This is a genomic window from Nocardiopsis sp. KDC1DS13DA1, from assembly GCF_055632325.1.
In genome coordinates, this window is the sequence record NZ_JBVMUY010000031.1 from 1 (window position 1) to 171,558 (window position 171,558).

Consider the following 171,558-nt stretch of genomic DNA (forward strand, 5'->3'; position numbering starts at 1 on the left):
ACGGTGAGGCGCTTCAGGAGCTGTGCCTGGACGGTGTGGGCGCGGGCACGGCCACGGGGGCCGGCGCTCCCCGGGATCGTTGCGAACGGCCCCGGGCGCACCGGTCCGCCCGCATCAGGCGGACGCCGACATCCGTCGGGTGCGCGTGCAAGACCCCCGGCCCGGCCGCGCCCCCGCCGCTCAGCCGTCCGTCCGGCGCAGCTCCTCGGCGCCGCGCCGCCCGATGCGCAGACGGCTGCCGTCCGCCCCGCCCACGGTGACCTCCCTGGCGGTCGGCGCCCCGGCGGGGCTCGTCCACGGGCACGCGCCCGGGGGCGCCTCCGGGACGAAGTCGGGGAAGTCGCCGCCCATCAGGTCGAGCGTCAGGCGGTGACCGGCGCGCAGCCGGTAGGCGAGTTCGAGCAGGTCGACCACGACCGCCTCCCCGTCCATCGCCGCGTCGAGCCGCACCTGCCCCCGGGCGATGAGCCACACGCCGCCGTCGGGCGCCGTGTCCAGCAGCCGGGCGTGGACGGTGGCCCCGGCGTCGGCCCGCAGCCGCAGCCGGAGCACGGCGGACCCGAGCAGGTCGGTGTCCCGCGCCGCGGCGGGGCCGGTGAACCGGAGCACGTCCTCCCGCAGCCCGACCTCCCGCAGGTCGGACCGGTCGAACAGGGCGGCGAAGGGGTCCGCGCCGGGGGAGGGGACGGGGTCGGCCGGGTCGTGCACCCACCGCAGCGTGTCCGGTTCGGGGGCCGCCTGCGCGGCCAGTGCCGGGGCGGGGCCGCCGGTCAGGTGGTACTCCAGCTCCGCGGTCTCCCGGGGCGGCCACGCGTCGCTCCGGCGCCACCCGCCGTGGCAGACCTCGTAGCGCACGCGCGGCAGCGCCGCCAGGTCGCCGGAGCGGCCGAGGACGGCGTCGAAGAACTCGATCGCCGGGTCGACGTAGCGGGGCAGCAGCCGCTCCCGGGCGCCGGGGTCGGCGGCGTGGTCGTCGTGCGGCCCGACGGGGGCGTCGGCCAGCCGGTGGTTCTCGTGGTCGATGGCCTCCAGCCGCAGCCGCAGGTGCGCGGCCCAGCCCGGGTCCCGGGACAGCGCGCGCACGTCGTGCCAGGACCAGACGGCGCAGTTGTCGAACCAGCCGATCGTGTACAGGGCCGGGATCGGCGGCCCCTCCAGCAGGGCCTTCAGCGGCGGCGGCACGAACCGGGGCTCGCCGCCGAACTCGCCGTCGAAGTTGGCCGAGCGCCGCCCGAGTTCGGTGAAGAACTCCTCGAAGGTGTCCCGCAGCGGGCGGCGCGTCCAGTCGGGCGTCCACTCGTAGCGGTCGGCGTCCACGAAGTGGGTGGCGAAGTAGACCTTGCGGCTCGTCTGCTCCACGTCGCGGGTGCCGTCCCCGTGGTCCAGCACGGTCGACAGCTGGGATCCGGTGACCCGGGGCGCGATCGCCCTCAGCGCGGGGTGCCCGGCGGACGCCGCCGCGATGGCGGTGAAGCCGTAGTAGGAGTCGCCCCACATGACGACGTCCCCGTCGCACCACTCCTGGCGGGCGATCCAGTCGACGGTGTCGTGGCCGTCGTCGGCCTCGTGGACGGCGAACTCGGGTACCCCCTCCGACCGGTACTTCCCGCGGACGTCCTGGACGACGACGGTGTACCCGCGGGCGGTGAAGCGGCGGGCGATGTCGGGCATGAAGCAGTAGGCGCCGTCCTTGTCGTAGGGCAGCCGGACCAGGACGACGGGTCCCGGCGCCGCCGCGCCGGGTCGGTACAGGTCGGCCGCCAGGCGGACGCCGTCCCGCATGGGGACGGTGAGTCGCTCGGCGTCCGGCGGAACCGCCGCCGGTCCGGTGCGTTCGATGGTCGGCACGTGGTGTCTCCGTGGTGGGTGGGGAGGGCGGATGGATGTCAGGGGGTGTCGAGGGCGCGGCGGTCCCGGGCCAGGCGGTCCAGGTCCCATCCCGGGCCGGGGACCGAGTCGATCAGCAGGCGGGTGTAGGGGTGCTGCGGATCGCGCAGGATCCGCTCGGTCTCCCCCCGCTCGACGACCCGGCCGTGGCGCATCACGACGGCGGTGTCGGTGACATGCCGGACCACCGCCAGGTCGTGGCTGACGAACACGTAGCTGACCCCGGTCTCCCGGCGCAGCTCGTCCAGCAGGGCCAGGATCTGGGCCTGCACCGAGACGTCGAGCGCGGCCACCGCCTCGTCCAGGACCAGGACCCGGGGCGTCACGGCGATCGCCCGGGCGATCGCCGCCCGCTGGCGCTGGCCGCCGGACAGTTCGCGCGGCCTGGCCGTGCCCGCCCGGTGGCTGAGCCCGACCCGGTCCAGCAGCCCGTCCACCCGGGCCCGGTGGTCGCGGGCCGAACCCGGCTCGTGCAGTCGGAGGGGTTCGAGGACGGACTCGGCGACGGTCAGCCGCGGATCGAAGGACCCGTACGGATCCTGGAAGATCATCTGGAGCCGTCGGGCCCGCCGCAGCCGCGCCCGGCGCGAGCGTCCCCGGACGGCCTCGCCGACGACCGTGACGCCGCCGGAGGTCGGCTCCTCCAGTCCGGCCAGGACGCGTGCCGTCGTGGTCTTGCCCGATCCGGACTCCCCGACGATGCCCAGCGAGCCGCCGGGCATCAGTTCGAAGCTGACGTCGTCGACGGCGGTGACCTCCCCGTACCTCTTCACCAGGGACGTCACCGTGAGGACGGGTTCGGTCACGGCCGCACCCCTTCCGGTCGCAGGCACGCGACGGCGGACGTCCCGTGCGGTCGGAGGCGGGGCACGCCCAGGGCGCAGTCGTGGTCGGCGCGCGGGCAGCGGTCACGGAAGGAGCAGCCCGGGGGTGCCTCCGCCAGGGGTCGGGGCCGTCCGGCGACGGGCCTGATCTCGGCCCTCTCGCCGTGGACGGACGGGCTCGCGTCGAGCAGCGCCCGCGTGTAGGGGTGGGCGGGCGCGTCGGTGAACGAGGCGCTCGCGGACTCCTCCACGATCCGGCCCGCGTACATGACGTAGATCCGGTCGCAGACGGCGGCGGCCAGGTCGAGGTCGTGTGTGACCAACAGCAGACCGGTGCCGTGGGCGCGTTGCAGGTCGCGCAGTACCCCGACCACCTCGGCCTGCGTGGTGACGTCGAGCGCGGTGGTCGGCTCGTCCGCCAGGAGCAGGTCGGGCGCGGTGGACAGGGCCCCGGCGATCATGATCCGCTGGAGCATCCCGCCGGAGAACTCGTGCGGGTGGCGCCGCATCGCGCCCCGCGGGTCCCGGATCCCGACCTGGTCGAGCAGGTCCAGGGCGCGCCGCGCCGCCTCCCGCCTGGGCGTGCCGCCCGCCCGCAGGCCCTCGGTGAGGTGGTCGCCCACGCGCCGCAGCGGGTCGATCGAGGCGCGCGGGTCCTGGAACACCATCGAGACCCGGTGCCGCCGCAGGTCGCGCAGGGCGGTGCGGTCGGCGGCCAGGACGTCGACGCCCGCGACCCTGACCCGCCCGGTCGCGCGGGCGCCCGGGGGCAGCAGGCCCAGGGCGCTGCGCGCGGTCAGCGACTTGCCCGATCCGGACTCGCCGACCAGGCCGACGGTCTCGCCGCGGCCGACCCGGACGGTGACGTCGGCGAGCAGGGGGACGTTCTCGCCGTCCGCGCCGAGCGACACGCCCAGCCCGGTGATGCCGAGGGCGTCCTCGGTGGTGGCCGCTGTGGTGGAAGGCGCGCTCACGCCCGTTCACCCCGCTTTCCGGAGATGGTCGCGCCGACGTGTTCGCCCAGGACGTTGACGCTCACGACGGTCAGGAGTACCGCGAGTCCGGGCACCAGCCCGCTCCACGGCGATCCCTGGAGGATGGCGGTCTGCGCCTGGCTGATCATCGCGCCCCAGTCCGCGTCGGGCGGCCGGACACCCAGCCCGAGGTAGGACAGCGACGCCAGGTCCACCAGCGCGTAGCCGAAGGAGAGGGTGCCCTGGGCGATGAGCACCGGGGTCACGTTGGGCAGCAGGTGGCGCAGGGTCACCCACAGCTCGCCGAACCCCATGACCCGGTAGCTCTCCATGTACGGCCGCGCCCCCTCCTGGAGGGCCACGCTGCGCACGACCCGGCCCAGGAAGGGCGCGTAACTGACGGCCAGGGCGCAGACGGGCGCGGTCAGGCCCGGACCGAACACGGCGACGGCGATCATGGCCAGCAGCAGGCCGGGGAAGGCGAAGACGATGTCCATGCCCCGGGAGAGCACGGCGTCGACCCGTCCCCCGGCCCGCGCGGCCACCAGCCCGACGGTGACGCCCAGGACGCTGGACAGCAGCACCACGCCCAGCGGGGCGAGCAGGGAGAGCCGGGCTCCGTACATGACCCTGGACAGCACGTCGCGTCCGGTGGAGTCGGTTCCCAGCCAGTGCCCGGGCGTTCCCGGCGGTGCCAGGGCGTCCATCAGGCTCGTGGCCTGGGGTGAGTGCGGTGCGAGCACGGGGGCCAGGAGGCCGGTGAGGGCGACCAGGAGCAGGAACCCCGCCGCGAGCCGGACGCCGACCGGGCGGCGGCGCCTGCGGGCGCTCCGGGCCCGCAGCGCGGGAATCGTGAGTGTCATCGGGCGAGGCCTCCCGCCGTGACTCGGGGGTCGACGAGGGTCAGGGCCAGGTCGACCAGGGTGTTGACGAGGACGAACACGGTGACCGCGACGAGGGCGACGCCCTGCACGACGGGGAGGTCGCGCCGCGACACCGAGCTGACCAGCAGGGATCCGACACCGTCCAGTCCGAACGCGGTCTCCACCACGGCCGTGCCGACGAACAGGCTGGCCACGAGGACGCCCACGACCGTGAGCAGCGGGGCCAGGGCGCCCCGCAAGACGTGTCGGCGCACCACGGCCGCTCCGCCCACCCCGCGGCTGCGCGCCACCTCCACGTGTTCGCGGTCCAGCTCCTGGCTGAAGGCGGCGTTGCCGACCCGCGCCAGGACCCCGAAGACGGCGACGGCCATGGCGGTGGCGGGCAGGGTCAGGTGCCAGAGGCGGTCGGCGGGGCCGGCGCCCGAGCCGGTCGCGGGGAACCAGCCCAGACCGACGGACAGGGTCGCCAGCAGGACGATGGCGGCGACGAAGGGCGGGGTGGCGGTGGCGGCGGAGGCCACGACGCCCGCGGCCCGGTTGACCGGGCCGCCCCTGAGCGCCGAGACCAGTGCCACGGCCGTGCCGAACAGGACCGCCAGGACCGCCGAGTACAGGATGAGCGGGACGGACACGTCCAGCCGGCTCGCGATCAGCGCGCTGACGTCGGTCCGGTAGTTCAGCGAGGTCCCCAGGTCCAGCCGCAGGGCGCCGCCGATCCACGTCAGGTAGCCCTGGACGGGGCCCTGGTCCAGGCCGTGGGCCTGGCGCACGGCCTCCAGCTGTTCCGGGGTGAGGCGGCGGCCGGCGGTCAGCGCCAGGACCGGGTCTCCGGGGACCAGCCGCAGCGAGGCGTGGATGAGGACGGAGGCGGCCAGGACGGTCAGGAGCGCGCCCAGGACGCGGCGGCCGATCCAGGCGGTGAGTGCGCGTGCCATGGTCAGCGGCCGCCGAGCTGCGTGGCCCACGGCGTGTACAGGTAGTTCTGCCGCGGGACGAGTCCGGCCAGGTCCGGTCCGTAGTAGACGTTGACGTACTGGGTGGCGACGGGGATGGTGATCAGGTCCTCGGCCATGATGGCCTGGGCCCGGACCACGTGCTCGGCGCGGGCCGCGGGGTCCTCCTCGACCATCGCGGCGGCGACGGCCTCGTCGTACTCCTCGTCGCTGTAGCCGGAGAAGTTGTAGTAGTTCCCGGTGGTGAAGTACTGGTAGTAGGCCAGCGGCTCGGGGAAGTCCAGGTACCCGGTGGACAGGAACAGGTCCACGCCCTCGCGGGCCTGCGCGGAGGAGAACATCGCGGCGAACTGCTCGGCGGTCAGCGGTCTGAGTTCGACGTGCAGCCCCACCTCGGCGGCGGCGTCGGCGACCGCGGTGGCGATCCGGGTCTCCTCGTCGATCGCCGTCGTGTACGCCAGGACGATCGTCTGGTCCGAGGTGGTGGACCGGCTGACGTGGTCCATGGCCTGGTCGAGGTCCTGCACGGGTGCGGGCAGGTCGTCGTGGGCCGCCTGGTACTCGTCCTCGGCGTAGCCCCACGCCGCCGGGGGCACCAGTGCCCGCAGCGGTTCGGCGGCGCCCTGGTAGACCGACGCGACGATGCCCTCGTAGTCGATCAGGGACCGCACGGCGCGCCGGATGGCGGGGTCGGACAGCGCCCCCTCCTGGTCGACGACCGCCAGGAACGTGGGTGACAGGCTCCGCCCGAAGAGCATGGTGCCCTCCTCGGCCAGCTGGGCGTGGGCGGAGCGCGGGACGTTGAACTGCCCGTCCGCGTCGCCGCTGGAGAGCGCGGCGGTCTGCGCGTACGGGTCGGTGGTGAAGGTGAACCGCAGGTTGGCGACCTTGGGCTCGACCTCGGTGTTCCACCACTGCTCGTTGCGGGTCAGGGTGATGTGCTCGCCCTGGGACCACGCGTCGAACCGGTAGGGCCCGGTGCACATCACGCCGCCCGAGGCGGTGCCGAAGTCCGCTCCGGCGGACTCGGCGAACTCCTCCTGCACGACGGCGAAGGCGGGGGTGGCCAGGAAGTTGGGCACCAGCACGTCCGGTGCGTCCAGGGTGACGGTGACCTGGTGGTCCCCGGTGACCTCGACCTCCTCCAGGTGGGTCGCCCAGCCCATCCACGGTGATCCGAGTTCGGGGTCCAGGACGCGCTCGACGCTGTAGACGACGTCCTCGGGCGTGACCGGGTCGCCGTTCCAGAACACGGCGTCCTCGCGCAGGTCGATGACGTGGGTGAGCGGGTCCGGCCGGTCGACCGCGACGGCCAGGGCGGGTTCGCGCTCGTAGTCGGGGCCGAAGGTGAACAGGCCCTCGCACATGTTGGCCACGACCGTGCTGACGGAGTCCGTGGCCGAGCGGGCGGGGTCCAGCGAGGCGGGCTCGCCGCTGGGGACGTTCCAGGTGACGGTGTCGACGTCGCCGGTGGCGGCGGGGACGGAGGTGGTGGGGGTCGGCGCGGCGGCCTCCTCCGGGGCGGGTTCGGCGCTGCCGCCGCACCCGGCGAGGGTGCAGGCGCCGACGAGGGCCGCGGCGAGCGCGGCCGGGCGGGGACGTGTCATGGGATGGGTCCTTCGGGGTGCTGGTGCGGGGCTGGTGCGGACTGCCGCCGGGCGGGAGGGCCCGGTTCGTCGTGGGCGTCGTTCTCGCTTCGGTCCAGCGTGCTGCGGTTCTCAATTGATTGTCAATACTGCAAAACAAAAAATCGTGAACTGAGGGTGTCCGGAGTTGTGGCACCCATCTTTCGGATGTGTCGTCGCAGGTAGCATCTGGTCGACCCGATAGGAGAAAAGCCGCGCACGCCGAGGGGGCCGCCGTTGTCGTCGCGGCGGCCGGGGGAGTTATGCTGTGTGGTGAATTCCTCGCCGAAATGGACAAAAAAGGAGCGTCGGATGGGCAGACCGAGCCTCGCCGGTCAGCGGCGGGAGCAGATCCTGCGGGCGGCCGCCAGGTCGGTGGCCCGGTACGGTCTGGCCGGAAGCACCCAGGACCGGATCTCGGCCATGGCCGGTATGAGCCGTTCGCACGTGCGGCACTACGTGGGCAACCGCGACGAGCTGATCGACGCGCTGTGGGACCACGTCATCACGCCCTACGCCGACTCGGTGCGGGCCGTGTTGGACGACCCCGACCCCGAGGAGCGGTTGCGCGCGCTCGTGGACCACCTCTTCGGACCGCGGATGGCGCGGGGCGACGACGATCTGGTCATCGAGGCGCTGATCAGCGGGGCGATGCACGACGTCCGGCTGCGCGGGCGGATCTACGACAGCTACAGCCGGCTGGAGCGCGACGTCGCCGACGCCGTTCGCCTGGCGGTGCCGGGTTGTGGCCCGGCGGAGAGCCTCCAGGCGGCCTACGCCCTGCTCAGTATGGCGTTCGGCAGTGCCACGCTGGCGTCGCTGCCCTTCCCCGCCTCGCGCCACGCCGGTGTGCGCGAGGCGGCGCTGCGGATGCTCCAGGGTCTCGGGGCGCGCGGCTGAACCCGGGCGGGCCGCCGCGGCGCCGGTCGGAGTGCGACCGGCCGGCGCCGGTTCAGGGCCACGTCCGCGCCTCGGGTCCCCGGGCCTCGACGGCCGCGGCCGCGTCCAGGAGCAGGTGCTCCTCGAAGCGCCCCCCGATGAGCTGGACGCCGACGGGCAGGCCCTCGACCCGGTCGACGGGGACCGTGACGGCGGGGAAACCCAGCACGGGAACACTGGTCATCGGCCACATCGCCGCGAACAGCTGCGCGGAGCGCTCCGGTCCGCGCAGGTCGGCGTCCTGCTCGAAGGGGAGTTCGGCGCACGCGGGTGTGAGCACGATCCGGTCCGAGCCCAGGAGGTCCTGGAGGCGGCTGATGAGGGTGGCGCGGCGCGCCCAGCCGTCGATGTAGGTCTGCAGGGACGGCCGTTCGCCCCACACGGTGGCGGCGTCCGCGAAGTGCCCGGCCAGGGCGGTGCGGATCGCCTCGTCGCCCACCCGCTCGACCACGGGCAGCAGCGCCCGGGTGTCCTCGGTGAGCAGGAGCGACCACAGGCGGCTGGCCTCGCGCAGCAGCGGGGCGTCCCCGACCTCCTCGACCGCGTATCCGGCGTCGGCCAGGCGGCGGGCGGCGTCGGTGAGGGCGCGGTCGACGCCCGGGTGGTTTCCGACGGTGCCGATGCCGCGGACGACGTGCACCTCGACGGGGCGGTCGCCGCGCGGGCGCCGGTCCGGAACACCCGGGACCCCGTGCGGGTCGCGCAGGTCGGGTGTGGTCATGACGTCCAGGGCCAGTCGCGCGTCGGCCACGGTCCGGGCGAGGGGGCCCTGGACGGCGCAGGCGTGGACGGTGGGAGGCAGGTCCGGCCCGGCCGGGTCGTGCGGGGCCCAGTCCGAGACGCGGCCGACGGTGGGGCGCACCCCGACCACCCCGCAGCAGGCGGCCGGGAACCGGATGGACCCGCCGATGTCGTTGCCCTGGGCCAGGGCGCCCATGCCCGCGGCCAGGGCGCTGGCGGCGCCGCCGCTGGACCCGCCGGGCGTGCGGCCGTGGTCCCAGGGGTTGAGGGTGCGCCCGTGCAGGTCGTTGGTGGAGAACCAGCGCAGGGAGAAGGCGGGGGCGTTGCTGCGGCCCAGCAGGACGGCCCCGGCGGCGCGCAGGGCGGCGACACAGGGCGCGTCCCGGTGGGACACGTGGTCGGCGAACGCGCGGACGCCGTTGCTGGTGGGGTGGCCCCGCTGCTCGGTGTTGATCTTCGTGGAGACCGGGACGCCGTGCAGGGGGCCCAGGTCGGCCCCGGCGGCGACGGCCTCGTCGGCCCGCCTGGCCTGGTCGAGGGCCTCGTCCGGGCGGACGTCGGACAGCGCCCGGAGATCGCCGTTGGTCTCCTCGATGCGCTCCAGGTGCGACCGCGTCACCTCGACGGCCGAGACCTTCCGGTCGCGGACGGCCGCGGCGATTTCGGTGGCGTCCAGCCGCCACCACTGGTCCGATACGTGTCCCATGGCCTACCTCTTCGCGGGAAGTGCCGGCCGTCGCGGCGGCCGGGCACGGGGGGATGGAGTGCCGGGCCCGCCCGGGGGCGGCACGGCACCAGCTTAGAACGTTGTCATATAACAGCGTTTTATCTCACCACGAGCTTGCGCCGAACCCCCGTGCCCTGTCAAGCCCCCCGGGCCTCCGACGTGCTCAGTCTTCGGCGGCCGCGTCGTCCGCACCGCCGCCCAGGAGCTCGACTGCGGCGAGCGCGGCGCGGGTGCCGCGCTCGGCCGACCACCCCTCGGGGTCCTCCAGGGTGGACAGCCAGTAGCCGCGGAACAGCAGGTGGAGGATGTCCGCGCCCAGTTCGGGGTCGCCGATCCCGGCCTCCTGTGCGAGCGCGGCCAACTCGTCGTGGTGGTGTCGGGACCTGGCGCTGCGGGTCGCCTCGATCTCCGATCCGGCGCCGGGGCCCGCGCCGGCGATCTCCGTCAGCAGGCGCCGCAGCACCTCGTCGTCGCGTTCGGTGGTGCACATCCACCGGGTCGCCGCCCGGAGCCGTCGCGGCCCGGTGGCGCCGCCGAGGGCCTCCTCCAGCTCCCGTGTCCAGTCCTCCTCCGCCTTGCGCAGCGCGTTGAGCATGAGTTCGCCCCGGTTGGCGACGTAGTTGGTGATCATGGCCGTCGATCCGCCGAGCTGGTCGGCGACGGCGCGGATGGTGACGGAGCGGACGCCGCGTTCGCGGGCGACCTGGATGGTGGCGGCGGCGATCTCGTCGAGTCGCCGTGCCTCGTCCACCTCGATGGGCATGGCAGGGGCCTTTGCTGGGTTGACGTCACGGGCGTGTCCTGCAATGTTGTCATATAACACTGTTTTATGAAGATGCCCGACCCGAGAACGGAGCCGTCCGATGACCCTCACCCCGTCCCTGACCCTCGCCTTCGAGATCCGGGCGCGGGTCACCGCCCCCCTGCACATCGGTCACGGCGACGGTGAGCGCACCGAGTTCACCCCCATCACCGGGGGAACCGTGCACGGCCCGCGTCTGAACGGCACGGTCCGCGCGGGCGGCGGCGACTGGTCCAACACCCGCGGCGACGTCTGCGAACTGGAGGCCCGCTACCTCATCGAGGCCGACGACGGCGCCGTCATCGACATCGTCAACCGGGGCTACTACCACGAGGGCCGGCCCTGCCCCGACCAGTACGACGGTGATCTGAGGGTCGCCGAGGCCGGCGTCTACTTTCGCACCAGCCCCGTCTTCCGCACCGACGCCCCCGCGCACCGCTGGCTCGCCGAGACGGTCTTCGTCGGGCTGGCCCGCGAGGAGGACGGCCACATCGTCATCCGCTGCTACGGCGTGGACTGAGCCCGCGCCGTACGCGCGGGAGGGCGCCCCCGCCCGGGGGCGCCCTCTCCGTGTGTCGGCGGCGGGACCGGAGTGTCAGGCGAACGGCAGTCCGGTGTAGTTCTCCGCCAGGTCGGCCGCGGCGAAGGGCGAGGTGGCCACCCGGTCGAGCTGGGACAACTGCAGACGGGTGTCGAACCCCGGCTGCGCGGGATCGGTGTGCAGGGTCGTGGTCATGAGGTACGAGAAGTGCTCCGCCCGCCACACCCGGCGCAGACAGGTCGCGGAGTAGGCCTCCAGTTCCTGCGCGGACCCGGTCGTGCGCAGGTGCGCGAACGCCCGGGCCAGGACGGCCACGTCGGAGACGGCCAGGTTGAGCCCCTTGGCGCCCGTGGGCGGCACGATGTGCGCGGCGTCCCCGGCCAGGAACAGGCGGCCGAACCGCATCGGCTCGGTCACCGAGCTGCGCATCGGCAGCACCGACGTGGCGGTGATCGGCCCCCGGTTCAGGCGCCACGCGCCGTCGGCGCCCAGGCGCGCGTCCAGCTCGTCCCAGATCCGATCGTCCGGCCAGTCCGCCGGGTCCTCGCCGTTGGGCACCTGCAGGTACAGGCGGCTCACCGACGGGGAGCGCATGCTCGCCAGCGCGAACCCCCGGTCCGAGTGCGCGTAGACCAGCTCGTCGTAGGCGGGCGGGGCGTCGGCCGTCACCCCCAGCCACGAGTACGGGTAGACGCGCTCGAAGGTGCGGCTCGCGCCCTCCGGGACCGCCCGGCGGGCCACCCCGTGGTAGCCGTCGCAGCCCACCACGTAGTCGCAGGTGAGGGTGTGCTCCCGGCCCTGGTGGGTGTAGCGCACGGTGCAGCGGTCGGTGTCGGTCCCCTCCACCGCGTGGACGGGGGCCTCGAACAGCAGGGGTTCGCCGTCGGCCAGGCGCAGGGCGACCAGGTCCTTGACCATCTCCGTCTGGGCGTACACCCAGACCCGTCGGCCCCCCGTCAGGGATGGGAAGTCGACGCGGTGCCGCCGGCCGTCGAAGCGCAGCTCGATGCCGTCGTGCGGGATGCCCTCGCGGTCCAGCCGGTCGGCGGCGCCCGCCGCGCGCAGGGCCTCCACCGTCCCCTGTTCCATGATCCCGGCGCGCTGGCGCCGCTCCACGTACGCGCGGTCGCGGCTTTCCAGAACGACGCAGTCGACGCCCGAGCGCTGCAGCAGCCGTGCCAGGAGGAGCCCGGCGGGCCCCGCCCCGATGACGGCGACGGTGGTGTGGCGTGGGTGGGACACGGTCACTCCTCGTTGAGGTCGGCCAGCACGCGCTGGGCGGTGGCGAAGGCGGAGTTGGCGGCGGGCACCCCGCAGTAGATCGCGGACTGCAGGAGCACCTCGCCGATCTCGTCGGGGGTCAGGCCGTTGGTGAGGGCGGCGCGCACGTGCATGGCCAGCTCGTCGAGGTGCCCGCGCGCGACCAGGGCGGTCAGCGTCACACAGCTGCGGGTGCGCCGGTCCAGGCCCGGGCGGGTCCAGATCTCCCCCCAGGCGTAGCGGGTGATCAGGTCCTGGAAGTCGGCGGTGAACGCGGTCGTGCGCGCCACCGCGCGGTCGACGTGCGCGTCGCCGAGCACGGCCCGCCGCACGGTCATCCCGGCCGCGTACCGCCCGCGGTCGGTGCCGGGGGACAGGTGTGCGAGCAGGGCGGCGGTGACCGCCTCGGGCCGCTCGACCCCGGCCAGGTGGCCCGCGCCCGAGATCTCGGTCAGGTCCGCGCCGGGGATGCCGTCGGCGAGCGCGCGCCCGTGTTCGGGCGGGGTGGCGCCGTCCCCGCGCCCGGACACGACGAGGGTCGGGGCCCCGATGTCGCCGAGGCGGTCCCGCAGGTCGTGGGCGGCCAGGGCGTCGCAGCAGGCGGCGTAGCCCGCGGGGTCGGCGTGCTCCAGGTCGGCCAGCAGCCCCCTGCCCGCGAGCGTGTCGGCGGTGGCCGGGTCGGCGAACCACCGCCCGGGCGCGTCGGCCAGCAGGGCGGCGGTCCCCTCGCGCCGCACCAGGTCGGCGCGCCCGCACCACGCGTCGGGGTCGCCGAACCGCGCGGACGAGCACACCAGGGCCAGGGACGACACCCGCTCGGGGTGGTGCGCGGCCAGGTGGGCGCCGACGGCCCCGCCCAGGGAGACCCCGGCGTAGCGGAAGGTCGCCCACCCCCGGGAGTCGGCCAGGTCGAGGACGAGGCGGGCCAGGTCGGCGACGGTGGCCCCGGACCCCGGCAGGAGGGAGGCGGGTGACCGCCCGTGGCCGGGCAGTTCGTAGCGCAGGACCCGGTGGTCGCGGGCCAGGGCGGGCAGCTGGGGCTCCCACACGGACAGGGAGGTGCCCAGGGACGGGCCGAGGATCAGCGGGGGCGCGTCCTCGGGGCCGTCGAGGCGGTGGTGGAGGTCGGTCACGGGTGCTCCGTCAGGTGTGCGTGTCTGTTCGTCGTGCGTGCCGGGCCCGGATCCGGCCAAGGAGTGCGGGGCGGCGGAGGGGTGAGTGTCCGGCGCGCGGCCCCGGCAGGACGGTGGCCCCGGTGCGGTGGCCTCACCCGGACCCCCGGGGGTCGGCCAGGGCACGGTCGACCAGGAGGGGAGCCGCGCCCAGGTAGGCGGCCGGGTCGGTCAGGTCCGCGAGGAACCCCTCCGGAAGGTCCGCGAGCTCGGGCGCGTCGCGCAGGGCCTCGGCCAGGGGCAGTCCCTCCTCGGCCGCGCGGTGGGACGCGCGGGTGAGCAGCTCCTTGGCGCGGGCCCGGCCGACCCGGTCGGCCAGGGCGGCGGCGATCCGCTCGGAGGTGATCCGCCCGCCGGTCAGGGCCAGGTTGGCCGCCATCCGGCCGGGGTCCACGCGCAGGCCGCCCACGAGCTCGGCGGTGTCGCGGGCGGCGCCGCCGACCAGGCGCAGGGCCTCGCGCAGGGTCTGCCACTCGGCGTGCCAGGCACCCGCGTGGCGTTCGTCCTCGCACGCGAGCCCCGAGACCAGGACCGAGGCCAGGGCGGGCAGCTGTCGGGCGGCCGCGCAGACCAGGGCGGCCCGCACCGGGTTGGCCTTGTGCGGCATCGCCGAGGAGCCGCCCCCGGAGGCCTCGGCGACCTCGGCGATCTCGGTGCGCGACAGCACCAGCACGTCGGCGGCGACCTTGCCGAGCGCTCCGGCGGTCAGGGCGAGCGCGGCGCCCAGGTCGGCGACCGGGGTGCGCAGGACGTGCCAGGGCAGGAGCGGTTCGGCCAGACCGGTCCGCTGTGCGAAGGCCGCCAGCAGGCGCGGGCCCGTGTCGGGCGCCCGGTCGGGGGCGTACTCCGTGAACGCCGCCAGCGTTCCGGCGGCACCGCCGAGCTGGACCGGCAGGGCGGCGCGGACGGCGGCCAGCCGGTCGCGGGCGTCCAGCACCAGGTGGCGCCAGCCCGCCGCCTTCAGCCCGAAGGTGGTCGGAACGGCGTGCTGGGTGAGGGTGCGCCCCGCCATCGGGGTGTCGCGGTGCCGGGAGGCCAGGCCGGCCAGGGCGCGCTCGGTCCGGGTCAGGTCCCGCAGGACCGTGCCCAGCACGCGTGCCGCCACCAGCATGGCCGCGGTGTCCATGACGTCCTGGCTGGTGGCGCCCCGGTGGACGTGGGGGGCGTGCTCCCCGCCCACGGCCGCGGTCAGGTCGGCGACCAGCGCGATCACCGGGTGGCCGTCCGCGCGTGCGCGCAGGGCCAGGTCACGCGGGTCGAACCGGTCCGGGTCGGCGGCCTCGGCGACCGCCAGCGCGGCGGCGGGCGGGACCAGGCCCACGTCGGCCTGGGCCGCGGTCAGGGCGGCCTCCGCGTCCAGCATCGCGGTGAGGAAGGCGGTGTCCCCCGTGGCGTCCTCGGCGGCCGATCCCGCCCGACCCGGGGCGAGCAGGCCGGTGTCGAGCGGGTCGGTCCCGGGCGCGTCCGGGCGGGTCGGATCACTCACGGGAACTCCAGGAACACGGTCTCGCCCTCACCCTGGAGGCGGATGTCGAAGCGGTGGACGCGGTCCGCGCCGGCTTCGGGCCGGGCGACCAGGGTGGCGCGCCGCTCCGGGGGCAGGGCCGCGAGCAGCGCGTCGTCGGGGGCCTCGACGAGGTAGGCGCGGGTGTACAGGTGGTGCAGCAGGCCGCGGGCGAAGACCGCCACGCACACGTACGGGACGCCGCCGGGCGGCAGTGTCCGCACCAGCCAGTGCCCGTCGGCGTCCGTCGCCACCCGACCGAACCCGGTGAAGTCGGCCCCGTGGCGGCCGACGACGCGTCCGGTCACCGCGTCGCGGCGCATCGACCCCGGGGCACCGGTGCGCGATCCGCCCGGCGCGGGCTGCCAGGTCTCCACGATCGCGTCCGGGACCGGCTCCCCGCCGCCGTCCAGGACCCGGCCGCGCAGGGTGAGCGCGTCCGGGTGGTGCGCGGGTGCCACGTCACCGCCGCCGGTGAAGGGCAGGGCGTAGCCGAAGAACGGGCCGACGGTGTGCGACGGCGTGGGTGCGGGGCTCATCGGTCGTCCTCCTCGTCCTCGGTCCACGTGGCGGCCGGGCCGTCCAGGACGATGTCCCACCGGTAGCCCAGCGACCACTCGGGCACGGACAGGCCGTGGTCGTAGGCCGCCACGAGGCGGTCGCGCGCGGCCTGGTTGGTCACGGACTGCAGGATGGGGTCGAACGGGAACAGCGGGTCGCCCGGAAAGTACATCTGGGTCACCAGCCGCTGCGTGAACGCCTCGCCGAACAGCGAGAAGTGGATGTGCGCGGGGCGCCAGGCGTTGGTGTGGTTGCGCCACGGGTAGGCGCCCGGGCGGATCGTGGTGAACGAGTACCGTCCCTCGCCGTCGGTCAGGCAGCGGCCGAAGCCGGTGAAGTTGGGGTCCAGCGGCGCCGGGTGCTGGTCGCGCTGGTGGGCGTAGCGGCCGGAGGCGTTGGCCTGCCAGACCTCCACCAGTTGCCCGCGCACCGGCCGGCCCCGCCGGTCCAGTACGCGGCCGGTGACGGTGATGCGCTCACCGAGCGGTTCACCCGCGTGGTGCCGGGTCAGGTCCCGGTCGAGGTCGGTGACGTCGGTGACGCCGAAGGCCGGTCCGGACAGTTCGACCGCCTCGGGGTCGCGGACCGGGACCAGCGGGTGGGCGGGGTGGCGCAGCGCGCTGCTGCGGTAGGGCGGGAAGTCGCGCGGCGGGTGGTCTCCGGCGGGGGCGGCGGCCTGGGCCCTGGCGATCTCGGTGTCGATGGCGGACTGGGTGAGGTCCGGTGGCAGTGCGGTCATGGTGGTCCCTGGGGAGGAGGGGAGGGGTGGATTCCGTGGTGTGGGGCGGGTCGTGCCGGGGCGGTCCCTAGCGTTCGAGGACCAGGGCCAGGCCCTGTCCGACGCCGACGCACAGGGTGGCGACCCCGGTTCCGCTCCCGGCCCGGGCGAGCTGGTGGGCGACGGTCCCGGCCAGGCGGGCGCCCGAGGCGCCCAGCGGGTGCCCGAGGGCGATGGCTCCGCCGAGCGGGTTGAGCACCGCCCGGTCGAACTCGGGCCACTCGGCCAGGCAGCCCAGGACCTGGGCGGCGAACGCCTCGTTGAGTTCGAGCACGTCCACGTCGGCGAGGGAGCGGCCCGCCCGCGACAGCGCGCGGGTGACCGCCTCGACGGGGCCGAGCCCGAACCAGTGCGGTGCGACGGCGCTGACGGCGCTGGCCGAGATCCGGGCGAGCGGTTCGCGCCCGGTGGCGCGCACCCCCTCCTCGTCGGCGAGCAGCAGGGCGGCCGCACCGTCGTTGAGCGGGGAGGCGTTGCCCGCCGTCACCGTCCCGTCCTCGGGGCGGAACGAGGGCCTCAGCCTGGCCATCGCCTCCAGTGAGGCGTCCGGCCGCACGCTCTCGTCGCGGTCGACCGTGACCGCCGCGCCCCGCCGCCGGGGTACCCGGACAGGGACGATCTCGGCGTCGAACAGCCCCCGCTCCCGGGCGTGGGCGGCCTTGAGGTGGCTCTCCAGCGCGAACGCGTCCTGCCGCTCGCGGGTGATGCCGTGTTTGTCGGCGATGAGCTCGGCGGACTCGCCCAGCGGCACCGTCCACTGCGGCTCCATCGCGGGGTTGACCATCCGCCAGCCCAGGGTGGTGGAGTACAGCTCCGCGTGGCCCGCCGGGAAGGCGCGGTCGCTCTTGGGCAGCACGTAGGGGGCGCGGGTCATCGACTCCACCCCTCCGGCGACCAGGACGGACGCGTCGCCCAGGGCGATGGCCCGGGCCGCCTGGACGACGGCCTCCAGCCCGGAGGCGCACAGCCGGTTGACGGTCACCCCGGGCACCGAGGTGGGCAGCCCGGCGAGCAGGGCGGCCATCCGCCCCACGTTCCGGTTCTCCTCGCCCGCCCCGTTGGCGTTGCCCAGGTAGACGTCGCCGATCCGTGCCGGGTCCAGTGCGGGGGTCCGCTCCAGCAGCGCTCGGACGGTGTGCGCGGCCAGGTCGTCGGGGCGCACGGCCGCGAGCGCGCCGTCGTAGCGGCCCACGGGGGTGCGGACGGCGTCGACGACGTAGACGTCCCTGGTCCTCACGCCGACACCTCCTGGCCGACGCGCACGCGCGCCCCGGTGCGGGAGACGATCTCCTCCGCGGTGGCGCCGGGGGCGGTCTCGACGAGGACGAGTCCGCCGTCGGTGACGTCCAGGACGCCCAGGTCGGTGATGATCCGGTCGACGCAGGCGCGGCCGGTGAGCGGGAGCGTGCACTCCTCGACGATCTTGGGACCGCCGTCCCTGGCCGTGTGCGCCATGGTGACGACGACGCGGCGGGCGCCGTGCACCAGGTCCATCGCGCCGCCGATGCCGGTGACCAGCTTCCCGGGCACCGACCAGTTGGCGAGGTCGCCGCGGGCGGAGACCTGCATGGCGCCCAGCACGGCGGTGTCGACGTGGCCGCCGCGGATCATCGCGAACGACATCGCCGAGTCGAAGAAGGCGGCGCCGGGAAGGACGGTGACGGTCTCCTTGCCCGCGTTGATCAGGTCGGGGTCGACCTCGTCCTCGCGGGGGTAGGGGCCGGTCCCGAGGATGCCGTTCTCCGACTCCAGCACCACCTCCACCCCCGGCGGCAGGTGGCCCGGGATCAGGGTGGGCAGCCCGATGCCGAGGTTGACGTACTCGCCGTCGCGCAGTTCGCGCGCGGCACGGGCGGCGATCTGCTCGCGTGTCCAGCTCATCGGGTGGTCCCCTCCGTCACGGTGCGCTTCTCGATGTACTTCTCGGCGGCCTGCTCGGGGCTCAGCTCCACGACCCGCTGCACGAACACGCCGGGCAGGTGCACGTGGTCGGGGTCGATCCCGCCCGGCTCGACCAGCTCCTCCACCTCGGCCACGGTGACGCGTCCGGCCATGGCGGCCAGCGGGTTGAAGTTGCGGGCGGAGCGGCGGAAGACGAGGTTGCCGTGCCGGTCGCCCCGGGCGGCCCGGACCAGGGCGAAGTCGGTGGTGATGCCGTGCTCCAGCACGTGCGGGACACCGTCGAAGCCGCGGACCTCCTTGGCCGGGGACGCGACGGCCACGCCCCCGTCACCGTCGTAGCGCCAGGGCAGTCCGCCGTCGGCGACCTGGGTGCCGACCCCGGCCGGGGTGTAGAAGGCGGGGATGCCGCTGCCGCCCGCGCGCAGCCGCTCGGCGAGCGTGCCCTGGGGGATGAGTTCGAGCTCCAGTTCGCCCGCCAGGTACTGCCGGGCGAACTCCGCGTTGGAGCCGACGTAGCTGCCGGTGACCCGGCTGATCCGGCCCGCGGACAGCAGGACCGCCAACCCGGTGTCCATGGCCCCGCAGTTGTTGGACACGACCGCCAGGCTGGTGGCGCCCTGGTCGAGCAGGGCCCGGATGAGGACCGCCGGGACGCCGCTGACGCCGAAGCCGCCGACCGCGATCGAGGCCTCGTCGTGGATGTCCGCCACCGCCTCCGCGGCCGTGGCCACCACCTTGTCCATCCGTCCCCACCCTCTTTTGTTCGCTGAGTGAACTAAAGTTCATTTATGAACCGCTGCGAGTTTCGCCTGACCGCCTCAGGTGTGTCAAGGCCCGGTAGCGTTCGATCGGGACGAGCAACAGTGGAGGTCCGCATGCAGGCCAGCGCGACGACGCCCGCCAAGGCCACCGGGGAGTCCGTGGCCACCCTGGAACGGGGGCTGGCCGTCGTGCGCGCGCTCGCCGCGGCCCCCTCGACGCGTATGCGCCGAAGCGACCTGGTCCGCTCGACCGGCCTGGCCCGGGCCACCGTCGACCGGGTCACCCGCACCCTGGCCCACCTCGGCTACCTGCGGATCGAGGACCAGGACGCCGTGCTCGCGCCCCGCCTGGGCGAACTCGGCAACGCCTACCTCGCCGCCGACCCGCTCGCCGACGCCGCGGACGCCCCCGCGCGGCGGCTGGCCGACGAACTCGACGAGTCGGTGTCGGTGTGCGTCCCCGACGGCGACGGTGCGCGCTTCGTCGTCCAGTGCCCCCGTCGGCGCGCCATGGCGGTCACCTTCCACGTCGGCGACCTGCTGCCCGCCGAACGCTGCGCTCCCGGAGCGCTCTTCGCCGCCGACTGGGACCAGGCCACCTGGCACCACCACCGCGCGCGCGTCGCCGCCGGACCGGGCGCGGACCGGGGCGACGTGTCGGCCCGCGCGGCCCGCGCCAAGCGCGCGGGCTGGGCCGTGGACGACCAGCTCGTCGAACCCGGACTGGTCGCCGTCGCGGTGCCGGTGTACGGGGACGGCGGCCGGGTCCGGTGCGCGGTGAGCGTCGTCAGCCACACCAGCCGCCACACCGCCGGCAGCCTCGCCGAGTACGCGCTGCCCCGGCTGCGCGCCTGCGCCGACACCGTCGCCGGTCAGTTGGCCGGTCCCGCCGCCGCACCGCCCGGGGCGGCGCCACCGCCGGTCCGGGCCGACGCCCTGCGCGCGGCCAAGGACGAACTGGGCGCGGACTTCCTCCAGTCGCTGGCCCGGGGACTGGCGGTCCTCACCTGCCTGCGCGCCCCGGGGGGACGCACGCTGAGCGCGGTGGCCGAGGCCACCGGCCTGGCCCGCGCCACCGCCCGCCGGTCGCTGCTCGCACTGGCCCAGCTCGGCTACGCGGCCCAGGACGGGCGGACCTTCACCCTCCTGCCCCGCGTCCTGGAACTGGGCTACGCGCCGCTGTCCCGGCTCACCTTCGAGCGGATCGCCACCCCCCACCTGGCCGACCTGGTGCGCCGGGTGCACGACTCGGCGTCCGTGTCCGTGCTCGACGGCGACGACATCCGCTACGTGGCGCGCGTGGCCACCACCCGCATCATCGGCGTGGACCTGGGGGTGGGCACCCGTCTGCCCGCCTACCCCACGTCGATGGGCCGGGTCCTGCTGGCCGGGCTCCCGCCCGGGGAGCTCGCAGACCGGCTCGGCCGGGCCGCGCCCGAGCCGCTCACGGGCCACACCCGCACCGCCCCCGAGCAGCTCACGGCCGCCGTGGCCGAGGCCCGACGGTCCGGCTACGCCCTGGTCGACCAGGAGCTGGAGGAGGGCCTGTGCTCGATCGCGGTGCCCGTCCGCGACCGGTCCGGGCGCGTCGCGGCCGCCGTGAACGTGGCCGCGCACGCCGCCCACCGGGGGGCGGACTGCCTGCGCGAGGAGGTCCTGCCCGAACTGCGGGCGGCGGCCGGGCGGATCGAGGCCGACCTGGCCGCGGCCAGCGAGCGCAACCCGGGAGCGCTTCCGCGCTGACCCGCCCCGCTCCGCCTCCGGTCGCCCCGGCGATCCCACCGCAGCCCCGCCCGCGAGCGGCCCCGGGGAAGGCAAGCAGGTTGAACCACAAGTTGGTACTGGGATGGGTGGTTCGTGGGGATATTGGCGTTAATGGAGATACAAGGTGCGTCCGACCCTGTAGAGGCGATTGGCCATGTCGCAGTTCCGTCCACGTGTCCTGTGGGTCCGGCGTGACGGGAGTCCCCGGTTCAGAGCGGGCGGGCCCAGCGTCGCCGGGCAGATGTTCGTCCTCCAACTGCTGGTCGTGGTGGTACTGGTCGCCCTGGGGGCGGTGGCCCTGGTGCTGCAGAGCCGGTATGACAGCGAGTGGGGAGCGAGCGCCCGGTCACTGGCCGTCGCCGAGACCTTCGCGCGGGCGCCGGGGATGGAGGAGGCACTGGAGTCCCCCGATCCCTCGGCGGTGCTGCAACCGCTCGCCGAGGCGGCCCGGAAGCGGTCGCGTGTCGACTTCATCGTGGTGATGACCCCTGAGGGCACCCGCTACACCCACCCGAACCCGGACCGCATCGGGGAGACCTTCATCGGCACCATCGGGCCCGCCGCCGCGGGAGGGATCGTCACCGAGACCTACACCGGCACCCTCGGTCCCTCCGTGCGGGCCGTGGTCCCCGTCACCTCGGAGGACGGCGAGGTCGTGGGTCTGGTGGCCGCCGGGGTCACGCTGGAGAGGATCGGCGCGACCGCCGGAAGGCAGCTGCCCCTCCTCATCGGCGGCGCGGTGGTCGCGCTCGTCCTCGCCACGGGCGGGTCGGCGCTGATCGGCCACCGGCTGCGCAAGCAGACGCACGGGCTGGGGCCGGCCGAGATGACCAGGATGTACGAGCACCATGACGCGGTCCTGCACTCCGTCAAGGAGGCCGTCCTGATCACCGACGGGGACGGCCGTCTGCTGCTCTCCAACGACGAGGCGGACCGGTTGCTCGGTCTGCCCCCGGACGCCGTCGGCCGCCACGTCGACGACCTGCGCCTCCCCGCCTCCATCGCCGCGCTGCTGGTCTCCGGACGCATCGCCACCGACGAGGTGCACCCCGCCGGAAGCCTGCTGCTGGCCGTCAACCAGCGGACCACGGACCTGCGGGGCGGGCCGCAGGGCAGCGTCATGACGCTCCGGGACACCACGGAGCTGCGCGTGCTGTCCGAGAGGGCCGAACTGGCCAGGAAGCGCCTCAAGCTGCTGTACGACGCGGGAGGGCGCATCGGCACCACACTGGACGTGCGCCGCACCGCCGAGGAGCTGGCCCGGGTGGCCGTCCCCCAGTTCGCCGACTTCATCGCCGTCGACCTGTCGGACCCCGTGCTGCGGGGCGAGGAACCCGGACCCGACAGTACCGTCGTGCGACGGGTCGCCCTCCGCGGCGTCCGTGACGATCCGCCGCTCTACCCGGTGGGGGACCTGATCGAGTTCGTGGCGTCCACCCCGCAGGCGCGGGGGATCGGCAGCGGGAGGGCCGTACTGCTGCCCGATCTGACCGACGCCCCCGCCTGGCGGGCCCAGGACCCCGAACGCGCGGAGAGGATCGTCGGGTACGGGATCCACTCACTCATCTCGGTCCCGCTGCGTGCGCGCGGCAGCGTGCTCGGAACGGCCACCTTCCTCCGTTCGCGCCAGCCCGCCCCCTTCGACGAGGACGACCTGTCCCTCTCGGAGGAGCTGGCGCTCCGCGCGGCGATCTGCATCGACAACGCCCGCCGCTACACCCGCGAACACACCATGGCGGTGACGCTGCAACGCAGCCTGCTCCCACGGGGACTGCCCGAACAGAACGCCTTCGAGGTCGCCCACCGCTACCTGCCCGCACAGGCCGGCGAGGCGGGCGGGGACTGGTTCGACGTCATCTCGCTGTCCGGTGCGCGTGTGGCGCTGGTCGTCGGCGACGTCGTCGGCCACGGGATGCACGCCGCCGCCACGATGGGCCGTCTGCGCACCGCCGTCCACAACTTCTCCAGCCTGGACCTCCCGCCGGACGAGCTCCTGGCACGGCTCGACGAGCTGGTCATCCGCACCGACCTGGAGGAGTCCCAGTCCGCCCCGCCCGACGGCGCCTCCGACGGCCTGGTCGGGGCCACCTGCCTGTACGCCGTCTACGACCCGATCTCCGGACGCTGCGTCCTGGCGCGCGCCGGCCACCCCCTGCCCGCGCTGGTCGCCCCCGACGGCGACGTGACCTTCCCCGAGCTGCCCGCCGGGCCGCCCCTGGGCCTGGGCGGCCTGCCCTTCGAGGCCCAGGAGCTGCTGCTGGCGGAGGGCAGCCAACTGGTCCTGTACACCGACGGTCTGCTGGAGGACCGTGAGCGCGACATCGGCTCCGGCCTGGCCCGGCTGCGCCGGACACTGGCCGCCACCGCCGACAGGGCACCGGAGGAGGCCTGCCGGGAGGTGTTCGACTCGATGCTGACCGACCGGCCGGAGGACGATGTCGCCCTGCTCATCGCCCGCACCCGCAGGCTGCCCCCGGACCGGATCGCCGAATGGGACGTGCCCGTGGACCCCGCGGCCGTCGCACCCCTCCGCGCCGCCGTCACCCGGCAGCTGACCGCCTGGGAGCTGGACGACGTCGTGTTCGTCACCGAGCTGATCCTCAGCGAACTGGTCACCAACGCCATCCGCTACGGCCGCGACCCGATCCGGGTCCGCCTGATCCACGACCGCTCCCTGATCTGCGAGGTCTCCGACGCCGCGAGCACCGCCCCGCACCTGCGCTACGCCGCCAGCACGGACGAGGGCGGCCGCGGCCTGTTCCTCGTCGCCCAGCTCGCCGAACGCTGGGGCACCCGCTACACCGCCGGGGGCAAGGTCATCTGGGCCGAACAGTCCCCGACCGCGTGATCGGGTCCGGCCGGGCGGACCCGCGGCCCCGGTCGGTCAGGCCGTGAAGTCGGCCGGGTGGCGGTCGGTCCAGTCCTGTGCCTCCTCCAGGGCGGCGGCCAACCGCACGAGCACGGCCTCCTCCCACGGGCCGCCGACCAGCTGACTGCCGACCGGCAGCCCGGAGGACGACAGGTACGTCGGCAGACTGACCGCGGGAAGACCGGTGATGTTGCAGAACGCGGTGAAGGAGACGGTCTGGAGTTCCTGCGTGCCCGGCTCGTCGGGGGCTGCGGCGGCCTCGGCCCGCAGCAGGCCCGAGGCGGGCGGGAGACAGGCCATCGTCGGGGTCAGCAGGACGTCGAAGTCACGGCCCCACTGGGCGACGACGGCCCTCGACTCCAACTGGAGCAGGGCGACCGCGCCCGTGTAGGTCCCCGAGTGGCGCATGTGGGCCCGCTCCATCCGGTGCCGCGTGTGCGGCTCCAGCAGCTCGGGCCGCTCGTAGGGCACCGCCCACAGCGCCGCGTCCAGCACGGTGTGCGCGAACCCCAGGAACACCTCCGGGCTGAACAGGAAGGGCGAGACGGGGAACACGCTGTGGCCGAGCGACTCCAGCAGCCGCCCCGTGTGCTCGGCCGCGGCCACGCACTCGGGGTCGACCGGGACACCGGTCGGGGCGGTGGTCAGCAGGCCGACGCGCAGGGACCCCGCGTCCCGTCCGACCTCCTCGCCGAACGGCCGCTCGGGCGGCGGCGCCTGGTACATGGCCAGGCGGTCGGGGACGGACATGACGTCCAGCAGGGCGGCGGCGTCGCGTGTGTGGCGGGTGACGGCGCCCTCGGTCGTCGCGTGCTCCCACAGCATCAGCGACTGCGGGACCCGGCCCCGGCTCGGCTTGAGCCCCACCAGGCCGCAGGCGGAGGCGGGTACGCGGATGGAGCCGCCGCCGTCACTGGCGTGCGCGACCGGTGCCATGCCCGCCGCGACGGCCGCTGCGGCCCCTCCGCTGGACCCGCCGGGGGAGCGGGTGGCGTCCCACGGGTTGCGGGTGGCGCCGTAGCGGTGGTTGTCGGTGTCGGTCAGCAACCCCATCTCGGGGGTGTTGGTCCGCCCCATGAGCAGCAGCCCGGCGTCCAGGAACCTGGACACGACCGGCTCGGTCAGGTTGCCGGCGGTGTCGGACAGCGCCAGCGAACCGCAGGTCGCGGGCTGGCCCGCCACCCGTGTCAGGTCCTTGACGGGGATCGGGACACCGTGGAGGGGCGGCAGCTCGCGGCCGTCCAGCACGGCGCGCTCGGCGGCGCGGGCCGCCGTCCGCACCGCGTCGTCGTCGCGCCAGACGAAGGCGTTGACGTCCGGGTCGTACCGGTCGATCCGGTCCAGACAGGCGTCGACGACCTCGACGGGGCTCAGTTCCTTCCTCCGCACCGCTGCGGCGAGGTCGACGGCGGAGACGAACGGGTCCATGGATACTCCAGACATGGGTCGGACGGGAACGGGCACCGGTGTGCCGCCGGGGCGGCCGCGGCCGCCCCGGTGGACACGTGGCGCCCCGTTCCGGAAGTATCGGGAGGTACGGTCCCCCGGACTGGTACAGGAGCGCACACGTGTCTCCTCTCACGGACACGCAGAACCCACGGAGGAGGTGCCGTGCGCGTCGAACACGGCGATGACGGAGCACTGGTCTTCGGGTACCTCGACCCCGTCGCCACGGCGGGGAGGCGGGCCTCCGACGCCGTGCTGGTGCGGGGCGAGGGCGTCGGCCGGGCGCGGTCGTACAGTCTCGGGGAGGTGGCGGCCTGCGACATCAGCGGCGACCACGGGATGAGCGTCGTCTCCCGCGTCGCTCCGGTGGCGCGTTACCGGGGGCACGCCCTCGGCCTGCTCCTGACCGGACGCGGCGCACTGGAGCAGGACGGCCGCCGGGCGTCGCTCGCCCCGGGCGACTTCGTCCTCTACAGCGGTGAGCGCCCCTTCCGGCTCGACCTCGGCGGACCCCACCGCTACCTCCTGCTGGGCCTGCCGGAGCACTCCGTCCCGCCGGGGGGTACGGGGAGGGTCACCGCAGATCCGGAGCTGTCGCACCTGCCGAGCGGACGGATCCTCACCGCGATGCTGACCGAGACCACCCGTCTGGCCGACCGGTTGGGTCCGGTGGCGCGGCGGGAGATGGGAGAACACGTCACCGCCGTGCTCCGTACCCTGATCCGCGAGTCGGGTCACGGGCGGACCGCTCCCGACCACCGGACCGCCCTGTTGGACCGGATCCTGGACCACATCGACCGCCACCTGGCGGAGGAGCTGTCACCGGAGTCCATCGCGGCGGCCCACCACGTCTCGGTCCGCTCCCTGCACGCGCTCTTCCGCCGCCAGGGCGAGACGGTCAACGGCTACGTCCGCGGCCGCAGACTGGACCGCGTCCGCCGTGACCTGGCCGCTCCCGAACTGGCGCGTCTGCCCGTCTACGCCGTCGCCGCCCGCGCGGGGATCCGGGACGCCAGCCACCTGAGCAGGCTCTTCCGCGCCCGGTTCGGCCTCTCCCCCCGCCGCTTCCGCCAGCGGGCGCTGGAGGCGGCCCCCGCGCCGGACCGCGACGGCGGTACCGGCCGGGGCCGCACCGGGGCAGCGCCCCCCGATCAGAACGGGTAGGAGGCGGCCCGGCCGCGCACGGTGATCCACCGGGTCTCGGTGAACGCCTCGACGTTGGCGGCGGGGCCGCCGAACCGGCCGACCCCGGAGGAACCGACCCCGCCGAACGGCGCGGTCGCCTCGTCGTTGACCGTCTGGTCGTTGATGTGCGCCATCCCCGACGGGATCCGCTCGGCCAGGGCCATCCCCCTGCCCACGTCGGCGGTGGTGATCCCCAGGCTCAGCCCGTACTCGCTGTCGGCGGCCAGCTCGGCCGCCTCGTCCAGGGTGTCGAAGGCCAGCACCGGCGCGACCGGGCCGAACACCTCCAGCGCGTAGGCGGGCATGTCCCGGGTGACGTCGGCCAGCACGGTCGGCCGGTAGAACAGCCCCTCGTGGGTGCCGCCCGCGGCGAGCCGCGCACCCGCCTTCACCGAGGCGACGACCAGGTCGTGCACCCGCTCCAGCTGGCCGGAGTCGATGATGGGGCCCAACGCGACCCCGCCGGTCGCCGGGTCACCGACCGGCAGCGCCTCGGCCCTGGCGGCGAGCCGCTCCACGTACTCCCCGACCAGGCTGGAGTGCACCAGGTGCCGTCCCGAGGACATGCAGATCTGCCCCGAGTGCAGGAACGACCCCCACGCGCCCAGTCCGACGGCGGCGTCCAGGTCGGCGTCGTCGAGCACCACGAACGCCGAGTTGCCGCCCAGCTCCAGGTGGGCCCGTTTGAGGTGGCGGGCGGCGAGCTCGCCCACGGCGCGACCCGCCGCCGTGGACCCGGTGAAGGAGACCACCCGCACCCGGGGGTCGGTGACCAGGGCCCGTCCCGCGTCGGCGCCGCCGGGGAGTACGTGCAAGAGCCCCTCGGGCAGCCCGGCCTCCTCGAAGACCCGCGCGATCGCCGCCCCCGCGCACACCGACGTGCGGGGGTCGGGCTTGAGGACCACCGCGTTGCCCAGGGCCAGGGCCGGGGCGACCGAGCGCATCGCCAGGATCAGCGGGAAGTTGAACGGGGCGATCACCCCGACGACGCCGACCGGTACCCGCCGGGCCACGGACAGCCGGTCCTGCTCGGTGGGCAGCAGTTCGCCCGGCGGGGCCGAGGCCAGCGCGGCCGCCTCCTCGCACTCGCGGACGGACCCGGACAGCTCGACGTCGGCCTTGGCTCCGACCGAGCCCGACTCGCGGACCAACCAGTCCCGGACCCGGCCCGCGTGCCGTTCCAGGACGTCCCCGGCGCGCCGCAGCACCCGCGCCCGTTCGCGGTGGGGGAGGGCGGCCCAGTCGCGCTGGGCGGCTGCCGCACGTTCGGCGGCCCGGTCCACGTCGGCGGGCGAGGCGAGGCCGACACGGCCGAGTTCGGCACCGGTGGCGGGTTCGGTGACGGGTGCGTCGGCGGCGGCGTCGCGCCAGCCGCCGCTGAAGATCCGCCCGGTCCAGACCTTCGGGTCGAGCAGGTCGGGGGTGTCGGTGGGGTCGGGGCTCTCGGTCGTCGGTCGCTCGGTCAAGCCAGGTCCTCCGGTGCCGTCGGTACCGCCGTCGGTGGGCGGGGTGTGCCCGGGGTCGGCGGGTGTCAGGGAACGTCGAAGGACAGGTTCCCGCCCACCGTCCCCGGTACACGGGACGGTTCAGCGGGCGTCGATGTCGGTGAGGTCGCGGCGGCCGGTCTCCCCGGTGAACCAGATGGCGACGGCACTGGTCAGACCGGCGGCCACGAGCATCCACGAGACGCCGTGCGTGGCGGTGCCGCCGCCCGCGGCGGTGAGGAGCGACGCCGCGGCCACCGGGCTGAGCCCCGCGCCGAGGACGGTCGCGGTCTGGTAGCTCACCGAGGCACCGGTGTAGCGCAGGCGGGTGTCGAACATCTCGGCCAGCAGGGCGGCCATCGGCGCGTACATGGCGGTGAGCGCGACGGCGTGGGCGAGCACCACCCCCGCGATCAGCCCGCCCGCGGTACCGGTGTTCACCAGCCAGAACGCCGGGAAGGCGGTGGCCGCCACGGCCAGGGCACCGCCGAGGTAGACGGGCCTGCGGCCGACCCGGTCCGACAGCCGGGCGTAGAGCGGGGTGAGGGCGATGGCCAGGGTCGAGGAGACGACGACGGCCGTCAGCGCGGTCGACCGGCCGTGGCCGATGCCGAGGGCGTAGGAGATGACGAAGGCGGTGAAGACGCCCTGGGCGGCGAACGGGGCGATCCCGGCCAGCACGGCCAGCAGCAGGTTCCGGGGCCGCGTGAGCAGGACCTCGACGAACGGCAGGCGGCCCCGGGAAGGGCCGGAGGGTTCGGGAGCGGACCCGGTGTCGGCCCCGGACCGCGCGAACACCGGGCTCTCGCTGATCCGCAGCCGGACGAACAGTCCGACCCCGATCAGCGCCACGCTGGCCAGGAACGGGACGCGCCACCCCCAGGCCAGGAACTGCTCGTCGGGCAGCAGCCCGGCCAGGGCCAGGGCCAGGGTGGCCAGTACCGCTCCGGTGGGGGCGCCCATCTGGGTCACGCCGCCCCACGCCCCGCGGTCGCCCGGCGCCGCGTGCTCGACGGTCATGAGGGCGGCACCGCCCCACTCACCGCCGACCGCGACGCCCTGCACGACGCGCAGCGCGACCAGGATCGCCGGGGCGGCCAGGCCGATGCTCTCGTAGGTGGGCAGCAGACCGATCAGGGCGCTCGCCGCACCCATGAGGACCATCGTGGTGAGCAGCATCCGCTTGCGGCCGAGCCGGTCGCCGAAGTGGCCGAAGACGACTCCGCCGAGCGGGCGGGCGACGTACCCGGCGGCCAGGGTGCCGAAGGAGGCGATCACACCGACGAGCGGGTCGAGGTCGGGGAAGAACAGGGGGCCGAACACCAGCGCCGCGGCGGTGCCGTAGAGGAGGAAGTCGTACATCTCCACGGTGGTGCCGATGTAGCTGGACAGGGCGACGCGGCGGATCTCGCGCGGGTCGGCCCGGGGGTCGGGAGGCGGAACCGGAGGGGTGGCGGAGGAGGTCATGGGGGGTCGTCCTCTCGTGGGGTGCGGGGTGTCGGGGGAGGGGTTCCGGTTCGGAACGGGGGGAGGGGCGGTCCGCGGGGCCGGGCGGCCGATCCCCGCGGGCCGCACGTTCAGCCGGCGTAGTACCGGTAGACGGCCTGGAGGACGCAGGCGGGCTTGTCGGCGCCCTCGATCTCGACGGTCCCGTCGACGGTGGCCTGCACACCGCCCCCGACGTCGGTCACCTCGGCGAGCCGGGCGGTCAGCCGGACGCGCGAGTCCACCGGGACGGGCGAGGGGAAGCGCACCTTGTTGAGGCCGTAGTTGACGGCCATGTCGATCCCCCCCATCTGCAGGACCTCCCCGAACATGGGGATGACGAGGGAGAGGGTGAGGTAGCCGTGCGCGATGGCGCCGCCGAACGGCCCCTCCTTGGCCCGCTCGGGGTCGGTGTGGATCCACTGGTGGTCGTCGGTGGCGTCGGCGAACGTGTCGATCCGCTGCTGGTCGACGGTGCGCCAGGGGCTGTGGCCGAGGTCGGAGCCCGCGGCGGCGCGCAGTTCGTCGAGGCCGTTGACGGTGGTCGGCATGGGTGCGTCCTTGTCTTTCGGGGGTGGGGCGGCCGGGCCCCGGGGCGGGGCCGGGACGGTCGGTGACGGGTGCGCCGTCGCGGGGCGCGGTGTTCAGTCGGCGCCGTGCGCCCGGCGCAGGTCGGTCTTGCGGAGCTTGCCGGTGGCGTTGCGCGGCAGTGCGTCGGTGAACACGACGGACCTGGGGATCTTGTAGCGGGCCAGGCGGCCCTCGAAGTGGGCGATGAGGTCCCCCTCGGTGGGGGCGGACCCGGGCCGGGGGACGACCACCGCGCGGCCGACCTCGCCCCAGCGCTTGTCGGGAACTCCGATGACCGCGCATTCGAGCACGTCGGGGTGGTCGTGCAGGATGTTCTCGACCTCGGCGGGGTAGATGTTCTCCCCGCCCGAGATGATCATGTCCTTGGCGCGGTCGACGATGGTGACGAACCCCTCCGGGTCCCTGGTGGCCACGTCGCCGGTGCGGAACCAGCCGTCGGCGGTGTACGCGCGGGCGGTGTCGTCGGGCCGTCCCCAGTAGCCGCGCATCACGTTGGGCCCCCGGACGACGACCTCCCCTGGCTCGCCGGGACCGGCGTCGGTGAGGTCGGGGCGCACGATCCGCACGTCGGTGAAGACGTGCGGCCGCCCCGCCGTACCGGCCTTGCGGACGCTGTCGGCGGCGCCGAGCACGAGCACGCCGGGCGCGGTCTCGGTCATGCCGTACCCCTGGAGGAAGGTGAGCCCCCGCTCCTGGTAGGCGGCGATGGTGGACTCGGGTACCGGGGCTCCGCCCGCCATGAGGACACGCAGCGCGGACAGGTCGGCGTCGGCCCAGTCGGGGTGGGCGGCCAGCGCGTCGAACATGGCCGGGACGCCGAACATCCAGGTGATCCGTTCGGTGGTGAACAGTGCGATGGCGCGTGCCGGATCGAAGCCGGGTTCGACGACCACGCGGCCGCCCTTGAGCAGGGTGGGCAGGCAGGTCATGTTGAGCGCGGCGGTGTGGAACAGGGGTGCGGTGACCAGGGCGGCCTCGTCGGCGCTGACGTCCACGTCGATGAGGACGTTGACGCAGTTCCAGGTGATGTTGCCGTGGGTGAGCTCGGCGCCCTTGGGGTGCCCGGTGGTGCCGGACGTGTACATGATCATGCAGGTGTCGTCGAGGCCGACCGGCTCGTCCACGGGGTCGGCGGGGGAGGCGGCGACCAGAGCCTCGTAGCCGTCGGGGGCGTCGTCGTCCACCGGGACCAGGGCGCGCAGCCCCGTCCGGTCGCGCAGCCGCCCGGCGGCCTCGGCCTGTTCGGCGCCGTGCACCAGTACGCACGCACCGGAGTCCTCGATCGCGTACGCCAGTTCGGGGGCGGCCAGGCGGGTGTTGAGCGGGACGAACACCGCGCCGAGCGTCCCGGCGGCGAAGAGGGTCTCCAGCAGGGCCGGATGGTTGGCGCCCAGGTAGGCGACGCGGTCGCCGCGGCGCACCCCCAGACTCCGCAGCGCCGCCGCCAGCCGCCTGACGCGCTCGTGCAGTTCGGCGTAGGTGAACCGGCGCCCGCCGTGGACGAGGGCCGTGCGCTCGGGGGAGGAGCGCGCCCGCCGCGCGGGCCAGGAGCCGATCCCCTCGTCACGCATCGGAGCCGCCCCCCGTCAACCCCAGCAGCCGCGCCGCGTTGTGCTTGAGGATCTTGGGCCGTACCCCGGGCTTGATGTCCAGGCGCTCGAAGTCGGTCAGCCAGCGGTCGGGGGACAGGACGGGGTGGTCCGAACCGAAGAGCACCCGGTCCTGGAGCAGCGAGTTGGCGTAGCGGACCAGCTGGGGCGGGAAGTACTTCGGCGACCACCCGGACAGGTCGATGTACACCTGCGGCTTGTGCACGGCGACCGACAGCGCCTCGTCCTGCCAGGGGAAGGACGGGTGGGCCATGATGATCGGCATCCCGGGGAAGTCGGCGGCCACGTCGTCCACGTACAGCGGGTTGGAGTACTTCAGCCGGATGCCGCCCCCGCCGGGGGTACCCGCGCCGATACCGGTCTGGCCGGTGTGGAAGAGCGCGACGGCGCCCAGTTCCTCCAGCGCCTCGTACAGCACGTAGGCCGAGCGGTCGTTGGGGAAGAACTCCTGGAGGCTGGGGTGGAACTTGAAGCCGCGGACACCGTACTCGGTGACCAGTCTGCGCGCCTGCCGGGCGCCCAGGCGGCCCTTGGCGGGGTCGATGCTGGCGAAGGGGATGAGTGCGTCCGCGTGTTCGGCGGCGGCCTCGGCCACCTCCTCGTTGGGGACGGCGGGCAGCCCGGTGGTGGACTCGGTGTCGACGGGGAAGACGACGGCCGCCATGCGGCGCTCGCGGTAGTAGGCGGCGATCTCGGGCAGGGTCGGCCTGCGGTGCGCAGCGTCGGTCCCGAAGTAGGCGCTGGAGGCGTCGTGCAGGGAGTCGTCCAGGGACTGGTTCCCCCCGGCGGACACCTCGGCGTGGGTGTGGACGTCGATCGCGGTGACGGTGTCCAGGTCGATGCCCATCAGGCTCCCCCCTCCGGGGCGGCCGGGGCGGGGATGCCGACGCTCTCGGGGTCGCGGCCCAGCGTGGCGGGCCAGGCGGCGGCGATCTCCTCGGCGTCCCAACCGCCGTCGGTGAGGGCGACGACCCGCTCGGCCGGGTGTGACCACAGGGCCAGGCGGTCGCCTCCGACGCCGACGCACTGGCCGGTGACGGAGGCGGCGGCGTCGGAGGCCAGGAAGGCGACGAGCCCGGCCGCGTCCTCGGGGGTGCCCAAGCCCTCGCCCTTGCGCAGCCAGCCCGGCAGGGGCGCGCCGTTCTCGCGGGCGGCCTCGATGTGGGGGGCGAAGGCGGGGACGGTCTCGGTCATCGCGGTGGCGGCGACCGGGATGACGGCGTTGACGGTGATCCCGGCCCGGGCGCACTCCATCGACCAGGTGCGGGCCATGGCGGCGATCCCGGCCTTGGCGGCGGCGTAGTTGGTCTGGCCGAAGTTGCCGCGCTGCCCGGCCGGGGAGCCGACCAGGACGAGGCGTCCGCCCCCGCCGCGTTCGCGCATGTGCGTGACGGCGGCGCGGGCGCAGGTGAAGGTACCGCGCAGGTGGACGTCGACCACGGTGTCGAAGTCCTCGTCGGTCATCTTCCACAGCACCCGGTCGCGCAGCACACCGGCGTTGGTGACCAGGACGTCGAGTCGGCCGAACGCCTCCACGGCCCGGTCCACCAGGCGCTGCGCGGTCGAGGCCGGTCCCACGGCCGCGGCCTCGGCGACGGCGGTGCCGCCCTCGGCGGTGATCGCGCCGACGGCCGCCTCGGCCGCTTCGGGGTCGGCGTCGTTGACCACGACCGCGGCGCCCGCGGCCGCCAGCCGTCGGGCGTAGGCCAGGCCGAGTCCGCGCCCGGCTCCGGTGACCAGCGCGGTTCTGCCCGACAGGTTGATGCTGTCCGCCATGGATGTCTCCTCGTTCGTGCGGGTGGTGGCAGGGGCGGGGTGGTGAGGGGCGTCACCCCGACCCGCCGATGGCCAAGACGTTAGGCATATTTATGATGGCAGTCAAGAAGTTGCCCAACTTTATCGGCGAGCGCCGCCGCTACGCTGACGGCGGAGGGAGAACCAATGACGACCGACGAGTCCGCGGAGACCGACGACCTCCCGGAGGCCGACGAGGGCCCCGGAGCACGGCCGCGCCCGCAGTCACTGATGCTGAGCTTCCTGGGCAACTTCGTGCTCGGACGGGACGTCGGCGTGTCCTCCGGGAGCTTCATCGACGTCTTCGCCCGGGTCGGCGTGTCCGAACACGCCGCCCGCTCCACGCTCAGCCGCATGGCGCGGCGCGGCCACTTCCACCGGGAACGGCACGGCCGCCGGGTCTACTACGGGCTCACCCGGCGCTGCGCCCGGATCCTCGCCGACGGTGAACGGCGGATCTGGACGACCGGGGTGGTCAACCAGGACGCGGACGCGCCGTGGACCCTGCTCGGCTTCTCCCTGCCCGAGGCCCGCCAGCGCGACCGCCACGACCTGCGCTCCCGCCTGGCCTGGGCGGGCTTTGGTCCACTGGGGAACGGACTGTGGATCGCGCCGTCGGAACTCGACGCGTGCCAGGTCATCGACGGACTCGGGATCGACGACAACGTCCGCGTGTTCCACGCCCGGCCCGCCGCGCCCACCGAGGTGGGCCGGATCATCGCCGACGCCTACGACCTGGCCGACCTGGCCGCCCGCTACCGGCGCTTCCTGGAGCGGTGGGACACCGCCCAACCGGTGCCCGAGGCGCCCGACGACCTGGCCCGGCTACTCCTGCTGATGACCGACTGGCTGCGCACCATCCGCCGCGACCCGCGCGTCCCGCTCGCGCACCTGCCCGACGACTGGCCCGCCGTCCGCGCCCAGAAGCTGGTGCACGAGCTGCACGGGACCTACGCCGTGCCCGCGCGGGCCGAGGCCGAACGGGTCCTGGACACCGTCCCCATGCCGCCCCCGGACTGACCGGGGCCGGCTCAGGCCCGCACCTCGGACCGGTCACCTCCCCACAGCGTGTGGAAGGAGCCCTCCCGGTCGACGCGGCGGTAGGTGTGGGCGCCGAAGAAGTCCCGCTGCCCCTGCACGAGGGCGGCGGGCAGGCGCTCGGCGCGCAGGGAGTCGTAGTAGGCCAGCGCGGCGGCGAACCCCGGAACGGGCACGCCCTGGCGGGTGGCCGCCACCACCACCTCCCGCCAGTCGTCCTGCGCCTGGGCGACCTCCCGCGCGAACGTCTGGTCCGACAGCAGGCTCGGCAGGTCGGGGCGGGCGTCGTAGGCGGCGCGGATGCGGTCCAGGAACGCGGCGCGGATGATGCAGCCACCGCGCCACAGGGCCGCCACCGCGCCCGGGTCCACACCCCACCCGTACTCGTCGCTGCCCGCGGCGATCGCGTGGAAGCCCTGCGTGTACGACATGATCTTGGACGCGTACAGCGCCTGTTCGACGCGGTCGGCGAAGTCCGCGGCCTCGGCTTCGGGCAGCGGCCGGGGCGTGGGGCCCGCCAGCGACCCCGACGCCCGGCGCAGCGCGGAGTGCCCGGACAGCGACCGGGCGAAGACGGCCTCGGCGATCCCCGACACCGGTACGCCCAGGTCCATCGCGGTCTGCACGGTCCAGCGGCCGGTGCCCTTCTGCTCGGCGGCGTCGGCGACCACGTCCACGAACGGTGCGCCGGTGGCGGCGTCCGGGTGGGAGAGCACCTCGGCGGTGATCTCGATCAGGTACGAGTCCAGCCGTCCGGTGTTCCAGCCGCGGAACACGTCGGCGATGCGTGCGGGGGAGTAGCCCGCCACGTCGCGCAGCAGCTGGTACGCCTCGCCGATCAGCTGCATGTCGGCGTACTCGATGCCGTTGTGCACCATCTTGACGAAGTGCCCCGCGCCGTCGGGGCCGACGTGGGAGACGCAGGGCGTGCCGTCGGGGGCCCTGGCGGCGATGCGTTCGAGGATCGGGCCGAGCGAGGCGTAGGACTCCGCCGACCCGCCCGGCATGATGCTGGGTCCGTGCAGGGCCCCCTCCTCGCCGCCGGAGACACCGGTGCCGACGAAGTGGACGCCGCGCTCGCGCAGGCTCCGTTCCCGGCGCCGTGTGTCGGCGAAGTGCGCGTTGCCGCCGTCGACGACCATGTCGCCTGGGTCCAGCAGGGGTGCGAACTCGTCGATCACCGCGTCGGTGGGTTGGCCCGCCTTGACCATGACGACCAGCCTGCGGGGGCGTTCGAGCGCGGCGACGAAGTCCTCCGCGGTGCGGGTGGGCACGAAGTCGCCCTCGCGGCCGAACTCCTCGACGAGGGCGTCCGTCCTGGCGGACGTGCGGTTGTGGAGGGCGACCGTGTACCCGTTGCGCGCGAGGTTGCGGGCGAGGTTGCGGCCCATGACCGCCAGACCGGTGACGCCGATCTGCGCTGGAGTGCTCATACGTGTGGCTCCTGTGGCTGTTGGGAGTCGGCCCTGCGAGTAAGCGTAGGCCGGTGGCGGCCGCGGGCCCGGTCACCCGGGGCGCCCCGTGCGTCGCCGCCGGGGGCCGGCCCCCGGGCGCCGGCGGCGTCCCCGGACACGCGGGACGCCGCGGCCCTCGGCCGCGCTCACTCCCCGGGCGCCGCGTACACGAGCTCACCCCCCACGTACGTCCGCGCCACCCGGGCCTCGTGGATCGCCCCGGCCGGGCCCGCGAAGGGGTCCCGGTCCAGCACCACCAGGTCCGCCAGGGCGCCGGGACGCAGGACACCGGTCCCGTCCAGGCGGTTGACGCGGGCCGACCCGGCCGTGTACGCCGTGAGCGCCGTGACCAGGTCCAGCCGCTGCTCCGGGAGGAAGGCGGGGCCCGTCGAGCCCGGCAGTGCCCGGTTGACCGCGACGTGGACGCCCTCCAGCGGGTCGGCGCTGCTCACCGGCCAGTCGCTGCCCGCCGCGAGCGGCGCGCCGGACCGGTACAGCGCCCCGAAGGGGTACTGCCACCCCGCCCGCTCGGGGCCCAGGAAGGGGATGGTCAGCTCGTCCATCTGCGGCTCGTGCGCCGCCCACAGCGGCTGGATGTTGGCCGTGGCGTCCAGCGCGGCGAAGCGCGGCACGTCGTCGGGGTGCACGACCTGCAGGTGCGCCAGGTGCGGGCGGTTGGGGGAGGGGCCGTTGGCCCTCCTCGCCGCCTCGACCGCGTCGAGCGCGTCGCGCACGGCACGGTCCCCGAGGGCGTGGAAGTGCGTCTGGAAGCCGAGCCGGTCCAACGCGGTGACGTGGTCGGGGAGCCGCTCCGGGTCGATGAAGCTCGTGCCCCGGTTGGCCGTGGCGCACCCGCAGCCGTCCAGGTACGGGTCGAGCATCGCGGCGGTGCCCGTCTCCGCGATCCCGTCGAGCATGAGCTTCACCGCGTCCGCGCGGAACCGCCCCAGGGTCAGGGCGGCGCGCCGCTCGACGAGTTCGGGGATCTGCTCGGCCCCGCGCCCCCGGTCCCACCACAGCGCTCCCACGACCCGGGCGGTGAGCGCCCCCTCCCGCGCGAGCTCCGCGTAGGCCGCCGACGGGTCGGGGATTCCGCCGAAGGAGCCCACCAGGGCGTCCTGCCAGGCGGTGATCCCCAGGGAGTGCAGGTGCTCCTGCGCCCGCAGCAGCGCGGCGCGCAGGTCGGCCGGGGAGGGCTCGGGGGCCAGGCGGCTGACCAGCCCCATCGCCCCCTCCTGGAGGAGACCGGTCGGCTCCCCGTCGGTGTCGCGCTCGATCCGGCCGTCCGCCGGGTCGGGGGTGTCGCGCGTGATCCCGGCCAGTTCCAGCGCGCGTCCGTTGACCCATGCCCCGTGGTGGTCGCGGTTGGGCAGGTACACCGGCCGGTCCGGGACCACGGCGTCCAGGTCCGACCGGTGCGGCGCGCCGCCCTCGAAGGCCTCCATCGACCAGCCGCCCCCGGTGATCCACGCGCGTTCGGGGTGCGCGGCGGCGTAGGCGGCCACGGTGTCGAGGGTCTCCTGCCGTGTCTCGGTCCCGGTCAGGTCGCACTGCACCATCTCCAGCCCGGCCGGGACGGGGTGCACGTGCGCGTCCTGGAACCCGGGCAGCAGCAGCCGCCCGTCGAGGTCGACCACGGTGGTGGAGGGGCCGGTCAGGCCGTCCGCCTCCGCGGCGCCCACGGCGGCGATCCGGTCCCCGGTCACGGCGACGGCGGTCGCCCCGTCGGGCGGGCCGCCGGGCGTCAGCACGGGGCCGTTGGTGAACACCAGGTCGGCGTGGTGGGAGTGCATGGTTCTCGTTCCCTTCGGTCGTCAGCGGGAGGGGCTCGGGGCGGGCTCCTGCGACGGGGCGGGGCCCGTGTCGCGGAGGAAGTAGGGGGACCGGCGCACCCAGCGGGCCCAGGCGCCGGTCGCGATCCCGGTCAGGACCATCACGGCCGGGACCGACAGCAGGAACCATCCGTTGTCCGGGTGCACCGCGAAGCGGTCCGCGGTGGTGGCGTAGGTCCAGCACAGGTAGCCGGTGACGCCGAGGATCACCGAGGCGCCCGCCAACGGGAGGACCACCGCGCGGACCCCCGCCCACGGCGACTCCCGCAGCAGGCCGCGGAACCGCGCGGCGGCGGCCAGCGCGGTCAGGGCGTAGACGAGGGCGACGAGGATCCCCACCGAGTTGACCGTCGCCACGATCACGTCCACGAGCCGGGGGATCACCAGTGACAGGACGGCCACACCCGCCGCGACGGCGCCCAGGGCCAGTGTTCCCGCGGCCGGTGTGCCAAAGCGCGGGCTGACCCGTGACCACAGCGGGCCCAGGGTGCGGTCCCGGCTCATGGCGAACATGCCGCGGGCGGTGGGGATCACGCCGGACTGGAGCGAGGCGACGGCGGAGAACATCAGGGCCACCAGGGGCAGCGCGGCCAGCGGCTGGCCGGCCAGGTGGCCGGCGAAGACGGCCAGACCCTCGGGACCGCTTCCGGTGAGCTCGTCCTCGCCGAGCACGCGCTGGAAGGCCACCGAGCCGAACAGGAACAGGCCGAGTGTGGAGAACAGGGTGAGCAGACCGGCCCGCGAGGCGTCGCCCGGGTCGCGTACCTCCTCGCTGACGCTGAACGCGGCCTCGAAGCCCCAGTAGCAGAACACCGACAGCAGCAGCCCCTGCGCCAGGACGGTCGGGGAGGGGAGCGCGAACGGGTTGAACCAGTCCAGGCTGAAGGGGTTGGGGCCGACGACGAGGCCGTAGCCGAGGAACCCGAGCAGGACCGTGTACTCGAAGACCAGGAGCGCGCCCTGGAGCCGGGCCGCCGAGCGCAGACCGGTGACCGCCGTCAGCGTGACCCCGACGAGTACGGCCGCGCCCGTCATGACCGACTGGGCCGTCGACCCGGGGTCCAGGGCCAGTCCGGCGACGGTGTCCGCACCCGCCATGCGGACGGTCTGGAGGATCGCGGACCCCGTCACGGCCGTGGTGTAGGCGAGGAAGGCCACGGTGGCGACGATCATCGTCCACCCGCAGAGGAAGCCCAGCCAGGGGTTGAGGGAGCGGCCGACCCAGACGTAGGTGTTGCCCGCGTTCGGTTCGACCCGGTTGAGCCGCGTGTAGGCCCCAGCGATGCAGAGGATGGGCAGGAAGCCCAGCAGCAGGATCGCGGGCAGGTGCGGGCCGACCACCATGGCCATCGCGGTCAGGCCGATGCCGATGCTCGTGGTGGCCGCCGTGCTGGACGCCGCGATCGCGACTCCGTCCAGGACGCCGATGGACCTGCGCAGCGGCGTGCCGGAGGCGGTGGGCGGGGGGACCGCCGAGGTGGGAGGCGGGCTGGAGGTCATGGTCGGCTCCGTTCGCTGGGGGATGTCGGCCCGGTGAACGGATATGCAACACGTCACCCTCTTGGCAGGTCAACAGTGTTGTCATAAGCTCCCACCACAGGACACCGAAGCGATGACGTGCGGAGGGGCCGATGAGTGACCGCGTGGTACCGCCCGGGGAACGGCGGAGGAGACGGCCCACGAAGCGGGGGGTCGTCCTCTCCGAGGAGCTGATCGTCCGGACCGCCCTGGACCTGGTCGGCGAGCACGGCGCCGACGCCCTGACCGTACGGCGCCTGGGCATCGCGCTGGGGGCGGATCCCAGCAGCCTGTACCGCTACTTCCGCAACGCCGACGACCTGCTGCTGGCCGTGGCCGACGAGTTGATCGGCCGCACCCTGCGGGACTGGCGGCCCAGCGGCGACTGGCGCGCCGACCTGCGCGACCTGGGGCTGCGGCTGCACCAGGGCGCGCTGGCGCGTCCGCAGGCGACCGTGCTGAGCGCGTGCCGGGTGACCGGGCGCGCGCACGAGATCCGGGCGGTGGAGACGGCGCTGGGCCTGCTGCGCGGGGCGGGTTTCCCCGACGCGGAGGCCGTGCGGATCTACCACGCGTTCATCGACCAGGCCCTGGGGTTCGCCGCCCTGGACGCGGCGAACGCGGCGCTGCCCCCGTCCGCCCACGAGGCGGAGGAGGAGGTCTGGCACACGACCTACGCCGGACTGCCGGAGGAGACCCACCCCAACATCGCCGCCACCGTCCCGCTGCTGGCCGCCACCATGCGGGGCAGCGCCTACCCGACGGCGCTGGCCATGCTGCTGGCGGCGGCCGAGGCCCGCCTGTCGGTGCACACCCGCGCAGAGTGATCCGCGACAGGGCCGAGGCGGTCAGCCCGCGATGCCGGTGACGACCGACCTCACGTGCGGGGCCAGGATCACGCCCGTGCCGACGACCAGGGTGGTCAGGGCGTATCCCGGTGCGCGGTCCATGTCCAGCGCGCGCATCGACCACCAGCCCACGAGGGAGCCGAGCGCCCACAGGCCCACGACCGCCCCGATTCCGGCCAGGTAGTAGCCCATGGTCTCTTCGTACACCGACGTCATGAACAGGTGAGACCACGAGGCGAGTCCGAGGATGGGGAGGCCCAGCAGCATCAGGACCAGGTGGACCACGGCGAACACGCGTAGTCCGCGTGAGGGCCGGCGCGGCGCGGACTCCGCGGTCGGGGAGGTGCTCAGATCGCTCACACCGTACCGACGCGCCGCCGGGGAGCGCGGTTGACACCTTCGAGAGGCGGAGCCGGCGCACCCCGGCTCGCACCGGTCAGGTGTGCGTACCGGTGCGGCCGAGCCCGGGCCGTATGCGCTCAGCGCGGTGTCCCGGAACACGTGCCCCGGCCCTGTCGGCGCGGTGCGCCTAGGATGCCGCCATGACCACAGGACCGGATGCGGACGCGTTCACCGTCACCACCGCCCCGGACCTTTGGCCCCTGGGGGGAGGACGCCGCCTTGTTTCCGCGCACGGCCGCGATCGCGCGGCCCTACCACGCGCTGCTCGGGGTCGACGACGATCGCCTCGACCGCTGGTACCCGGAATTCGGCGAGCGGCCCACGCCCGAGGAGACACGCGCGGACCTGGAGCTCACGGAGCGGGCGTGGCGGGAGGGCTCGCGGCTGCCGCTGGCCGTCGCGGTGCGGTCGGCGAACGGTTGGCGCCTGGTCGGCATGGCCGACCTGGAGGCCGAGGACACTCCGCGGCGGACGGGCACGGTCGACTGTTGGATCGACGCCCGTTTCGGGGGACGCGGGCTGGTCACCCGGGCCGTCACGGCTGTGCTCGACCAGGCGTTCGGACCGCTGGGTCTGGTCCTGGTCACGTGGTTCGTCCGCGGCACGGACCACGGCGGTCGGAGCGCGGCCCGGCACCTGGGGTTCGTCCAGGAGGGCGTGTTCCAGCACGGCGCCCTCCCGGACGAACGCGACGAGGCGATCTTTCGTCTGCGCGCCGACGCGTGGCACGGGGCGGCACACCGCCCGCGGACGGCCGAACCGGGCTCCGGCGGTCCGTCCGCCGTCCCCTGAACCGCGCTCAGGGCGGGCCCCGGTGCCCGGCCCGCCGTCGCCAGGCCGCCAGGTGCTCCCTGACCTCCGCCGTCTTGGGATGGTCGGGACCCATGACGCGGATCTGGTCCGGCAGCAGCGCGGCCAGGTCCTCGGCCGCGCGGGCGGGGTCGCCGGACTCGCCGCGGAACCGGGCCAGGCTGTGCCGGGTCGTGAGCACGTGCGGGTGGTCCGGCCCCAGGACCCGCAGTGTGTCGGCCAGGCGCGACTCCAGTCCGGCGACGGCCTCGGCGTACTCCCCCACGACACCCTTCCACGCCGCGATCTGGCCTCGGGTGGCGAGCGTGTCGGGGTGGTCCGGCCCCAGGACGCGCAGCTGGTCGGGCAGGAGTTCCTCCAGGTCCCTGAGGGCTCCGCGGGGGTCACCCGACCTGCCCAGCCACCGGGCGACCTGGTTCCGTGTGGTCATCGCGCTGGGGTGCTCGGCGCCGAGCAGCGGCAGTTCGTCGGCGAGCACCGCCCGGAAGGACTCCGCCGCGCCCTCCGCGTCACCCGCCCTGCCCCGGGCGGAGGCCAGGTGCGCGCGGGTGCCGAGGACGTCGGGATGGTCCCCGCCGAGCACCCGCGTCTGCACGGCCGCGAGGTCCTCCAGGTCCTCGACCGCGCCCCGCGGATCGCCCGCGCGGGCACGCCAGCGCGCGCCCTGCACCCGGGCCCTGAGCGTCTGCGGGTGCTCGGCGCCGAGCACCCGCGCCACGGTGTCGGCCAGGGTTCGGAAGGCCTGGGCGGCATGGCGCGCCTCACCCGACAGCCCGCGCCAGAGGAGGATGTCGTGCCGTGCGGTCAGGGTGTCCGGATGCTCGGGCCCCAGGCGCGCGTCGGCCGTGTCGGCCAGTTCCTCGCAGTGGGCCACGGCCTGGGGGAGCGCACCCGCCCTGCCCAGGCTCTGCCCGAACCGGAACAGCAGGGGATGCGCGCCGCCGTCCCACAGCCAGTCCCGGTCGTGCTCGGCCAGGGCCGTGGTGTTGGCCCGCAGCCGCTGTCCGAGGCCGTTCGCGTGGACGCGCGGCTCCCAGACCGACAGGAGCGCGTCGGCGGCCGCGCGGACCGCGTCCCGGTCGGGCCGCGTCGCCCGCCGTTCGCGCGTGGCGCGCTGCACGAGCCGGTGTGCTCCGACCAGGGCGCCGTCCCCGAACCCGGAACGGGTGACCAGGTGCAGCCGGGCCAGCGCGGACAGCGCGTCGTCGGCGTCCTGCTCCGTGGGCCGCCCGCCCTCGGGGCGGGCGCCGCGGAGGTGGTCGAGGACGGGGGAGGACGTCAGCGCCGGAACCGGGATTCCCGTGGGGTCCAGGAGGCTGACCAGACGCATCATCGGCAGGGCGAGTCCGCGCGGGGTGAGCGTGTTCGCGTGCTCGACGGAGATCGCCCAGGTGGTCGCGACCGTCCGCGCGTAGTCGTCCGGGAGGCTCCCCTCCTCCGGGAACAGCCGCTCCAGGGCGCCGCGCCGGTCCCGCAGCAGCGCGCGGTAGGACTCGCACGTCATGCCGCCCCTGCGGTCGCGGACGTAGGCGGCCGCGTGGGACAGTGCCAGCGGCAGGTGGCCCAGGTCGTCGGCCAGCGCCGTCAGCTCCGCCTCCTCCGGGGGGCGGGGCAGGTCGGCGAGCGCGGTGGCCAGGTAGGCGAGGGACTCGCGGGGTGCGTAGACGCCGACGTCGATGAACGCGCGTCCCCTGCCCGCCAGTGCGGTGTCGGTCCGGCGGGTGGTGACCACCAGCCGTCCCCGGGGTTCGGTCGCCTCGGCGGCGGCCGGAGCGCTGGAGGTCGGCCACAGACCGCGCACGTGTTCGGGGACGTCCAGGTTGTCCAGGACCACCAGCCAGCGACGGTCGGTGGTCTGGAGCCAGGCGAGGAACCGGTGCGCCGCGTGTTCGGGGTCCTCGTCCGCGGGGGAGCGCAGGATCTGTCGGGCGGCGTCGGCGTAGGTCTGCAGGATCGTGGCCCGCTCGGCCGCGGGCGCCCACACCACCAGGTCCACCTCCCCGCGCCCGAGCAGAGCCCGGGCGTGGCGTGCGGCCAGCTGGGTCTTGCCGACCCCGCCCATCCCGGACAGGACCTGCCCGAGCACCACGGTGGGGTGGTCGCGTGAGGACCGGGTGAGCCGGTCGGCGAGGGAGCGGTGCTGGAAGTGGTCGGCCTCGTTCGGCACGACCCCGACGACCGCCGGCCAGGCCGGTTCGGTGCCGGGGGAGTGGACGATCTGGGTGTCGACGACCGTGTGGTGGGTCTGCTGGTGGACGGTGAGGGCGCGCCCCTGGATGACGGTGCTCCCGCTGACGTCGCCCCGGATGGCGTTGGCCGTCGAGTGCGGTCCCCCGGCCTCCCCGGCCGTACGCCCTTCCGCGGTCCCTGCCGTTTCCGGGGCCCGGGAGGGCTCCGCGTCCTTCCCGGACGTGCGTTGCAGGGCCCTCCCCACGGCCACCGCGAACAGCGTCAACGCGGCGAGGAGGGCGGCGGTCCAGGGGGCGGCCGCTCCGACGGGTTCGTCGTCGGGGCCTGCCGCGGACAGGTACAGGACCGCCAGGGTCGCCAGGACCACCGTCGCGGCGAGCCCCACCGCGATCCAACGTGTGCGCCTCATGACGCTCAGTGTGGCGGGAGAATGACCGAGTTGTCAGGTATTGCGGCCTTGTGCGGGCGGAGATGGGCTGGCCGATAGTGGCCACCCCGGCGGCTACCGGTCCGACTGCCCTCCCGGCTGGTGTTCGGAGTGGCCGAGCCCGCGCCCGGGGGCGATCCGGTCGCGGACGAGCCGCTTGAGTTCGGCGGCGTCGGTGAAGGCCGCGTCGGTCGTGCGCGACCACACGCTCTCCCCGTCCAGCCGCACCTCGAACACACCGCCGGTCCCGGGAACGAGCGCGACCTCGCCCAGGTCCGCCTCGAACGTCGTCAGCAGTTCCTGCGCCATCCAGGTCGCCCTGGGCAGCCACCGGCACCGCGTGCAGTACTCGATCTCCAACCGCGGTCGCTTGTTCACCATGCGTCCCAGCATGCCACGCCCGGTCGGGGCGCTCCCGTCCGCCCTGCGCGCCGTGGTCCCGCACCGCGCGCCACACCGCCTCTGGTAAACCGGTGCCATGAGTGTCGCATCGTTGCAGGAGTTGCTGGAGAGGTTCGCCCAGGCGCGGGACTGGGGTCCCTTCCACACGCCCAAGAACCTGGCGATGGCCCTGGCGGGGGAGGCCGGTGAGTTGGTCGCCGAGTTCCAGTGGCTGACCGCGCAGGAGTCCGAGGCGGTCATGGCCGACCCGGACAAGGCCGCGGCGGTCCGCCAGGAGATGGCGGACGTGTACTGCTACCTGCTGCGCCTGGCCGACGTGCTCGGGGTCGATCTGGACGCGGCCGTCCGGGAGAAGGTCGCGATCAACGAGCACCGCTTCCCGGTCCCGCGCGCCTGACCGGTCGGGACGCGGCGCCCCGGCCCTCGGAGGGCGGCACGCGTCCCCGGCGTGCCGCCTGGTCCGGATGCGGCCGCACGCGGGGGCGCGCCCCCGCCTCCATCCGCGAACCGGACCCTCACCCGTAGACGGCCACGACGGTGAGCACGGCCGCGGTGTTCCACAGCGCGTGGGCGACCACGGTCGCCGTGAGGCGGCGCGTCAGCAGGAACAGGGCGGTGTAGACCAGACCGGCGAGGACGATGGCGGCGGCGTCGGGGGCCGAGGCGGGCAGGTGCAGGGCCGCGAACAGCAGGACCGACACCGCCGCCGCCCCGTACAGGGCCGCCCTCCGGTGCGCGAAGGCCTGGGGCACCGCGCCCAGGAGGAAGCCGCGGAAGTAGAGCTCCTCCGCCAGCCCGCCGCCGACCACGCCGAGCACCAGGGTCGCGGCGAGGGCGGCCACGCCCGCCGAGGCGTTGGTGAGGACCTCCTCGACTCCCGGGTTGTGCGCGCCCCCGGCCAGCGGGATCAGCAGGCCGAACTCGACGAGCAGGCGCAACGGCACGGTCGCGGCCCCCAGGAGCGCGTCCCGGAGCCGGTGCCGCGCGGTCAGCCCGACGTCGGCGGGCGCCAGGGAGCGCCGTCGCAGCCACCAGGACACGAGCGCCGCGGCCGAGGCGAGCTCGGCCAGGGCCACCGCGACCAGTGCCAGGGGCGGGGGCGAGGTTCCCGCCAGCAGCCCGAGGGCCAGTGGCGGGAGCACGAAGCAGACGATCGCGCCGGCGAGGAAGACCGCCGACGCGCGGACGGGGGCGGGGGGCGGTGCGGGGGCGGCCAAGGGAGCCTCCGGAAATCGAGGACGAGGGGATATCGATAATCGATACATTAGGCTAAGATCTTATCGATTGTCGATAAGTCATGAGCCGAGTGTGGGGAGAGCACGTGTCTGCCGTACGTCAACGCACGTCCGAAGGGGTGATCCTCGTGGTGGTCGTCCTGGGGGCGGCCCTGGTCCTCTTCACCGCCGTCGGAGCCCTGGCGGCGGACCACCTGGTCGTGCCCGTCCAGGTCCCGGCCGCCGCGGTGTCCCAGCCCGCCGGGGACGGGACCGGGTTCACCGGCACCGCCACGGCCGAGCTGACGGTGGCCGACCCGACCGCGGCCCAACGCGCGTGGACGATGGGGCCGTCACTCGTCGTCGCCGCGCAGATCGTGCTCGTCGGAACGCTGCTGCTGCGCGTCGTGCGGTCACTGCGCACCGGCGAGCCCTTCGGCGCCGCGAACGCGCGCCTGGTCGGCGTGTGCGCCGCCGTCACCCTGGTCGGCGGTGTGCTGGCGGCGGCACTGCGGACGGTCGGCGCCCACGCGGTCCTGGGCGGAGCTGATCCGTCCCTCGTCGACGGCACCGCCCTGGAGCCCGTCGTCGAGCTTCCGGTCGCCGCCCTCCTCCTCGGTCTGGGCCTCGCCTCGGTCGCGGCGTTCCTGCGCGCCGGTGCGGCCCTGCGCGAGGAGGTGGAGGGCCTGGTGTAGGCCGCCGCCCCGGATCCCGGCGCGGAGCGGCCCCGACCGGTGGCCCGGAAGGCGACTCCTCGGTGCCGACCTGCGGCGACGGTGAAGGTTCGGTGCGTTGCGGGGCGGTCCGCGGTATCGGTGTCCGCCCGGCCCGCTAGACTGCCGCGCGGCAGGGCCGTAGCGCAGAGGTCGTCGCGCCTAACAGCAGGTTGGAGGACGCCGGTTCGAATCCGGTCGGCCCTGCCCCCCACCTTGTGGTGCCCCTCCTCGACCCGAGGGCCGCTCCCGCCCGGGCCCGACCGCGCCCGGGCCCCGTCGGACCGGCGTCGCCGCCCCCCACGGCCGGGTCGTCGGGCGCCGGCAGGGGTGGGACCGGGCCCTCCCCGAAGGACAACCGCCCCCCGGAGCGCTGAATGACCGAACCGACCCCCGTCCGCTGCCCCGCCGTCGAACACCCCGACGTCCCCCGGGCCGACCCCGCCGCGCTCGCACCGCTGCTCTCCCGGCTGGCCGACCCCGCCCCGGTGACCGCCGACGAGCACTTCCCGCTCGGCACCCTGCGGCCCGACGGCCGACTCGACCTGTGCAAGCAGGGGCTCGGCCTGCCCGGTGCGCTCCGCCTCCTCCCGGCCGCCACCGCCTCACCGCACGCCGCCCACCTCCTGCTGGGCACCAACGCCGTCGGCACCCCCGGCGCGCGTGCCCTCGCTGACGCGCTCACCCCCGGGCACGGCCTGCGCACCCTCTACCTGGGCTGCAACCGGATCGACGCCGACGGGGCCGCCGCCCTCGCCGACCGCCTGGCCGACGACGACACCGTCCGCGCGCTGTGGCTCAAGCGCAACCCCGTGGGCGACGCCGGGGCACACGCGGTCGCCGCCGCCCTGGCCCGCAACCACCGGATCCGCACCCTCGACCTGGTCAACACCGGTCTCACCGCCGACGGACTGCGCGCCCTGCTCGACGTCCTCCGGGACCGCCCGGTGCCCCTGGACCGGCTCTTCCTCGGCGGCAACGGCCTGGGACCGGACACCGCCCCGCTGCTCGCCGCCCTCCTGCGCGAGGTGCGGGTGCGCGAACTGTACGCCCCCGCCAACCACCTGGGCGACGCGGGCGCGACCGTGATCGCCGCGGCCGTCGACCCCGACCGCCCGGTCACGCTGGGCCTGGGCGGCAACGGCATCGGCCCCGACGGCGCGCTGGCCCTGGCGGGCGCCCTCGGCGGCGTCGAGGTGCTCGACCTGGGCCGCCCGCCCTCCGAACGCGCCCTGGGCGCACCCGCCAACACCACCGGCGACGAGGGCCTGGCCGCTCTGGCCGCCGCCGTTCCCGGCAGCCCGCTGCGGCGACTGGAGGTGCGGCACACCGGGATCACCCAGAAGGGCGCGTCCCGGGTCCTGGCCGCGGTGACCCGGAACAGCCGTCTGGAGTACGTGGGGCTCGGGCCCGGCATCCCCCGAAAGACCAAGCGGGCCATCGCCGGGTTCCTCGACCCCGCCGCCCCCGCGGCCGGGGACGTGCGGATGATCGCGAGCCGGTACCGGTGATGGGGCGGCCCGGCCGCGTGCGGGCGTGTGACGCCGTGCTGCGGTGCGCTCGTCGGCACGCGGTACCCGGGTGGCCGACCGGGCGGCGGATGTCCCTGACGGATGTGCCGGGGGTCCGCCTGCGCCGGGGGCGGGGCGCCGAGCCCGCCGAGGATCGGGCCGATCTGCTGGAGGACGCATGAACACCGTGCCATCGCGGGAGCGGGAGCGGGAACGGAGGCGGGCCCGGGAGCGGGAACGGATCGCCTGGCTGCGCTCGATCCGCCGGTACGCGGTGCCCGGGTGGATGATCGAACGGGCGACGGAGCGGCGCCTGGCCGGTGACTGGCGGGGCGCCTGCGCGGCCGCGGGCGTGGACGTGGCCTTCGACCCGGCCGAGGTGGCCAACGAGCACGGAAGCGGGTTCGCCGCCGCGCTGGAGGACGACCTGCGCCACCTGGCCCCCGAGCTGATCCGCTGGCACGCGCCGCGCCTGGCCAGGTCGCGCACCACGATCACCCCCGACCAGACGATCGTGCTGTCGGTGCGCGGTGTCACCGGGCAGGCGCCGCGCCTGGTGGTGGGCACGCCCGACTGGGCGGTGCGCGGGTCGCAGCGGCTGACCCTGGCACTCGACGACGCGACCAGCCCCAGGAGCGGCCGGTTCGCGGCCTGCCTGGACACCGACTGGCCCTACGCCACCTTCTGGCGCAACGTCGAGCACACCTGGACGACCTCACGCCACCTGTGGGACGCCAGGAGCGCTGGTGCGCTGCGAGAACGCATCGGCGGGAACGGGGAGCGCGCGCCGTTCCTGAACCCCGACGGCGGGCTCCGCCCGGACGCGGACCTGCCGTCGGCCGACCCCGGCCGTGACGACCCCGCCGCGTTCGCCGAGTGGGTCACCCTGCTCTACGAGCGGGGAGACGTCCTGGACGCCCTCGCCGCCGTGGGGGTGAGGGTCGACACCGCGCCCGTGACACAGCAGTGGCTGGAGGGCGAGGTCGACCCGGTCGAGGAACTGCGTCGCCTCCCGCTCGACCCGAACCGGCTCGTCCCCGAGGCACGGAGACTGGCCGCCGCGGGCCACGGGACCCGGTTCTGGATCCCCAACGGCGTGCGCACCGTGATCAGGCTGGACGTCGTCGAATCGGACCGGCTCCGGCTCCGGGTCGAGCCGCACGACCTCCAGCCGCCCGGGGACGCCGTCCTGCTGCCCGCGGCCTGCTGGCGGCGATCGCCCGACCTCGACCTGCTGCGCGACGCAAGGACGCCGCTCGACGAGCTGCACCCGCTGGTGCGCGAGGCCCTGGCCCCCGCGGCTGCCGCCCCGAGCGGGCCGGTCGGACCACCGGTCCCCGGACCGCCCGCCCCCGTGCGGGTCCGCTGCCAGGGCGTGTGGCACGAGGTGGCCTTCGCCGACGGCGAGCTGCGTATTCCGCACGGACCGCAGGAGGAGGACCGCGAGGCCGCCCTCCGGGCCCTCGGCGGGCGCCCCGCCGGGTGCTTCGCCGTCCGCGAGGCGTGGCGGACGGGGCAGGGGCGGCTGCCCAGGGCCCTGCGCGCCCAGCGCCGCGACCTGCTGGAGCGGATCCAGCACGGAGACACCCCCGCGCTCCTGCGGCTCCTGGACGCCGGGGTGGACCCGCGCGTGCGCGACGACCACCAACGGACCCTCCTCCACCTGCTGTACCGGACCGACCACGGGGAACTGCTGCCCAGATTGCTGGCCGCCGGACTCGACATCGAGGCCCGGGACGCGGAGGAGCGGACACCGCTGTTCACCGCCGTGGGTGAGCACGGGTCGGAGCGGCTCGTGCGGGACCTGCTGGAGGCGGGCGCACGCGTCGACGTCGTCGGCATGGTCCACGGCGGTGAGTTCACCCTGCCGATGCTCATCGACTGGCAGGACCGGCGTGAACTGTCCTGGCTCGCCGAGAGGATCGTGGCGGACCACCCCGACCTGGAGGAACTGTGACCGACCCCCTGGCCGCCGCCGACGACCTCAACCGGGAGCTGTCGCACCGCGGTACCGAGCCCGCCGACAGCGTCCCACTGGAGGCGCTCGCACTCGCGGTCACGGCCAACCTGCCCGTCCTGCTGTGGGGTGAGCCGGGCATCGGCAAGTCCGCCGGGCTGGAGCAGCTCGCCGCCGGGCTCGGCGTCCCGCTGGAGACCGTCATCGCCAGCGTCCACGAGCCCTCCGACTTCTCCGGGCTCCCCGTCATCGGCGACGACCCGGCCGCCTCGGGGGTGCCCATGGCCCCGCCCGACTGGGCGGTGCGGCTGTCCCGGGCCGGGCGCGGCGTGGTCTTCTTCGACGAACTCTCCTCGGCCCCGCCCGCCGTCCAGGCCGCCCTGCTGCGCGTCGTCCTCGAACGCCGGGTCGGCAGCCTGGCCCTGCCCGACCCGATCCGCGTCGTGGCCGCCGCCAACCCGCCCGCCAGCGCCGCCGACGGCTGGCACCTCAGCCCGCCGCTGGCCAACCGGTTCGTCCACCTGCACTGGACCCACGACGCCCGCGTCGTCGCCCGCGGCATGACCGGCGTGTGGCCGACCGTCCCGATCCGCCGCGTCGACCCCGCCGCCGTACCCTCCGCGACCGCCCGCGCCCGCGGCGCGGTCTCCGGCTTCCTCAGTGCCCGCCCCGGACTCGTCCACCACCTGCCGGGCGACGCCGAGGCCCGGGGCGGCGCCTGGCCGTCCCCGCGCACCTGGGAGATGGCGCTGCGGCTGCTGGCCACCGCCCACGCCACCGGCACCGGGCGGGACGCGCTCGCCGCCGCGCTGGTCGGCGCGGTCGGTGACGGAGCGGGCCTGGAGCTGATCACCTACCTGGAGGAGCTCGACCTGCCCGACCCCGACCGGGTGCTCGCCGACCCGGGCGCCTTCACCCTCCCCGAGCGCGGGGACCGGCAACTGGCCTTCCTCACCGCCGTGGTCGCCGCCGTACGGTCGGACCCGACCCGGCGCCGCTGGGAGGCGGGCTGGACCGTCCTCGCCAAGGCCGTGGACGCGGGCGTGCCGGACGTCGCCGCCCGTGCCGCCACCGACCTGGCGGCCCTGCGGAACGCCGCATGGCCGGTCCCGGAGGGCATCGACGCCTTCCTCGACCTGCTCCGGCTGTCCGGCGCGCTCACGCGGGGCTGACCGGTGGGAGCGACCGACCGGGCCGCCGACCTGGACCGCACCAGGCTGCTCGCCGCCCGGTACCGCGCCGCCACCGCCCGGCCCTACCTGGCCTCGGCGCTGTACGCGCTGACCGTGGTGCCCAGCACCCGCGTGCCGACCATGGGCGTGGACCGGCACTGGCGGTGCTACGTCTCCCCGGAGTTCGTGGCCCACACCCCCGTACCCGAGCTCGCGGGGGTCTGGATCCACGAGGTGTCCCACCTGCTGCGCGACCACCACGGACGCGCCGACCGGCTCCCGGGCGCCCGCCACGCCGACCCGCTGCGCGCCAACATCGCCCAGGACTGCGAGATCAACGACGACCTGGCCGCCGACGGCCTCGACCTGCCCTCCGGGGCGGTCCTGCCCGGCACCTTCGACCTGCCCGCGGGGCTCCTGTTCGAGGAGTACCTGGCGCGGCTGCCCGAGATCAGGCGCGGCCCCGACTGCGGGTCCGGCGCCCACGGGCACCCCGCCGACTGGGAGGACGGCACCGCCGCGGGCGGTGTCACCGGGGTGGAGGCCGACGCGCTCCGGCGCGCCGCCGCCGAGGCCATGCGCGCCCACCAGCGGTCCCGGGGGACCCTGCCCGGCGGCTGGCGTCGGTGGGCCGAACAGGTTCTGGAGCCGACCGTCGACTGGCGGACGGTCCTGGCGGGCGCGGTCCGCGAGGCCGTCGCCTGGGCCGGCGGCGCGTCCGACTACACCTACCGCCGCCCCTCCCGCCGCTCCGCCTCCCTGCGGGGCGTGGTGCTGCCGAGCCTGCGCAGGCCGGTGCCCCGGGTCGCGGTCGTCATCGACACCTCCGGCTCCATGGGCCGGGACGACCTGGCCGCCGCCCTGGCCGAGGTGACCGGGGTGCTGCGCCAGGTCGGGGTCGGCCGCGAGCGGGTGACCGTGCTGGCCTGCGACGCCGACGTCCAGGCGGCCTCGCGGGTGACCGCCGCCGAGCAGGTGGAGCTGTCCGGCGGCGGTGGCACCGACATGCGCGTCGGGATCGGGGCGGCGCTCTCCTCGCCCGCCCGGCCCCAGGTGGTCGTCGTGCTCACCGACGGGTGCACCCCCTGGCCCGCCGAGCCCGCATCGGCCCGGCTCGTCGCCGCGCTCATCGGCCCGAACGCCCCGGTCCCGCCGCCGTGGGTGGAGGCGGTGCGCGTGGGCGGGGTCGTCCGGGGATCCGCCCCGGACCGGGACCCGCGCTGACGGAGCCGCCCGGCCGCCCGGGGAGGGATCGCCGGGCCCCGCGGGTGCCCCGCTCCGGGCCGGTGGTCAGGGTGTGTCGAGGAGCGACCGGAACGCGTCGGCGAACTGCGTGGGGCGTTCGACCGGGCCGAGGTGGCCGCCGGGGAGCTCGGTCAGGGGGAGGCCCAGCCGGGCGGCCAGGGCGGCCGCGGTCCGGTAGGGCAGTTGACCGCGGGAGTCGACGCCGGCCACGGGGACGAGTCGGTCGGCGTGCGCACCGAGTGCGGCCAGGTCGGGTCGGTGGGTGGTGAACGGGACCAGGATGTGCTCCAGCATGACCGACTGGAGTTCACCCAGGCGGGTGAACAGCTCCGACAGTGCGGGGCCGGGCGGTTCGGGCTCGGTGTCGGCGTAACCGTCGAACCAGGTACCGGTGCGGCGGAGTTCGGGGGTCTTCGCGTCGGTGTCGGTGTCGGGGGCGGTCATGGCGGCGGTCATCAGCGCCTGGGCTCGGTCCAGGTCCCCGGCGCGGGCGGTGGCGCGGACGGATGCGAGCGCGGCGCGGTGGCGCGCGGCGTCCGGCAGCAGGTTGACCAGCGGCGGTTCGTGGACGACGGCGAGGCGGACGCGGTCGGGGCGGCGGGCCAGCAGTTCGACGGCGGTGACGGCGCCGGAGCTGAAGCCGAACACGACCGGCGGCTGGTCGAGGAGTGCGTCGATCAGGCCGAGCGCGTCCCCGGCGTGGGCCTCGGGGCGCTGGTCGCCGAGCACGGTGTCGGGCCGCCGCCCGGAGGCCGTGCGGCTGGACATGACGATGACGTCGTGGTGGTCGGCCAGGTGCGAGGCGAGCCGGTCGAACACGCCGCCGTGTCCCGCGCCGCCGGGGATGAGCAGCAGCGGTGGACCGCTGCCGCGGCGGTCGTAGTCCACGGTGGCGTCGTTCAGGGTGAGGGCGGTGCTGGTGGGCACGGGGTGCTCCTTGCTGGGGGTCAGATCTGTGACCAGTGGGTCAGGGTGTGGTGGAGTGCGTCGACCGCGTGTTCCCACGAGGTGTCCAGGTCGCGGTCGGCGGTGAAGCCGCCGACGGCCTCCAGGTCGCTGAAGCCGTGGAGGGTGCTGCGCAGCAGCCGGACCGCGTCGGTGGCGTCCGGTTCGGTCAGGTCGTAGCCGCGCAGCAGCGCGTAGCACGCTTCGACGATGCGCGTCACGCCGGTGGACGCGGCGAGCCTCTCGGCCGGCACCGGGTACCGGGTGGCGGCGTAGCGGCCCGGATGCCCGGTCGCGAACGCCCGGTAGGCGTCGGCGAAGGCTTTCAGGGCCGTGTGGCCCGACCGCCCGGCCACCGCCCGCCCCAGGGTGTCGGCCCATTCGTCGTGGGCCAGCAGGGCCACGCTCTCCCGGAGATCGGCCAGACCCCGCACGTGCGTGTACAGGCTGGCGTCGCGGACACCGAACCGCTCCGCGAGGACCGCGAGCGTCAGACGGTCGAATCCGATCTCGTCGGCGACGTCGGCGGCGGCGGACACCAGTGTGTCCCGGGTGAGTCCCACACGCGGCATAGTTTCCTAACCTTCCTAGGTTAATTCCTATACTGCCTAGGAATTGGGGCGGTGGCAAGTCGGCGAACCGGCGGTCCGTGCCGTTCGGCCCCGGGGGCACCCCTCCGAACCGGGGTCTCCCGGGCCGGGCGGGGTCCCTGGGGGCGTGTGCTTGACTGAGGAGATGTCGAAGCGCAGTCCACGCACCCCGCCGTCCCGCTCCCGGGCCGCCGAACCCTGCCCCTGCGGGCGGCAGGCCGCCTACCGGGACTGCTGCGGGCGCCTGCACGCCGGGACCGCCTCCGCCGCCACCGCCGAGGACCTGATGCGTTCGCGTTACAGCGCCTTCGCGGTCGGCGACCAGGCCTACCTCCTGCGCAGCTGGCACCCCGACACCCGGCCGGGCGGCCTCGACCTCGACCCCCGCACCCGGTGGACCGGTCTGGAGATCCTCGCCACCACCGGCGGAACCCCCTTCCACACCGAGGGCACGGTCGAGTTCCGCGCGGTGTACCGCGAACGCGGGCGGGAGGGCGAGCTGCGTGAGCACAGCCGCTTCACCCGCCACGAGGGCTCCTGGGTCTATCTCGACGCCCTGCCCGAATAGGGGTGCGCACAGGAGCGCCGGTCACGGCTGCGTGCTGGTGCGTCACGGTCGGTCAGGGTGTCTGAACTGGGTTTCCTTGTGCGCTCGGTACCCGGGTGAACGCGGAGAGTCCCACGATGGGATATTGGGCGTCGTATCCTCTCTCTCCGCGACAGAACGGACGCAAAGAGCGCATGGACCCGCGAACCCCGGGCCCGCCCGAGCAGGGTGACCTCATCCAGGTCATCGGCCGGGCCCTCGTCACGGCCCTTCCACAAGGATGGCGACAGCTCACCTACCGCGCCCGCGTGGTCGGCCCCCTCATCGACGATGTCCTCGCCGTCCAGGGCGCGGACGGGCAGGTCCGGCCGGTGCCGGTTCCGGACGGACTGACCGAGCCCCTGCGCGACCTCAAGCGGGTGTGCCACCTGGAGGACAGGGGCACGTGGCTCACCATGGTCCTGTCCGTGCACCGCTCGGGGGAGCTCAGCGTCGACCTCGACCACGACGACGACCCCCGGCTGAGCCTTCCGCACAACGCCCACGCCTACGCCCAGGAGCTCTCCCGCTTCCCCCGCGCGCAGGAGCACGTCCCCGCCTGGCTGCGCGCCAGGCTCGACGACGCGCGGCTGACGAACCCGCGGGAGGCGACGGCCACGTTCGGCGCCGCGCTCGTGGACGCGTGCGCCCGCGAGGGCCTCAGGGCCCGGTACCTGCCGCCGACGGGCCTGAGCGTCGACCATCCCGACGGCGGGACCCTCGTCGACGCGGACCTGGGGGAGACCTTCGACCAGGGGATCGTCCTGCCGCCCGAGGAGCGCGGTGACCTGGCCGCGCACTTCGCCGGTGACGTCGCCCGCTCCGCCGGACTCCGCGACGCCGCACCCGGCGGAGCCTCCACCGGCCCACCCGCCGGACCCTCCCCCGACGACCCGGTCGCCGCCGCGCTGCGCACCGCCTTTGGCGCGCACGGCGCCGAGGTCTCCTTCCAGGGGCCGGACACCCTGGTCATGCCGGTCGCGGGCACCACCGCCTCCACGGACATCAGCGGTCTGCGCCGCACCCTGGCGGGCCGGGACCCCGCGGTGGTCACCCGGCACACGGCCGAGTTCGCGCGGGCGGCCGTCGAGCAGCTGAACCGGCACGTGGGCCAGGCCACCGGGCGCCCCGACCGCCTCCGCGTGCGCCTCTACCCGGCCGACACCTTCCCCGAGGGCCTGGCCGACCAGCTCCTGACCCGCGAGATCGTCCCGGGGCTGTGGCAGACGGTCGTCGTCGACGCCCCCGAGAGCCTGCAACCCCTGTCCCGGAAGGCGCACGAGCGGTCCGGCCGACCCGCGGACCAGGTCTACGCCGCGGCCGTCGCCGCGTCCGTGTCCGAACCCGTGGAGGTGAGCGCGCACGAGGTCGACGGCGTCCCCTTCGTGCACATCGGCGGCCAGCACCCCTACGTCGCCGCGCACGTCCACGGCCTCGACCGGCACCTGGGGGAGGCGCCGCACGGGGCACTGGTGGCCCTGCCCGTGCCCGAGGTGCTCATCGCGCACGAACTGGGCCTGGGCCACCCCGTCGCGGCCATGGAACACCTCCAGGAGATCGTCCGGCGTTTCACCGACGACGCCGACAAGCCGATCAGCCCCCGGCTGTACTGGTGGCACCCCTCCTCGCGCGGGCGCGCACCGGGCGCCCCCGTCGACCTGCGGGAGGTGGGGGTCGAGGTCGACCACGCGACCGGGTCGGTGACCCTGTCCGCCTCCGACGAGGAGTTCGGCCTCCTCGTCTCCTTCCTCGGGTAGCCGGACGCGTGCCGGGCGGCCGACCGCCGCCCGGCACGGCCCGCTCCGGGAGTCCGCGCCGGTCACGGCCCGCGTACTCGACCCCGGCGGCCCGCGCACTTCAGCGGCGTGCCCGACCGGCAGGCGATGAACGTGGCCGCCTCGCGCGCCTGCGACCAGGTGTGGCTCTTCCGCAGCTTCGCCCTGTCCGACCTGGGCCGGGGCGACGCGCGCCGCCACTCCCTCGGCTGCCTGAGTCGTCCGGCCCAGGAGCGGGACGGCACCGGTGTCGGCCCGGTCCCCGCCGACGTGCGCGTGGACCCGTTCGACAGCGTCTTCGAGCAGCGGGTGTACCTGGCGCTGCGCGAGCGCGGGTACCGGGTCGTCCCGCAGTACCCGGCGGGGCCCTACCGGATCGACCTGGTGGTGGAGGGCGGTACCCGGCGCCTGGCCGTGGAGTGCGACGGCGACGCCGTTCACGGCGGGGAGAGCGCCGCCGACGACGCCGACCGCCAGCGCGAACTCGAACGGGTCGGGTGGTCGTTCGTGCGGGTCCGGGGCGGCCGGTTCTTCCGCGACCCCGAGGGCGCCCTCCCACCACTGTGGAAGCGGCTGGAGGGGACGGGTATCGAGCCCGCGGACGGCTGAGGACGGGCGGCCGTCGGGCACCGCGGTCCCGGACGCGGGCCCTGGTCCGGTACCGCCGTGTCGGCGGTGTGTGGTTGGCTCGTCCCATGAGTGTGGAGATCGAGCGGTTCCTGCGGTTGGTCAAGGCGCTGCCCGAATGCGAGCCGGGGGAGTCGGACCGGTACACGACGTTCCGGGTGCGCGGCAAGCCGTTCGGCTACCTGTGGCCGCGCACCGCCACCGTGGGGCTGAAGCAGACCCTGCTGGAACAGACCGCGCTGGTGGCCGAGCGTCCCGAGGTGTTCGAGGTGCAGTTCACCGCGGGCGGGTTCGGCTGGGTGGTCGTCCACCTCGACGGCATCGACCTGGACGAGCTCAGCGAGCTCACCCTGGAGGCCTGGTACCTGACGGCGCCCGAGGAACTCCTCGCCGCCCCGCCGACACCGGAGGCCATCGCCGAGGCCTGAACCGGGGCGCGCGCCTTCGCCCGGCGATCGGCCCCGGGGCGGGGACACGGCCGGGTGACCGCCCCCGCCGTGGGTCCGCTTCATCGCCAGGAGGAACGTCACTCGTCCAGGAACCGGTACCCGAACTGGGCCAGGCGCGTGCGCGCCCGGTCCAGCTCCTCGGCGGTGAACAGTCCCGCGAACTCCGGCCGCAGAACCAGCGCCTCCACGGTCAGGTCCAGGCGCCCGCGCTCCCACAGGTTGGCGAACCCGTCCGAGACCGCCGGGGCGTTCAGCAGTTTGCGCGCGGTCCCCAGCGGCCCCAGCTCCGACAGCATCCCCAGGAAGAACGTGGCCGTGTAGTCGGCCTCGGACTTGGCCCGCTCGTAGACCGACAGCATCGCCGCCCCGAAGTCGGCGGTCGGCGGCGCGGAGGCCGCCCCCCCCGTTTCGTCCTCGGCCTCAGCCGGTTCCTCGACCGTGCTCCCGGCGGCGTCCCGCCCGAGCCGGTTGACGAACCCGAGCAGCGAGTCGACCGACGTGAACACCTCATAGCCCAGTTCCTGGAGCCGGGGCAGGTCGGCCTGCTCGGGGTCCAGCTCCAGCACCACCGGCTTGCCCATCCCGTGCTGGAGGCCGTTCGGCCAGAACCCCTCCGCTTCGGCCAGCACCACGCCCCGTTCGGGGTCGCTGATGGTCGTGTCCAGCTCCGGTTCGGCGAAGCCCCGCCGCAGCAGCTCGTCCGCCATCTCCCGGATCTGCACCGAACGCGCGTCGTCGGGTTCCGAGGCCAGCACGGTGACCGGGCGCAGCGGTTCCTCGGCCGGGACGTCCCCGCCGGAGGCCAGTTCGCTCAGGAACGACTGCGCCGCCTCCGCCAGCAGCCTGCGCCGCTCGGCCAGGAAGTCCAGGTAGTTCTCGACCTTCCACAGCTCCGGGTCGGTCGGGATCCACTGCGAGGCCAACACGCCCGGGTGGCGCTCCTCCACCTCTGGGAAGTACTCCTCGGGGCGCCGGTCGGAGATCTCCAGGTTGGTCTGCTGGGTCAGGAAGCAGAAGTTGGCGATCGCGTTGACATGCCCGCGGTCGTAGGTGTCGCGTAGGACCCGCTTGGGGAAGACGTGGTGCACCTGGAGCGAGGACAGCTTGCCGAGCAGCTCCGCCCTCAGCTCCAGTCCGCTGCCGAAGTCCCGCGCCCCCTTGACCCGGGTGAGCATGTACAACAGGGGGTAGAACCGCGACCCCCGTGTGGACCCCTCGAAGTCGTGCTGCCGCACCTCCAGGCTGCCGCCCCGTGAGCGTTCCAGGGCGGCGATGAGACCGTCCACCCCGGACTGGTGCAGGATGTCGTAGTCCGTCTGCAGCGTGGACTCCGTGGACCCCGCGTAACGGCCCCACAGGGCGCTGTGGACGTACCAGAACAGCACCTTGTCGCGGTGCGCGGCGTCGTCGAACTGGCCGCCGTTGAGCTCCAGCAGCCGGGAGACGACGGGGAGGGAGTACCGGCTCATCAGCACCCGGTCGTGGTCCAGACCCAGCCGTCCCGACATCGCGTCCAGGAAGGTACCCACGTGGTCGACCGACCCCTTGAGCGCCTTCTGGAACCCCTCGGCGTCCACCCGGTCCAGCGCGGTGAACAGGGCGCGGCCGGTGGCCACGGCGGTGGCGTTGCGCAGCAGCCAGTCCAGCGTGAAGGAGAAGCCCGCCTCCTTCCACGAGGCCAGGCTTTCGCGCATGGTGCTCCGGGCGTCCGGCCACTGCGCGCACAGCTTGGCCAGCGCCAGGTCACCCTTGGACAGCTTGGTGCCGCCGGAGTTGACCCGGTTGAAGATGTCGACGACCTGGTCGACGGTCTTGTCGGCGCCGGTGATCTTCTCCTGGTAGAAGTCCTTGTCCGCGATCTGGCTCAGTTGGTTGAGCCGGGTCAGGTAGACGTTGGCCGCCTCGGGATCGCCGACGAACCTGGTCAGGTAGGGGACCGGGCCCTGAGCGAACAGCTCGGTGACGTCCACCCACAGCGGATCTCCGCTCATCAGGTTAGGCCGGTAGAACTCGAAGATCTCCTTCTCCACGTTGAAGTGCAGCCCGGTGAAGGCCTGCGGGTCGCCCTCGAAGAACGCGGGCGCCCTGCCCCGGATCACTCCGTAGAGCGAGGTCACCCGCTGCTGGCCGTCCAGCAGAAGCAGGTGCGTTCCGCTCCCCGTCAGTCCGCCGCGCACCGCCGTGTCCTCCGTGGAGGTCTCCCATAGCAGCAGGCCGCCCACCGGGTGGCCCAGGTACATCGAGCGCATCAGGCCCCGGACCTGGTCGCGGTTCCACACGTAGCCGCGCTGGAACTCGGGCAGCAGGATCGTGCCGGAGTCGATCTGGTCCAGGAGGGTGGAGAGTTTCGCCATCGGGGTCCTTCTCGTCGGGGTGTACGGGGGGAACGGAGGATGCGAGCGAACGGGGGCCTCGCGGCCGGTCAGCAGGGCAGGACCGCCTCCAGGAAGGGGCTGGGCTCCCGGTGCCAGCTCACGCTGAGCCTCTCCCTGGCCCGGGTGCAGGCCACGAACAGCAGACTGCGCTCGCGTAGCAGGTCGCGCGCGCGTGCGCTGGGATCCTCGTCCTCGGCGGTGAGGCTGCGCGGCGCGGGCAGCTGGCCGCCCCCGGCGCCCACCACCGCCAGGCAGCGGAACTCCAGGCCCTTCATCCGGTGCATCGTGCCCACGGACACGGCGTCGCCGTTCGGCCCCCTGGCCAGGGACCGGGTGGGCAGCCCCACCTCCTCCAGCGCGAGCACGGCCTGGTCCACGGCCCGGTTGGACCGGGCTGCCACGCCGATCTCGGCGGGCAGTACCCCGGTCTCCGTCCAGGCCCGCACGGTCCCTACCAGCCGGGCGAGTTCCTTCTCCCAGGTCGCCCACCCCCTGAGCACCGGCTCTTCCCCGCGCATCTCGGACCGGCACCCGGCCACCGAGTCGAGGCCGCCGTCCATGTCGTCGACGGACTGGCCGTGCATCAGGCCCAGGCTCCAGCCGAGGATCTGCGCGGTGGTGCGGTAGTTGATCCGCAGCTTCGACGACCGGCCGCGGATGTTGATCCCCACCTCGGCCAGGCTCACTTGAGGACCGTAGATCCGCTGGTGGGTGTCCCCGGCGACGAACAGGTCGTCGCGCCCCTCGGCGGCCGCCGCGCGCAGCAGCCGCCACTGCCCGGAGTGCAGGTCCTGGGCCTCGTCCACCACCACGTGGTCGAAGGGCCGCGCCTCGCGCGCCGTCAGCAGATGGGCGGCCTCCTCAGCGACGGTCTCGTGGGTCCACAGACTGCCTTCGGTCAACAGCTCCCGGAAGGCCGTGACCGCCTGCCACACCCGCGCCTTGTGCGCCGCGCCCAGACCGCGACCGCGCCCGGTCCGCTTGGCGGCCAGATACTCCTCCGCCGAGACCACCCTGCGCGCCAGCACCACCTGGCGCCACTCCTCGGACAGGAAGGCGGTGGACAGGTCCAGCCCCAGATCGGCGACGACCCGCTCCCACAACCGGCGTTCCCGCTGGGAGGTCAGCAGCTCCGGCTGGCCGTGCTCCTCACGGAACACCCGGTGCGCGAACCGGTCCACGTGCTCCACCCGGATCCGGCCGAGCACCTCCTCGGCGTCGCCCCCGCCGTCGGTCTCGGCCAGCAGACCCACACTGGCCCGAAGCTCCTCGGCCAGGGTGGAGGTGAACGTGGTGAGCAGGACCCGACCGCCGGCCCGCGCCAACCGGTGGGCGCGGTGGACCGCCACCACCGTCTTCCCGGTCCCCGGACCGCCGCTGACCCGGGCGGGTCCCCGGTGCGTCGCCTCCACCACCGCGCGCTGGACCGGGTGCAGGTAGATCCGCCACAGGTCGAAGGGGTGCGCCAGCGCGGCCATCAGCTCGTCGGGGCCCTCGACCAGCAGCACCCGATCGGAACTGCGCCGCACCGCCGCGTCCAGGTCGTTGGGGTCCACCTCGCCGGTGATGCGCGCCCCCAGCTCGTCCCACACCTGCTCCGGGCTCAACCCCGCGGCCAGCCCGTAGAGCACCTCCCACTGCACCGGCGGCAGCAGCCCCTTGGCGGCCTCCAGCTGGAAGGGGTTGGTCAGGGTCCGCGCGAACGCCAGGGTCTGCTCGTCCACGCCGAGCCGGTGCAGGTCCGCGTCGCCCACGTGCCCGAACAACAACGTCGGCGCGCTCGCGGCCATCCGCCTCATGTGCGGCATGCTCGCGTCGATGGCGGCCACGTCGCGGATCTCGATCCCGCCCGTGGCCGTGTTCACCGACGCCCGGCGCCGTTTGGCCCACTCGTAGGCGTCGTCGTGCGGGAGCACCCTGAGTAGCGTGTAGCTGTCGCCGCTGGCCGGCGCCAGCACCACCCCGCGCCAGAACTGGTCGATGCGGATGGTGCGGAACCGGTCGTCGCGGGCGCCGGTGATCTTCTCCAGGTGCAGGCCGGTGTGCGTGGCCCGCTCGAACTTGGCGAAGACCTCGCTCACCCGGTTCTGCACGGGCTTGTCGAGCTTGGCGAACTCCTGGAGGAAGTCCTTGTCGATGGCGAGCTGGGGCACGGCGGGTTCCTAGCGTGGGGGTCTGCGCTGACGACGTACACGTGGACGTCACGGACGCGGCTGGAGTGGGCCCGGGTCCCACAATCGCGTCCCAACCTATCCAGAGTCGTGTCAGCGCGCACGGTGACCGTGAATCACAGGTGTTCCGGAAGGGTGGCTGGGGCAGGGACACGGCCGTCTCCGGGGGAGGAGGTGGGGTCACAGCGTCTGTCGGTTCCCAGCGTAAGTCGATGCTGAAAACTACGTCAACAGCATCCATGTCGCGTATTCGTATGCGACAGCGTGTCGCACCCTCCTGGGCCGGCTCAGCCGAAGACCCTGGCGAGCGCGGCACCGTACATGCGGTGTGGACTCGGGAGCAGGGGAGGGTGCAGGATGCCCGGGATCGGCTCCAGGTCCGTGGCGTGCTCGATCAGTCGGCGGTACACCTCGTTGGCATCGGTGGGGCGATCCGCGGGCCGTTTGGCGAGGAGTTCCTCCACCAGTCCCGCCAACGGTGCGGGAACGTCCGCCCGCAGGGACTCGACCCTGGTGGGGGAGTCACTGACCTGCTTACTGGCCAGCGCGAACGACGTGGAGGCGGTGAACACCCGATGTCCCGTCAGCATCTCGTAGAGCGTGCACCCCAACGCGTACAGGTCGCTCAACGGGGTGGTGCGCCCCTCCAGCAGCTGCTCCGGGGCCATGTAGGCGGGTGTCCCGGGGGTGTGCCCTGTCCGGGTGATCTGGGACATGTCGGTGCGGTCCAGTGCCACCGCCAGCCCGAAGTCCAGCACCTTCACGGTGCCGTCCGGTTCCAGGACGAGATTGCCCGGCTTCAGGTCGCGGTGCACGAGCGAGGCACGGTGGGCGGCGCTCAGCACCGAGCACACCTGTGCGGCGACGCACGCCGCCCACCCCACGGACAACCGCTCCTGCTCGGCGATCAGGTCGGCCAGGCTGACACCGTGGACGCGCTCCATCACCAGATAGGGACGACCGTCCTCCGTGCCACTGTCGTGGACGGCGGGAACCCCGGGGTGCCGAAGCCGTGCGGTGATCCGTGACTCCCGGGAGAACCGGCGGACCATGTCCTCGTCCTGACCGTCGTCGGGGAACCGGAGGAACTTGACCGCCACCTCCCGGTCCAGCCGGGTGTCATGGCCCGGCCACACCTCTCCCATGCCACCACGCCCCAGCGGTGCCGGGCCCAGCGCGTAACGGCCGTTCAACATCCGCGAGCCGTCGCCCAGCGGTCCGGTCATGTCGTCGAACTTTCCCCATCGGCCAGCTTTTCGCCCGACGCTACCGCACCCCGCTCCCACCGCCCTCAACGTCAAGGAGTGGTGCCCGAGCACACAGCGGAGAAGAATCAGAGGGCGTCGTCGTGACCACGGGGCCGGTGCTACGCCCGGGACGAGTCTTCGGACTGCGGACCGGTTCCGGGACCGGCCGATTCCGACGGTAGTAGGGCGCCGCTGGTCAGGCCCTCCCTGGCCAGGTCGGTCGCCCGGCCTGCGAGCGTGGCCAGCTCCCGCGCGGCCTGCTCGAACTCCTCCAGAGCGCGGAACGCCCGGCCGTAGGCACGTTGCTGGTCGGCGTCCTTGTGCGGGACCGACGCCGACCGCGCGTCGGTGCGGAAGGTGCCGCTGGCCGTGGTGGAACGGCGGGTGTTGGCAGTACTGCGCAGGAATCCGTTGAGGAAGTCGGCGTCCAACCGCTCACTGGACGACTCCAACCGGCCCTCGGCGACTCGGACCAACCCCGCGTCGACCAGGTCCGCCACTCGCACCTGGGAGCCCCCCAGATCACCGGGGCCCTCCGCCAGGGATGGCAGGGCGTGGCCCAGCGTCTCCAGGACACGGATGAGCTGCTCCCGGGTCCCCGCGTACTCGGTGAGGAGGTCGCCTCCGTGGGCGCTCGCGTGCCGGGAGGGGGTGAGGTCCACGACGTCGTCGAGCAGCTCCACGAGCGGAACGTCCGCGCGTGGGTGATCGTCGGCGTTCAGCGGCCCGTCCGGGTCGGCCGCGGTCAGGTCGCTCATCCGGACCCGCTGCACCGTCGGGATCTGCTCGCTCGGGCGTCTGAGCAGCCACAGATGCACCGGTTGCGCATGCGAGACGGCCATCCCGGCTGGGAGTGCGACCACCTCGGTGAGCAGGCCGCGCCGCACGAGTTCGGCGCGGATGCGCCGGCCCGTGCGGCGGTGGGCGGCCGCGGTCGGCATGACCACCACGGTCTGGCCACCGGCCGCGGTGTGGGCGTAGGCGTGCTGGAGCCAGGCCAGTTCGCTCTCGGCCCGCGGCGGCAGTCCCAGCTCCCAACGGGGGTCGATCAGCAGGTCCTCGCGTCCCCAGTCCGGTGTGGCCGCGGGTGGCGCGCACACCACGAGTTCGGCCCGGTGGTCAGGCCACTGGTCGTCACGGAGGGAGTCGCCGACGCGCACCTCCACGTCGGGAACGCCGTTCAATTCGGCTCGGAACCGGGTGAACCTGGCCGCTTCCGGAAGCATGTCCTGGCCGGTGCGCCGGGCCCCGTCCGTGCCGACGCCCAACAGCAGGGAGCCGATGCCGCAGGCGGGATCGAAGACCGTGGCCGCCTCCGGGTTCGCGAAGCGGGTGATCGCCTGGACCAGGCGCGGAGTGGTCGTGGTGTCGGCGTCCGATCGTTGGGAGGACTGGGTGAGGCGTTCGGCCAGAGCGCCGACCGCCCTGGCAGGTGAGGTCTCCTCGGCCAGCCCCAGGCACGCCCGCGCCGCGTCGTCCGGGAGGTCGGGGGGAGGGGAGCCGGGTGATCCGCTGAGGAGTGCGGCGACATCGGCCAGCCCGCGCAGCATGCTGTCCGGATAGGCGTCGCGCAGGATGTGCCAGAGCCGCACCTCCGGTGACTCCTGTCCGCCCTTGTCCTGGCGGTCGAGCCAGGCCCGCACCTCTGACAGGGAGAACCGCGGGCTGGCCCCCGCGCCCTCGGCGGGAGCGGGGAAGTCCGCGTGGCGCCGCCGCCAGTTCGACACGGCCGCTCGGGTCACCCCGGCCAGGCGCGCGATGTCGGCGGCGGTGACGAGGCGTTCGTCGGAGGTCGATGCGGGGACGTCCATGCCAGAACCGTACACGCGCGGCCCGGACGCGAACAATCCTCACTCGTTGGCGTCGTTAACGGTGTCACGAGCGGGTGGCGTCGGTATGAGGCCGGATCACCGCCGCTGGCCTGTGATTTCGGGACCAAGGCCTCTGGACTCCCCGGCTGTGACAGGTGAAGGGTGGGCGGACGGACGCATTGCCAGATACGGACCGTCCGTGTATGTTGGCGTCGTTAACGCATAAGATTTGAGTCCCATTCTCCATTCTGTGAGCATTGGGCGAGTGCCTTCGATGCCTGACACCATGGGGCTCGCGTGGGGAGTGCGCCGACGGGCGCGGCGGAGCGTGAGGGAAGAGCGATGGAACGGCAGTACGTGGCGGACCGCTTCCGCCTTGACGGCATCATCGACCGCGGCAACATGGGCGAGGTCCACCGCGCCGAGGACACCGAGGCCCCCGAGGGCGCGCCCACACGCCAGGTCGCGGTCAAGCTGATCCTGCGCCGCCGCTCCGGAGCGCCCGTCGATCCCCAGAGCAAGGCGGTCAAGCGCTTCAGACGCGAGGTCGACATCATGCGCCGCTTCGACCACCCCCGCATCCCCCGGGTCGTGGCCGGCGGGGTGGACACCACCGACGGCGACCACCTGCCCTACCTGGCCATGGAGCTCCTGGACGGCAACACCCTGCGCGACCTCGGCGACGAGGTGCACCAACTGCCCGTCTCCTGGGTGGCCGCCATCGGCGCCCAGATCGCCGACGCCCTCTACGCCGCGCACGCCGAGGGCGTCATCCACCGCGACCTCAAGCCCGCCAACGTGATGCTCACCCGCGGCGGCCTGGTCAAGGTCCTCGACTTCGGTATGGGCCTGATCGTCGACGACCCCGACCTCACCAAGCTCACCAGTACCGACACCACCGTCGGCACCGCCCGCTACATGGCCCCCGAACAGTTCGAGGGCGCCAGGGTCACCCGCGCCGCTGACCTGTACGCCCTGGGGTGCGTGCTCTACGAGCTCCTCACCGGAGCCCCGCCCTTCGACGGCGTCACCAACTTCGACCTGGGCTACAAGCACAACAACCACGAGGTCCCGCCCCTGGGCCTGCTGCGCGGCGACATCCCCGCCGACCTCAACCGCCTCATCGAGCAACTGCTCAAGAAGAGGCCCAAGGACCGGCCCGTCAACGCCGCCGAGGTCCGCCAGTCCCTGATGGCCCTGGCCACCGACGAGGGCGAGGTATCCGGCTGGGCCGACTTCGACCCCCGCGCGAACCTCCCCGTGGTGGCCCCGGCCGCGCTGCTGCCCGACACCGCCGGGCAGCGCCCCCACGGCGCCCCCCTCGGCGTCATGGACGTCTTCTCCCTGCACGACCAGCTCATCAGGGAGTACCGCGCCTTCACCGAGGGCGGCGTCGTCATCCGCGACGAAGCGATCGCCGACTTCCTCCGTGACGACCTGGACGACAAGTCCCAGTGGCCCGACCCGTGGCTGTCCCTCAACCCCTTCTTCGACTCCGGCGGCACGGTCACCGAACTGATCAGCGAGGGACTGCTGCACGCCGAGACCGCGCACATCTTCCAGAAGGGCAAGAAGGAGGGCAGCACCGTCTGCGACGGCAAGCCCCTCACCCTCCACCGCCACCAGCGCGAGGCCGTCGAGGCGGCCCGCTCCGGCGAGTCGTACGTGCTGACCACCGGTACCGGCTCCGGCAAGTCGCTGTCCTACATCGTGCCGATCGTCGACCGCGTCCTACGTGAGCGCGACCGCGAGAAGGCCGAGGGGCGCACCGGCAGGCGCGTGCGGGCCATCATCGTCTACCCGATGAACGCCCTGGCCAACAGCCAGGTCAAGGAGCTGGAGAAGTTCCTGGTCGACGGGTACGGGGCGGGCCGCGAACCGGTCACCTTCGCCCGCTACACCGGTCAGGAGAGCGACGAGAAGCGCCAGGAGATCCGCAACAACCCGCCGGACATCCTGCTCACCAACTACGTGATGCTGGAGCTGATGCTCACCCGCCCGGCCGAGCGCACAGCCCTGATCAAGATGGCCCGGGGCCTGGAGTACCTCGTCTTCGACGAACTCCACACCTACCGCGGCCGCCAGGGCGCCGACGTGGCCATGCTCATCCGCCGCGTCCGCCAGGCCTGCGAGGCCCCCGACGTGCAGTGCGTGGGCACCTCCGCGACCATGTCCTCCGAGGGCACCGCCGAGGACCAGCGCAACACCGTCGCCCAGGTCGCGACGAAGATCTTCGGCACCCGGGTGAGCCCGGACAACATCATCACCGAGACCCTGGTCCGCGCCACCGCCGACGGCCCGGTCACGGTTCCGGCCGAGCGCCTCACCGCCCAGGACGCGCCCCGCGCCTACAACGACCTCTACCGGGACCCCCTGGCCCGCTGGATCGAGTCCACCTTCGGCCTGGCCACCGATCCCGACGGCAGACTCGTCCGGCAAAAGCCCATCACCGTGGAGGCGGCCGCGGCCGACCTGGCCCGCGCCACCGGTGTCCCCGCCGACCAGTGTGTCCAGGCGATCCGCCGCACCTTGGAGGCCGGGGCCGAGGCCTTCCACCCCGGCAACGGACGCCCCCTGTTCGCCTTCCGCCTCCACCAGTTCCTGGCCAAGGGCGACACCGTCCACACCACCCTGGAACCCCCCGAGACCCGCTACCTGACCCGCGAGTACCAGTTGGAGCGCCCCGGCCACGACGGCCACGTCCTGCTCCCGCTGTCCTTCTGCCGCGACTGCGGCCAGGAGTACATGACCGTCTGGCGGGTGGACAAGCCCACCGGGACCGTCTACCAGGCGCGCCGCGACACCGTCGCGGGCTCCGACGGCGCCTCGGAGGGCTACCTCTTCGTCTCCTCCGACAACCCCTGGCCCGAAAGCCTGGAACAGGTCCTGGGCGACGGACGCCTGCCCGAGTCCTGGGTGGAGCTGGACGAGCACCAGCAGCCCAACGTCCGCAAGAACCGCCGGGGCCAGGTCCCGGAACCGGTCACCGTCGACGTGTCCGGTACCGAGGGACAGGGCGAGCTCAGGGCCGCCTTCATCCCCGCGCCGTTCCGCTTCTGCCTGCACTGCGGGGTCAGCTACGAGAACAAGCGCGGCACCAACGACTTCGCCCAACTGGCCAGCCTGGGGCAGGAGGGCCGCTCCTCGGCCACCTCCCTGGTCTCGGGCACCGTCGTGCGCGCCCTGAAGTCGGTGCCCGCCGACGCCCTGCCCAAGGAGGCCCGCAAGCTCCTCACCTTCGTCGACAACCGCCAGGACGCCTCCCTCCAGGCCGGGCACTTCAACGACTTCGTCCAGGTCGTTGAGCTGCGCGGCGGCCTGTACCGGGCCCTGGTGGAGGCCGGGGAGGAGGGGCTCAGCCACGAGTCGCTGGCCTCCAGCGTCGGCCACGCCCTGAGCCTGGACCCGGCCGACTACACCAAGTCCGGCAACGTCGCCCCGCGCCTGGCCAAGCTGGCCGCCACCACCCTGCGCGACGTCATCGCCTTTCGCCTCTACCTGGACCTGGAGCGCGGCTGGCGGGTCACCATGCCCAACCTGGAGCAGACCGGGCTGCTGCGGGTGGACTACGCCGACCTGGACTGGGTGGCCGGCAACGAGGAGCTGTGGGCGGGGGCCGCCCCCGAGCTGCGCGCCGCCGAACCGCACACGCGCGAGCGCGTCCTGCGGGTGCTGATGGACGAGATGCGCCGCGCCCTGGCCATCGACACCCCCTACTTCCGCGACGAGGCCTTCGAGTCGTTGCAGACCGCCAGCGAGGCCCGTCTGGCCGACGCCTGGGTGCTGTCCAAGGGCGACCGGCCCCGGACCTCCATCGCCTACCCGCGCTCCTCCCGCGGCGGCGCCCGCCACGGCCTGTTCCTGTCCGGCCGCGGCAAGTTCGCCAAGTACCTGGCCCGCGCCCACGACGAGTTCTCCCGTCTCCACGCCGACGAGCTCCAGCGGGTCATCGCCGACCTCCTGCGGGCCCTCAGCGAGGCCGGGCTGGTCAACGAGGTCACCGAGGCGCCCCGCGGCCCCAGGTTCCACCGCCGCGACGACAAGGCCGAGACCGGCTACCAGGTGGACGCCGGCTGTCTCGTCTGGCAGGCCGGGGACGGGGTCCAGGGGGCCCAGGACCCGGTCACCCGCACCTACGCCAGCGGTGAGGGGCCCGCGGTCAACCGCTTCTTCCGCGACCTGTACCGGGGCACCGCCAGCTCCCTGACCGGACTGGTCGCTCGCGAGCACACCGCCCAGGTGGCGCCGGAGGAGCGGGAGGACCGCGAACGCCTCTTCAGCGACGCCGAGCTCAAGCTCCTGTACTGCTCGCCCACCATGGAGCTGGGGGTGGACATCAAGGAGCTCAACGCGGTGATGATGCGCAACGTCCCGCCCACCCCCGCCAACTACGCCCAGCGCAGCGGCCGCGCCGGGCGTGGCGGACAGCCCGCCCTGGTCATCACCTACTGCGCCACCGGCAACAGCCACGACCAGTACTACTTCCGCCGCTCCCACCTGATGGTCTCCGGGGTGGTGCAGGCTCCGCGACTGGACCTGACCAACGAGGACCTGGCCATCGCCCACCTCCAGGCGATCTGGCTGGCCGAGACCGACCTGCTGCTGGGCCGCGCCGTCCCCGAGGTCATCGACATCGCCTACGACGAGGAACAGCGCGTCCCGAACCCGGCCCTGCCCCTGCACGACCACGCACGCGAGGCCATCGCCGACGAGGCCGCACAGCGCCGGGCCATCGCCGCCGCCCGCCGGGTCTTCGACGACGTCATGCCCTCCCTGCGCGAGATGCCCTGGTGGGACGAGGACTGGCTGGAACGCATCATCCGCACCGCCCCCCAGCGCTTCGACGACGCCTTCGGCCGCTGGCGCGGGCTGTTCCGCGCCGCCCTGGTCGACCAGGCCGAGCAGAACCGCCGGGTGCTCGACCACAGCCTGAGCGAACGCGACCGGGCCCAGGCCACCAACCGCCGCCGCGAGGCCGAGACCCAGATCCTGCTGCTCAAGAACGAGAGCCAGGACAGCAAGTCGATGATGAGCGACTTCAACCCCTACCGCTACCTGGCCAGCCAGGGCTTCCTGCCCGGCTACTCCTTCCCGCGCCTGCCGCTGGCCGCCTACATCCCCACCCGCCGCACCCGTTTCGACGAGGGCGACTTCCTCCAGCGCCCCCGCTTCGTGGCCGTCCGCGAGTTCGGCCCCGGCGCGCTCATCTACCACGAGGGCTCCCGCTACCAGGTCACCCGGGTCCAACTGCCGCCCGAGTCCAGCGGGGAACTGTCCACGGGCAAGGCCGTGCGGTGCGGCCACTGCGGCTACCACCATCCCGTGGACCGCAACGCCGACCGCTGCGAGCTGTGCGACCACCCCCTGGGCGGGGCCACCACCGGCCTGCTGCACCTGCACACCGTCTACACCACCAAGCGGGAGAAGATCTCCTCCGACGAGGAGGAGCGCCGCCGCGCCGGGTTCCGCCTGATCACCTCCTACCGCTTCCAGGACCTGGGCGACCGCCTGGGCCGCCAGGACGCCGTCGTCAGCGACTCGGACGGTGCCGTCGCGCGCCTGCACTACGGAGACTCGGCGGACGTGCGCGTCACCAACCTGGGCCGCCTGCGCGCCAGGTCCGACGAGCCGGACGGCTTCTGGCTCGACCCGGTCACCGGCAAGTGGCTCAACGAGAAGGACGCCAGGAAGGCCGTCGGCGACCAGACGGAGCTGCCCCTGGTGGAGGAGACCGGCGAGGAGCGCACCACCCGCAAGCGCGTCATCCCCTTCGTGGCCGACCGCCGCAACATCGCCGTGCTGCACCTGGACGAGGCGCTGCCCCCGGAGGCCGCGCTCAGCCTGATGTACGCCCTGGAGCGCGGCATCGAGGCCGCCTTCGAGCTGGAGGACGCCGAGCTCACCAGTGAGCTGCTGCCCCCGGACGAGGGTCCCCGCGACCGGATGCTCTTCACCGAGGCCGCCGAGGGCGGCGCAGGTGTGCTGCGCCAGCTCCAGTCGGTGCCCGGCAACCTCGCCAAGGCCGCCCACGAGGCCCTGACCATCTGCCACATCGACCCGGAGACCGGCACCGACACCGACGGGGCGTGCACCCGCGGCTGCTACGACTGCCTGCTCACCTACGGCAACCAGATCCACCACCAGCTCATCGACCGGCGCCTGATCCGCCACCTGCTGCTGCGCCTGGCCGACTCCGAGACCCTGCCCACCGGACAGGGCGTCTCGCGCACCGACCAGATGGCCGCGCTCAGCTTCGGTTCCGAGACCGAGCTGGAGAAGCGCTTCGTCGCCTTCCTCAAGGAGCACGGCTACCGGATGCCCGACCAGGCCCAGGTCCTCATCGCCGACGCCGGGGCCCGACCGGACTTCGTCTACCGGCTCCCCGGAGCCCAGGTGGCGGTGTTCGTGGACGGCCCCGTCCACGGCGACCCGCACGTGGCCCAGCGCGACGCCGAGGCCGAGGAGCGGCTGGAGGACGCCGGATGGCAGGTCGTCCGGGTGCCCCATGACGCCGACTGGCGGGTGATCATGGAACGCCACGAGTCCTTCTTCGGCCCCGGATCCCGCCGCTGACCAGAGGGGGCCGACCCGGCCCTGCCACCGGACCCGACACCGCGAACCGACACGACCCCCGAGGACACCCTCCTATGACCACCACGTACGCCCCCGGCTCCCTGGTCTCGGCCCGGGGCCGCGAATGGGTGGTGCTCCCCGAGAGCGCCGACGACATGCTGGTGCTGCGCCCGCTCGGCGGCAGCGACGACGACGTGGCCGCCCTCTTCCCCGCCTTCGAGAGGGTCGAGGCGGCCACCTTCGACCCGCCCGACGCCACCGACCTGGGCAACGCCGAGGCCGCCGGGCTGCTCCGCTCGGCCCTGCGCATCGGCTTCCGCTCCGGCGCCGGGCCGTTCCGCTCCCTGGCCGGGATCGCCGTACAGCCGCGCGCCTACCAGCTCGTCCCGCTGCTCATGGCGCTGCGCCAGCCGACCGTGCGCATGCTGATCAGCGACGACGTCGGTATCGGCAAGACCGTCGAGGCGGGCCTGATCGCCTCCGAACTCCTCGCCCAGGGCGACGCCACCGGCCTGGCCGTGCTGTGCTCCCCTGCCCTGGCCGAGCAGTGGCAGGACGAGCTGCGCACCAAGTTCAACATCGACGCCGAACTCGTCCTGGCCTCCACCGTCTCCCGGCTGGAGCGCGGCCTGGACCTGGGCCAGTCCCTGTTCGACAAGCACAAGCACGTTATCGTCTCCACCGACTTCATCAAGTCCACCCGGCACCGCGACGACTTCGTCCGCCACTGCCCGGATCTGGTCATCGTCGACGAGGCGCACACCTGCGTGGCGGCCGACGACACCGGCTCCCGTCAGAACCAGTTGCGCTACGAACTCCTCCAGAAGGTCGCTGCGGACGCCGACCGCCACCTGCTGCTGGTGACCGCCACCCCGCACAGCGGCAAGGAGTCGGCCTTCCGCAACCTGCTCGGCCTGGTCAACCCCGACCTGGCAGAGGTGAACCTCGACACCGACGCCGGGCGCCGACTCCTGGCCCGCCACTTCGTGCAGCGCAAGCGCGCCGACGTGCGCCGGTACCTGACCCGCGAGGGCGACGGCCTGGCCGACGACTCCCTGGCCGAGCGCACCGCCTTCCCGTCCGACCGCCAGTTCAAGGACGAGAAGTACAAGCTCAGCCCCGAGTACAGGTCCCTGCTGGAGGACGCCATCGCCTACGCGGGCGAGCGCGTCGGACAGGCCGGAGCCCCCGGCGGGCGCGAGCACCGCGTCGCCTGGTGGTCGGCGATCGCCATGCTGCGCTCCCTGGTCTCTTCCCCGCGCGCCGCCGCCAAGACCCTCACCACCCGATCCGCCGCCGCCCTGGCCAAGTCCGCCCAGGAGGCCGACGAACTGGGTGCCCCGCTGGCCCGCGACGCCGTCGACGCCGACCAGTTGGAGGGCATGGACACCGCCCCCGGCGCCAAGGCCGACGAGGAGCGCGACCAGCACCCGCTGCTCCTGCTGGCCAAGCGCGCCGAGAAGCTGGAGGGACCGGCCAGGGACGCCAAGCTCAAGGCCCTGGTCAAGCACCTCAAGGAACTGCTGGCCGACGGGTACGACCCGATCGTCTTCTGCCACTACATCGACACCGCCGAGTACGTGGCCGAGCACCTGGACGGCAAGCTCAACGGCCGTGCCAAGGACGGCCGCCCCGGCTGGAAGACCGCAGTCAAGCACGTCACCGGCACCCTGTCCCCGCAGCAGCGGGTGCAGCGCATCGAGGAGTTCGCGGAGGAGGCCGCCGCCGAGACCGCGCGCGAGGCGGAGAGCGGGGACGGCGGAACCGCCGCCCGCCGGGTCCTGGTCGCCACCGACTGCCTGTCCGAGGGCGTCAACCTCCAGCACTACTTCGACGCCGTCGTCCACTACGACCTGGCGTGGAACCCCACCCGCCACGACCAGCGCGAGGGTCGTGTCGACCGCTACGGGCAAAAACGCGACGAGGTCCGCGTCATCACCCTCTACGGCGAGGACAACGGCATCGACGGCAAGGTGCTGGAGGTGCTGATCCGCAAGTACCGCCAGATCCGCAAGGACCTCGGCATCGCCGTCTCCGTGCCCGACGAGTCCTCCTCCGGCGTCACCGACGCCATCGTGGACTGGCTGCTCATGCGCTCCCAGACCGGCGAGCAGGAGGCCCTGTTCGGCACCGACGAGCTCACCGTCAAGGCCGACCAACTGGACGCCGAGTGGAAGTCGGCGGCCGAGCGCGAGAAGCTGTCCCGCTCCAAGTTCGCCCAGCGCACCATCCACCCCGAGGAGGTGGCCCGCGAGGTCGCCTCCGTCCGTGACGCCCTGGGCGGCACCGGCGAGGTGCGTTCGTTCGTGGAGACCTCCCTGCGCGAGCTGGAGGCGGTCATCCGGACCGCGCCCGACGGGTTCACCGCCGACGTGTCCGGTACCCCGGTCGGTCTGCGCGACGCCTTCGCGCCCGTGCTCGGCCCCGCGGCCGTGGAGGACGGCAAGCCGTTCCCGTTCCGCGACACCGCCGCCGTCGCCCGGGGCGAGGCCGCCCTCGTGCGCACCGACCCGGTCGTCGGCGCGCTGGCCTCGCATGTTCTCGACGCCGCCCTGGACCCCGACACCGCGGGGGCCCGCCCGGCCCGCCGCTGCGGCGTGGTCCGCACCGCGGCGGTCGACAAGCGCACCACTCTGCTGCTGGTGCGCTACCGGTTCCACCTGACCCTGCCCTCCCGGCACGGAACCCGCCAGGTGGTGGCCGAGGACGCCCGGATGCTCGCCTTCCGGGGCGCGCCCGAGCGCGCCGAGTGGCTGGAACCGGACGAGGCCGTCGCGCTGCTGGACGCCCAGGCCGACGCCAACACCGACCCGGCCTCCGCCGAGCGCACCATGGGCAGGATCATCGACGGCCTGCCCACCGTCAACGACCGCCTGGCCGCCTACGGACGCGAACTCGCCGAGGAACTGGCCGACTCCCACCGCCGCGTGCGCCAGGCCGACACCAGCAAGTCCCGTGAGATCGTCCGCGGCCTGAAGGTCGAGCCCCAGGAGCCCGCCGACATCCTCGGCGCCTACGTCTACCTCCCTGTTCCCACGTCCGTCGACTCTGCCGCCCCCGCCGGAGGAAACGCCTGATGTCCGCCATCGCCAAGAACCAGGTGCTCACCGCAGTGCACACCGTCGGCGGGCTGCTGCCCACCGACATGCTGCTGCGCATCGCCGAGGGCAGGGACGTGCCCGGCGCCAAGCCCGCCGACTACGGGGTGGTGGGGTCGCGGTCGGTGGCCGACGAGGCCGAGCGCCACTGGGATTACTTCAAGAGCCTGTGGCGGGACCTGCGCAAGCAGTTGCCCCCGGGCGACGATGGCGCCCCCGCCTCCGATCCCACCGGGATCGCCCTCACCAACTGGGTGCTGCCGCTGTTCAACGAGCTCGGCTTCGGCCTGCTGCCGGAGGCCGGGGCCGGAAGTATCGTCGCCGACGACGACCCGGAGAAGGTCTTCCCGCTCAGCCACCGCTGGCAGCACGTGCCCATCCACGTGCCCGCCTGGGCGACGGAGCTGGACCGGCGGCCCGGGGGAACGGGCACGGTCCCGCCGCAGTCCCTCGTGCAGGAGGCGCTCAACCGCACGTCCGCGCACCTGTGGGCGGTCGTGACCAACGGGCGGCAGTTGCGACTGCTGCGCGACTCCAGTGCTCTGGCGACCGCCGCCTACGTCGAGTTCGACCTGGAGGCGATGTTCGACGGCGAGCTCTTCAACGAGTTCGTGCTGTTGTACCGGCTGCTGCATGCCTCCCGGTTCCAGGTCAAGGAGGGCGAGCCGCCCGCCGCCTGCTGGTTGGAGAAGTGGCGCACCGAGGCGATCAGCTCCGGGACCCGCGCCCTGGACCAGCTGCGCAAGGGCGTGCAGGAGGCCATCACCATCCTGGGGACCGGCTTCCTCAAGCACCCGGCCAACTCCCGCCTGCGGGAGGACCTGGACACCAAGGAGCTGCACGCGGCCCTGCTGCGGATGGTGTACCGGCTGCTGTTCCTGTTCGTGGCCGAGGACCGGGGAGCGCTGCACCCGCCCGGCACCGACGAGCGGGCCAGGGAGCGCTACGCGGCCTACTTCTCCTCCGCACGGCTGCGCCGCCACGCCCGCCGTCGCCGAGGCACCGCCCACGGCGACCAGTACCGGGCGCTGCGGTTGGTGCTCGATGCTCTCGGCGGTCGGAAGCCCTCCACGAACGGGCGTCCGGAGCTGGGTATCCCCGCGCTCGGTGGTCTGTTCACGCACACCGGGGCCGACGCGCCCCTGGAGGGGTTGGAGCTGTCCAACGAGGCGCTGCTGGGCGCGGTTCGGCAGTTGGCTCAGGTGCGGGACACCGACTCCCGGCGCTGGCGGGCGGTGGACTACCGCAACCTGGACGCCGAGGAGCTGGGCTCCATCTACGAGTCGTTGCTGGAGCTGGTGCCTCGGCACAGCCCGGCCGACCGCACCTTCGAGCTGGTCGAGCTGGCCGGGAACGACCGCAAGACGACGGGCTCGTACTACACGCCCTCGTCGCTGATCGAGACGTTGCTCGACTCCTCCCTCGACCCGGTCATCGACGACGCCGTCAAGCGCGGCTCTGTCGCGGCCAGCGCGGCCGGGCAGGCCGACGAGGCCGAGGCGATCGTCTCGGAGCTGTTGAAGCTGACCGTCTGCGACCCCGCGTGTGGGTCGGGGCACTTCCTGGTGGCGGCGGCGCGGCGGATCGCCAAGAAGGTCGCTGCGGTGCGTGAGGGCAACCCGGAGCCGACCGTGGAGGCGGTCCGGCACGCCATGCACGAGGTGGTGGCGCACTGCATCTACGGGGTGGACCTCAACCCGATGGCGGTGGATCTGGCCAAGGTATCGCTGTGGCTGGAGGCTTTGGAGCCGGGGAAGCCGCTGAATTTCCTGGATGCGCACATCAAGTACGGAAACTCCCTGATCGGTGCTACTCCGAAGCTCATGAGGGAGGGCATTCCGGACGCGGCCTTCATCGCTACAGAAGGCGATGACAAGAAGCACGCGAAGGCCCTGGAGAAGATCAACGTCAAGGAGCGAGGAGGCCAGGAGAGTCTTTTCGATATCGACGTCAATTCCGTCAAGGTCTCCAACACCGATTTCGCGCGTCGACTCAACCAGATCACGACTGCCCCGGCCGAATCTATTCAGGATGTCCGGAGGCAGGAAGAGGCATACGAAGAGTGGCAGCGTTCGGCTGAGTACACGCACGCTTTGCACTTGGCGGATGCCTGGTGCTCGGCGTTCATGTGCTTGAAGACACCGGAAGCGCCACGGCCTGTGACTGAGGGCGTCTTCCAGGCATTGCAGGACCCAGAGGGTAAGGGGGCCTCGGAAGCCACGCACGAGGAGATCGTCAGGCTGCGCGATCAATACCACTTCTTCCACTGGTACCTGGAGTTCCCGGATGTGTTCTCTGTGCCCGAGGCCGGGCAGGGTATCAACCCGGGCACAGGCTGGAAGGGTGGCTTCGACTGCGTTCTGGGAAATCCGCCGTGGGATAGCGTGGAGCTCAAAGAACAGGAGTTCTTCGCTCAGCGGGCACCGGAGATCGCCGAGGTTTCGCGTGCTGCTCAGCGCAAGAAGCTGATTGCATCTCTGAAGGATGACCCGGACAAGCAGGGCCTCTACCAAGAGTACGCGGAGGCGAAGCGTAAGGTCTATGCGGAGAGCCACTTCCTGCGTAGGTCTGGTCGTGTTCCGCTTACTGGTCAGGGAAACCTGAACGTCTATGCGGTTTTCGCGGAGACAGACAGGATTTTGCTCGGTGGCCGAGGGCGATGCGGTGTCATTGTGCCGACAGGAATCGCTACGGATGCACGGACCCAGTACTTCTTCAAGGATTTGGTGAAGAACGGTTCGATCGCGGCACTCTATGACTTCGAGAACCGCGCTGGTCTCTTTCCAGCCGTGGACTCGCGCATGAAGTTCTGCATCCTGTCACTCGTGGGCAGTGGTGCGCGGGAGCCTGAAGCTTTTTTCGCGTTTTTCCTCCATGATCCGGCGGATTTGGAGAGCATTGACAAGGTTTTCACTATGGCCCCTGAGGAAACTACCCTCCTCAACCCCAATACTGGGACCTGTCCGGTATTCCGTTCACGGCGTGACGCCGAGATCACCCTTGATGTTTACCGAAGGGTTCCAGTCCTGATTAGGGAAGGCGATCCCAAGGTAAATCCGTGGGGTGTTTCATTTCTCCGCATGTTTGACATGTCCCATGACTCGCACCTACTTCATGATCGAAAGGGTCTGGAGGAAGATGGGTGGGAGCTAATTGGTGATACATTTGTTAAGGGCTCTAAGAAAATGCTGCCGCTCCATGAAGGTCGCATGGGGCATCAGTACAATCACAGGTTCGCTGACTCAACTGGGAAAGGAGAGTCGTCACTCCCTGATCTGGAGTCCGCAACCTACGTAGTGCAGCCGCAGTACTGGGTGTCTCCGGAAGAGACTCGATTGCGTCAGGGGCGAAGAGAATTTAAGTGCAAGACTGGGATGCTCGCTCATCGTAGGGTCGCTCGAAATAACGATGACCGGACGTGCATCGCTGCGATCATTCCATGGGGTCCAGTATCGTATGGATGGATCATATCTTCAGGTCCTGCGGCTGGCGATCTCGTCATGCTGGAGGCGAATTTTAACTCGTTCCCTTATGATTATTTGCTGCGCAACAGCTTTAGTCAACCAAGTATCCCCCAGAGTACTTCTGAGCAGGTTCCGGTGCTTTCTCCGGGAGTTCTTGAACCGTTCGCTTCCTTTATCGTGGGTCGGGTTGCTGAGCTGACATTTACTGCCTGCGACATGGCACCCTTTGCTCGGGATCTGGGTGATGAGGGTGCGCCGTTCCGGTGGGATGAGGAGCGCCGTGCGGTCATGCGGGCGGAATTGGACGCGCTGTTCTTCCACCTCTACGGGATTAATCGGGATGACGTGGACTACATCATGGAGACGTTCCCGATCGTGAAGCGGAAGGACGTCGAGAAGTACGGCACCTACCGCACCAAGGAGCTCATCCTGGAGATCTACGATCGGATGGCGGAGGTCGGAGTCTCGCTCGACACTCCGCTGATCGACGGGGAGAACTTCACGTCCACTCTCACCCCACCGCCCGGCCACGGCCCCCGGCACGCTCCCGCCTGATCTGCACAGCACTCGGCCCCGTCTGCTGGCTCGCAGCGGACGGGGCCGAACGTTGCTCGTGTTGCTTTAGCTCAGGTCATTCTTGGCGATGTTCAGGAACGCTTGCCACTCGTTCCCACCGAAGAAAAGTGCCCCCAGGTCGCGGTGCCTGGTGTCCCGGAGCCCGGTGATCGGCCCCTCAGCAACCTCTACGCACTCGCCTTGCTCGACGCTGTAGCTGGCGGTGTGCCAGGGGGAGACGGGGGCCAACGTCACCTTGGCGGCTTCGTGCTCGGTCATTAGGACCTCTCCAGTTCGCCCGCCAGACGGCGGATGAAGTCTTGCGTGTCGTCCAACGGCAGGGCAGCAGCCTGCATGTATTCGAACCTGCGTTCGTGGTTGGTCAGTTCCTCGCTGCCCTCGAAGAAGTGCCCGCTCGGGGGAACGTCCAGGTAGCCCACCTGGTCGGTTTCGCCCAGGTGCAGGAGGGTGTAGCCGCAGGACTGTGCCATGCCTTTGGACAGTAGCAGTACCTGAATGTCGATATTCGGTCGCTGGTTGAGGTCCATCAGGTGCTGGAACTGGGTGCGCATCACCTTCGGGCCGCCGACCAGGCACCGGAGCGCCGACTCGTCAGTGATCGCCCAGATTCGGGGTGGATGGTCACGATCCAGAATGCTGGCGCAACGCTCAATCCGTGCGGCCACGCGCTTTTGACGCTCCTCTGCGTCGGCCACGAACCCGCGCGACATCAGCGCCTCGATGTAGTCCGGGTGCTGGAGCAGCCCCGGCACGACGCCCATCGCGTACTGCTGGATCTTGGTCGCCTCGTTCTCCAGGCTGTAGAAGGCGTTGCCCGCCACATCCTCGTGCTGGAACCACCACGGCTTCTGCTTCCTTGCCGCCTTGGCGATCTCGACCAGCTCCTCACGAAGCGCATCGCTCGCTCCATACAGACGGCACAGCGCGGCGACGGCCTCCGTCGTCAGGCGGACGAACCGTCCGTTCTCGATCCGGTAGAGCTTGCTGGTGTCCCACCCCAGCTCGTTGGCGACCTGCTCCTGGGACATCTTCGCCTGGCTTCTGAGCCGCTTGAGCTGACTCACCAGGTAGTGCCTGCGGACGGGGGAGCCCTGGGCCACGGTGATCTCCTTCGTTCCATCGATGTCGCGCTGGTGGGTGGGGATCGTGGACATCATCTCACTGGATCCAAAAGGGACATGTATTCATAATGCGGACCACTTTATTTGCATGCCTTGTAAGTTCTCTGGTCTGTGTCTAGCTTAGGGGTGTCAGCACGGTACTGAACGGGGAACCGAGCGGAGGTCAGTCATGGCTGGTGAACGGTGGGCACGAGTAGGCGCGAGCGGTGGGGGAGGGAGGGACGGAACCGCCGACGAGCTGTGGACACGGTTCGGGGCCAGGGTGAAGGCGGCACGTGAGAACGAGGGGCTGTCCCTGGCGTTCGTGGCCGAGCGGTGCCTCACCTCGATCGCCGTCCTCCGCGACGTGGAGGCCGGGAAGGAAGCTCCAGACCGCCACCAGATCTCCGTCCTGGACCGGGAGCTGTGCGCCGAAGGGGTCCTGTGGGACGCCTGGGCTCAGGCCCTCATCACCGACGAACTCTCCGGCGGAGCCACCGTCACCGAGCTGCTCCCGTCAGCGCAGCAGATCCGCGTGTACGCCCCGCTCGTCCTTCCCGACGACTTCCTCACCGAGGACTACGCCCGCGCCTTGGACAGGGCCGAGCGCCCGATGGAGGTCCGCAGTCTCTTCTGCGACCGACACCGTCGCTCGCGCCTCATGCCGACCAGCTCCGGTCCGCCCTACTACTGCGTGGTCATGGACGCCGACGCCCTGACCCGCGTCGTCGGCAGCGTGGACATCACCCGCGAGCAGTGGAGGTTCCTGCACCGGCTGGTCTCCGGCGGCCGGGTCAGCCTGTACGTCATCCCCCACGGCACGGCCCACCACCCCGGCCTGCGAGGAGCGTTCTGGACCCTGTCCTTCTCACCCCGGCACACCCTCGCCCACACCCCGCATCCGTGCGGACCCGGCCACCTGATCAGCGACGCCTCACTCGTCAAGGGCTATGTGGACCTCTTCGCCACCCTCCAAGGCGCCGCGCTGTCCGCCCCCGACTCCCTCCGGTTCCTGGAGAAGCTGCTGCGCTCGCGCGAGAGCGCGCCCAAAGCGCTCACCACCGGCCCTGACCCCAGTAACCCGGACGACCGGACACCCGACCATGAGGCCGGACTCACCGCTGACCCTCTGCGCCCCCTCCGCTGACCGGCGCGGACCCCGAAACGAAAAAGTGCTCTGGCGGGTGCTGGTACCACCCACCAGAGCGCGCCGACAACCAACAACGCATCTGCCGAAAGGACTGCCGACATGCCCATGGTGCCGCACCCGCGCGCTCCGATCCACACCCCCACCCCGCCCTTCGCCGGGCGCCGCTGGCCTTCGCGCGTCTACCCCGGCGACCTCGCCCAGACCTCCTGGGCCCGAGCGGACCTGCGCGCCGACCTCGCCCGCATGGAGGGCACGGACCCCGACTGGTCGGACACGGTCGTGCTGTGCGTGAGCGAGATGTTCGCGAACGCGTGCGACCACTCGCGCTCCGGCCAGGACCCGGACGGCCGGGTCATCCGCACCCTGTCGATGCCCACCGCCACGACCGTGCTCGTGTCCATCGTCGACGACGGAACCCGGGACACGACCGCGACCATCAGCGGCCCGCGCATCCCCTCGCAGCGCACCGCCCAGGAGTGGGAGGAGGCCGAACACGGCCGGGGCCTGCTGCTCATCGACCACCTGGCCACCGCGTGGGGCACCCGGGCCGTCGTGGACTTCCCCTTCTGCGGCGGGTTGGGCACGGTGATCTGGGCCGAGTTCGCCCTGCCCGCCCCCGCACGCGCGAGCGCGGGACGGTGAGCGCCGACAGCCGGGTCCGTGCCGTCCTGGACGCACCCCGGGGCCACCGCTTCACCCCCGCCCGAACCGGCAGCCGACCGCCCACCCGACAGCAGCGCCTCCTGGCCGAACTGCGCGGCAACCCCCGCGTCGCCCACCGCCAGGCCCACGGCGAACTGCCCGCCTGGATGTGCGGTCCGCCGCCCCCGTCGACCGCGCGGGAGCCCGCGCCCGAATCGCGGCGCAGGCCGCACGGCCACCGCAAACCCCGCTCCACCGGCCGCCACCTGGTCACCCACGCCCTCGCCGTCCTGACCGGCGCGCTGGTGCTCCACCTGGCCGTGGACCTGCTCTGAGCCCGACCACGCGCGGCCGTGCCGGGGGGCCGCCGCTCCCGGCACGGCCACCGCTGCGGTGCGCGGAGGGCGTACTACTGAAAGACTGGAACCATGCAGGACAACCGATTCTCGCTCACACGTGTGCAACTGAGGCACTACAGAAGCATCGCCAAAGCTGACATCAGCCTTGGCCCCTTGCTTTTCCTCGTAGGGCCCAACGGTTCGGGTAAGAGCAACGTGCTCGACGCGTTGAGGCTGCTGTCCGAGGCGTTGCAGACTACGCTGGATCAAGCCCTGCGTACCCGGGGCGGTGCGGCCGAAGTACGTCGCCGGTCCACCGGACACCCCAACCACTTCGGGATCAACCTGGAGTTCCGTGGACCCACTTCCTCCGGAACGTACAGGTTCGAGGTGGGAGCGGTTCAGGGGGGCGGATTCAAGGTCACCCGGGAAGAGTGCCACGTGCACACCACGGGTGACGGGGACGCCCGCCGCGGAAACTTCAAAGTACGCAACGGAAAGCTGATCGAGTCCTCCGAGCCCGTCATGCCTCCGGCGAGTGAGAAGCGCCTGTACCTCGTCTCCGCCGCGGGCCTGGACATCTTCGAGCCTGTCTTCGAAGGGCTCGCCGGTATCAACGTCTTCAGCCTGAACCCTGACGCCATGCGCGAGCCACAGACCCCGGACTCCGGGGAGTTCCTGCGCAGGGACGGGGCCAACATCGCCAGCGTGATGCACCGACTGGACCGGGCGGCCAAGAGCCGAATCGAGGACTACCTGCGCAACATCGTTCCGGGCATGCGCGGTGTGTCACGCAAGGACTTGGGTAACTGGGAGACCCTGGAGTTCACCCAGGACGTTCCGGGGGCCCGCGACCCGTGGCGGTTCCCAGCCCAGTCGGTCTCGGACGGAACACTGCGAGCTCTCGGAGTCCTCGTCTCGCTGTTCTCTGACAGTGGAGACACGCTCAGCACGATCGGTATCGAAGAACCCGAGAGTGCTTTGCACCCTGCGGCGTCCGGGGTGCTCCTGGACGCTCTGCGGGACGCGAGTGCACGGCGTCAGGTCATCGTCACCAGCCACAGCCCCGATTTGCTGGATCGGGACGACTTCGAGGTCGAGCAACTCTGCGCGGTCCGTTCCGTGGAGGGTGAGACCCGGATCGGTCCACTGGACGAGGCGGGCGCGTTGGCGATGCGGGAACACCTGTACACGCCGGGCGAACTCCTGCGTACGGATCAGCTTCTCCCCGAAACGACGCAGATGTCCCTACCGCTGGAAGGGGCCTGATGTCCCTCGCGATCATCGCTCCCATCGTGGAGGGGCATGGCGAAATGCCCGCGGTTCGGGTTCTCGTTTCGCGTGTAGCCGCTGAGTACGCCGGAACAGCGGTGCGGGTGGAACAACCCTTCCGGCTGGATTCGGCCAAGATGCGCAAGCCGGAGGAGTTGGCGAAGGCGATTCGTGTTCAGTCAGCGCGTGTGCGGGGCCACGGCGGAGTCCTCGTTCTTCGGGACGGCGACGACAGGGACAAGGAGTGTCCTGTGGAGCTGGCCAAGGAAATGGTGCCGGCCCCGGGATTGGTGAATGTTCCGGTCGAGATCGTGATCGCACGGCACGAGTACGAGGCGTGGTTCCTCGCCGCGGCCGAGTCTCTCCGGACGCATGCCGCGGTACGGGATGATGCTGAGGCGCCCGAGGACCCTGAGGCGCGGCGTGATGCGAAGGGGGCGTTGCGCGCCATCATGAACGAGCCCTACCGGGAAACCCTGCACCAGGCCAAGTTCTCGGCCGTCATGGACCTTCGCCTGGCCGAACGGCGCAGCCGATCCTTCCGCCGTATGATCCACGCCGTGGAGCTCCTCGCCGGTTAGCGCGTACACGCTCCCACCGCGGAGTGTGGTTCCCAGGCCCGGACAGGCCACCTTGACCGATACCTGCGTCGATCGCATGAGCGAGCCGTCCCGTAGTCCCTGTATGAGGCCGTGCGAGGGATTCACCACCCGAGCAGGGCCATCGCCGCCCGCCGAGGGTGGTGGAGGGGAGTAGGAAACGGCGGAACACCCCCTCGAACAACCGGACTTCGACCGCACGTGCTCGGCCCGCGTGGAGAGCGCCGACAGCGGGCTGTACTTCGACGCGCACCTCTCCTACGGGTGGACGGTCACCGATGGCGCCGAACAGCGGATCCTGCACCCCGACGAGGTCGCGCGCAGCCTCCTCGTCGGGGCGGTCCGCGCCGTAACCGCGAAGCATCCGGTACTGCACTTCCAGGAGGCCGAATGGGCAGCCAACGCGGAGTTGTCGGATGAGATCGACGATGGCGGGCGGATCACCGTCTCGGGTCGCGTGCGCCTGGGCATCCCGGCTGCCACGGAGGCTCGTGCCCGCGCCCGGTACCGCGCATCCGAACAGGTGCGTCTGGAGGAGGAAGAGCAAACCGCCCGCCTGGAGGTGCTCAGGGAACGGGTCCTGTCCCAGGGTCTGGGACTGGTGTGGTGGCTCGACCGGCACCAGGGGCCGGAGGGCGGGGCGAGCCCGAAGCAGTGGGTGGGTGAGCTCATCGATTCCTACCAGGAACTGGCGTCCGCTCTGCGCCGCGACCTCCTCTCCCCGGAAACGGAGGAGCGGGCCCTCCTACGGGCCAGGGTCGAGGAGGCACTGGCCCTGGCCGAGGCCCCGGAGACCGCGAAACGGTTCGCGTACTACCTGGAGGAGTACATGTCGCTCGTGGCAGGTCGACGGCCACAGCCCTGAGCCCCAAGATCCTTTTGGAGCAGGCCGCGCTCGTGGCCGGGCGGTCCGAGGTGTACTTCACCGCGGGCGGGTTCGGCTGGGTGGTCGTCCGTCTTGACGGGATCGACCCGGGCGAGCTCAGCGAACTCACCCTGGAGGCCTGGTGCCTGGACCGTGCCCGAGGGCATGCGGGACGGCTCGCCGACACCGGCGACCCTCGTCGAGGTCTCCTTGGAGTGAGCCGCTGCCCATCCGTTTCTCCTGGCTGAACGGCGTCCTCCACGACGGGAGAACCGCGCCGGCGTGCGGTCAGCGGTCAACGCAGGTCTTCGAGGAGGACCCCGTCGCGTTCGCGGCGCCACTGACGCCAGCCGTTGATCTCGTGTCCGCAGATCGACCGCGCGGCCCCCGACGGCGTCCTGAAGGGCGCAGAGTCGCTGCCGTCCACGCGCACACGCCCACCCGGGGTGACCGTCGCGGTGTGCCGTTCTCCCCGGCGCGGACGGTCCCAGACCAGCCGCTCACCGGGGGAGAGACTCCCCGCCTTGACCATGTCGAAGAGTGCGCCGCGGTCGTGCTCACCGTCCGACATCACGGGTGAGTCCGATCGCTCGGTATCCGCGCTTCCGTGTTCTCCCGTGGGCGCGTTCAGTCCGAGGGCGCGGCGGAGCACGTCGTTGGGGGTGTCCACGAAGGGCTGCGCGCGCTTCTGGAGCTCGGTGTACACCTCGTCGTCGATCCGGATGACATGGGACATGGAGTCTTCCTGTTCGTGTTGTGGTGGACCGGCGGTACGCGCATGCTTCGCAGCGGGCACGTGCGGGGGTCAGCGGTGCTCCATCAGGGCGCGCAGCCTGTCCAGACGTGCACCGTCCCGGGCCCGTCGCCACGCCTTCCAGCCGTTGAACGAGCCCTGCGCGAAGAACTCCGCCGCGGTCGAAAGGGAGTGGCGCTTGTCGGTGCCGTGCGGTGTGACCGTTCCGTCGGCGTTGACCGTGACGTGGTGGGTCTCCTGCTTCCGCGGCCGTTCCCAGACCAGTGACTCCCCGGGACGGAGCTCTCCCGCCTCGATGAGCCGCCGGAGTTCACCCCGCGCGCCCGTCTTTCGTTCCGGGCGGTCGGCGTGCTGGGTCTGGCAGCAACAGGTGGTCACGGTCTCGACGCGGGTGGTGCGGACCGTCTTCGTGGTTCCGGTGCAGGTACTCATCGTCTCTCCGGATGGCCTGTCTTGGAGTTTGTCTTTCTTCTTTGAAAGTTACCACAAGAGAGTTGAGAGCTAGTGGCTTTCGAGGATCGCTTCGAAGGGGAGCCAGATCGATCGAGGTTCTTGGAACCTCTCTCCTGCTGTGCGCGTCGTAGATGGTATAAGCAACTGTTAGCATCGTCTTCATACAGTTCACGATGGGAGAAATCGTGTACCTGGAATCGCTGCACATCAAGGGCTTCAGGTCGCTCGCGGACGCGACCGTCGCACTCCGACCAGGCGTCACCGTCCTGGTGGGGGAGAACAACGCGGGCAAGTCCAACGTCATGGACGCCATCCGCCACCTGACCGCCCCTCTCGACGGCAGGCGCGACATCCACCTGCGCCGCGACGACCTCCACCGTGACGGCTGCCCCGAGGGCGGACACCACGACACCTGTCAGCGGACCGTCGAACTCGCCGGACGTTTCGCGTCGCACGACTTCGACGACCTGGCCGTCTACAACCAGGCCCTGAACTCCGACCAGGCCTCGATGGGCTACCGGCTCACCTACGCGCCCCCCGCCTTCAGCGGCCAGCGCGGCACCGTCTCCTGGCAGGCCGGGGAGACCGACACATCCGACCGTGATCCCGAACCCGCCGCCCGCGAACGCATCCGCCACCTGTACCTGCCTCCCCTCCGGGACGCCCAGCGCGATCTCGCATCCAGCGCGAGCAGCCGGATCCAGTACGTGATGGAACGCCTGTTGCAGGACGAGCACGAGCGGAGGGCGTTCATCGACGATGTGGAGAAGCGTTTCGCGGACATCGAGGGGCTCACGCCGCTGACCGCAACGGCGGACCAGGTCCAGGAGGGGCTGACCCGGCTCACCGAGGGGGTGTCCCCGCAACGGGTCGGCGTCGGCTTCGCGGAGGCCACCCTCACCTCCGTGGCCCGCGCCCTTCGTCTGCGCCTGGAACAGGCCGAACTCGACCCGCGCGACCTCGCGCAGAGCGGGCTGGGGTACGCCAACCTCCTGTTCATGGCGACGGTCCTCACCCAGCTCCAGGACGCCGCGGAGGCCGACCTCACCCTGCTGCTGGTGGAGGAGCCCGAAGCGCACCTGCACCCCCAGCTCCAGACCATCCTCATGGACTACCTGGAACAGGAAGCCGCCAGGAGCCACCGACGCCAGGCGGCCGGGGACGCGTGGCTGGGCCGCATCCAGGTCGTCGTCACGACGCACTCGCCCCACATCGCCACCGCCGTCGGTCCGCGCAACCTCGTCGTCCTCCAACGGCACCGCCACGTGGAGCCGGAGCGCCGGGAAGCCGGAGCACGGCAGGGGGATGAGAGCACCCAACCGCCCGTGCGGTCGAGTCGGCCGGAGTACCGCTCGAAGGCGGTCGCCGTCGGTGGCCTCGGTCTTGAGGACCCGGTGCTGAACAAGGTGCGCCAGTACCTCAACGCCACCCGCAGCACGATGCTGTTCGGCCCACGGGTCCTGCTCCTGGAAGGGATCGCCGAGACCATCCTGACCCCGGTCCTCGCCGAGCGGGTTCTGGACCGGGCAGGGGTGCAGCGTCTGCGCGGAACGGCGGTGGTGCCCATCGACGGGGTCGACTTCGAGCCGTACCTGCGGATCCTGCTGAAGAAGGATCCGCGCACCGGCCACCGCATCGCCCGGCGCGTCGCGGTGGTCACCGACGGAGACTTCCACGGCCTGGACCCCGCGAGGAGAGTCGACCGCCCCGGCAACCTCCGCGAGATCCTCTCCGACCTGGGCGCCACCGAGGACGTGGCACGGGTCTTCGCCAACCGCACCACCCTCGAACCCGAGCTGATCTCGGCCGACGAGCGCAACATCCCCCTACTCCAGGAGGCCTGGAGGAACCAGCGTCCCCAGGTGTGGGCGCAGGACTGGGACGGCCTCCTCGCCAAACCCGTCCATGAACGGGACCGGGCGTTCGCCGACATGTTCGGCGAACGCAAGGTCCGCAAGGGTGACTTCGCCCAGGACCTGTTGGAGGTCTCGGCCCAGCTCGGACCGCTGACACCCCCCGCCTACTTCCGTGACGCCCTCCAGTGGATCACCCGGAAGGAGCCCACCGATGCTGGCTGAGGCACGAAACGACGATCACGTGCATGAACTGCGCGAACACGCACGAGCGGCACAGCGCGCGGTCACCGACGCCGATATCGGGCCTGGACAGCTCCTCAGCGTTCGCGCCTGCCCCGGAGCCGGTAAGACCCGCGTCATCGTCGACCGCCACCTGGAGCGAGCGCTTCCGGCACGCCAGGGGAGGGCGATCACGTCGTTCACCAAGGCCGCCGGAGGTGAGCTGCGCAGGCGCTGCCATGAGGCGGCAAGGCCGGACCTGACCACCTTCCCGCACTTCATCGGCACGCTCGACACCTTCATCTGGCTCCATCTGGTCCGGCCCCACCTCCGGTCGCCGGAGAAGGGCGGACGGTCCTGGCGCCGGTTGGAATCGTGGGAGCGCCATCCCGAAGCCCACAACGGTGACCTGAGCCTGGAGGATTTCTCCTTCGTTGACGTCGACGGCTTACGCGTGGGAAAGGCATCCCTGAACGAGTCAGCCCGGGACAGGCTTCAGGGACGCGATCCGGACCACCTGGAGTGGTGGGCGGCGAAAAAGCTCAAGGCACTGTTCGCGCAGGGGTACGTCACCGGCGACCTCATCCGGGGCATGGCCCTGCGGCACCTTGCCCACGAGCGGCTGGCCAGTGTGGTCAGGACCGTCCTCACACGTCGGTTCGGTGAACTCGTCATCGACGAGGCGCAGGACTGTTCGGCCGAAGAGCGCGGGATCGTACGGTCTCTGGTGGACCTCGGCCTGCCGGTCATGGTCGTCGGTGATCCCGCCCAGGCCATCTACGGCTTCCGGGACACGGTGGCCGCCGAACAGGAGCCGGTCGTCCTCAACGGGGCTCGGACGTTGGGCCTGCGGCACAACTGGCGCTCCAGCCAGGTCATCTGCGACCTGGCCGCGACACTGCGCGCGGCCGAACCGGAGCCCGATACGGCCGTGGGTGAGCACGCGGGTGGCAAGGAGCCGATCCGCCTCATCCCCCTGCCGACGCACGGAGTCGATCACGTCCGGGCCTTCTGCGGGGAAGCCGATCGGCTGCGGATTTCCGTACCGGAGAGGTACGTGGTCGCTCCCTGGCGGTCGTGCCTGCCCAGGGACCTCGCAGGTGCGCCCCGGCCGCCGGGGTCCCCCATCGGACAGGTGGCCTGGGCGGTGGGTGTACTGCGCGCTGAGGCGGCACCGACCCGGCAACGGGACAGGGCCGCCGAGATCATCCGGGCGAACATCCTGGACGTGTGGTACGGGCCGGACGGGATCCCACTCGCCGACAGACTGGAGCGCCACGCGGTCACGGCTCAGGGGATCGAGCGCGCCCGGGCACTGGTGCTGCGGGACCTACCGGACCTGGACCGGACGACGGGGGAGTGGCGGGCCCGGGCCCAGGAGGTGTTCGGACGCCACGCCCCGGACCCCGGCAGGAGCCTGCCCGAGGCCACACCCAGGTGGGCGCGAAGGCACGCTCCCACCGACGCCAGACCGGCGTATGAGGTGGGTGGTCACAGCGGACCCCTGGCCACACCTCGGGTGGAGGTGGGCACGGTGACCAACATCCACCAGGTCAAGGGGGAGGAGGCCGACGCGGTCCTGGTCATCGTGCCGAGACCGACGGTGAGGACGCGGAAACGTGTGGAGGAACTGCTCTCCTCCTGGGTGGACGGGGCGCCGCCCCGGACCCGCGAGTCGGCGGAGGACCTGAACGTCCTCTACGTCGGGGCCACCCGTGCCCGCCGTCTGCTGGCCTTCGCCCTGTGTGACGAGCACCTTCCCTGGGTGGAGGCGTTCCTGGACGAACGTGAGATCGCACTCCGGACGCTCGACTGAGACCTCCTCGGGCTCTGGCCTCACCACGCGCCGGTGGTGAGGCCAGAGCACGGGCGCGTCTATTGCTGTTCGTTGGCGGGGAGCAGATGATCGGGCGAATGACGTTCAAGCGAAGCATGCTTTGCTTATCCGGTTGCGCGGGCTGCTGGCGGGTGCGCTCGTTGGCTTCGGGAGATAGTGATGTGAGTCACTATGTGTGAGCACACGGGAAGGCTTTGTGGCGGCGCAGATGTGCGTTGGGGGCGCAGTGTGGGGTCTGATGTGCGATGATTCCCCCTTGGTTTCTCCGCGTCGTGGGTGTGGAGGGGTGTGGCGGCGTTGTGTGCGAGCGCTTGAGTATAGATTCGAAGGTGGCTTAGATTTTTTGTTGATGCTAGCCTAGGGGTGTCATCGAAGCCGAAGACGTCAGTCGGCTCCTCCGCGGTTCGGTGCCCGGTCCCCGCGCCGAACGCTGATTCCACCGAAACCACCGCACCGCCCCATGTGGTTGGCGCCCGGCAGGGCGGTGCGGCTCACCCCGTGTCCACACGGGAACCAGGAGGTAGGACTTGATGCACACCCCCGACGATCATGGTGCCCCGTCCCGCACCGACGGGGCAACCCTCCGGGCCCGCGGAGCGCGTGCGGTCCTGGTGATCGTCGTCCTTCTTCTGCTCGCCACCACCGCCGTCCGCGAGGACCCGGCCGCGTTCTGCGGGGCCGTGCTCCTGTACCTGGCGGACAACGCCCCCGAGGAGGTCAAGGGCAAGGTCCGGGATTTCCTCGCCGGTCTTCTCCGGCCGCTGAACGGCTGCCGGTCCTGCGAGGCTTGACACTGACCGGGGCGCCCTTCGGGGCGCCCCACCGCTGCGGCCGGGGCCGGCCGCGCGAACGAGGACCCAGGAAGAGGGAACCATGCGATTGACAGGGCCTGGTGAGAACGGGCGGGAAAGGCTTGGTGAGATCGCTCGGGTCAAGGCGGGGCCCTCCGGTGCCCACCTCAAGGAGTTGGGGGACCACCCGGACGGCATCCCCGTGGTCACGCCCGCCGATTTCACCGATGACCACCGTGTCGACCGACGGCACCTGCGACGTGTCCCCCGCTCCCACGAGCCGAAGCTCGCGTCGTACGTCCTGGAAGCGGGGGACCTCCTCGTCGTCAGACAGGGGTCTCTGGGAAGACTCGCTCTCATCGAACCGGGACAGGTCGGATGGGTCTACGGCTCCTCGTGCCTGCGTGTGCGGCTCAACCCTCAAACGCCCGTGATGCCCGAGTACCTGGCCGCCTACCTGTCCCAACCGCAGACCATGGAAGCGCTGAGGAAACCCGCGCTGTCGGGTACGGTTCCCTCGTTCAACGCCGCTGCGCTGCGGGACCTGGACGTCGTCGTGCCGCCGTGGGGCCTGCAAGGTGAGATCGTGGACACGCTCACGGACATGAACGCGGCGATCACGGCCAAACGGGCGGTCGTGGAACGCATGGAGGCCCTGCGTCCGTCCGTCTTCGCCGCGCTCCTGGAAGGGACCTGGGTGTGAACGACATCTGGACGGTGGACGAACAGGCCGACGAACTCCTGCGAGCCAAGGAAAGGCTCGCTGGCAGGGGCGGTCTCGACGCGGCCCGGGTGATCGCGGCGATGCTCGTGCTCGGCGGTGCTCCGGACGGCACCTCGATCCTCTTCGACGGCTGGGACGACGGACGACGGACCACCAGGTTGGACAGGGTGGTCGCCACGGCCTTCGAGCGTCCGGCGCGTGCTCTGCGATCCGAGTGGGAGCAGTGGCGCGAGGAGGAGGACGACGCTGGTCTGTTCCCCGACACCGTCCCCTTCACGGACTTTCCGGAGGCGCGTCTGGCGGAGGCTGTCCGAGCGGTTCACGGGCTGCTCCGTCAGACTGAGGTGGAAGGGGACGACACACGGATCGGTGAGGTCTTCGACCGCTTTCTGAGCCTGGTCGGTGAGCGCATGGGCAAAGCCGGAGGAGCGTTCTTCACTCCCCGATCGGTGAACGAGCTCATCATTCGCCTGGCCGACCTGCGCCTGGGCATGGTGGTGGGTGACTTCTACGCCGGCGTCGGTGGAACCCTGGTGGCGGCTCTCGCTCATGTGGGTCTGCCGTCCAGGGGGGAGACGCCCGTCAGCGGGGCCGATATCAACGGCGAGAGCGTGTTCCTGGCCCGGGTCAACCTCTACCTGCACGGAGCGGATCCATCCCTCGTCCGCCACGAGGACACACTCACCTCGTGGCGGCCCACGGATGAGCGAGGGCGTTGCTTCGATCGGGTCCTGTCCAATCCTCCCTTTGCCCTGGCCTACGATCCCGGCACGTTCCGTGAGCCCAGCGACCTGCGTGGCAGGACGTCGGCGGGACGGGCCGAACTCATGGTGGTCCAGCAGGTCCTGGCCTCGCTCCGACCCGGAGGCCGGGCCATCGTGGCGATGGCACACGGCCCCCTCTTCCGCGGCGGGCAGGAGCAGAGCATTCGCCGTGCGCTCCTGGACCGAGGGGAGATCGAGGCGGTCATCGGCATCGGCCCCAACCTCTTCCAGGGCACGGCCATCCCGTCCTGTCTCCTCGTTCTCAGGCGCCCTGAGGAAGACCGGCCGACGCCGTCGGACGTGCTGTTCGTCGACGCCGAGAGCGAGGTGGCCACCGGACGCAACCAGAACCGGTTGGAGCCCCACCACATCGAGAAGATCGTCCGGGTCTTCGACAGACGTGACACCGTGCCCGGGTTCTCACGACTGGTGCCCTGGGAGGAGATCGCCCGCAACTCCCACAGCCTCCACATCGGCGGGTACGTCGATCGTGTGGGTGAGGAGGGTCCCGTTCTCGACCTGAACGCCGCCCTGAACGGCGGGGTTCCCCCGGACGAGGTCATGCGTGTACGCGGCCCGTTCCGAGCCTTCGGCCTCGACGTGCTGCAGCTCTTCGCCCTTCGCCGTGATGGCCATGTGGTTCCCCGAGACGGAGAAGACTACGAAGCGGTCGCCGCCCGCCTCTCCGACCTGTGTGAACCGGCGATCGACCATTTCGGTGAGACACTCCGGCTCTCCTGGCCCTCGGTGGTGCGCCAGGCGTACACCATTTCCTCCCGCCGCACCCTCGGAGATTTCAGACAGACCCTGGTCGACCTCTTCTGCCGGCAGCTCGTGTCCACGGGTGTCCTGGATGAATACGATCTCGCCGGAGTGTTCGCGCAGTGCTGGGCGGAGCACGCCGAGAAGATCACCAGCCGGTTCTACGGAGAACGCGACGCCCTGGCGGACCTCCTCACGCGGGAACTGGGCGAAACCCTGCTGGACCAGGCGCGGGACCTGGTGCAGGCCCGTCAGCGGGTGCTGGTGGACACCGTGTACGACTGGAAGGAGCGCTACGGTGATCCCCTCAGGCAGCTGTGGGAGCGCAGCGCAGCGGCGGACCGTAGGTTCCGGGAAAGGCTCAGTGCACTCGGAGTGGAACTGCCCCTCGACTCTGATGCCTGAGAAGCGGACGGGAAGTTCTGGTGAGGGACCGTCCGAGGGAACACCACACGGGGTGACCGCCGCGCCGGCCCTCCTGGCACTGGAACGGGGCAGGGAGCCCACCCCTCACACTTGGTCTGGGTGTGCGCTGCCGTTCGGGGGAGAGGACGAAAGCCGAACCTCTCGGGCTGTAGCGCCCTGTGGCGGCGGGTGGAACACGCCCTTTTCCCTCGGGCTTCGGGCCAGCGTCGTCGGGAGCGGCTCGGAGACGTCGAACCGCACATAGAGCGGGTGTAAGACCAGCTTTCGAACGGGCAGTCGGTGCTTTTGCGGAGAGACAGAAGGTCTGAGAGCAGACCATCCCCGTGAAGCAGACAGTCCAGGGGCATGAATCCGTTCGCGTCATGCCCCTGGGATCCGTGGACTCCTGACCACCTCTCCAGCGCGGCGTGGCTCAGTCGGCGGGCGGCGGCGGGGCATTCACGTCCCCGGACTCCGGATCCCACTGAGGCGGCCACAGGACTCTCACCTTCCCGGCCCGCTCTGCTTTGACCAGCCCTTGAGGACGTAGGTCCTGAGCGTGCCCAGGATCTGAGAACGTGATGGCGGTGCAGTCCACAGTTCCCTTCCTGACAGTCGGCGCCCGAGGAAGGTCGAAGTGCAGCGCCGGCTCGCCGAGCGAGGCGTGTCGGAAGTCGATCGTGCCTGCGTCGAGGACGACTCCGTCGAAGTGCACCCTGCCCTGTTGCAGGTTCGTCCGCCGGAAGGACACCTCACCGGTGATCCCACCGTGGTTGACGATGAACCCCGTCCCCTCATCGGTGAACCGGGCCTCATACAGGTCTACCTTCCCCTGAAAGGTACAGTCCAGGAAGAGGACCGGGGTGCCGCTGAACCGGGCTCGCCTGAAGGTTGTCGTGCCTTTGAGCACGGAGCCGCGGACCTCGATGCTGCCCGTCTTGAGCTGGGCACCGTTGAAGCTGGTCGAGTCGAGTGTGGCGCCATCGAAGATCTCCACCCGAGCCCCGTCGAAGACGGTGTCTTGGAAAGAGCAGCCGGTCAGCGTCGCCTTGTTGAACGAGACCGTGCCATGGAGCCCTTGCGCGGCGATGCCTCCCATGAAGCGCGCTCCGGTGAAGTCCGCTTGGTACAGGTGAGCGCCGTCGAAGTACACGTTCCCGTGCCGGTTCGCACGAAAGTGCGCTTGCCGGAACGACACTCCACGGGGCCGGATGCCCGTGAAGTTACCGCCGTCGAAGGTGACCCGGCTGAAATCGTAAGACAGCTCTTGCCACCGGGGATTCGTACGCAGCCTGGATGCGATGACGTCGATGATCGTGTGGCGCACCTCCTGATACGCCGCCACGACCTGCATCTGCTTCCGGTGGGAGGTCTGCTTCTCCTCGTCTTCACCGGGCGGCATCGGCGGCTCCTGCGGGTAGGGCATGCGCAGGAAGGCGCACAGGACGTCGATCACCATCTGTCGCTCGCCGGGAGTGGGCGCCTGGTCCGCGACGTGCGCCAAGGCGTGGATCCCGGCGAGTTTGACCGCGGCTTCCTCGTGGCCGAACTGGCCGGAGGCGGAGGCGAAGCGCTCGGTGAACAGCCGACTGGTATCGCGCTGGGAGTCCTGCTCGGTGGTCTTCTGCCGTCGGTAGGCCGTCACCAGTAGGGCTACCCCACCGAGTCCGGCGATGACCGAGAATGCACGGATGACGATGGACTCCGCCGTCTTCGACGTCAGTTTGTCGGGTGGGGTGTAGGGCGGATGGTCCAGCGCGAACCAGGTAGCGGCGAGCAGAATCACCACCAGCCAGATGCTCACGATCCAGGCGATGAAGACCAGTCGGGTCAGACCCACCTTCTGCCGAGGTGTGTCGAGCGGTCGTCCAGGGGGCGGTTCGGGGTCGGGGTAGAGGAACACCAGTACGGTGGCGGCCATCAGCAACCAGAGGCTTGCGAATACCACGAGAGCAACGGTTGCGGGCAGTCCCAACGATTCCAGCCGGTCCACCGCTGGATGCTTCGTCGACATACCGACCGGGACGACAACAGCGGGCAGGAGGACCACTGCTGACCAGAAACGAAGACGGTGCCATAGAGAGACGAGCTTTTCACCGTGCGTTCCGGAAGAGGTAGAGGGGGAGGACATGGTGCCACGGTAGAACCTCCTGGACCTCCATGAGCGTCGGTGAGTCGAGGTCAGCAACGTCCTCAACGTCACGGCCACTCGTGTTCGTCGCCTGTCGGCCTGCGCGCTCTGCGCGGGCGAGCCATCTGTGAAGGAGGCTTTCCCGGTGAAACAGCGAACTCCGTTCTGGCGGTTGGCTGCGTCTTCCCGTGCATGCTCCTCGAACCCACCACGGGGGAGGTGCCAGCCGATCCCGTGGGCTACACCGCCCGCTCCGTCCGCGCGGTCAGCCCGAACTCGACATCGACACAGGAGTGCAGTTCACGCCGTCCCCGACTGCCCTCTGCCTCGTCCTTGAAGAGTGCTTCCAGTTCCTCGGCCACACCCGGCAGCGCCCGCTCGTCCCAACGGACACGCAGACGGGTCAAGATGAGTTCAGGCGCCTCGTAGGCCAGTTCGAGCGACACATCGTCGACACGGGAGACCGTGAGCACGACGTCCTCCGTGAGGCTGGAGCGCACTCCGTTCAGCGACAGCACCAGGGGTGGCCATCCAACACCGGCGATGCGCATTTCCAGGTCCTTGCCGGAACCGATGACGGACAGCTTCTTCAGAGGCAGGCCGTCAGCGGGCAGTGCCAGGGACCATACTTCAGTTGCCATCGAACCTCCACACCACGCTGGTCGGACCACAACCGACCAGGGACGAGCAATATCACTACTTGTATATGCGACGGCACTGAAAGTGGGGTCCTGATGGTTCGGAGACGACATCCGGCCTGGTACCCACACCACCGACGGCCCGGCGTCCGACGACATTCCGTCCTGCTACTACGCGCGACTGCCCGGCATGTCCGGTGAACCGGACGACGTCATCGCCAACAACATCGAAGGTCCCGGAAGCGTCGTGGTCGCCGAAGAGGACGTCGCCCTGGAACTCTCCGGCGACTGCGGATGGACCTTGCGGTAGTCGGCACCACGGCCGTCGGCTGGCGGTCCCGGCGAAGCCGTCGGGACCGCCAGCCGGGCGCGTGAACCGACCTCGGTCCGGTCAGGAGCTCGTTCCGTTCGCGTCCTGAGGTCCGCCACCAGGTCGACGGCCCGAGCGGTCGGGTCATCACCCAGACCTCCTGGCGGGCGCAGAACCTACTGGCCCGGGCCCGCCCGGACAGGGTTGCCCTGGCAGTCGCCCCGCACGGCGAAGAACTCCAGTGCCCTGAGAACCTCCGGACCGTGCGGAACGGCCCGTGCTCCCGGCAGGTGCCTCAGCCTCAGCATCGCGTGGAGGACGTCCGCGAACGGTTGGTCACGCAGTGTGGCCATGACCGTCTTCGCTTTCGCGACGTCCCCCGTGCAGGACAGGTGCGCGATGTCCCTCAGCATCGAGTTGGCCCGTACGAAGGCCAAGGCCCGACCCCGCTCCAGCTCCGCGCGGTTCAACCGCAGGACCTCGACGGTGGTGGCGCCCTTCTCGGTACGGCCCCGGTAGCGTCCTACGGACAGGCTGAGTTCCAGGTGGTCGTAGGGGTCCTCGGCCGTCGGGTCGATCAGTAGCGCCATCCTCTGCGTGTCACAGGGGAACACGAAACCCTTGGCCTGGCTGTTGCATCGTGAGCACGCCAGCAAGTGGTTGGGCCATTCGAAGGTGCGCAAGGGGGCACGGACGATCGGCTCGAAGTGGTCCACGTCGGTGCCGACGTTCTCTCTGCAGTACATGCAGCGGTCCAGTCCAGCCGCGAACCGGGCCAGCTCGGCGCGCAACTGCCCCCGCAGGTCCCGTGCGCTGTTCCAGCGCTTGCGCGCCGTGGCGGAACCGGATCCTTCCTGTGACAGCCGCCGAGTTCTGCGGTCAAGCTTCGCTTGGAGGCCAGTGAAAAGGGCCGTTCGGCGGAGCCGTATCACGTCAGTTCCGCCCCAGCCGTGTGGACACCTCGTCCACCCGTGCGGTGAGCGAGCTCGTCAGGGCGCGCCGCAGGTCGACGTACTCGTCGGTCTCCGCGGGGGATACCTCTCCCCCAAGCACCCGCGTCTCCAACTCTGAGAGCCTTTCTCGCTTCTCGTCCGCTTGGTGCGAGTAGGGGGAATCGATACCGAACAGGTCCGTCAACAGGGCGTCGTCGCCGCTACCGAAGACCACACGCTGGTAGAACTCCTCCGGCACGGCGTGCGGGGCGGTTTCCTCGTTGGCACCCGGTAGCCGGATCAGTCCTCCGGGGTCAGCGCTCTGGCAGATGTAGGGGCTGTGGGAGGAGACGATGAACTGCATCCGGGGGAAGTGGCGTTTGAGCCAGCCGCCGACGGCCTTCTGCCAGCTCACGTGGAGGTGCACGTCGATCTCGTCGATGAGGACGACCCCTGGGAGACGGACCACCGGAGTGCCGTCCGCGTTGTAGCCCAGTGCCGGGTCTCCTTCGGCGGAGAAGACCTGGCGGACCAGATCGAGGACGAGGGCGGTTCGGAAACCGTCGGGCAGCAGGCCGTCGTTGAGCATGTCCTTGACCAAACCCAGGCGTTCTCCCGCTTGTTCTCTGCCTTCAAGTTGGCGTAGGTGCAGGTCTTTGAGCCATTCGACCGCCTCGGACAGGGAGACGTCCTCGTTGAAGAGACTGGCGAGACGGGAGACGGGCCCAGGGCTCATGGTCAGGCGCTGGGCGGGTGAGGCACCGCCTTCGAGCCGGCGGAAAGGGCCGTAACCGGCGACGAACCAGCCGCTGCTGTCCTCCGCCCAGGGGCCGCGACCGGGGAGCTTGGTGTCACGACCGTTCGTCACGTACTCCGGCCCCTGACACGGGAACCGCCGCGTGTGGACTCGCCCTGGCGCCAGCGGATCACGCCGGTGAAGGAGCGTTCCGGAGTGCGCCCCGGGCCGGTGTAGGTGTTCCACCCGCTGGGGTGACCGTGGCGGCTACTTCCGCGAAGTCCTCTCCCCGGGTGACCCGGTGTTCGAGGTCCGGAACAAGATTTCGAGCGTAGGAGGGTCCGACCAGGCTTAGAGCGATGGCGCGCAGCAGTGTGGTCTTCCCCGACCCGTTACGGTCGGCCAGGACGGTCCAGCTACCATGACCATCGGTGGGAACCGGAAACTCCAGTTCCCCGGCGGCGGTGGGTCCGCTGAACCCACGGACGCCGTCGACGCTGATGCGCTCGATGCGCAAGTCGGACTCCGCTGTCGGTCTGCCAGGACGTAACCCAATCCTGGAGGAGCCGCCGCGGCCGCCTCCAGATCTGTAACGACGACCGGGCGGCTCGGGTGAGAGGTGCACGAGTGCCGGGAGTGATCGCTACGGTCAGAGTATGTTCCTCGGATCCTCCACACCGAACCTGTTTCCCCGACGGGACGAGCCCGCCCTGTTCACGGTCCGGGCCGAGCTCGCGCACACCTCTCCTCCGCTGTGGCGGCGTCTGGAACTGGCGTCCGACCTGTACCTGGACGAGGTGCACGACATCCTCCAGGCCGTGTTCGGTTGGGATGACGACCACCTGCACAAGTTCGGCAAGGGTGGCAAACGCTTCTACGACCGCGCCACCGCGCACTTCCTGACCCCCTACGACCTGGAGGAAGGGGAATCCGGGATCTCGGAGGAGCAGGTGCGGCTGGACGAGGTCCTCGAACGCAAGGGGGACCGGCTCCTCTACCTGTACGACTTCGGGGACTGCTGGGAGCACGTACTCACCCTCCGGGAGACCGGTCCGCTGACCGCTACCACCCCTCGGGCCAGGTGCACGGACGGACGCCGCCCCTCACCGGTCGAGGACTGCGGAGGGGTACCCGGATACGAGTTCTGGGACGCCGTCAACCGCCCGGATCACCCCCACCACGAGGAGGCGCTGACCGACTTCCGCGCCCACCGCGACGCGGACGAGGACCCGTCCTCCTGGGCGCCGGTCCCCTTCGACCGGGCAGCCGCCAACGAGGCCCTGGGACGACTGTTCTCCGAACCCGGTCCCGCCGGGGAACAACGGAGGACCTCCGGGCCGGGAGGGGGAGCACGACTTTCCGGCCCCGTGGCGGATCTCCTCGTCGATGCCTCCTACGTTGGTGAGGAGGACCTGCTGACGGCCATGGTGGACCGGGCCGGACCCGACACCCCCTCGGAGGTCGACGAGACCACGGCCCGTCGCATGGTGGCCCCCTACGCCTGGCTGCTCGACCACGCCGGGACCGAAGGGATACCGCTGACCCAGGCCGGGTACCTCAGGCCCGCCAGTGTCGAGGCGGCCGCGGACGTGCTCGGTCTGAGGGGAACCTGGGTGGGAAAGCTCAACCGCGAGGACCAGACCATGCCCGTGCGCGTCCTGCGGGAGACCGCGCAACGTATGAGACTGCTTCGCCGTTACCGGGGGCGTCTGGTGGTGACCCCGACGGGACGGAAGGCAGCCACCGATCCGGTCGCTCTGTGGGCCCATCTGGCTGAGCGGATGCCCGCGGATGAGGCCAGGTTCGGGCGCTCCCATGCCGGACTGCTGTTGCTGCTCGTGGTGGCCGGGGGAAGCGACGATGTGCTCGCTGGCGTGGGCCTGGCCCTCACCGCGCTCGGGTGGAGGGACAGTGACTCCGATGACGGGTCGCTCTCACGTGGCGCGGTGCTCGACATGGTCCGCGACTCCCATGACGTGCTCTCCTTCCTGGGCGCCCTGGAAGGGAGGGGACGCGATGCCCGTCCGACCGCCAAGGGGAAGCTGTTCGCCCGGGCCGCGCTGTGGAACTGGCCCCGAGACGCCTGAGGTATGGCGCGGCCGCGCGCGCCGTCGGCGTCGCTGACCACCGCCGCCGGTTCTTCCCGGAGGGTTTTTGAGGCGTAAGAGGGAGACGGGAGAACAGTTTCTGTTGGGAATATCCGTTACCGGATAAACCTGCCATGTGGCCTTGTGTTATGGCATTTCTCGGCTGACGCTGTTCATGCGCGTGCATGTTCGCCTGCTCTTCCCGCAGCCCCCGCCGGAGGAACTGTCGATGTCAGCCACCGGTCACGCCCTGCCCCCGTCCGCCGTCCGCACCGTCGGTTCCCTCCTTCCCGGCGACATGCTTCTGCGTGTGAGCGAAGGGCGGGGACTGTCCGGATGCCATCCCGCCGACTACGGGGCCGTGGGCGCCCGGTCGGTGAGCGACGAGGCCGAACGCCATTGGAACTACCTCCTGAACGCGTGGAGTGACCTGCGCGAGCGGCTTCCGGTCACCCGGGAGGGTGAGCCGTCACCTGACCCTGTGGGGGTTGCTGTCGCTCACTGGCTGGGCCCACTGTTCGACGAACTCGGCTACGGTCGTCTGCCCGCTCTGCGGATCCGCGGGATCACCGCGGACGATGAACCAGGGCGGACCATCCCCATCACCCACCGGTGGCAGCACACCCCGATCCACATCACGGCGTGGGACAGCGACCTCGACCGGAGCCGTCGATCGGGTGGGGCCTTCGGCCAGGCCCTGGTACAGGAAGCACTCAACCGCACCTCGGATCACCTGTGGGGGATCGCGACCAACGGACGACGGATTCGCCTGCTGCGCGATTCCAGCTCCCTGGCCGGGCCCTCCTACGTCGAGTTCGATGTGCAGACGATCTTCGACGGCGAGCTCTTCAACGAGTTCGTCCTCCTGTTCCGCGTCCTGCACGCCACCAGCTTCGAGGTGGGCGAGGGCGAGCCCGCGTCGGCCTGCCGACTGGAGCGCTGGCGAACGGAGGCCCTCCACTCCGAGGTGCAGGCCCTGGACGCGCTGCGTGACAACGTGGAGCGCGCTCTCACCGCCCTGGGGACGGGGTTTCTGCGTCATCCGGCCAACACCGATCTGCGGGCGGGTGCGGACGCGCCTGCGCTGCACGGAGCGCTGCTCCGGTTCGTCTTTCGCCTCCTGTTCCTTGTCGTGACCGAGGACCGGGGGCTGCTGCACCACCCCGACGCCGACCAGCGCGCACGGCAGCGCTACGCCGACTACTTCTCGACCGACCGGCTCCGCCGTCTGGCGAGCCGCGGCGGCGGGGGTCCGCACGGCGACCTGTACGAAGCGCTCAGGATCGTTCTCGACGCGCTGGGTGAGGCGAACGGTCGGACCGAACTCGGGCTGATCGGCCTGGGCGGCCTGTTCACCCAGACCGAGGAGGACCGTCCGCTGGCGGGGGCGAAGCTGTCCAACGCAGCACTGTTGACGGCCGTTCGCCACCTGGCCAGGGTGTGGGATCCGGCAGCAGGGCGATGGCGGGCCGTCGACTACCGCAGCTTGGGATCCCGCGAACTCGGCAGCGTGTACGAGTCCCTCCTGGAGACCGTGCCCCAGTGCGACGAGGCGGATCGTTCGTTCCGCCTGGTGCCCCGGGCGGGCAACGAGCGCAAGCGGACCGGCGCCTACTACACGCCGTCCTCACTGGTCGAACGCCTCCTGGACGCGACCCTGGAGCCCGTCCTGGACGACGCGGTCAAGCAGGCCGAGACGGGCCCCGAGGCCGGGGGAGGAAGCGACCCGGCCGAGGCCGTCATCAGGAAGCTCCTTTCGGTCACCGTGTGCGACCCCGCCTGCGGATCCGGGCACTTCCTCGTGGCCGCGGCCCACCGCATCGCCCGGAGGGTCGCGGCCCTGCGGGAGGGAACCCCCGAACCCACAGAGAAGGCGCTCCGGGAGGCCACGCACGAGGCCGTGGCGCGATGCGTCTACGGTGTGGACCTCAACCCCATGGCGGTGAATCTCGCCAAGGTGTCACTGTGGCTGGAGGGAATGGCCCCCGGCAAGCCCCTCGACCTGCTGGATCCGCACATCAAGCAGGGCAACGCTCTCATTGGTGCCAGCCCTGGGTGGTTGCGTGCCGAGGAGGGGATACCCGACAGCGCCTTCGTGCCCGTGGAGGGCGACGACAAGGGCGTGGCTTCGGCCCTGGCCCGGCGGAACGCGTGGGAACGCGCCGGACAGGGTGAGCTGCTCCCCGCCCGGTCCGCGGCCCTGGTGGCCAACACCGAGTTCGCGCTGGAAGTGCACGAGATCTACCAGATCCGTGTCGGAGAGCTCCGCGACGTGCGCGAACAGGAGAACGTCTACCGCGAGTGGCGTGCCTCTGGTCGGTATCGACAGGCCGTGCACCTGGCCGACGCCTGGTGCGCCGCGTTCATGTGGGAGAAGGTCGCCGAGGCTCCGCCCCCGGTCACGCAGGAGATCTTTCAGGACCTGAGGGCGTCGGGCGGCCACTCGGTTCCGGCCGCGACCCACGAGGAGATCGTTCGGCTGCGCGAACGTTACGGGTTCTTCCACTGGCACCTGGAGTTCCCCGATGTGTTCCGGGTGCCCAGCGACGGCCAAGGCGTGGACCCCGACACGGGCTGGGACGGCGGATTCGACTGCGTCCTGACCAACCCACCCTGGGACAAGTTGGACTTCGAGGACAAGAAGTACTTCAGTGTGGTGGAACCCTCCATCGCCCGGATCTCCGGCGTGGCACGGCGCGAGCGCATCACGCAGTGGGCGCGCGACCATCCGCGAGAGGGCGGGCAGTACCGGCAGGCGCGTCGGTATGTGAAGTCAAGTTTCCTGTTCGCCAGCAGGTCGGGCGCCTATCCCCTGTGCGCGAAGGGGTTGGCGGTCAAGGGGGTCAACTCCTTCCAGGTGGACCAGATCTTCGTGGAGCGGTGCACGGCGATCACCCATCGGCAGGGGCGTATCGGCGTGATCGCCCCCAGCGCCATCGCGACGGGGGCGGGCTCCCAGAAGCTCATCCGCAGCCTGGTCAGGCACGGGTCTGTCGCCTCGCTCTACGACTTCGAGAACACCAGGAAGATCTTCCGGGGCGTGGACGGTCGTCAGAAATTCTGTCTGCTCTCCCTGGCTGGCGAAGAGAAACCAGAGCCGACGGCTGAACTCGCGTTCTACCTCCAGGACACGGCCGAGCTCGATGACCGCCGCAGGGTGTTCCAGCTGTCCCCCGGCGAGGTTCGGCTGCTCAACCCCAACACGCAAACCCTGCCTGTCTTCCGGTCCCGCCGAGACGCGGACCTCACCCTGTCGATCTACCACCGCATGCCGGTGTTGTGGAACGAGTCGGAGCGCGGAGGGAACCGCTGGAATGTCATGTTCAAGAACCTGTTCAACATGACCGACGACTCCGGTCTCTTTCGTACCCGGGTGGAACTGGAGGACGAGGGGTGGAGCCTGGACGGGAACGTCTTCGTCCGTGACGGCCAGCGAATGCTCCCCCTGCTCGAAGGCAAGATGGTCCACCACTTCGACCACCGGTGGAACACCTTCACAGGCGCGGGGCCCGGGTGCATCCGCCAGCTCACCAACGCCGAGAAGCAGTCACAGACCGAGGTCGCCATGCCTCGCTACTGGGTGCCCGAACACGACACGAGAGGAGACAGGGTCGGGCGGCACGGATACCCGGACGTGCGCGAAGGCGTCGCGACGCGGCTGAGGGCTTTGGGCTGGGAACGGGGATGGCTTTACGGGTGGCGCGATGTCTGCCGTGCGACCGACGAGCGGACCGCGATTCCCGCTCTGATTCCGCGCACAGCGGTCGGGCACACCTTTCCGCTGATGCTGTCACTACAGGAGCCGCGCCTCATCGCGGCGCTCTACGCGGTACAGAGCTCTCTCGTGTTCGACTTCACCAGCCGTCAGAAAGCGACCGGTGCGCACATGGCGCTCATGACGTGGAGACAGCTTCCGGTTCCCGCCCCCGCGGACCTGGAGCCGCACACGGGGTTCCTTGTGCCCCGTGTGCTCGAACTGGTCTACAGCACCCACGACATGGCGCCGTTCGCGCGCGACCTCGGTTACGACGGGCCGCCATTCCCGTGGGACGAGGCGCGTAGGGCCGACCTGCGCGCCGAACTGGACGCCTACTGCCTCCACCTCTACGGGCTTGAACGCGCCGATGCGGAGTACGTCCTGGAGACCTTCCAGACCGCCAGGGGTGGCCTGAGGAACAACGAGATCGCCAGGTTCGGTACCTACCGCACGAAGGAGTTGGTCCTGGAGTCCTTCGACCGCCTGACAGGGGTCAGGATCGCTTGATCAGGGGGTTCCCCCGCGAGCCGTGCCCGCCTGGGACTCCTGTGAGGTATGGGTTGATGATCCGGCCGAACGCCGCGAGGCCACACCACGGCCCGGTCAGAACGGATTCCTCCCCTTGGCCCAGGTCTTGTTCCAGTTGCCCAGCACCCCGGTGGCCTCGAACCCGCCGAGGTCGGTCGTCGCGAACGGGTCCTCCAGGTAGCGCACCTCGTCGTACTCCGGGCCGCGGACATCGACCCTGACGAGGGCCAGCCGGTAGCGGGGTGCGGCGTTCTTGCCGGTGATGACCTCGTTGTGGGTGACGAAGAAGTTCTCCGCCCCCTCCATCCTGGCCTTGACCTCGATCCGGATCGTCTCCCCGTCTGCCTGGGTCGAGAGGATGTCGTATCCCGGGTTGTCGAACGCCTGCTCCTGCGGGGTGCGGCCCAGAGCGCGCTCCAGGGGCAGGACCGCCTCGACACCACGGCGTTCGACCTCCTTGGTCTCCTTGGCGTGGAGAGGCGCCTTCGCGGGGAGGTCGTCCTCGACCATCGCCGCGGGGAGCACGAGCGCGGTCGTCACGAGCCTGGGCGGCTTGGCGGACATGAGAGTCTGCCTGCCGATCTCCTCCAGCCGCCGTCGAAGGCGGACGTCGAGCTCGGCGGCCTTGCGGGTCAGGCTCTCGGAGGACTCCTTGGGGCGCTCGCCGTTCAGCTCCTTTCCGCGGGCCAGAGCAGCGCTCGCGAGCAGGCGCTCGGACTCGGACCGCAGGCGTTCCTCGACCAGGTGTCGGATGCGGGTCAGCTCGGCCTCACGGCGGGGTCGCACTTCGGCCACGTACCCGGGCAGCCGGTGGCTGATGATCCAACTCGTCGCCCGGTCCTCCGCCTCCGCCATCCACTTCCAGTGCCTCGCCGCGGCGACGGCCGGGGTGTCGGGAGCGGCGACGCAGTCCAGGTAGGGGGCGGGACCGGCGGGGGTGACGATGCCGTACTCGTCGACGTAGGAGTACCCCAACCGGCGGTTCACACTCGCCCCGGTCCCGTCCACCACCTCCTCGACGACGCCCACGAGCAGGCGGGGCTCTTCGAGGGCGGGCGAGACCAGGACGGTGCCGGTGTTCAGTGCCCCTTCGTAACGGCGGATCGTCTCGTCCATGACGGCGTCGTGCAGCGGATGCCCGGGTGCCAGCAGGTCGGCGCGCTCCAAGCCCTCAGGCTGGACGTGTCCCGGGGAGAACGTCACCCGGGAGTAGCGCGAGGCGATGGCCGCCTTCCCGGTCGCGCGTACGGCGGCTGGGACACCGGTGATCTCGTGGCGGCCCCTCTCCCTGTGCACGATCCTGCCGCCGAGCCGGGTGAAGGCGGCCTTGAAGGCCGCCTCGATGTAGTGGGGCTGTAGGCGCCTCGCGCGGGCCTCGTCCATCGCGGCCCGCAGGGCCCGCAGCTCCGCGTCGGGTAGGCGGTCCGAGGCCAGTGCGCGTTCGTTGAGGAGTTCGACGAGGCCGTCGCCGACGGAGGCGTCGATGACCTGGTGCATCCTCGCGCGTGTCTCGGGGTGTTCACCGTACCGGATGGCGTCTTGGAGCAGTTCGCGCAGCGGCGTGCCGGTGAAGGATTCGCCGAGGACGTCGAAGACCTTGCCGCCGTAGGCCCTGCGCTGCTCGTCGACCTTGTCGAGCAGGCGCGTGAAGACCATGCCCTCGCGGGTGTTGGCGGCGACCAGGTTCCACAGACGGCAGACCTCGGTCTGGCCGATGCGGTGGATGCGGCCGAACCGCTGCTCGATGCGGTTGGGATTCCAGGGGAGGTCGTAGTTGACCATCAGATGGGCGGCCTGGAGGTTGAGGCCTTCACCGGCCGCATCGGTGGCGATAAGGATCCGACAGTCGCGGTCGTGGGTGAACTCCTCGGTGATCGCTCGGCGTTCACGGCGGCTCACACCGCCGTGGATGGTCCGTACGGCCTGGTCCTGGCCGAGGAGGGCGCGGATACGGGAGGCGAGGTAGGAGAGTGTGTCGCGGTGCTCGGTGAAGACGATGAGCTTGCGCGGGTTCCCGTCGCCGTCGGCGGTGAGGGCGTGGTCCTGGAGGATGCGTGACAGCTCGGTCCATTTGCGGTCCCGGCCGCTGTCGCGCGCGGCGCGGGCGGTCCTGGCGAGGTCGGCGAGCTCAGCGAGTTCGGTGTCCAGTTCTTCGACTGTCTGTGCCGCGGTGGCCGAATCCAGCAGTTCGTCCTCGAAACCCTCGATCTCCTCGACGTTGTACTCGTCCCCGTCCAGGAGGTCGTAGTCGAACCTCGGGGACGGCTCCCGGTAGGTGCCGTTCAGGACGGCCTGCTTCTTCAGCTCCAGCCGTTCCGCCCGGCGGATGAGGGACCGGTGGATCGCCTCCGGGCTGGAGGCCAGGCGCCGTTGAAGCACGGTCAGGGCGAACCCGATGGTGTTGCGGCGCTTGCCGCCGACGCGTTCGGCGCGGTTCATACCCTCACGAACATAGGCGGTGACCTGCTCGTACAGGTCGTACTCCAGGGCGGTGAGCTCGTAGGGGACGGTCTCGGCGATGCGCTCGGGGAACAGTCGCCTGCCGTCGAAGGTCAACAGGTCCTCCTTGATCATGCGGCGCATGATCCCGGTGGTGTCGGCGGACCTCTCGGCACGTCCTTCGAACCGGTCCCTGTCCAGCAGGGTCAGGAAGAGTTGGAAGTCCTCCTCCTTGCCCGAGTGCGGGGTCGCGGTCATCAGCAGCAGGTGTCGGGTGACCTCGCCGAGGAGTTCACCGAGCTGGAACCTCTTGGTCCTGTCGACCTTTCCGCCGAAGTGGTGCGCTCCCATCCGGTGGGCCTCGTCCACGATGACCAGGTCCCACCCGGAGTCCTTGAGTTGGGCCAGCAGGCGCTCGTTGCGTGCCAGGTGGTCCATGCGCGCGATCAGCAGGGGATGGGTCTCGAAGACGTTGAGGTTGACGTTCGACTCGACCAGGTCGTTGGTCAGCAGGTCGAAGTGCAGGCCGAACTTGAGGAACAGCTCATCCTGCCACTGTTCCACCAACCCGCCGGGCGCGACGATCAGGCATCGTGCGACGTCGTCGCGGAGGATCAGCTCCTTGACGTACAGACCGGCCATGATCGTCTTGCCCGCACCGGGGTCGTCCGCGAGGAGGAACCGCAGCGGGGTACGAGGCAGCAGCTCTCCGTAGACGGCACGGATCTGGTGCGGTAGCGGTTCCACGTCGCTCGTGGCCACCGCGAGCATCGGGTCGAACAGGCCGGCGAGGGTGATGCGCTTGGCCTCGGCCGCGACCTTGAAGTCGGTCGCGTCGCCGTCGAAGGAACGCGAACCGGACTGCGCGATCCGTAGGCGATCCTCGTCCTTGCGGAAGATGACCTGCTGGTCCAGTGCCCCCTTGGCGGTCTTGTAGGTCAGTTCGACAGCGGAGGTGCCGTGCCACTGGACGAAGATGACGGTGACCGGCTCAGCGGGGACCACACCTTCGATCTGCAGCCCCTGCCCGAGTTCTTCCAGCTGCACTGCCAGCCTCCTGTCATCCCCAGTCGGTGGCCTTCTGGCCATCGCCTTCGTGTGATTGGTCCGCCAGACAAGCCGCGAGTATGAGGATAAGCTCCTCATTGCCTCCTCTTTACCTTCGCAGCATTTCTCCCCCACGCTCGCAGAAAAGCCTTATGAACCGAGAAGAACGCCAGGATCTGGGAGCCCTCGTCACCCAGGTCAACGCCTGGAGCGTACGTGCCCGTACGGTCCTGGAGCAGCGCAGAGGCGCGCACGAGGACTTGCGCGTGTCGCTCGAGTATCTCCGGCGTTCCCTGTTCTCGGTCCACCGCGACGGACAGGTCGCCTGGCAGGTCCTGCCGATCACCGCTGAGACCGAGGACCGGCTGGGTGGCGTCCTCGCCTGGGACGGGCGGCCGGAGATGGCTCGCACGGATCTCCAGATCCTGCGCGCCCTGGCCGAAGACATGCCCGCGCAGGTCCGGGCGGCTCGCTCGCTGCTGGGCCTGCGCCGGTTCCTCTCCTCATCCACCAAGAAGGACACGGCCGCCGACGCCGCCGCCTACCTCGCCGAGTACCGGGCCTGGGCGGAGCGGGAACGACTGTCTCACCGGCTGGACACGTTCGATGTCCCCGTCAGCCGAGTCAGGGTGGACGCCTCCCATGACCTGCCTCAGGGGAGGGTGCCGTTGGGCGAGCATGTGCCGCAGTTGGCGGGCAGACCGACTCTTCTGGACGTGCGCGTGCTCGCGGACCTGGGCGCCGCGATCGACAGGGTTCGGCAGGCCCAGCACCAGGTGGTCTATTACCGCGACGCCGCGCTGCGGGCGGGCAACGAGGTCCGCGAGGCGGAGACCCTGAAGGTACTCGCCGAGATGCCCCTGGACCGGCTGCGGGAGGCCACCCGTGACCGGCTGCGCACGGCCCCACTGGCGAACGCGGGGTTCACGACCGTGCTTGAGGTCCTGAATCTTGGCGGACACGTCATGCGGCTGCCGGGGATCGGGGAGAGGTCGGCCACACAACTCGTCGGGGCCGCTCGGACGCTGTGGCAGACCACGTTCGACGAGATGCCCGCCCGCATCGACATTCGTAACCGCACCGACCACACCACGAGGTTCCTCCAGTCCCTGCGCGCCTGGGACGCCGCCCGCGGCCTGTCGGGCACCTCCACCCTGGTGGCTCGAACGGAGGAACTCGCCCCGCTGGCCGACCGCCTGAAGTTCGTGAGGGCCACACACCTGGCTCTCTATCCCACCGCGCACGCTCCTGCCCCCGATCAGTTGACCGAAGACGCCAGGGCCGTGTGCGAAGGCGCCGCTCGCCTGGGTACCTTTGTCGCCGGGGCGGTCACCGACGGGGACGTGTGGGACGACTTCACCTCCCGCCCCGCGGACTACTTCGCCCTGCTGGCCGAACTCGGGCTCAACCCCGAGGACGAGTCCAAATCCACCGGTGACCTCCCCGACGAGATCGTCCAGGCCATCCGTGACCTCACGCTGAAGACCGACCACCTCAAGGTCTCGGCTCTGCGCGGTTACCAGAGCTTCGCCGCACGCTTTGCCCTCGTGCAGCGCAAGGTCATCATCGGCGACGAGATGGGTCTGGGGAAGACCGTCGAAGCCCTCGCCGTCCTCGCCCATCTGAGCGCGCTCGGCGAGAGCCACTTCCTGGTGATCTGCCCTGCGGCAGTGGTCACCAACTGGACACGTGAGGTCACCGCCAAGTCCACATTGCGTGTCCACCGCGCACACGGTCCCGAGCGTGACCAGGCACTGCGCTCCTGGATCCACCGAGGCGGGGTCGCCGTGACCACGTTCGAGACCCTCGCCCGGTTCGAGAGCCAGCTGTCGAGCATCCAGGAGCTGGCGTGCGTTGTGGTCGACGAGGCCCACTACGTCAAGAACCCGGACGCCAAACGCTCCCGCCGCACAGCGCAGCTGATCACGCGTTCCCCGCGCGCGATCCTGTTGACTGGTACTCCGCTCGAGAACAGGATCGAGGAGTTCGCCAACCTTGTGCGCTACCTGCAGCCCGGCCTCGTCGTGGACACCTCCGAGTTGTCCCCGCGCAGGTTCCGCAAGCAGGTCGCTCCCGCTTACCTGCGTCGCAATCAGGAGGACGTGCTCGACGAGCTTCCGGACCTCGTCGAGGTCGACGAGTTCGTCCCGCTTTCCCAGACAGACCGAACCGCCTACCTCAGAGCAGTCGATGAGGGGAACTTCGCGGTCATGCGACAGGCTGCCATGCTGGAAGGCCGGTCCTCGGGCAAGGTCGGGCGGTTGCTGGAGATTGTCGAGGAAGCTGAGGCCAACGGCCGACGTGTGATCGTCTTCTCCCACTTCCTGGATGTCCTGAAGCTGGTGGCCAAGGTGCTGCCAGGCAAGGTCTTCGGGCCCCTGACAGGTTCCGTGGCGGCCGTGCAGCGGCAACGAATGGTGGACGACTTCTCCGCAGCCCGCAGGGGAGCGGTCCTGGTCTCGCAGGTTCAGGCGGGTGGCGTGGGCCTGAACATCCAGGCCGCCTCCGTGGTCGTGATCTGTGAGCCCCAGCTCAAGCCCACCATCGAGTGGCAGGCCATCGCACGAGCACACCGAATGGGCCAGCTCGAATCCGTGCAGGTCCACCGACTGCTGAGCGAGGAGGGCGTTGACCAGCGGATCAGGCAGATCCTGGCGCGCAAGAGTGTTCTGTTCGACGACTTCGCCCGCCAGTCCGCGACAGCGGAGAGCGCTCCCGAGGCCTTCGACGTGTCCGAGGCTGAACTCACCCGCGAAATCGTCGCCGAAGAACGCGAACGCCTGCTCGGCCAGAAGTAGGGCGATGTCCCTGTGCTGTGCTTGGGGGAGTCCCGGATTGGCCGTGTTCCGTCCACCGGTCCGTCTTCCTGCGAAGAGAGAGACTCCAGTGCCTGGAGCACTTTCGGGTCGTCCAGTGGAGCCGCGCCTGTCCGGTGCCGGTGGCCACGGTGATGGGAGATGTCACCGTGGCTGGGGTCCGCCGTCGATCGTCACCCCGGCCCTCTACCTTGGCGACCATGGATCCTCAGGCGTCGCTGTCCGTTCCGCTTCCCTCCGGCCGCATGCTCTCCTCCTACGCGGGGGATCCCCTTCTCTGGGTGAGCGACGAACCCGTGCCGGTCGGACTGTGGCCCCGGCTGCTCGCCGAGTCCCCGCGTTCGGGTTGGTGGCCGCTGCTGCTTGAGGACTTCGACCGCCACCGGGATCGGTTCCAGGAGGCGCCGACACTCACGCGGTTCACCTCGCTCACGGAACACGATCCGGCCGCTCTCCTGGCCTGGTGGTGGGGGGAGTACACCGGCCCCTTCGAGCCCGACTCGGGGGAGGCGGATCCTCGCCCGCACGTGACCGCCCCCTTCGATGCCAACTGGCCAGGGACGGTTCCCTCCAGCTTCGCTGGCCGAGGGGGCGGCGGAGGATGAGGCCGCCGAGTGCGCCGATCTCCTCGTCGAGCACGTGTCCGGACAGCGCCTGGGCCTGGTGCGGGCCTCATCGGGGGCGCAGGCCCTGCCCGCGTGCGGATGGTCGGGTCCGCTCAACGACGACGACGCCGCCGTGTTCGCCGCCGTCGTCGCCGACGGGGAATACCGCTTCGGTGCGCGTGTCCTGGGGCTGGGGTTCGACACCCTGACACTGAGCGTCGCCGCGCCGCCCGTCGCCATCGACCAGGCCCTGCGTGTGCCTGCCGAGCACTTCTCGTTCTGCCCGGACCAGATCTGGCAGGGGCACTCCCACCGGCTTCGAAACTACGCCGGACGCCTCGTCGACCGCCCCGTCTGGACCTTCTGGTGGGACTGAGGGGCGGGTTCTGCGGTCAGGTTCCCCGAACGGGAGCATGGTCACCTCAGCCCCGTAGTGGAACGGACAAGACGTGAACTTCGACCCGAAGGCCGCGGCCGGATGGCTGGCCGGCACCCTGGGCCGAGCCGGGGTGGCCGTGCTGGCCCTGGCCCCGTTCCTCGCCCTGTGGGTGCTGTACGGTCCGGGGCTGACCGCCTCTCGGTACTCCGACGCCACGCCCCCGTACTGGTGGCTGTCGATCGTCGTTCTCCTGGTGTTCCCGGTGCTCGCCCTGAGACGCCGCCTCGACACCCTGGACGACCCCGACTCGCCTGACCACCAGCGGCACGACATGAACCTGGCCGTGCTCGCGGTCGCGGCCACGGCCGCCTGCGTGGTGGTCCTGCCCCTCAACGCCTTCGCGCTGACCGCCGATCCCCCGGGCGACCACGTCATCGCGCCCCGGGCGCTCGGCCTGGGGCTGGTTATGGTGCTGACCGTGCTCGGTGTGTGGTCGTCCCTGATCGCCTGGATGGTTCGTCCGCCGCGTCGGCGGAGCCACGCTCTGGTCGGCCTGCCCGCCGGGGCCCTGACCGTCCTCGCGGTCGCCCTCCTGGTCGAACCCCTGGCCCTGTACCGGCCGATCACGCACACCGCCCTGTCCGAGCCCCCGGGCTGGCTCGCACCGGTCCCGGCAGCCGTCACCCGGGTCGGATGGACCTGGGAGCCTCCCGAACACACCAGGGTGAGGCACGTGCACGCCGGAACCCACGGGCCGATCCTGGAACTGAACGACGGACTGGTGGCCCTGGACGGGCGGACCGGCGAGGAACTGTGGAGCTACCGCGCCCCCTACACCGACCTGGCCCACCCCTGGGAGGCGGGCGTGTTCGACGACGGACCCGAGTTCGCCTACGTCACCCTGGAGTCCCCGGACGTGCCTGAGGGGGCGGTCAGGGTGGTCCTCGACTCCGCCACCGGGCGGATCGTCGAGCAGGAGCCGTTCGACCACGGGTGGATGCGGTCCGGTGCGCTAAGGGACATGGAAAACCTGTACCGAACACCCGATGTCCACGTGTTCGCGGCCGAGGATGCGTTGAGCGCACACACCTCCGAAGGTGAGCTGATGTGGGAGAGGTGGATCGGCTACCGGGATCTGGAGCGACGTTGCCTGGCTGATGCCGACGGAGTCCTCGCCCACGACCAACAGGTCCTTTTCGTGGAGGTCTGCGCCGATTCGGACCAGGACCTGGGTGCGTCCTGGTCGTCCCTCGGCTACAGCGAGCGGTCGGACGCCGTGCGGGCCGGTGGGACCGTGGAGGTGACCGCCGTGGACCTGGTCACGGGTGAGGAGAACTGGCGTCGTGCGTGGGAGCACGTCGACGAGGACTTCGCCCCGCTCCTGATCTCGGGCGGCCCCACCCGTCCAGAGGCCGATCCGGTGGTCATGGTGGGTAACCGGGCGCTACACCCGGCCACCGGGCGAGACGGCTTCCCTCCCCTGCCCGAGGACCTGTTCGGCGTCGAAGAGATCGCGTTCATCGACGGCCGCTCCTATCTGCGCACGGACAGCGTGGGCGCTGTCGTGCTCCAGGACACGGGATCCGACGAGCCCGTCCGCCTGCACCACGTCGACGGTGCGGGGGACGTTGTGGGCACCACTTCCCTGGAACGCGCGGAACCGGTCGGCCTGCTGGCCGAGGGAACGGCCCTGGAGGACGTCCTGGTGGCCGGAGGTGTCCACAACACCGATGGGCAGGGCGTGCCGACCGTTCTCGTGGGCGACCTGGACGGCGACATCACCACGGAGAACGTGCGCCGGATCGCCCTCGACACTCGGTTGGCCACGGACGACGACGGCTGGGGGTCCGGCCGCCTTCCCATCGCCCCCGTCCCCGGTGCGGTGGTTTCCTTCCTGTACGTGGAGGCGGACGCTGAGGGAGAAGGCTTGGACACGGTGTACGGCCTGGTGGAGTGATTCCGGCCGCATCCGTGTCCGGCTCACGGGTCGTGGAAGCCGGTGAGGTCGACCTCGGGGGCGTCGGTGTACACCACACCGGGCTCGGGCGGGATGGGTTCGCCGGAGGCGGCGTCGGTGCAGTGCGCGTCGAACATCCGCGCCTCGTCGAGGGGGATCAGGCGCCGGTCGGCGACCGTCCAGCCGCGCACCAGCGTGACGGGGACCTCGACCCCGTCGGGCGGTGTGTGGGAGACCTGGTCGGTGAAGCTGCGCAGGATCAGCGCCGCGGCGGCGCCGCCGTCGACGGCGGCGCACAGCCGTTCCACCACGGGCGGATGCTCGACGTACAGGCCACTGCCCCGACGGTCGACGGCGGTGGACATCACGTGTCGGGTGCGCAGGGTCAGCAGGTGGCGGTCGTGGGGCAGGCCGTTCAGGACGGCGCACAGCAGGGTGTGGGCGCGAGGAGAGAGCATGCTTCGAGTATGTGCGCGCCGACCCGGCCGGATCGGGTTGTCCACAGGGTGGATCGGGGTGGATTCCGGGTTCGGTTCCGCGACCATGGGCGGTGCGGCCGACACCGGTCCGTTCACCGGCGTCAGTGCCGCCCGTCGACCAGCGACTTCTTCTGCACCTTGCCCATGGCGTTGCGCGGCAGAGCCTCCACCACGCGCACCTCCCGCGGGCGCTTGTGGACGGACAGGCGGGCGGCCACGAAGTCGATGACCTCCCCCGGGGCGATGCCGTCGCCCACCAGGTAGGCGACGATCCGCTGCCCCAGGTCGTCGTCGGGCTCGCCCACCACGGCGGCCTCCCGGACCGCTGGGTGGCCCAGCAGCGCCGCCTCGACCTCGCCCGCGCCGACCCGGTACCCGCCGGTCTTGATCATGTCGACCGACATCCGCCCCACGATCCGGTGCCAGCCCTTCCCGTCCATGACCGCCGCGTCCCCGGTGCGGAACCAGCCGTCGTCGGTCCACGCGGCCGCCGTGGCCTCCGGCAGGCCGAGGTAGCCGCCGAACAGGGTGGCGCCGCGCACCTGGAGTTCCCCGATCGACTCCCCGTCCGACGCGACGGGCTCGCCGTGCTCACCGCGCAGCCGCGACTCCACGCCGGGCAGTGCCGTCCCCACCCAGCCGGTGCGGCGCGGGGCGTCGGCGCGCGCGGCGACGGTGATCAGCGACTCGGTCATCCCGTACCGCTCCACGGGGCTGTGGCCGACCAGCGCGCGCAGGTCGTCGGCCACCGGGTCGGGGAGGGCGGCGCTGCCGGACACCAGCAGCCGGGCCCCGGCCAGCGCGCGGGCGCTGTCGGGATCGCGGGCGATCCGCGACCACACGGTCGGGACGCCGAAGAACAGCGTCCCACCCTCCTTGGCCGCGGCGGCGTAGGCGGCGGGGGTCGGGCGCACGGTGTGTACGAGCGGGCCGCCCACCCGCAGGGCGCCCAGCACGCCCAGGACCAGACCGTGCACGTGGAACAGCGGCAGACCGTGGACCAGCACGTCGTCGGGGGTCCAGGACCAGGCGTCGGCGAGGCCGTCCAGGCAGGCGGCCATGGCTCCCCGGGAGATCACGGCGCCCTTGGGCGGGCCGGTGGTGCCGGAGGTGTAGAGGATCAGCCCGGTGGATGCGGGGGAGGGCTCGGGGAAGGCGGCGCAGGAGCGCTCGGCCGGGTCGACGGGGACCGCGGGCAGGTCGGCGCCGTCCTGCGGCTCGCCCAGCCACAGGGCGGCGCCGGAGTCGCGCACGATGTGGCGGCGCTCGGCCACCCCGGAGTCGGACGGGACCGGGACCACGGGAACCCCCGCCAGCAGGCCGCCGACCACCGCGACCACCGTGCGCAGCGACGCCTCCCCGTGCACTGCGACGGCGTCGGCACCGGCGATCCGGTCGGCCACGGCCCCGGCCGCCGACCAGAGCCCCTCGCGGTCGAGTCCCTCGTCACCGACCCGCACCGCGGGCCCGTCGCCCGTCCCGGAACCCAGCAGCATGTCCGTCACCGTCCGTCGTCCGTCCCCGATCCGGTCGCGAGCCAGTACACCACACGTCCGGAGGCGGACCCGGCGGGGGTGAGGGCCGACCGGGGCCCTTCGGCACGCACCCCGCAGCCAGCCGTGTGCCGTGGTCAGGGACGCGTCAGCAGGTCCGGGAGTTCCCTCAGGTCGCGGATCGTCATCGTGGGCGCGCACATCGTCTCGGGGTAGACGGACGAGCCGCGCCGCAGCCATGCTCCGGCCAGCCCCGCGCGCCGAGCCCCGTCGACGTCCCACGGGTGCACGGCGACCAGCACGGCCCGGTCCGGCCGGAGCCCCGCGCGATCGGTGACGTACCGGTACGCCTCCGGCGCGGGTTTCCAGCGGCGGGGTCCGCTCACGTCCAGCAGTGCCTCGAAGCAGTCCAGCAGACCGGCCCGGGACAGCAGGGCCCCGGTCACGGCCGCACTGCCGTTGGTCATGGTCATCAGGCGGAACCCGGCACCGTGCAGGGCACGGACCCCGTCCGGTACGTCCGGATGCACGTCGAGCTCGGCGAACCCGGACACCACGTGTTCGGCCACCGACTCCGCGTCCCCGTCCCATCCCTCCAGGTCCGCCAGCAGCCCGCGCAGCACGTCGCGGGCCACCGGGCTGAACCCGGCGAACGCGCCCGAGGCGGTCAGCGCGAACCCGTCGCGCAGCACACCGGCGAACCAGGTGGGCAGCAGGTGCCCGGGCGCTCCGGCCCTCTCCAGACGTGTCCGAAGCGGACGCAGGTCGCTGAGCGTCTCGTTGACGTCGAAGACCACCAGCGGGTGGCGTGGGGTCGTCACACCGTCCGCCCGGCGGTGTGGTCTGTGCCGGTACGGCGGCGGAGTCGGGGGTGACCCGTCGGGGCCAGACACCAGTCCAGGACCGAGGGCCAAGGGCCGTAGCCCGAGTCGGGGCCCAGGTGGGCAGCTCCGGTCAGGACGTCGACGGGCACGCGGAGGGAGGCGCCGTAGGCGGTGACAGCCCCCTCCGGGCAGTAGGGGTCGTCGTCTCCGGCGACGATGCGGGTGTGGTCGGCGCGGTCGGTGAGCCGTTCGCGCCCCACCCGCGGCGGGACGAACGCGCGGACCTCGGGATGCCTCTCCAGGACGTCCGGGGAGGGCGGGGCGACCAGAAGGACCCGGTCGACGGTGACCGGCACGGCGTCCCGGGCCGCGGCGTGCAGCCACAGCGCACAGGCCAGGCTGTGGCAGACGACGGTGCGCCGCGGTCCCCGCAGCGCGGCCAGGCGGGTGCGCAGTTCGGCCAGCCACACCTCCAGCCGGGGGTGGTCCGGGTCCGGTAGTTGGGGGTAGTCGACCTCGTGCCCCAGGTCCGCGAGCCGGTCGGCCAGCCAGTGCTGCCAGTGTCCGGCGGGTCGGCGGTTCTGCCACCCGTGCAGGATCAGGAAGCCCTGTGCCGCTGCGGTGTCGGTCATCGTCCCTCACAGTTCCCGTGGGTCCGGCCCATGGCCGGGCGATCGTCAATGATGGTGGCAGCCGATCATCCTCAAGGTCCAGTTAATCTTTTTCGATGGAACCGATCAGTCATTCCTTAAGTGTTGATCTGCGGCGCCTGGGTGTGCTGCGGGAGCTGAACCGCCGGGGCAGCCTGGCCCGCACGGCCGAGGCCCTCCACCTGACGCCGTCGGCGGTGTCCCAGCAGATGGCGGTGTTGTCCCGGGAGGTGGGCGTCCCGCTGCTCGAACGCCGGGGGCGCGGGGTCCGGCTGACCGGGCAGGCACGTGTGCTGCTGGAGCACGCCGACCGCATGGCCGCGCAGTGGGAGAGGGCCCGCGCCGACATCGCCGCGTGGGAGGAGGGCCGCCGCGGCGCGGTCACCGTCGGCTGCTTCTCCAGCGCGATCACCGGACTCCTGCCCCACGCGCTGCGGCTGTTGGCCGAGCACCACCCGGAACTGCGCGTCTCGGTCGTCGAGGCCGAGCCGCCGGATCTGTTCACGCGCCTGGACGGCGGGGAGGTCGACGTGGCCGTGGCCGTGGACTTCGCCGCCGCCCCGCCGCACACCGATCGCCGCTACACCCGTGTCGACCTGCTCACCGACGTCCTGGACCTGGCCCTGCCCCGGAGTGATCCGCGTGCGGAGCAAGAACACATCCCCCTACGCGACCTGGCCTTGGACGCGTGGATCGTCGGTGACCCCCGTAGCTGCTGCGGTGCCGTCACCCGGACCGTGTGCGCCGCGCACGGCTTCACACCCGACATCCGTCACGCCGTCGACGACTGGACCTCCCTCGCCGTGCTCGTCGAGGCGGGTCTTGGCGTCGCGCTCGTTCCGCGCCTGGTCCAACCACTGCACCGCCCCGGTCTGGTCCTGCGCGCACTGGCGGGGCCGCCGCCCCGCCGACACGTCTTCGCGGCGGTGCGCGCCGGGTCCGGCGACGACCCTGTCCTGTCCGCCGTCCTCGGACTCCTGCGGCGGGCGGCCGAGGAGACCGGGGCGGATGAGCCCGTCACCGGCGCGGTGGGATCCCCGGGCTCTCCCGGCCGCGCCGGTCGGGTCCGTCCGGCCGGCACGCCCGGGTCGGTGTCGGGTGGCGCCGGGGCCGGTTCGCCAGACGGCGGCGCAGACCGGGCACTGACCTGAACAGAGCCGAACCGTCGTCTGCTCAGCGCTTCCGTCCGGGGCTCGGGAAGGGAGCTCCCGGAGCCTCACGGCATCGGGGAGCGGCGGTCAACGGCAGCCGGGACGGGGGAAGGTTCCCGAGGCCGGGGAGCCGGAGCCGTCCGGCCCGAGCAGCGCCCACACGGTGTGGAGGGGGACCATGACCAGCACGGCCGTGCCAGCTTCGCCCAGGGTTCCGGCCAGCCACCGGCCGATGGTCTGCATGTCGAGGGTCACGTGTCGTCCGTTCGGGGAGACAGGGGAAAGAGCAGGGGAGTGAGGGGCACGAGAGGCGGGTCAGTCCGTCACCGCGGCGGCGATCTCCGCGGCCTCGCCGGCGCCCTCCGCCGGCGCCCTCCGCCGGTGCCCGGTCGGCGCGGGCCGCCCGGTGCTTGCGGGCGGCCCGCGCGGTGTGTCGAGGGGGAGGGTCAGGAGTTCGCGCCCCCGTGCGCGGAGCCGGGGCGCAGCCCGAACGGCACCCCCAGGCCGGTGAGCCAGCCGCCCTCCTCCAGGAGACGGAAGACCTCCCGGGTCACCTCCTGGTCCGGGGCCTGGCGCGGCGGCCAGCCGAACGCGTCGGAGACCATGGCCCAGCTCGGTCCGTGGCCGTGCTCGCCGCGGTAGTGGGCCACCCACCGGGCGACCTCGGCCCCGCGTCCGTCGAGCAGCTCCCGGGCGCGCTCGGGCACGGGGACCTCGGCGGGGGTGCTGGCCGGGGCGTCCCGCGGCGGGGTCGGCGGCGGGAAGAGCGTGGGCGCCATGGGCATGGTGAGCTCGGTCAGGTGCGCCTCGACGGTCCCGCCCGCCACGCGCAGGTCCCGGATCCAGTCGAGCCGCAGCAGCCACTCGGCCAGCTCGGTGACCTCGGCGGGGCCGCCGGTCAGGGCGCACGCGGCCACCACCTCGTCCGCCGGCAGGGAGATGCGCCCCTCGCTGTCCGCCCGGGCGGCGAGGTAGGCCGCGGTCAGGCGCAGGCGGTTGGGCTTCTTGCGCATCTTCTTGTGGGTGAGGCTGCGGGTCACCCAGCCGGAGGCGCGTGAGCGCACACCGTTGCCGACGTCCCACGGGTTGCCCTGCAGGTCGGGCAGACCGCACCGGGCGATGTTGGCGGGCTCGGCGTTGATCGCCCGCTCGGGGGTGGTCTCGAGCCACCCGGACGAGACCAGTGTGGTCAGGGCGGCGTGCGCGTCCTCCATCCGGAGCGACCGCACGTCCTGCCCCGTCATGTTCGCGTGGCCCTTGATCGCACCGCGCAGGGCGCAGGTGAGCGCGAGCAGGCGGCTGTCGGGGTCGTCGCCGACGGCCTTGCGCCTCAGGTACGACCACACGTCGAGCAGGAAGGCGGACTGGAGTTCGTTGAGCGGCAGCGGGCCGCGCTTGTGCGGTTGCTTGGGCGCCTCGCGCTGCCGCCGGATGTGCTCCAGCTGCTTCTTCCTGCGCTCCTTCTTGGTCGAGGGCTTCCTGCGGTTGGCCCAACCGGGCGGGGCGCCGACCCCGAGTTCGGCGCAGCGCGTGCACTCCATCGCCGCGGCCAGGTCCTGGTTGGGCTTGTGGAACCGGGGCTGGGGGACCTTCGCGGAACGGGAGGAGACGTGCACGTCACTGGTCACGGTGCGTTGCGTCATGTGAGGAGGGTAGCGACGATTCGGTACCTCTGTCCGCGATCCGCGCAATCGGTCGGCCCGCGCGCTCAGGGCGGCCCGAGCAGCGCGCCGACGGCGGTCGCGACACCCGCGCGGATCCGGTCCCAGTCGTAGCCGGACGCGCGCAGTTCGGCGTTGAGGTCGGCGTCGACCGTTCCGAGCAGGACGTGCGCCAGGTGGTCGGGGTCGGGGCGGTCGGCGCACAGGATCGCCAGGTGCCGGTGCCAGAACACGTAGGACCCGACGCGGTAGCGGGCGCCGGGTGCGGCCGTCTCCGACAGCCGGACCAGGTCCAGGTGGTCGGCCAGGTGGGTGAGGTAGGCGTCGAAGAAGGCCAGTGCGCGGTCCCGGGCGGGCGCCCCCGGTCCCAGCGGGGGGTCGCCGAAGACGATCCGCTCCTGGAGTTGCCGCTCGCGCTCGTCCAGCAGGCCGGCGACCAGCCCGGACTTGTCGCCGAAGCGGCGGAAGACCGTCCCCTTGCCGACCTGTGCCGTGCGGGCGACGGCGTCGACGGTCAGCGCCTCCACACCCCCCTGCGCGAACAGGAGCGCGGCGGCGTCCAGGACCCGGGCCCGGTTGCGCGCGGCGTCGGCCCGCTCCCGCGGCGGCCGGCGCAGCACCCGAAGCAGTTCGTCGTTCACGGGGACCAGCCTACTAGACAAACGGACTTTGGTCCGTTTACTCTCCTCCTTGTAAGCGGACCGCAGTCCGGATAGGAGAGGAACCATGACCGCACTCATCAGCCGCGAGGAACTCCGGGGGCACATCGACGCCGGGACGGTGACCGTGGTGGACGCCCTCGGCGGTGCCTACCACGAGCAGCAGCACCTCCCCGGTGCCGTCGCCCTGGTCGCCGACGAGGTGGCCGGCCGGGCGGCCGAGGTGCTGCCCGACCGGGACGCCCTCATCGCCGTCTACTGCTCCAACCCCGCGTGCGGGAACAGCCAGGCCGTGGCCACCGCCCTGGAGGGGCTCGGTTACACCCGCGTGCGCAAGTACCGGGAGGGGATCCAGGACTGGGTGGAGGCCGGTCTGCCGGTCGACCAGGGCTGACCCGACGCGTCGGGGGAGTGATCGCGCGCCCGGTGCGGCAGGATCGGTGCCATGGGTGAACTGGTGCTGATCAGACACGGGCAGACCGAGTGGAGCCGGGCACGGCGGCACACCGGGCGCACGGACCTCCCCCTGACCGAGGAGGGCGAGGGGGAGGCCGCGGCCCTGCTCCCCCTCCTCGCCGGGCGCGACATCGACCTGGTGGTGACCAGCCCGCTCCGGCGGGCGGTGCGCACGGCCGAGTTGGCCGGGCTGGGGGAGGGGGAGACGGTCCCCGACCCGGACCTCATGGAGTGGGACTACGGCGGCTACGAGGGGATCACCACCGCCGAGATCCTGCGCGGGCGGCCGGACTGGAACCTGTGGACCGACGGGGTTCCGGAGGGCGACGCGGAGCACCCGGGGGAGAGCGTCGAGCAGGTGGGGGAACGCACCGACCGGGTCCTGGCCGCGGTGTCGCTGATCCTGGGCGACGGCACCGGACCCGACGTCGCGCTCGTGGCGCACGGCCACGTCCTGCGCGTGCTCACCGCGCGCTGGCTGGGCCTGGCACCCGGCGACGGCGCGCTGTTCCGGCTGGACACCGCGGCCGTGAGCACGCTCGGCCGCGAGCACGGCCGCCCCGTCATCACGTCGTGGAACCGGATCGCCTGAGCGGGAGGGCGGGAGGCGCCCCTCGGGAGTGCCGGGCCGGATCCCGTCCGGCCCGGGGCTCAGTCCCGTGGCGGTGGATGCTCCTCGTCGGGCCCCTCGCCCACCGCCGGCTTCGGCTCCGCGCCCGTCGGTCGCCGCAGCGCGCGCCCGCGCAACGCGGCGAGCCCGCGTGAGCGCTCCGCGATGGTGGTCAGGCGGTCGTCGAGGGGGCGACGGTCAGCGGAACCCCCCTGAGCGTCGTGCCCGTGCGGACCAGCGACCGGATCTCCGGCTTGACCGCCATGAACAGGGCCGCCGCGGGGCCGCCGTTCAGCTCCCCGGTGCGCCGCAGCCTCCTCCCGTACCCGATATGGCACGGCAGGAGGCCGAAGCCCGCCTCGTCCACGGCCCGGTCGAACTCCTCCATGTCCTCCCCCGCCTCCTCCCGCTCGGCGCGGGTGACGGCCGCCAGCGTGAGGACCGAGACCACGTCGACGGCCCTGGCCGCGACCCAGGACCGGCCCGGCACCGGGGGCAGGAGCCCGGTCACGCTGTCGCTGACCATGTCCATCCCGCTGGTCAGGAGGACGTCGCTGGTGCGGCGGGCACGGATCTCGCGGACCCTCCTCCAGGGGACGGTGGAGCCGTCGAAACCGACCGGGTCCGTTCCGATCTCGATGGCGCCCAACCGGTCCAGCAGGCCGAGCAGGCGCCGTACCGGGCGCGGCGGTTCCCACGCCGTCTCGGTGACCGAGCCGACCGACAGCCGGAACGGTTCCTCCCGCGGCTCCGCAGGCACCTCCAAGTGTTCGAGGACGTCGGTCACCCACGCCATCTCGCGCAGTGACCCCCTGATCTCCTGAGCCGCCCGCGCCATCTCCGCGCTCCCGTCCCGTGCCCTCCGCGCCGCCTCGCCCGCCCTCCCGTTCACCCTTCGGGTGGCCTCGGCGCCGCGCTCCCCGGCCGCACGGGCCGCACCCGTGCCGCGCTCGGCGATCGGGGAGGCGTGCTGGGACGCCGAGTCCCGCGCCGTCCCGGCGGTCCTCCCCGCCGCGTCGGACGCTGAGGCCAGGCGGTCCTTCCAACCCATGGCGGTTCTCCTGGGGGTCGAGGGGGTGCGGGGCACGGCACAGGGAGGACACCACATATAGCGCGACCCCGGTGGGAGGGGAACAGCTCCCGGCCAGACGGAACAGGGCGGTGGAGGAGCGCGCACGGCCGTCGGTCAGTCCGTCTCCTGTCCCCGGGGGGCGTGCCACCGGTGGTGGTGCACGGTGACGTCCCGGTGCTCGGGCGCCGTCGGTTCGTAGCGGCCCGCGCGGCGGCCGAAGGCCCGTGCCCACGGGGCGGCCGTGATCCCGTGCGCGTACACGCTGATCAGGACGGCCACCCCCGCGACCAGGAGGATCCGGTCCGCCTTGGCGATGTCGCCCTGTTCGATCACGAGCAGGGCGAACACGATCGAGGCGAGCCCGCGTGGCCCGAACCAGCCGAGGAAGAACACGGTCTCCGGGCGCAGTCGCGCGCCCAGGACGGCCACGGCCACGGACACGGGGCGCACCACCGCCAGGCTCAGGGCCGCGTACGCCAGGGCCCGGCCGTCGACGTCGCCGAGCCGGGGGCCGATGATCACCGCTCCGAACAGGGCGAACGTCATGAGGGTGAGCAGCTCTCCCTCCCGCTCGGCGAACTGGTGCACGAACGCCCGTTGCTGCCTGGCCAGCGCCCCGAAGACCAGGCCCGAGACGAACGCGGCCAGGAAACCGCTGCCCACCGTCACCTCGGCACCGGCGTAGGACAGTCCGGCCACACCGACCGAGAACAGGCGGCGGTGCGTGGCGTTGACCCATCCGGCGGCGTCGGCCCGGGTGATCGCCCACGCGCCGAGTCCCCCCGCCAGGACTCCGACCAGTGCCCCCACCCCGATCTGTCCGGCGGCGAAGCCGACCCACGACCACGCGGAACCGCCCACCTCCGTCGAGGCGGCCAGAGCGGAGAACACCATGACGGCGGGCAGGGCGATGCCGTCGTTGAGTCCGCTCTCCACGTTGAGGGTCTGGCGGATCCGGACGGGCAGGCGCCGGTCGGAGATCACCGCCTGGCCCAGGGCCGCGTCGGTCGGCGCGAGCACCGACGCCAGCAGCGCCGCGCCCGCCAGGCCGAGTCCGGGCAGCATTCCGTGGGCGGCCGCCGCGCCGAGGGCGATGCCGACGGGCATACCGATCCCGAGCAGGCGGAGGGGCAGGTGGTACTCGCGTCGCAGCACCCGGAGGTCGATGCGCACGGCGTCGGTGAACAGGACGAGCGTCAGGGTCGCCTCGGTGAGGACACGGACGGCGGTACCCGTGGTGCTGCCGCCCAGCAGGTCCAGCCCTCCGGCGCCGAGTACCAGACCACCGGTCGTGAACACCATCGCCGCCGTCAGCGACGTCCCCTGCGTACGGCCCGAGACCAGCGCGTACCCGAGCAGCAGCACGGCGAACGCGATCACGTCCGTCACCCGACCACCCCTTCCCCCGACGGCGTACCGACACCGATCGTGTCAGCACGGATCCGGTGAGGCGAGCATCCCACGCGCCCCGGCCGGTTCCAGACGCGCCGTCCCCTCAGACGTGGCGGTCGAGCACGTCGACGAGGACCTCGCAGGCGCGGCGCAGCTGCGACAGGGTGGCGGAGCCGTAACCGATGACGAGACCGTGCACGGTGGGCGCGCCGGGGCTCGTGTGGCCCGTGTCCACGACCAGGACGCCGCGTTCGGCCGCGGCGTCCACGACCCCGGCCACGGCGCGGGCGGGCAGCGGGAGCAGGACGTGCAGCCCCGCGGTGTCCCCGGTCAGCCTCGGCCCCAGGTACTCCACCAGCAGCCCGCGGCGGCGGGCGTACTCCCGGCGCATGCGGCGCAGGTGCCGGTCCAGGTCACCGCGCTCCAGCAACAGCGCGGTGGCCGCCTGGGCGGGACCGCTCGTGCGGTCGGTCAGGTCGGCGCGGTTCCCGGCCACCCGCTCCACCAGGCCGGGTTCGGCGACGAGCCACCCGATGCCCAGGTCGGGCGAGAGCGTCTTGGACAGGGTGCCCAGGAGGACCACCCTGCCGGGGTCCAGGCCGTACAGGGCGGGCAGGGGCGCGACGTCGTAGCGGAACTCGGCGTCGTAGTCGTCCTCGACGACCGTCGCCCCGGTGGTCCGCGCCCACGCCAGGAGCCGCTCGCGGCGCGGGATCGGCAGCCGCCCGCCCAACGGGTACTGGTGGGCGGGCGTGGTGTAGGCGACGGACAGGTCGGAGGGCAGGTCGTCGGTGAGGATCCCCTCGTGGTCGACCGGGCAGGGGACCACCTCGGCCCCGCGCGATCCCAGGACGCGGTGGGCCTTGGCGTAGCCGGGGCTCTCCACCCCCACACGTGTGCCGGGACCCAGGAGCGTCGCCGCGACCAGGTCGAGGCCGTTGCCGGTGCCCCGGGTGACCAGGACGTTCTCCGGTCCCACCCGGACCCCGCGCGCCCGGCGCAGGTGCTCGGCCAGCAGAGTGCGCAGACGGGGCAGTCCGCGCGGGTCGGGGTCGTCGTCCAGGGGCGCCTCGGCCGCGTGCCGCCAGGCCCGGCGCCAGGCGGCGCGGTCGATGTCGAACACCCACGGGGCGCCCGGCCGGAGGTCGACCAGCCCCCGCCGCCTGGCCTCGGGGCGCGACAGGCGCGGAGCCGAGGGCCGGACCGGGGGAGGGGCGACGGCGGGCAGGGGGCCGTGGTCGGTGACGAAGGTGCCGGAACCGTGCCGTCCCTCCAGCCAGCCCTCGGCGTAGAGCTGCTGGTAGGCCTCGGTCACCACGGTCCGGCTGACGCCCAGTTGGGTGGCCAGGGCACGGCTGGAGGGCAGGCGTTCGCCGGGCCGGAGGTAGCGCTGCGCCATGCCCCCGCGCAACGCGTCCGCCAACTGCGCGGTGAGCGGGGAGGCGCCGTCGCGGTCCAGGTCGATGGGCAGGTCGGTGAGGTGCCGGGCCACAGTGGTCTCCCGTTTCGGGTCAGAAGTGGACATGGTCTGGGTATCCACTTCTGCCTAGCGTAGGAGCATGCTCTCCACCACCGAACGGACCCGGCTCGGCCGGGCCAAGCACAAGGCCAGGACCGACCGCGCCGCACTGTACGACCTCCTGGACGCCGGACTGGTCTGCCACCTCGGAGTGGTCGCGGACGGGGCGCCCATGGTGGTCCCCACCGGGTACGGGCGCATCGGTGACACCCTCTACCTGCACGGATCCACCGGAGCGCGGTCGCTGCGCGTCCCGGGCGAGGTGTGCGTCACCGTGACCCTGCTCGACGGCGTCGTCCTGGCGCGCTCCGCGTTCCACCACTCGGTCAACCACCGCTCGGCCATGATCTACGGGACACCGCGCGTGGTCACCGACGAGGACGAGCGGACGGCGGGGCTGCGCGCGCTGACCGAACAGCTGGCGCCGGGCCGGTGGGACGCGGCGCGGCGGCCCAACGCCAGGGAGATGGCGGCCACGCGCGTGCTGGCGCTGTCGCTGGAGGAGGCGTCGGTCAAGGTGCGCACCGGCCCGCCCGCCGACGACGAGGAGGACCACGCGCTGCCGGTGTGGGCGGGCGTCCTGCCGGTACGGCAGGTCTTCGGCGAGCCCGAGCCCGACCCCGCGCTCGCGCCGGGTCTGGAGGTGCCGGACCACGTCGCGCACCGGCCCGACCCGGTCTGAGCGGGCCGACCGCCGTCGCGGCGCCGACGGGGCGCCGATAGGTTGGCCGGTGCCTGGCCGGTGGACCGGCAAGGAGCCTTCACGGCGACGCCGAGCGCGCGTCTCACCCTCCTGGTGCTCCACACCGGGCGCGTGGCGGAGTGCCGCGACGTCCATTCCGCCCTGGGGCTGCGCCTGGAGCGCGAACAGCACGGACGGGGCCCGGAGCACCACGCCGCCGTGCGCGACGACGGCGCCGTGTCCGAGATCTACCCCGCCCGCGACCGGCCCGCCGGTACCGTCCGGCTGGGTGTGGGCGTCGAGGGCGCCTCGGCCCGTCCTCCGCTCGCGCCCGGACGCCATGTACTCACCGACCCCGACGGCCGCACGGTCGAGGTCCGGGCGGTTCGACCCGCAGCCCGGGCGGTCAGCGGCGGAGCGGCAGCACCCGGCGCGGGCCCTCCGGGGGTGCGGGCCGGGGCCCCCACTCGCGGGGGTAGCCCAGGGACACCTCGATGTGCGGCACGCCGTCCACCACGATGGTGCGGGGGATGTGCAGGTGTCCGTAGACGACGGCACGCGCCCGGTAGCGCACGTGCCAGTCGGCGGTCTCCTCCGTGCCGCACCACTGGGCGAACTCGGGATAGCGCAGGACACGCGTGGGTTCGCGGACCAGCGGCCAGTGGTTGACGAGCACCGTGGGCACGTCCGGCGGCAGGGCGTCCAGGCGCCTGCGGGTGTGGTCGAGCCTGGCGCGGCACCACGCGTCACGGCCGGGGTAGGGGTCCGGGTGCAGCAGGTGCTCGTCCGTGCACACCACCCCGGCTGCGTGGGCGACCGCCAGGGCCTCCGCCTTGGTGCGCGCGCCCTCGGGACGGAAGGTGTGGTCGTACAGGAGGAACAGGGGGGCGACCACGACCGGACCGTCGGGGCCCTCCCACACCGGGTAGGGGTCCTCCGGGGTGTGCACGCCCAGGTCGCGCAGGGCACGCACGAGGTACTCGTAGCGGGCCAGGCCCCGCAGCCGGACGGGATCGGTGGGCACCGTCCACAGGTCGTGGTTTCCGGGGACCCACACCACCGTGGAGAACCGCTTGGCCAGCAGTTCCATGGCCCACAGGAGGTCGTCGACGGTCTCGGCGACGTCACCGGCCACCAGGAGCCAGTCGTCGTCGGACTCCGGGCGCAGGGCCTCGGTGAAGGCGCGGTTCTCCCCGTGCCGGACGTGGAGGTCGCTGATGGCGACCAGGCTCATACTGAGGTCCCTCCCGTGTGCGCGGACGGCGACCACCCTACGCAGTGCTCGCGGGGCGGGGACGGGACGGGGACACGATTGTGTGTAGCTCGGGCGTGCCTCCCCAAAGATCATGACCTCGTGTCATTGTCTGATCTCCGACAGTTATGACGAGTCGGCTTTCGGAGGAGAAGGCATGTCCGTACGGAGAACACTGTGGACCGTCGCGATCGCGGTCGTGGTCGGACTGGTCCCGGGGGCGGCGTACGCCCAGACCCCGGATGAGCCGGTCGAGGTCCGGTGCGGGTCGACGGATTCGTTCTGGGGTCTGCTGATCTGCGCCGCCACCTGTTCGGAGGCCCTGGACAAGGACACCGTGACGCTGCAGGAGTGCAAGCGGATCGACGGCCAGATCCGGTAGCGGCCGGTCCCGACGGGCGGCGGCGCGTGGACCGCACCGTCGTCCGCCGTGCACCGGGCCGGGGTGCCCGCGCCCCGCTCCACGGCATCCCGCGGCGCCTGTGATCCCCCCGCCTCCGTGAGCCGCCCGCGGGGCCCGCCGCGGCGGTCGTGCCGCATCCGGCCGTGGCCGTCCGGGAGGACCACGGCGCGATCCGGCGGCCGCCGCCCGATCGATACCGGAAAGTTGGGGCCGGTCGGGAACCTGGCGACGGGTGCGGGGGGTCGAACCTCCCCGCACGTACCAGACCGCCGGGGCACGCCGTGGCCGCGGCAGCACGAGATGAGGTAGCGGCCGGTGTTCGGAATCCTGCGCCCCTGTCGGCACACCCTGTCCGACGGACTCGCCGAGGAGTGGATGTCCCACATGTGCGGGCTGTGCCTGGCCCTGCGGGACGATCACGGGCAGACCTCCCGGATCGCCACGAACTACGACGGGCTGGTGGTGTCGGTCCTGGCCGCGGCCCAGTCCGAGGAGTGCGCGAGCACCCGCGCGGCCGGTCCCTGCCCCCTGCGCGGGATGCGCGGCGCCGAGGTCGCCGACGGCTCCGGCGCGCACCTGGCGGCGTCGGTGTCGTTGATGCTGGCCTCGGCCAAGATCACCGACCACATCGAGGACGGGGACGGCCCCTACGCCCGGCGCGGCGTGCGGGCGTTCGCGGGGCGGGTGGCCGAGCGCTGGCGGCGTGCGGCCCAGGCGTCGGGTGACCGGCTCGGCTTCGACGGCGCCGGGCTGATGGCGGTGGTCGACCGGCAGCGCGAGGTGGAGCTCACGGCCGGGCGCGGAACCGACATCCTGACGGTCACCCGGCCCACGGAGGAGGCCACCGGCGCGGCGTTCGCCCACACCGCGGCTCTGGCGGGGCGTCGGGCCAACGCCGGGCCGCTGCGTGAGGCGGGACGTCTGTTCGGCCGGGTCGCGCACCTGTTGGACGCGGTCGAGGACCGTGAGGAGGACGCGGCCAAGGACGCCTGGAACCCGCTCACGGCCACCGGGACCGGGCCCGCCCGGGCCCGGGAACTGTGCGACGACGCCGTCCTGGGCGTCCGGCTGGCCCTGGACGAGGCGGAGTTCACCGACGACCGCCTGGTCCGGGCGCTCCTGGTCCGTGAGCTGCACCGCGCCGTGGACCGGACCTTCACCCGCGCCGGGTACCCCGGGCAGGGACATCCCGGCCACGGCTACCCGCCGCACCGGCACCCCCACCGCGGCGACCCGCCGTACCAGCAGCACCCCCACCGCGGCGACCCGAACCAGTGGCGCGGCTCCGACCGCGGTGACGGCGGCGGCGACCACGCCTTCGCCGGGGGACACGGGGACCACGACCGGCCCGGGAACGGCGTGGGCTTCGGTGGAGGTGGTGCCGGCGGTGGCGGTCACCACGGTTCCGGCGGATCCTCCGACAAGTCGGACAGGAGCGGGTGCTGCGGATCCTGCTCGTGCGACACCCCCGCCTGGTCGCACCCGCCCCGCAGACGCGGCGTCCTGTCGGGGTGCGCGGTCGCGCTGTTCATGTGCTGCACCTGTCAGCTCTGCTGCCGGGACCCCCACCCCGGGCCGTGGTCGGGCAAGCCGCGCGATGCCTGGGCCAACTTCTGTGAATGCTGTGCCTGCTGTAACTGCTGCGCCTGCTGTAACTGTTGACGCTGTGACCGACGGCCCCCGGATGTGGCCGGAACCGGCCACGCGGACATACCCGCGCCACCGGTCCGGACCCACCTCACCGCAGGTGGGAGGCCCCGTTGACGTCCAGGACCGCGCCCGAGCTCCACACGGCTCCGGGGGAGGCCAGGTAGCGCACGGCGTCGGCGACCTCCCGGGGCTCGGCCACGCGGCCGAACGGACTGTCGGCCCGGACCTGGTCGGTGAGGCGGTCGGCCACGCGTTCGGTCTCGACGAAGCCCGGCGCCACCGAGGCGACGCTGATGCCGTGCGGGGCCAGCGCGACCGCAAGCGACTGGCCCAGGGAGTGCAGGGCGGCCTTGCTCGCTCCGTAGGCGGGGTGGTCGGGTTCGCCGCGGTAGGCGCCCCGGGATCCGACGTTGACGATGTGTCCGCGCGTGCCTTGGTCGATCATGTGCCGTGCGACGAGGTAGCTGACGTCGGCCGCGCCGAAGACGTTCACGTCCATGACCGAACGCCAGGCCCGGCGCCACGCGTCGAAGGAGGTCGACGCGACCGGGTGCGCCGGATTGAGCGCGGCGTTGTTCACCAGGACGCCGATCCCTCCGGTGCGCCCGACCGCCTGCTCCACCAGGGACGCGGCCCCGTCCGGCGCGGCGAGGTCGGCCTGGACGAGGACGTGCCCCTCTCCGGGCAGCCGCTCCAGTGTGGTCTGTGCCTCGCTCCGGCGGCTCGCGCAGTGCACGACCACACGGTCCCCCTGCTCCGCGAAGGCCAGGGCGACCGCCCTGCCGATACCCCGGGAGGCCCCGGTGACCAGGACGTTCCTCCTCACACGGCCTCCTTGGCGGTGATCGTCGAACCGGGCCGCGGTCGCATTCGGTGACATGACATGCCGGACACCCTAGCCGTCCGGGATCCGGCGCCCGGGCACACCCGCTCGCCGGGTCCGCCCGTTCGGCCCCCGCCGGGGACGGGGGGTACTAGCGTTGCGTGCATGGATCGTCTCACTGCGCTCAGGGAGCACCTCGGATCGCTGCCGGTCGACCGGCTCGCCGACATCCTCGGTGAGCTGGTGGAGGGAGTGGAGGAGGACGCCCGGCGGGATCCGCTGCCGTACGCGTCGAGCGCGGTGGCCCGCACCGGGGTGTTCGACGCGTTGACGGCCGCGCAGTGCGACCTGCTCGTCGCGGCCGCGGACGTCGCCGCCAGGACGCGGGCCGCCTCCCTGCGCCACGGCAGGAGACCGCGCCGCACCGACGGGCTCACCGCCCCGCCGCTGCACCGCGCCGAACTCCTCGCCCGGATCGGCACCTGGCACGGAACCGGGCGGCGCGCCGCCGAGGCGGCGCTCGGCGAACTGCAGGGGCGCGCCCTCGTCTGGCCCGCGGGGGACGACCACTACCATCTCGCGCTGGGCCTGGTGGAGGCGTTCGGCGTCCACCGTTGGGGGCCGCGGGTCCTCTCCGCCTTCACCGAGGTCCTGGCCGCCACGGAACTGCACCGGGTCGCCCTGGCGCTCGGCGCCGACCCCACACGGGAGCCCGCCGCGGTGCGCAGGGCGATCGTCGCGCGCCTGACCGACCCCGACCGGGTGCGCGTGCTCCTCGACACCGCCCCGGAGGGGGCCCTCACCCTGTTACGTCAACTCGCGGCCAGGGGACGGGTCCTGGCCACGGACTGCTTCGAGGAGGACGGAAGGTCGCGCTACCGGATCCGCCCGGAGGGCTCGGGCGATCCGGACACCGACTGGCTGGCCGAACGCGGCCTCCTGGTGCCGGTCGGTCCCGCCAGGGTCATGCCGCCGCGCGAGGTGGCCGCGACCGTCCGGGAGAGCGGCCCCCTTCCCTTCACCCCCACACCGCCCGAGCCCGTGGGCCTGCCCACCGACGCGACCGCCGTGCGGGACCAGGCGCGGGCGGCGGTCGCGACGGCACTGGGCGCGGTCGACCGGCTGGTCGCGGAGGTCGCGGCCCGCCCCCTGGTCCTGCACCGGGTGGTCGGGATCGGTGCCGGGGACCACACCCGGCTCGCCCGGGCGCTGGGCGAGGGTGACGCCCAGGTCCGGCTGTGGCTGGAGACGGCCCACGAGGCCGGGCTGCTCGTGCGCGACGGGCGCCGGATCACCGCGGCCGACTGGTCCCCGGCCTGGAGGAACGCCGACCCGGCCGGACGGGTCGCTCCGCTCCTGGAGGCGTGGCTGCGGCTGCCCGGGGTGCCGACCTGGAACCCCGACGAGTCGGAGGCGGGGATCCCCGGAACGCAGACCCTGCCGGGCGCGGCCGCGCTGCGCTGCGCCCTCGTCCTGGCGCTGGGCGCCCTCCCCGAGGGGCTGGGGAGCGGGGTCACGTCCGGTCCGCTGCTGGCCGCAGGGGTCGTCGAGGACCAGGACCGGAGCCTGCCCCCGGGACTGTTCTGGCTGGTCCGGTCGGCACTGTGGTACCGGCCGGCCGCCGGGGACTCCGGTGCCGTGGTCGAGGCGTTCGTCCACTCACTGCACGAGGCGGAGCTGTTGGGCGTGGCCGCGCAGGGCGCGCTCAGCCCTCTGGGCAGGGCGCTCGCCGGGTGTGTGCGCGGGGGCGGCGGGCGCTTCGGGGACGGCAGGCTGGAGGAGGAGGCGGCCCTGCTCATGGCGGACACGGACGTCCCGGCGTCGTGGGGTGGTCCCGACACGGGGGCGCCCGCCGCCGACACCGGCCCCGGGTCGGGCACCGGCCGGCCCGACGCACGGCCGGGCGCCGACGCGGCCGCCTCCACCGGACACCACCGGCCGGCGGTGGAGCTCCCGGCGCGGGCCCGGCGCCGCAGGCTACTGGACTGGGCGCGCGCTCTGGCCACCGACACCTGACCGGTCGGCCCCGGAGCCCGGCCGCCGGGCGTGGTCGCGGCTGCGAAGGTGAGCGACCACGACGGTGACGGTCGCGGCCAGGAACAGCGCCTGCATCGCGGTGCGCGGGAGGAGCTCCTGGTGCAGCGGCACGTCGGCGCCGGACAGGGCCAGGTGGACGTTGGCGGGAAACATCGCCAGGAGCAGGGCGGTGAGGCCGGCGGCCGACCAGGGGGCGGTCCGGGACCACAGCAGCGCCGCGGCTCCGAGCAGTTCCAGGACGCCGGTGACGGTGACCAGCAGGCCCGGGGCGGGCAGCGCGGGCGGGACCATCGCGATGAGCTCCTCGCGCATTCCGACGAAGTGGACCGTGCCGGTGAGCGCGAACATCGCCGCCAGACCGCCGCGCAGGGCGACCGGCCACGGGCGCAGCCGACGTACGCCGAGCGCTCCGGCGGCCCCGAGGGCCAGGGTGACGCCGACAAGGGTGATGAGGGGTTCCACAGTGACTCCTTCTTGAACTTTCCGGTGGAAAGATTCTCTCGCGGCGAGGGAACTTGCCAATGGAAAGATACCCCCGTGCGGGGGTAACTTGTCAATGGAAAGTTCTGGTCGGGATCCCTGCGGCCCCAACGGGGGCGCGTGGGCGGTCGTCAGGAGCGTGCCTCGGGGGGCGGGGCAGTCGGAGGTCGGGCAGAACGGGCCCCGTGCCTGGGATGCCTGGTACCGGGGCCGGTCACCCCGCCCGTGGAGGAAGCGCCCGGGCGGGTGGGGCGGCGGGCCGCGGCGGGCACGGCGCGGTCGCGGACGCGGATGACGGGTGCGGGGCCGGCGGGGGTGGTCGTCCAGGGAGCCGTGTCCCCTCCTGGTCGCGGGTGTGGCGCGTTGCGCAGATCTCCGGTCGCGGTCCTGCGGACCATCCCGTTCGGGGTCCCTCCGCACTGATAAAAATGGTCGATACATCTCATTTCTCCCATAACGCAAGGCATCCCCCATGTCACGACACCCATCCGCGGTCCTGTGCGCCCTCCTCGCCGCCGCGTTCAGCCTCACCGCCTGCGCCCCGGCCGAGACCCTCCTGGAGGACCTCGCCGACGACGCGCTCGAACAGAACGGGATCGTCGTCCTCGACGAGGTCGACCGCGACGACCCCTTCGGCGGTACCGACGCCGAGGACTACGCCGAGGGCTTCGGCGTCCCCGAGGACGTCGGCGCCGTCGGCCCCTACCCGCAGGCGCGCGTCCGCGAGGCCTACGAGACCGCCCAGGACGTCATGGCGGCGCTCTACCTCGACCAGGACGCGGTCTTCGACGGGGACAACAGCGCGTTCACGTCCCTGCTCACCGGCCAGGCACTGGACTGGTACCTGGACAACCACGGACACGAGGACCCGGAGTTGGACACCCGGAGCATCCCCTTCAACCTCACCCCCGGTACGGCCGAACCGATCGGCGACGTGGTCAAGGTGGACGGCCGGATGTGGGCCGAGGAGGCGCGTGACCCGAACGGGCTGGACTACCTGGCGGTCCGCACCGAGTACACGATCGTCCACCCCGTCGCCCGGCCCGGGGAACCGGTGTCGGTCCGCCTGGTCACCTCGCACCTCGGCGAACTGTCCTTCTACGACCTCGGGGACGGCACGTGGGAGGCCTGGCCGAACTGGACGCGCTTCGTCGGACCGGCGCACTGTCTCCCGGACCAGCCCACCTGGACCCCCGCCTACCCCGACGAGAGGTACGCCCCCGAGGGCGAGCGGCCCAAGGGCAGGCCCGAGGACGCCTACGACCTGGACAACGCCCGTGACAGGGTGCAGGACGAGGACTGGGAGTGCGGGTCCATCGAGGGGACCTGACCCCCGTGGTACCCGGCGGGGCCTCCCGCCCCCACACGTGACCCGCGAACCCCCGACCCGCGCCCCCAGGAGCCGCCGGGGGCGGATGACCGCTGCCCCGCGTCCCACGGCAACCCCGCCACGGCCATCGTGGACGCACCGACATCCCGCACCGGGGGTGGGGCACTCCGCGACCGCAGGCGCCCCGGTTCGGGTGGTTCCCGCGTGTCGAAGCGCTCGACGCGGTCCGTACGGCGATTCTTTCCGCTGTAGGACGGGGATTCCTTGCTAAGACAGGTTGAATGATGTCCATGATCGTGCGTCGAGTACTGCCCGAAGAGATGACCGCCGTCAGCGACCTGCGCGTGACCGCCTACCTCGCCGACGGCCTGTTGGAGTCCAGTCCCGAGTACGCCGGGACGCTCCGGTTGCTGGGCGCGGACGGAGCCGGGGAGGTCCTGGTGGCCGTGGACGGGGAGAGGCTCCTGGGGACGATCATGTACGAGCCGTGGTCGCCCGACAGCGAGGTCGCCCGGAGCGCCGACGAGGCCGAGATCCGGGCGTTCGCCGTGGCCCCCCAGGCGCGGGGGCTCGGCGTGGGCCGCGCCCTGGTCAACGCGCTCGTGGAACGGGCCCGCGAGGAGGGTGTGGTCCGGATCGTGCTGTCCACCCTGCCGCAGATGCGCGCGGCCCAGTTCGTCTACCGCGCCCGCGGTTTCACGCGGGTGCCCGAACGCGACTGGACACCTCTGCCCGGGGTCGACCTCCAGGTCTACGAACTGGAGCTCAAGGACTGAGCCCCGCGGACCGGGGCCGCCCCGGTCCGCGGGGCTCCCCGGGGAGCCCCGCGGACACTCAGCAGCCGACCGGCCGCACCCGGCGGGCGGCCTCGGCCAGCGGCTCGCCCAGGGCGCCGTCGGCGAGGCGGTCGAGCACGGTCCCGGCGGCCGGATGCCCCGTCAGCCACATCGTGCGCGTGAGCTGTTCGGCGCACTCGGCGTACCGTTCCCGGTCCCGGTCCGGCAGCGGTCGACCGGACTCGACCAGGATCGCGTAGCTGTCCAGGACGGCCCACACCACCTGGTGCGACGTGGGCGGTTCGGTGTGCGTACCGCGCAGGCGCCGCGCCCAACCGCCGAGGACGGGGTGGTGGACGTACATGCTCAGCACGGGTGTGAGGTCGGCGCGCAGGTCGGCCAGTGCGGCGGCGACCAGGTTCCTGCGGTGCCAGGCGCGCGGTTCGGCGGAGGCCTCCAACAGCTCCCGGGCCGCGGTGCGGGCGTCGCGTGCGGCCGTCCACCGCCGCATGAGGTCCTCGGTGTCCACCGGACGCCCCCGCTCCAGGAGCGTGAGGACGTGCTCGGCCTCCATGTGTTCCAACGGGGGAGCGAGCCGGACGTCGGCGCCCGAGTGGCGCAGCTGCCGCACGGCGAAGTGGTCGCCCAGCGGGGTGACGCGGAAGCCGTCGTCGCCGAGCCGTTCGACCGCGCCCAGACCGGCCAGTGTGTCCAGGACCGAGCGGACGTGCTCGGCGGGCCCGGCCGGACACCGGCCGAGTGCGATCCCCGGCCCGTACGCCTCGACCAGGCGGTCCGGGGTCAGGGCGCGTCCGCGGACGAACAGGTCGGTGAGCACGAGGAAGGCGGTCAGTCCGCGCGGTCCGGTCATCGACAGCAGGGCGTCCGCCCAGGCGTCGGCCGCCGCGCCCGGATCGCCCCGCGCCCAGGCGCGGGCCGCGCGCCCGGGCAGGACCCGGGCGTAGGTCGCACGCAGGAGCCCCGCCTCCCTGGCCGTGCGCAGGATCCGGTGCACCTCGTCCGGGGCGACCCCGAGGGCGTCGGCGGCGGCGTCGGTGTCCTGGCGGGTCAGCGCGTCGTAGGGCAGGGCGGGGTCCAGGGGCCGGCCTTCGCCCACCCACGCGGTGAGCCGTGCGGCCTCGGCCAGGGGAGGGCACGACCTCGCCGCGGCTCCCAGGTCCCGCGGTGCCGCGGGGACGATCGGCGGGAGCGGGTCCGGGGAGCCGTCCTCGCCGACCCCCAGGCGGTCCAGGAGCGGCAGGACGACCTCGTCGTCGCGGTGTCCGGCGGCCACCGGGGCCGCGGGTGGCCCGCCCGGTGCCAGGTCGACCGCCGCGATGGTCGCGCGCAGCCTGCGCGGACCCTCGCAGGAGAGCAGTCCGCCGCGCTCGACGAGGTGGTCGCACCAGGTCAGCCAGGTGTCCCGGAGCGCGTCCGGCACGCGGTCCCAGTCCCGGACGGTGCGGGCGATGTCGTGGACGTCGGCGATGGTCCAGTCCCCGGGGTCGGGTGCCCCGGCGTCCCGGTGGGCCATGAGGAGGAAGAGGAGCGCGTCGGCGTCCACGGTGACCGGTGGATCGAGCCCCCGGGCCCAGTCCAGACACGCGTCGACGGCGGAAAGGATGCGTTCGGTCATATCGTCATCACCGAGGGTGGATCGCTGGGATGGGATCAGGCTAACCCCGTCGACCGCCCGCGCGCGGGAGAACACCGAAAATCGGGACCTTGGTCAGTGCCTGGCCTCGGTCGCGGCCCGAGCGCCGGGGCGGTTCCCGCCGCCGGCCGGCCGTGTCCTCCCCGCGTCCCGCGGTGTCCGTGCCGGGGCCTTTTCCCGGTCGCGGCGGGTGCCCGGTGAAAGGCGATGGTAAAGGCGTGTGCCGACGCACCGCATTTGTGGTGTGAACCATGCCGAATCCGGTGCTACCGCAAGAAAAGGGGTGTTAATCATTTTTGTGGTGACCGAAACCGGCCAATGCCCCGCGGTGCGGCGTGCGGTGGCCGTGGCCGGGGAAGGAAACCAGGGGTGGAACCGCCCGTCGCGCCGGGGTCCGCGTCCGTTCCGGGGGCGGATCGTGCGGGTGGGGCCGCCCGGAGGGGTCGGGTGAGGTTTGCTCACTCTCCGAGAGAGTACATATCACAACAAACACGATATTCGCGGGTATTTCGCGTGTGCTCTCGCCCCCAGGAGGACACCAGCGTGGCACGGAGCGCCGACAACAGAGGAACACGGATCCGTGAACGCACGCGGACCGACGGAGAATGGCCCCAGACCCTGGACGTCGAGGACCTGCTCGCCCGGGGATGGCGCCCCACCCCCTTCCGTGAGTTCGTCCTCAAGGTGCACAGCAGGTGCAACCTCGCCTGCGACTACTGCTACATGTACGAGATGGCCGACCAGGGGTGGCGGGACCAGCCCCGCCGCATGGCCAGACCCGTCGTCGAGCGGGTCGCCGAGCGGATCGCCGAGCACGCCCGCGCCCACGGCCGCGGCCGGGTCGACGTCATCCTGCACGGCGGCGAACCGCTCCTCGTCGGACTCGACCACCTGCGCCACACCGCCCAGGTCCTGCGCAAGGCCACCGAACCCGACGTCCACGTCGACCTGCGCCTCCAGACCAACGGCGTCCTCCTGGACACCCACTTCCTCGACCTGTTCGACGAGCTCGGCATACGCGTCGGCGTCAGCGTCGACGGAGCGGAGGAGGACCACGACCGGCACCGCCGCCGCGCCAACGGACGCGGCACCCACGCCGAGGTCCGCGCCGGACTGGAACTGCTCGGCTCCCCGCGCCACCGCCACCTGATGAGCGGACTCCTGGCCACCGTCGACCTGGAGTCCGACCCCGTGACCACCTACGAGGCGCTCCTGGAGTTCGCCCCGCCCACCGTCGACCTGCTCCTCCCGCACGGCAACTGGGACGCCCCGCCGCCCGGCTGGAGGCCGGACGGCACCGCCTACGGCTCCTGGCTCGTCACCGTCTTCGACCGCTGGTACCACGCACCCGAACGCGAGACCAACATCCGCCTGTTCAACGAGGTCATCCGCCTGGTCCTGGGCCGGCCCTCGCGCACCGAGAGCGTCGGCCTGTCCCCCGCGGCGCTCGTGGTCGTGGAGACCGACGGTTCCGTCGAACAGGTCGACAGCCTCAGGTCCGCCTACGACGGCGCCGCCGCCACGCCCCTGCACACCCTCACCCACACCTTCGACGAGGCCCTGTACCTGCCGTCCGTCGCCGCGCGCCAGATCGGCGCCCGCGCCCTGGCCCCCGCCTGCGCGGCCTGCCCCCTCGCCCGCGTGTGCGGCGGCGGCCTGTACCCGCACCGGTACCGGAGCGGGTCCGGTTTCCGCAACCCCTCGGTGTACTGCCAGGACCTGTACCGGCTCATCTCGCACGTCCGGGCGACCGTGGCCGCGGACGTCGCACGCCTACGGGAAGGACGCTGAATGCTCCCCGAAGGACCGCTCCCGGAGGCGGTGTTCGACGCGCTCGCCCGGGGGGCGGGAGGCCACGCGGCCACCGGCCCCCTGCGCCGGGCCCAGTACGCCAAACACCTGCTCCTGGTCCGCCGGGTCCTGGACGCCGCCCTCGCCCGCCGGCACCCCGACGCGGCACGGGCCCGGGCGGCCTACGACCTCCTCGCCGCCGCGCAGGAGGCCGACCCGGCCGCGGCGGCCGCGGTCCTGCGCCACCCGTCGGTCGGGGTGTGGGCGCGGCGCACCGCCCTGGCGCTGGACGGCCGCCGCGACGAGGAGCCCAGGGTCGGCGCGCTGGCGTCGCTCGCGGCCGCGGCCGCCCTGCGGACCGGACTGGACGCCCGGCTGGAGGTGCCCCTGTTCGGGCCGACCGCGCCGCTGCCCGCCCTCGGCCGCGCCCTGCTCGGCCGGGGCGGGGGCGACACGGCCGTCGTCGAGACGGCGGGCGGCCGCGCGCTGCTCTCGCGCGGGCACACACGGGTGGCGGTCCCCGACGACCCGCACCAGGACGCCCCCGGGTGGCACGCCCTGCGCCGGATGCCGGCCGAACACGCGGGGCGACGCCTCGACCTGCTCCTGGACGACCAGGACCCCGACCGGCTCCCCGGCGCGGCCCTGGCCGCCCGCCGACTGACGGGGCGCGAGGCCGGGGAGTGGCGCGCGAGCCTGCGCGAGGCGTGGGAACTGCTGGTCACCCACCACTGGACCATCGCCGAGGAGGCCGCCGACACCGTCGTCGCCCTCACCCCCATGACCGCGCCCGGCGGGGCGCACACGAGCGCGACCGCCCGGCACGCCTTCGGTGCCCTGGGCCTGTCCCGACCACCCGACCCGGTGCTGTTCGCGCTGGCCTTCGCGCACGAGGTGCAGCACGCCAAACTCATGGCCCTGCTCGACCTGGTCCCGCTCACCCTCCCGGACGACGGCAGCACCTACTACGCGCCCTGGCGACCGGACCCCAGGCCCGTGTCCGGGCTCCTCCAGGGGGTCTACGCCCACCTGGGGGTGGCCGGGTTCTGGCGCCGCCACCGGTTGGTGGCCCGGGGCGAGGAGGCCCGGCGCGCCCACGCCGACTTCGCGCACTGGCGCTCGGCCGCCCATGAGGCCGCGCGCACGGTGGCCGGGTCGGGGCGGCTCACCCCCGACGGAGCGCGCTTCCTGGCGGCGACCGAACGGACGCTCTCCTCCTGGTTGGAGGAGGAGGTGCCCCACGGGAGCGCCGAGGCGGCCGACGCGGCCGTACGGCGCCACCGGGACCGGTGGCGCGCCCGCAACGCAGTCCCCGGGAGAGCGGGACGCACCGCCGCCACCGTCCGACCGTGCTGACCGGAGCGGAGAGGGGCGGCCGTCCGCGCCGCCCCGCCTCCGGATCCCGTCTCACAGCAGCGGCGGGTCGAAGTCGGTGATCATCCTGCCGCCCTGCCGCGCGGCCACCGTGAGGTGGTGCTCCCTGCCCAGCGTCCGCACGAGCGCCGTGTGCGTGGTCTCCGCCAGGGTGTCGGCCTCCTCCGCCACGCCCTCCTCCCGCAGGTCGAGCGCCAGGTTGGCCGCGCACGACAGCGTGTTGTGGTGGTCGTCGCCCAGCAGCGCGCGCAGCCGGCGCAGGGTGCCCCGGCCCAGCCGCACGGCGTTCTTGGTCTCGCCCAGCGCCGCCAGGTCGCTGGCCAGGTTGATCGCCACCCCCAACGAGTAGTGGTGGTCGCGGCCCAGTTTGCCGTCCAGGGCGGCCAGCGCCGACTCGTTCATCGAGCGCGACCTCGAAGCGTCGCCCAGCAGCCGGAACAGCAGCGCGACGTTGCTCGTGCATCCGTGGTTGTAGGGGTGCTCGGGGCCGTACGCCCGCACGTACCGCACATCGGTGTCCTCGCCCAGCTCCAGCGCCCCGGTGAGCTCGCCGGTCATCCGCCAGATGTGGGTCAGGCACATCGCCGCGGCCAGGGTCTCGGGGTGGTCGATCCCGTACAGGCGCAGGTAGCGCGAGTGCACGTCCAGCGCCAGTTCGAGCGCCTCCTCGAACTCACCGGACATGCGGCGGGCGATCGCCAGGTCCATCTGGGTGCGCAGCGTCCTGGGATGCTCGACCCCCAGCTGCTCGCGCCCGTAGGACAGCGCGTCCTCGCCCAGGTCGCAGGCCTCGGTGAAGTCCCCGGCCAGGCGCACCGACAGGGCCAGTCCGTGCCAGAACGACAGCAGAACCGGTGACCCGGGGGCGGCGCTGCGCCGCTTGTAGAGCATGTACGCGCGCTCGTGCCGCGCCTGGGCACCGGGGAAGTCACTGGTCAGCGCGTAGTCGATGCCCAGGTTGTGCAGTGCGCGCAGGGTCGCCGACTCGTTGGGGCCCAGGGTCTCCTCGTGCAGCCGCAGCGTCTCCTCGTCGTGCTCCCGGGCCTGCCAGAAGTCCCCGCGCGCCCGGTAGTCGGCCCCCAGCCCCGACAGCACGTTGAGGGTCTCGCCGTGGGTGCGCCCCAGGGTCCGGCGCACCTTCGGCAGGATGGCGCGGTTGAGGTCGTGGGCCTCCTGGTAGCGGCCCAGGTCGCGCAGCCGGTTGGCGTACAGGCGCTGGGCCTCCAGGACGTGCGGGTCCTCGTCCCCGGAGTCGGCCACCCACTGGTCGATGAACACGCGGGCGTAGCGGCTGGCGGTCTCGTAGTTGCCGACCACGAACAGGAAGCTGAGCATGCTCAGCGCGAACCTGCGCACCTCGGGCCGGGTGCTCTCGGCGACCCGGGCGGGGCCCACGTGCGGCAGCAGCTCCTGGTAGCGGGCCTGCGCGGCGGGGTCGGTCCGGCTCTCCGGGGCGGACGCGCTGAGCAGGGACCACACCTCGGCGCGGATCGAGTCCCGCATCGCCGGGTCGAGCTCCTCCCGCAGCAGGGCCTGGATGAGCCGGTGGACCTGGATGGTGCGGTTGGCGTTGTCCAACCGTACGAGCGCGTACCGCCCCAGCTGGCCGATCGCCCGGCTCAGCCGGATGGGGTCGGCCATCAGCTCCGCCAGCTCGGGCCGGATCTCCCCGCCCTCCACCGGGAAGAACAGGTCGCGGGGTATGGGGTCGGGCCCGAAGAACGCGCAGCAGCGCAGCAGTTCCATGGCCTCGGGCAGGTTCTCCTGGAGTTTGGCCACCGACAGCTGCCAGGCGGCGGTCATCGGCTCCGGATACTCCGGGGGCTTGCCCTCGCGCAGGAGGGGGCCGGTGCGCTCGGAGAGCAGCCGCATGTACTCGCGCGCCGACATCCCCGTCTCGGACTGGAGGGCTCCGGCCTGCTCCAGGGCCAGGGGGAGGTGGCCCAGCGCGTCCGACAGCTCGACCGCGTCCTCGATGCTGATCCCCCGGGGGATGCGCCGTTTGAGGAACTCCACGCTCTCGTGCGAGGGGAAGACGTTGACCGACACGGTCCGGGCCACCGCCTCCCAGCGGTGGTTGCGGGTGGTGACCAGTACGTGGCCGGGCCCCTGCGGGATGACGTCGGTGAGGTCCTCGGGCTCGTCGGCGTTGTCGAAGATCAGCAGCCACCGCGCGTACGGCTCCCCCCTGCGCAGCGCGTCCAGGACCCCGTTGGCCGCGTCCTCCACACCGGTCAGGCCGGGACCGGGCAGGTCCAGGTGCGGGGCCAGGTGGGCCAGCGCCGAGCGGACGAGCCCGGGCTGGTCGGCCATGATCCACCAGACCAGGTCGTACTCCTCCCGGTAGCGGTGGGCGTACTCCACCGCCATCAGGGTCTTTCCGACGCCGCCGTAGCCCTGGAGGGTGTGCGGTACGACCGCCGTCACCCGGCCGCGCAGCCCCTCGTACAGGTCCTGGAGCTGCTCGGCGCGGCCGGTGAAGTTCTTGTTCTGCGGCGGGACCCTTCCCCAGACCCTGGGGAAGCGCGGGGAGTGGTGCGTGGAAGCGCTCACGCGATGTCCTCCGGTTTCACATCGTCCCCACCAGGCATTCTGGACTGGTTTCGGAAGATTCCTGGCGTCGAGTCGGGGATTTCGGTCGTCGGGTGCGGGGAAGTGCGAATACGCACTCAGAGTAGGCGAAGATGTTAGGGAAGGACAGGCCGGTGGTAGAAACTCCATGGACAACCGAAGAAAGAAAAAGGAGGACGGCCGTCGCGCCGACGCGACCTTTCTCTCCTTTCTCGCTGGTCGGAAGGACATTGTCGATGCCACACGAGTACGTCCCCGGCTCGGCCGCCCCGGTGGATGCGGACGGTCTCACCCTGCGTGACCTCGACGGGTACGGGGAGAGCGCGATCGTGTGGGCGCTGCGGTCGGTCCTGGAACCGGGGCCGGGTGCCTCCGAGGCGATCGCCGCGTTCACGAGCGACCCGGACGAGGACGGCTAGGCCCTGTTCGTCCTGCTCTCCCGCTTCGTTTGGGCCCGGGGCCGGGCGCCCGGACGGGGACGCCTCACCCTCGGCGGCCTCCGCCGCCCGTTCCCCGCCACACGGCCCGCCTCGCCCGCCCGCCACCCGCGGCGCGGTACCCGCGTGAAGCGCACCGGAGGCGGCCCAACCGCGCTCGCCGTGGACCTTCGCCCCGTTTCACCCCCTGCCCCGGCAGACCCTTCCCGACCATTCCCCACACCCGTCGCCGCGGGGATCCGCGGATCCGCCCATAGGTCCGGACAATGATGTTCGCCGGTGAAATCCGGACCCGCCCGCAGCAGCCGGGGCGGCACCGGTTCCCGGCGCCCCAGAACCGTTCTCCACGGCTCGGAGATGATTCCATGCCACGAAACTCCGCCGGTCGGACGCACCGCACGGGACCGTTCGTCGGTGCGCGGCCTTTCGGCGCCCGCGACCGCCACCTGTTCCACGGTCGGACGGAAACGGTGCACGCCCTCGTCGAGGCGTGGAGCGGAACACGCCTGACCGTTCTGCACGGGGACACCGGGGCCGGAAAGACCTCGCTCCTGCGCGCGGGGGCCGTTCCCGTCCTCACCGACCGCGGCGCCCGCGTCCTGCCGGTGGGCCACCTGCTGCTCGACCCGGCCTTCCCCAGCGCCGTCCTCCCCGAGCAGAACCCCTTCACCCGCGCCCTCCTCGCCTCCTGGAACCCGGGCGAGTTCCCCACGCACGGGCCGGGCACCTCGACCACCGACTTCCTGCGCGACCACGACCGCGCCGACCGCTACGGCCGACCGCGGCCCCTCTTCGCCGCACTCGACCAGACCGAACCCCTGCTGCGGGTCCCCGGCGGCCCGGGGCCGCACCGCGCCGCGCTCGTCGACGAACTCCTCGTCGCGCTGGCCGACCACCCCGGACTGCACCTCCTGCTCACCGTGCGCACCGAGCATTTGGCCGACCTGCGACGGATGATCGCCCCGCACGGGACCGACCACACCGAGGTGCGCGTCGGCCCGCTGTCCCCCGACGCCGCCGTCCGCGCCACCGCCCACGCCCTCGGCGCGGTCGGCGCCCGCAACCCCCTGCCCGTCGCGGAGCGCCTGGTCGAGGAGGTGCGGACCGTCCCCGGACCGCCCGCCCGGGGCGCCGGCACCGCGGCCCTCACCGAGACCGTCGACCCCGCCCTGCTCCAGACCGTCGGCGCGCTCCTGCACGCCGAGGGCTCCGACGCCTTCGCCGCCGACGACGTCGACCGCGCCCTCGCCGTCCACCTCGGCCTCGTCCTGGAGGAGGTCGCCGCGGAGCACCTCGTCCCCCGCGACCTGCCGCACGCCTGGCTGCGGCGCGCCGCGACCGCGGACGGGCCGGGCGCCCCGGCGCCCGGCCCGGACGGCACCCCCGACCCCGACCTCACCCGCGGCCTGGTCCACACCCTCCAGGACCGCCACCTGGTCGCCCCCGCCGCCGACGGGACCGCCTACCACCTGCGCCATCCGCGCCTGGCCCGCCCCCTCGCGGACCTGGCGGTCCACCCCGGGGCCGGGACCGTACCGGAGCCGTGGACGACCGAGCAGCGCGTCGTCGTCGCCCGCCGGGCCCACACCCGGGGCGAGCCCGACCTCGCGGGTGAGCACGCGCGCCGGGCGCTGCGGTCGGCCCCGCCGCCCCGCCCCCGTGAACGCGCCCTGCTCACCTCGCTCCTGGGCGACCTGGCCTTCGAGCGCGGGGACCCCGCGGTCGCCGCCGCCTACTACGCCGAGGCGGCGGAGCTGCTGGAGGCGGTCGGGGACGGCACCGGTGTGGCACGGCTGCTCGTCGCCCAGTCGAGCAGCCGCCTCCAGGCGGGGCAGCGCGCGGCGGCGCTCGACGGCCTGCGCGCGGCCGCCGGGCGCGTGCACGGGGACCCGAGCCTGCGCACCGGCATCGGCCAGGCCCTGTGGCGCGTGGGGCAGAGCCAGTCCGCCCTCGCGGTCCTGGACGCCGTCCTCGTCGGCGACCGGTCGGCCAGTGAGGCCCGGCGCACCCGGAACCGGATTCGCGCCGAGCTGACGGCCGCCCGGGGGCTGACCCCACATGGGAGCTGGTGAATTGACAGAATGGACACCACCGTGCTGGTCGCGCTCATCACCGGCGCCGTCACGGCCCTGAGCACACTCGGCGCCACCGCTCTGGCCGCCCACCGGGCCGCGCGCACGGAGCGCTGGCGGGCGGAGCACGCCCTGGAGGTGGAACGGACACGGCACCTCTTCGACCGGGAACGCCGCCGCGACCAGGAGCTGCGGTCGCGGTTCGACGACGCGCGCAGGGCGGTGCTCCGCCTCGGCATGTCGGTCCGGGTGGTCACGCACATCCGCGCGGAGGGCCCGCCCCGGCCCGGTGACGAGGAACTGGGCGACATGCTGCGCCAGGCCCGCACGGACAGCCTGGACGCGGTCGTGGCGGTCGAGCGCCTGCGGGGCGTCCTCCCGGAGGGGCGGCGCGGCCCGGTCGACGAACTGCGCGACGCCACCGACCGGGCCTTCAACCACGTCCAGGCGAGGACGGGGCAGGTCGGTGACGCCCTGCGGATCCAGAAGGCGCTGGACACGGGCCTGCGGACGGTCGGGGAGTCGCTGTTCCCGGTGGGGGAGAGGGGCGCGGCGCGCGCGGATCCGACCCGGCGGCTCGAAGCGGGGTGAGCAGCAGGGACCCCGGCCGTTCCGTGACGCACCCACGGACGTCGCCCTCCCGGCGGAACGCGGGAGGGGGCGCAGGCCCCCGCCAGGGCATCGGGCCCCGGCCGTGATCACACCGTCACGCCCCTTGCGCGCGCGAACGCGCGCCGCGCCGGTATCCGACCACGGAAACGGCGACGGTGAGGACCAGGGCGCACAGGCAGAGCAGCGCCGTGACCGACACGGCCGCGGCGCGCACACCCGCCGCCTCCAGCAGGTGACCCCCGCACAGCACGCCGAGGGGGAGCGCCGCGCTGGTGGCCAGACGGACGGTGCCGGTGACCCGCCCCAGGAGTTCGGTCGGCACGCGCGTGGTGTGGTAGGTGGTCACGGTGACGTTCATGTGCGCGCCGACGAACCCGATCCCGCCCCAGGCCAGGGGGAGGGCGGCCACCAGCCATCCGGTGTCGGCCCGCCCGGCCAGGGCCAGGGGCGCGGTGACCGCCGCCCACGCCCACAGGCACAGGACGACCACGGTGCCGTGGTGCAGGCGTCGGACGACGGCGGTGGCGGTGAGGGAGCCGAGCAGCCCTCCGGCTCCGGTCGCGGCGAGCACCGCGCCGAGCAGGAAGGCGGAGAGCTCCCGTTCGGTGGCCAGGACGACGATGACCAGCCACACCGTCTGGAACAGGGCGTTGGTCACCGTGCACACCGCCGTGGCCAGGAGGAGGAAGCGGTCACGGCGCAGGTGGGCCAGGCCCGCCGCCGTCTCCCGGCACAGGGCGGCCGTCCGTCGCCCCGGTACCGCGGACGGCCGCGCCGCGGCGCCCTCCCGCCGTGCGGCGCGCAGCCGGGGCAGGCGCGCCACCAGGCACAGTCCCACCGCCGAGACCACCGTGTCGAACACGGCGGGCAGGCCGTGGCCCAGGCCGAACAGGGCGCCGCCGAGCGGCCGGCCGGTCATCTGCGTGGCGTGGGTGCGGGCCTCGTTGCGGGCCGCGGCGGTCGGCAGGCGGTCGCGGGGGACCAGGAGGGGCACGGCGGCCGACGCGGCGGTCGCGTGCAGGGCGGCGCACACGCCGTGGACGGTGGCCGCGGCGGCCAGCAGGGCCACGGGCGCGTCCAGGAGCAGGACCGGGCCGATCAGCAGCGCCACGCACGCCAGGCGCGCGCACTGGCCGGCGACCATGACGGAGCGGGGGTCGTGGCGGTCGACCACGACCCCGAGCGGAACGTACAGCAGGGTGCGCGGCACCATCCCGGCGGCGGCGATCCACCCCGCCAGGGCGGGGGAACCGCTCTGGTGCAGGGCCAGCAGCGGGACGGACAGGGTGAGGGTCATCGAACCCAGGGAGGACAGCGCCCCGCCCGTCCACAGCAGGCCGAAGCGGCGCCGCCAGTGCCGGTCGTCCCACGCGTCCGTCGCCGAGCCCGCGCGGGGATCCGGAGCCGGGCGCCCACCGGTGCGTGCACACGTGTCGGACATCGTTCTCGCAGCCGTGGGGAACCTGGACGTCGGAGCCCGTGGGGACGCCCGTGGTGGTCGGCGCGGGCACCCCTGGGGTCGTCGGTGGTCCCGCCGCCCCTGCGCCGTGTGCGGTGGGTGACTGACGGTGCGGGTGGGCTCTGCTCATCGTAGCGGGAAAGGTGTGTCGCACGTGGCCATCGACGGAAAACGGCGGCGGCGCACCACCGCGTGCGGTGCGCGGTCCCGTGACCGCTGGAGCACCGCCCCGCCCGGGAACGCCGCACCGGACTTGACCTCAACCACGGTTGAGGCCCCAGGCTTTGGCTCCGTCCGACCACGACCGAGGGAGCCCCGTGACCACCCACCCGTCCGTCCCCGCCCCCGACCACCTCACCGGCCGCCTGCGCTCGGCCCGCAACGTCTGGATGTGCACCTGCCGTCCGAACGGCTCACCGCACCTGACCCCGGTCTGGTTCGCGCACGTCCGGGACCGCTGGTGGGTCAGTACCGGCCCGGGCACGGTCAAGGCGCGCAACGTCGCCGCCGACCCCCGGGTGTCGCTGGCGCTGGAGGACGGCGACGCGCCCGTCGTCGCCGAGGGCACGGTCACGGTGCGCACCGGTACCTTCCCCGCCGACGTCGTGGCCGCCTTCCGCGACCGCTACGACTGGGACATCGAGGACGTCGTCGAGGACAGCGGCCGCCCCCACGTCCTGCTGGAGATCGCGGTCCGCCGCTGGCTGATGGCCGGAGCCGCCCCCGAGCCGACCTGACCGGCCCCGACCGCTCGCCTCCGCCCCGCCCCGGCCGCGCGCCGGACGTCACCCCTGCGGCCAGGCGATCCCCGTGACCCGGTGCGCCTCGGTGAGGTCGGGGTACTCCCACCGCCGGACCAGGCGCTCCACCGCCGCGGCGGGGACCGGGGCGGCACGGCGGTCCAACCGGGCGCGCAGCACCCCCGGCGGAGCCTCCAGGGACACGACCTCGACCCGGGCCCGGTACGCGGCGGCCAGTCCGACGCACCGGCCGCGGACGTCGCGCGACAGGTTCGTGGCGTTCCACACGAACGACCGCCCCGCCCGCAGGTGCTCCCGGGCCAGTTCGTGCGCGGCGGCGGCCACCCGCCGCTGCGGGTCGGTGGGCCGCACGCCCATCTGGGCGCGCAGCGCGTCCAGACTCACCACCGGCAGGTCCGCCCGGTGGGAGCCGATCCACGTGTCCTTTCCCGCGCCGGGCAGCCCGGACATCACCGTCACCGTCGACCGCGTGTCGTCGTGGGCCGCGTAGTCCGGGTCGCGGTCCGGCCTGCGGAAGAACCAGAACCGCGCGTGGTCGGAGGGGAAGTCGCGGGGCCGGTCCAGGCACCGCTGCTCGGCACAGTACTCGCGGTACAGGGCGATGTTGTCCAGTACCTCGGCGGTGTCACCGCAGCGGCGCCCCAGGATGTCGGCGGTGGCCAGCAGCGCCAGGTCGTCGTTGCGCGCGACCAGGCTCACCCGGAACGCGATCGACCGCAGATCGGGGCGTTCCAGAGCCCAGAACGGCACCTGGTGGTGGCGCACCAGCCCGGCGACGTGCTCGCGCCAGCCCGCCTCCGCCCCGCCCTCCCAGAGCAGGCGGCGCGCCATGAGCTCACCCGCGCGCGAGTGCCCGTGGGCGGTGACCCGGCCGTCCGCGTCCCGCCGGGTACAGGCCGCCTTGCCGACGTCGTGCAGGAGCACGGCCGCGAAGAGCCGGACCCGCTCGGGCTCCGGGCGCGCCCGCCACCCGGGCAGTTCGGCCAGCGCCTCGCACGCCATCCGCGTGTGCGTCTCCACGTCACCCTCGGCGTGGTGGACCGGATCCTGTTCCACACCCGCCGTCTCCCGCACCCACGGCAGCGCCTCCCGGACCGCCGCCCAGTCCAGCGACCAGGCCGGGGGCGCCGGGCACAGTTCATCGAACGGTCGCACGCAGCACCTCCGGGTCGGCCAGGCCGTTGGCGATCAGCGGCCGGTCGAGCCAGTGCGTCCCCGAGTCCAGCACGGCGGTGGTGAACTCCGCGCGCACCCACTTGTACCGGTCGACGGTGCGCTCACCCTCCTCCACCTTCACGTAGAGCCCCTCCATCAGGTCGGAGTCGTCGCTCTCGGCCAGGGCGCGCCCGGGGTCGGCGCCTCCGGCACGCGCGGCCTGCGCCAGGGCCCTGCGCCAGTCCGGCGTCCGGCACGTGGAGGGCCCCACGAGACGGGTCAGGTCCGCCAGGTCGGACAGCGGACCCGAGTACAGGACCGGGACCGACACCACCGGGGTGCCCTCCAGCAGCTCGCGGCGGCGCGGCGTGGACAGGAAGGCGCCCTCGCGGGTGTCCAGGACGTCGAACTCGCAGAAGTAGTGCGGCAGCGCGTCGTAGAAGACGGTGTGCTTGGCGTACAGCCACTCGCCGTAGAGCACGTACCGGTCGCCCAGCCGCGGCCACAACAGGGGCGCGACGGTCGCCGCCCAGGCCTTGAGCGGCGCGAACTGCCGCTCGCGCGGACCGCCGGTCAGGAAGTGGCCCCGACTCTGCAAGCGCAGACGGCCCCCGGCGTCGAAACTGATCCCCGCGTTGGCGCCGTCGAGCTTCTCCTCGATGACCAGGTGCCGTCCCGCCAGGTCGCCGAAGGGTGCGGCCGACAGGTCGGCGTCGCCCGGCTGCAGGCGCGACCCCCGGATGTGGCGGGTTCGCGGGTACTTGTACACCATGTGCTCCGTTGTACCGGGTGTTCCCGCTGCGAGGCCACGGGTTTTCCCGCTGTCGGGCCACCGGTTCTCCCACCGGACCGGGCGCCGGGGGCGCCCTCAGCGCTCCCCGACCCGACGGCGCGCTCCCAGGGCGGCGGCGTCCGCCGCCGCACGCCCCTCGACCCACCCGTCCTCGCTGTGCGGACCGCGCACGCGCGAGTGGGTCAGCTCCCCGAACGCCTCCTCGACCGCGGCCTCCACCTCACGCTCCCGGGCGGCGAACAGCGGCACCAGGTCGGTACCCGTCTCGGCCGCCGCGGCCTCCTCGGCGGCCCGGGCCGACTCCGCGAGCCGCTCACCCACGCGCACCGCGAACGCCGAGACGAACGACGCCCGAAAGTCCCGGCCCGCGGCCCGGCCCGACCGGTCGCGCACCGCGCCGCTGGCCCGCATCGCGCTCTCGGCCTGCACCAGCAGCGAGGTGAACATCAGCTCGACCGCGTCGAGGTCGGCGTCGAACCCCATCACCGTGCACAGCGCCAGCTCCCGGTGCCAGATCGCCCGGCAGTGGTTGGCCTCGGCGACCTCGTGCAACAGGACGGCCTTGTACTCGTCGTAGGGGGCGTCCACCGGCAACCGCCGGGCCGCCGCCGCGGCCGACTCCCCGGGCTCCTCCTCCAGCAGCGCCTGATCGATGCTGTGCCGGGCCATCAGCTCTTGGGCGCGGGCGCTCAACGCCTCCGCCTCGTGCGGGAACTCCGTCGACTCGGCCTTGGCCAGCAGGGCCCGTACCCGCTCCAACCGGGTGCGGTCCACCGGCGACGGAGTCCGGGCGCGGGTCCCGCGGCCGGGCCGGAAGGCGCCCGGCGCGGGCCCCAGGGCCCGCACGGGCGGCATGACCCGCAGGACGGCCAGGACCCGCAGCACCAGCTCGACCACCTCGAACCTGAGCAGGCCGTGCCGCGCCCCCGCGTGGGCGAGGTACTCCCCGCCCCACTCCGGCGCCGCCCCCAGCTCCCTGACCTGCGCGCTCCACCGGGGATCCACCGCCGCGGGGGAGTACCGCCCGTGCTCGGCCACGACCGCGTCGGCGCACACGGCCGCGGCCACGCGGTCGAGTTCCCGACCGACCTGGCGCACCGTCTCGGCGGGCTGCCAGCCGTGGGCCCACACCCCGGTCAGACCCCGTTCCAGGGCGTCCGCCACGGCCAGACCCGCGGCTCTCGCCCACCCCGGGTCCTCGACGTCGGCCAGACGCGCCGCGGCCAGGTCCACGCCCCCGCCGTCGTCACCCAGGACCAGGGCGTCGACGGCTCCGGCCACCACGTCGGCGGGGGCGTCCCCGGGGGCGGGGCCCGCCCACGCGTCGGTCCGCGGAGCCGAGGCGCGCCGCCGTCCGCGGTTCTTCTTGCCCACGATGGTTCTCCCGGGTCGAGGTGGTGGGGCCGACCCGCCATCCTAGGGTGTGTTCCGGGCGTCCGGGCCGACTCGGGCCGGCTCCGGTCGGGGCCCTCCCGGGTCTTCGGGGGGCGGCGCGGCGGCGGCCCGCCGTCACGCGTGCGCCTCCGACGTCCTGTCGCCGAGGGTGCGTGCGAGCCATGCGACGATGATCCGGAGCACCTCGGGGAACGCGGAGACGGCGCAGTGGCCGCTTCCCGGGATGAGGCGGACCTCCGTGGCACGGCGTCCCCGGAACACCAGCGTGTCGTGCTGGGGGACGTGGACGTCGTCGGCGCCGTTGACGACCAGCATGGGCGCGTTGGCGTCCCGCGCCAGGTGGGAGCGCAGCGAGAAACCCGACAACGCCGAGGCCAGCTCGCCGTCGGCGGGCTCCCGGTCGAAGCCGAGGGCGTTGCCGACGATGCCGCTCATACCGAACCTGTCCAGCCCGCCCTCGGTGAAGGCGGCATCGACCGGCCCGCCGACGACGACGGCCGCGTCGACCTCGCCGGACAGCCCGGTGCGGGCCGAGTAGTGCCCTCCCATGGAGATGCCCAGGTGCGCCACGACGCCGTTTCCCAGTGTGCGGGCGCGGTCGATCAGGCCACGCGTGATCTGCGCGCCGCCGTCCGGGGTCATCGCAACGGCCGACTCCCCGGTTCCCGGGATGTCGAAGGCCACCACCCGCATCCGCGTGTGCACGGCGAGGGCGGTGAGGACGGGGTGCAGGTCCATCTTCCAGGTGTCCACGCCGCCGCTGGCGAGGAGCACGGGTGCGTCCGCGGGCAGATCGTGCGGGGCCAGGACGTGCACCGGTACCGGAGTCGTTCCGCCCCGGTGCGGCAGCGACAACACCCGACGCCCAAAGTCCACGCCGAAGTCCGGGGCCGCGAGCTGGTACTGCTCGGCCTGACGAGCCAGGGCGGTGCGTCTGGCGCGGTCGGTGAGGGCGGGGAACGAGGCCCATCCGTAGGCCAGCGCCGCGAGCCGGTGCGCGCCCGCCTCCGCGTGGCGTGCGGCCAGCGCCGACCACTCGTGTACCCAACCGCCGGGTTCGTCGGGCCACATCATCGTGACGAGCCCGCGGACCGCGTCCACGTCCTCCGCGGGGAGCCCGCTGCCGATGATCTGCTGATACCGCTCACCGAACAGGTCCCGCACGTCCACGGGCCACTGGTACGCCATCGCCCCTCCTCCGACCGTCCACTCTCTTAACGCAGTAATGCTGCGTTAGTGCACGGTACAGCCATCATGACTGTTAAAGCAACAATCCTGCTTTAGGGTGGAGGGATGAACGAAGAGGGAGTGCGACGCAGGAAGGGTGGACGCTCCGCACGTGTCCGCCAGGCCGTTCTGGGGGCGACCCTGGAGGTGCTGGTCGAGCACGGCCCCGACGCGGTCAGCATCGGAGGGGTCGCCCGGAGGGCGGGCGTGCACGAGACGTCGATCTACCGTCGGTGGGGTACCCGGGAGCACGTGATCGTCGACGCGCTGCTCGCCCACAGCGAGGAGAGGCTGCCCGTCCCCGACACGGGGTCGCTGCGCGAGGACCTGGTCGCCTTCGCGCGCTCGGTGACCGCCTACCTGGACTCGCCGCTTGGCGGGACGCTCGTCCGCGCGATGGCCGCCGTCGACGACGATCCCGCCCTCGCCGCGAGCCGCGCGCAGTTCTGGCGCACCCGGTTCGAGTCGGCGCGCGTCATGGTCGACCGCGCCGTCGCCCGAGGCGAGCTACCCCAGGGCGTGGACCCGGCCACGCTCCTGGAACTCCTGGTCGCTCCGCTGCACTTCCGGGCGCTGCTCACGCGGCGGCCCGCCGACGAGCGGACCGTCGGTCAGATCGTCGACGTCCTCGTCCCGGGAGCGGCCGGCGGCAGCGCGGGCGCACCGTGACACGCGCGAAACACCCGTGAAAGACACCGGCCCCGGGCACGCGGGCCCCACCCGACCAGGTCCGGCTTGGGGCGCGATGTTCCGCACGGAAAGCCGGAGCTTTCGTCCCGGAAGCACTTCGGAAACAATCGCGGCATAGCGTCGCGTGGCATCCACAGCCACCGAGGAGTCTCCATGCACCAGGGAACCGGATCCGCCGGCCGTGACGGAACCCCGGGCGGCCGGGCGGCGGGCGGCCGCTGCCCCCTCTCCGGGGCCGGGGCGTTGTCCCTGCACGACCCCGCCGCCGCGGACCTGCCCTGGGACCGGCTCCGGGACCACTACGGCGGCCTGGCCCCGGTCGAGATCAGCCCCGGGGTGCCCGGCTGGCTCCTCCTCGGCTACAAGGAGAACCTCCAGGTCCTGCGCGACCAGACCCACTTCTCCGCCGATCCCCGGCCCTGGAGCGCCTCGGGAACCGCGCCCGCGCGCTCCGGCGCGCTCACCCGCGACGGGGAGGAGCACCTGCGGCTGCGCACGCCCATCGTCGACGCGCTGGCCCGGGTGGGCACGCCCCAACTCGTCCCGGTCGTGGAGCGCGCCGCCGTGCGCCTGCTGGGGGCGGTCGGCGCCGACGGCCACGCCGACCTCATCGGCCGGTTCGCGGCCCCGCTGCCCGCGCTCGTGCTCAACGAACTCTTCGGCCTCCCGGACGCCTACGGGAGCCTGCTCGCCGACCTCACCGCCCGCCTGTGGAGCGGTGACCCCGGCCGAGCCGAACCCGCGTCGCTGGCCATCCGCGCCTACTTCGCGGGCCTGGTCTCCCGCAAACGCGCCGAGCCGGGCGACGACCTCACCTCCCACCTCCTGGAACACCCCCACCGCCTCACCGACGGCGAGGCGGTCGAGGCGCTCTCCCTGCTGTGGGAGACCGGGCACGAACCCACCACCCACCTCATCGGCAACGCCCTGCTCAAGCTGTTGGAGGACCCGGCCGTGTGGACCGCCTACCTGGGCGGCACCCTCACCCCGGAGGACTTCATCGACTACGTCATGTGGACCGACCCGCCGATCAGTGTGCTCGCCGGACGCTACTCCACGATGGACATGCGCTTCGCCGGGGCCCGCATCCGCCGCGGGGAGCCGCTGCTGTTCGGGTTCTCCTCCGCGCACGGGGACCCCTCGGTGGTCCGGGGCGGGGACGACGCCATGGCCATGGCGGGCAACCGCTCCCACCTGTCCTGGGGTGCGGGGGCGCACCGGTGCCCGGCCACCGGTTTCGCCCGCGAGTTCGTCCGCACGGCCGTCGACACGGTCCTGGACCGCCTGCGCGGCATGTCCCTGGCGGCCGAACCCGCCGGGTTGGCCTGGCGCGGATCCCTGATCGTGCACGGACTGCGGACCCTGCCCGTGCGCTTCACCCCCACCGGGGAACGCGCCGAGCCCGCCCCCCAGGACCGGCCCGGGCCGCCCGCCCGCACCCGCTGGATCCGCCGCAGGCGCCGACCGGCACCCCAGGGCGCCCGCTACCAGGCACCCCTGGCCCCCAAGGACGACACCGGGGAGTCCGAGACCGCCGTCCGCCCCGCCGCCTCGCCCAAGCCCCGCTCCAGCGCCCCGCGCGCCGTCGGAGCGCGCTACCAGGCGCCGTTCGCCCAGTCGGAGGCCGACACCCCCGACTCCCTGGACCGGCTCCTGGCCACCTGGCGTCCGGGCTGAGAGGGCCCCGGCCGGGGCCGGGCCGCCGCCGGGTCAGGGGTCGACGACCACGAGTTCGGGGTACACCTCCCCGGGGTCGTCCAACAGGGGCTGCTCCCCGCCGCGCAGGTGGTGGTCGAAGAAGGCCACGCTGTAGGCGCGTACCAGGTCCAGCCCGCGCCCGACGGGGATGTCGCCGAACTGGGCGGCCCACTGCTCGGGGGTGAGGGCGCGGGTCAGCCCCAGCTGCTCCATGAGCACCCCCCGGTCGGTGCCGCTGGAGTGCCCCGAGCCCTCCAAGCGGATCCACTGCCGCCAGCCCGACAGCCGGGGCCACATCCGGTCCACCCCGTGCCACCGGTTCCCCTGGTCGTTCTCGATCAGGGCCAGGGGTTTGTCCAGCCCCTCGTCCGCGGCGGGCGCGTAGTACGGCCCGTCGAGGTTGATCCCGGCGTCCACGCGCTCCTCCGCCCGCAGGGTCTCGGCGGTGGCGGTGCCGCCCCAGGAGTGCCCGGCCATCCCGACCCGGTCGGTGTCGATCACCCGCGCCCACCGCCAGGCCGGGTCCGGCCCGGTGAGCCGGTCGAGCAGGAACGACACGTCCTCGGCCCGGTTGACCGCGCCCAGCGCCCACTCCCCGGACTCACAGCCCGCGCACTCGGTGACCAGGCGGTCGGGGAACTCCACGGGCGCCGCCTCGTGGGCGTGGTCCACCCCGGCCACGACGAACCCGTGGCTGGCCAGATCCTCCGCCAGCGCCGACATCTGGGTCCGGCTCAGCCCCGCTCCGGGTGAGAGCACGACCAGGGGGAATCCGTCGCCGCGGGGGAGGGCGGGCGGCACGCCGAGGCGCGCGTTCGTGCGGATCCGGTGCAGGGTGTCCGCGGGCATGTCCAGGCCCAGAGCCCCGACCGTCGCCGCCGACTCCGCCGCGGTCATGTACGGCGCGGTCCGGCCCGCCTCGGTGCGGGCCGGATACCACAGGCTCACCATCAGTTCGCGGGGCCCGCCCACCCACACGTCCTCCCGCTCACCGTCCACCAGGTGCAGGACGGCGGTGCCGACGGGATGCTCCCCAGTGGGTGCGGGCAGGGACGCGGGCGGGGCGGTGGCCGGATGGTCGTGCTCCGCGTCGGCCGTCACGGCAGCGGCCGACGCGGCCTGGGACAGGGTCAAGGCGGTGGCCAGGGTGAGCGCCGCCGCGGCGCGGATCACGCGCGCGGTCGCCGGACGTGCGGCGGTGCCGGAGTCGGAGGAGGGGAGCAAGGGACCGTCCCGTCATGGTCGCGATCATGTCCCGAGCACACTAGGAACGGTGACCGCCGCCGCACCATGGGGAAGGCCCCGGACCCTCGCGGAGGTCTCCCTGAGTCCGGGGGTGGGGCCAGCACCACCGCACCCCGGACGACCGGCGCTTCCGCGCCCCAGGTGACGAACACGGTGACCCGTGCGGGTCCTCCCGGGCACCCGCGTGCGCGGGCTCACCGTCGTCGGGACCGCTGTGGCCCGGACCGGCTCGGGCCCGGCTCACTCCTGGCGCCGTTGCACCCTCTCGGCGAACTCCTCGGCCTTGAGCAGCCGGGACAGCTCCTCGCGCCGGGGCGTGGACGAGCGGTCGTCGTCGGCGGCCAGGGCGGGGTCGGGGATCTCCTGCCGGACCTCCGCGTCGATCCCGAGGGCGTCGTGGTCCTCGATCTCCTCGATGCGGCGCCCGTAGGGGTGGTCGAGCAGGAACTCGGCCACGGCACTGTCCTGGTCGGCCGCGCCCACGTCCATCACGGCGTCCACGTCGTCGATGTCGGCTGAGCCGTCCACCGTGAAGTCTTCGGGTTGCTCCGTCACCGGCGGCCCCCTCGCTTTCGCTCCCTCTACCTCGATCATGCCTGGTCGGAGCGGTGGACGCCAGTCACAGCCCTCCGGAGATCCGTGGCGCGGCAGGTCACGGGACACGCGTCCGCGGCGTGGCTGTCCCCCGCCGGGCCCGTCCCGGCCCCGGGATCGGTCGCGGTCGCGGTCGCCGGTCAGGATCCGGAGAAGGGCACCGGGGCGGCGGGCGCCGGAACGCGAACGCGGCCGTGGGACGCTAGAGGCGCCGCACGCGCGGCCCCGGCACGCTGACCGAACACGGCGTGGCCGGTCCATGGATCACACGGACGACGAGGAGCGACCGGATGCCTGGCAGTACGACCTCCCACGGCGCGGTGGACACCGGGGGTCGGGCCCGCCCCGACACCCCGCTGGACCGGCGGGGGGAGTGGGCCGCCCTGGGCGAGCACCGTACCCGGTTCGGCGACACCCACCTGCGCGGCCTGTTCGCCGACGACCCCGCACGCGCGCAACGGTTCACGCTGGACGTCGGTGACCTGCACGTCGACTACTCCCGCAACCTCGTGACCGACGAGACCCTGCGCCTGCTCACCGCGCTGGCCGACGCCACCGGCGTGGCCGACCTGCGCGACGCGATGCTGCGCGGGGAGCACGTCAACCTCACGGAGGACCGGGCCGTCCTGCACACGGCCCTGCGCGCGCCCCGCCGGGCGGTCGTGGAGACCGACGGCCACGACGTGGTCCCCGACGTCCACCGTGTCCTGGACCGGATGGCCGCCTTCGCCGAGCGCGTGCGCTCCCGGGAGTGGCTCGGCCACACCGGCCAGAGCGTCAGGCGCGTCGTCAACATCGGCATCGGCGGCTCCGACCTGGGTCCGGCCATGGCCTACGAGGCGCTGCGCCCCTACACCGACCGCGGTCTGGAGTTCCGCTTCGTCTCCAACGTGGACGGCACCGACCTGCACGAGGCGCTCGTCGACGCGGATCCCGCCCGCACGCTGTTCATCGTCGCCTCCAAGACCTTCACCACCGTCGAGACGATCACCAACGCCACCGCCGCGCGCGCCTGGCTGGCCGACGGGCTCGGTGTGGACACCGACAGCGACGCGGTCGCCAAGCACTTCGTCGCGGTCTCCACCAACGCCGAGGCGGTGGCCGGGTTCGGTATCGACACCGCCAACATGTTCGAGTTCTGGGACTGGGTCGGCGGCCGCTACTCCTACGACTCGGCGATCGGCCTGTCCCTGATGGTGGCTCTGGGCCCGGACTCCTTCCGCGAGATGCTCGCCGGGTTCCACCTCATGGACGAGCACTTCGCGACCGCGCCGCCCAACCGCAACCTGCCCTTCCTGCTCGGCCTGTTGGGCGTGTGGTACGGGGCCTTCTTCGACGGTCACAGCCACGCGGTGCTGCCCTACAGCCACCACATGTCGAAGTTCACCGCCTACCTCCAGCAGTTGGACATGGAGTCCAACGGCAAGTCGGTCCAGCGGGACGGGCGGCCCGTCGCCTGGCAGACCGGTCCGATCGTGTGGGGCACCCCCGGAACCAACGGCCAGCACGCCTACTTCCAGCTCCTGCACCAGGGCACCCGGTTCGTGCCCGCCGACCTCATCGGCTTCGCCAACCCCGCCCCCGGTCTGCCCGACGCCCTGGTTCCCCAGCACGACCTGCTCATGGCCAACCTGTTCGCCCAGGGGCAGGCGCTCGCCTTCGGCCGGACCGCCGAGGAGGTCGTCGCCGAGGGTGTGCCCGCCGACCTGGTCGCGCACCGCACGTTCGCGGGCAACCACCCCACGACCACGGTCCTGGCCGACCGGCTGAGCCCGTCGGTGCTCGGCCAGCTGGTCGCCCTCTACGAGCACAAGGTGTTCGTGCAGGGCGCGGTGTGGAACATCAACTCCTTCGACCAGTGGGGGGTGGAGCTCGGCAAGGTCCTGGCCCGGCGGGTCGAGCCCGCCCTGACCGAGGGTGCCGACGTCCCCGGTCTGGACGCCTCCACGGCCGCCCTGGTCCGGCGGTACCGGGAACTGCGCGGTCGCTAGCGGACCGGTGCCGCTCCGCGCCCGGCGGAGCGGCACCCGGTGGCCCCGACCTGAGGGCGCCGGTGCCCGAAAGAATGAATCTACGATGTAAAGGTGGCTGGTGGAGTGCCGTGCGCCGAGCCCCGCGCGGCGCGCCGCCCACCCCGGTGCCCCGATCGGCGCGGCCACTGGAAAATCCGTGCGGGCCTCGGGCAATCTGTGCGTAGTCAATCGACCACGTAAAGAGAGCAAGGTGGGCATGGCCGCGCCCTTGGACGCGCCGGAGTCGTCCCAGCACGCCGAACCCGAGGAGGTCGTCGCCAGGGGGACCGACACCGCGAGCAGATCGCTGCGCCAGATCGCCTGGCGGCGCTTCCGGAAGGACAAGGCCGGTATGGCGGGCGGGGTCACCGTCGTCGTGCTCATCCTCGTCGCCCTGTTCGCCCCCCTGCTCACCGCCTGGTTCGGGTACCCGCCCAACCAGTTCAACCAGAGCCTGGTCGACCCCCTCACGGGCGGCGTCCTGCTCGACCCCGAACGCCCCGAGCTCGGCCTCGACCCCTGGGGCGGCATCAGCCCCGACCACCTGCTCGGCGTCGAGCCCGTCAACGGCCGCGACCTGTTCAGCCGCATCGTCTACGGGGCGCGGACCTCGCTGCTCGTCGCCACGGTCGCGACCGCGCTGTGCGTCGTCATCGGCACCGTCCTCGGCATCACCGCTGGGTACTTCGGCGGTTGGGTCGACACCGTCATCAGCCGGGCCATGGACATCTTCCTGGCCTTCCCCCTGCTGCTCTTCGCCATCGCCCTGGTCGGCGTCATCCCCGACGGCGCCTTCGGGCTGACCGGGAACGATCTGCGCATCGGCGTCCTGGTGTTCATCATCGGGTTCTTCAACTGGCCCTACATCGGCCGCATCGTCCGCGGCCAGACCCTCACACTGAAGGAACGGGAGTTCGTGGAGGCCTCCCGGAGCCTGGGAGCGGGCAGCGCCCACATCGTCTTCCGCGAGATCCTGCCCAACCTCGTCACCCCCATCCTCGTCTACTCCACCCTGCTCATCCCCACCAACATCCTCTTCGAGGCCGCCCTGAGCTTCCTGGGCGTGGGCATCAACCCGCCCATGCCCACCTGGGGCGGGATGCTCGACAACGCCCTGCGCTTCTACACCACCTCGCCGCACTTCGTCATCGTGCCTGGCCTGGCCATCTTCATCACCGTCCTGGCCTTCAACCTCTTCGGCGACGGCCTGCGCGACGCCTTCGACCCCCGCTCCTCCGACTGACGGGCCCCGGCCCCGGCAGCCCCACGCTCCCGACCCCGGGCCCCGTTCACGGCGGGCCCGACAGGCAACCGACCAGGAGGCAAGGTGACCACCCACCACACAAGGACCGCGACACCGCACCGGAGGCGCCGCCGACGGGCGATCGCGCCCGCGGCCGTCGCAACGGCGGCGGCGCTGCTGCTGGCCGCGTGCGGCGGCGACGGAGGCGGCGGCGGGGGCCAGGTGTCCGGCGCCGAGTTCAACGCGGGCGAGACCAGTATCGTCAACCCCTCGGACGCCACCGGCGGGACCCTGCGCTACGCCATCTCCTCCGACTTCGACTCGCCCGACCCGGGCAACACCTACTACGCGTTCAGCTGGAACTTCTCCCGCTACTACGCACGCACCCTGCTCACCTACACCGAGGCCCCGGGAGAGGAGGGCACCCAGCTCCAGCCTGACCTGGCCGAGGCGATGCCCGAGCCCAACGAGGACGCCACCGAGTGGACCGTGCGCATCAAACCGGGCCTCAGGTACGAGGACGGCACGGAGATCACCGCCCGCGACATCAAGTACGCGATCGCGCGCAGCAACTTCGGCGACCAGGCCCTGCCCAACGGCCCCAAGTACTTCCAGGGCCTGCTGGCCGACAGTGAGGACTACGAGGGCCCGTACGCGGGCGACGGCGACCCGCTGGAGGGCTTCGACGGTATCGAGACCCCCGACGACCACACCCTCGTCTTCCACCTCAACCAGAGCTTCTCGGAGTTCCCGTACGTGCTCATCCAGCCGCAGACGGCGCCGGTCCCGCCGGACGCCGACCGCGGCGAGCAGTACCAGACCCGGGTCGTCTCCTCGGGCCCGTACAAGTTCGACGGCGACTACCGCCCGGGCGTCTCCCTCAACCTGGTCCGCAACGAGGAGTGGGAGGCCGCCACCGACCCGACCCGCCGGGCCCTGCCCGACCGGATCGACGTGCAGATCGGGGTCGACCAGAACGAGATCGACCAGCGCCTCGTCAACGGCGAGCTCGACGTCGACCTGGCCGGGACCGGGGTCGGTCCCGCGATGAAGGGCACGCTCATCACGGACGACGCCGAGCGCGCCAACCTCGACAACCCGCAGACCAACACCCTGCGCTACGTCAACGTCAACACCGTCGTCGAGCCGCTCGACGACCTGGCCTGCCGCCAGGCGGTGCTCTACGCCGCCGACCACGACTCCCTGCAGCGCGCCTGGGGCGGCGACACCGGAGGCGACATCGCCACCCAGATCATGCCCGCCGCCCTGCCGGGAGCGGACCCCGAGATGAACCTCTACCCGTCCGAGAACGACCAGGGCGACCTGGACATGGCACGGCAGAAGCTGGAGGAGTGCGGCCAGCCCGACGGCTTCTCGACCGCCATCGGCGCCCGCGCCGACCGGCCCTCGGACGTGGCCACCGCCGAGGCGCTGCAGCAGTCCCTGGCGCGGGTGGGCATCGACGCGGAGATCAAGCAGTACCCGTCGGACACCTACACCAACACCCAGGCGGGCTCGCCGGACTTCGTGCACGCCAACGACCTGGGGCTGACCGTCTACGGCTGGGCTCCGGACTGGGCCAGCGGATACGGGTTCATGAGCAAGATCCTGGACGGAAACGCCATCCGGGACGCGGGCAACGCCAACATCTCCGAGCTCGACGACCCGCAGATCAACGCGTGGTTCGAGGAGGTCGTCACGATCGAGGACCCCGATGAGCGCGCCGAGATCTACCGCCAGATCGACGAGCGGGCGATGGAGCAGGCCGCGATCCTGCCGGTGGTGTTCGAGCGGACGGTGCTGTACCGGCCGCCGAACCTGACCAACGTGTACTACCACGCGGGCTACTCGATGTACGACTACATGTCGCTCGGAACGACCAGGGAGTAGAAAACAGCAGGCAGAACCTGGTGCAGCGCGGGCCGGTAGTACCTCTCTGCCCCTTGTGGGCCGACCATGGGGCAGAACCAGGGTGCTACCGGCCCGCCCCGTGTTCCTTCAACGCCTTGTCCAGAGGCCCCACGAGCGACCCCCAGACCACCGCGACCGCTCACCCAACGCCTCCTCCCACAGCTCCTCCAAGTCCTCCCTCAGTCGCTTCCGGTCCTTCTCCGCGGGGTGCTTGTAGGTACCCGGAATCGTCGTGTCCAGGTGCCCCGTACGCTCCTCCGCCAACACCGACGGCACGCCGATCCCGTCCAACCACGACCGGTGGGAATGCCGGAGCAGATGCGGTGTCGCCTCCGCACGCAACGGCGCCCGGCACGCCACCACCGTCCGTCCCTCAACGGAACTGTCCGGATCCGTCCGTCCGGACTGCCGTGTCGGCGTACCGAACACATCCCCGCCCTTCCGGTACACCGGGTGAATCTGCCGTTCACCACGACCCCGCAACGCGGGCGGAAAGTACGACGTCGCGAACGCATGGTTCACCCGGTGGTACCGGTGCCGCGACGTGAACCGGGTGTCTCCGGACCGGTGCCGGTACCGGTCCTCCAAGCCCGCACCGCAACGGCACCCACCCGCCCCGGGACAGGGGCCGGCAGGTCGCGCAGCAACGCCACCAGGAACGGGGGAAGACCGATATCGCGCGGGCTCCCGTACCCGGGTGGCTTGCAGCAGAAGTGTCTGCCGCCGCCGTACAGCTGTCGGTCCACCTTCAGCTCGTCTCCGGACGGCGGGATCGCGGCGATCATCTCGGACCAGCGCAGACCGGTGTACCCAAGGGCCACCATCATCGTGAAGTCCTCACCGCGCCCCGTGGGAAGAGCGATGCGCTCGGCTGCAATGAGCAGCTCGAACGGCGACAGGACCCGCCGCGATGATCCCCATGACCGGGTTCGACCTGGAAACCACCGACAAGGACCCCGAGACCGCACGCATCGTTGAGTACGCGTTCGTTCATACCGACCCGAACCCGGTCGACGTCGAGCAGATCGTGAACCCCGGCGTGGAGATCCCTGGCGAGGCCGCCGCCATCCACGGTTACACCACAGCCCGAGTACAGGCCGAGGGCATCCCTGCCCCCCGAGCAGTGGCCGACATCGTTGTCCACATCACCGCGTGCGTGACCTCCGGCCGCCCCTTGGGCGTGCACAACCTCTCCTACGACCTGACCGTGGTCGACCGCCAATGCCGCCACCTCAGGAACGGCTGGGAGGACCTGGTGGGTGCCCGCATCCGGCCGGTGCTGGACGCGCTCGTGCTGTCGAAGAAGATCGACCCGTACCGGCACCGGGTGTCTGATACCCAGGGCGCGCACGCGTTGCGTACCTGCGTGGAACAGTTGGTCACCCCCATCTGGCCGGTCGTGGTGTGGGACGAGGACCAGGCGCACGGGGCCGCCTACGACTGCCGCATGTCCCTGTACGTGGCCGCGGCCGTGGTGACCCGCCCGGTGCTGCGCCGCCATACCCCAAGAGCTGCACGACGCCCAGGTGGGGTGGTGGGCCGAGCAGCGCACGTCGTTCCAGTCCTACCTACGCACCCCTGACAAGGCGGGGGAGAAGTGCGACCCGCACGCAGTGGTGGGCGGCCGGTGGCCGATCATCCCCGCCGGGCCCCGCCAGGAGATGCTGATCGTGTGAACGCCACCACCCGGCACGTAGATCCCTCACCCCCGTGAACGGAACCCCTGATGAACCTTGCCCGCATGCTCTCCCACACCCGACCCGACCCGACTCCGCCACCGCAGCGTGTGCCCATGCTGTGACGCGTCACCTCGGCTTCGGGGCGGCCGCCGCCGCGCCGCTCGCCGTGTCGAGAAGCGTCAGGTACGCGCCACCGTCCGCGCCGAGATCACCGAGCACAAGAGGGCCTTCTGATGCCCATTAAGATCATCGTCACCGGCGGCCGGACCTTCAACGACCGGGGCACCGCCGCACTCCAGGCCGCCCCCGGTGAGCACATCATCCTCGTGCACGGCGACGCCCCGGGCGCTGACCGGCTGGCCGCGTCCGTGGCCACCCGAGCCGGATGGATGATCGAACCCCACCCCGCAGACTGGCGTACTCATGGGCGGGCGGCCGGGCCGATCCGTAACCAGGAGATGGCTGAGGCTGGGGCGGACCTGTGTCTGGCGTTCCCTGGAGGGCGCGGTACTGCGGACATGGTGCGCCGTGCGAAGGCAGCGGGAATCCTGGTCCGTCATGTCCCTGAACGGAAGGGCTGTGTTGCTTGACCCGCTGCCCGGGGTGCCTTCTCCGTCGCCCCGTCCTCAGCTGCCGCTGGGTGACTTCCCGGCCCGTATCCGCGTGTACGGCGGTCGGAGCGCGCAGGGACACGACCACTGGAGATATGGGGATCTCCTGTTTCGCCGACCAGTTGGGCGTCAATCACGAAATGCTGCGCAACTGGGTCACGCCGGCCGAGAACGACAGCTTGGGGCCATCAGTCTTCCACTTGGTGTGCCAGGTGTGGACGGCTTGGCGGATCACGCCGAAGGTGCGGACATTTCGGCTAGAGAGTAGTTGCCGCCCTCGAACATGGGCGCCGAGCATGCGTCGTTAGCGGAGTTCAGCGGGAGTCTTCGGGTTCGGGGTACCTCCATGCCCTTTAACACGGCAGAGTCCCTTAACGGTCAACCCCATGTCAAAGATCAGCAGCACGGGCATTACCGTGCCCCGGGAATGAAACAGCCCTGGTCGGGTACGAATCCAGATGTCCTCCCTCTGTTCACGCTCGACTGAAGCTGGTGTCGAGCACGCATGTCCTTGGAGGTATCAGTTGAAGCGGGCAAGCCAGTCAACCGACGAGATCGTCTCGTACACGCCGGGCGATGTGTTCTTCGAAGCCGACAGGGTGGGTTTGATCGGACACGAGCTAATGAGCGGGGGATCCCCGGATGACAAAGAGTTCGATCCCTTGCGGGAAGGTTTGCTGTTCCTAAAGTTCGATGGGAGGCAAGTTCGGGCTCTCTATAGTGCCATTGGTGGCATAGCGAAAACTATTTCCACTGCTTACGCCATCGTGGGAGCATACAATACAGTCTCCGACCTTCTTAAGGAGCTCGGAGTATTCGGCACCCAAGAGACTCCCATTGAGGAAACTATTAAGGGAATGGCTATACACGTCGAACAGCTATACGAAAGAAAAGTCAAAGATGAGATGAAAAAGTTGAAACTGAAGGGGAGTGAGTTGAACAGAGTGGTAGATGCTGCCCGCAGGGCCCGAGCGGATGTTGGGCGTTCCCGAAGCCGAAGTAATTTGGAAGATCTAGATGGTACGATCGAACTCCTCGATGAAGCGATCCTTGAGATGCTTGATCCCATATCAGGAGAAATTGCCTTTATTCGTCGTATGTACGAATATTCTCCGGGGGTTGGGCACTGGATCGATGCTGCCATCACGCCATTTATGACCAGGGCGGACGGTGCGCCGGTCGCGTACCGAGACCCGAATCAGGAGCTTCAGAGTGATATCTGGGATCCGGGTCACTACATTGGAACCCTGTTCTACGCCCTCTCTGAGCGGGTGGCAGCGGCCACTGCACTCGAACCAGCGTTCCGGTCCACCGGGCACGGTCGTGAAAGTTTTATCGATATCAGTGAAAAGCTGCGTATCTTCACTGAAACGTGGCGTCAATCAATCCTGATTGTGCATCCCGAGCCTGGTCTCAATGATGGCCATACGTTGATGAATCCAACATATGCACAAGGCCCAGCTGATTCCATCCCTGTCGGTGCGATTGATCCGGTAACTGGCGTTGCTGCCTTCCGCTTCGACTGGCGCGATTTCGAGCAGCGAACAGATGTCACAAAATTCGGAGAAAGTAGTATTTCCTGGCCCAGTGCCAAGGACTATCCTGCGGCATTGGAAGCCGCGAGGAAACTACAGGCGCAACTCGTCGACCAAGTGATCCGTGCGTCGGGAATTGGGCGCCTGTCCAAACTTCGTGACTTGTTTGAAAGACTCAGTCACCTGCCGACCAAATCCGATTTTGTCAACCTGCCCGACGCCCGTTTTCGGCAAATGTCCAATCTAATCCAAGCGCCTCAAGAGGAACAGGTCGACTTGGGGCGCTTGAAGATGTTCTCACCCAATAGGAACAAGACCTATACGTCCCAAAGATATCACCAGCGTGTCGAGAAGACCTTCAGCTTTCGTATGGCCCGTCGTGCTGATTATTCTCGTGTTCAGCTCGGCTACCAGCTATGGATCTCTGGACGCACGTTGACGCTCTGCGAGTTCTCCTCCCCCGGCACTGACGAAGAAGGCCTCACTCCATTTCCAACGGGGCGAGTATCAAGATCGCTGACCATCGACACCAACGTCTATGACTGCTTCCAAAGCAGGCGCACCAGTGCGGTCGACGAGGACCTCTTCGAGAGTGACGCGAGGATCGACGCCGGAGAACGGATGTTTCTGAATGAGAGGCCAGGGACCGTGCGCGTCGATGTCACGGTCGACTTCCATTCAGAAAAACGCAAAGATCAGTACGCCGGCGAGGCGAAGGTGACTATTCGCACCCCTGAGAGCGCTGACCATCTTAGTGCGTTTATACTCAATGTCGAGGTGTTGGAGGAACGCAGTGGAATTTCTGGCAAAACGGACAAGGTGAACGCCGATTCAATGACCGTTCATTTTGTCCCAAGCTATCTAGTTGTGGGTCCAGAATTTTTTGCTGATTTCCATGCCGCAATGAATCATATGAACAAAGTAAATAAGCATATCAATGAGCGCTTCTCTCTCCATTGGATTCAGCCAGGCCTGCCTGACCCAGAGCCGATGTGGCAGAATATTCGGTACGTCAGAGAAATAGATCGTGGAGAAAAGTTCATCAATTCCGCGTTGCGCACGTCACCAGATGAGGTCGCTAAAGAGATCGATCGATTTCGCGTACCGTCACCAGGTTTTTAGATGCTGGTATGCAGAAAGAGGCTCGCAGCAGTTCTTGCTCTATTGCTGAGTTGTTCGTTAGTTCTTCGGGTGCGGGAGGTGGATCTCCAGGCCGGTGTGGACCAGGAAGGACCACGCGAGCTGCTCGTCCGCGCAGACCCGGTTGATGCCTCGTTCTGCCGCGTCGGCGACGTCGGCCAGGTGGTCACCGGCCACGTTGGCCAACTCCCGCGCCTTGATGGCCGACCACAGCATCTCCACGCGGTTGAGCTCGGGGGCATAAGCGGGCAGACGTTCCAGGGTGAGCCAGTCCTGGTCTGCCACCCAAGCGCGCATCGCCCGGCTCCAGCACTCGCTCAACCCGTCCCAGACCAGCACCACCCGCTCGCGCTCGTAGAGGCGTTTGAGCTGTTCGAGTACCGCGATCAGCGCGTCGGTGTCGTAGCTGCCCGGGCGCAGGTCGAAGCACAACCGGGCCCCGCGCTCAGTCCCGGCGTCGTGGTATCCCAGCGCGGCGGCCATCGAGGCGCGTTTCCAGTTCAAACGGTGGGTCAGGGTGCGGCCGCGGGGTGCGTAGGTACGGCGCACCTGGGGCAGCAGCGAGATGCCCGATTCGTCGAAGAAAACGATCCACGCCCGATTCTTCAGCGCCCCCTGTTGATGCGTGGCCACTCGTGCGCCACCCACCGGGCGATCTCGGCCTGGGAATGGTCGCCTTGGCTGAAGAGCTCGGCTGCGCGCATACGCCGGGCCTCGGCCAACTGCGGGCGGGTCAGCGGCGGGACGGCTTCCTCAAAAGCAGGGGACTCGAGTGTGAGGGGCATGCCGTGATGCTCGCACGGCTGAGCCCTTCATGCCCGAAGAACTAACGAAAAACTCAGTAGGACCGCTGCGCTGCCGGTTCCTGAGTCCCGCGTCAGGATGGAAGGGATTCGAGGCATGATCGCATGATGACCGAAGGCAGGGACAAGTCCAGCTACAGCAACGGAACAGGCGGTAACTGGGTGGAGGCGCGGCTAATGGCTGACCACGCCGCAGTCCGCTCTACGCAGAACCGCGAGCTGGGTCACCTCGCGTTCGATTCCGGGGAGTGGGTTGCACTCCTGGGAACCCTCGCGAAGTAGCTGTAGGAACAGACCAGAACCGACCCCCGCCAGGCGAGTTGGCGGGGGTCGGTTCTATGTCAACATCCTCCAGGATAACCGCTCCAGTGCGCTGGACCCGTGACCGAAACCGGACAGGCTCAGCGGCCCGTCACATGCTCGCACCCCCGTACCCGTCCGTGACGGCCTCGCTCAGACCGATGGTTCCTGTGTGGGGGCGATCAGCATCGTGATCTGTTCGTCCATGATCACCTTCGTGGGTTGCACCAGCTCGGCGGACCGCCGGGCCTACAGATGTCGCTGTCGGGGCCGCAGGGGATCGGATTCGGTGGAGGGTTCTTCGGGTCTTTGCCTGCGCGGATCGCACCCTGGGTCCGAAGGTCGGGTGCACGGACCCCTTTGATGTGGGATGCCACCCACGACGAGCGGACCGTTCACAATGGCCAAGACACCAAATCACGGAGGATTTCCCATGCGGCGCTTCTCTTTCCTCAGGTTGAGGCCACAGCTGATCGTCCAGGACGCCAAGGGGTGGACCTGCTTCTACTGCAACTACCTCAACCAGCCGGACGCGATGGAGTGCGGGAATCCGTTCGGATGCCCTGGGAAGTAGGACGTCCGTGCTCTGCCCCTGCCTGCGCGGCCGGGCAGGGTCGTCGTTTCGGGCGGACCTAAACTCCGAATTCTCTATCGGCAGGCCCCGGCCGTTGTGCCCGTTTTCTGGCGGCATGGTCGGGGTACCGCCAGGTAGGTTCATTCGATTCCGCCGTAGAGCGAGGGAAGCCTGCCTAAAGTGGAAAGTCCCCTCCTGAGGCGGTGCGAACCCCCACCGCCCAGCCACAAGGACGGGGCCGTGGAACCTCCCGCCTGTCACGCGCAAGGAAGGCCGTCGCCGTGAGTCCGCACCCCCCGACCCCCCCGGCCCCCACCCGGACCCCGCAAGCACCACTCGCACCCACCACCCCCATCCGCGTCCTCGTCGTGGACGACCACGCCCTCTTCCGCCGCGGCCTGGTCTCGGTCATCGACGACGAGGCCGACATCAACGTCGTCAGCGAGGCCGGTGACGGGGAGGAGGCGGTGCGCCTGGCCGCCGAGCACCGGCCCGACGTCATCATCATGGACGTGCGCATGCCGCAGGTGTCCGGGATCGACGCCTGCTCGCGCATCCGCGAGACCCTGCCACAGGTCAAGTTCGTCATGCTCACGATGAGCGACGAGGAGACCGACCTGTTCGACGCGCTCAAGGCGGGCGCGACCGGGTATCTGCGCAAGGAGATCTCGGTGACCGAGATCCCCCGGGCGGTGCGCGGTATCGCTTCGGGCCGGTCCTTCGTGGACCGGGCGATGGCCACCAAGCTGATCGGGGAGTTCGCCGAGCTCGCCAAACAGGAGGCTGATTCGCACGGCGCCGTCCCGGCACTGCCGCAGTTGACCCCGAGGGAGACCGAGGTGCTCAAGCTGCTGGCGCACTCGCTCAACAACCGGGAGATCGGCGAGCGGCTCTTCATCACGGAGAACACCGTGAAGAACCACGTGCGCAACATCCTGGAGAAGCTCCAGGTCCACTCGCGCACCGAGGCCGCCATCTACGCTGTGCGCGCCGAGTACGTGCGGCCCGGTTCGTAGGCACTCCGTCGTCCCCCACTCGTGCAGGCGGGCGCGGGCGGCGCTGGAGGGGTACAGGACGACCCTGCCGTAGCGCCGATCAGTGCCCCGGAACGCTTCCCTCGTCTTTGCACGCGAACGGCCGCCCCTGCCCTCGAAGAGCAGGAGCGGCCGTCAGGATCACCTACACAGGAGGCAGCGGGATTCCCCCACCGCCCAGCGGCGGCCGTGTGGGCGGAACCTCCTCGCCCCGTACCGTGTCCACCACCGTCACCACCCCGTACACGCGCACCCCACGCTCATGCCGAACTGGGCGGGGGCCGGACGCGTCGTCCTTGGCACGGTCGGGGCGGTGTGGGGCAACTGTGGGGCGAGCGCCGAACAAGAACGTGCACGGAACTGCATCCAAGCGCATCGAACTGCACGAACCTTCCACTCCGTGAAAAGTCCGTATGCTTCCTAAACTGGTCTTTTTCGTCTCCTGACCCCAACCTTCATGAAGTACGACTACATGTCGTTGGGCACCACGAGGGAATGACCCCGGGCCCGTGACCAGGAGGGTCCGCCGCCCCGGCCGGTGACGGCCGGGGCAGCGGACCACCCGGGCTCCGGGCCGGCCGACCGCGCGCCGGACTACCCCGCCGCGGAGAGCGCGCCCAGCTGGCGCATGAGCGACAGGTTGTCGTGGTAGTCGTGCTCGCGCAGGATCCTGCCGTCGCGGATCTCGATGACGTTGCACAGCTCCACCGCGACCTTCCGGCCCGTGGCGGGCACGCCCAGGAACTCCTTCTGGTGGGTACCGGTGACGGTGGCCTCCATGAGCGCCACCTCTCCCAGGTCCCACTGCCGGTGGATGTCGAGCCGCAGGTCGGGGAAGGCCTCCAGATACATCCGCAGCCTGCCGACGGCCCCCTCGGCGTCGTACCGGCCCCCCTCCTCGTCCGTGAACACGTAGTCCGGGTGCAGCAGCGACCTCATCTGGTCGTAGTCGCGCCCCAAGGCCGCGTCGACACACCTGTTCTGCAGGTCGACGGCCATGCCCATGATGATCGCCCCCTTCGTCCGCGGTGAGGGCCCCGTGGCACGCCGGGTCAGGGCCCGTGGTCGAGCCCCTCGGCGTGGAAGCAGACCGGGCAGGTGAGGTGGCGGGCCGGATCGGGCATCTCACTCTGGCCCGGACTCGCGGCCCGGCGGACCTCCACCGGGGTCTCGTGCGCGTGTTCGAGGCACACCCCGGCGCCGCACCTCATGCACACCGCGACGGCGGAGACGGCCTGTCCCTGGCGGGCGCAGTCGTAGCACTCCACGTCCGTCACCTCCTCATCCCTTGTCAACCGAGTGACGGGAACCCCCTAGTTCCTCGCATGCCCCTCCGGCCTGCGGTCACACCTCGGATCCCGAAAGCACGGCAACGGCGTGTTCCGTCGTCCCGGTCCCGGGGCCGACCGGTGGATCGGGCGCGGACGGAACCGCCTCGGGCGGTGCGCGCGGGTGGACGGTGCCCGGTGCGGGGGCGCGAGTCCGGGCGGTGCCCGACGGCCGACGCACCGCGGTGCGCATGCGTGATCAGTCGAACACGTTCCGCTAGCGTGGGCGTGTGGGCACGCCCTCGACGAGAGCGTTCGCCACGGCCCGGGCCGCACCCACGCCGCGGCCGCCCCCGTCGTCGTCCCCGTCGAGAGAGCGCGCCTTGCTGACCTACATCCTGCGCCGCCTGGGCGCCGGTCTCCTGTTGCTCGCCGTGGTCACGATGGTCACGTTCGCCATCTTCTACGTGGTGCCCCGCTGGGCGGGCCGCACCACCGAACAGCTGGCCACCATGTACGTCGGCCGCGCCCCCACCCCGGAGGCGATCCAGGCCACCATCGAACGGCTGGGGCTGGACCGGCCGGTCGCCGTCCAGTTCTGGGAGTTCGTCAAGGGGATCTTCGTCGGTGCCGAGTACCAGTTCGGCAGGGACGTCGTCGAGTGCCCGGCGCCGTGCCTGGGCTACTCCTTCCAGACCTACCAGCCGGTCTTCACCGAGATCGTCCACCGCCTGCCGGTCACCGTCTCCCTGGCGATCGGCGCGGGTGTGATCTGGCTGGTCGGCGGGATCGCCGTGGGGGTGGTCTCGGCCGTGTGGAAGGGCAGCGTCTTCGACCGGATCGCCATGGGCGTCGCGCTCGCCGGAGTGTCCCTGCCGATCTTCTTCACCGGTCTGCTGGCACTGGCCTTTCCCGTGCACGCGTGGGACTGGTTCCCCACGCCGCGCTACGTGCCGCTGTTCCAGGATCCGGCGGCGTGGGCGGTCGGCCTGTTCCTGCCGTGGCTGACCCTGGCGTTCCTGCACGCGGCCATGTACGCGCGCCAGACCCGCGCGGGCATGCTGGAGAGCCTGGGCGAGGACTACATCCGCACCGCCCGGGCCAAGGGGCTCAGTGAACGCAGGGTGGTGCTCAAGCACGCGCTGCGGCCCACGCTGACCCCGATCGTCACGATCTTCGGCCTCGACCTGGGCCTGGTGCTCGGCGGCGCGGTCCTGACCGAACAGGTCTTCTCCCTCAACGGCATCGGCCGGTACGCGGTCCAGGCCATCACCCAGAGCGACCTGCCGGTGATTTTGGGGGTGACCCTGGTCGGGGCGTTCTTCATCGTGGTCGCCAACCTGGTCGTGGACCTGGTGTACCCGCTCATCGACCCCCGTGTCCGCATCCACGACTAGGGCGTGCGTTCGCCACGTACCCAGCCCCGCCCGACCCCGAGGAACGAAGAGGCCACCCGATGAGCGAGACCCCGTCCGACCCCGCCGCGTCCGCCGAGCCCGTCGTCCGGGTGGACGACCTGCGGGTGACGTTCCCGACGATGGACGG

137 protein-coding genes, 1 tRNA gene and 1 pseudogene are annotated in these 171,558 nt (G+C 72.1%); 67 read left to right on the forward strand and 72 right to left on the reverse strand.

What is annotated here, in order from left to right:
• Positions 1-180: 180 nt before the first annotated feature.
• The 6 genes from ACTVAJ_RS20375 to ACTVAJ_RS20400 are packed head-to-tail and all read right to left on the reverse strand — an operon-like array spanning position 181 to position 7,129.
• Positions 181-1,848 (reverse strand): CocE/NonD family hydrolase, encoded by a 1,668-nt coding sequence (locus tag ACTVAJ_RS20375; RefSeq protein WP_470389802.1) that lies wholly within the window; start codon positions 1,846-1,848, stop codon positions 181-183.
• Positions 1,849-1,886: 38 nt separating this feature from the next.
• Positions 1,887-2,693: an ABC transporter ATP-binding protein gene (locus ACTVAJ_RS20380; protein ID WP_470389803.1), complete on the reverse strand. Its 807-nt coding sequence runs from the start codon at positions 2,691-2,693 to the stop codon at positions 1,887-1,889.
• Positions 2,690-3,685, reverse strand: a complete 996-nt coding sequence (locus ACTVAJ_RS20385; protein WP_470389804.1) for an ABC transporter ATP-binding protein — start codon at positions 3,683-3,685, stop codon at positions 2,690-2,692. Before ACTVAJ_RS20385 ends, ACTVAJ_RS20380 begins: the two co-directional genes overlap by 4 nt.
• Positions 3,682-4,548 carry an ABC transporter permease gene (locus ACTVAJ_RS20390; protein ID WP_470389805.1) on the reverse strand — a complete coding sequence of 289 codons (867 nt, stop codon included), beginning with the start codon at positions 4,546-4,548 and terminating at the stop codon, positions 3,682-3,684. The genes ACTVAJ_RS20385 and ACTVAJ_RS20390 overlap by 4 nt, the downstream gene beginning before the upstream one ends.
• Complete coding sequence (locus ACTVAJ_RS20395; protein WP_470389806.1) at positions 4,545-5,504, reverse strand: ABC transporter permease; 960 nt, start codon at positions 5,502-5,504, stop codon at positions 4,545-4,547. The genes ACTVAJ_RS20390 and ACTVAJ_RS20395 overlap by 4 nt, the downstream gene beginning before the upstream one ends.
• 2 nt (positions 5,505-5,506) lie before the next feature.
• Positions 5,507-7,129 carry an ABC transporter substrate-binding protein gene (locus tag ACTVAJ_RS20400; protein ID WP_470389807.1) on the reverse strand — a complete coding sequence of 541 codons (1,623 nt, stop codon included), beginning with the start codon at positions 7,127-7,129 and terminating at the stop codon, positions 5,507-5,509.
• A 330-nt stretch (positions 7,130-7,459) separates the two neighbouring features.
• Here ACTVAJ_RS20400 and ACTVAJ_RS20405 point away from each other — a divergent pair, with 330 nt between their 5' ends.
• Positions 7,460-8,047, forward strand: a complete 588-nt coding sequence (locus tag ACTVAJ_RS20405) for a TetR/AcrR family transcriptional regulator (RefSeq protein ID WP_470389808.1) — start codon at positions 7,460-7,462, stop codon at positions 8,045-8,047.
• 52 nt (positions 8,048-8,099) lie between these two features.
• On the opposite strand, the gene ACTVAJ_RS20410 is transcribed toward ACTVAJ_RS20405, so the two are convergent.
• On the reverse strand, positions 8,100-9,533 hold the full coding sequence (locus ACTVAJ_RS20410; RefSeq protein ID WP_470389809.1) for an amidase: 1,434 nt from the start codon (positions 9,531-9,533) through the stop codon (positions 8,100-8,102).
• Positions 9,534-9,717: 184 nt separating this feature from the next.
• Positions 9,718-10,317, reverse strand: a complete 600-nt coding sequence (locus ACTVAJ_RS20415; protein ID WP_470389810.1) for a TetR/AcrR family transcriptional regulator — start codon at positions 10,315-10,317, stop codon at positions 9,718-9,720.
• 100 nt (positions 10,318-10,417) lie between these two features.
• Between ACTVAJ_RS20415 and ACTVAJ_RS20420 the strand changes: the two genes are divergently transcribed.
• Complete coding sequence (locus ACTVAJ_RS20420) at positions 10,418-10,876, forward strand: DUF3237 domain-containing protein (protein WP_470389811.1); 459 nt, start codon at positions 10,418-10,420, stop codon at positions 10,874-10,876.
• Between the two features lie 75 nt (positions 10,877-10,951).
• Here the strand turns inward: ACTVAJ_RS20420 and ACTVAJ_RS20425 are convergent, their stop codons facing one another.
• The 8 genes from ACTVAJ_RS20425 to ACTVAJ_RS20460 form a co-directional block, all read right to left on the reverse strand.
• Positions 10,952-12,145, reverse strand: coding sequence for a 4-hydroxybenzoate 3-monooxygenase (locus ACTVAJ_RS20425; RefSeq protein WP_470389812.1), 1,194 nt, complete (start codon positions 12,143-12,145; stop codon positions 10,952-10,954).
• Positions 12,142-13,290 carry a bifunctional 3-oxoadipate enol-lactonase/4-carboxymuconolactone decarboxylase PcaDC gene (pcaDC, locus tag ACTVAJ_RS20430; RefSeq protein ID WP_470389813.1) on the reverse strand — a complete coding sequence of 383 codons (1,149 nt, stop codon included), beginning with the start codon at positions 13,288-13,290 and terminating at the stop codon, positions 12,142-12,144. Before pcaDC ends, ACTVAJ_RS20425 begins: the two co-directional genes overlap by 4 nt.
• Positions 13,291-13,423: 133 nt before the next feature.
• A complete protein-coding gene (gene pcaB / locus ACTVAJ_RS20435) occupies positions 13,424-14,815 on the reverse strand; it encodes a 3-carboxy-cis,cis-muconate cycloisomerase (protein WP_470389814.1) in 1,392 nt (463 codons plus the stop codon).
• Entirely contained in the window at positions 14,812-15,372 is a 561-nt protein-coding gene (pcaG, locus tag ACTVAJ_RS20440; RefSeq protein WP_470389815.1) for a protocatechuate 3,4-dioxygenase subunit alpha, read from the reverse strand. Before pcaG ends, pcaB begins: the two co-directional genes overlap by 4 nt.
• A complete protein-coding gene (pcaH, locus tag ACTVAJ_RS20445; RefSeq protein ID WP_470389816.1) occupies positions 15,369-16,133 on the reverse strand; it encodes a protocatechuate 3,4-dioxygenase subunit beta in 765 nt (254 codons plus the stop codon). The genes pcaG and pcaH overlap by 4 nt, the downstream gene beginning before the upstream one ends.
• Before the next feature lie 67 nt (positions 16,134-16,200).
• Positions 16,201-17,409 (reverse strand): thiolase family protein, encoded by a 1,209-nt coding sequence (locus ACTVAJ_RS20450; protein WP_470389817.1) that lies wholly within the window; start codon positions 17,407-17,409, stop codon positions 16,201-16,203.
• A complete protein-coding gene (locus tag ACTVAJ_RS20455) occupies positions 17,406-18,053 on the reverse strand; it encodes a CoA transferase subunit B (RefSeq protein ID WP_470389818.1) in 648 nt (215 codons plus the stop codon). Before ACTVAJ_RS20455 ends, ACTVAJ_RS20450 begins: the two co-directional genes overlap by 4 nt.
• Positions 18,050-18,817 (reverse strand): CoA transferase subunit A, encoded by a 768-nt coding sequence (locus ACTVAJ_RS20460; protein WP_470389819.1) that lies wholly within the window; start codon positions 18,815-18,817, stop codon positions 18,050-18,052. The genes ACTVAJ_RS20455 and ACTVAJ_RS20460 overlap by 4 nt, the downstream gene beginning before the upstream one ends.
• A gap of 132 nt (positions 18,818-18,949) precedes the next feature.
• Here ACTVAJ_RS20460 and ACTVAJ_RS20465 point away from each other — a divergent pair, with 132 nt between their 5' ends.
• Together ACTVAJ_RS20465 and ACTVAJ_RS20470 are read left to right on the forward strand one after the other, a co-directional pair.
• Positions 18,950-20,578: an IclR family transcriptional regulator domain-containing protein gene (locus tag ACTVAJ_RS20465; protein WP_470389820.1), complete on the forward strand. Its 1,629-nt coding sequence runs from the start codon at positions 18,950-18,952 to the stop codon at positions 20,576-20,578.
• Positions 20,579-20,753: 175 nt separating this feature from the next.
• A complete protein-coding gene (locus tag ACTVAJ_RS20470) occupies positions 20,754-23,447 on the forward strand; it encodes a SpoIIE family protein phosphatase (RefSeq protein WP_470389821.1) in 2,694 nt (897 codons plus the stop codon).
• 36 nt (positions 23,448-23,483) lie between these two features.
• Here ACTVAJ_RS20470 and ACTVAJ_RS20475 read toward each other — a convergent pair whose 3' ends face one another.
• Positions 23,484-24,911, reverse strand: coding sequence for an amidase (locus ACTVAJ_RS20475; RefSeq protein WP_470389822.1), 1,428 nt, complete (start codon positions 24,909-24,911; stop codon positions 23,484-23,486).
• Between the two features lie 168 nt (positions 24,912-25,079).
• Between ACTVAJ_RS20475 and ACTVAJ_RS20480 the strand changes: the two genes are divergently transcribed.
• Positions 25,080-26,078 (forward strand): helix-turn-helix domain-containing protein, encoded by a 999-nt coding sequence (locus ACTVAJ_RS20480; protein ID WP_470389823.1) that lies wholly within the window; start codon positions 25,080-25,082, stop codon positions 26,076-26,078.
• Here ACTVAJ_RS20480 and ACTVAJ_RS20485 read toward each other — a convergent pair.
• From ACTVAJ_RS20485 to ACTVAJ_RS20510, 6 genes are all read right to left on the reverse strand, one after another.
• The gene (locus ACTVAJ_RS20485) at positions 26,066-27,565 is read right to left on the reverse strand and encodes an aldehyde dehydrogenase family protein (RefSeq protein ID WP_470389824.1); all 1,500 of its coding nucleotides are present in this window, start codon (positions 27,563-27,565) and stop codon (positions 26,066-26,068) included. The genes ACTVAJ_RS20480 and ACTVAJ_RS20485 overlap by 13 nt on opposite strands.
• Positions 27,566-27,685: 120 nt before the next feature.
• Positions 27,686-29,050, reverse strand: a complete 1,365-nt coding sequence (locus ACTVAJ_RS20490; protein WP_470389825.1) for an MFS transporter — start codon at positions 29,048-29,050, stop codon at positions 27,686-27,688.
• Between the two features lie 110 nt (positions 29,051-29,160).
• Positions 29,161-29,619 carry a MaoC family dehydratase gene (locus ACTVAJ_RS20495; RefSeq protein ID WP_470389826.1) on the reverse strand — a complete coding sequence of 153 codons (459 nt, stop codon included), beginning with the start codon at positions 29,617-29,619 and terminating at the stop codon, positions 29,161-29,163.
• Between the two features lie 93 nt (positions 29,620-29,712).
• Positions 29,713-31,230, reverse strand: a complete 1,518-nt coding sequence (locus ACTVAJ_RS20500; protein WP_470389827.1) for an acyl-CoA synthetase — start codon at positions 31,228-31,230, stop codon at positions 29,713-29,715.
• On the reverse strand, positions 31,223-32,116 hold the full coding sequence (locus ACTVAJ_RS20505; protein WP_470389828.1) for an amidohydrolase family protein: 894 nt from the start codon (positions 32,114-32,116) through the stop codon (positions 31,223-31,225). Before ACTVAJ_RS20505 ends, ACTVAJ_RS20500 begins: the two co-directional genes overlap by 8 nt.
• Positions 32,116-33,045 (reverse strand): SDR family NAD(P)-dependent oxidoreductase, encoded by a 930-nt coding sequence (locus ACTVAJ_RS20510; protein ID WP_470389829.1) that lies wholly within the window; start codon positions 33,043-33,045, stop codon positions 32,116-32,118. The genes ACTVAJ_RS20505 and ACTVAJ_RS20510 overlap by 1 nt, the downstream gene beginning before the upstream one ends.
• Before the next feature lie 165 nt (positions 33,046-33,210).
• Between ACTVAJ_RS20510 and ACTVAJ_RS20515 the strand changes: the two genes are divergently transcribed.
• A complete protein-coding gene (locus ACTVAJ_RS20515; RefSeq protein WP_470389830.1) occupies positions 33,211-34,083 on the forward strand; it encodes a PaaX family transcriptional regulator in 873 nt (290 codons plus the stop codon).
• Positions 34,084-34,094: 11 nt separating this feature from the next.
• Here ACTVAJ_RS20515 and gndA read toward each other — a convergent pair whose 3' ends face one another.
• The 3 genes from gndA to ACTVAJ_RS20530 form a co-directional block, all read right to left on the reverse strand.
• Positions 34,095-35,534: an NADP-dependent phosphogluconate dehydrogenase gene (gene gndA, locus ACTVAJ_RS20520; RefSeq protein WP_470389831.1), complete on the reverse strand. Its 1,440-nt coding sequence runs from the start codon at positions 35,532-35,534 to the stop codon at positions 34,095-34,097.
• A 167-nt stretch (positions 35,535-35,701) separates the two neighbouring features.
• Complete coding sequence (locus tag ACTVAJ_RS20525) at positions 35,702-37,348, reverse strand: amidohydrolase (protein ID WP_470389832.1); 1,647 nt, start codon at positions 37,346-37,348, stop codon at positions 35,702-35,704.
• A gap of 21 nt (positions 37,349-37,369) precedes the next feature.
• Positions 37,370-38,887 carry an APC family permease gene (locus ACTVAJ_RS20530; protein WP_470389833.1) on the reverse strand — a complete coding sequence of 506 codons (1,518 nt, stop codon included), beginning with the start codon at positions 38,885-38,887 and terminating at the stop codon, positions 37,370-37,372.
• A gap of 131 nt (positions 38,888-39,018) precedes the next feature.
• On the opposite strand from ACTVAJ_RS20530, the gene ACTVAJ_RS20535 reads away from it, so the two are divergent.
• On the forward strand, positions 39,019-39,732 hold the full coding sequence (locus ACTVAJ_RS20535; RefSeq protein ID WP_470389834.1) for a TetR/AcrR family transcriptional regulator: 714 nt from the start codon (positions 39,019-39,021) through the stop codon (positions 39,730-39,732).
• A gap of 21 nt (positions 39,733-39,753) precedes the next feature.
• Here ACTVAJ_RS20535 and ACTVAJ_RS20540 read toward each other — a convergent pair whose 3' ends face one another.
• Positions 39,754-40,113 carry a hypothetical protein gene (locus ACTVAJ_RS20540; protein ID WP_470389835.1) on the reverse strand — a complete coding sequence of 120 codons (360 nt, stop codon included), beginning with the start codon at positions 40,111-40,113 and terminating at the stop codon, positions 39,754-39,756.
• A 261-nt stretch (positions 40,114-40,374) separates the two neighbouring features.
• Here ACTVAJ_RS20540 and ACTVAJ_RS20545 point away from each other — a divergent pair, with 261 nt between their 5' ends.
• Positions 40,375-40,947, forward strand: coding sequence for a GNAT family N-acetyltransferase (locus tag ACTVAJ_RS20545; RefSeq protein WP_470389836.1), 573 nt, complete (start codon positions 40,375-40,377; stop codon positions 40,945-40,947).
• Positions 40,948-40,954: 7 nt separating this feature from the next.
• Here the strand turns inward: ACTVAJ_RS20545 and ACTVAJ_RS20550 are convergent, their stop codons facing one another.
• Both ACTVAJ_RS20550 and ACTVAJ_RS20555 read right to left on the reverse strand, forming a co-directional pair.
• Positions 40,955-43,564, reverse strand: coding sequence for a tetratricopeptide repeat protein (locus tag ACTVAJ_RS20550; RefSeq protein ID WP_470389837.1), 2,610 nt, complete (start codon positions 43,562-43,564; stop codon positions 40,955-40,957).
• A 93-nt stretch (positions 43,565-43,657) separates the two neighbouring features.
• On the reverse strand, positions 43,658-43,963 hold the full coding sequence (locus ACTVAJ_RS20555) for an Rdx family protein (protein ID WP_470389838.1): 306 nt from the start codon (positions 43,961-43,963) through the stop codon (positions 43,658-43,660).
• A gap of 97 nt (positions 43,964-44,060) precedes the next feature.
• On the opposite strand from ACTVAJ_RS20555, the gene ACTVAJ_RS20560 reads away from it, so the two are divergent.
• Entirely contained in the window at positions 44,061-44,381 is a 321-nt protein-coding gene (locus ACTVAJ_RS20560; protein ID WP_470389839.1) for a nucleotide pyrophosphohydrolase, read from the forward strand.
• A 118-nt stretch (positions 44,382-44,499) separates the two neighbouring features.
• Here ACTVAJ_RS20560 and ACTVAJ_RS20565 read toward each other — a convergent pair whose 3' ends face one another.
• Positions 44,500-45,201: a lysostaphin resistance A-like protein gene (locus ACTVAJ_RS20565; RefSeq protein ID WP_470389840.1), complete on the reverse strand. Its 702-nt coding sequence runs from the start codon at positions 45,199-45,201 to the stop codon at positions 44,500-44,502.
• 104 nt (positions 45,202-45,305) lie between these two features.
• On the opposite strand from ACTVAJ_RS20565, the gene ACTVAJ_RS20570 reads away from it, so the two are divergent.
• From ACTVAJ_RS20570 to ACTVAJ_RS20595, 6 genes are all read left to right on the forward strand, one after another.
• Positions 45,306-45,893, forward strand: a complete 588-nt coding sequence (locus tag ACTVAJ_RS20570) for a hypothetical protein (protein ID WP_470389841.1) — start codon at positions 45,306-45,308, stop codon at positions 45,891-45,893.
• Positions 45,894-46,046: 153 nt separating this feature from the next.
• A tRNA-OTHER gene (locus tag ACTVAJ_RS20575) sits at positions 46,047-46,118 on the forward strand.
• A gap of 170 nt (positions 46,119-46,288) precedes the next feature.
• On the forward strand, positions 46,289-47,422 hold the full coding sequence (locus tag ACTVAJ_RS20580) for a leucine-rich repeat domain-containing protein (protein WP_470389842.1): 1,134 nt from the start codon (positions 46,289-46,291) through the stop codon (positions 47,420-47,422).
• Between the two features lie 178 nt (positions 47,423-47,600).
• Positions 47,601-49,379: an ankyrin repeat domain-containing protein gene (locus ACTVAJ_RS20585; RefSeq protein ID WP_470389843.1), complete on the forward strand. Its 1,779-nt coding sequence runs from the start codon at positions 47,601-47,603 to the stop codon at positions 49,377-49,379.
• Complete coding sequence (locus ACTVAJ_RS20590) at positions 49,376-50,551, forward strand: AAA family ATPase (RefSeq protein WP_470389844.1); 1,176 nt, start codon at positions 49,376-49,378, stop codon at positions 50,549-50,551. The genes ACTVAJ_RS20585 and ACTVAJ_RS20590 overlap by 4 nt, the downstream gene beginning before the upstream one ends.
• 3 nt (positions 50,552-50,554) lie before the next feature.
• A complete protein-coding gene (locus ACTVAJ_RS20595; RefSeq protein WP_470389845.1) occupies positions 50,555-51,775 on the forward strand; it encodes a vWA domain-containing protein in 1,221 nt (406 codons plus the stop codon).
• 66 nt (positions 51,776-51,841) lie between these two features.
• On the opposite strand, the gene ACTVAJ_RS20600 is transcribed toward ACTVAJ_RS20595, so the two are convergent.
• Positions 51,842-52,723, reverse strand: coding sequence for an alpha/beta fold hydrolase (locus ACTVAJ_RS20600; RefSeq protein WP_470389846.1), 882 nt, complete (start codon positions 52,721-52,723; stop codon positions 51,842-51,844).
• A 20-nt stretch (positions 52,724-52,743) separates the two neighbouring features.
• A complete protein-coding gene (locus tag ACTVAJ_RS20605; protein WP_470389847.1) occupies positions 52,744-53,313 on the reverse strand; it encodes a TetR/AcrR family transcriptional regulator in 570 nt (189 codons plus the stop codon).
• A 163-nt stretch (positions 53,314-53,476) separates the two neighbouring features.
• Here ACTVAJ_RS20605 and ACTVAJ_RS20610 point away from each other — a divergent pair, with 163 nt between their 5' ends.
• The 4 genes from ACTVAJ_RS20610 to ACTVAJ_RS20625 all read left to right on the forward strand — a co-directional run bounded on the left by ACTVAJ_RS20610 (position 53,477) and on the right by ACTVAJ_RS20625 (position 56,747).
• Complete coding sequence (locus tag ACTVAJ_RS20610) at positions 53,477-53,899, forward strand: YchJ family protein (protein WP_470389848.1); 423 nt, start codon at positions 53,477-53,479, stop codon at positions 53,897-53,899.
• 173 nt (positions 53,900-54,072) lie between these two features.
• On the forward strand, positions 54,073-55,674 hold the full coding sequence (locus tag ACTVAJ_RS20615) for a hypothetical protein (protein ID WP_470389849.1): 1,602 nt from the start codon (positions 54,073-54,075) through the stop codon (positions 55,672-55,674).
• Between the two features lie 108 nt (positions 55,675-55,782).
• Positions 55,783-56,301 (forward strand): DUF559 domain-containing protein, encoded by a 519-nt coding sequence (locus tag ACTVAJ_RS20620; RefSeq protein ID WP_470389850.1) that lies wholly within the window; start codon positions 55,783-55,785, stop codon positions 56,299-56,301.
• An 86-nt stretch (positions 56,302-56,387) separates the two neighbouring features.
• Positions 56,388-56,747 (forward strand): MmcQ/YjbR family DNA-binding protein, encoded by a 360-nt coding sequence (locus tag ACTVAJ_RS20625; protein WP_470389851.1) that lies wholly within the window; start codon positions 56,388-56,390, stop codon positions 56,745-56,747.
• Positions 56,748-56,845: 98 nt separating this feature from the next.
• Here the strand turns inward: ACTVAJ_RS20625 and ACTVAJ_RS20630 are convergent, their stop codons facing one another.
• The 4 genes from ACTVAJ_RS20630 to ACTVAJ_RS20645 all read right to left on the reverse strand — a co-directional run bounded on the left by ACTVAJ_RS20630 (position 56,846) and on the right by ACTVAJ_RS20645 (position 64,372).
• Complete coding sequence (locus ACTVAJ_RS20630; protein WP_470389852.1) at positions 56,846-59,122, reverse strand: GmrSD restriction endonuclease domain-containing protein; 2,277 nt, start codon at positions 59,120-59,122, stop codon at positions 56,846-56,848.
• A 68-nt stretch (positions 59,123-59,190) separates the two neighbouring features.
• Positions 59,191-61,296 carry a UvrD-helicase domain-containing protein gene (locus ACTVAJ_RS20635; protein ID WP_470389853.1) on the reverse strand — a complete coding sequence of 702 codons (2,106 nt, stop codon included), beginning with the start codon at positions 61,294-61,296 and terminating at the stop codon, positions 59,191-59,193.
• 305 nt (positions 61,297-61,601) lie between these two features.
• A complete protein-coding gene (locus ACTVAJ_RS20640; RefSeq protein ID WP_470389854.1) occupies positions 61,602-62,540 on the reverse strand; it encodes a serine/threonine-protein kinase in 939 nt (312 codons plus the stop codon).
• 140 nt (positions 62,541-62,680) lie between these two features.
• Positions 62,681-64,372 (reverse strand): N-6 DNA methylase, encoded by a 1,692-nt coding sequence (locus ACTVAJ_RS20645; RefSeq protein ID WP_470389855.1) that lies wholly within the window; start codon positions 64,370-64,372, stop codon positions 62,681-62,683.
• A gap of 342 nt (positions 64,373-64,714) precedes the next feature.
• On the opposite strand from ACTVAJ_RS20645, the gene ACTVAJ_RS20650 reads away from it, so the two are divergent.
• The 3 genes from ACTVAJ_RS20650 (at position 64,715) to ACTVAJ_RS20660 (ending at position 78,062) form a co-directional block, all read left to right on the forward strand.
• A complete protein-coding gene (locus tag ACTVAJ_RS20650; protein ID WP_470389856.1) occupies positions 64,715-70,945 on the forward strand; it encodes a protein kinase domain-containing protein in 6,231 nt (2,076 codons plus the stop codon).
• A 74-nt stretch (positions 70,946-71,019) separates the two neighbouring features.
• Positions 71,020-74,022, forward strand: coding sequence for a helicase-related protein (locus ACTVAJ_RS20655; RefSeq protein ID WP_470389857.1), 3,003 nt, complete (start codon positions 71,020-71,022; stop codon positions 74,020-74,022).
• On the forward strand, positions 74,022-78,062 hold the full coding sequence (locus tag ACTVAJ_RS20660) for an Eco57I restriction-modification methylase domain-containing protein (protein ID WP_470389858.1): 4,041 nt from the start codon (positions 74,022-74,024) through the stop codon (positions 78,060-78,062). The genes ACTVAJ_RS20655 and ACTVAJ_RS20660 overlap by 1 nt, the downstream gene beginning before the upstream one ends.
• 66 nt (positions 78,063-78,128) lie before the next feature.
• Here ACTVAJ_RS20660 and ACTVAJ_RS20665 read toward each other — a convergent pair whose 3' ends face one another.
• Entirely contained in the window at positions 78,129-78,341 is a 213-nt protein-coding gene (locus ACTVAJ_RS20665; RefSeq protein WP_268642937.1) for a DUF397 domain-containing protein, read from the reverse strand.
• Complete coding sequence (locus tag ACTVAJ_RS20670) at positions 78,341-79,240, reverse strand: helix-turn-helix domain-containing protein (protein ID WP_268642936.1); 900 nt, start codon at positions 79,238-79,240, stop codon at positions 78,341-78,343. Before ACTVAJ_RS20670 ends, ACTVAJ_RS20665 begins: the two co-directional genes overlap by 1 nt.
• A 133-nt stretch (positions 79,241-79,373) precedes the next feature.
• Between ACTVAJ_RS20670 and ACTVAJ_RS20675 the strand changes: the two genes are divergently transcribed.
• From ACTVAJ_RS20675 to ACTVAJ_RS20705, 7 genes and pseudogenes are all read left to right on the forward strand, one after another.
• Positions 79,374-80,330 carry a helix-turn-helix domain-containing protein gene (locus tag ACTVAJ_RS20675; RefSeq protein ID WP_470389859.1) on the forward strand — a complete coding sequence of 319 codons (957 nt, stop codon included), beginning with the start codon at positions 79,374-79,376 and terminating at the stop codon, positions 80,328-80,330.
• Positions 80,331-80,432: 102 nt separating this feature from the next.
• Entirely contained in the window at positions 80,433-80,975 is a 543-nt protein-coding gene (locus tag ACTVAJ_RS20680) for an ATP-binding protein (RefSeq protein ID WP_470389860.1), read from the forward strand.
• The gene (locus ACTVAJ_RS20685; RefSeq protein ID WP_470389861.1) at positions 80,972-81,310 is read left to right on the forward strand and encodes a hypothetical protein; all 339 of its coding nucleotides are present in this window, start codon (positions 80,972-80,974) and stop codon (positions 81,308-81,310) included. The genes ACTVAJ_RS20680 and ACTVAJ_RS20685 overlap by 4 nt, the downstream gene beginning before the upstream one ends.
• A 93-nt stretch (positions 81,311-81,403) precedes the next feature.
• On the forward strand, positions 81,404-82,582 hold the full coding sequence (locus tag ACTVAJ_RS20690) for an AAA family ATPase (protein WP_442789758.1): 1,179 nt from the start codon (positions 81,404-81,406) through the stop codon (positions 82,580-82,582).
• Entirely contained in the window at positions 82,582-83,166 is a 585-nt protein-coding gene (locus tag ACTVAJ_RS20695; protein WP_470389862.1) for a DUF4276 family protein, read from the forward strand. Before ACTVAJ_RS20690 ends, ACTVAJ_RS20695 begins: the two co-directional genes overlap by 1 nt.
• A 232-nt stretch (positions 83,167-83,398) precedes the next feature.
• The gene (locus ACTVAJ_RS20700) at positions 83,399-84,049 is read left to right on the forward strand and encodes a hypothetical protein (protein WP_470389863.1); all 651 of its coding nucleotides are present in this window, start codon (positions 83,399-83,401) and stop codon (positions 84,047-84,049) included.
• Positions 84,034-84,268 (forward strand): annotated as a pseudogene (locus tag ACTVAJ_RS20705) (MmcQ/YjbR family DNA-binding protein); the annotation flags it as partial. The gene ACTVAJ_RS20700 and the pseudogene ACTVAJ_RS20705, both read left to right, overlap by 16 nt.
• A 76-nt stretch (positions 84,269-84,344) precedes the next feature.
• Here ACTVAJ_RS20705 and ACTVAJ_RS20710 read toward each other — a convergent pair.
• Both ACTVAJ_RS20710 and ACTVAJ_RS20715 read right to left on the reverse strand, forming a co-directional pair.
• Entirely contained in the window at positions 84,345-84,785 is a 441-nt protein-coding gene (locus ACTVAJ_RS20710; RefSeq protein WP_470389864.1) for a restriction system modified-DNA reader domain-containing protein, read from the reverse strand.
• Positions 84,786-84,854: 69 nt separating this feature from the next.
• Positions 84,855-85,235 carry a restriction system modified-DNA reader domain-containing protein gene (locus ACTVAJ_RS20715; protein WP_470389865.1) on the reverse strand — a complete coding sequence of 127 codons (381 nt, stop codon included), beginning with the start codon at positions 85,233-85,235 and terminating at the stop codon, positions 84,855-84,857.
• 194 nt (positions 85,236-85,429) lie between these two features.
• Here ACTVAJ_RS20715 and ACTVAJ_RS20720 point away from each other — a divergent pair, with 194 nt between their 5' ends.
• The 5 genes from ACTVAJ_RS20720 to ACTVAJ_RS20740 all read left to right on the forward strand — a co-directional run bounded on the left by ACTVAJ_RS20720 (position 85,430) and on the right by ACTVAJ_RS20740 (position 92,614).
• The gene (locus ACTVAJ_RS20720; RefSeq protein WP_470389866.1) at positions 85,430-87,334 is read left to right on the forward strand and encodes an ATP-dependent nuclease; all 1,905 of its coding nucleotides are present in this window, start codon (positions 85,430-85,432) and stop codon (positions 87,332-87,334) included.
• A complete protein-coding gene (locus tag ACTVAJ_RS20725) occupies positions 87,324-89,147 on the forward strand; it encodes a UvrD-helicase domain-containing protein (RefSeq protein ID WP_470389867.1) in 1,824 nt (607 codons plus the stop codon). The genes ACTVAJ_RS20720 and ACTVAJ_RS20725 overlap by 11 nt, the downstream gene beginning before the upstream one ends.
• A 551-nt stretch (positions 89,148-89,698) precedes the next feature.
• On the forward strand, positions 89,699-89,959 hold the full coding sequence (locus ACTVAJ_RS20730) for a hypothetical protein (protein ID WP_470389868.1): 261 nt from the start codon (positions 89,699-89,701) through the stop codon (positions 89,957-89,959).
• A gap of 82 nt (positions 89,960-90,041) precedes the next feature.
• Positions 90,042-90,662, forward strand: a complete 621-nt coding sequence (locus ACTVAJ_RS20735; protein ID WP_470389869.1) for a restriction endonuclease subunit S — start codon at positions 90,042-90,044, stop codon at positions 90,660-90,662.
• Entirely contained in the window at positions 90,659-92,614 is a 1,956-nt protein-coding gene (locus ACTVAJ_RS20740) for an N-6 DNA methylase (protein WP_470389870.1), read from the forward strand. Before ACTVAJ_RS20735 ends, ACTVAJ_RS20740 begins: the two co-directional genes overlap by 4 nt.
• Before the next feature lie 433 nt (positions 92,615-93,047).
• On the opposite strand, the gene ACTVAJ_RS20745 is transcribed toward ACTVAJ_RS20740, so the two are convergent.
• The 4 genes from ACTVAJ_RS20745 to ACTVAJ_RS20760 all read right to left on the reverse strand — a co-directional run bounded on the left by ACTVAJ_RS20745 (position 93,048) and on the right by ACTVAJ_RS20760 (position 97,493).
• Complete coding sequence (locus ACTVAJ_RS20745) at positions 93,048-94,607, reverse strand: pentapeptide repeat-containing protein (protein ID WP_470389871.1); 1,560 nt, start codon at positions 94,605-94,607, stop codon at positions 93,048-93,050.
• A 377-nt stretch (positions 94,608-94,984) separates the two neighbouring features.
• Positions 94,985-95,386, reverse strand: a complete 402-nt coding sequence (locus ACTVAJ_RS20750; RefSeq protein WP_470389872.1) for a hypothetical protein — start codon at positions 95,384-95,386, stop codon at positions 94,985-94,987.
• Positions 95,387-95,869: 483 nt separating this feature from the next.
• Complete coding sequence (locus tag ACTVAJ_RS20755) at positions 95,870-96,439, reverse strand: HNH endonuclease (RefSeq protein ID WP_470389873.1); 570 nt, start codon at positions 96,437-96,439, stop codon at positions 95,870-95,872.
• A gap of 187 nt (positions 96,440-96,626) precedes the next feature.
• Entirely contained in the window at positions 96,627-97,493 is an 867-nt protein-coding gene (locus ACTVAJ_RS20760) for an AAA family ATPase (protein ID WP_470389874.1), read from the reverse strand.
• A 524-nt stretch (positions 97,494-98,017) separates the two neighbouring features.
• Between ACTVAJ_RS20760 and ACTVAJ_RS20765 the strand changes: the two genes are divergently transcribed.
• Together ACTVAJ_RS20765 and ACTVAJ_RS20770 are read left to right on the forward strand one after the other, a co-directional pair.
• Positions 98,018-99,448, forward strand: coding sequence for a plasmid pRiA4b ORF-3 family protein (locus ACTVAJ_RS20765; RefSeq protein WP_470389875.1), 1,431 nt, complete (start codon positions 98,018-98,020; stop codon positions 99,446-99,448).
• A gap of 229 nt (positions 99,449-99,677) precedes the next feature.
• Positions 99,678-103,712: an Eco57I restriction-modification methylase domain-containing protein gene (locus ACTVAJ_RS20770; protein WP_470389876.1), complete on the forward strand. Its 4,035-nt coding sequence runs from the start codon at positions 99,678-99,680 to the stop codon at positions 103,710-103,712.
• A 96-nt stretch (positions 103,713-103,808) separates the two neighbouring features.
• Here the strand turns inward: ACTVAJ_RS20770 and ACTVAJ_RS20775 are convergent, their stop codons facing one another.
• A complete protein-coding gene (locus ACTVAJ_RS20775) occupies positions 103,809-107,219 on the reverse strand; it encodes a helicase-related protein (RefSeq protein WP_470389877.1) in 3,411 nt (1,136 codons plus the stop codon).
• 152 nt (positions 107,220-107,371) lie between these two features.
• Between ACTVAJ_RS20775 and ACTVAJ_RS20780 the strand changes: the two genes are divergently transcribed.
• The 4 genes from ACTVAJ_RS20780 (at position 107,372) to ACTVAJ_RS20795 (ending at position 112,976) form a co-directional block, all read left to right on the forward strand.
• Entirely contained in the window at positions 107,372-110,017 is a 2,646-nt protein-coding gene (locus ACTVAJ_RS20780; RefSeq protein WP_470389878.1) for a DEAD/DEAH box helicase, read from the forward strand.
• A 218-nt stretch (positions 110,018-110,235) separates the two neighbouring features.
• Positions 110,236-110,640, forward strand: coding sequence for a hypothetical protein (locus tag ACTVAJ_RS20785; RefSeq protein WP_470389879.1), 405 nt, complete (start codon positions 110,236-110,238; stop codon positions 110,638-110,640).
• On the forward strand, positions 110,579-111,016 hold the full coding sequence (locus ACTVAJ_RS20790) for a DUF4253 domain-containing protein (protein ID WP_470389880.1): 438 nt from the start codon (positions 110,579-110,581) through the stop codon (positions 111,014-111,016). Before ACTVAJ_RS20785 ends, ACTVAJ_RS20790 begins: the two co-directional genes overlap by 62 nt.
• 73 nt (positions 111,017-111,089) lie before the next feature.
• Positions 111,090-112,976: a hypothetical protein gene (locus tag ACTVAJ_RS20795; RefSeq protein ID WP_470389881.1), complete on the forward strand. Its 1,887-nt coding sequence runs from the start codon at positions 111,090-111,092 to the stop codon at positions 112,974-112,976.
• Positions 112,977-112,999: 23 nt separating this feature from the next.
• Here the strand turns inward: ACTVAJ_RS20795 and ACTVAJ_RS20800 are convergent, their stop codons facing one another.
• The 4 genes from ACTVAJ_RS20800 to ACTVAJ_RS20815 all read right to left on the reverse strand — a co-directional run bounded on the left by ACTVAJ_RS20800 (position 113,000) and on the right by ACTVAJ_RS20815 (position 116,404).
• Positions 113,000-113,434 carry a hypothetical protein gene (locus tag ACTVAJ_RS20800; protein WP_470389882.1) on the reverse strand — a complete coding sequence of 145 codons (435 nt, stop codon included), beginning with the start codon at positions 113,432-113,434 and terminating at the stop codon, positions 113,000-113,002.
• Between the two features lie 122 nt (positions 113,435-113,556).
• Complete coding sequence (locus ACTVAJ_RS20805; protein ID WP_470389883.1) at positions 113,557-114,951, reverse strand: acyl-CoA synthetase; 1,395 nt, start codon at positions 114,949-114,951, stop codon at positions 113,557-113,559.
• A gap of 134 nt (positions 114,952-115,085) precedes the next feature.
• Positions 115,086-115,769 (reverse strand): haloacid dehalogenase type II, encoded by a 684-nt coding sequence (locus ACTVAJ_RS20810; RefSeq protein ID WP_470389885.1) that lies wholly within the window; start codon positions 115,767-115,769, stop codon positions 115,086-115,088.
• Positions 115,766-116,404, reverse strand: coding sequence for an RBBP9/YdeN family alpha/beta hydrolase (locus ACTVAJ_RS20815; RefSeq protein WP_470389886.1), 639 nt, complete (start codon positions 116,402-116,404; stop codon positions 115,766-115,768). The genes ACTVAJ_RS20810 and ACTVAJ_RS20815 overlap by 4 nt, the downstream gene beginning before the upstream one ends.
• 95 nt (positions 116,405-116,499) lie before the next feature.
• Here ACTVAJ_RS20815 and ACTVAJ_RS20820 point away from each other — a divergent pair, with 95 nt between their 5' ends.
• Positions 116,500-117,573, forward strand: coding sequence for a LysR family transcriptional regulator (locus ACTVAJ_RS20820; RefSeq protein WP_470389887.1), 1,074 nt, complete (start codon positions 116,500-116,502; stop codon positions 117,571-117,573).
• Positions 117,574-117,660: 87 nt separating this feature from the next.
• Here ACTVAJ_RS20820 and ACTVAJ_RS20825 read toward each other — a convergent pair whose 3' ends face one another.
• From ACTVAJ_RS20825 to ACTVAJ_RS20835, 3 genes are all read right to left on the reverse strand, one after another.
• A complete protein-coding gene (locus ACTVAJ_RS20825; protein WP_470389888.1) occupies positions 117,661-117,828 on the reverse strand; it encodes a hypothetical protein in 168 nt (55 codons plus the stop codon).
• A gap of 191 nt (positions 117,829-118,019) precedes the next feature.
• The gene (locus tag ACTVAJ_RS20830) at positions 118,020-119,216 is read right to left on the reverse strand and encodes a hypothetical protein (protein WP_470389889.1); all 1,197 of its coding nucleotides are present in this window, start codon (positions 119,214-119,216) and stop codon (positions 118,020-118,022) included.
• A gap of 65 nt (positions 119,217-119,281) precedes the next feature.
• On the reverse strand, positions 119,282-119,875 hold the full coding sequence (locus ACTVAJ_RS20835) for a TetR/AcrR family transcriptional regulator (RefSeq protein WP_470389890.1): 594 nt from the start codon (positions 119,873-119,875) through the stop codon (positions 119,282-119,284).
• An 85-nt stretch (positions 119,876-119,960) separates the two neighbouring features.
• On the opposite strand from ACTVAJ_RS20835, the gene ACTVAJ_RS20840 reads away from it, so the two are divergent.
• Both ACTVAJ_RS20840 and ACTVAJ_RS20845 read left to right on the forward strand, forming a co-directional pair.
• Positions 119,961-120,287 carry a rhodanese-like domain-containing protein gene (locus ACTVAJ_RS20840; RefSeq protein ID WP_470389891.1) on the forward strand — a complete coding sequence of 109 codons (327 nt, stop codon included), beginning with the start codon at positions 119,961-119,963 and terminating at the stop codon, positions 120,285-120,287.
• Positions 120,288-120,338: 51 nt separating this feature from the next.
• A complete protein-coding gene (locus ACTVAJ_RS20845) occupies positions 120,339-120,941 on the forward strand; it encodes a histidine phosphatase family protein (protein ID WP_470389892.1) in 603 nt (200 codons plus the stop codon).
• A gap of 190 nt (positions 120,942-121,131) precedes the next feature.
• On the opposite strand, the gene ACTVAJ_RS20850 is transcribed toward ACTVAJ_RS20845, so the two are convergent.
• From ACTVAJ_RS20850 to pdxR, 3 genes are all read right to left on the reverse strand, one after another.
• Entirely contained in the window at positions 121,132-122,010 is an 879-nt protein-coding gene (locus ACTVAJ_RS20850) for a hypothetical protein (protein ID WP_470389893.1), read from the reverse strand.
• Positions 122,011-122,145: 135 nt separating this feature from the next.
• Positions 122,146-123,420 (reverse strand): cation:proton antiporter, encoded by a 1,275-nt coding sequence (locus ACTVAJ_RS20855; protein WP_470389894.1) that lies wholly within the window; start codon positions 123,418-123,420, stop codon positions 122,146-122,148.
• 106 nt (positions 123,421-123,526) lie between these two features.
• Complete coding sequence (gene pdxR, locus ACTVAJ_RS20860; RefSeq protein ID WP_470389933.1) at positions 123,527-124,915, reverse strand: MocR-like pyridoxine biosynthesis transcription factor PdxR; 1,389 nt, start codon at positions 124,913-124,915, stop codon at positions 123,527-123,529.
• Positions 124,916-124,982: 67 nt separating this feature from the next.
• On the opposite strand from pdxR, the gene ACTVAJ_RS20865 reads away from it, so the two are divergent.
• Positions 124,983-125,624, forward strand: a complete 642-nt coding sequence (locus ACTVAJ_RS20865; RefSeq protein ID WP_470389895.1) for a pyridoxamine 5'-phosphate oxidase family protein — start codon at positions 124,983-124,985, stop codon at positions 125,622-125,624.
• 406 nt (positions 125,625-126,030) lie between these two features.
• Here ACTVAJ_RS20865 and ACTVAJ_RS20870 read toward each other — a convergent pair whose 3' ends face one another.
• On the reverse strand, positions 126,031-126,858 hold the full coding sequence (locus ACTVAJ_RS20870; RefSeq protein WP_470389896.1) for a metallophosphoesterase family protein: 828 nt from the start codon (positions 126,856-126,858) through the stop codon (positions 126,031-126,033).
• Positions 126,859-127,033: 175 nt separating this feature from the next.
• On the opposite strand from ACTVAJ_RS20870, the gene ACTVAJ_RS20875 reads away from it, so the two are divergent.
• A complete protein-coding gene (locus ACTVAJ_RS20875; RefSeq protein ID WP_470389897.1) occupies positions 127,034-127,258 on the forward strand; it encodes a hypothetical protein in 225 nt (74 codons plus the stop codon).
• Positions 127,259-127,594: 336 nt separating this feature from the next.
• Complete coding sequence (locus ACTVAJ_RS20880) at positions 127,595-128,941, forward strand: DUF5685 family protein (protein ID WP_470389898.1); 1,347 nt, start codon at positions 127,595-127,597, stop codon at positions 128,939-128,941.
• 76 nt (positions 128,942-129,017) lie between these two features.
• On the opposite strand, the gene ACTVAJ_RS20885 is transcribed toward ACTVAJ_RS20880, so the two are convergent.
• Entirely contained in the window at positions 129,018-129,755 is a 738-nt protein-coding gene (locus ACTVAJ_RS20885; protein WP_470389899.1) for an SDR family NAD(P)-dependent oxidoreductase, read from the reverse strand.
• 162 nt (positions 129,756-129,917) lie between these two features.
• On the opposite strand from ACTVAJ_RS20885, the gene ACTVAJ_RS20890 reads away from it, so the two are divergent.
• Positions 129,918-131,768, forward strand: a complete 1,851-nt coding sequence (locus tag ACTVAJ_RS20890; protein ID WP_470389900.1) for a hypothetical protein — start codon at positions 129,918-129,920, stop codon at positions 131,766-131,768.
• On the opposite strand, the gene ACTVAJ_RS20895 is transcribed toward ACTVAJ_RS20890, so the two are convergent.
• Entirely contained in the window at positions 131,730-132,251 is a 522-nt protein-coding gene (locus ACTVAJ_RS20895) for a DoxX family protein (RefSeq protein ID WP_470389901.1), read from the reverse strand. The two genes, ACTVAJ_RS20890 and ACTVAJ_RS20895, sit on opposite strands and share 39 nt — an antisense overlap.
• A 490-nt stretch (positions 132,252-132,741) precedes the next feature.
• On the opposite strand from ACTVAJ_RS20895, the gene ACTVAJ_RS20900 reads away from it, so the two are divergent.
• Positions 132,742-133,599, forward strand: coding sequence for a hypothetical protein (locus ACTVAJ_RS20900; protein WP_470389902.1), 858 nt, complete (start codon positions 132,742-132,744; stop codon positions 133,597-133,599).
• A gap of 320 nt (positions 133,600-133,919) precedes the next feature.
• Positions 133,920-134,375 (forward strand): GNAT family N-acetyltransferase, encoded by a 456-nt coding sequence (locus ACTVAJ_RS20905; protein WP_470389934.1) that lies wholly within the window; start codon positions 133,920-133,922, stop codon positions 134,373-134,375.
• 58 nt (positions 134,376-134,433) lie between these two features.
• Here the strand turns inward: ACTVAJ_RS20905 and ACTVAJ_RS20910 are convergent, their stop codons facing one another.
• Positions 134,434-136,011 carry a hypothetical protein gene (locus ACTVAJ_RS20910; protein WP_470389903.1) on the reverse strand — a complete coding sequence of 526 codons (1,578 nt, stop codon included), beginning with the start codon at positions 136,009-136,011 and terminating at the stop codon, positions 134,434-134,436.
• A 636-nt stretch (positions 136,012-136,647) separates the two neighbouring features.
• On the opposite strand from ACTVAJ_RS20910, the gene ACTVAJ_RS20915 reads away from it, so the two are divergent.
• Together ACTVAJ_RS20915 and ACTVAJ_RS20920 are read left to right on the forward strand one after the other, a co-directional pair.
• Positions 136,648-137,820 carry an FxsB family cyclophane-forming radical SAM/SPASM peptide maturase gene (locus ACTVAJ_RS20915; RefSeq protein ID WP_470389935.1) on the forward strand — a complete coding sequence of 391 codons (1,173 nt, stop codon included), beginning with the start codon at positions 136,648-136,650 and terminating at the stop codon, positions 137,818-137,820.
• Positions 137,821-139,176 carry an aKG-HExxH-type peptide beta-hydroxylase gene (locus ACTVAJ_RS20920; RefSeq protein ID WP_470389904.1) on the forward strand — a complete coding sequence of 452 codons (1,356 nt, stop codon included), beginning with the start codon at positions 137,821-137,823 and terminating at the stop codon, positions 139,174-139,176.
• 51 nt (positions 139,177-139,227) lie between these two features.
• Here ACTVAJ_RS20920 and fxsT read toward each other — a convergent pair whose 3' ends face one another.
• Positions 139,228-141,747, reverse strand: a complete 2,520-nt coding sequence (fxsT, locus tag ACTVAJ_RS20925; RefSeq protein ID WP_470389905.1) for an FxSxx-COOH system tetratricopeptide repeat protein — start codon at positions 141,745-141,747, stop codon at positions 139,228-139,230.
• A gap of 254 nt (positions 141,748-142,001) precedes the next feature.
• Here fxsT and ACTVAJ_RS20930 point away from each other — a divergent pair, with 254 nt between their 5' ends.
• From ACTVAJ_RS20930 to ACTVAJ_RS20940, 3 genes are all read left to right on the forward strand, one after another.
• Positions 142,002-142,184 carry an FxSxx-COOH cyclophane-containing RiPP peptide gene (locus ACTVAJ_RS20930; protein WP_470389906.1) on the forward strand — a complete coding sequence of 61 codons (183 nt, stop codon included), beginning with the start codon at positions 142,002-142,004 and terminating at the stop codon, positions 142,182-142,184.
• Between the two features lie 383 nt (positions 142,185-142,567).
• On the forward strand, positions 142,568-144,274 hold the full coding sequence (locus tag ACTVAJ_RS20935) for an nSTAND1 domain-containing NTPase (protein WP_470389907.1): 1,707 nt from the start codon (positions 142,568-142,570) through the stop codon (positions 144,272-144,274).
• Between the two features lie 9 nt (positions 144,275-144,283).
• Positions 144,284-144,865, forward strand: a complete 582-nt coding sequence (locus ACTVAJ_RS20940; protein WP_470389908.1) for a hypothetical protein — start codon at positions 144,284-144,286, stop codon at positions 144,863-144,865.
• Positions 144,866-144,980: 115 nt separating this feature from the next.
• Here the strand turns inward: ACTVAJ_RS20940 and ACTVAJ_RS20945 are convergent, their stop codons facing one another.
• Positions 144,981-146,327, reverse strand: a complete 1,347-nt coding sequence (locus ACTVAJ_RS20945) for an MFS transporter (protein WP_470389909.1) — start codon at positions 146,325-146,327, stop codon at positions 144,981-144,983.
• A gap of 335 nt (positions 146,328-146,662) precedes the next feature.
• On the opposite strand from ACTVAJ_RS20945, the gene ACTVAJ_RS20950 reads away from it, so the two are divergent.
• Entirely contained in the window at positions 146,663-147,082 is a 420-nt protein-coding gene (locus ACTVAJ_RS20950; protein ID WP_470389910.1) for a pyridoxamine 5'-phosphate oxidase family protein, read from the forward strand.
• A gap of 48 nt (positions 147,083-147,130) precedes the next feature.
• Here the strand turns inward: ACTVAJ_RS20950 and ACTVAJ_RS20955 are convergent, their stop codons facing one another.
• The 4 genes from ACTVAJ_RS20955 to ACTVAJ_RS20970 form a co-directional block, all read right to left on the reverse strand.
• Positions 147,131-148,261 carry an AAA family ATPase gene (locus ACTVAJ_RS20955; RefSeq protein WP_470389911.1) on the reverse strand — a complete coding sequence of 377 codons (1,131 nt, stop codon included), beginning with the start codon at positions 148,259-148,261 and terminating at the stop codon, positions 147,131-147,133.
• Positions 148,245-149,033, reverse strand: coding sequence for an RNA ligase family protein (locus tag ACTVAJ_RS20960; RefSeq protein ID WP_470389912.1), 789 nt, complete (start codon positions 149,031-149,033; stop codon positions 148,245-148,247). Before ACTVAJ_RS20960 ends, ACTVAJ_RS20955 begins: the two co-directional genes overlap by 17 nt.
• Before the next feature lie 96 nt (positions 149,034-149,129).
• On the reverse strand, positions 149,130-150,428 hold the full coding sequence (locus ACTVAJ_RS20965; protein WP_470389913.1) for a DUF2786 domain-containing protein: 1,299 nt from the start codon (positions 150,426-150,428) through the stop codon (positions 149,130-149,132).
• A gap of 135 nt (positions 150,429-150,563) precedes the next feature.
• Positions 150,564-151,637: an alpha/beta fold hydrolase gene (locus tag ACTVAJ_RS20970; RefSeq protein WP_470389914.1), complete on the reverse strand. Its 1,074-nt coding sequence runs from the start codon at positions 151,635-151,637 to the stop codon at positions 150,564-150,566.
• A gap of 105 nt (positions 151,638-151,742) precedes the next feature.
• Between ACTVAJ_RS20970 and ACTVAJ_RS20975 the strand changes: the two genes are divergently transcribed.
• Both ACTVAJ_RS20975 and ACTVAJ_RS20980 read left to right on the forward strand, forming a co-directional pair.
• A complete protein-coding gene (locus ACTVAJ_RS20975) occupies positions 151,743-152,345 on the forward strand; it encodes a TetR/AcrR family transcriptional regulator (RefSeq protein WP_470389915.1) in 603 nt (200 codons plus the stop codon).
• Positions 152,346-152,519: 174 nt separating this feature from the next.
• A complete protein-coding gene (locus ACTVAJ_RS20980; protein ID WP_470389916.1) occupies positions 152,520-154,043 on the forward strand; it encodes a cytochrome P450 family protein in 1,524 nt (507 codons plus the stop codon).
• 33 nt (positions 154,044-154,076) lie between these two features.
• Here ACTVAJ_RS20980 and ACTVAJ_RS20985 read toward each other — a convergent pair whose 3' ends face one another.
• Both ACTVAJ_RS20985 and ACTVAJ_RS20990 read right to left on the reverse strand, forming a co-directional pair.
• On the reverse strand, positions 154,077-155,288 hold the full coding sequence (locus ACTVAJ_RS20985; RefSeq protein ID WP_470389917.1) for an alpha/beta hydrolase family protein: 1,212 nt from the start codon (positions 155,286-155,288) through the stop codon (positions 154,077-154,079).
• 261 nt (positions 155,289-155,549) lie between these two features.
• Positions 155,550-155,864: a hypothetical protein gene (locus ACTVAJ_RS20990; protein ID WP_470389918.1), complete on the reverse strand. Its 315-nt coding sequence runs from the start codon at positions 155,862-155,864 to the stop codon at positions 155,550-155,552.
• Positions 155,865-156,193: 329 nt separating this feature from the next.
• On the opposite strand from ACTVAJ_RS20990, the gene pgi reads away from it, so the two are divergent.
• From pgi to ACTVAJ_RS21005, 3 genes are all read left to right on the forward strand, one after another.
• Positions 156,194-157,894 carry a glucose-6-phosphate isomerase gene (gene pgi, locus ACTVAJ_RS20995; protein ID WP_470389919.1) on the forward strand — a complete coding sequence of 567 codons (1,701 nt, stop codon included), beginning with the start codon at positions 156,194-156,196 and terminating at the stop codon, positions 157,892-157,894.
• A gap of 238 nt (positions 157,895-158,132) precedes the next feature.
• Positions 158,133-159,158, forward strand: a complete 1,026-nt coding sequence (locus tag ACTVAJ_RS21000) for an ABC transporter permease (RefSeq protein WP_470389920.1) — start codon at positions 158,133-158,135, stop codon at positions 159,156-159,158.
• 84 nt (positions 159,159-159,242) lie between these two features.
• Positions 159,243-161,048 carry an ABC transporter substrate-binding protein gene (locus tag ACTVAJ_RS21005; protein ID WP_470389921.1) on the forward strand — a complete coding sequence of 602 codons (1,806 nt, stop codon included), beginning with the start codon at positions 159,243-159,245 and terminating at the stop codon, positions 161,046-161,048.
• Positions 161,049-161,587: 539 nt separating this feature from the next.
• Here the strand turns inward: ACTVAJ_RS21005 and ACTVAJ_RS21010 are convergent.
• Positions 161,588-161,896, reverse strand: a complete 309-nt coding sequence (locus tag ACTVAJ_RS21010) for a hypothetical protein (protein ID WP_470389922.1) — start codon at positions 161,894-161,896, stop codon at positions 161,588-161,590.
• Between the two features lie 83 nt (positions 161,897-161,979).
• Between ACTVAJ_RS21010 and ACTVAJ_RS21015 the strand changes: the two genes are divergently transcribed.
• The 3 genes from ACTVAJ_RS21015 to ACTVAJ_RS21025 all read left to right on the forward strand — a co-directional run bounded on the left by ACTVAJ_RS21015 (position 161,980) and on the right by ACTVAJ_RS21025 (position 166,016).
• Positions 161,980-162,651 (forward strand): exonuclease domain-containing protein, encoded by a 672-nt coding sequence (locus ACTVAJ_RS21015; protein ID WP_470389923.1) that lies wholly within the window; start codon positions 161,980-161,982, stop codon positions 162,649-162,651.
• 330 nt (positions 162,652-162,981) lie between these two features.
• Positions 162,982-163,338, forward strand: a complete 357-nt coding sequence (locus ACTVAJ_RS21020; protein WP_470389924.1) for a DUF2493 domain-containing protein — start codon at positions 162,982-162,984, stop codon at positions 163,336-163,338.
• Positions 163,339-163,883: 545 nt separating this feature from the next.
• Positions 163,884-166,016: a hypothetical protein gene (locus ACTVAJ_RS21025; RefSeq protein WP_470389925.1), complete on the forward strand. Its 2,133-nt coding sequence runs from the start codon at positions 163,884-163,886 to the stop codon at positions 166,014-166,016.
• Between the two features lie 57 nt (positions 166,017-166,073).
• Here ACTVAJ_RS21025 and ACTVAJ_RS21030 read toward each other — a convergent pair whose 3' ends face one another.
• Together ACTVAJ_RS21030 and ACTVAJ_RS21035 are read right to left on the reverse strand one after the other, a co-directional pair.
• The gene (locus tag ACTVAJ_RS21030) at positions 166,074-166,667 is read right to left on the reverse strand and encodes a transposase (protein WP_470389926.1); all 594 of its coding nucleotides are present in this window, start codon (positions 166,665-166,667) and stop codon (positions 166,074-166,076) included.
• The gene (locus tag ACTVAJ_RS21035) at positions 166,640-166,819 is read right to left on the reverse strand and encodes a hypothetical protein (protein ID WP_470389927.1); all 180 of its coding nucleotides are present in this window, start codon (positions 166,817-166,819) and stop codon (positions 166,640-166,642) included. The genes ACTVAJ_RS21030 and ACTVAJ_RS21035 overlap by 28 nt, the downstream gene beginning before the upstream one ends.
• Before the next feature lie 126 nt (positions 166,820-166,945).
• Here ACTVAJ_RS21035 and ACTVAJ_RS21040 point away from each other — a divergent pair, with 126 nt between their 5' ends.
• The 3 genes from ACTVAJ_RS21040 (at position 166,946) to ACTVAJ_RS21050 (ending at position 168,727) form a co-directional block, all read left to right on the forward strand.
• Complete coding sequence (locus ACTVAJ_RS21040) at positions 166,946-167,119, forward strand: DUF397 domain-containing protein (RefSeq protein ID WP_470389936.1); 174 nt, start codon at positions 166,946-166,948, stop codon at positions 167,117-167,119.
• A gap of 451 nt (positions 167,120-167,570) precedes the next feature.
• The gene (locus ACTVAJ_RS21045; protein ID WP_470389928.1) at positions 167,571-167,711 is read left to right on the forward strand and encodes a hypothetical protein; all 141 of its coding nucleotides are present in this window, start codon (positions 167,571-167,573) and stop codon (positions 167,709-167,711) included.
• A 281-nt stretch (positions 167,712-167,992) separates the two neighbouring features.
• Complete coding sequence (locus ACTVAJ_RS21050) at positions 167,993-168,727, forward strand: response regulator (protein WP_470389929.1); 735 nt, start codon at positions 167,993-167,995, stop codon at positions 168,725-168,727.
• A 612-nt stretch (positions 168,728-169,339) separates the two neighbouring features.
• Here the strand turns inward: ACTVAJ_RS21050 and ACTVAJ_RS21055 are convergent.
• Together ACTVAJ_RS21055 and ACTVAJ_RS21060 are read right to left on the reverse strand one after the other, a co-directional pair.
• Positions 169,340-169,744 carry an ester cyclase gene (locus tag ACTVAJ_RS21055; RefSeq protein WP_470389930.1) on the reverse strand — a complete coding sequence of 135 codons (405 nt, stop codon included), beginning with the start codon at positions 169,742-169,744 and terminating at the stop codon, positions 169,340-169,342.
• Positions 169,745-169,797: 53 nt separating this feature from the next.
• On the reverse strand, positions 169,798-170,022 hold the full coding sequence (locus ACTVAJ_RS21060) for a DUF2180 family protein (RefSeq protein WP_470389931.1): 225 nt from the start codon (positions 170,020-170,022) through the stop codon (positions 169,798-169,800).
• 374 nt (positions 170,023-170,396) lie between these two features.
• On the opposite strand from ACTVAJ_RS21060, the gene ACTVAJ_RS21065 reads away from it, so the two are divergent.
• Positions 170,397-171,410: an ABC transporter permease gene (locus ACTVAJ_RS21065; RefSeq protein WP_470389932.1), complete on the forward strand. Its 1,014-nt coding sequence runs from the start codon at positions 170,397-170,399 to the stop codon at positions 171,408-171,410.
• Positions 171,411-171,558 lie beyond the last annotated feature (148 nt).

Excerpts from the sequence above, each read along its gene's own strand:
- ACTVAJ_RS20390 (WP_470389805.1), bottom strand. The coding sequence starts at position 4,548 with ATGACACTCACGATTCCCGCGCTGCGGGCCCGGAGCGCCCGCAGGCGC.
- ACTVAJ_RS20395 (WP_470389806.1), bottom strand. The coding sequence starts at position 5,504 with ATGGCACGCGCACTCACCGCCTGGATCGGCCGCCGCGTCCTGGGCGCG.
- ACTVAJ_RS20400 (WP_470389807.1), bottom strand. The coding sequence starts at position 7,129 with ATGACACGTCCCCGCCCGGCCGCGCTCGCCGCGGCCCTCGTCGGCGCC.
- ACTVAJ_RS20405 (WP_470389808.1), top strand. The coding sequence starts at position 7,460 with ATGGGCAGACCGAGCCTCGCCGGTCAGCGGCGGGAGCAGATCCTGCGG.
- ACTVAJ_RS20410 (WP_470389809.1), bottom strand. The coding sequence starts at position 9,533 with ATGGGACACGTATCGGACCAGTGGTGGCGGCTGGACGCCACCGAAATC.
- ACTVAJ_RS20415 (WP_470389810.1), bottom strand. The coding sequence starts at position 10,317 with ATGCCCATCGAGGTGGACGAGGCACGGCGACTCGACGAGATCGCCGCC.
- ACTVAJ_RS20420 (WP_470389811.1), top strand. The coding sequence starts at position 10,418 with ATGACCCTCACCCCGTCCCTGACCCTCGCCTTCGAGATCCGGGCGCGG.
- pcaG (WP_470389815.1), bottom strand. The coding sequence starts at position 15,372 with ATGAGCCCCGCACCCACGCCGTCGCACACCGTCGGCCCGTTCTTCGGC.
- pcaH (WP_470389816.1), bottom strand. The coding sequence starts at position 16,133 with ATGACCGCACTGCCACCGGACCTCACCCAGTCCGCCATCGACACCGAG.
- ACTVAJ_RS20455 (WP_470389818.1), bottom strand. The coding sequence starts at position 18,053 with ATGAGCTGGACACGCGAGCAGATCGCCGCCCGTGCCGCGCGCGAACTG.
- ACTVAJ_RS20460 (WP_470389819.1), bottom strand. The coding sequence starts at position 18,817 with ATGGACAAGGTGGTGGCCACGGCCGCGGAGGCGGTGGCGGACATCCAC.
- ACTVAJ_RS20465 (WP_470389820.1), top strand. The coding sequence starts at position 18,950 with ATGCAGGCCAGCGCGACGACGCCCGCCAAGGCCACCGGGGAGTCCGTG.
- ACTVAJ_RS20470 (WP_470389821.1), top strand. The coding sequence starts at position 20,754 with ATGTCGCAGTTCCGTCCACGTGTCCTGTGGGTCCGGCGTGACGGGAGT.
- ACTVAJ_RS20475 (WP_470389822.1), bottom strand. The coding sequence starts at position 24,911 with ATGTCTGGAGTATCCATGGACCCGTTCGTCTCCGCCGTCGACCTCGCC.
- ACTVAJ_RS20490 (WP_470389825.1), bottom strand. The coding sequence starts at position 29,050 with ATGACCTCCTCCGCCACCCCTCCGGTTCCGCCTCCCGACCCCCGGGCC.
- ACTVAJ_RS20495 (WP_470389826.1), bottom strand. The coding sequence starts at position 29,619 with ATGCCGACCACCGTCAACGGCCTCGACGAACTGCGCGCCGCCGCGGGC.
- ACTVAJ_RS20500 (WP_470389827.1), bottom strand. The coding sequence starts at position 31,230 with ATGCGTGACGAGGGGATCGGCTCCTGGCCCGCGCGGCGGGCGCGCTCC.
- ACTVAJ_RS20505 (WP_470389828.1), bottom strand. The coding sequence starts at position 32,116 with ATGGGCATCGACCTGGACACCGTCACCGCGATCGACGTCCACACCCAC.
- ACTVAJ_RS20510 (WP_470389829.1), bottom strand. The coding sequence starts at position 33,045 with ATGGCGGACAGCATCAACCTGTCGGGCAGAACCGCGCTGGTCACCGGA.
- ACTVAJ_RS20515 (WP_470389830.1), top strand. The coding sequence starts at position 33,211 with ATGACGACCGACGAGTCCGCGGAGACCGACGACCTCCCGGAGGCCGAC.
- gndA (WP_470389831.1), bottom strand. The coding sequence starts at position 35,534 with ATGAGCACTCCAGCGCAGATCGGCGTCACCGGTCTGGCGGTCATGGGC.
- ACTVAJ_RS20525 (WP_470389832.1), bottom strand. The coding sequence starts at position 37,348 with ATGCACTCCCACCACGCCGACCTGGTGTTCACCAACGGCCCCGTGCTG.
- ACTVAJ_RS20530 (WP_470389833.1), bottom strand. The coding sequence starts at position 38,887 with ATGACCTCCAGCCCGCCTCCCACCTCGGCGGTCCCCCCGCCCACCGCC.
- ACTVAJ_RS20535 (WP_470389834.1), top strand. The coding sequence starts at position 39,019 with ATGAGTGACCGCGTGGTACCGCCCGGGGAACGGCGGAGGAGACGGCCC.
- ACTVAJ_RS20550 (WP_470389837.1), bottom strand. The coding sequence starts at position 43,564 with ATGAGGCGCACACGTTGGATCGCGGTGGGGCTCGCCGCGACGGTGGTC.
- ACTVAJ_RS20555 (WP_470389838.1), bottom strand. The coding sequence starts at position 43,963 with ATGGTGAACAAGCGACCGCGGTTGGAGATCGAGTACTGCACGCGGTGC.
- ACTVAJ_RS20560 (WP_470389839.1), top strand. The coding sequence starts at position 44,061 with ATGAGTGTCGCATCGTTGCAGGAGTTGCTGGAGAGGTTCGCCCAGGCG.
- ACTVAJ_RS20580 (WP_470389842.1), top strand. The coding sequence starts at position 46,289 with ATGACCGAACCGACCCCCGTCCGCTGCCCCGCCGTCGAACACCCCGAC.
- ACTVAJ_RS20585 (WP_470389843.1), top strand. The coding sequence starts at position 47,601 with ATGAACACCGTGCCATCGCGGGAGCGGGAGCGGGAACGGAGGCGGGCC.
- ACTVAJ_RS20605 (WP_470389847.1), bottom strand. The coding sequence starts at position 53,313 with ATGCCGCGTGTGGGACTCACCCGGGACACACTGGTGTCCGCCGCCGCC.
- ACTVAJ_RS20610 (WP_470389848.1), top strand. The coding sequence starts at position 53,477 with ATGTCGAAGCGCAGTCCACGCACCCCGCCGTCCCGCTCCCGGGCCGCC.
- ACTVAJ_RS20615 (WP_470389849.1), top strand. The coding sequence starts at position 54,073 with ATGGACCCGCGAACCCCGGGCCCGCCCGAGCAGGGTGACCTCATCCAG.
- ACTVAJ_RS20625 (WP_470389851.1), top strand. The coding sequence starts at position 56,388 with ATGAGTGTGGAGATCGAGCGGTTCCTGCGGTTGGTCAAGGCGCTGCCC.
- ACTVAJ_RS20630 (WP_470389852.1), bottom strand. The coding sequence starts at position 59,122 with ATGGCGAAACTCTCCACCCTCCTGGACCAGATCGACTCCGGCACGATC.
- ACTVAJ_RS20640 (WP_470389854.1), bottom strand. The coding sequence starts at position 62,540 with ATGACCGGACCGCTGGGCGACGGCTCGCGGATGTTGAACGGCCGTTAC.
- ACTVAJ_RS20645 (WP_470389855.1), bottom strand. The coding sequence starts at position 64,372 with ATGGACGTCCCCGCATCGACCTCCGACGAACGCCTCGTCACCGCCGCC.
- ACTVAJ_RS20650 (WP_470389856.1), top strand. The coding sequence starts at position 64,715 with ATGGAACGGCAGTACGTGGCGGACCGCTTCCGCCTTGACGGCATCATC.
- ACTVAJ_RS20655 (WP_470389857.1), top strand. The coding sequence starts at position 71,020 with ATGACCACCACGTACGCCCCCGGCTCCCTGGTCTCGGCCCGGGGCCGC.
- ACTVAJ_RS20660 (WP_470389858.1), top strand. The coding sequence starts at position 74,022 with ATGTCCGCCATCGCCAAGAACCAGGTGCTCACCGCAGTGCACACCGTC.
- ACTVAJ_RS20665 (WP_268642937.1), bottom strand. The coding sequence starts at position 78,341 with ATGACCGAGCACGAAGCCGCCAAGGTGACGTTGGCCCCCGTCTCCCCC.
- ACTVAJ_RS20670 (WP_268642936.1), bottom strand. The coding sequence starts at position 79,240 with ATGATGTCCACGATCCCCACCCACCAGCGCGACATCGATGGAACGAAG.
- ACTVAJ_RS20675 (WP_470389859.1), top strand. The coding sequence starts at position 79,374 with ATGGCTGGTGAACGGTGGGCACGAGTAGGCGCGAGCGGTGGGGGAGGG.
- ACTVAJ_RS20680 (WP_470389860.1), top strand. The coding sequence starts at position 80,433 with ATGCCCATGGTGCCGCACCCGCGCGCTCCGATCCACACCCCCACCCCG.
- ACTVAJ_RS20690 (WP_442789758.1), top strand. The coding sequence starts at position 81,404 with ATGCAGGACAACCGATTCTCGCTCACACGTGTGCAACTGAGGCACTAC.
- ACTVAJ_RS20695 (WP_470389862.1), top strand. The coding sequence starts at position 82,582 with ATGTCCCTCGCGATCATCGCTCCCATCGTGGAGGGGCATGGCGAAATG.
- ACTVAJ_RS20710 (WP_470389864.1), bottom strand. The coding sequence starts at position 84,785 with ATGTCCCATGTCATCCGGATCGACGACGAGGTGTACACCGAGCTCCAG.
- ACTVAJ_RS20715 (WP_470389865.1), bottom strand. The coding sequence starts at position 85,235 with ATGAGTACCTGCACCGGAACCACGAAGACGGTCCGCACCACCCGCGTC.
- ACTVAJ_RS20720 (WP_470389866.1), top strand. The coding sequence starts at position 85,430 with ATGGGAGAAATCGTGTACCTGGAATCGCTGCACATCAAGGGCTTCAGG.
- ACTVAJ_RS20725 (WP_470389867.1), top strand. The coding sequence starts at position 87,324 with ATGCTGGCTGAGGCACGAAACGACGATCACGTGCATGAACTGCGCGAA.
- ACTVAJ_RS20730 (WP_470389868.1), top strand. The coding sequence starts at position 89,699 with ATGCACACCCCCGACGATCATGGTGCCCCGTCCCGCACCGACGGGGCA.
- ACTVAJ_RS20735 (WP_470389869.1), top strand. The coding sequence starts at position 90,042 with ATGCGATTGACAGGGCCTGGTGAGAACGGGCGGGAAAGGCTTGGTGAG.
- ACTVAJ_RS20750 (WP_470389872.1), bottom strand. The coding sequence starts at position 95,386 with ATGGCAACTGAAGTATGGTCCCTGGCACTGCCCGCTGACGGCCTGCCT.
- ACTVAJ_RS20755 (WP_470389873.1), bottom strand. The coding sequence starts at position 96,439 with ATGTACTGCAGAGAGAACGTCGGCACCGACGTGGACCACTTCGAGCCG.
- ACTVAJ_RS20765 (WP_470389875.1), top strand. The coding sequence starts at position 98,018 with ATGTTCCTCGGATCCTCCACACCGAACCTGTTTCCCCGACGGGACGAG.
- ACTVAJ_RS20770 (WP_470389876.1), top strand. The coding sequence starts at position 99,678 with ATGTCAGCCACCGGTCACGCCCTGCCCCCGTCCGCCGTCCGCACCGTC.
- ACTVAJ_RS20780 (WP_470389878.1), top strand. The coding sequence starts at position 107,372 with ATGAACCGAGAAGAACGCCAGGATCTGGGAGCCCTCGTCACCCAGGTC.
- ACTVAJ_RS20785 (WP_470389879.1), top strand. The coding sequence starts at position 110,236 with ATGGATCCTCAGGCGTCGCTGTCCGTTCCGCTTCCCTCCGGCCGCATG.
- ACTVAJ_RS20790 (WP_470389880.1), top strand. The coding sequence starts at position 110,579 with ATGCCAACTGGCCAGGGACGGTTCCCTCCAGCTTCGCTGGCCGAGGGG.
- ACTVAJ_RS20800 (WP_470389882.1), bottom strand. The coding sequence starts at position 113,434 with ATGCTCTCTCCTCGCGCCCACACCCTGCTGTGCGCCGTCCTGAACGGC.
- ACTVAJ_RS20805 (WP_470389883.1), bottom strand. The coding sequence starts at position 114,951 with ATGCTGCTGGGTTCCGGGACGGGCGACGGGCCCGCGGTGCGGGTCGGT.
- ACTVAJ_RS20815 (WP_470389886.1), bottom strand. The coding sequence starts at position 116,404 with ATGACCGACACCGCAGCGGCACAGGGCTTCCTGATCCTGCACGGGTGG.
- ACTVAJ_RS20820 (WP_470389887.1), top strand. The coding sequence starts at position 116,500 with ATGGAACCGATCAGTCATTCCTTAAGTGTTGATCTGCGGCGCCTGGGT.
- ACTVAJ_RS20830 (WP_470389889.1), bottom strand. The coding sequence starts at position 119,216 with ATGACGCAACGCACCGTGACCAGTGACGTGCACGTCTCCTCCCGTTCC.
- ACTVAJ_RS20840 (WP_470389891.1), top strand. The coding sequence starts at position 119,961 with ATGACCGCACTCATCAGCCGCGAGGAACTCCGGGGGCACATCGACGCC.
- ACTVAJ_RS20845 (WP_470389892.1), top strand. The coding sequence starts at position 120,339 with ATGGGTGAACTGGTGCTGATCAGACACGGGCAGACCGAGTGGAGCCGG.
- ACTVAJ_RS20850 (WP_470389893.1), bottom strand. The coding sequence starts at position 122,010 with ATGGGTTGGAAGGACCGCCTGGCCTCAGCGTCCGACGCGGCGGGGAGG.
- ACTVAJ_RS20865 (WP_470389895.1), top strand. The coding sequence starts at position 124,983 with ATGCTCTCCACCACCGAACGGACCCGGCTCGGCCGGGCCAAGCACAAG.
- ACTVAJ_RS20870 (WP_470389896.1), bottom strand. The coding sequence starts at position 126,858 with ATGAGCCTGGTCGCCATCAGCGACCTCCACGTCCGGCACGGGGAGAAC.
- ACTVAJ_RS20875 (WP_470389897.1), top strand. The coding sequence starts at position 127,034 with ATGTCCGTACGGAGAACACTGTGGACCGTCGCGATCGCGGTCGTGGTC.
- ACTVAJ_RS20890 (WP_470389900.1), top strand. The coding sequence starts at position 129,918 with ATGGATCGTCTCACTGCGCTCAGGGAGCACCTCGGATCGCTGCCGGTC.
- ACTVAJ_RS20900 (WP_470389902.1), top strand. The coding sequence starts at position 132,742 with ATGTCACGACACCCATCCGCGGTCCTGTGCGCCCTCCTCGCCGCCGCG.
- ACTVAJ_RS20905 (WP_470389934.1), top strand. The coding sequence starts at position 133,920 with ATGACCGCCGTCAGCGACCTGCGCGTGACCGCCTACCTCGCCGACGGC.
- ACTVAJ_RS20910 (WP_470389903.1), bottom strand. The coding sequence starts at position 136,011 with ATGACCGAACGCATCCTTTCCGCCGTCGACGCGTGTCTGGACTGGGCC.
- ACTVAJ_RS20920 (WP_470389904.1), top strand. The coding sequence starts at position 137,821 with ATGCTCCCCGAAGGACCGCTCCCGGAGGCGGTGTTCGACGCGCTCGCC.
- ACTVAJ_RS20930 (WP_470389906.1), top strand. The coding sequence starts at position 142,002 with ATGCCACACGAGTACGTCCCCGGCTCGGCCGCCCCGGTGGATGCGGAC.
- ACTVAJ_RS20935 (WP_470389907.1), top strand. The coding sequence starts at position 142,568 with ATGCCACGAAACTCCGCCGGTCGGACGCACCGCACGGGACCGTTCGTC.
- ACTVAJ_RS20940 (WP_470389908.1), top strand. The coding sequence starts at position 144,284 with ATGGACACCACCGTGCTGGTCGCGCTCATCACCGGCGCCGTCACGGCC.
- ACTVAJ_RS20945 (WP_470389909.1), bottom strand. The coding sequence starts at position 146,327 with ATGTCCGACACGTGTGCACGCACCGGTGGGCGCCCGGCTCCGGATCCC.
- ACTVAJ_RS20960 (WP_470389912.1), bottom strand. The coding sequence starts at position 149,033 with ATGGTGTACAAGTACCCGCGAACCCGCCACATCCGGGGGTCGCGCCTG.
- ACTVAJ_RS20970 (WP_470389914.1), bottom strand. The coding sequence starts at position 151,637 with ATGGCGTACCAGTGGCCCGTGGACGTGCGGGACCTGTTCGGTGAGCGG.
- ACTVAJ_RS20975 (WP_470389915.1), top strand. The coding sequence starts at position 151,743 with ATGAACGAAGAGGGAGTGCGACGCAGGAAGGGTGGACGCTCCGCACGT.
- ACTVAJ_RS20980 (WP_470389916.1), top strand. The coding sequence starts at position 152,520 with ATGCACCAGGGAACCGGATCCGCCGGCCGTGACGGAACCCCGGGCGGC.
- pgi (WP_470389919.1), top strand. The coding sequence starts at position 156,194 with ATGCCTGGCAGTACGACCTCCCACGGCGCGGTGGACACCGGGGGTCGG.
- ACTVAJ_RS21000 (WP_470389920.1), top strand. The coding sequence starts at position 158,133 with ATGGCCGCGCCCTTGGACGCGCCGGAGTCGTCCCAGCACGCCGAACCC.
- ACTVAJ_RS21010 (WP_470389922.1), bottom strand. The coding sequence starts at position 161,896 with ATGATGGTGGCCCTTGGGTACACCGGTCTGCGCTGGTCCGAGATGATC.
- ACTVAJ_RS21015 (WP_470389923.1), top strand. The coding sequence starts at position 161,980 with ATGATCCCCATGACCGGGTTCGACCTGGAAACCACCGACAAGGACCCC.
- ACTVAJ_RS21020 (WP_470389924.1), top strand. The coding sequence starts at position 162,982 with ATGCCCATTAAGATCATCGTCACCGGCGGCCGGACCTTCAACGACCGG.
- ACTVAJ_RS21035 (WP_470389927.1), bottom strand. The coding sequence starts at position 166,819 with ATGCCCCTCACACTCGAGTCCCCTGCTTTTGAGGAAGCCGTCCCGCCG.
- ACTVAJ_RS21040 (WP_470389936.1), top strand. The coding sequence starts at position 166,946 with ATGACCGAAGGCAGGGACAAGTCCAGCTACAGCAACGGAACAGGCGGT.
- ACTVAJ_RS21045 (WP_470389928.1), top strand. The coding sequence starts at position 167,571 with ATGCGGCGCTTCTCTTTCCTCAGGTTGAGGCCACAGCTGATCGTCCAG.
- ACTVAJ_RS21055 (WP_470389930.1), bottom strand. The coding sequence starts at position 169,744 with ATGGCCGTCGACCTGCAGAACAGGTGTGTCGACGCGGCCTTGGGGCGC.